Raw genomic sequence first — 226,862 nt, forward strand, 5'->3', positions numbered from 1 at the left:
CCGGCCTCGCGGATCGGCTGGAGCTGGGTCAGCGCCGCCACCGGGTTCAGGCCGTTGTAGGAGGCCATCATCACCGGCAGGGTCGCTTGGCCCCGCGCGTCAAAGGTCCAGGTGCCGACCGTGCCCTGGAAGGCGGTCTCGGCGCGGTCGTGGTCGGCGATGGCGCGGCGGAGCGCCTCGCCGTCCGGCTTGCCGGCGGCGGTATTCGTTTTAGCGATGGCTCCGGCTATGAGGTCCACGCCGTCGGCGCCCAGCGCCGCCGCCCAGTCGGGCACCGCGTTGAAGCGCTTCACATACTGGCCGTAGAAGCGCTGCGCCCGCTCGTTCGCCGTGTCGAACAGCACGGGCGAGGACACCAGCAGGCCGTGGCCGTAGGCCTCCGGCGTCAGCGCCTTGGGGTTGGCCTGGGCCTGGGCGACGATCTCGGTGCGGAAGGCCGACGAGGCCATCTCCGAGCTGCCGGCGATCAGGTTGCGCACCCCGGCGTCGCGCAGCGCCACCACCACCCGCGCGCTGTCCACCGCCGACCCGATGACGATGACGGCGCCGGTCGGCATCTTCTCCTTGACCGCTTGGGCCAGCGCCGGCAGGGCGCCGGCACCGCCGCGGCCCGGCGCGAAGGTCCACTGGCCGACCAGCCTGGTGCCGAAGCGCTGGAGGATCGCGTCGAACTGCCCGGCCTGGAATGCTGCCTGCTCGCTGTCCTCGCGGACGATGGCGACGGTCGGCTCGCCCACCACGTTGCGCACGTAGTTGGCGAGGAAGCGCGTCTCGTGCGTGCGGTCCAGCGTGATGCTGAACAGCCAGGGGCTGGGCGCGGCGTCCGCCGGGCGGACCAGCGGGCGCGGGGCGATCAGCGGGATCTGCCGCTGGGCGTAGATCGCCGTCGCGCTGTCGGCGGCGTCCGGCGTGTGGCCGATCACCGCGAGGACCGAGGGATCGTTGGAGACGCGCCGGGCGATCTCCAGCGACTTGCCCTTGTCGCCCTCGTCGTCGAAGGGCTTGACCACCACGGGACGGCCGGCGACGCCGCCCGCCGCGTTGATGGTGTCGGCGCGCAGCGCCGCCCCCTTGCGCAGGGCCAGCCCCAGCGCCGCGTCCGGCCCGCTGAGCGGCCCGACGACGGCGACGGTCAGCGGCTCGCGCGCGCTGTCGCCGAGGAAGCCGGCGCGGACGACCAGGGAGACCAGCACGGTGACGAGCATCGCCGCCGCCAGGATCAGCGCGAAGCGCGCCTTTTTGGTCAGGTGCGACCAGCGCAGCGGCGGCCGGGAGCGGGGCTGGAGCGAGCTCAGCATGGGGTGTCCGTTTGGCGTTGGGCGGCTTCCCTCTCCCGCCTCGGGAGAGGGAAGGGGCCCGCGAAGCGGGAAGGGTGAGGGTGAGTGCAAGGATCAGGCGGTCGCGCCGTTGGACGACCCTCACCCTCCCGCGCTTCGCGCGGGTCCCTCCCTCTCCCGGGGCTCTCGGCGGCCAAAGGCCGCCTGACGCCGTCAGCGCCCGCAAGCGGGCGCGAGAGGCGGGAGAGGGAAATGGTGGCAACCGGTCCGGCCATCCTCATTGCTCCTGCATCGCGTGCTGGAGGCCGTTGAGGACCGGCGAGAACACGTAGTCGAGGATGGTGCGCCGCCCGGTCAGGATGCTGCAGGTCACGCGCACGCCGGGGAACAGCTCGTAGGTCTTGCCGCCGTAGTCGAAACGGGTCACCGGCAGCTCGACGCGGACCTTGTAGTAGGACTGCTTGTTGGCGTCGAGGAGCGTGTCGGGGCTGATCGTCCGCACCCGCCCCTCGATGTGGCCGAAGCGCGAGGCGTCGCCGCCGGCCAGCGTCACCACCACCGGCTGGTCGGGGCGGACATAGCCGATGTCCTGCACCGGCAGGCGGGCGTCCACCACCAGCTTGCCGTCGCGCGGCACCAGCTCCACCACCGTCTCGCCGGCCTTGACCACAGCGCCCTTGGTGGAGACGGCCAGCGTCTTGACGATGCCGTCCATCGGGGCCCGCAGGCTGCTGCGGTCCAGGCTGTCCTGGTAGCGGGTCAGGCGCTGCGACAGCTCGTCGTGGTTGCGGCGGGCCTCGTCGAGGGCGTTGCGGCTCTCCTCCTCGTACTTGCGGCCGATCCACACCAGCTTGCTGCGCGCCTCGGCCAGCGCCGCCTCGGCCTGGGCCAGCGTGGCGCGGTCCTCGGCGATGGCGCTGCTGACGCGGGCGTCGTCGCGCAGCAACTCCAGATGCTTCATGCGGTTGGTGATCTCGCGCTTCAGCAGGGTCTCGCTGATGGAGAGCTGCTCGCGGATCAGCCCCTGCGCCACCTGGGAGCCGCCGATGCGCGCCCGCACGGCGGCCACCTGCTGCTCGCGCTGGGCGATGTCCTGGCGCTGGATGTCGAGGTCGGAGGCCAGCCGGTCGCGGCGGGCGCGGAACAGGTCGCGGGTCTGCGCCACCAGATCGGGCCGCTCGCGCAGCAGACGGTCGGGGAAGGCGATGGTCTCGCGGCGCCCGACCTCCGCTTCCAGCCGCGCGGTGTCGGCCGACAGCGAGCCGAGGCGCAGCTTCAGCTCCTCCAGGTCGGCGCGGATCTTGGTCTGGTCCAGCTCGACCAGCACCTGTCCGGCGGTGACCGAATCGCCCTCCTGAACCAGGATGTCGCGGACGATGCCGCCCTCGAAATGCTGGACCGACTGGTTGTAGGACAGCGGCACCACGTCGCCGGGCGCGCTGCTGGAAACGTTCAGCTCGGCGATGGCCGCCCAGCCGAGCGCGGCGAGGAAGGCGGCGATGCTGACGACGAACAGGCCGTCGCCGAACCGGCTTTCGCTGTCCGTGGGCGACGACCCCGTCAGGGAGGCCGGAAGGGCGGTCGGGATGCCTGTCGTGCCGGTGGTTGGGATGACCGGCGGCACGGCGGGAGCCGGGCCGGCGGCCGGCTTGCGGGTCAGCAGGGGAAGCGGCTTCATGGCGTCACCAGCCCCGCCGGCTCGCGGGCGGCCACGGTGCCGTTCGGTTGGTCGAGGTCGAGCACCAGCGAGGCGCCCTGGAGGATGCGCGGGTCGTGGGAGGCGATGATCACCGTGTGGCCGCTCCGCGCCAGCTCGATCAGCGTGCGGTAGACGGTGGCGGTGCCCTCGGAATCCAGCCCGTCGGTCGGCTCATCGAGCAGGATCAGCCGGCCGCCGACCGCCAGAGCGCGGGCCAGCGCCAGCCGGCGGCGGTGGCCGGTCGGCAGCTCGTGGCCGAAGTTGCGCAGCGGCGTGTCGAGCCCCTGGGCGCAGTCGGCCACCGTGCGGTCGGCCCCGGCGCGGTGCAGGACGGCGTGCAGCTCCGTCTCCGACAGGCGCGGGTTGGCGAGCAGCAGATTCTCGCGGATCGTCCGGTTGAGGAACACCGGCTCCTGCGGCAGCAGCCCGATCTGCTGGCGCCACCAGGAAGGGGCGAATTTGCGGATGTCCACGCCGTCGGCCAGCACGGCACCCTCCTGCGGGTCGGCCAGACCGGCGATCAGGCGGATCAGCGTCGATTTGCCGGAGCCGTTGCGGCCCTTCAGCACCAGGATGTTGCCGGCGGGCACCGACAGGTTGAGACGGCGCAGCAGCGGCGTGACGCCGCCCGGCGGGGTGAAGGTCAGGTCGCGCAGCTCCAGCGAGCCGGCGTAGCGGGGCAGACTGGTGCCGCCGGTCGGCTCGACCGCGGTGCGGGCGAACTGCTCCAGACGGACCTGCGCCTGACGGGCCATCGCCAGGGACTCGCCGATCTGCGCCAGCCGCGTGAAGGGGGCGAGCGCGCGGCCGACCAGCAGGTTGATGCCGATCAGCGAGCCGACGTCCAGCTCGCCGCGCACCACCAGGACGGCGCCGGTGGCGATCACCGCCACGCCCTGGAGCGCCTGGAGGCTTTGCGCGGCCGACTGGGCGCGGCCCTGGCGCATCGACATGCGCTCGCGGACCACGCGCAGGGCCTTGGCCGCGCGCTGCCAATCGCCGAGAAGCGGCTTGGCGCCGCCGAACAGGGCGACCGCGTCGCGCCCGACGATGGCGGTGGTGACCAGCCCCTGGGCGTCGGCGCCGGCCTGGGCGAGGTCGCGCCCGACCGCCCGCATGTCCGCCTGGGCCAGCAGCCCGGCGGCGATGGCCAGCAGCGTGAAGACGAGGCAGATCGCCGCCAGCGGCCAGGAGATCAGCGCCACCACGAGGATGAAGCCGAGCGCGAAGGGCAGGTCGAACAGCGTCGCCAGATTGGCGGAGCCGAGCGCGGAGTCGATCTGCTCCGGCGCCCGCAGCGCCTCGCGCCGCGCCGCGTCGCCCTCGGCCGACCCGGCGCCGCTGCGCGCGGTCATCAGGATGCCGAAGGCCCCGGTGCTCAGGCGTTCGTGCTCGGCCCGCCCGATGCGCCCGGCGATGCCCAGCCGGACATGGCGGAACAGATGCTCGAAGGCGATGGACAGGACGACGCCGACGGTCAGCGCCGCCAGCGTGGAATCGACGCCGTGCGTCACGTAGCGGTTCAGCACCAGCATCGTGTAGAAGGACGAGGCCAGCCCGAGCAGGTTCGCCGCCAGCGACGCCGCGAAGACGCGGGCGGTCAGCCGCAGGTTGGCGCGCAGCCGCAGCGCGAGAAGCCCGATGGCGCCGCCGTTCATCGCTGGTCTCCCGTGCCGCGCCGGCCCGGATCGCGTCCGCCTTGATCGCGGAAAGCGCCGCGGCCCATCGGGGCCAGCTTCGGCATCGGCTTGGTCTGGATGTCGGTGGCGTTCAGCCGGCCCATGGCGGCGAGCAGACGGTAGCCGGCCAGCACCAGTTCCGTCTCCGCCGCCGCGGCGTCGCTGCGCGCGTTGATCAGCGTCGTCTCGCCCGACAGGATGTCGATCAGCGACCGGGTGCCCAGCTCGCGCTCCGACCGCGCCACGTCGAGGAAGCCGGCAGCGAGGCTCGCCTGATCGTTCAGCAGCTGCACCTGGGCGCGGGCGCTTTCCAGCCGGTTCCAGCTGTTGCGGACGGTCTCCAGCACCGTGCGCTCCTGGTCGGCCCAGCTGGCGTCCGCGGCCCGCAGGTCGGCCTCGGCCAGCCGGATGCTGTTGAGCGCGGTCAGGCCGGTGTTCAGCGAGAAGGTGACCTGGAGCTTGAACAGCAGCTCGTTCTGCCGCCCCGGCTGGCCGGCGACGTCGCGCTTGACATTGCGCTCCACGAAGCCGTCGATCCGCGGGTAGAGCGTGCGGCCGCGCACCGAGGTCACCGCCTCCTGCGCCGCCGCGGTGGTCAGGGCCAATTCCTGAAGGCGCGGGTTGTGGCGGCGCGCCTCCTCCACCGCCGCGTCCATCGAGACGGGCAGGCCGGCGCGGGTCATCGCCAGGACCTGGGCGTTGCCGACCTGGAAGGGAACATGGCCGAAGAAGGCCTGGAAGCGGCTGAGCGCGTTCTGCGTCGCCTCCTCCGCCGCGACGCGGCGGGCCTGGGCGCCGGCGAGCTGGCTCTTGGCCTGGAGCACGTCGGTGGAGAAGCCGAAGCCCTCCTGAAGGCGGACCTCCTCCAGCCCGGTCTGGCGGCGGATGTTGTCTTCGGACTGGCGCGCGAAGGCGAGCAGCTGATGGGCGCGGACGAGGCTGGCGTAGGCGGTGAGGCCCTCCACCAGCAGCTCCTGCCGGGTGCGCTCCACCGCGATGTCGGCGCGGACCAGCGTCACCTGGGCGCGCCGGATGTCGGCGTTGGTCGCGTCGAAGTCCCAGATCAGCTGCGTCGCCCGCGCCGAGAACTGCGAGGCGTTCATGTCGGTGTTGGGCAGGCCCGCCGGCTTGGTCGTGCTCTCGCGCCCGCCGTTCGCCGACAGGCTCAGCGTCGGGTACCAGCCGCCATGGCTGACCCGCAGGGCGTTGCGCGCCCCGTCGGCGGCGGCCTCCGCCCCGCGCAGGCGGTCGTGGCTCTCCGTCGCCTTGCCGATCAGCGCCACAACCTCATCGCGCGGTGCTGCAACCAGAGATTGTGGTGCTCCGGTCAGAAGCGGAAGCGCAACCGTGGCGATAAGACAAAACTTGTGCATGAGGGTCCTGGAGATCGCCGCATGACTAGGCCGTTCGGCCTAAAGCGATGATGATCTTAGTCGAGAACTCTCATACTCATTTAGGACAAAACAGTATCCAAATACCTAAAAATGCGACGAATTTTGTCAGTCATTCATGAATTTTCTGCGACCGGCACAATCGTCGATGCATGGGTTGTGGCGTGGTGTGTGTCCGCGCTGTGAACGGCCATTGCCCAATCCCCCGCGTGCGCATCCAGACCATTCTGCACAACCGGAACGGTGTCCGGCAGCCCCAGCCCGGAGGAGAGCAGCGCCGCGTAGTCGAAGCGCCCGTGATCGGCCTGCGGCGAAGGCGACGCGGCCAGCGGCTGGCTGTGCAGCTGCGCCGCGACGGTGGCCTGCGCGTCGAAGGCGACGCCGGCCACCAGGCGGCTGCTGCCGTCGGCCATGGTCATGCTGGTGGTGCCGAGGATGTGGTTGCCGGCCAGCGTCGTGTCCGCCGGGGTGGCCGTGGTGGCGATGGACAGGATTCCGGCCTCGGCCAGCGTGCGCAGCTCGCCCGGCTGGCTCACCCCGTCGCCGTCGGCGTCCTGCCAGACCTGGAGCGTGGCGAAGCTCTCGTCCGCGGCGTCGATGCGCCCGTCATGGTTGCTGTCGAGCGAGGCGAGCGCCTCCAGGCTGCTGTTGAAGCCGCCACCGTTCGAGCCGGCTCCGAAATGCTCCGACACGAGTTCGCGTCCGTCGTCGATCCGCCCGTTGTGGTTGTCATCGCGCACCAGCAGCGCGTTACCCTTGCCGACCCAGCCGGTCCGGTCTGCCACGCCGTCGCCGCTGACGTCGAACAGGACGCCGTCCGTCAACGCCCGCAGGGCCAACCCGTCGCCGGCCATGTCCAGCACGATGGGGTCGCTGGCCACCGTGGTCAGCTTGACGTTGTCGATGCGCAGCACCGGGTTGACGCTGTTGTCGCTGGTGTCGGAGGTGCCGAAGCCCAGCGACAGGGTGCTGTTGGCCGGGATGACCACGCTGAACTTGCCGCTGGCGCTCGCGTCCTTGGCGAGCAGCGTGACCACGCCGTTGACGCTGACGAAGGCGAAGTCGTGATAGCCCGGGTCCGAGAAGATGAAGGTCCAGTCGAAGGTCAGCGTCGTGTCCTTCGCCACCGTGACGGTGCTGGCCAGCTTCATCGCGTGGCCGAAGGACGGGACGGTGCCGGTCGCCGCCGCGATGGAGCCGTGGGCGAGGCCGAGGAAATCCTCGAGTTGGGTCGGCGTCCGGCCGCCCGCCGAAGTCAGGGTGCCTTCGTGCCCGTCGCCGGTCGCGCCCACCGTGGCCCCGCCGGTGTAGCTCCAGCCGGTCAGCCCCTTGTCGAAGGAGCCGTTGGGGATCAGCACGCCGGGATGCAGGGTGACGGTGTCCGTCGCGGCGGAGAAGGCGCTGCCCTCGCCGAGGGTGATGGCGGTCTTGGAGCCGGCGCTGCCGGTGGTCTGGTCCCAGGCGCGGATGGTCAGGGCGCCGTTGACGGTGGCCGGCACCGCGGCGTTGGGCTGGAAGTAGAGCCGGTCGGTGGCGCGCAGGAGAAGGGCGGAATCGCTGTCGTTGACCGCGCCGACGAGGGTCCAGGTGGCGCCGTTGTCGGTGGAGAACCACCAGCGGCCGTAGCTCTCGTTGGTGCCGGTCAGGGCGATGCCGGTGACGGCGCCCGCGTCGGCGTCGGTGACGTTGGCCGGGCCGCTGCCGTTCAGCCCGACCAGCTTGGACACCGCGAAGCCGGCCGTGCCCGCGGCGGGAGCGGCCAGGGCCTCCGCCGCCACGGTCACGTCGAGGTTGGTGTCGATCAGGACGGGGGAGGCGTTCGGCGGCGCCACGGTGACGCCGATGGTGGCGGTCGCGGTCAGCGGCCCGCCGGCCCCGCCGTTGCCCAGGTCGTCCACGACGATCCGGATGGCGTCGGCCCCGGTGTAGGCGCTGGCCGTGTAGAGGAGACCGTTGGCGGCGCCGAGCAGCCCGTTGATGGTGGCGAGCGTCGCGCGGATGGTGACGCTGTCCGTTCCGTTGCCGGTGATGACGGCGTCCCACCCGGCGCTGGCCAGGGTCAGCGTGCCGTGGCCGGCGGTCAGCGTGACCAGCATCGGCAGCGGGCCGGCGTCGACGTCGGACACCGACAGGCCGGTGACCGCCACCGCCACGCCTTTCACCGTCGCCAGCGCCGTCGTGCCTGCGGTGATCTGCGGGGCGTCGTTGACCGGGGTGACGGTGCCGGTCAGGGCGATGGTGTCGGCGCTGTAGACGGTGCTGCCGCCGACGCCGGCCGTCAGGTCGACGCGGCCGCCGGTGACGACGGGCGCGCCGCCGTCCTCGATCAGCCGGACGGTCAGGGCCGGGGTGGTGCCGTTCCAGTCGGCGGCGGGAACGAAGCGCAGCATGGCGCTGGCGGCGACGACCAGCGCCGTCCCCTCCGCCACCGCGCCCACGGTGATCCAGGCGGAGCCGGACCAGTATTGCCAGACGCCCTGCGCGGCGGTCGCCGCGTTGCCGACGATGGCGATGCCGGCGAAGCCGTTGGCGGAGGACCCGCCCGTCACGGCGTCCGCCGGGTCGGAGAACAGGTGGCCGAACAGGGCGGTGACGCTGGTGCCCGTCGGATTGGCGGTGTCCTCGGCGAGGGTCGGCAGGGTGGCCGTGGTGTCCGTCGCCACGGGGGCGTCGTTGACCGGAATGACGGTGCCGGTCAGCGCGATGGTTCCGGCGCTGTAGGCGGTGCTGCCGCCGACGCTGGTCGCGTCGACCCGCGCGCCGCTGGCGATCGGGCCTTGCGACGAGTCGACCAGCCGGACGGTCAGGGCGGGGGTGGTGCCGTTCCAGTTGGCGGCGGGCACGAAGCGCAGCGCCGTGTTGGCCGCCAGCAGCAGGCCGTTGCCGCCGCTGGCCGCGCCGATGTCGGTCCAGGCCGTCCCGGTCCAGTACTGCCACGCCCCTTGCGCCGCCATGGCGGCGTTGCCGACCACCACGATGCCGGCCAGCGTGTCGGCCGCCGAGCCGCCGCTGACCGCGTCGGCGGCGTCGGAGAAGAGAGCGCCGAACAGGCTGGCGACGGTGGCGCCCGCCGGGTTCGCGGCGTCCTCGGCGATGGTCGGCAGGGTGGCCGCGGTGCCGGTGGCGACCGGCGCGTCGTTGACCGGGGTGACGGAGCCGGTCAGCGCGACGGTGCCGGCGCTGTAGCGGCTGTCGCCGCCCACGCTCGCCAGCGCGGTCCACCCGCCGCTGGCCACGGCCCCCTGTGAGTCGTCGATGAGCCGGACGGTCAGGGCCGGGGTGGTGCCGTTCCAGTTGGCGGTGGGCACGAAGCGCAGCGCCGTGTTCGCCGCCAGCAGCAGGGCGTTGCCGTCCGAGGCCGCTCCTATGGCCGCCCAGCCGGTGCCGGTCCAGTATTGCCAGACGCCTTGGGCGGCGGTCGCCGCGTTGCCGACGACGGCGATGCCGGCGAAGCCGTTGGCGACGGACCCGCCCGCCACGGCGTCCGCCGGGTCGGAGAACAGGTGACCGAACAGGGCGGTGACGCTGGTGCCCGTCGGATTGGCGGTGTCCTCGGCGAGGGTCGGCAGGGTGGCCGTGGTGTCCGTCGCCACGGGGGCGTCGTTGACCGGAATGACGGTGCCGGTCAGGGCGATGGTTGCGGCGCTGTAGACGGTGCTGCCGCCGACTCCGCCAGTCAGGTCGACGCGGTTGCCGCTGAACAGCGGCGCCCCGCCGTCCTCGACCAGCCGGACGGTCAGGGCCGGGGTGGTGCCGTTCCAGTTGGCGGCGGGCACGAAGCGCAGCACCGTGCTGGCGGTCAGCAGCAGCCCGTTGGCGTCGCCCGCCGCGCCGATGCCGGCCCAGGCGCTGCCCGTCCAGTACTGCCATGTCCCCTGCGCCGCGGTGGCGGCGTTGCCGACCACCACCACGCCGGCGAAGCCGTTGCCCGCCGAGCCGCCGCTGACCGCGTCGGCGGCGTCGGAGAAGAGGGCGCCGAACAGGCTGGCGACGGTGGCGCCCGCCGGATTGGCGGTGTCCTCGGCGATGGTCGGCAGGGTGGCCGTCGTGCCGGTCGCCACCGGGGCGTCGTTGACGGCGCTGACCGCGGTGGTCAGGGCGATGGTCCCGGCGCTGTAGCGGCTGTCGCCCCCGGCACCCGTCACGTCCGCCCGCTCGCCGCTGGTCACGGTTCCTTGCGAATCGTCGATCAGGCGAACCATCAGGCTCGGCGGCACGCCGTTCCAGTCGGCGGCAGGCAGGAAGCGCAGCGTGGCGTCGGCGGACAGCAGCAGGGCGTTGCCGTCCGACACCGCTCCAACGGCGCTCCAGGCGGTGCCGGTCCAGTATTGCCACACGCCTTGCGAGGTCGCCGCATTGGCGACGATGGCGACCCCGGCGAAGCCATTGGCCGTGGACCCGCCCGCCACGGCGTCCGCCGGGTCGGAGAACAGGTGGGCGAACAGGCTGTTGACCGTGGCGCCGGACGGATCGGCGGTGTCCTCGGCGATGGTCGGCAGGACGCTGGCCGTTCCGGTGGCGACCGGGGCGTCGTTGACCGGCGTGACGGTTCCGGTCAGGGCGATGGTTGCGGCGCTGTAGACGGTGCTGCCGCCGACTCCGCCGGTCAGGTCGACGCGGTTGCCGCTGACCAGCGGCGCGCCGCCGTCCTCGACCAGCCGGACGGTCAGGGCCGGGGTGGTGCCGTTCCAGTTGGCGGCGGGGACGAAGCGCAGCGCCGTGCTGGCGGCCAGCAACAGCCCGTTGGCGTCGCCCGCCGCGCCGATGCCGGCCCAGGCGCTGCCCGTCCAGTACTGCCATGTCCCCTGCGCCGCGGTGGCGGCGTTGCCGACCACCACCACGCCGGCGAAGCCGTTGCCCGCCGAGCCGCCGCTGACCGCGTCGGCGGCGTCGGAGAAGAGAGCGCCGAACAGGCTGGCGACGGTGGTGCCCGCCGAGTTCGCGGTGTCCTCGGCAATGGTCGGCAGGGTGGCCGTCGTGCCGGTCGCCACCGGGGCGTCGTTGACGGCGCTGACCGCGGTGGTCAGGGCGATGGTCCCGGCGCTGTAGCGGCTGTCGCCCCCGGCACCCGTCACGTCCGCCCGCTCGCCGCTGGTCACAATCCCTTGCGAGTCGTCGATCAGGCGAACCGTCAGGCTCGGCGGCACGCCGTTCCAGTCGGCGGCAGGCAGGAAGCGCAGCGTGGCGTCGGCGGACAGCAGCAGGGCGTTGCCGTCCGACACCGCTCCAACGGCGCTCCAGGCGGTGCCGGTCCAGTATTGCCATTGCCCCTGGGCGGCGTTGGCCGGATCGCCGATCACCGCGACACCGGCGAAGCCATTGCCGGCGGCGCCGAACACCGCGTCGGTCGGATCGGAGAACAGCCCGCCGAACAGCGACGCCACGCTGGCGCCCGCCGGATCGGCGCTGTCTTCCGTGATGGGTGCCAGGACCGCCTGTGCGCCGGTCGCCACCGGGGCGCCGTTCACCGGCGTCACCTCCAGTGTCAAGGGGGCGACGTCCGCCGACAGCGGAGTGGTTCCGCCGACGCCGGCCAGCGTGAACAGGCGATGCTCGGCGCCGCTGAACCCCTCGGCCCATTCGCCGTTCACCGCCCGCAGACCGAGCGACGGGGTGGTGCCGTTCCAGTTGGCGGCGGGCAGGAAGCGCAGCAGGGCGCTGCCCGGCAGCACCAGCGCCGAGCCGTCGCCGACCGCGCCCACCGACAGCCACGCGCCGCCGTCCACGCTGTACTGCCAGACGCCGGACGGGGAATCCGGGTTCGCCACCACGGCGACGCCGATCACGCGGCTCCCGGCCTCGCCGGGCCGGAACATCGCCTCGATCAGGTGGAAGACGGCGAAACCGGCCGGGGCCGCGGTGCCTTCGGCGACCGCCAAGGCCTTCGCAAAAGCCGCCGCGTCGAAACCGGACGAAAGGGTGGGCGCCGCCACCGGCGGCACCGCCGCGGGCGGAGCGTTGGCCGCGGCTTCGAGCGCTCGGGCCACCTGCTGCTGCATTTGCGCGGCGACGGCGAAGGGGTCGCTGACCAGGGTCCTGGTGACCGGCGGTGCGGCGGGCGTGGCGGCGGTGGAGAGCGCGGGGGCCGTGGCGCCGGGCGTGGCGGCGTCTGCGCTCTTGGCGGTTCCGGCCACTTCGAAGCTGATCGCCTTCAGCGCCGGTTCGCTTCCCATGCCGGACTTGGCCGGAGCGGGCGAGGCTTCGCCTTTCGCCGGTGCCGCGTCGGGGGAGGATTCGGCGGCTGGCTTGTCGGTTGGCTTGTCGGTGGCTTCGCCCTTCGCGTCCTCCTTGGCGTCGCCCTCCTTGGCGGCCTCCTTCTCGCTGCCGTCCTTCTCGGCACCCTCCTTGCCCTCGGCCGGGGCTTCGGCGACCTGCTCGCCGCCCTTTTCACCGCCGCCATTGTCGCCGCTGCTCTTGTCGCCGTCTCCCTTGGCCGCCTCCCCCGCGGGCGGCGGGTTGGCGAGATCGGCCAAGGCCTTGTTCTCGGCGGAAACCGGAACCTCGCTGCCCAGGGCGTTCTGCTGCACCGTCTCCGCCGTCTGGCGGGCGGCGGCGAGCGCCTGTCCGGGGGGCCGCCCGTCCGCCAGCGCCTGCCCGAGAGCGGTGTTGAAGGCGGCGCCGGAGCCGCCGAGCGCCTGCACCGCCTGCTGCACGTTCTGCCCGCTGGCCAGCGCCGCGATCAGGCCGTCGCTCTTCACGCCCTTCGTCGTTTCCGCCGACAAAGCCATGGCGGTGGACACGGTCTGCTGCGCCGACCCCAGCGCGCCGGCCATCTCCTGCCCGCTGGAGAGGGCCCGCCCCAGCGCCTCGCCGAAGCCGCCGACCGACGCGCCGTCGAGACCGGCGGCGGCGGCGAAGGTCTTGACGGTGGCCGCCACATTCTGGCCGGACGACAGCGAGGCGACCAATGCGTCCGCCGGCTTCGCCGGCACGGCGGCGGCCTCCTGCCGTGCCGCCATCTCCGTCTGCGCCCGGGACGAGGCGCCCAGCGCCGCGTCGGGTGCCGCGCCCTGCGCCAGCGCGTCGTTGAGGACGCTGGCGAAGGCGGGATTGCCGGCCAGGGCGCCGCCCGTCCCGTCCGTCTTTCCGGCGGCCAGCGCGCCGAGCAGACGCGCGCCGTCCGTCTGCTCGACGGCGACGGATGTGGTTTGAAGCGCGCCGGCGGCGCTCGACGCCTGCGCCTCGGCAATGGCGCCGGCGGCGTCGGTGCCGCCGGACAGGGCGTGCTCCAGCGCCTCGGCGAAGTGGCCGCCCGAACCGGGGCCGAGCGCCGTCACCGCGTCCTGCACCCCCACGCCCGAGGCGAGCGCCGCGGCGAGTTTGTCGGACGGCGAGACGGGAACGGCTTCCGGCGCCGCCGGGGCGGCGGGGGGAGCGGACAAGGCCTGCGACAGGGCGGCGATGGGGTCGGCGGCGCCCGCCGGGCGGGCCGCCGGGTCCATCACCCCGCTGAACAGCGCCGCCGACAGGTCGGACGCCGCCTTGGAATCGCCGGCGCCGCCCGGCCCGAGCCCCTGCCCCTGCCCCTGGGCCAGGGCGACGGCCAGACGCTGCTCTCCGGTCAACGCCGCGGTTTCCTGCGCGGCCTGCGCCATGCGCGCCGCGGTGCCGGCGGCGATCCGGCTCGCCTGGGCGATGGCCGCATCGGGCGTGGCGCTGGCGCCGATTCCCGCCGCGACGTCGCGCATCCAGCCGTCCGCCAGATTGCCCGCGGCGGTTCCCGGCAGGCCCTGTCCGGTCAGCGCTATCGCCAGCTTCTCCTGAACCGCCTTCAGCGCGCCGGGATCACCCCCCAGCAGCACCGCCGCCGCTTCGGACGCCAGGGCATCGGGGATGGTCAGGAGCGGAGCGGTGGCGTCCAGGGTATCCGGCATGGTGGCCCTCTCGCCGTCGCGGCGGTCGCATCTCAGGAGGGTCCATAACAAAGTGATTTTCTGAAAAATGTCTAAATACAGACGCCATTTTTTAGGCGTGGGAGCGGTTTTGTTTCGCGGAAGAGGTCTTTGGCCTCATCAGGCCTTAGTATTTGCGTGGTTATCTATATGAGAGCCAGTGCATGCAGGCATTGCCTGTGTGATTGTTCTGAGAATCTTACCAATGGTTGCATCGCTTCGGGTTGCTGCCGTGGAGGCTGGTGAAGGGCGGCGTCGTCGCCGCCCGTTGCGCGAAGGGGCTTGTGTGGCGTGGTCGCCTTCGGTCCGGGCGAATGGATTCTCTGCCGCCCTCCGGTAGTCAAAGGCGCCGCCGGTCCAGGATTCCAACAGGCCGGTCAGGGATGTGCCAACGGATGCGATTGTCGCAACGGCGACGTTGCCCTCTTGCGGAACCCGCGATCAGCTGGTTAGAATGAGAATCATTCGCATCATGAGTTTCAGCACAAATCGTCCGGCTTTTTGAAACCGACACGGCGCCGGTCGCCAACGCTGCGCCTCGAATACACCCTTTGGTAGAGGATACGGCTCTATGCTACACTCTTGCGGCAAGGACGCTCCGCGCCCGACCGCTCGCCGCCGCGGTGCCGCCGGCCCCGTGCAGGACGTCCTCGCGCCGGGACTGCGCCCGGTCGCCCTGGCCGTTTGCTTTGCCAGCGCCGTCCTTGCGGGCGGCCTTCCCTTCGCTTCGGCCGCGCAGGCTCAGACGGCGGCGGCCCGCACGGTCGACGCCAACGTGCCGGCGGGTCCGCTGGAGGCCGCGCTGCGCGGCTTCGCCTCCCAGGCCGGGGTGAGCGTCGCCGTGGACCCGGCGCAGGTCCAAGGCAAGACCTCCCAGGGGCTGCGCGGACCGACGACGGTCGAGGACGGCTTCCGCCGCCTGCTGGACGGCAGCGGATTCCAGATCGCGCGCACGCCGTCGGGGTACGGCCTCGTCGCGCAGGGTGCCGTGCCGACCGTGGACGCCCCGGCCGGAGCGACGGTGCTGCCCACCGTCCAGGTGTCGGCCAACGCCGGCACGATGCCGGGCGAACCGCCGCCGCCCTACGCCGGCGGTCAGGTGGCGCGCGGCGGGACGCTGGGTCTGCTGGGCACCAGGAACACGCTGGACACCCCGTTCAGCACGACGAACTACACCTCCGAGCTGATCGAGAACCAGCAGGCGCGCACGGCGGCGGACACGCTGATCAACGACTCGTCGGTGCGCACGACCACCGGCGGCAACGGCTTCGACGACACCTTCCAGATCCGCGGCTTCGCCGTTCCGTCGGGCGACGTCGGCTTCAACGGCATGTACGGGCTGGTGTCCTCCAACCGCGTGCCGTCGCAGATCATCGAGCGGATCGAGCTGCTGAAGGGTCCGGGCGCGCTGATGAACGGCATCGCCCCCGGCGGCAGCATCGGCGGCGGCATCAACATCCTTAGCAAACGCGCCGGCGACCAGCCGCTGACCCGCGTGACCGGGCTCTACCAGAGCGACGCCAATTTCGGCGTCCATGTCGACACCGGTCGCCGCTTCGGCGAGAACAACGCCTGGGGCGTGCGCTTCAACGGCCTGCTGCGCGGCGGCGAGGCCTCGATCAGGGACGGCGACGTGAAGACCGGCCTCGGCTCGCTGGCGGTGGATTACCGGGGCGAGCGGCTGCGCTGGTCGCTCGACGGCATCATCCAGCGCGACGACACCGACAATTTCCGCCCGCAGATCAGCATCCTGCCCACGACGACGGCCATCCCGTCGCCGCCCGACGCGCGCAGCAACTGGTACCCGGACACCAAGCTGGTCCAGAAGGACAAGACCATCGCCTCGAACATCGAGTTCGACGTGACGGACTGGCTGACCGCCTACGCCGGCATCGGCTACCGGGACGGCACCAACGACCAGGTGTTCCCGCAGTCCAACCCCGCCGTGAACGCGCTCGGCAATTTCACGGTCCGCAACTCCTACTACGACTCCTACAGCGAGACGGTCAGCGGCACCGCCGGCGCGCGCCTGCGCTTCGAGACGGGCCCCGTCCGCCATCAGGTCAACATCGGCTACACCGGGTTCCAGCGGGAGGAGGGCAACGCCTACATCCAGGCCGCCGGCTCGGCCCCGTCGAACATCTACAACCCGGCGCCGCTGCCGGTCATCACCGCGCCGCGCACCGATCCGCGCAAGTCGGCGGAGACGACGCTCAGCAGCATCGCGATCGCCGACACGCTGTCCTTCGTCAACGACCGCGTCCTGCTGACGCTCGGCGTGCGCGACCAGACGGTGAAGGTGAAGGGCTTCAGCACGACGACCGGCGCGCAGACCAGCAGCTACGACGCCAGCGCAACGACGCCGCTCGCCGGTCTGGTCGTGAAGCCGCTGGAGAACGTCGCGGTCTATGGCAACTACGCCGAGGGACTGACGCGCGGCACCATCGTCGGCGCCGGCTACGCCAACACCGGCGCGGTCCTCGAACCCTTCAAGTCGAAGCAGCTCGAAGGCGGCGTCAAGGTCGACTGGGGCACCGTCACCACGACCGCCGCGGTCTTCCAGATCACCCGCCCCAGCTCAATCCGCACCGCGTCCAACGAACTGGCCTATGACGGCGAGCAGCGCAACCGCGGCCTGGAGCTGTCCGCCTACGGCGAGGTCCTGCCCGGCCTGCGCGCCATGGTCAGCGCGACCTTCCTGAAGCCGGAGCTGACGAAGACCGCCGTCGCCTCGGAAGAGGGCAACGACGCCGCCGGCGTGCCGGACAAGAGCTTCTCCGCCAGCCTGGACTGGGACACCCCGTGGGTCGAGGGGCTCGCCCTCAACGGGCGGGTGATCCACACCTCGGGCTCCTACCTGACCAACGCCAACACGCTGCGCTTCGACGGCTGGACCCGCTTCGACATCGGCGCCCGCTACACCACCGACGTGTCGGGCAAGCCGGTCGTGCTGCGCGCCAGCGTCGAGAACGTCTTCGACAAGGACTACTGGCTGACCACCGGCACCTACGTGACCGTCGGTTCGCCGCGGACCGTGCTGCTGTCCGCCACCGTCGACTTCTGATCCCGCCAAGCCATTCCTTTGGATGACGTCATGAACAAACTTTCCCTCGCCCTCATCGCCGCGCTGGGCTTCGCCATGCCCGTCCAGGCCCACCAGATCTGGATCGAGCAGCCCGAGCAGGGCAACGCCACGATCCGCTTCGGGGAATTCGGCGAGAACCTGCGCGAGGTCTCGCCCGGCCTGCTCGACAAATTCGGCAAGCCGGCCGGCACCCTACTCTCCGCCAAGGGCGAGCAGAAGGCCGAGGCCGCCAAGACCGCCGACGGCTTCGCGCTGCCCTTCAAGGCCGCCAACGGCGAGAGCATCGTCGCCGAGGACACGCTCTACCCGCTCTACACATGGAAGCAGGGCGACAAGGAGACCACCAACTGGTTCCACCCCGCCGCGCGCCTGATCACCGGCTTCGCCGAGCAGGCGCCGAAGCTGGCGCTGGATCTGGTGCCCACCGGCAAGCCCGGCCAGTTCAAGCTGGTCTTCCAGGGCCAGCCCAAGGCCAAGACCAAGGTGATGCTGGTCACCCAGTCCGGCTGGGCCAAGGAGGCGCACAGCGACGAGCAGGGGCTGGTCACCTTCGACCTGCCGTGGAAGGGCACCTACGTGGCCGAGGTCAGCCTGAACGAGCGCACCCCCGGCGAGCGCCAGGGCGCCAACGGCACCGAGAAATACGACGGCGTCAGCTACGTCACCACGGTGACCTACGTTCACCCCGAGGGTCTGGCGCCGGTTCCCGCCGGCCCGGCGGCGACGCCCAACAAATGACCTCCGTGGCCGGACGGGTCCGTTCTGCTGGACCGCTTGTCTCGCGCATCGCCGCCGCCCTGTTCGGCGGCTATGCGCTGGCCGCGCTCGCCAGCGTGGCGGTGCTGGCCCTTCCCATCAGCAGGCCGCAGGCGGTGCTCACCGGCGAGATGGCGAGTTTCCTCGTCTACGCCGCCGCCGTGATCTGGGTCTTCGCGGTCCGCAGCGCGCTGCGCGCCTGGGCGGGCCTTCTTGTCGTGGCCGCGCCGCTCTCGCTGGCGGCGTGGTCGGTCTGGTGATGGGGAGCCGAGCGTGACGACGGACCAGCAAGCGCGCCCCGACGGCCGCGGCCTTCGCCAGAGCATGTCCGACCTGCACACGTGGGTCGGGCTGCTTCTCGGCTGGGTGCTCTACGCGATGTTCCTCACCGGGACGGTGTCCTACTTCAAGGACGAGCTGTCGCAATGGATGCGCCCCGAACTGCCGGCGCAGAGCAATGTGCCGGATCAGGCCGTGGTGGCCCAGCGGGTGGCCGACGAACTGGTCGCCCTGGTGCCGGGCAGCCCGCAATGGAGCCTGCGCCTTCCGGACGCCCGCAACAACAGCGTCTACGCCTTCTGGCGCACCGCCGGGGCGGCTCCCGGACAGCGCGCCTTCGGCGAGGGCAATTTCGACCCGGCGACCGGGCAGGCGGTGTCGTCGCGCGCGACGCTGGGCGGCGACTTCTTCTACCGCTTCCATTTCCAGTTCCACTACATGCCGGTGGTGTGGGGGCGCTGGATCGCCGGGATCGCGGCCATGTTCATGCTGGTGGCCATCGTCAGCGGGGTCATCACCCACAAGAAGATCTTCGTCGATTTCTTCACCTTCCGCTGGGGCAAGGGGCAGCGCTCCTGGCTCGACGCGCACAACGCGCTGTCGGTGTTCGGGCTGCCGTTCCACGCCATGATCACCTACACGGGGCTGGTGACGCTGATGGCGCTCTACATGCCCTGGGGCCAGCAGGCGGGGATCAAGACCGCGGCGGAGCGTCAGCAGTTCAACGCCGAACTCAGCGCCTTCATCCAGCCGGGCAAGCCCAGCGGCGAAAAGGCGCCGCTCGCCTCGATCGAGGACATGGTGCGCCAGGCCCAGGAGCGCTGGGGTCGGGACGGCGTCGGGCGGGTCACCGCCACGCATCCGGGCGACGCGGCGGCGCGGGTGGCGGTGGCGCGCGGCGACGGCGGGCGCGTCTCGATGAGCCCGCAATATCTGGAATTCGAAGGGACCACCGGCAGGCTGCTGGCCGTCCATGAAGGGGTGGGGCCGGCGGCGGAGACGCGCGGCGTGCTCTACGCCCTGCATCTGGGGCGTTTCAGCGACAGCGTGACGCGCTGGCTCTATTTCCTCGTCAGCCTCGCCGGCACCGCCATGGTGGGCACCGGTCTGGTGATGTGGACGGTGAAGCGCCGGCAGAAGCTGCCCGATCCGGCCCGGCCCCATGTCGGCTTCCACGTCGTGGAGCGGCTGAACATCGCCAGCATCGCCGGCCTGTCGGTGGCCATGGCGGCCTTCCTGTGGGCCAACCGCCTGCTGCCGGAGACCCTGGCGGACCGCGCCAACTGGGAGATCCACGGCTTTTTCATCGTCTGGGCGCTGACGCTGCTGCACGGCGTGCTGCGGCCGGCGAAGAGGGCCTGGGTCGAGCAGCTGTGGCTGGCCGCGGCGCTGCTGGCGCTGCTGCCCGTGCTCAACGCCGCGACCACGCAGCGGCCGCTGTGGCAGAGCCTGGCCGACGGCGATTGGGTGTTCGTCGGCATGGACCTGATGTGCTGGGCGCTGGCCGCGCTCCACGCCGTGCTGGCGGTCCGCACGCTCCGCCACCAGCCCAAGACGCGGCCGGCCCGCAAGCCGGCTCCCGAAACCGTCGACAGGCCGGCCGGCGGCGCCGTTCTGCGCGAGGGTTGAGCATGATCCACCTGTCGTCGTTCATCCTGTGTCTGACCGGATTCGCCGCGCTGGCCTTCGCCATGGACCGTCCGCAGCACGACCTGTTCGGCCGGTCCCTGCCGGCGCCCGCGACGGTCGCCCTGCGCGCTGGCGGGGCGGCTTCGCTGCTGGGGGGGCTGGGCCTCCTCGTGGCGTGGCAGGGCTGGGGGCTCGGGCTCGTCATGTTCAGCGGCCACACCAGCCTGGGCGCCGGTGTCGTCCATGGCGCGCTCATCGTCCAGCGGCGCCGGGCCACCCGCCCAAATTGAGGGTACGCCTTATTTTTGACCCATTTTGTCGCGACCGGCGAGTTTGTTCTTCCCGTTCGGGCGTGATGAGAGGATGATTCTCCATCGTTTTCATCAGGTTCATCGTGCTTTTCGACGATTGCGAATCGTTTGGGAGGAGTACGCATGCCCCGCATCCTCAATCACGCGCCATGGGTGGTCCTTGCCGTGCTGGGCGCCTTCGCGCTCGGCACCGTCGCGCTGGCGCGCGGCGAGACCATCAACGCCCTCTGGCTGGTCGTGGCCGCCGTCTGCACCTATCTGGTGTCCTACCGCTACTACAGCCTGTTCATCGCCAACCGCGTCATGCGGCTGGACCCGGCGCGCCCGACACCGGCGATGCGCCACAACGACGGGCTGGACTACGTCCCGACCAACCAATACGTCCTGTTCGGCCACCATTTCGCGGCCATCGCCGGCGCCGGCCCGCTGGTCGGCCCGGTGCTGGCGGCCCAGATGGGCTATCTGCCGGGCATGCTGTGGATTCTCGCCGGCGTGGTGATCGCCGGGGCGGTCCAGGATTTCATGATCCTGTTCGTCTCGATGCGCCGCGACGGGCGATCGCTCGGTGAGCTGATCAAGGCCGAGCTGGGGGACATCCCCGGCGTCATCGCCCTGTTCGGCACCTTCATGATCATGGTCATCATCCTGGCGGTGCTGGCCCTGGTCGTGGTCAAGGCGCTGACCAACAGCCCGTGGGGCTTCTTCACGGTCGCCGCCACCGTGCCGATCGCTCTGTTCATGGGCATCTACATGCGCTTCCTGCGCCCCGGCCGGATCGGCGAGATCTCCATCATCGGCTTCTTCCTACTGATCGCGGCGATCCTGCTCGGCGGGCAGGTCGCGCAGAGCGAGACGTGGGCGCCGGTCTTCACGCTGACCGGCATCCAGATCACCTGGATCCTGATCGGCTACGGCTTCGTGGCGTCGGTGCTGCCGGTGTGGCTGCTGCTGGCGCCGCGCGACTATCTCTCGACCTTCCTCAAGGTCGGCACCATCGTGATGCTGGCGCTGTGCATCCTGCTCGTCGCGCCGCCGATGAAGATGCCCAGCGTCACCCGCTTCGTCGACGGCACCGGACCGGTGTGGTCTGGCAGCCTGTTCCCGTTCCTGTTCATCACCATCGCCTGCGGCGCGGTGTCGGGCTTCCACGCCCTGATCTCGTCGGGCACCACGCCGAAGATGGTGGAGAACGAGCTCCACACCCGCTTCATCGGCTACGGCGGCATGCTGACGGAGTCCTTCGTCGCCGTCATGGCGCTGGTCGCCGCCTCGTGCATCGAGCCGGGCATCTACTTCGCCATGAACAGCCCGCCCGCGCTGCTCGGCACCACGGCGGAGTCGGCGGCCCAGGTCATCAACAACTGGGGCTTCGTCATCACGCCGGAGATGATCACCCAGACGGCGCAGGACGTCGGCGAGGTGAGCATCCTGTCGCGGGCCGGCGGCGCGCCGACGCTGGCGGTCGGCATGGCGCAGATCTTCTCCGAACTGTTCGGCGGCAAGGGTATGATGGCCTTCTGGTACCATTTCGCCATCCTGTTCGAGGCGCTGTTCATCCTGACCGCCGTCGACGCCGGCACCCGCGCCGGGCGGTTCATGCTGCAGGACCTGCTGGGCGTCTTCTTCAAGCCGCTGCAGCGCACGGCGTCCTGGGCCGGCAACCTGATCGCCACCGGCCTGTGCGTCGCCGCCTGGGGCTACATCCTCTATCAGGGGGTGGTCGATCCGCTGGGCGGCATCAACACCTTCTGGCCGCTGTTCGGCATCTCCAACCAGATGCTGGCGGGGATCGCCCTGATCCTGGCGACGGTGGTGCTGTTCCGGATGAAGCGGGAGCGCTACGCCTGGGTGACCATGGTTCCGGCGGCGTGGCTGCTGATCTGCACCCTGACCGCGGGCGTGCAGAAGGTCTTCCACAGCAACCCGGCGATCGGCTTCCTCGCCCACGCCGAGCGCTTCAGCACCGCCGCCAACGAGGGCCGGCTGCTCGCCCCGGCGACCTCGATGGAGCAGATGCGTCAGGTGATCTTCAACGATTACCTGGACGCGGCGCTGGCCTCGCTGTTCGTGCTGGTGGTGCTGGCGGTGCTGGTCTTCGGCATCCTGTCCTGCCTGAAGGCGCTGCGCAGCGACCGCCCGACCACCCGGGAAATCCCGACGGGTGGCGCCACCGCGCGGGCCGGGGATTGAGCAGGGACACACCGTACCCTCACACCTTCGGGAGTGAGGGTACGGCATATTGGAAAAGGACGACCGATGAGCGGCTTGAAAAGCAACCTCAGCCGGTTCCGTGGTTACTTCGAGCAGACGGCCAAGCTCATGATCGGGGTGCCGGATTACGACACCTATCTGGAGCATATGCGGACCCGGCACCCCGACCAGCCGGCGATGACCTACACCGAGTTCCTCGACAACCGTCTGCAGGCCCGTTACGGCGCCGGCAAAGCGGGGTGCTGTTGAGGTGTTGTCCCCTCCCCCCTCCGGGGAGAGGGTTATAGCAGAGCCGCCGCGGCCGGCTGGAAGCGCAGGATGTCCGGGGTCCGCATGTCGGCGGGGATCGGAGCGTCCTTGGCCGCGCCGCGCATGGCGGCGGGCGGGCGCGGCAGGCCGCTGCGGTCGCTGTAGTCGCGGGGCGGCGTCCAGGCCGTCGCTTCCTCCCGGTGCAGCATCGCCGTGCACAGCACGTCGAGCGCCGTCACCGCCGCGACCGCGCCCAGCGCCGTGGCGACGTTCTCCCGGCGCGGGTTGCCGTCGTGATGCGCCGTCGCCAGCGTGGCGAGGTCCAGCGCGTCCCCGGCGACCCGTCCCCACATCCAGGGGCGGGCGTCGCCCATCGCCAGCAGCCCGACGCCGGTCGCCACCTCGCGCGCGCCGTAGGCCCGGATCAGCCCGGCCTGCTCCTCCATCCCCATCCAGCGGGCGATCCGGCGCCCGGCCACCAGTTCGGCGACGCCCAGCCCGATGCTGAACCAGCCCAGTCCGCGGGCCATCCGGTCCGCCGACGAATTCCTGCGGTAATACGCCATGGTGCGCCTCCCTGTTACGGCTTGAGCACGACCTTGATGCAGCCGTCCCGCTTGTCGCGGAAGGTCTGGTACATATCCGGCCCGTCGGCCAGGCCCACGGTGTGGGTGATGACGAAGGACGGGTCGATCTGGCCCTCCTGGATGCGGCGCAGCAGGTCGTCGGTCCAGCGGTTGACGTGGGTCTGGCCCATGCGCCAGGTCAGGCCCTTGTTCATCGACATGCCGAAGGGCACCTTGTCGATCAGCCCGCCGTAGACGCCGGGGATCGACAGCGTGCCGGCGGGGCGGCAGACATACATCATCTCGCGCAGCACATGGGCGCGGTCGGATTCCAGGGCCAGCGCCTGCTTGGCGCGGTCATACATGGAATCGAGCGTGGCGGTGGCGTGCGCCTCCATGCCGACGGCGTCGATGCATTTCTCCGGTCCCTTGCCGCCGGTCAGCTCGTTCAGCCGCTCGACGACGCTCTCCTCCTCGAAATTGATGGTGATGGCGCCGCCGGCCTTGGCCATGGACAGGCGCTCGGGGATACGGTCGATGGCGATCACCTGCTTGGCGCCCAGGAGGATGGCGCTGCGGATCGTCATCTGCCCGACCGGGCCGCAGCCCCAGATCGCCACCGTGTCGGTCGGCTGGATGTCGCACTGCGCCGCCGCCTGCCAGCCGGTGGGGAAGATGTCGCCGAGGAACAGCACCTGCTCGTCGGTCAGCCCGTCCGGGATCTTCACATGGGTGCGGTCGGCGAAGGGGACGCGCACATACTCCGCCTGCCCGCCGGGATAGCCGCCGGTCAGGTGGGTGTAGCCGAACAGCCCGGCCGTGGTGTGGCCGAACAGCTTGTCGGCCATCGCCTTGTTGCGGTTGGAGCGCTCGCAGACCGAGTAATTGCCGCGGCGGCACTGGTCGCACTCGCCGCACCAGATGGTGAAGGGCACGACGACGCGGTCGCCGACCTTCAGGGCGCTCTTGGCCTCGGCCCCGACATCGACGACCTCGCCCATGAACTCGTGGCCCATGATGTCGCCCTTCTCCATGCCGGGCATGAAGTGGTCGTAGAGATGCAGATCCGAACCGCAGATGGCGCAGGACGTGACCTTGACGATGGCGTCGCGGGGCTGCTCGATCTCCGGGTCGGGGACGGTGTCGTAACGGATGTCAGCGGTGCCGTGCCAGACCAGGGCTTTCATGGGGGTGCTCCTCCGTTGGGGGGTGGGGAAGGTGCGGGAGACCGTCGATCAGTGGTGGCCCGAGCCGGGCTCGGCCTGCTTGCGGTGCTGCTCGGCCAGCACGCCGGAGGGCGTCACGGCGGCCATGGCGGTCTGCAGTTTGTTCTTCCAGCCGGCCACCACGTCGCCGTCGCCGCGCATCATCGCGTCGAAGCCGACCTTGGCGACCATCGCCGGGTCGTCCTTCTTGCCCTGGCCGATCTGGGTGTCCTCCATGCCGGCGCGCTCGAAGAACTCGGTGTCGGTGGCGCCGGGCATCAGGCAGGTGACCGTCACCCCGGAGTCCTTGATCTCGTGGCGCAGCGCGAAGGAGAAGGAGTCGATGAAGGCCTTGGTGCCGTTGTAGACCGCCTGATAGGTGCCGGGCATGAAGCCGGCGATCGAGCCGGTGATCAGGATGCGGCCCTGTCCGCGGTCGCGCATGCCGCGCCCGACCTTCTGGATCAGGTACAGCGTGCCGGTGATGTTGGTGTCGATGACGTGGCGGGCCTCCTGGAAATCCTGGTCGAGGAAGCCGTGGCCCAGACCGTGGCCGGCGTTGGCGAGCAGGGCATCGACCGGCCGGCCCTTCACCGCCGCGCAGAGCGTGTCGACTCCGTCGAGGGTGGCGAGGTCCGCCTGGACGGTCTCCACCGTGACGCCGAGCGCGCGCAATTCCGTGGCGGCCTCCTCGATGGCCGGGTCGTCGGCGGCGATCAGGAGGTCGAAGCCGTTCCGGGCGCACTGCTTGGCGAGTTCGAGGCCGATGCCGGTGGATGCACCGGTGACGATGGCAAGGGAATGGGTGGCTGCACGAGCCATGGCGCGGTCCTCGTTGCGGAGCGGGAGAGTCCTTCAGCCCAACTGGAGATGGCAGCCGTTGGTTCCGCCTTTTCCGCCGCCGCCCCTCGCCATCCGGGGCAAGCGCAACGAAGCGGTGCCGCCGAAAAGTGCATAAGACTTAATCAGTTCGATATATTGCCCAATTTTTGATCGCAATAAGGGTCCGGCCCCAGCGTTTCCGCGCCGTTCCGGCTGGCACGCCGCTTGCTCAACAGTCTTGTATACAAGAGTGGTGCGGCAGTCTGATGACCCAGCTTCCCGACAGCATCGAAGACAGCGTGATCTCCGCCATCCTGGGCGGCCGGCTGCGGCCCGGCACCCGGCTGGGCGAGGCGAAGCTGGCCGAGGTCTACGGCGTGTCCCGCACCCGCGTGCGCGAGGCGATGATGCGGCTGGAGACGCGCGGCATCGTCCATGTCAGCGCCCGGCGCGGCTGGTTCGTCGTCGAGCCTTCGGCGACGGAGGCGCGGGCCGCCTTCCAGGCGCGGCGGGTCATCGAGACCGGGATGCTGCGCGATCTGAACACGCTGCCGGGGCACACGCTGCGCGGCGACGCCGTCGCCCACCTGCGCGCCCATGTCGAGGAGGAGCGCGAGGCGCTGCAGACCGGCCATGTTGGGCCGCGCACCTGCCTGCTCGGCGACTTCCACATCCACCTCGCCCACGCCTTCGGCAACCCCTTCCTGACCGACATCCTGCGCGACCTGACCGCGCGCACGACGCTGGTCTCGATGCTCTACCAGTCCGACCAGGACGCCGCGGCGTCCAGCGACGACCACGCGGGCATCGTGACGCTGCTGGCCGACGGCGACTACGCCGGAGCGGCGCGGCTGATGGACGAACACATCCGGCGCGTCGAGGACGGCCTCGACCTCGCCGCCGCCCCCGATCCCCTGGCCGGCCTGCGCGAGATCCTCTCGCCCGGCGCCCCCGCCTGACCCTTTCACACAACCCATTCCATCCAGAACCGGCCCATCCAGCCAAAAAGGAGTTAGAGACATGAAGCGCAGGACCCTGCTCGCCCTGGCCGTCGCCGCCGTCGCCGGCCTGTCCATCGCCCAGGCCCCCGCCGCGCGGGCCGACGCCCTTCAGGACATCACGAAGCGCGGCACGCTGCGCGTCGCTGTCCCGCAGGACTTCCCGCCCTTCGGCTCGGTCGGCCCGGACATGACCCCGCTCGGCTACGACATCGACGTGGCGAAGCTGATCGGCGCGAAGATGGGCGTGAAGGTGGAACTGGTGCCGGTGACCAGCGCCAACCGCATCCCGTTCCTGCAGACCAACAAGGTCGATCTGGTCATCTCCAGCCTGGGCAAGAACGCCGAGCGCGAGAAGGTCATCGACTTCACCGACGCCTACGCGCCCTTCTTCAACGGCGTCTTCGCCCCGGCCGGCGTCACCGCCGCGAAGCCGGAGGATCTGGCCGGCAAGACCGTCGGCGTGACCCGCGGCGCCATCGAGGATCTGGAACTGACCAAGATCGCCCCGACCGACGCGGTCATCAAGCGCTACGAGGACAACAACGGCACCATCTCCGCCTTCCTGTCCGGTCAGGTCGAGGTGGTGGCGACCGGCAACGTGGTGGCGGCGGCGATCCTCGCCCGCAACCCGCCGAAGCGGCCGGAGCTGAAGTTCCTCATCAAGAACTCCCCCTGCTACATCGGCCTGGGCAAGGAGCAGCCCGCCCTGCTGGAAAAGCTGAACGGCATCCTGGCGGCGGCCAAGGCCGACGGCTCGCTGAACGCCATCGCGCAGAAGTGGCTGTCCGCCGACCTGCCCAAGGATCTCTGAAGACGATGAGGCCGGGACGCCGCGGCTGGCTTCGGCCGCCACGGCGGCCCGTCGTACGGGGGGCTGACCGGAGGGCCGCATGACCTACCGCTTCGATTACTCGTGGATCGCCGAATACTGGCCCGTCATCCTGAAAGGGCTGGTGACGACCGTCGAACTGACCCTGATCGGCACGCTGTTCGGGGTGGCGCTGGGCATCGCCTGCGCCTGGACGCGGTCGCTCGGGCCGCGCTGGCTGCGCCCGCCGGTCGTCGCCTATGTCGAGCTGATCCGCAACACGCCCTTCCTGATCCAGCTGTTCTTCATCTTCTTCGGCCTGCCGTCGCTCGGCGTGCAGATGACCGAGTTCCAGGCGGCGGTTCTGGCGATGGTCATCAACCTCGGCGCCTACAGCGGCGAGATCATCCGCGCCGGCATCGAGGCCACGCCGCGCGGCCAGTTCGAGGCCGGGGCCAGCCTCGCCATGACGCGCTTCGAGACCTTCCGCCACGTCGTGCTGATTCCGGCGCTGCAACGGATCTGGCCGGCGCTGTCGTCGCAGATCGTCATCGTCATGCTCGGCTCGGCGGTGGTGTCGCAGATCGCGGCGGAGGACATCACCTTCGCCGCCAACTTCATCCAGTCGCGGACCTTTCGCGCCTTCGAGAGCTACTTCCTGACCACCGGTCTCTACCTGCTGCTGGCGCTGGCCCTGCGGCAGGCGCTGCGCGGCGTCGGGAACATGCTGTTCCCGCGGAGGGCCGCGCGATGATGACCTTCACCCTGTGGGACATCCTGCGCAACCTGCTGCTGGCGGCGCGCTGGACGGTGGTCCTCTCGCTCGTCTCCTTCATCGGCGGCGGGCTCTTGGGGATGGCGCTTCTCTACCTGCGGATCGGCAAGGCGCGGGCCGGGCAAATCGTCGTCCAGGGCTATGTGGAGCTGTTCCAGGGCACGCCGCTGCTGATGCAGCTCTTCCTCGCCTTCTTTGGGCTCGGCCTGTTCGGCGTCGACGTTCCGGCCTGGCTGGCCGCGGGGCTGGCGCTGATCCTGTGGACGGCGGCGTTCCTGGTGGAGATCTGGCGCGGTTGCGTGGAATCGGTCGCCCGCGGCCAGTGGGAGGCGTCGGCCAGCCTCGGCATGGGCTACGTCCAGCAGATGCGCTACGTGATCCTGCCCCAGGCGGTGCGCGTCGCCGTCCCGCCGACCGTCGGCTTCTCCGTGCAGGTGGTGAAGGGCACGGCGCTGACCTCGATCATCGGCTTCGTGGAGCTGTCCAAGGCCGGCACGGTCGTCACCAACGCCACCTTCGAACCCTTCACCGTCTACGGGCTGGTCGCCCTGATCTACTTCGCGCTGTGCTGGCCCCTGTCCAAGAGCAGCCAGATTCTGGAAAGGAAGCTCAATGTCGCTCATCGCGATCACTGAGGTGAAGAAGCGCTTCGGCGACGTCGAAGTCCTGAAGGGGATCAACCTGGACGTCGAGCGCGGCGAGGTCGTCGCCATCATCGGCAAGAGCGGTTCGGGCAAGAGCACGCTCCTGCGCTGCGTCAACGGGCTGGAGATGATCGACGACGGCTCGATCATGGTGGCCGGCGCCCAGCTCATCAACGACGACCTCCACCTGAAGGCGCTGCGGCTGAAGGTCGGCATGATCTTCCAGCAGTTCAACCTGTTCCCGCACCTGTCGGCGGGGCGCAACGTCATGTTGTCGCAGATGGTCGTCAAGAAGACGCCGGCGCGCGAGGCGGAAGCCATGGCCCGCCGCATGCTGGAGCGGGTGGGGCTGGGCAACAAGTTCGACGCCTATCCCGACCAGCTCTCCGGCGGTCAGCAGCAGCGCGTCGCCATCGCGCGGGCGCTGTCCATGCAGCCGATGGCCCTGCTGTGCGACGAGATCACCTCCGCCCTCGACCCGGAGCTGGTGAACGAGGTGCTGGCGGTGGTGAAGGAGCTGGCCGCCGACGGCATGACGCTGATGATGGTGACCCACGAGATGCGCTTCGCCCGCGAGGTCTGCGACCGCGTGGTCTTCATGCACCAGGGCCGCGTGCACGAGATCGGCCCGCCCGAGGAGGTCTTCGGCAATCCCCGCACCCCGGAACTCCGGCAGTTCCTGGGCGCGCAACTGGTGGTCTGACGGGAGAGGGATGTTTGGAGACGCTCAGCGCGCCGCGGTCTTCTCGCTGACCACCCGCGGGGCGTCGATCATATCGGCGACGAACTCCGCCAAGCAGCGGTAGCTGAGGTCCTTCAGATGCAGGCCGTCGGTGCTCAGCACCTGATCGGTGGCGAAGTGCCGGCTTTCCAGCCACCAGGCCATGATGCGGTAGCGGTCGAGCACCGGCACGTCGAGTTCGCGGCCGAGTGCAACCACCGTGGACGCGTAGGCGGCGTAGGAGTCGACCTTGGCTTCGCCGGGGAAGGACTGCGGGTTCATCAGGATGACGTCCGCGCCGGTCTTGCGGATGCGGGCGATGCCGTCGCGCACGGTGGCGGCGAAGGCGTCGAGCGGCACCTTCTGGAAACTGTCGTTGGTCCCGACCTGCCAGACCACGAGGTCCGGCCTGGCGGCCAGCACGTCCTTGTCGAAGCGGATGAGGTTGGCCCCCGCCGTCTCGCCACCGATGCCCTTGTTCAGGACCTGGATGGCCGAGGCGGCGTGACGCTGCTCCAGAATGGCGTCGAGCTGGGCGGGGTAGGTGGTGGCGACGCTGGTGGCCCCGACGCCCTCCGTGCTGGACGACCCCATCGCGACCACGGTCAGCGGCTGCCCGGCGGCCAGGGCGGCCCGGCTGTGCGCCAGTCCGGCGGCGGTCGGATCGGCACCGGGCGGGACCGGGCACAGCGCCGACGCGGCGGCGGCACCGCTCCACAACACCCAAGCGGCCATCAGTCCGCCAAGCACCCGTCCCGTCATGAGCCACGCTCCCCTGGTTCGCCTCGTCGAGGCACGCTGTCCGGGAGCCATGGTCCGGCGATCATGGTTAATGCATCGCTAAGCGAGGGGTCGGCCAACCCCTTTGCGCTCCTCGTCGAACGCGATGCCGCGGCGGGGCGACCCGGGGCCGGGAGCGGTTCCCGCTCGACAACGTAACCGTGAAACCAAGCCGCTTCCGTGCTGTTCAACAGACGGGCGTGGTTGGTCGAGGTGACTTAGCCCTCTCCCTCTTCTCCGGTGAGAGGGGATACCGGTAGCGCCCGCTCCATCCCGTCGCTTCGCGTGGTTGAAGGCATGCATCTGGCTGATCTGTTCGTTGCGCTGCGGCACCAATTGGATCGAGACCCGAGCGAGACCGAACGCGCCGCGCAGCGTCTGGAATTCGCGCCGGACGACGCGGGTGTCGCTCTGCGCCGGCTTGAGGCGATGCTGGAGGCTGACGACGGCGCCGACGCGCTCAAAGCTTGGATCGACGCGTCCGGCGCGGGAACGCTGCTGGACCGGCGCGTGCTGGCGGCCCAGGCCATCGACCGGTGGCACGCGCCGCTGGCCTCGCGCTTCCTGTCGCAAAGCGCCCTGTCCGACGGTCATCTGCGGGCACGGCAATGGTACAAACGGCACGGGCGCTTCAACGGCGACGCCGCCGATGGCCAGCTCATCCTGCGGCCCGGCCTGTTCGACCGCTCGGTGAACATCCGGGAGGTCACGCCCCTGCGCGAAACCTTCAACGTGGCCGACCTGTTCCACACCCTGCTCCTGTTGCCGCCGACCCTCGCGGCGGAGTGCCCGCACGGCGAGGAGGGCGAGCGGCCCGTCTCGCTGACCTTCCATCGCGTCGCCGAAGTCGCCGACCAGTGCCCCAGCGATCCCGATTGGGCGCCCATCGTCGGCGTCGTCCCGCTCGCCCTGGCCGAGGACGACCTTGCCCTCCGGACCTTCGCCAAGGACGGCGCGGACTGGTACGCCGCCATTCCCGGCGATCTCGGCGCCCGCGCGGCCTCGGCCATCGACGCGCTGGCCGCCGCAGGGGCGGCCATCGTCGTCTTTCCCGAGGTGACCGCCGATCCCGCGACGCTCGACGCCATCAAATCGGCGGTGCGGCGCCACGCGGTGGACGGCCCGATCCGCTACGTCCTCGTCGGCGTCCGTCAGGGCGGCGAGGCGGACGCCAAGCCGCGCAGCACGGCGGTCCTGCTCGACCGGACGGGAGCCGAGATTTTCCGCCAGACCAAGCTGCACTGCTGGGACCTCGACGCCGACCAGTGCCGCTCCTACGACGTGCGCGGCCCGGATGGGCGGCTGCTCGACGAGGCGAAGGAGTTCATCGCGCCGGGGGACGGCGTTACCATCGTCGAGCTGCCCAACATGGGCCGGCTGGCGGTGATGATCTGCGAGGATCTGGGGCGCGAACAGCCGGCGGCGTGGCTGTGCCGGGCCAAGCTGCTGGACTGGATCGTCACCCCGGTGATGGACGCCGGCCTGACGGAGGAGCGGTGGCAGGCCCACGCCGGCGACGAGTCCTCCCGCGCCGGATCGTGCCGGGTGGTGGTGGCGAACAGCATGTCTTTCTCGCACCGCTTCAACCGCGTCTGCGACGCCGATGGGGAGGAGGACAAGCGCATCACCGATTGCGGGGTGGCTCTGTTCTTCCAGCCGCGCGCCGACCCGGCGCAATCCTCGCGCATCCGCCGGCTGTCGCTTCCCATCGACGCGCCGGACCCCGGCTGCGTCGCGGCGCGCTGGGAACCGCAACGCTGGCCGGAGCTGAAGACGGGGGGCTGTCCATGAGCGGGGAGGCGTATCGGGCACTGGCCGACGACATCCGGGAGGGCGTCGAGGCCGGACGCTGGGACGAAGCCGACGCGGACCTGGACACCCTGGCGGAGGAGGCCGCCCTGTGCCTCGTGCAGGACCGCGCCGCCGACCTTGCCGAGCTGGCGCGGGAGGTCGCGCGCTGCCACACGGCGCTGGCGCTGCGCGAAGACCGCGCCCCGGAGGCGATGCACCGGCTGGGGCAGCTCCGCGCCATCGCCGCGATGGTCGCCGCCGGCCGGGCAAATCGGCCCGCCCGCGGCGCGGCGGCGCTCGCCCAGACCGGAACGCCGACCGCGGCGGTATTGCGCGCCTTGGCGGACGGGGCGAAATCGGGACCGGCGCTGGTCGAGGCGACGGGCCTGTCGCACGACGCGGTGGCCCGCGCCCTGCCGGAGCTGCGCGCGGCCGGTCTGGTCCGCTCCTGGTCCGCCGGGCGCCTGGTGATGAACGAACGGACAACCGCCGCGGGGTAAGGGGGCCGCGGGGTAGGGCGCGGCTATTCCTTGGGCACCTCGCGCTCCAGTTCCTCCAGCCAGATGCGGGCGTTGCCGTCGGAGGGCGCGCGCCAGTCGCCGCGCGGCGACAGGGAGCCGCCCGCCGTCACCTTCGGCCCGTTGGGCATGGCCGAGCGCTTGAACTGGCTGAAGCCGAAGAAGCGCTGGATGAAGACGCGCAGCCAGGAATGGATCTCCGCAAGCGTGTAGGCGCTGCGCTTCTCCACCGGATAGCCCGCCGGCCAGTCGCCGCGCGCCGGATCGGACCAGGCGTGCAGGGCGAGGAAGGCGATCTTCGACGGGCGCAGGCCGTAGCGCAGCGTGTGGAACAGGTGGAAGTCCTGAAGCTCGTAGGGGCCGACGACGGCCTCCGAGCTTTGCAGGGCGCGGTCGCTTCCGGCGGGGACCAGCTCCGGCGAGATCTCGGTCGCCAGGATGTCGCCCAGCGTGTGCAGAACCTCGTCCGGAAACTGGCGGGAGCCGATGACCCAGCGGATCAGATGCTGGATCAGCGACTTCGGGACGCCCGAATTGACGTTGTAGTGGGCCATCTGGTCGCCGACGCCGTAGGTGCACCAGCCCAGCGCCAGCTCGGACAGGTCGCCGGTGCCCAGCACGATGCCGCCCCGCTGGTTGGCGAGCCGGAACAGATAGTCGGTGCGCAGACCCGCCTGGACGTTCTCGAAGGTCACGTCGTACACCGCCTCGCCGCGGGCGAAGGGGTGGTCCATGTCCTTGAGCATCTGGTTGGCGGCGGGGCGGATGTCGAGTTCGTGGTGCGTGACGCCGAGCGCGCTCATCAGGCGCACCGCGTTGCCCTTGGTCTTGTCGCTGGTGCCGAAGCCCGGCATCGTGAAGGCGAGGATGTCGGTGCGCGGCCGGTCGAGCAGGTCCATGGCGCGGGCGGCGACGATCAGGGCGTGGGTGGAATCCAGCCCGCCCGACACGCCGATCACGATGCGCGGCATGCCGGTCGCCCGCAGCCGCTGGACCAGCCCGGCGACCTGGATGTTGTAAGCCTCGTAGCAGTCGAGCTCCAGCCGCTCCCGCGCCGCCGGGACGAAGGGGAAGCGGGGAACGTTGCGGCGCAGCCCCAGGTCCCCGCCGGGGGGATTGACGCGGAAGGCGACCCGGCGGAAGGCCGTCCCATGCAGGCGGCGGTTGTCGTCGAAGGTGCCCATGCGCAGCCGTTCCTGGCGCAGCACGTCGAGGTCGACGTCGGCGACGGCCATCTGCGCGCCCTTGGGAAAACGCTCGGTCTCGACCAGCGTCTCGCCGTTCTCGAAGATCGACGCCTGCCCGTCCCAGGCCAGATCGGTGGTCGATTCCCCGGCGCCGGCGGAGGAGTAGAGATAGGCGGCGATGCAGCGCGCCGACTGCGACTTGCAGAGCAGGCGGCGGGTTTCCGCCTTGCCGATGGTGATGTTGCTGGCCGACAGGTTGGCCAGCACCGTCGCCCCGGCCAGAGCCGCCTCGGAGCTGGGCGGGACGGCGACCCAGAGGTCCTCGCAGACCTCGGCGTGGACCACCAGACCGTCGATGTCCTCCGCCGCGAACAGCAGGTCGGGGCCGAAGGGGGCGTCGAGGGCGTCGTCGTGGACGCCGATGCGGATCGTGCCGCCCTCGGTGCCGGCGCCGGAGGCGAAATGGCGGCGCTCGTAGAATTCCCGGTAATTGGGAAGATGGACCTTGGGCACCACGCCCAGCAGCCGGCCGCGATGCACGGCGACCGCCGTGTTGTAGACCCGGCCGGCGTGGCGCAGCGGCGCGCCGACGAGGATCAGCGGCATCAGGTCGCGCGACCGCTCGACCAGATGGACGATGGCCTTCTCCACGGCGTCGAGCAGGCAGTCCTGAAGGAACAGGTCGTCGATGGCGTAGCCGGACAGTGCCAGCTCGGGGAACAGAGCGACCGCCACCGCCTGGTCGTCGCACTCCCGCACGCTGTCCAGCACCGCCGCGGCGTTCGCCATCGGGTCGGCGATGGTGCAGGGCGTGGTGCAGGCGGCGACCCGGGCCATCCCATGGCGATAGAGTGATCCAAAGCTCAGGGTCCGAGCCGCGCCGTCAACCGTCATCGTGATCCTCTCCAACCGGTCCCGTGGCAAAGCGCACAGGAGGGAAACCGGCGGAGGCCGCCGGTCGTCTCGCCCGCCGCATTCTGGCGGTTGCCGGCGCGCCGCTCAACCCATTGATCAGGAGCCATCGATCAGGGCCGGCGGAGTGGAGGAAGGATCAGGCCGTCTTCACCTCGGCGATGAAGGCGTCGACGCTGCCCTTGAGGGCCACGGCGCGGCCGGCCACCTCGCGGGCGGACTGCAGGACCTGTGCCGATCCGGCGGCCGTCGATTCGGAGGCGACGCGCAGCGTGCCGATGGTCCCGGTCACCTCCGCCGTGCCCTGGGCCGCCTGGACGGCGTTGCGGCCGATTTCGGCGGTGGCGGCACCCTGCTGCTCGACGGCGGCGGCGACGGTGGTGGCCATCTCGTTCAGGCGGTAGATGACCGTGGCGATCGTCTGGATCGCGGACACCGCGCCGCCGATCGTCTCCTGCATCGCCCCGACCTGACCGCGGATCTCGTCGGTCGCCTGCGCCGTCTGGTTGGCGAGCTGCTTGACCTCGCTCGCCACCACGGCGAAGCCCTTGCCGGCCTCGCCGGCGCGGGCGGCCTCGATGGTCGCGTTCAGCGCCAGCAGGTTGGTCTGGCTGGCGATGCCCTGGATGAGGTCGATCACCTCGTTGATGCGCTGGCCGGACTCGGTCAGGGCGCCGACCCGCTCCTGGGCCTGCTGGGCCTGCCGCGTCGCCTCGTCGGCGAAGCCGCGCGCCTCGTTCATCTGGCGCGACACCTCCTGCACGGTGGCGGTCATCTCCTCCGTCGCGGCGGCGACCGTCTGCACGTTGGCGGCGGTCTGCTCGGCGGCCGCGCCGACGACGGTCATGCGCTCCGACGCCTGCTCCGCCCCGGCGGACAGGGAGTTGGCGGTGGCCTCCAGCGCGGCGGCGGCGTCCTTCATGACGTGCAGGGCCTCGCCGACCTCGCGGTCGAAGCGCAGGATCGTCGCGCCGACGGCCTCGGCGCGGTCCAGCTTGTGCCGGGCCTCCGCCTCCTGCTCCGCCTGGATGCGCTGGCGGTCGAGCGCGTTGTCCTTGAAGACGGCGAGCGCCCGCGCGATGTCGCCGACCTCGTCGCGGCGGTCGGCGCCGCTGATGATCACCGTCAGGTCGCCGCCGGACAGACGGCGCAGGCAGGACACCGCCTCGACGATGGGACCGACGATGCCGCGCGCCGACAGCCAGCGCCCGATCAGCCCGCTGGCGAGGATGCCGAGCAGGGCGACGGCGGCGATCAGCCAGGTGGTGCGGTCGGCCAGCGCTTCCGCCTCCTCGGAGATCCGCGCCGTCTTGGCGACGGTGAGGCCGTTGTAGTCCTGGACGGCGCGGATCAGCGCCTCCACCTGCTCCTGGCTGCCGGAGACGTTGTTCAGCACCTCGCGCCGGGCGTAGGTGATGCCGAGGTCGGCGTGCTTCTTGGCCGCCTCCACCGTGGCGTCCAGGCTGTGGACATAGGCGGCGTACTGGGTCTCGATGCCGTCCAGAAGCGGACGCTGCTGCGCGTCGGCGGCGACGCGGGCGTGCTCCAGATGGGCGCGGATCTCGGCCTTGCGGTCGGCGACGACCGCCTCGATGGTGGCGACGCTGGCCGGGTTGGCGCCCATCTGGTACTCGGCGCGGCTCAGCTCGACCAGATAGCGGTTCAGCCGGGCGCCCTGAGTCGTCTCGCGCCCCGCCTCCTCGACCCGGTTCAGCTCCCCGCCGAGCGTGGCGAGGCCGTAGCCGCTGACCAGGGCGGTGAACACCGAAACGGTGCCCAGCACCACGACGATGCCGAGAATCTTCCCGGCGATGCGCACATTCTTCAGCTGCATGTTGGCTTCAACTGCATGTCGGCCTCGATCGCGCCCTCTTGAGGGTCAGCGCGCTAAATCGATGCGGTGGATGGGTAAGCCGGCGGTGCCGGCGTCGGAGTTTGCGGCGCGGACGGCCCAGGCGGCGATCGCCAGATCCTGGATGCCCATGCCGGTGGAATCGAAGACGGTGATCTCGTCCGCGGCGGCGCGGCGGGGCGCCTTGCCCTCCAGCACGTCGCACAGCGTGCCGCGGATGGACTCGCGGGTCAGGCCGAGCGCCAGCGCGTGCTGGCATTCGCCGAGCGCGGAGGCCTGCGCCCAGTCGTCCACCCAGACGGACGCGCCGAGCAGGATCGCCGGGTCCAGCTCCTGCTTGCCGGCGGTGTCGGCGCCCATGGCGCAGACGTGCGTGCCGGGGCGGACCCAGCCCGCCCGGACCACCGGCTCGCGCGCCGTGGTCAGGGTGATCAGCACGTCGGCGCTGCGCGCCGCGGTTTCGGCGTCCACGACCTCGACGGGCAGCGGCCCGGCGAAGGAGGCCGCCAGCTCCTCGGCGCGCGCGCGGTCGCGGTTGGCCACCAGGACGCGGTCGAAACGGCGCACGAGCAGCGCCGCCTCCAGATGGTGCGCCGCCTGACCGCCGGTGCCGATCAGGGCGAGCACCCGCGAGTCGGGGCGGGCCAGCTCGCGGATGCCGATGGCGCAGGCGGCGGCGGTGCGCAGCCCGGTCAGGTGGTTGGAGCTGACCAGCGCCGTCGGGCAGCCGGTCTCCGGGTCGGTCAGCACGGTGGTGGACTGGTGGTTGGTCAGGCCGCGGGCGCGGTTGCCCGTCCAGTAGCCGCCGATCTTCAGCCCGAGCAGCCCGATGGCGAGGTCGCCGCCGGCCTTGATGCCGTAGACGTCCGGCCCCGGCAGCAGCCGCTCGCGGACCACCGGGAAGTTGCGCGCCTGTCCGCGCGAGACCTCGCGGAAGGCCATCTCCATGGCGTCGATGGCGTCGGCGGGGGACACCAGGCGGCGGGCGGCGTTCTCGTCGATGACGATCATTCTTTTGCTCCTGCGGCGTCGAGCACCAGCCGCGACAGCGCGTCGTCCGGCCTCTCCATCCGCGCCATGATCGAGAAGTGATCCTCCCCGGCCAGCGTGTGGTAGGCGACGCGCCCCCCACGACCCCGGCACAGGGTGGCGAAATCGCGCGACTGGGCGATCCAGGCCGGCGTTTCCGCCGAGCCGACGACGACCGTCAGGGCCGTTGCGGTGGCGGGCGGGTGGCGCATCGGGCTGACCCCGTCGACCATCTCCGGGCGCAGCCCGATGGTCTCGTTGACGGTGATGTCGAGCACCGGCGCCAGTTCGTAGATGCCGCTGATCAGGGTGGCGGCCTTGATGGCGCCGTCCTCCAGCCGGTCCGCCCCGGCGTCGTCGGCCAGAGCCATGGCGATCAGATGCGCCCCGGCGGAATGGCCCGACACGGTGAGGCGGTCGGGATCGCCGCCCAGCGCGGCGGCGTTGCGGTGGATCCAGCGCAGCCCCTCGCGGGTGCGCCGCGCGATCTCCGGCAGGGTGGCCGCCGGGCACAGGTCGTAGTTCATGACCACGGTCGTGACGCCGCTCGGCACCAGCGCGTCGGCGACGTAGCTGTAGTCGGCCTTGTCCCGTCCGCGCCAGTAGCCGCCGTGCAGGAAGACGTGCAGCGGGGCGCCGCGGGCTTCCGCCGGGAACACGTCGAGCGTCGACAGCGGGCTGTCGCCGTAGGCGATGTCGTAGCGCGCGGCGCGGCGCTCGCGGGTGGCGCGGCTCAGCGCGGCGGCGCGCTCGGCGTGGCGCGCGAAGTCGGGGACGGAATGGCGGGGGTTGTACTGCCACTCGTGATCGTCAGGGGTGACCGACACGATGGGACCTCCTGGGTACCGGAGAAAGGGGGGTCTCAGACCAGGTCCATGAGCTGGTTCCACAGCTGGTGCCGCTTGGCGACGTATTCCGGCGTGTCGCGCAGCGCCTCGCCCAGGCTGGCGCGCGGGCGCGGAATGTCGATGGGCACGATCTCGCGGATGCGGCCGGGGCGGGGCGACATGACCACCACCCGGTCGGCGAGGCAGACGGCCTCGTCCACGCTGTGGGTGACGAAGAGGATCGTCTTGCCCATGCGCTCGGTCAGGCCGAGCATCTCGTTCTGCAAAATTTCGCGGGTCAGCGCGTCGAGCGCGCCGAACGGCTCGTCGAGCAGCATGATCTCCGGCTCGATCGCCAGGGCGCGGGCGATGCCGACGCGCTGCTGCATGCCGCCGGACAGCTGGTGCGGGAAGCGGTCGCCGAAGCCCTTCAGCCCGACGGTGGCGAGCACGCGCTCGGTCGTCTCGCCGTGGCGGGCGGCGGGGATGCCCTTGGCCTCCAGCGCGAAGCCGATGTTCTGGGCGGCGGTCAGCCAGGGCAGCAGGCCGTACTGCTGGAAGACGAAGCCGCGGTCGTGGCCGGGGCCGGTGACCGGCTTTCCGTCAATGCGGATCTCGCCGCTGGTCGCCGTCTCCAGCCCCTGGATGATGCGCAGCAGCGTGGTCTTGCCGCAGCCGCTGGGCCCGACGAAGGCGATGAACTCACCCTCCTCCACGTCCAGGTCAACGCCGTCGAGCGCCGTCATCGACGGCCCTCCGGACACCGGGAAACGCTTGGTCAGGTTGCGGACGGACAGCTTGGGCATGGGACGGCACCGGGTCTTGAAGCGGGACGGCGGGCGGAATGGGGCAAAGCGGGGGAGGGGGCCGGCAGTGCGACGCCGGCCCCGACGGGATTACGGCTGCTTGTAGGTGCCGATCTCCGCCAGCACTTCCTGGACGATGCTGGTGTCGAGCACCTTCTCGGCCGGGTGGACGGCCTTCTGCAGGCCGCCTTCGACGTTCAGCTCCTGCATGTACTTGGCCTGTTCGGCGGTGACGGTGCCGTTCGGGTTCCAGATGCCGCCGATCTTGTAGAACTCGTAGAACTCGGCGAGCTGCTCGTCGTTGTAGTCGAAGTGCTTCTTCGCGACGTCCAGCGCGCCCTTCTCGTTGTCGAAGATCCAGCGGGTCGCCTCCAGCTCCGCCTTGACGAAGCGCTTCAGCACGTCGCGCTTCTTGGTGATGGTCGCGTCGTTGACGTCCCAGGGGGTCATCACGTAGTTGGGCAGCTTCTTGGAGACGACGAACAGCACCTTGGCGTTCTTGTCGTGCGCGGCCTTCGGGTCGTAGTTGGAGACGGTCGCGTCGATGGTGCCGGTCAGGATGCCGTTGATGCGGGCCGAGGAGCCCTTCAGCGAGACCCACTGGACCGACTTGATCTGGTCCTCGCTCATGCCGGCCTGACGCATCAGGGCGGTGATGACGACGTGCGGCAGCGAGCCGGGGGAGGAGATGCCGACCTTCTTGCCCGGCAGGTCGGTGACGTCCTTCACGCCCGACGCGGCGTTGGCGTAGAAGGCGTAGTGCAGGCCGGTGTGGACGCCGCCGATGGTCTTCAGCGTGCCGCCCTTGTCGGCCGCGGCCAGCGTCTCCGACATGCCGGCCTGGCTGACGTCCAGCTCCCCGGCGATCAGCGAGCGCACGGGGATGGAGCTGTCGGCGATGTGCACCAGCTCCACCGTCAGGCCGTTCTTCTCGTAGAAGCCCTGGTCCTGCGCGACGAACTCGACGAGGTTCAGGAACATCTTGGCCGGCATGCCGATCTTCAGAGCGTCGGCGGCGAGCGCGGCGGTGCTCATCGCCACGGAGAAGGCACCCGCCAGCAGGGCAGCCTTCAGCGAACGGGACATCATGCTCATGATCCCTCTTCCTTCCTCAATCCGGTGTGGTGTGGGTGCGCGGGAGGCGGGCCGGTCAGCGGCGGCGCCAGCGGCCGAAGCGCTCTTCGACCTTTTGAACGAGAACCGTCAGCGCGTTGGCGAGCAGGGCCACCACCAGGACCGGGGCGAAGGCCTTGGCCGTCTCGAACGCGTTGGTGTAGTTGATGATCAGGCCGCCGAGGCCGGAGATGGAGGTCAGGAACTCCGCCACGATCATCGCGATGATGCCGCGGCCGAGCGCGATGCGCAGGCCGCTCGCCACGTAGGGCAGGGCGTAGGGGGCGATGATCTGGCGGTAGACCATGAACCGCGAGGCCATGAAGGCCTTGCCGATGTCCAGATAGTGCCGGTCCACGTTCTTCACGCCGGTGACCGTGTTGATGATCACCGGGAAGACCGCGAACAGGATGATGATCGTGATCTTGGCGAGGAAGCCGATGCCCACCCACAGCATCAGGATGGGGATCAGCGCCACCAGCGGCATCGCGTAGAGCGCGTTGATGTAGGGATCGAGGATCACCTCCACCGTGCGGTTCGTGCCCATCGCGAAGCCGACCACGATGCCGATGGCCGAGGCGATGACGAAGCCCAGGACGAAGGTCGACATGCTGTCCAGCGTCGCCGACAGCAGTTCGCCGTTCAGCAGCAGCTCCCAGGTCGCCACGGCGATGTCGCTGGGCACGGCGACCAGTAGCTTGTTCGCGTCGCGCGCCGCGAATTCCCAGACGGCGAGCAGCAGGACCAGCGTGCCGAGTTGAAGCAGCCGTTCGCGGCGCCTCTGCCGGTTGGGGTCGGACGCCGCAGGCTCCTCGGCGCTTTTTGAAACGGCGCTCGCTTGTGCACTCCGCTGCACGCCTGCCTCCTGTGTGCGAGGTGATGGTATGGTGTGGTGGGTGTGGCGTTCGCCTCACTGGGCCGCCGTTGATACGTATGCTAATCGAAGGTGGTAGTGTGGCGCAAGCAGATCGTCATACTGTCTGACAAGAAGAGAAACTTTATGTCAAATTTGCCGATAAATATTGTCCGCGTCGCCGCTCCCCTGCGCCAGCAGGTGATCGACCTGTTGCGCGCGGCCATCGCCGACGGGCGCTATTCCCCCGGCGACCGGCTGGTCGAGCGGGAGCTGTGCGAGACGTTGCAGGTCAGCCGTCCGATCCTGCGGGAGGCCCTGCGCCAGCTGGAGGCGGAGGGGCTGGTCCACAACGTGCCCCAGCGCGGGCTGGAGGTAGTGACCCTGACGGCGGAGGATGTCCGGCAGATCTATCAGGTGCGTGGGGCGCTGGAGAGCCTGGCGGCGGCGGAGTTCATCGCCCACGCCAGCCCGGAACTGTGGGCGATCCTCGCCGACGCCATGGCGGCCTTCGAGGCGGCGGCGGCCGAGGGCGTGCCGTCGCGCATCCGCACGGCGAAGACGATGTTTTACGACACGCTGATCGCCGGCTGCGGCAACCCGACGATGGCGCAGATCCTCAAGGCGCTGCACAACCGCATCCAGCTGCTGCGCGGGGTGTCGCTGGCCGAGCCGGGGAGGCTGCCCAACACGATCCGCGAAATCCGCGAGATCTTCGAGGCGATGACCGCCCGCGACACCGTCCGCACGCGCCAGCTCTACGACGAGCACATCGCCAGCGCCGCCCGCGTGACCATGCAGGCTTTAACCGCTGGACGCTGATCGGGCGGGCGGCGAGGGCGGGTAAGCGAGGGCGGTCAGGCTCCGCCGATGCCCTCGGTGAAGGTCTCGCCGGTCCTGGGGTCGATGTCCTCGCCGGTTCCCGGCGTGCCGGGCGCGGCCTCGTCCCGGTCGCTCATTGGCTTCTGGCTGTCGGGATCATAGCTGCGCGGAGGATGGACGCCGGTGTCGTCCGGCTTCTTCGGGTCGTTCATGCGCCACCTCTGGGAATGGGATTGCAACCTTCCCGTCAACAAGGGCGGCGGAGCATCCTCACGCGTTCCGGTGCGGGCGGCGTTGCTTTACCATGCGTCCGCGCATTCCGGCACGGCGCCGACAGGGAGGAACACGCCATGACGACCGCCAAGAACACGATCTGCCTCTGGTACGACACGGACGCGGAGGCCGCGGCCCGCTTCTACGCCACGGTCTTTCCCGACAGCGCGGTGCGGGCCGTTCACCGCGCGCCCGGCGATTACCCGTCCGGCAAGGCGGGCGACGTGCTGACCGTCGAATTCACGGTCGCCGGCATCCCCTGCCTCGGCCTCAACGGCGGGCCGACGTTCACGCACAACGAAGCCTTCTCGTTCCAGATCGCCACCGACGATCAGGAGGAGACCGACCGCTACTGGAACGCCATCGTCGGCAACGGCGGGCAGGAAAGCGCCTGCGGCTGGTGCAAGGACCGCTGGGGCGTCTCCTGGCAGATCACGCCGCGCGTGCTGACCGAGGCGCTGGCGGCCGGCGGCGACGAAGCCCGGCGCGCCTTCGCGGCGATGATGGGCATGACCAAGATCGACGTCGCCGCCATCGAGGCCGCAAGGCGCGGCTGACAATCCCCGGAGGGCCGGGCTTATCGGCCGGGGGCCGGCGCCTCCACGGCCTCCGTCACGCCGCCCGCGGGGACGCGCAGCAGGCTGGTCAGGCCGCCCGCCAGGGCGAGGGTGGCGGCCACGGCGAGCCCGAGGCGCGGCGCGGCGTCGGGGCCGGACAGCAGCGCGAACAGCAGCGTCATGGTCACCGCCCCGGCGGTCTGCCCGACCAGACGCGCGGTGCCCTGCATCCCGCCGGCAGCGCCGCTGCGCGCCTTGGGCACGGTCAGCAGCATGTTGCGGTTGTTGGGCGTCTGGAACAGCCCGAAGCCGAACCCGCACATCACCATGAAGGCCAGCAGCGGCCGCGCGTCCTGCCCGAGCGGCCAGGCCGCCGCCAGGGCGAGGCCGGCGGCGAGCAGCAGGCCGCCCACGGCGCACAGCCAGCCCGTTCCCACGCGGTCGGACAGCCGGCCCGCGATGGGGGCGGCGACGGCGGTCGCCAGCGGCCACGGCACCAGGAACAGCCCCGCCGTGACGGTGTCCTGGCCCAGCCCGTGCTGCAGGTAGAAGGGCAGGGCCACGGCGCCGGCCATCTGGCCGGTGAAGCAGAGGACGGAGGCGACCACCGACAGGCGGAAGGAGCGCACCCGCAGCAGGTCGAGCGGGACCAGCGGCGCCTCGCGCCCGCTCTCCCGCCGGACAAGGCCGGCGAGGCAGAGCGCGGCGGCCAGCAGCAGCGCGGCACCGCGCACCGGCTGCGCCGCCAGGGACTCCGCCCCCGTCACCAGGGCGGCGAAGACGCCGGCGTTGAGGGCGACGCTGACGGGATCGAGGCGGCGTCTGGTGCCCGCGACGGCGGGCAGCGCGCGGGCGGTCGCCAGGACCACGACCCCGACCGGGATGTTGACCGCGAACAGGAACGGCCAGGGGGCGACGGCGAGGATGCCGGCCCCGATCGTCGGTCCCGCCGCCGAGGCGAGCGCGATGGCCAGGGCGTTCCAGCCGATGGCGGCGCCGAGCAGCCGCTGCGGATAGACGAAGCGCAGCAGCGCGACGCCCAGCGCCATCACCGCCGCACCGCCCAGCCCCTGCACGAAGCGCGCGGCGATGAGCCAGGGCAGCGTCGGCGCTAGGGCGCAGCCGGCGGAGGCGGCGGTGAACAGCAGCACCCCGCCGACGAACACCTTCCGGTGACCGACGCTCTCGCCGAGGGCGCCGATGGGCAGGAGCGCGATGACCAGCGCCAGCTGGTAGGCGGTGATGATCCAGACGGCCTCGGCGGGCGCGACGCCGAGGTTGTCGGCCATCGTCGGCAGGGCGATGTTGGCGATGGCGGCGTCGAGCACGACGAGAACGATCGCGGCGATGACGGACGCCGCGGCCACGGCGCGGCGGGGCATGGGCAGCCCATCCGATGACGGGCGTTCCAGATGCGGAGTTTCGGGCGGTCGGGCGAGGGCGGAACGGGGCATCGGTGTCTCCAACAGCGGTTGGAAACAAGGTCGCCCGTCGCGGGGCATGGCGGAAGACGCCGCCTGTGCAGGTTATTCCTGCATGGAACGCCCTGTGTTAGCCTCGCCCTCATGGCCGATCCCGATCTCAACCTGCTTCTCGCGCTCGACGCGCTGCTCTCGGAGGGCAGCGTCGTCAAGGCGGCGCGGCGGCTCGGCCTCAGCGAGTCCGCGATGAGCCGCACCCTGGCGCGCCTGCGCGCGGTCACCGGGGACCCGCTGCTCGTCCGGGCCGGTCGCGGTCTCGTCCCGACGCCGCGGGCCATCCGGTTGCGGGAGCGGGTGCCCGGCCTCGCCGAGGAGGTCCGCGCGGTGCTGCGTCCGGCGGAGACCATCGACATCGCCCGGCTGGAGCGAAGCTTCACCCTGCGCGCCAGCGAGAGCTTCATCGAGGTCTACGCCGCCCGGCTGGTGAACCGCGTCGCCGCCGAGGCGCCCGGCGTCCTTCTGCGCTTCGCGCCCCGGGGCAACCGCGACGCGCAGGCCTTGCGCGACGGGCTGATCGACCTCGACATCGGGGTGCATTCGGAAACCACGCCGGAGCTGAAGGTGCAGAGCCTGCTCCGCGACCGCCTGGTCGCCGCCGTGCGGAAGGATCATCCGCTGACCCGCCTGGAGACGGTGACGCCGGACCAGTACGCCGCCTGCGGCCATGTGCTGACCGCGCGGCGCGGGCTGGCGCGGGACCGGATGGACGAGGCGCTGGCCGCCCTCGGCCTCGCGCGCAGGGTGGCGGCGGTGGTGCCGAGCTTTCCCGCGGCCCTGGCCATCGTCCGCGCTTCCGACCTGACCGCGCTGGTGTCCGGGCGCCAGCTCGCCGCCGGGGTGGCCGGTGTGTGCGGCCTGCCGCTTCCCGCCGGTCTGGCGGCGGCTTTGGACGAGGTCGTGGTGACGCAGATGTGGCATCCCCGGCAGGACGCCGACCCGGCCCACCGCTGGCTGCGCGGGCGGATTCTCGCCGCCTGCCGCGACCCGGACTGACCCGCAACGCACCCTCGGCGGAGCGGAAGCGGCGCAACAACCTCTCCCTCCCGGCATTGATAAGGTCGGATCGACTTCGACGGCTGGGACGCAATGACCGGATTCCGACGCGCGCTCGCGGGCTTGCTCCTCGGCGCCCTCCTCGCCTTGCCGGGCGCGCCTCTCCGGGCGGCGTCGGTGCCGAACGACGTTCTGGTCGTCGGCCAGATCGCCGAGCCGGCGTCGCTGGACCCGGCGGTCAGCACCGCCACCAACGATTTCCGCATCCTGGTCAACCTGTATGAGGGGCTGGTCCGCTACCGTCCGGGAACACTGGACGTCGAGCCCGCTCTGGCCGAGCGCTGGACCGTCTCCGACGACGGGCTGAGCTACCGCTTCACGCTGCGGCCGGGAGTCACCTTCCACGACGGCACGCCCTGCGACGCGCAGGCGGTTAAGTTCAACTTCGACCGCATGCTCGACCGGACGCACCCCGCCGCCGACACCGGCCCCTTTCCGCTGGCCTTCTTCTTCGCGGCCATCGACCGGGTCGAGGCGCCGGACCCGCTCACCGTTCGCTTCACGCTGAAGGAGCCCTTCGCGCCCTTCCTCTCCAACCTCGCCTACCCGACCGGCCTGATCGTCTCGCCCGCCGCCGTGATGGCGGAAGGCCGGGGATTCGGCCGGCGACCGGTCGGCACCGGCCCCTTCCGTTTCGTCGAATGGCAGGGCAGCCGCCGCCTGACCATCGAGCGCAACCCGGACTATTGGGGGGCGCCGGCCAAGCTGCGCGCGGTGATCTTCCGCCCGGTGAGCGACCCGAACACGCGCGCGATGGAGATGCTGGCCGGCGGCCTCGACGTGATGGTGGAGGTGCCGGCGGACGCGCTGTCCCAGTTCCGCGACGGCGACGGCTTCCGGGTGCACGAGCAGGCCGGGCCGCATCTCTGGTTCCTGATCCTGAACACCCGGCACGGGCCGCTGAAGGACCGGCGCGTCCGGCAGGCGGTGAACCACGCCATCGACAAGCGGGCCATCGCCGACAGCATCCTGCAGGGCACGGCGATCCCGGCGCGCGGCCCCATCGCCCCCACCTTCGCCTGGGCCACCGACCCCGCGGTCGTCGGCTACCCCTACGACCCGGACAAGGCGCGGGCGCTGCTGAAGGAGGCCGGGGCGGAGGGGGCGGAACTCACCTTCTACGTGGCGGAGGGCGGGTCCGGCATGCTCGACCCCGTTGCCATGGGAACGGCGATCCAGGCGAACCTCGCCGCCGTGGGGCTGGCCGTCACCATCGAAACCTACGAGTGGAACAGCTTCCTGGCGCGGGTGAACGGCGGGCTGGGCGAGGCGGCGGACATGGCCGAGATGGCCTGGATGACCAACGATCCCGACACCCTGCCGTACCTGACCCTGCGCTCCGGCGCCCTGCCGGAGGCGGGCGGCTTCAACTCCGGCTATTACGCGAATCCGGACCTCGACCGCCTGCTCGAACGGGCGCGGCGCAGCGCCGACCGGGAGGAGCGGGGGGCGCTCTACCGTCGGGCCGAGCGGATCATCGTGGAGGACGCGCCCTGGGCCTTCGTGGCCCACTGGAAGCAGAACGCCATCACCACCGCGGCGGTGCGCGGCTTCGCCCTGGAGCCGTCCTTCTTCCTGCGGCTCGACCGCGTGTCGAAGGACTGAGGCGCCCATGGGCTCCTACATCCTCGGCCGCCTCATGGCGCTCGTCCCCGTGCTGTTCGGGCTCAGCGTGATCGTCTTCCTGATCATGGCGCTGATTCCCGGCGACCCGGCGACCGCGATCCTCGGCCCCTACGCGACGCCGGAGAATGTGGCGCGGCTCCGCCAGGACCTCGGCCTCGACCACAGCCTGCCGGTGCGCTACGCGACGTGGCTGGGCAACGTGCTGACGGGCGACCTTGGGCGTTCCTCCAGCCTCAACCGGCCGGTCCTCGACGAGGTGACGGAGCGTTTCGCCGCCACGCTGGTGCTGGCCGGCGCCGCGCTCGTGCTGGCGTCGCTGCTGGGGCTGCTGGCCGGCATCCTGTCCGCCGTGCGGCAGTTCGGCCTCGCCGACAAGCTGGTGACGCTGGCCGTGCTGGTCGGGATCTCCATGCCGACCTTCTGGCTCGGCCTGCTGCTGATCCTGGTCTTCGCCGTCCGCTGGCGCCTGCTGCCGGTGAGCGGCATGGTCTCCATCTACGGCGGCGGGGACCTGCCGGACCTGCTGTGGCATCTGGCGCTGCCCGCCGCGACGCTGGCCATCGTGGCCGCCGGGGTGATCGCCCGGCTGACCCGCTCGGCCATGCTGGAGGTGCTGCGCCAGGACTTCGTCCGCACCGCCCGCGCCAAGGGGCTGACGGAGCGCCGCGTGGTGTTCGGCCACGCGCTGCGCGCCGCCATGGTGACGATCATCCCGGTGATCGGCATCCAGGCCGGCTTCGTCCTGGGCGGGGCGGTCTACATCGAGACGGTGTTCCAATGGCCGGGCGTCGGCCGGATGCTGGTCAACGCCATCGCGACGCGCGACGTGCTGCTGGTCCAGGGCGGCGTTCTGGTGGTCGCGGCCAGCTACGTGCTGTTCAACCTGCTGGCCGACATCCTGCAACGCCTGCTCGACCCGAGGATCGCGCCATGAGGGGCGCCATCGGGGACGGCCTGGCCCTGCTGCGCCGCGTGACGCGCAACCGGCTGGCGGCGCTGGGGCTCGTGCTGCTGGGGCTGATCGTCCTGGTCGCGCTCGCCGCGCCGGTCCTGCCGCTGGCCGACCCGGACGCCATCGATCCCGCCCGGCGCCTGCTGCCGCCCTTCAGCGCCGGGGCGTGGCTCGGCACCGACACGCTGGGGCGCGACGTGCTGGCCCGGCTGGTCTGGGGGACGCGGCTGAGCCTGGGGATCGGCGTCGCGGCCTCCCTCCTCGCGGCGCTGGTCGGGTCGGCCATCGGCCTCGTCGCCGGCTACGCGGGCGGACGGACGGACGGCGTGCTGATGCGCGGCATCGACGTGCTGATGGCCTTTCCCTACCTGCTGCTGGCGCTCGCCATCGTGGCGGCGCTGGGGCCGGGGCTGCTCAACGCGCTGTACGCCGTGGTGGTCGCCAACATTCCCTTCTTCGCGCGCAACGTCCGTGGCGCCACCGCCGGCCTGCGCCGCCGGGAGTTCGTCGACGCGGCGCGCCTGTCCGGCCTGGGCGAGGCGCGCATCCTGCTGGGCGAGGTGCTGCCGAACGTCCTGCCGGTGATCATCATCACCGCCTCGACCACCGTGGGCTGGATGATCCTGGAGACCGCCGGCCTGTCCTTCCTGGGGCTGGGCTCGCAGCCGCCGCAGGCCGATCTCGGCTCGATGCTGAGCGACGGGCGCAAGGCGCTGATCACCGCGCCGCACGTCGCGGCGGTTCCGGGGCTGGTCGTCTTCCTGATCGTGATGAGCATGAACCTGATCGGCGACGGGCTGCGCGACGCGCTCGACCCGCGTTTGCGCTCCGGCATCCCGGGCGCGCCGGGGGCCGCCACGCGGGTGGCGCGCGCCGCCGGGGGCGATGCGGGGAACGCGGCGGCGGACCCCGGCGCGCTGCTCCGCGTCAGCGGCCTGCGCACGGCCTTCGACACGGCCTTCGACACGTCGGGCAATCGGGCGAACGGCCCGGTGGACGCGGTGAAGGGCGTCAGTCTGCGCGTCGCCCCCGGCGAATGCCTGGGCATCATCGGGGAGTCGGGCTCCGGCAAGTCGGTGACGGCGCTGTCCATCGCCCGCCTCGTCGCCTCACCGCCGGGCGTGGTGCGCGGCGGATCGGTGCGGTTCGATGGGGACGATCTGCTGGCGCTGCCGGTCGGGGCGTTGCAACGGCTGCGCGGCGGGCGGATCGCCTATGTCTTCCAGGACCCGCTGACGACCCTCCATCCGCTGATGCCGGTCGGCGCGCAGGTGGCCGAGGCGCTGCGCGCCCATCGCCCTGTGCCGCGCGCCGAGGCCGAGCGGCGGGTTGTGGAGCTGTTCGCCGCGGTGAAGCTGCCCGACCCGGCCAGCCTCGTCCACGCCCACCCGCACGAGCTGTCGGGCGGGCAGCGCCAGCGCGTCGGCATCGCCATGGCGCTCGCCAACGATCCGGAGCTGATCATCGCCGACGAGCCGACCACCGCGCTCGACGTCACCGTCCAGGCCGAGATCCTGGACCTGCTGGACGACTTGCGCCGCAGCCGCCGCCTCGCCGTCGTCTTCATCAGCCACGATTTCGGGGTCATCGCCCGCCTCTGCGACCGGGTGGCCGTGATGCACCGGGGGGTCATCGTCGAGGAGGGGGACACCCGCAGCGTCCTCACCCGGCCGCGCCACGACTACACCCGGCGCCTGCTCGCCGCCGTGCCGGTCCTCGGGCGGTCTCCACGCCCGGAGACGCCGCCGCCCTCATCCGCGGCGGGCTGGGCGGTCGAGGTCCGCGGTCTGGTCAAGACCTACGCCGCGCGCCGGTCCCCGTTGGGCCAATCGTTGTTCGGGCGGTCGCGCCCGGCGGTCGACGCCTTAAAGGCGGTGTCGCTGCGGGTTGCGGCGGGGGAGACGCTGGGGATCGTCGGGGAGTCGGGCAGCGGCAAGTCGACGCTCGCCCGCTGCCTCGTCGGGCTGAGCCCTCCGACCGGCGGGACCGTCCTGCTCGACGGGCGCCCCCTCGCGAGGTTGGCCGCCGAAGGGCCGCGGGCGCTGGGCCGGACGGTGCAGTATGTCTTCCAGGACCCGCTGTCCTCGCTCAACCCGCGCAAGACGATCCGGCGCACCCTGTCGACGCCGCTGCGCGTCCTGGCCGGGGTGCCGGCCGCGGAGCGGGAGGCCCGGCTGGCCGAGCTGATGCGGTCGGTCGATCTCGATCCGGCCATCCTGGACCGCTACCCGCACGAGCTGTCGGGCGGGCAGGCGCAGCGCGTCGCCATCGCGCGGGCGCTCGCCGCCGGGGCGAGGATCATCGTTCTCGACGAGGCGGTGTCCGCCCTGGATGTCTCGGTGCAGGCGCAGGTGCTGCGCCTCCTGGCGGCGCTGAAGGAGCGGCACGGGCTGACCTACCTGTTCATCAGCCACGACCTCGCCGTGGTCGAGGCGATCGCCGACCGGGTCGTGGTGATGGCCGCCGGCGCCATCGTCGAGGAAGGCCCGAGCGGGCGCCTGTTCGCCGCGCCGGAGCATCCCTACACGCGCCGGCTGATCGCCGCCGTGCCGACGCTTCCGTCCTGACGCCGTCAGCGCGGGTAGCCGGCGAACTTGTTGACGGAGATCGAGGTCGCCGCCACCAGCACATGCCGGGCGAGTTCCTGCTCGGCCGACTCCGGCGTCCAGCGGGTGGTGGGGACGGAGATGTTCAGGCCGGCGACCGCGTGCCCATGCTCGTCGGTGATGGCGGCGGCGACCGAGATATCGCCCATCACCGTCTCGTTGGTCACCACGGCGTAGCCTTTTTCCGCCGCCTCCTGCACGCGGGCGCGCAGCCGGCCGGGGTCGTTCACGGTGAAGGGGGTGAGCGGGCGGAGGTCGGTGCGGGCCAGGATGTCCTCCCGCTCCTCCTCCGACAGGCGCGACAGGATGGCGGTGCCCGACGCGGTGAAATAGGCGGGCAGCCGGCTGCCGACCATGATGTCGATGTTCACCAGATGGCGGCCGGGGAAGCGGGCGACGAAGACGATCTCGTGGCCGTCCAGCTCCTGGAGGTTGGCGGTCTCGCCGACGCTCCGGCTGATCTCCAGCAGGTAGGGCGACGCCTTCTCGATCAGCTCGTTCGCCCGCAGGTAATTGTAGGAGAACTGCAGCATCTTCGGGCTGAGCGCGTAGTTGCGCGTGCCGTGGACGCGCCGCAGATAGCCCAGTGTCTCCAGCGTGTAGACCAGCCGCTGGGCGGCGCTGCGGTCCAGCCCCGCCGCCTTGGCGATCTCGGACAGGGGCATCTGCCGGTGCGGGCCGTCGAAGGCGTGCAGGATCTGGAAGGTCTTCTCGGTCGAACCGACGAACAGCGAGGACTCGCGCGGATCGGCCTTCGGCTTCACGGCCGGCGCCGGGCCGGCCGGTTGGCCGTCGCCGCCCGCCGTTTCGCCCGCCATGCCGCCCGTCCTGGTGGTCTTTCCGGCCTTCATCGGTGCTCGTCCTCGCGTCTTCGGCATGGTTCGCCTACGCATAGCATCCGGCGCGCCGGATGCCACGCGCAAGCGTTGCTACCGGTCAGGCCACCGCGGCGGCCGGCAGCCCTTCGTAGGTGGTCAGAAGGCGCGACAGTTCGCTTTTCAGCGCCTCGCGCAGCTCCGCCCGCGGCTCGCGCAGCGGCGGCAGCATGGCCGGGGCGTTCACGCCGATGAGGTTCATCACCGACTTCATCGGGCCGGGATTGGTCTCGGCGAAGGCGAGGTTCATCATCGGGATGAGGGTGCGGTGCACCTCCAGCGCCTCGGCGGTCTTGCCGGACGAGGCGAGGTCGAAGACCAGACGCCAGGCGCGCGGCAGGAGGTTGGCCGTGACCACGATGCCGCCCTTGGCCCCGGCGGCCACATGCAGCGGGAACAGCGTGTCCTCGCCGCTCAGTATGGCGAAGGACGGGTCCAGCCCGGCCATCGTGCGCAGGAAATGGTACATGTCGGTGTTGCAGGCCTTCATGCCGACGATCCGCTCGTGGCGCGACAGCTCGTGCAGGACCTCCGGATCGACGGCGATGCGGGTGCGGTAGGGGATCTCGTAGATCAGGATCGGCACCGGCGACTCGTCGGCGTAGCGCAGGAAGTAGTCGCGGATGCCGGCCTGGGTCGGGTTGGTGTAGTAGGGCGTCAGGACCAGCAGGCCGTCCACGCCGGCCGCCGCGAAGTCGCGGCCCGCGGCCAGGGCGTCGTGGTAGCCGGTGTCGAGGACGCCGGCGATGACCGGCTTCGTGCCGGCCATCGCCTCGACCGTCAGCGCGGCGAAGCGGTTGCGCTCGGCGCGCGCCAGCGCGCCGTACTCGCCGGTGCCGCCCAGCGGAACCACCCCGTCGATCCCCTGGCGGTTCAGCCAGGAGAACAGCGCCTTCGACGCCGCGACGTCGATGGTGCCGTCGGCGGTCACCGGCGTCGGGGTGGCGGGCAGAATGCCGCGGAGTTTGGTGGCATCGAGCATGATGTATCCTTGGAAGTGCGAAGAGGTGGAAGCGTCGGCGCTGGCGATGGTCAGGAGGCCAGGCTGCGCCGGCGCAGCCGGTCCGCGGCGTAGATCAGAACCGCGACGAAGACGAGGAGACCGGTCGACACGGCCGCGATGACGGGGGAGACCTGCAGCGTCACCTCGTCCCAGAACTGCTTGGGCAGGGTGGCGCTGAGACCGCCCGACGAGAACAGCGAGATGGTCAGCTCGTCGAAGGAGGTGGCGAAGGCGAACAGGAAGGACGACAGCATGCCGGCGCCCAGGATCGGGAAGGTGACGTGGCGCAGCGCGGCCAGCGGACGGGCGCCCAGGCTCTGTGCCGCGAGGTCGAGCCGGGTGTCGTAGTTGCGCAGCACCGCCGTCATCGTCATCACCACGTAGGGGACGGCGACGACCGTGTGGCCGATCACCAGACCCAGGATGGTGCCGACCAGCCCCATCTGGGCGAACAGGTAGAACATGCCGACGGCGATGATCATGCGCGGCACGATCACCGGCGACAGGATGAAGGCCAGCATCGCGCCCTTGCCCCGCATGCGGCTGCGCACCATCAGGAAGGCCGCCGGCACGCCGATCGCCATCGACAGCAGGCCGGTGCCGAAGGCCACCACCAGCGAGCGGGTCAGCGCCTGCATCCACAGCGGCGACTGGAACAGCTGCTCGTACCATTGCAGCGAGAAGCCGGTGGGCGGCCAGGCCAGGCCGGCCTCGCCGAAGGACAGCGGGATCATCAGGAAGGCCGGCAGGCTGATCAGCACCAGCATGGTCCAGACCAGCGTCCGCAGGCCGGCGGACGGCATCTCGCCGGTGCCGCGCGGGCGGCGGCGCGGGAAGAGGCCGATGAGCGCGTCGCTCGCCGCACCCAGCATCCCGAGCACCCGGCCGCCCAGCCGCCGCATGGCGGTGTCGCGGTTGTGCGCGGCCCCCGCGGTCTCGCCGGTCAGCGTGGCGAAGCCGAAGACGCGGTCGTAGAGGACGAACACCGCCAGCACCACGGTCAGCAGCAGAACCGAGATGGCGCCGGCAAGGCCCCAGTTCAGCGTCTGCTGGATCTGGTCGATGATGAGCTGGGTGATCATCGTCTCGCGCCGCCCGCCGAGCAGGGCCGGCACGATGAAGAAGCCGATGGCCGTCACGAAGACCATGATCGCCGCGGCGGCGACGCCGGGCAGCGACAGCGGGAAATAGACGGTCCAGAAGGCGGTGCCGGGGCGCGCGCCGAGCGTGCTGGCGGCGCGGGGCAGGGTGCGGTCGATGTTCTCCATCACCGCCAGCATGGTCATCACCGCCAGCGGCAGCATGGCGTGCACCATGCCGACCAGAACCGAGCCGAAGCCGTAGAGCAGGTCGATCGGCCGGTCGATGATGCCGAGCGACATCAGCGTGCCGTTGATGACGCCGTTGCGGCCGAGGATGATCACCCAGGCGAAGGCGCGCACCAGGAAGCTGGTCCAGAAGGCCAGCAGCACCCAGAAGATCAGGCGGCTCTTCGCCGGGCCCTTGGTGACGGAGATCAGATAGGCGATGGGGTAGGCCCCGGCCACCGCGACCAGCGTCGTCGCCAGCGAGATCTTCAGCGTGATCCACAGCACGGTGACGTAGAGGCTGGACGAGAAGAGCTGCTGGTAGGGCGCCAGCGTGAAGCCCTGCCCGTTGTAGACGCTGAGCGCCAGGAGCTGGCCGACCGGGAAGACCAGGAAGACGGTGAGAAGCAGGACGATGGGGGCGCCCATCAGCACCGGCTTGCGCCAGGCCGGCGGGGCGCCGCGCCGTGGAGCGGCGTGGGACATGGTCATGATCTGGTCGCTCATGTCAGGCCGCCTTGGCCGTGGTTGCAGGCATGGCCGCCGGGCCGCGGTCGGCGATCACCACGGCGTCGCGGCTGTCCCAGGACAGCGCCATCACGTCGTCGATGCGGATCGCCTCGGCCTCGTTGCGGGTGGCGAAGGCGGCGACCAGCGGCGGCAGGGCGTCGTCGAGCGGCTGCATGTAGACCTTGGTCAGGCTGCCGGTGACCATCACGTCGGACACCCGGCCCATCACGCCCGGCGCGCCGTCGTCCGAAGGACGGGCGATGGTCAGGTTCTGCGGCCGCACCATCACCCGCACCGGGGAGCCCGGCGGCAGGTCCTGGCCGTTGGCGAGCGCGCGGCCCGGAAGGCCGGTGCTGCCCAGCCGGACCTCCGCCTCGTCGCCCAGCCGCGGCCCCAGCGAGGCCGGCAGCAGGTTGGACTCGCCGAGGAAGTCGGCGACGAACAGGGTGCGCGGGCGGAAATAGAGGTCGGCCGGCGTGCCCAGCTGCTCGATGCGGCCGGCGTTCATCAGGCAGATGCGATCGGACATCGTCATCGCCTCTTCCTGGTCGTGGGTGACGTAGACGACCGTCGTTCCCAGCTCGCGGTGGAGATGCTTGATCTCGAGCTGCATGTGCTCGCGCAGCTTCTTGTCGAGCGCGCCCAGCGGCTCGTCCATCAGGATGATCGACGGCTTGTAGACCATGCAGCGGGCCAGGGCGACGCGCTGCTGCTGGCCGCCCGACAGCTCGCGCGGGTAGCGTCCGGCGATGTGCGGCAGGTGGACCATCTCCAGCGCCTCGCGCGCGCGCTTCTTCGCCTCGGCCTCCGGAATCTTCCGCATCTTCAGCGGGAAGGCGATGTTCTCGGCGATCGTCATGTGCGGGAACAGGGCGTAGTTCTGGAACACCACGCCGATGTCGCGCTCGTAGGGCGGGGCGTAGGTCACGTCCTGCGCGCCGATGCGCACGATTCCTTCGTCGGGCGGAACCAGCCCGGCGAGCAGACTGAGCAGCGTCGTCTTGCCCGAGCCGGACGGGCCGAGCAGGGTCAGGAATTCACCGTCGGCGACCACGAGATCCGTGGGGGCGAGCGCCACGAAATCGCCGTAGCGCTTGGCGAGGCCCTGGACGGTTAGGCTGGACGACGACATGGCAGGTCTCCTCGCGTCGAAAGGGAAATTGGGAAAAATGCGGGAGCCCCGCGACCGCCCCCGCCATGCAGGGATGGGAGACCGGTCGCGGGTCTTCAGAAACGGTGCTTCAGGAACGGGCCCCTGGGGACGTGACGTCCCGTCGCCTCAGCTCAGCAGCCAGGCGTTGTAGCGCTCGAGCGCCTTCTGCTGGTTGTCCAGCCAGAACTGCGCGTTGATCTTGACGCCCTTCTCGATGTTCGCCGGGAAGGTCGGGCAGTTGGGGGCGATCGCCGGATCGATGTGCTTGAAGGCGTCGGGCATGGTGACGCCGGCCGGGAAGTACTTCACCAGCTCCGCCTGACGCTTCGGGTCGCAGGTGAACTTGATGAACTGGCGGCAGGCGTCGGCGTTCGGGGTGCCGGCCAGGATGGCCCAGTTGTCGAGGCCCCAGATGTTCTGGTCCCAGACGATGCCGACCGGAGCGCCGGCGGCGATCGCCGCCTGCGGGCGCGACACCCAGGTCGGGACGAGATCGACCTCGCCGGAGATGAGCATCTGCTCGACCTGCGCGCCGCTGGTCCAGAAGATCGGGATGTCCTTCTTGATGCGGTCCAGCGCCTTGAAGGCGCGGTCGAAGTCGCAGGGATAGACCTCGCCGGTGGGCACGCCGTCGGCCATCAGCGCCTGCTCGATGGTGTCGAAGGGATGCTTGCGCAGGGCGCGGCGGCCGGGGACGCCCGCGACGTCGTAGAAGTCCTTCCAGGAGGCCGGCGCCTTGCGGCCCTTGAAGGCGTCGGTGCGGTAGGCCAGCACGGTGGTGTAGACGTTGGTGCCGACGCCGTATTCCGACATGTACTGCTTGGGAATGGCGGCGACCGCCGGATCGTTCTCCAGCCCGTGCTTCTCCAGCATCGGCTTGTCGCCGCTGGTCAGCATGAGGATGGCCGGCTCGCTGATCTTGGCCATGTCCCAGGTGTAGGACTTCGCCTCGACCATCGAGCGGATCTGCGCGGTCGGCTCGGCGTTGGCCTGGACGCCGACGACCTCGATGCCGGTGGCCGCGGTGAAGGGCTTGTAGAAGACCTCGCCATAGGCCTTGGTGTAGATGCCGCCGTCGTCGCGCACGACGATGCGCTTGTTCTGCGCGCGGGCCGGGCTCCAGATCGCCGGCATGGCGAGCGCCGCGGTGCCGGCGGCGCCGGCTTTCAGCAGGGTGCGGCGGGACCAGCCGGATTGACGTGTGCTCATGTCGGAACTCCTCGAAGATGGGCCGGGACGGCGGAAAGGCGGGGAAGGAAGGCGGGACTCAGCCCGGCGGCAGGAGCCGTCCGGGATTGAAGATGTTCTGCGGGTCGAGCGCCCGCTTGACGGCGCGCATCAGCGTCAGCTCGGCCGACGGCTTGTAGCGGGCCATCTCGGCGAGCTGGACGCGGCCGACCCCGTGTTCGGCGCTGAAGGTGCCCTTGAGCTGGGCGGCTTCGTCGTTGACGGCGTGGCGCAGCGCCGCGGCGAGCGCGTCGCGGTCGCCCGATGCGGCGGCCTCCCAGGCGTCGAAGCCGAAGAAGGGGATGAAATGGACGTTGCCGTCGCCGAGATGGGCGACGACGATCACCGGCAGGTCGGGCACCAGCGCGCGCACCGCCGCGGTCGCCGCCGCGATGAAGGCGGGCACCGCCGACAGCGGCACCGCGCAGTCGGTGGTCAGGCCGACGCCGGCCTTCTTGTTGGCCTCCGACACGCTGTGGCGGACTTCCCACATGGCGTGGCGCTGCGCCTCGCTGGACGCCAGCGCGGCGTCGCTGAGCAGGCCGTCGGCGAAGGCCTCCTCCAGGATCGCCTGAAGCTCGGCGTCGAGCGCCTCGCCGGAGCCGTTGTCCGACAGCTCGATCAGGACGTGCCAGTCGGCCTCGCTCTCGATCGGGCTGCGGCGGCCGGGGACATGGCCGACCACAAGGTCGAGCTGGAGGCGGTTGATCATCTCGAAGGCGGACAGCCGGGCCGCGCTGCGCGCCTGGACGCGGGTCAGCAGGGTCAGCGCGTCCTCCGGCGAGTCCATCCCGACCCAGGCCACCGCGTGGCGTGTCGGCAGCGGGTGCAGCTTCAGCGTCGCCGCCGTGATGATGCCGAGCGTGCCTTCCGAGCCGATGAACAGATGCTTCAGGTCGTAGCCGGTGTTGTTCTTGCGCAGGCCGTACAGGCCCGACCAGACGGTGCCGTCGGCCAGAACGACCTCCAGCCCCAGCACGTTCTCGCGCGTGTTGCCGTAGCGCAGGACCGACGTGCCGCCGGCGTTGGTGGCGATGGTGCCGCCGATCTGGCAGGAGCCCTCGGCGCCCAGGCTGACCGGGTAGAGCCGCCCGGCGGCCGCGGCGGCCTCCTGCACGGTGGCGAGGACGCAGCCGGCCTCGACCTCCATCGTGTTGTTCACCGGGTCGATGGCGCGGACCGCGCGCATGCGGGTCAGGCTCAGGATGACCGGGGCGGGGCCGGTCTCCGACGGGACGGCGCCGCCGCACAGGCTGGTGTTGCCGCCCTGCGGCAGGACCGGCACGCCGTGCCTGGCGCAGCAGCGCACCACGGCGGCCACCTGTTCGGCGTTGGCGGGGCGCGCGAGGCAGAGCGCCGGGCCGCGGTAGCGCCCGCGCCAATCCTCGGTCACGGCGTCCAGATCGGCGGGGGCGGTCAGGACGGCGTCGGCGCCGATCAGGCTCGTCAGTTCAGCGATCACGTCCACCCGCGATCTCCTTGATCCAGTCAGTAAATGATCGATATGCGATTACATCAACTGGAATATGATAGCTTGAGATATGTGCTCCAACAAACCTCTTTTTGCAGAGAGGGCGAATTTTCGGTGCGCGGAAGCGTCGGCAAAGGCGCCGTCCGACCTTCCGGGCGGGCTCGCACGCAAGATTTGGAACGCGGCGCGCGTTGAACCGCCAGCGCCCGAGGCCGGTGAACCATCGGCGGAGCGCGGTGTTGTCCCTCACCACGGGAGGGGCGGGTCATGAACGGCATCGCGGGTTTCACCACGCCGATCCGGGCGGCTGTGATCGGGGCGAGCGGCGGCATCGGCGGCGCCGTGACGCAGCGGTTGCTGGCCGATCCGGGAGTGGCGGAGGTCGTGGCCCTGTCGCGCCGCCCCATCGCGCCGGCGGACAAGCTGCGCAGCGGCTTCCTCGACCTCGCCGACGAACCATCCATCGCGGCGGCGGCGGCGATGGCGGGGACGGTCGATCTCGTCTTCGTCGCCAGCGGCCTGCTGCACCAGGACGCGGTGCAGCCGGAGAAGAGCTGGCGCACGCTGGACCCCACCGCCATGGCGCGGCTGTTCCAGGTCAACGCCACCGGCCCGGCGCTGGTCGCCAAGCATTTCCTGCCACGGATGCCACGGCGCGGGCGGTGTGTGTTCGCGGTCCTCTCCGCCAAGGTCGGCAGCATCGCCGACAACCGGCTCGGCGGCTGGTACGGCTATCGCGCATCCAAGGCGGCGCTCAACCAGATCGTCCGGACCATGGCCATCGAACTGGCGCGTTCACGGCCGGACGCCGTTTGCGTTGCGCTGCATCCGGGCACCGTCGACACCCCCTTGTCGCACCCGTTCCAGGCCGGGGTGGCTGCGGACCGGCTGTTCAGCCCCGACGTCGCCGCCGCGCATCTGCTCCGCGTCCTCGGTGGCGTGACGCCGACGGACAGCGGCGGCCTGTTCGCTTGGGACGGTCAGCGGCTGCCCTATTGAACCGCCCTCCGGTGCCGCCCGCGCTCCGAAGGGCCGCCGGGTTGCGGCGCGAGGCAGCGCGGCGAGCGGCCGACCTTCCGGCCGGGGCACCCGCCCTAACTCCCTTGGTTGTATGAATTCCCAAGGCATATTGGATGCATTCAAATTGACAATGTCGGCCTCAGTGGAGCATACGATTGCGCATTGCATGCAGGCATTGCCTGCCGTTTGCTCCCGAAGGAACACGCGATGTCATCCGGACAGGAATGGCCGCCTCGTCCCTCTCCCGGCACCGGCCGGCGTGGGCGCCCGCTGCGGGGGCTGTGGTCTGGACCGCCCCCACGCCGATCCGGCTGACGGCCCCGCCCGAAAACAACGACCCGCGCGCGACCCGACTGCCGTCAGGCTCCCCCGACGATGGGCAGTGTCATAGCTTGGAGATGTTCAAAATGTATGACTGGTTCCCCTTGGTCTTCTTCCCGTTCAAGATCATCGTGTTGGGCACGGGCATGTTCTTCGCCATCAAGTGGCATCACGATCAGGCGAAGAAGGAAAAAGCGAAGAAGAACAGCGAGGCCGGCGGATCGTAAGCGCCCGCCGAGCACAAGGGCCGCCGCCTTGCGCGCCCTCCCGTCTGCCGATCGGCGGCAGAAAGACGGGAATGACCGCCATCACGGGGCCGTCAGAGCGGTCCTCGGTCGCTTTTGTTCAGGGAGGACAGGAACTCTTCCTCCCACTGACGCCCCGCTTCCAGTTCGCTGAACAGCCACTCGCGGAACAGCCGGATCTTGGGAAGGTTGGCGGTCGACTTCAGCGTGACGAAGCCATGCCCCTGCGCCCGCAGGCCGCGGGTCGGGAAGGGGATGATGAGCCGGCCGGACAGCAGTTCCTGCCGGGCCAGCAGCAGGCTGTCCAGGCACACGCCCATGCCGTTCGCCGCCGCGTTGATCGCCATGAAGGAGCGGTCGAAGCGCAGGCCGCGCTCCATGTCCAATTCGACGCCGCGGTGCCGGTTCGCCCAGTCGCGCCAGCCGACGATGTTGATTTCCGAATGGATCAGGATGTGCCGGCTGATGTCCGACGGCTTGCGGATCGGGTTCAGCCCGTGCGCCAGTGCCGGGGAGCACATCGGCACGATGACGTCGTCCGGGAACAGCTCCAGCACGCAGCCGGCCGGCGGCGGGCCGGGGTTGTAGCGGATGTCCACATCGACCGCCCCCGTCGTCAGGTCGATGGGTGAGACCGACGCCCGCAGGCGGATGTCGATGCCGGGATGGATCTCCTTCACACGCCCCAGCCGCGGCATCAGCCATTGCGCGGCGAAGCTGGGCATCGAGCGCACGGTGAGGATCGTCGTGCCGCTGCCCGTCGTCGTGACGTTGCGGGTCGCCGTGTCGATCCGGGCGAAGGCGGCGATGATCTCCGCGGCGTAGGCCCGGCCTTCGTCGGTCAGCGCGACCGACCGGTGCACCCGGTGGAACAGCCGGAGGCCGAGCTGCTCCTCCAGAATCTTCACCTGATGGCTGATCGCCGAGGGCGTCAGGCCGAGATCCTCCGCCGCCGTTGCGAAGGAACCGAGCCGCGCCGCCGCCTCAAAGGCTTGCAAAGCCTTGATGGAAATCCGTTTCCGCATCGCACCATATCGATGAAGTCATTTCAGCCTTCGGCAATCTTATTCGTTTGTCGAATTCATCTCAAGATCATAGGATTGGTGCAACGATCGGGGGCGCGAACCATCCGCCCACCGCACCGAACAATCATCGAAACCGAGCGAAAACGACGCTCCGCCGCGGCATTTCCAGGGCCGCCACGCCCACGGCAGTCACATCCACGGCCGCCATGGCGGAGCCAGCTTCGAACAAAGGGAGCGAGCATGTTGCTGTCCAACAAGGTGTGCGTGATCACCGGAGCGGCGTCCCGGCGCGGCATCGGCCGGGCCACGGCGCGGCTGTTCGCGCTGCACGGCGGGCGGGCGATCATCCTGGACCTCGACGGCGGCCAGGCCGCCGAAGCCGCCGCCGAGCTGGGCGAGGCGCACCGCGGCATCGCCTGCGACGTGACCGACAAGGCCGCCTGCGTCACCGCCGCCGCCCGCGTGGTCGAGGAGTTCGGCCGCATCGACGTGCTGGTCAACAACGCCGGCATCACCCAGCCGCTGAAGCTCATGGACATCGAGCCGAAGAACTACGAGGCGGTGACCGACGTCAGCCTGCGCGGCACGCTCTACATGAGCCAGGCGGTCGTTCCGCACATGCGCGCGCAGAAGTCCGGCTCCATCGTCTGCATCTCCTCGGTGTCGGCGCAGCGCGGCGGCGGCATCTTCGGCGGCCCGCACTACAGCGCCGCGAAGGCCGGCGTGCTCGGCCTCGCCAAGGCGATGGCGCGGGAGCTGGGGCCGGACAACGTCCGCGTCAACTCCGTCACCCCCGGCCTGATCCAGACCGACATCACCGGCGGCAAGCTGACGCCCGAGCTGCGGGCCGAAATCCTGAAGGGCATTCCGCTGAACCGCCTGGGCGATGCCGAGGACGTGGCGCGCTCCTGCCTCTTCCTGGCATCGGAGCTGTCGTCCTACGTCACGGGCGCCACGCTCGACGTCAACGGCGGCATGCTCATCCACTGATCCCGAAACGCTGGAGACGACTCCCGTGGACACCACCCAACTGGGCCACAACGTTCCCCTGACCGAACGCGCCTACCGCATCCGCCGCAACGCCGTGCTGATGGGCGAGGTGCAGGGCCAGGGCTACATCGGGCAGGCTCTCGACATCGCCGACGTGCTGGCCGTGTCCTACTTCCACGCCATGCGCTACCGGCCGGAGGACCCGCATTGGGAAGGCCGCGACCGCTTCTTGCTGTCCAACGGCCATTACGCCATCGCGCTCTACGCCGCCCTGATCGAGGCCGGCATCGTCCCGGCCGAGGAGCTGGAGACCTACGGCAGCGACGACAGCCGCCTGCCGATGTCGGGCATGGCCGCCTACACGCCGGGCATGGAGATGTCGGGCGGCTCGCTCGGCCTCGGCCTCAGCATCGCGGTCGGCATCGCTCTCGGCCTGAAGCGCAAGGCGTCGGACAACCGCGTCTACACGCTCTTCTCCGACGGCGAGCTGGACGAGGGCTCGGTCTGGGAGGCCATCATGTCGGCGGCCCATTACAAGCTCGACAACCTGATCGGCATCGTCGACGTCAACAACCAGCAGGCCGACGGCCCCTCCACCCAGGTGATGGCCTTCGAGCCGCTGGTCGACAAGCTGGAGGCCTTCGGCTGGTTCGTCCAGCGGGTGGACGGCAACGACATGGACGCCGTGGTCGCCGCCTTCGACGCCGCCCGCGACCATCCGGAGCCCAAGCCCCGCATGATCGTCTGCGACACCAGGATGGGCAAGGGCGTGCCCTTCCTCGAAGCCCGCGAAAAGAATCACTTCATCCGCGTGGACGCGCACGAGTGGAAGCTCGCCCTCGACGCGCTGGACGCCGGGAGGACCGCATGAGCACCGCCGCCGCCACCACCTCTGCCGCCGCCAAGCCGCGCCTGAAGACCTCCGCCATGATCGCCTCGATCGCGGGCGAAGGGCAGCGCACCAAGCCCGCCCCCTTCGGCCACGCGCTGGTCGAACTGGCGAAGGCCCGTCCGGAGATCGTCGGCCTCACCGCCGATCTGGCGAAATACACCGACCTGCACATCTTCGCCCAGGCCAACCCGGACCGCTTCTACCAGATGGGCATGGCCGAGCAGCTTCTGATGGGCGCCGCGTCGGGGCTGGCGCACGAGGGCTTCATGCCCTTCGCCACCACCTACGCGGTCTTCGCCTCGCGCCGGGCCTACGACTTCGTGCACCAGACGATCGCGGAGGAGAACCGCAACGTCAAGATCGCCTGCGCCCTGCCGGGCCTGACCTCGGGCTACGGCCCCAGCCATCAGGCGGCGGAGGATCTGGCCCTGATGCGCGCCATGCCGAACATGGTGGTGATCGACCCCTGCGACGCCCTTGAGATCGAGCAGGCGGTGCCCGCCATGGCCGCCCACCAGGGGCCGGTCTACATGCGCCTGTTGCGCGGCAACGTTCCGCTGGTGCTCGACGAGTACGACTACACCTTCGAACTCGGCAAGGCGAAGCGGCTGCGCGACGGCGCCGACGTGCTGGTCATCTCCTCCGGCATCATGACGATGCGGGCGCTGGAGGTGGCGAAGGCCCTGGAGGCCGACAAGGTCGGCGTCGCCGTGCTGCACGTTCCGACCATCAAGCCGCTCGACACCGAGACCATCCTGGCCGAGGCCGGGCGCAGCGGCCGCATGGTCGTGGTCGCCGAGAACCACACGGTCATCGGCGGCCTGGGCGAGGCGGTGGCCGGCACGCTGCTGCGCGCCGGGGTCGTCCCCAGCGCCTTCCGCCAGATCGGCCTGCCCGACGAATTCCTGAAGGCCGGCGCCCTGCCGACGCTGCACGACCTCTACGGCATTTCCACCGACGCCATGGTAACCAGCATCAAGGGGTGGCTGTAGGCCGCCCCCCAATCCCCCGTCGCCCATCCCGCCCCGGCTGTCGCAGAAGCGAGGATACCGAAGAACCGCGCCGCGCCCGCTCCCGATACGCTGAACGACAAAAGACCACAGGAGAGGAAACAATGGACAAGAAGCCGCCCCAAAATTCCGCTCACGCCACCCTGGGCCTTCTTCGCCCGAGCCGCCGCGCCGTTCTGGCCGCCGCCGCCGCCGTGCCGCTGGTGACCATCCTCAAGCGCCCGGCCAACGCCGCCGAGTTCCAGTTCAAATACGCCACCGGCCAGGACCCGACCCATCCGGTCAACATCCGCGCGCAGGAGGCCATCGACCGCATCCGCGAGGCGACCTCCGGCCGGCTCGACATCAAGCTGTTCCCGGCCAATCAGCTCGGCAGCGACACCGACCTGCTGGGGCAGGTGCGCAACGGCGGCGTGGAGATCTTCAACCTCTCCTCTCTGATCCTCGCCACCTTCGTCCCGCTGTCCGGCATCACCAGCATGGGCTTCGCCTTCAAGGATTACGACGCGGTCTGGCAGGCGATGGACGGCGAGCTGGGCAAGCATGTCCGGGCGGAGATCGCCAAGACCCCGATCATGACGCTCAGCAAGATCTGGGACAACGGCTTCCGCCACGTCACCTCCTCCACCCGCGTCATCAAGACTCCGGAGGACATCAGGGGCTTCAAGATGCGGGTGCCGCCGGCGCCGGCCCTGACCTCGCTGTTCAAGGCGATCGACGCCGCGCCCGCGCCGATCAACTTCAACGAACTCTACTCCGCCCTTCAGACCACGGTGGTGGAGGGGCAGGAGAACCCGCTGGCGATCATCGCCACCGCCCGCCTGTACGAGGTGCAGAAGTCCTGCAGCCTGACCGGCCATGTCTGGGACGGCTACTGGGTGCTCGGCAACAAGCGCGCCTTCGCCCGCCTGCCCGCCGACATCCAGGCCATCGTCACCCGCGAACTGGACCGTTCGGCGGACGACCAGCGGGCCGACATCGCCGCGCTCACCGAATCGCTGCAGAAGGACCTGTCCGCCAAGGGGCTGACCTTCCACACCATCGACCGCGAACCGTTCCGCAAGGTGCTCGCCGGGACGAACTTCTATGCCGAGTGGAAGGAGAAGTACGGGGCCACCGCCTGGGACCTGCTTGAGAAGGTGACCGGCAAGCTGGGCTGACGCGGTCCGCCGACGCGGCCGGTCCTCCGGTTCCCGAAGGATCTGCGGAGCCGGCCGCCTCCCCACAACCGATCGTCCATGCGAAGGGCTGGTTACCATGAACACTCCCGTCAACACGGCGGACGCCGCCGTTCACGGCGCCGGACGGCCATCGGGCGCCGGCACTGGCTGGCTCGACCGGCTGGACCGCGGCATCGGGCTGCTGGTCGAGACGCCGGCGGCGCTGCTGGTGCTCGCCGAGGTCGGCGTCCTGCTGGTCGGCGTCATCTGGCGCTACCTCCTGCACAGCCCGATCATCTGGTCGGACGAGTTGGCCTCCATCCTGTTCCTCTGGCTCGCCATGTTCGGCTCCGTCGTGGCGCTGCGCCGGGGCGAGCACATGCGGATGACCGCGATCGTCGGCATGCTCCAGCCCCGCACCCAGGCGTTCCTCGACGTGGTGGCGATCACCGCGGCGCTGGCCTTCCTGCTGCTGATGGCCGAGCCGGCCTATGAATTCGCGGTGGAGGAGGTGTGGGTGACCACCCCGGCGCTGGACATTCCCAACTCCTGGCGGGCGAGCGCGTTGCCGGTGGGCTTCGTCCTGATGATCGCGGTGGCGCTGCTCCGGCTGGCGCGGCTGGGCCGCCCGTCCGACGTGCTGCGGGCGGTAGCGGCGGTCACGGCGGTGGTCGGCGTCATGGCGCTGGCGGCGCCGCTGTTCGCGGGGCTCGGCAACTACAACCTGCTGCTCTTCTTCGTGGTGGGCGTCGGCGCGATGGTGTTCCTCGGCCTGCCCATCGCCTTCGCCTTCGGTCTGGCGACCTTCGGCTATCTGGCCCTCGCCACCTCGACCCCGGCCATCGTCATGGTCGGCCGCATGGACGAGGGGATGAGCCACCTGATCCTGCTGTCGGTGCCGCTGTTCGTCTTCCTCGGCCAGCTGATCGAGATGACCGGCATGGCCCGCGCCATGGTCGGCTTCCTGGCCAGCCTGCTCGGCCATGTCCGCGGCGGCCTGTCCTACGTGCTGATCGGCGCCATGTACCTCGTCTCGGGCATTTCCGGGTCGAAGGCGGCGGACATGGCGGCGGTCGCCCCGGTGCTGTTCCCCGAGATGAAGGCGCGCGGCGCCAAGCCCGGCGACCTCGTGGCGCTTCTGTCGGCCACCGGCGCCCAGACCGAGACCATCCCGCCGTCGCTGGTCCTCATCACCATCGGCTCGGTCACCGGCGTGTCCATCGCCGCCCTGTTCACCGGCGGCCTGCTGCCCGCCGTCGTGCTGGGCGCGGCGCTGGCGGCGCTGGTCTGGTGGCGCTACCGCCACGAGGACCTGTCCCACGTCCGCCGCGCCAGCAAGGCGGAGATCGGCAAGGCCTTTCTGATCGCGCTGCCGGCCATCGCGCTGCCCTTCATCATCCGCGCCGCGGTGATCGAGGGTGTCGCGACCGCGACCGAGGTCTCGACCATCGGCATCGTCTACGCGGTGGTGGCCGGCCTGCTGATCTACCGCCAGTTCGACTGGCGCCGCATCTACCCGATGCTGGTCGAGACGGCGTCGCTGTCCGGAGCGATCCTGCTCATCATCGGCGCCGCCACCGGCATGGCCTGGGCGCTGACACAGTCCGGCTTCTCCAGCTCGCTGGCCGAGGCGATGCGGGCCCTGCCGGGCGGCGTGCCGGTCTTCATCGTGGTGTCGATCATCGCCTTCATCATCCTGGGCAGCGTGCTGGAGGGCATCCCCGCCATCGTGCTGTTCGGACCGCTGCTGTTCCCCATCGCCCGCCAGTTGGGGGTGCATGAGGTGCACTATGCGATGATCGTGATCCTCGCCATGGGCATCGGCCTGTTCGCCCCGCCCTTCGGCGTCGGCTATTACGCGGCCTGTGCCATCAGCCGGATCAACCCCGACGAGGGCATGAAGCCGATCATCGGCTATCTGGTGGCGCTGACCATCGGCCTGATCGTCGTCGCGGCGGTGCCCTGGATCTCCATCGGCTTCCTCTGATCCGCCTTGCGGCCCGGTTCCCCGATGTTCCGGCGGGTGGACCGGGCCGTCCTCTCCCTTTCAGCTCAGGAAAGTGATACGGCCATGATGACGGTGGGCTTTGTCGGCCTCGGTTCCATGGGCATGCCGATGGCGTGCAACCTGCTGGCCCGCGGTTTCGCGCTGCGCGGCTTCGACGTGCGGCGCGAGAGCGTCGCGGCCCTGGAAGCCCGCGGCGGGCGCGGGGTGGCCAGCGCCGCCGCCGTTGCCGAAGGGGCCGATGCCCTGGTCCTGATGGTGGTCAACGCCGCCCAGGCGGAGTCCGTGCTGTTCGGCCAGGGCGCGCTGGACAAACTGCCGGAGGGCGCCACGGTGATCCTGATGGCGACCTGCCCGCCGGACGCCGTCGCCGCGCTCGCCGCGCGGGTCGAGGCGGCGGGGCGGCGTTTCGTGGACGCCCCGGTGTCGGGCGGGACGGTCGGAGCGGCGGCCGGAACGCTCTCGATCATGGCGGCGGCCCCGGCCGCGACGGTGGAGCGGGTGCGCCCGGTCCTGGCGGCGATGGGCGACAAGGTCTTCCACGTCGGCGAGGCGCCGGGGCAGGGCGCCACGGTCAAGACGGTCAACCAGCTGCTGTGCGGCGTCCACATCGCCGTGGTGGCGGAAGCCTTCTCGCTGGCCGCCAAGGCCGGCGTCGATCTGGCGGTCCTGCTGGAGATCATGAGCGGCTCCGCCGCGTCGAGCTGGATGCTGAAGGACCGCGGCCCGCGCATGCTGGAGAGCGAGCCGGGCATCACCAGCGCGGTGGACATCTTCGTCAAGGACCTCGGCATCGTCCTGGAGGCCGGGCGCGGCGCCAAGGCGGCCCTGCCGCTGGCCGCCGTCGCCCACCAGATGTTCCTCTCCGCCTCCGGCCGCGGCGAGGGCGCGATGGACGACAGCCAGGTGATCCGCAGCTATCACCTTCTCAACGGCGTCACGCCGGGGTGAGGCGGCCCCGCAGGTCCCGGCCCGCGACGGTCATCGGTACCGGCGGCTCGGTCGCCGCCGCGATCCCAGGAACCAGGCGATCAGGACCGTCAGCGCGACGCTGCCGGCGAGGGCGGCCGTCATGAGCCCGCCGAAGCCGCCCGTGCCGGAGGCGATGCTGCCGACGCCCGCCGAGGCCAGCCATCCCGGCGCGAGCATGGCGGGCGCCCACAGGGCGGCGGACGCAGCGTTGGCGACCTGGAACCGGCGACCTTTCATCTTCATCATCCCGGCCACCAGCGGGACGATCGAGCGCAGGGGGCCGAGAAACCGCCCGATGAACACCGCGGCGAAGCCGTAGCGGCGGAAGAGCAGGCGCGATTTCGCCACCTTCGCCCGGTATCGGGACAGGGGCCGCCGGTACACCACCGCCGGCCCCAGCCAGCGTCCCAGGCTGTAGGACACGGCGTCGCCCGCGACGGCTCCCAGGACGGCTCCGACAATCACCGGGAGCGGGTCGATGATGCCCAGCCCCAGAAGCGTACCGAACATGATCATGAGGGCCGTCGCCGGCACGGCGAGGCCGACCAGGACCACCGACTCGCAGAACGCCACGACCGCCACGATCGGGCCGGCCCAGTCATGATGGCGTTCCAGGAAATGCATGGCCATCTCGACGGCTGCATCCATGATGTGATCCACCTTCGGCCGTTTCAGGGGAGCGGGGAGACGGCACCGCCGTCGCGGACCTCCTCCAACCGTCCCAACCAGTCCTAGCCGCGGCGGCTGACACGATCCTGACGGCTTCCCGCTTGCGCCGCGGAATCGCCGGTCCGCATCAGGTGCGTGTCAGCTCGCGACGGCAGGCTGCCGTCCCACACGACACCAAGAAGAAACGGAGACGGGACGATGCCGATATGGGAAGCGGCTGTTCTGGGGCTCTTGCAGGGCCTGACCGAGTTCCTGCCGATCTCGTCGAGCGCGCATCTGAGGATCGCGGGGGAGTTCCTGCCGTCCGGCGCCGATCCCGGCGCGGCCTTCACCGCCATCACGCAGATCGGCACCGAACTGGCCGTCCTCATCTATTTCCGGGAGGATCTGATGCGGATCGCGACGGCGATGATCCGCCAAGTATCGGGAATTGGCGGCCATGTCCCGGAGGACGCGCGCCTCGGATGGCTGATCGTGGTCGGCAGCGTGCCCATCGTCGTCCTCGGCCTGCTGTTCAGCGGAGCCATCGAAACGAGCCTGCGCAGCCTCTACATCGTCGCCTCCACGCTCATCGTGTTCGGCATCATCCTGGGCTTCGCGGACCGGTACGGCCGCCGGCGCAAGGTGCTGGCCGAGCTGTCGTGGCGCGACGGCCTTCTGCTCGGCTTCGCCCAGGCAATGGCGCTCATTCCCGGCGTGTCGCGGTCGGGGGGCACCATCACCGCGGCTCTGATGCTGGGCTTCACGCGGGAGGCGGCGGCGCGCTATTCCTTCCTCCTCGCCGTTCCGGCGGTGTTCGGGTCGGGCTTCTACCAGCTCGCCAAATCCTGGGGGGAGCCGCAGCACGTCGCCCTCGCCCCGACGATCGTGGCGACCGCCGTCGCCTTCCTCGTCGGCTACATCGTGATCGTCGCGTTCCTGAAGCTGGTCTCGCGGGCGTCCTTCATGCCGTTCGTGATCTACCGCACGGTGCTGGGGCTCGCGCTGCTGGCGCTGCTGCAGCTCGGCGTGGTCACGCCCTGAGGGGGGCCGGGCTGCGGGCGTCGAGCGGGGCCAGCGGCACGATCAGCTCGATGGCGAAGGTGGGGCCGATTCCGATGCGGGCGTCCCCACCCAGGTTGCGCAGGATGCGGCGGACGATGGCCAGGCCGAGCCCCGACCCCGGCGAATTCTGCGCGCCCTTGTGGAAGCGCTCGAACAGCACGTCGCCCTCGTCCCGGGGGACCGCCGGCCCTTCGTCGGACACGCGCAGGACCGCCGTGCCTTCCTCCCGGCTCGCGAGGGACACCGAGACCCGCCCCTTGCCGTGGCGGAAGGCGTTGTCGAGGAGGTTCCTCAGGGCCTGGCGAAGCTGCCGGTGCGCGTCCGCGACGACCAGACCCTCGGCGACGTCGACATCGATCGTTCGTGAGGCCGCCTCGTAGGCCGGGAGCATGTCGGCGACGGCCTCCCGGACGATCCTGGCGAGCCCGACGGGAGCGTCCGGCTCATGCAGACCCCGGTCGCCACCCTGGTCGGCGCGGGCCAGGGCCAGGAGCTGGTCGATGAGGTGGCGCATCTGGTCCATGTCCTGCGCGATGGCGCTCCAGTCGGGGCTTGGCTCCGTGCGCGCCTTCTGCAGCCGCAGATCGAGCACGGCGAGCGGCGTCCTCAGCTCATGAGCGGCATCGGCGGTGAATCGCCGTTCGATTTCGTACGCCGACGACAAGCGGTCCAGCGCCTGGTTGGCGGAGATCGCCAGCGGAACGATCTCTTCCGGCAGCTCGCGGAGCGGGATGCGCCGGTCGGGATGGGCGACGCCGATGGTCGCGGCAAGGTCGGCCGCGCGGCGGACCGAGCCCAGCATCCAGCGCGCCAGGAAGATGATCGACACCAGCGAGATGGCCGCCAGGATCGCGATGACCACGGACGACCCGGCCATGCGCTCGCGGAACAGCTGGCACAGCTCCTCGCAATCCTCCCAGTCGTTGCGGCTCGCGACGAGCACGCGGTCGTCGCCGATCCGGCGCGCCGTGATGGCGGTCCGCGCGGTCTCCGGGACCGCCTCCGGATCGCGGAACGGCAGCGGTGCGGCGCCCGCCGGCGTGCTCGCGACGAGGTCGCCGGAGCGCGTGTAGAGCGCGTAGCGCCAGTCCGAGGCGGAGAACTGCGCGGGCAGCGCGCCGAGGTTCGACCCGTCGGGGGCGGGCGTCACCGTGGCGAGAAGGGTGTCCACCTGCTCGTTCAGGACGTGCGCGCGGATGTCCTCGTCCAGGTCGAGAAGGTAGATCACGACGTTGCCCGCCCCCAGCGCGAAGACGAGCGCCATGACCAGGAGCAGGCGGGACCGCAGGCTATTCATCCGCAAGCGCCTGCGCTTCCGCCGTCATCCTGTAGCCGACGCCGCGGACCGTCGCGATCTGGACGCGGGCGCCGGCCGCCAGGAGCTTTTTGCGCAGGCGGGAGACGATCGCCTCGATCGCGTTCGGCGTGACGGCCTCATGGATGGCGTAGAGCCTGTCATCCAGCCGGTCCTTGATGACGATGCGCGGCGCCGACCGCATCAGCTCCTCCAGCAGCGCGAACTCCTTGCGCCCGAGGTCGAGCGACCGCGCATCCACCCGGACGTCCCGCGACGAGACGTCGAAGCTGAGGTTGCCGAGCGTGAAGGACTCCGTCTGGCGCGGCCCCGGCCGGCGGAGGACGGCGCGCAGCCGGGCCTCAAGCTCCCTGAGGTCGAAGGGCTTGACCAGATAATCGTCGGCTCCGGCGTTCAACCCCGCGAGACGGCTTTCCAGGGCGTCGCGGGCCGTCAGGATGAGCACCGGCACGCCGTGCGAAGCCCGCCGCCGGACATGCTCCAGCACGGCCATGCCGCTCGCCCCGGGCAGGCCGAGGTCGAGCACGACGCCGTCGTAGCGCGTGATCCCGAGCGCCGCGATCGCATCTTCGGCGGAACCGACGCAATCCACCACGAAGCCGACCCTCGCCAGATGGCCGGCGACCATCTCCGACAGGGCCTGATGATCCTCCACCAGCAGCAGTCTCACCGCGTCCTCGCTGGCATCAGGCCGCCCGTTCCCGCAGGGACCGCCAACGCCGCAAGAGGTCGTCGCGGTCGCCGGCCAGCGCTTCCACCCCGGCCCAGCCGTTCCAGGCGCCGACGATGCTCCACGCCGGATCGCTGACATGGGCCTGCGGCAGGCGGTAATGAAAGACGGCCCGGCTTCCGATCTTCTCGTGGGGAAGCGCCGCCCTCACCCGGTCGGGGAAGAGGTGCAGGAACAGGGGCAGCAGGTCGAGGTCGCGGTTGCGCGTCGGGTTGGCCGCAAGATAGTCCTCGGCCAGGGTCGGCAGGTCCGGCCAGTAGTCCGGGGCGATGACGCGGCTGACATAGTCGTCCGGATAGGGCGCGGGCAGGAAGGCCGGGGCGAGGCCGCGCCCGGCCGTCTCGCGGCGCAGCCGGGCGTTTCGCAGGAGGAACGCCTTCAGCACGGCGGTGATGGTGCCGGCGTCGAGGTCGGGCGGATCGATGTTGAAATGCAGCCCGAGCGATCCCAGCCACGTCGTCCCGGCGCCGCGGGCGCCCGCGGCGCGCAGCGCCCGCACGGCCTCGTCCACGCGGTGCAGCTCGTCGAAGGGGAGCGGCGCGGTGATCAGTTCACGCGGCACGACGCCCGCCAAAGCCGTGCCGATCCAGGCGGCCAGCGCCGGGGTCAGGCGAAGGCGCTGGGCCGCCGTCCGCCGCGGGTGGGCGTGGCGCAGGTCGAGTTCGACGCCGAGGCGTCCGATCGCGGTGTCCGGAACATGGAAGGCATGGGGGTCCTCCTCGACGCAGGTTCCGCCGAACGCGCGCGCCAGCGCCTGGGCGGCGGTCCGGGCGCTGATGCCCAGGAACTCGATCTCCACCCCCACGCGCCGGACCGCCCCGCGGGCGGTTCGCGTGGTCGGCGGCCGTCGGAAGCGGAGGGAGGTCCTGCGGCCTGCGGACGGGAGAGCGGCTGCCGGCGGGGGGGCATGATTGCGCATGCCCCGCATGTGGCCCCGCGCTTCCGGTTTCCAAGATGGGCCGCTGCAACGCACAAAATTCCCATCATGCGCATTGGGGGCGTCCCGGGGTGCGGCTCCGCCGCAAGGCGCGGGAAACCCGACCACAGGCGCGATGCCGCCCGGACACGCAATGCCGACTGGACGCGCAAAGGCCGTGCCCCCAAATAGGCGGGCGTCACTTGGGGACGCCATTTGGGGACCGCCGAAGCCATGCCGATCACCGCGCGCACCGCAGCCCTCGTCATCGCCGCCGGCCTGTGCGCCGCCACTCCCGCCGCCGCGGCCGACCCGGCGCCCGGAACCGGGCCGCTGTGCTCGCCGACGGTGTCCGCCGCCCTGACCAGTTGGGACATGGGGCTGCAGGCCGCCGGCAAGTTCGGCGACCGCGCCGTCGCCCTGGCGAAGGAGAAGGGGCGGGAATACATCCTGCCGCTGCTCGGCATCGATCCGGCGGATTCGCGACCCGGCGCCGAGGACGGGACCAGCGCCATCGGCCGCCTGCTCGAATCGAGCCGGCAGGACCCGCGGCAGCGTCTGGATCTGTGCATGGCGATCACCGGGGCGGTCGAAGCGGCGAAGGGCTCGACGGCGGCCGGCCTGGAGGCGCTGAAGCGGGCCCTGGACGGCGTCGCCGGGCCGGCGCCGGCGGAAAAACCGGCGGACGGGCAGATCCGGATCTGACGGCCTCGCCAAGCGGGACGGGGCGGCACAAAGCCGTTGGCGCCCCCGCCATTCATCGGTACCGCCAACGGTTTTGTGCCGCCGCCCCGACTTCACGGTTGCGCGAAGGCGTGCCGAAACCACATGATCGCGGCAGGTGCAACAAAGACGGAGCGCCCCCGGCGACCGGCCGGGGACATTATGAACGTTTCAAGCGGCCCTTGTAGGCCGCAGGGCACCCGGCCCGACCGGATGTCCTGCGGCGTTCCCCCGCAGCCCGATTCGGGCGATTCACAAGACGCAGACCCGTGGCCGGAGACGCCCCGGCAGCCAGGCCGGACGTCGAGCCGGTGCAGGGCCCAGGCCAGGGCATTCCCCGCCCCGCCCGGCCCGCGCCCGTGGTCAGCAGCCCAACCGCCCCTGAGCCGTTGGAGCCCGCCGTCTCTCCTCACGTCTGGAATCGCCTGCCATGCTGTCTTTTGAAATCGCCATCATCGTCGCGCTGACCCTGTTGAACGGGGTGTTCGCCATGTCGGAGCTGGCCGTCGTCTCGTCGCGCAAGGCCCGGCTGCAGAGCATGGCCGATCAGGGCAACGGCGGCGCCCGGATGGCGCTGCGGCTGATCGATGACCCGAGCCGCTTCCTCAGCACGGTGCAGATCGGCATCACGCTGGTCGGCGTCGTCGCCGGCGCGTACGGCGGCGCGACTCTGGGCGACCGGCTCGGCCAATGGCTCGACAGCTTTCCCGCCCTGGCCGGACGGGGCGAACTCCTCGGCGTCGGCGGCGTGCTGGTCGTCATCACCTACCTGTCGATCGTCCTGGGCGAGCTGATTCCCAAGCGGATCGCGCTGAAGAGCCCGGAGCGCGTGGCCTCGCTGATCGCCCCGCCGATGCGCCTGCTGTCGCGCATCGCCGCTCCCTTCGTCTGGCTGCTCGGGGCGTCGACCGACCTGCTGCTGCGCCTGCTTGGCCTGCAGGGGGCGCGGGAGGAATCGGTCACCGAGGAGGAGGTCCGCTCGATGATCTCCGAAGGCACGCAGGCCGGCGTGTTCGCTCCGGCCGAGAAGGAGATGATCGACGGCGTGTTGCGGCTGGCCGACCGGACGGTGCGCACCATCATGATCCCGCGTCCCGACGTCGCGTGGCTGGATCTGGGCAAGACGCAGGCCGAACAGTTGGCGGCGATCCGCGCCGGGGGGCATTCCCGCTACCCGGTGTGCCGCGGAGAACTCGACGAGCTGGTCGGCGTCCTCCACACCCGCGATCTGGTCGAGGCGCTCGTCGAGGGCCGGCCGTTCGACCTGGAGACCCAGGCTGTCCGGCCCCTGGTCGTTCATGACGGCACGCCGATCCTGAAGCTGCTGGAGCTGATGAAGACCTCGGGCCACCATCTGGCGGTGGTCGTCGACGAGTATGGCAGCATCGAGGGCATCGTCACGCTGACCGACATTCTGGAAACCATCGCCGGCGATCTTCCGGAGGCCGGCGAGGCCATGGAAACCGCTGCGGTGCGTCGGGAGGACGGGTCGTGGCTGGTGGAGGGCTGGATGCCGGTGGACGAGTTCGAGGACACCCTCGCGCTGCGCGGGGTGCGCGGCAACGGGGACTTCCACACCGTGGCCGGTCTGGTGCTCCATCACCTGGGCCACGTTCCGGTGGCCGGCGAAGCGTTCGAATGGGAGGGCGTCCGGATCGAGGTCGTGGACATGGACGGCCGCCGGATCGACAAGCTGCTGGTCGTTCCCCGGCCCGACCCTGCCGCCGCCGCCGAGGAGTAACCGGAGCCCCGGTCCGAACGCCGCGCAGCCAGCCCCATCCGGGGCAAGGTTGGAAGCCGGAAACCGCAAGGGCGCGACGTGCGCCCGGCGGTTTCGGGCGATCCCCGATCCCGGCGGCGCGCCCGCCAGCGATACGGCGGCGTCAGCGGCGCGCCTGCCGGTGCCCTTTGGGGGAACCGGGGCGAGCCGGTCGCCCGACCGGGCTGTCAGAGCTTCTCGCCGTCAGCCAGCTGCGACGGCGGAATGGCAAGGCCGGCCTTGCGCAGGCCATCGACGATCCGGACGATGGTGTTCGGATGGATGTTGCGGCGCTCGAACTCCGAGATCGCCTTGATGGGGAAGTTCGGGTCGAGCCGCAGGATCTCGGAGACGGCCTTCGCCGCCTCGCCCCGGTTTCCGGTCTGGCCGTGTATCATCGCCAGCGCGACGTGGCCGAGAATGATCTCCCGCCCGAGATTGGCCCGCCGCATCTCCTCCAGCGCGTCGTCGTAGCGGCCGTTCACGTAATGATACGTGGCGATCACGAGGCGGTACCAGCTCGGCTGCGCAGGGTTGCGCGTGAAGGCTTCGCGGATCAGCGGAATTCCGCGCTCCCAGTCACCGGTCAGGCTGTAGCAGCGCCCCAGGTCGGCGAGGATGGCGCTGTCGTTCGGGTTGAGCGCGAGCGCCCGTTCGTACGCGGCGATGCTGAGCTGCGGCTCACGGCGCATCCACCAGGCGAGCCCGAGCGCCTGATGGGACAACGCGCTGTCCGGAGCCAGCGCCACCGCGCGCTCGGCCAGTTGGAGCCCGTCCTCGATCGGATTGCGGCGCGCCGGACGGGGGTTGAAGCCGAGCCGGGCCTCGTCGATGGTGACCATGGCGAGCGCCGCCCAGGCTTCGGGGTAGCCGGGGTCGTTCCTGGTCGTCCGTTCCAGGCAATCCCGCACCTCGGCATGCAGGGCGGCGCTGAGCTGGCGCCAATAGTGGCGGGTGCGCAGAAGGCAGGCGTAGGACGACAGGTCCTGCGGCGCGTGCTGGCCGTTCAGCCGCGCCTCCTCGCGCTCGATCACACCGTCCGTCTGCGCCAGGGTGCGCGTGACCTGAACGGCGATGTCGTGGCGCAGATCCAGCAGCTTGGTCGGCGTGATGGCGCGACGGAAACTGTCCGACCACAGGTAGCGATGATCCTTGGCCGCGATCAGCGTGGCCGTGACCTGGATGAAATCGCCGGTTTGGGCGACGCTGCCCTTCAGCATGTAGTCGACGCGGGTGGTCGGCACGGCCTCGCGCAGGGCCGGCGCCGAAGGGTAGCGGAAGCTGGTGTCGGCGCCGAAGACCAGAAAATCGTCGAAGCGGACGAGCGCCGCGACGAGGTCCTCGGTGATGCCGTCGGCGACGAGGTCGAGAGCCGGATCGCCGGACCCGTTGGTGAAGGGCAGAACCAACAGGGCCGGACCGCGCACCGCTCGCGGTGCCGTGGCCGGCGGCGCGGCGCTCTCCGACGCGACCGTCGAGCCGGCGGGAGCGATGCCGCGCCAGCCGGCGAAAAGCCCCACCCCGGCCGCAGCCAGAATCGTGACCATGGCCGCGACGGCCAGCCAGCGGAGCGGACGGTCGATGTCGCGCCAAAGACGCAATGCCGCGCGCAGCGGGGCCAAGCTTTCAGGGGGTGGCGCCGAAGCCTTCCCGGAGGCGTTGTCCGCAAGGTCCGTCCCGGCGGCCGTGACGGGCGCCGGCGAGAACCGGGGGACGTAGCCGCCCTTGGGAATGGCGATGCGAAGCGGGTCGGCCGCGCCCTCGGTCAGATAATAATGCTCCAGGGAGCGGCGAAGGCGGCCGGCCTGGATGCGGACCACCGGATCGAGCAGCGGGTCGAAGCTGGCGTCGCGGTCGAACACATCCATGGCGATGGTGTAGGCCTTGATGCGATTGGCGCGCCCGGCCAGGGTCTCCTGCACGATGAACTGCAGAAAACGGCGGCCACGTGCGGAACCACGCAAGCTGCGGCTGGCCAGGACGCGCGCCAGCGCCGCATTGATGAGCGGTGCCGTGATGGTGGATGCGGATAAGTCGGCGGTCTGCGGGTCATCGGAGGCGTGAAGCACGAGCGCCCTCCTTCCGTTAAGTCCATCCGGCAGCCGCGCCGACAAGGCAAAGCGGTTGCTGCACCATGCGGTCCCTGCCTGAAACGCCGGCACCGGCCAAGCCCCTGAAGCTGCGGACGCCATGATCAGGAGCCGCGTGGCTCAACATCGGCAAATTCATTACGAATGCAAAAAGGAATCTTGCGCTTGGGCGGCGAGCACGGCTGTTGCAGAAAAATGCGCATGACAAGGGTATGGGCGCATTTTAATCCGGAGAAATGGCGCCTGGAACACTCACTGACGGTATAGATGCTTCACGCCCACGCTCTGGATACGTTACTTCGTTCGGAATCATAATCGGCTAGCTTTTCGTGGGGCACGGCAAGCCGTTCTGTTTACCTGTTACGGTATCAAAGCCAACCGTTTCACCCTTCACGTCGAGGGGCGCCCCGGTGCAGGTTGTTCGGGGGCAAAGCCCGGAGTTAAGGCAGGCAGCCCGGCGTTCTTCCAGAACCGTGGGGCCAGCCCATGTCGGATAGGCTTCGGCACGTCGTGGAGCGCTTCCCGGACCTGGCGGGGATGATCAAACAGCACAGCGCCGACAATCGGTTCTTTCGCAGCCTCTGTGAGGATTACGGAGAGGCCGTCGAGATTTTGCGGAAATGGGAGGCGTCGAACAGCAGCCGACGCTTCAAGCGCACCGGTGCGTGCCGCGATCTCATCGCCGACCTCGAACAGGAAATCCTGCTCGAACTCCAGAACCGGATCGACGGTGTGTGACCATCCGCCGGGCCTGCCGCCAAGCCTCTCATTGAAGAGCCTCTCATTGAAGAGCCCCTCCTTGACGAGCCTCTCCCTGAAACGTCGGTCCCGTCACGGATCGCACCGAACACCCGTCCGCGAGGATGATGAGCATGGCCAAAAAACTGAAGACAGCCCATCGCCTGGAGTGTGCGCAATCAAAGCTCAAGCGGCGGGACTACGAGCGCGCGCTTGCGGAGCTTCATGTCGAACTGGTGAAGCTGCAGCAGTGGGTTGTCCAGAAAGGCATGAAGGTCTGCGTCGTCTTCGAAGGGCGCGACACCGCCGGCAAGGGCGGAACGATCAAGGCCATCACGGAGCGCGTGAGCCCGCGTGTCTTCCGCGTCGTCGCCTTGCCGACGCCGACCGAGCGCGAGAAGTCGCAAATGTACATCCAGCGCTACATCCCGCACCTGCCGGCCGCCGGGGAGATCGTCATCTTCGACCGGAGTTGGTACAACCGCGCCGGGGTCGAGCGGGTGATGGGCTTTTGCACGGAAGAGCAGGTGAAGCGGTTTCTCGACGCCGTCCCGAGCGTGGAGAAGGCCATCATCGAGTCCGGGGTGGTTCTGCTGAAATACTGGCTCGAAGTCAGCCCCAAGGAGCAGACGCGCCGTCTGCAGGCTCGGATCAACGACGGGCGCAAGGTCTGGAAGCTGTCGCCGATGGATTTGAAATCCTACGGCCGCTGGTACGACTATTCGCGCGCCCGCGACGACATGTTCGCGGAGACCGACACCTCCTGGGCGCCGTGGTTCGTCGCGCGGTCGGACGACAAGCGGCGGGCGCGCCTGAACATCATCCGCCACATGCTCGACCACATCCCCTACGAGGATCTGCCCAGGGAAACCGTGAAGCTGCCCAAGCGCCAGGACCCGGACGGCTACGAGACCCCCAACTACCCGTTGAAGGTCATTCCGGAGCTGCGATGGCCCACGGCGTGAGGCCGGCCGGTCGTCCTCGGTCAGCGCCGCCGCACGAGCCACAGGCGCAGCGACCACAGGCCGGCGGCCAGGAGTCCGGCCGCCACGGCGCCCGGAAGAGCGAGGCCGCCGACGCCTGACCCTGGCAGGCGGCCGCCCTGCCACGCCGCGCGGACCTTCTCCAGATCCTCCCGCAGCGAGGGGAGGGGGAGCGCGGCGAGGTCCTCCACGGGGAGGGACCCCAGAACGCGCTTCGGGTCCGCCGCCGCCCGCCAGCGGCTGTCCAGCGGCAGGCTCGCGGCAAGCCGCCCGACCTCGCCCTCGTCCCTGAAGAATTGCGGGTCGAGAGTCAGCGGGTACAGGGTCGTCTCGCCCCGCATGCGCAGTTCGATCATCGCGTTCACGTCGTTGCAGACGCCCAGCGCGTAGTAACCGCCGAACGGCAGCTCCGGATGGCGCCGCTTGATCGCGTCGTAGGCGCGCACGATGACGCCGGCGAGGCGGACCGCCTCCATCGCCTCCTCCCCACGGTAGCGGTGCGCCACCCTGCCCATGACCCAGGCCTGATCGCGCGTCACGCTCGGGCGGAACATGGCCTGCCCGTCGATTCCGAAATAGAAGGACAGGTCCGCGTTGACCACCGGGCCGCGGACGACGAGTTCGTGCTGGGAATGGCTGACCGGAACCAGAAGGTTGCGGTCCGTTCCGGGGACCGGCAGTCGGGTGTCGATCCAGAACGGCGTCAGGACGTCGCGGTCCTGATAGATCAGGTCGCCGAAATTGGCGAAGTACCGCGAATCGCGGACCTCCACGTCGTGGCCGCCCCGCGCCAAGGCGTCCATCAGGGCGCGGGGCGTGTCCAGCGCTTGGCCGTCCAGGACGACCCGGTAACGCCCTCCGCCATCCGGGGCGTTCAGGGAAAGCCGGTTGAGCAGGTCGGCCAGACGCAGGCCATCGGCGTAGCGCTCGGCCAGCGCGGGGTCGACGCGGTCGCCGGCTTCCAGCCCAAAGCCCAGCGGGCGCAGATAGGCATCCGGCGCCGGAGGGGTGCCGGCGGCGGGAATGCCCAGCCCCTCCTCGACCATCTCCTCGGCCGTCTCCCTGGCCGCTGCGGGCTCCGGCGGGAGGCCATCGTCGCCGGAGCGGCCCAGCATTGCCCCGGCAAGCCGCACGGACCGGCCCATTCCCTGCACCGTCAGCCCGGGAAAGCGGTCCAGCCCCTCGAAATCCTTGCCGAGGATCATTTCGCGCAGCCGCTTGATCTCGTCCGGCCCCAGGATGCCGCCCGCCTTCGGATCGCGCCCCAGGCGCCGGTACAGGGCTTCCACGAATTCCGGATTCCGGGCCAGCTCGGACATGACCTGCGAGACGGGCAGCCATGGCGCCTGATCCGTCTGGGGGTCCGCCCGCAGGTCCGCCCGCGAAGGCGCGGGGCACAGCAGGGCGCCGGACAGGATGAGAGCGTAAAGGGCGCGTCCCAGGCCCATCATGCCAAGCCCATCATGGGAGCCACCGTCAACGGGTCCGGCTCGCGACGCGGGGAGCGTCGGTGCCCAACGGCCCGCACGCGGTGCGTTTCGTGCAGGACTCATCCCAATGGAGAAGAAGGATGCGGCGCACCTCCTCAATCGTGCGCGGGTCGGACTGCGTCGAATGGCCGGAACGCACGATGTACTCGGACTCGACCCCGTCGATGTGGGCGCTCTTGTACTCCACGACGCCGTCGTCGCCGGTTTCGACCGGTCCGTCGCCGCGCACCGCGATGATCGAATGCGCCTTGACCCCCGCGGCGATGGGCGTGCGCGCCAGGGTCTGGACCAGCAGGCTGCCGGGGGTCATGGCGTGTACGCTGCCAAACCCCGTCTGTCCGGCAAGCGTGGTGCTGGCGTCGTCCAGCTTGCCGATTTCCGAACTCACCCTCAGGAGGCGTCCCGGCAACCGCACCAGACTTGCGACGAACTGGCTGACCCGGTTGCCAGCGACGTAGCTGCCGCCGTGCGGCGTGGCGATGAAGACGAGGCGCTTGACCGACGGAACCGGCTTCACGAACAAGGCGTGCGTCAGCAGGTCGCGCGTTTCCGGGTCGAGCTGAAGCTGGTCCGGCGGCTTGCGGAACGCCGCGTTCCACAGCCGGGGACCCGTGTCCACCGCCGTCATCTTGGTCAGCAGGCCACCCTGGCTGTGCCCGATGACGACCATCTCGTGCAGCGCCGGTTCCCGTCCGGACGGGTCCAGGGTGGACACCGCCTCCTGCAGCGCGTCGCGCAGCAGAAGCGCGGAGTAGGGAACGGGATTGCCCGTCTCGTAGCTGAAGAACCAGAACTGGAAACGGTCGCGGATGCGCGGGTCGCTCCTCAGATCGTTCAGCATTTCGGCCCAGCGCACCGGGCTCGATGCCGTCCCGTGGACGAAGACGACGGGAATGCGGCCGGACCGGTACGGCTCCATCGCGACGAGGCGGGACGGCATCTTGTCCAGCAGGCCGCCGCGCAGGAAGCCGCCGAACTCGAATTCCCAGACCGGCATGCCGTCCAGCATGTAGGCCAGCGTGGCGGTGTGCTCGACCTCCAGCGGCACCGGTTGGCGGTCGATCAGCACCGCCTCGGTTTCGGACGCGGGATAAAGTTCGAGGTTCGCGCGCACCTGCCCGCCCATGATCTGGCGCCGGGGATCGGGAATGCGCAGCAGCGCGGTCACGGGCGTCTTGACGCGCGGGGCGACCTGGAAGCCTTTCGCCAGGGTGCCCTGCGTGGTTCCCGCCGCCAGGGGGGCGCCGATGCCGGGCTGGCGATAACGGGCGTCGAGGCCGTGGATCTGCAGCTCGGCGACCGGGAAGAAGCCGGTCAGCTGGCGCCCGCCCCACACCAGCTCCCGAGGATCGAAGGCCACGTCCAGCTCACCGAACGGCAGCGGGTGGCGGGCCTCCCGAATGGCGATGCCGGTTCGGTCCTCCGTCGCCAGCCCGGAGGTCAGGCCACGGTTGTACAGGTCGGTGGCCAGCCGGAACCGGGGATCGTAGGGGCTGGGCGGCTGGTCCAGCCCTCCCGGAAAGAGAAACGCGTAGGCGTAGAGGGCGGAGGCCAGATAATAGGGCCGCCCTCCCTGCTCCTCGGCGTGGAGGAACGACATCTCGGCCAAGGCGAAGATCTCGTCGGCGCCGCCATGCCCCTGCGTGACCAGCGCGCGGAGGTCGGCCATGGCGTTCTCCGGCTGCGCCAGGAAGCGGTCCGTCAGCGACCAGCGGCGCAGCACGTTGTGGGTCGGATCGCTGAGCGCGTGCGCCGACAGGACGTTGTGCGTGAGTTGCTGGTGGACGGTGCCATGGTCCACGCGTTCGACGCTGACCGCCGTCGCGCAGCCCCCGGCGAGAAGCGTCCAGGCCAGCAGGAGCACGGCGGCGAAGCCCCTCGGAAGGGGCGGGCGCCTTATCCCGCAGGCTCCTGCGCCGCCCGTCGTCGCCGGCCGGGCATCCTGGCTTGCGTGCACTTCCATGCTCTCCGCCCGTGCTTTCCGCCCACGCTCTTCGAATGCGTCCGCGAGGACCGCCGTTCAGAACACGCTCTTGCGCGCCGGCTCGATCGACACCGCGAGGGCTTCGCTGACGACGGCGGTGATCGTGTCGCCGACCTTCAGCGAGGGGAGCTTCGCCTGACGGGCGGGGTCCGTCACGTTGACGGTGTAGACCTCGCCGCCGTCGGGATTCACGAGGTCGATGCTGTTCGCGCCGAGGTCGATGCCGACGACCAGCCCGCTGAGCCGTGTCACCTGCACGCCGATGCCGCCCGGCGCCTCGGCCGAGCGCGCGACCGCCTGCCGGACCTCGTCCTCGGGCACGGGCGCGCCGGGTTGGGACACCATGAAGGCCACGGAGCGGTAGAATTGCGCGTCGACCGTGTCTCCCACCTTCAGCATCTCCAGGCGCACCGCCGGCCCGGCCATGACGGTGATCGGGGTGCCCGACCGTCCGGCCAGCGTGACCTTCCGCTTGGCCGCGTCGATGCCGGTGATTTTCGCCTGGAGCGTGACGGCGGCACTTTCCGGAATGACGTTCGTCAGAACGGGTCTGCCTTGCGCCGCCGCCGGATGCGGAACGGTGCCCGGCACCAGGAGCACGCCGCAGAGGATGCCCGCTGCGGCGGCGGTGACCGTTGGCAAGGTTGCACGACGCTTCATGCTGTCCTCCTGTCTTGCCCGGCTGTCTTTGTCCGGCTGTCTTGTGGGGCATGCCCCGGCGCCGCCTTCGAAGCGCGACACCGGGGGTGCGGATCCGGGGCCATGGAAATGGGGTCGTGGAAATAGGGTCGTGGAAATAGGGCCGTACGGTGTGGTGCGCTGCCGTCCGCAGCCAAGACAGCCAAGTCCTGTAGCCCGAGACGCCGTCTCTGACGAGTATTCTACGGTAGCCTGATGTCGCCGATCCCCGCCGTTGGGCCCGGCTGTTCAGCGCGCGCCGGTTACGGCGACGGGCGCGTGCATCGGACGGCTTGCGCGATCCCGGTTACCGTAACGGATGTTACGGTAGCGTACTTGCCGCAACGGCGGCGTTCGGCCGCCCTTTCCCAGGTTCGGGCCCCCTTCTGCGCCCCTTCTGCGCGGTCGGCCTGCTCGCGAATGCACCGGGGATGCACCGGGAACCCGGGGCAGCGTTGAACCCGGGGCAGCGATACCGTAGCGGCCCGCATCGACCGTGGCTGCTACTTTCAATGGCTCCGCTCCATGCGGCTCAATGATCCCTGGCCTTTCACCGATGCCGCCGGCACGGCATCCGGGGCAGGAGGGATGCTGATGAACGGACTCAGGTGGCTGATGCGGTCGGCGCTGTGCCCGGCCCTCTGCGTTCTCGCCCTGGCCTGGCCGGCCTTCGGGGCCGAGGCGCCGCCGTCCGACAGCCCGCCGCACGCGGTCGAGCAGGACGAGCCGGAAGACCCGCCGTTCGACGACGAGGCGATGACCGCCCTGACGCGCATGGCCGACACGCTCGCCCAGGCCCAGCGCTTCACCGTGACCATCCGGGCCAGTTACGACGTGGTGCAGGACACGGGCGAGAAGATCACGTTCGGCGAGCGGCGCGCCCTTATCCTGAACCGTCCCGACGGGCTGCGGGTCGAAGCGCAGGAAAGCGACGGGAAGCGGTCGCTGGTGACGTTCGATGGAAAGGCGATTTCGGTGCTCGATGTGGACGAGAACGTCTATGCCCAGATCGAACGGGCCGGCACCATCGATGACGCCGTGCGCTATCTGGTCCAGGATCTTCGGGTGCGGCTGCCCCTGGCGCTGCTGCTGGTCAGCACGCTGCCGGATGAGCTGGAGCAACGCCTCCAAACGCTCGACTACGTGGAGCGGGACACGCTCACGGCGGTGCCGACCGATCATCTGGCGGGGCGGACCGAGGATGTCGACTTCCAGATCTGGATCGCCACCGAAGGCCCGCCACTGCCGCAGCGCGTGACCATCACCTACAAGGGTGACGAGGGCGAGCCGCAATACCGGGCCGACTTCTCCGAGTGGAACCTCGACCCGGACGTCCAGCCGGCGCAACTCGCCTTCCATCCTCCAGACGGCGCGGAGCGCATTCCGGTCATGATCCGTGTCCGCCGCAACGCGGCCGGCGGATCGGCCGATGGTTCGGAAGGAGCGCCGAAATGAACAGGTCGTCTTTGCGGATTGCCTTCTCCATCGCCGCATCCCTGCTTCTGGTGGCCGGATCGGTCGCGGATGCCTATGCCCGCGGCGGCGGTCGCGGAGGCGGCCGAGGGGGCGGCGGGGGCTTCGCCCGGTCCGGTCCGGCGGCGGGTGGCGGCTTTTCTGCCCAACGTTCCACGGCCCAACGTTCCACGGCCCAACGCTCCACCGCGGGGCGATCCACCGCGGCGGTGGGAGCCCGTCAGGCCGGCGCCACCCAGCGGTCGAGCGAGCGGGCGGCCTCCGCTCAGACGGCGTCCCGCCAGTCCGGCGCTACGGAGCGTTCCGCGCAGCGCGCCGAGACGCAGCAGACGCGCACGGAAGCCCGGGCCGACACGCGCGCTTCGGGCCAGCAGGAGCGGACCGAACGGCAAGGGCAGCGGCAGCAGGGCCAGACCGAACGCACGGAAGCCCGCCAGCAGGGCCAGACCGAGCGCACGGAATCGCGGGCCTACGCGGCGCAGAACATCGCCAACGACTGGGACGGTCATCACTATGACGACGATGACGACGACTGGGGGTGGGCTCTTGCGGGCGCTGCGGTGGGAGCGACCGCCGGCTTCATCGCCGGTGCCGCCACGGCGGCCCCCAATTACGTGACGGTGCTTCCCTGCACCCCCACCGTCGTGCCGTACGGCGGCGTCAGCTACTACGGCTGCGGCGGCACCTGGTACAACCGCAGCTATGTGGACGGGAACGTCACCTACGTCACCGTCACCCCGCCTCCCGGTTACTGAGCGCTCCGGGCCCGGCCACCGAGCCCGGCCACCGAGCGTAATCACGGCGCGTCCGCGTCCGCCCTGTCGGCCCGCCAACCCCGGTGCTGCGCCGTCCATCAGGGTCTGGATGCGCGCGATGACGCGCTCAAGAGCGGCCGCAGCCCCGGCGCGAGACCGCTCCAATCCTCCCGCTCCTCGCCGCGATAGGCCGCCCGGACGTGCGCCCAATCGGCGGCCTGATCCTTCGGGAGGATTTCGCCGGTCATGAGCGTCGTCCAGATGCTTGCGGTGACGACGAGGATGTCGAGATCGCTGGTCGGGCGCAAGCCGCCCGCGACCGCCGATCCTTAGGGATACGCGGCCAAGGCGGCTTCGCCGGGAACGCTCGCGTCAGCGCACCATCGCCATCGGTCATTGAGTTCCGCTTCGCTGGGTCGAACCCTGCTGGACGCCGCGCTGGTAGGCCGAAGCCTCGGTCCGCTTGTGATAGTCGTAGAGCAGACCACCGGCCAGACCGGCGCCGGCGCCAATGGCGGCCCCCATGCCGGCGTTGCCGGCGATGGCGCCGATCAGCGCTCCGCCAGCGGCGCCTCCGGTCGTGCCGGTGAGCGCGCGCTGCTGGGTCGGTGACATGTCGGCGCACGCCGCAAGGGGAAGCGCGACGACGGCGACGCGGAGGAACTGCGTGGGTTTCATGGTCTTTTCCATCCTGGTTGGCCCTTGATCGAAGGCCGTGGACCGCGGCGGAGGAAGCGGATGCCGGCGGGATCAGGCGCGGCAGGGATAGCGCTGGGACAGGAAGCGGAACAGCCCATCCACCGGCGGCGTGTCCATCAGCCTGGGATTTTGCTTCGCCCAGGTGACGAACGCGGCAACGGCGTCGTTGCGCGACGGCGGTGGCGTCGGCGCGCACACCAGCTGGCGCTTGCCTTCGGCGGCCGTCACGACCTGATGGTACTGGTAGGCGCCGACGGCGAAGCCGTGGCAGAAATGGAGTGCCGCGATGCCGGTCGGGTCGTTTGGTGTGGCTTCGCACAGCCGCACAAGGTCTCCCGTGGTCCGGACCTGAAAATTGGTTTCCGTGGGAGTGGCCCCCATCTGCGCGTTCGCGGCGGTGATCGCCGTCGCCGTCAGGGCAACGGCCAGAGCGGCCTTGGTTCGGTGTTTCATGGTTTGCTCCCAGCGTTTTTTGTGGGCGGCTTAACGCAGGCGGATTTTTCGGGACAGGAGACGCTTTCCCCGACGAACCGGACGGCCCATGCGAAATCGATGGGCAGCCGATCGGATGGACGGTGTGCACAGGTCGGGGAGGGACTTCAGCTCGCAAGACGCTGTGCTTTGGAAGGTAGCATTCCCCACAGTCAAAGCGCAGTCATGCTACGGTAACGCTCACCGTATCGGTCATTTGGAAAAGGGGCTTTGTTTTTGAAATGGCAATAAGATGGATGGTATTCATCCCCTATGCAGAAGGCTTTGGTTTTTAATAAAAGAAAAATTACGTGGTTAGATTAATAAAAATCATGAAAAGGCCCGCCGGGTCGGGTTTGCAAAATCCGAGTCTCATTCATGGAAAATCCATAGCCCGAACCCCCGCCGGGAGCCGGTGCCGCCCCACTGTTTTGAGGATGGGCCATCAGGGGAAGGTGGCCTGATACGGTAACAGTGCCAACAGTTGCATGCTTCAACGCGGCGGATGATGCGGTGCAGTATTTCCCGTGTCCAAGCCAGCATCAACCAGCATCAAAGAGCATCAAAGCCAAAGCGCCTTGGCCTCTCACGTTCTCGTCATGGGTCGGTATCCGCAGGGGTCGGTATCCGCAGCGCCGGCGCAGAAGCGTACAGCCAATGAGGACATGCAATGAAAAATCGGCGGGTGAGTCCCCTGACGGAACAGCAGCCGCTGGCGAGTTGGTTTTCCGCCTGGACCGCGGCATTTCCCTTCCTTGGCCCTTTCACCGAACCACCAGCAAAAACGACCGCAGCAAAAACGACCGGAGCAAAACCGACCGGAGCAAAACCGGCTGGGGCAAAGCCCGTCGAAGAGACGGCGGCCGGGAAAGGCGCGGATGGTTGGCAGACGCCCGCATTCCCCAACCCGTTCGATCTTCCCAACCCGTTTCAGGACGCTTTCGACTATGGCGTCGATGCCATGCAGCGCTGGGTCCTGTTCCTGGATGTCCTGCGGCGCCGCGGCGACCAGTTCATGGACCATGCCGATAAAGGAAAGCCGCCCGTCCTGACCTTCCCGTACGAGGTCGTGATGGAAGGGCGGAAGCTGAAGCGGCCCTGCAATTACATGCTGCTTCGCATCCTGCCGGATCCGGCCGTCGGCACGGACCCGGCCAAGCGCCCGTTCGTGATCGTCGATCCGCGCGCCGGTCACGGCCCCGGGATCGGCGGCTTCAAGCCGGACAGCCAGATCGGCACCGCCCTGCGCGCCGGCCACCCCTGCTATTTCATCGGCTTCCATCCCGAACCGGAGCCGGGGCAGACCCTGGCCGACGTGGGCGAGGCCGAGGCCTTCTTCATCGAGCATGTCGGAAAACTGCACGACGGCGCGGACGGAAAACCCTGCGTCATCGGCAATTGCCAGGCGGGCTGGGCGGTGATGGCGCTGAGCGCGGTCCGGCCCGACCTGATGGGGCCGATCATCATCGCTGGCTCCCCGCTGTCCTATTGGGCCGGCGTGAAGGGGCGGAATCCGATGCGCTACCTCGGCGGGCTCTATGGTGGCTCCTGGCTCGCCGCGCTGGCCAGCGATCTCGGCAACGGGCGCTTCGACGGGGCGCATCTGGTCGGCAACTTCGAGAAGCTGGACCCGGCCAACACCTACTGGAAGAAAGCGTACAATCTGTACGCCCATATTGACACGGAAGCGGACCGTTACCTGGAGTTCGAAAAGTGGTGGAGCGGCTTCTTCCTGATGAACGGGGAGGAGATCGAGGCCATCACCGACGAGCTGTTCGTCGGCAACAAGATGACCAGCGGCGGCATCGTCCGGAACGGGCGCCGGCTGGATTTGCGGAACATCCGCTCGCCGATCCTCGTCTTCGCGTCCTTCGGCGACAACATCACGCCGCCGCAACAGGCGCTGGGCTGGATCCTCGATCTGTACAGCGATGTCGAGGACATCCGGGCGCACGAGCAGACCATCGTCTACAACCTGCATCACGACATCGGCCACCTGGGCATCTTCGTGTCCGGCCGCGTCGCCCGCAAGGAGACGTCGGAGTTCGTCGAGAACATCGACTTCATCGACCTGCTGCCGCCCGGCCTCTACGAGATGATCCTCCAGCCGAAGGACCCGAACGTCCCCGGCGCCGATCTGGTCGCGGGGGACTACGTGACGCGGTTCGAGCCGCGCACGCTCGACGACATCCGCGGGCTCGGCGGCAACACGCCGGAGGACGACCGGCGTTTCGCCGCCGTGGCGCGCGTCTCGGACATCAACAAGGGCCTGTACGCCACCTTCGCCCGGCCCTCCATCCAGGCGGCCGTCAACGAGCCCTTCGCCGAATGGCTGCGGTTGATGAACCCGGCGCGCGGCCAGTATTACCTGTTCTCGCACCTCAACCCCTTCATGGCGCCGGTCGGCCCCATGGCCGACTGGGTGCGCGAACACCGCCGCCCGGTCAGCCCGGACAACCCGTACCTGAGCGCGCAGAACCGCATCTCGGATGAGATCGTGCAGGGGCTCGACCGCTGGCGGGACGCGCGGGACGGCGCCGTCGAACGTCTGTTCATGGGCCTCTACAACGCACCGCTCCTTCAGGCTCTGGTCGGGCTGGCCGCTCCGGGCGAGGAGGCCCGGCCGCCGCGCGTCCGCGACGAGGCGTTCGAAGCCCTGGTCGAGAAGCGGATGGCCGAGATCATGGCCCGCGTGGAGGAGGGCGGGGTGCGGGAGGCGCTGTTCCGCGTCCTGATCCACGCGCGGCGCGGCGAGGGCGCCCTCGACGAGCGTGCCTTCCAGATGCTGCGGAAAATCCGCGAGGAGCAGCCCGGCGCCCAGCACCTGTCCGTGGACGCGGCCCGCGCGATCTTCCGCGAGCAGGTCTTCCTGATGCTGATGGACGAGGACGCGGCGATGAGCGCGCTTCCCACGCTGCTGCCCGGCGAGAAGGAGCGCAAGGAGGTGATGGCGCTGGCGGAGCGCGTCCTGGAGGCTTCCGGACCGCTGACCCCCGACCAGCGCGCCCGCCTGCGGCAGGTGGATGCCCTCCTGCACCACAAGGAGAAGCGCATCGAGGCCGAGCGCGAGCCGCCCCTGCGCGTGCTGCCCGGGTCCGGCGGGTCGTCGCTGGCCAAGGCCGCCACCGACCTCAGCCGGACGGACGCGCAGGGCAGGGCGATGGGCACCGCGAAGGCCAAGTGAACCCGGCGCCGAGACAAGAGGCTGACGAACAACAAGGGGAACGCGTCATGAGCAACGTGGACCAGACCAGGACGGCCGCGGCCGTCCCCGACATCGGTGACGACCTGATCTCGCCCGACGAACTCCGGAAGCTCACCGAGGAGCACGAGATGGCGCTGCTCCAGGAAGCCCTGGAGCGGGAAAAGAAGCACATGAAGGAACAGGACACCGTCCGAGAAGCCTTCATGAACCAGCATGTCCGCCCCGACGCCAAGGAGCGCTTCACGCGCGCGGTGCGCGACGCCGCGTCGCGCGGGGTGAAGGAAATCCAGGTGGCGCGCTTCCCGAGCAGCTACTGCACCGACGGCGGCCGGGCGATCAACAATTTCGAGCCGGACTGGCCGGACTCCCTGACCGGCTACGCCCGCGAAGCCTACGAGGTCTTCGACAGGAACCTGAGGGCCAAGGGCTACAAGCTGCGGGCGCAGATCCTGGACTATCCCGGCGGGATGCCGGGGGACGTCGGCCTGTACCTGCGCTGGTGAGGGGGGCGCGTCATGGCCGGCAGCCCGCCACCGCCCGCGCATCGGCATGAAAAGTACGAACGGCTGGTCGCCGCCTGCCGCGCGGTCTCGCCCATCCCCACGGCGGTGGCGCATCCCTGCGACGCCTCGTCCCTGGGCGGCGCCGTCGACGCGGCCCGTCAGGGCTTCATCACGCCGATCCTGATCGGGCCGGCCGCGCGCATCCGGGCCGTGGCCGCCGAGTCCGGTCTCGACATCGCCCCGTACGAGATCGTGGACGTGCCGCACAGCCACGCCGCCGCCGCAACGGCGGTGGAGCTGGTGCGCCAGGGGCGGGCCCAGCTCCTCATGAAGGGAAGCCTGCACACGGACGAGCTGCTGCGCGAGGTGGCCCGGAAGGACAGCGGGCTGCGGACGGAGCGGCGCATCAGCCACGTCTTCATCATGGACGTGCCGACCTACCCCAAGCCGCTGTTCATCACCGACGCCGCGGTGAACATCGCGCCGACCCTGGAGGACAAGCGCGACATCATCCAGAACGCCATCGATCTGGCGCGGGCGCTGGGGAATCCCCAGCCGAAGGTGGCGATCCTGTCGGCGGTCGAGACCGTCAATCCGAAGATCCCCTCCACCGTCGAGGCCGGCGCGCTGTGCAAGATGGCCGACCGGGGGCAGATCACCGGCGGCCTGCTGGACGGGCCGCTGGCGCTCGACAACGCCATCAGCCCCGAAGCGGCGAGGATCAAGGGCATCGCGTCGCCGGTCGCCGGGCAGGCCGACATTCTCGTCGTGCCGGATCTGGAGGCGGGCAACATGCTCGCCAAGAACCTGACCTTTCTGGCGAACGCCGATGCCGCCGGCATCGTGCTGGGGGCGCGGGTGCCCATCGTGCTGACCAGCCGGGCCGACAGCGTCATGACGCGCATGGCCTCCTGCGCCGTGGCGGCGCTCTACGCGCACCGGCAGCGGATCGAGCAGCCGGTGAAGGGGTGAGGCCGCCATGACCGAGACGACCATTCCCGAGACGGCCATCCCCGAGACGATCCTGGTCATCAACGCCGGCTCCTCCAGCATCAAGTTCCAGCTGTTCGACGCGGCGGACGGGACGCTGCCGGCGCGCCTGCGCGGCCGGATCGAGGGGATCGGCACGGCGCCTCGGCTAATCGTCCAAGGCGGCAGCCGGGACGGCGGCGTTCCCTTGTCGGCGGAGTCCGGCGACGGGGTTCCCGGTGCGCTGGCCTTTCTCGGCGCGTGGCTGCGGGAGCGGCTGGGCGGCGCCATGCCGGTGGCGGTCGGGCATCGGGTGGTTCACGGCGGGCCGGCCTACGACCGCCATGTGGCGGTGGACGACGCGGTGATCGGGACGCTGGAGACCTACGTTCCGCTCGCCCCGCTCCACCAGCCGAACAATCTGGCGCCGATCCGGGCGATCCGGACGCTCCTGCCGGACGTGCTTCAGGTGGCCTGCTTCGACACGGCCTTTCACCGGCACCATTCCGAACCGGCCGACCGCTACGCCATCCCGGACGACCTCCACCGGGAGGGTGTGCGGCGCTACGGCTTTCACGGCCTGAGCTACGAATACATCGCCGGGCGCCTGCCGGACCTCGTCCCCGGCATCGCCGGCGGGCGGGTCGTCGTCGCGCATCTCGGCAGCGGGGCCAGCATGTGCGCCATCCGGGACGGGCGCAGCGTCGACAGCACCATGGGATTCACCGCGCTGGACGGGCTGCCGATGGGCACGCGGCCGGGGCAGCTGGACCCCGGCGTGGTCCTGTACCTGATGGACAAGGGCATGGACGCCCGCGCCATCGAACGGCTGCTGTACCACGACTGCGGCCTGAAGGGACTGTCCGGCGTCAGCAACGACGTGCGCGATCTGCTGGCCAGCACCGACCCGCGCGCCAAGCTCGCGCTGGACTGCTTCGTCTACCGGGCGAGCCTCGCCATCGGGGCGCTGGCCGCCGCCATGGGGGGCATCGACGGGCTCGTGTTCACGGCCGGCATCGGCGAACGGGCGCCGGCCATCCGCAAGGCCATCGCGGAGCGGGCGCGCTGGCTCGGCTTCGACCTCGACGAGGCGGCCAACGCCGCGAACGCGCTGTGCATCACGACGCCGGACAGCCGGGTCAAGGGCTGCGTCGTCCCGACCGACGAGGAACGGATGATCGCGCTCCACACCCGCGCCATCCTCCGCCGCCACCGCTCCGCGTGACGGGGTCCCGAGAAGGAGAGAGGCATCATGTGCTGGCTATCCGGGTTTGGGTCTTCCGGGTGTGGGACATCCCGGTCGGCGATCCTCGCCGGCCTCCTGCTTCTCGGCTGCGAGCAGCCGGCGCCGCCGCCGGCCGAGGCGACGCTGATCCGCGCGCTGCCCGTGCAGGTGAGCCAGTTCGACCGCACCGCCGCGCTGACCGGCGAAATCCAGGCCCGCCACGAAAGCAACCTCGGCTTCCGCGTCAGCGGCAAGGTGGTCGAGCGGCTGGTGGAGGTCGGGCAGGCGGTCACGTCCGGGCAACTGCTGGCGCGGCTGGACAACCAGGACCAGACCAACGCCGTGAGATCCGCCGAATCCGACGTGGCGGCGGCTCAGGCCGCCGTCGAGCAGAGCCGGACGCAGGAGGAGCGCCAGCGCTCCCTGCTCGCCAACGGCTTCACCACCCGGGTCCAGTACGACAACGCCCAGAAGCGCTTCCAGCAGGCGCAGGCCGAGCTGAACTCCGCCGAGGCGCAGCTGGGCTCGGCGCGGGACGCGCTGTCCTACACCGAACTGCGCGCCGACCGCGACGGGGTCATCACGGCGAAGATGGCGGAGCCCGGCCAGGTGGTCGCCGTCGGTCAGACGGTGCTGCGGCTGGCCGACCCGAACGAGCGGGAAGCGGTCTTCCAGGTGCCGGGCGCCAGCATCCGGCTGGAGGGGCGGGAAGGCCTGCCGCCGGTCGAGGTGCGGCTCGTCAACGACGCCAAGACCGTCACCGAGGGCACGATCCGCGAGGTGTCTCCGGGGGTCGATCCGGTGACCCGGACCTACACCGTGAAGGTCTCCCTGCCCAACGCCCCCGACGCCTTCCTGCTCGGTTCCTCCGTCGTCGGGCGGGCCAAGCTGCCGGCGCGGCCGGTGGTCAATCTGCCGTCCTCGGCCCTGTTTCAGACGGAGAGTGGAAAGCCGGCGGTCTGGGTCGTGGCGCGGCCGGCCGACACGGTGAGCCTGCGCCCCGTCTCCGTCCTGCAATACGACACCGGCACGGTCACCGTCTCCAGCGGCCTCGACGACGGCGATCTGGTGGTGGTCGGCGGTGTCCAGAAGCTGCGGCCGGACCAGAAGGTCACCATCAAGCAGGGGAGCGGCGCATGACCCGCATCGCGCGACCATCCACGCGGTCTCCGACCCTGCGGCCCCCAACCTTGCGGCGTCCGCACGCGACCCCGCTTCTCGTGGCGCTGCTGGCGCTGGTCCCGGCGCTGGCGGCCTGCCAGCCGCAGGGCGGCCATCACGCCGACGCGGCGCCGGTGATCCGCCCGGTGCGGACCGTCACCGTGGAGCCGGTGACCTTCCGGATGGGCGGGTCCGCCACCGGAACCATCGAGGCGCGGGCCGACGCCGACCTTGGCTTCCGGATCGCCGGAAAGCTGATCGAGCGCAAGGTCGATGCCGGCAGTCTGGTCAAGGCCGGCGACGTGCTGGCGCGGCTGGACGACCAGGACCAGCGCAACGCGCTGCGGACCGCCGAGGCGAACCTCGCCTCCGCCAAGGCCGATCAGGTGCAGGCGCGCAACGAGGAGTCCCGCAAGCGGGAGCTGCTGGCCAACGGCAACGCCCCCCAGGCGCAGTACGACGCGGCGCTGCTGGCGATGCGTACCGCCGACGCCAAGGTCGTCGCCACCCAGGCGGCGCTGCAATCGGCCCGCGACCGGGTCGGCTACACGGAACTGCGGGCGGACCGGGACGGCGTGGTGACCACCATCGGGGCCGAGCCCGGACAGGTGGTCGAGGCCGGCCAGATGGTGGTGCGCGTCGCCCAGCCGGAGGAGCGCGAAGCCGTCTTCAACGTCGCCGAGACCGGCATCCGGGCGGCGCCGAAGGACCCGGTGATCGAGGTTTCTCTGGCCGGCGCGCCGGACATCGTGGCGGTGGGCCGCGTCCGCGAGATCTCGCCCCAGGCCGATCCCGTCACCCGGACCCACACCGTCCGGATCGCTCTGGACAATCCGCTCGACGCCCTGCGCCTCGGCGCGACCGTCATTGGGCGCCTGAAGCAGCCGCCCGCCCCGGTGGTCGAGCTGCCGGGAACGGCGCTGTTCGAGGAGGCGGGGCGGAGCTTCGTCTGGCTCGTCGACCCGAAGGCCCAGACCGTCCGGCGCCAGCCGGTCGCGATCCGGCCCAGGGATGGTGCCGGGGACACCGATGGCCCGGTCATCGTCACCGAGGGCCTGACCCGCGGCGACGTCGTGGTCACCGCCGGCGTGCACAGCCTGAGCGAAGGCCAGCGGGTCCGGTTCAACCAGAAAATCGAAACGGCGGCGGCACCATGACCGGCTTCAATCTCTCCGAGTGGGCTCTGCGCCACCGTTCCTTCGTCTGGTACCTGATCATCTCGCTGACGTTGGCGGGCGGCATGGCCTACATGCGCCTCGGCCGCGAGGAGGATCCGGCCTTCACGATCAAGACCATGGTGGTCCAGGCCAACTGGCCCGGCGCCACCATTGAGGACACCATGAAGCTGGTGACCGACCCGATCGAGAAGAAGCTGGAGGAGATCCCCTATCTCGACTACGTCAAGAGCTACACCAAGCCCGGCGTCTCGGTCGTCTACGTCAACCTGAAGGACTACACGCCGGCCGAGGCGGTGCCCGACCTGTGGTACCAGGTCCGCAAGAAGATCGCCGACATGAAGGCCACCCTGCCGCAGGGCGTGCAGGGGCCGGCCTTCAACGACGAGTTCGGCGACACCTTCGGCACGGTCTACGCCTTCACCGCCGACGGCTTCAGCTACCGCGAGCTGAAGGACTACGCGGAGACCGCGCGGGCCGATCTGATGCGCGTGCCCGACGTCGGGAAGGTCCAGTTCGTCGGTGTCCAGAACGAGCGGATCTACCTCGACTTCTCGACGCGCAAGCTGGCCGCGATGGGGATCGACCGCGAGCAGGTCATCGCCGAGCTTCAGGAGCAGAACGCCGTGGCCCCGGCCGGCGTGGTCCAGGCCGGCGACGAGAAGATCTCGGTCCGGGTCAGCGGCGCCTTCACGTCGGAGGACAGCCTGCGCGCCATCAGCCTGCGCGCCAACGACAAATTCTACCGGCTGGCCGATCTGGCCGACATCCGGCGCGGCTACGCCGACCCGCCGTCGCCGCTGTTCCGCTACAACGGGCAGCCGGCCATCGGGATGATCATCTCCATGGCGGCCGGCGGCAACGTGCTGACCTTCGGCGAGGGCATCCGCGAGCGGATGCGGCAGGTCGAGGCGAACCTGCCGGTGGGCATCGGCGTCCACCTCGTCGCCAACCAGTCGGTGGTGGTCGAAGAGTCGGTCGCCGGCTTCACCAAGGCGCTGAAGGAGGCGGTCGTCATCGTGCTGGTGGTCAGCTTCATCAGCCTGGGCCTGCGCGCCGGGCTGGTGGTGGCGACCTCCATCCCGCTGGTGCTGGGCATGACCTTCATCGGCATGGAGTTCTTCGACATCACGCTCCAGCGCATCTCACTGGGCGCGCTGATCATCGCTCTCGGCCTGCTGGTGGACGACGCGATGATCACGGTGGAGATGATGATCACCAAGCTGGAGGAGGGCTTCAGCCTGGATAAGGCGGCGACCTTCGCTTACACCTCCACGGCCTTCCCCATGCTGACCGGCACGCTGATCACCGTGGCCGGCTTCATCCCCATCGGCTTCGCCCAGGGCGGTGCGGCGGAATACTGCTTCACGCTGTTCGCCGTGGTGGCGATGGCGCTGCTGTTCTCCTGGATCGTGGCGGTCCTGTTCGCTCCCCTCATCGGGGTGAACGTGCTGCCCAAGACCATGAAAGCGAAGCATGGCAGCGAACCGGGGCGCCTGATGCGGACGTTCCGGGGCAGCCTGCGCCTGGCCATGCGGGCGCGCTATCTGGTGATCCTCGCCACGCTGCTGCTGTTCGGCCTGTCGGTCTTCGGCCTGCGCTTCGTCCAGCAGCAGTTCTTTCCCGCCTCCGACCGTCCGGAACTGCTGGTCAACCTGACCCTGCCGCAGACGGCCTCGATCCGGGCGACCGAGGAGGTGGTGGACCGCTTCGAAAAGGTGCTGGCGGCCGACCCCGACGTCGAGCACTGGAGCTTCTACATCGGCCAGGGCGCCGTGCGCTTCTACCTGCCGCTCGACGTGCAGCTGGCCAACGACTACTTCGCCCAGGCCGTGGTGGTGACCAAGGGCTACAAGGTCCGCGAGTCCGTCCGCGCCCGGCTGGAAAAGGTGCTGAACGAGAATTTCTCGGACCTGAACACGCGGGTCAGCCCGCTGGAGATGGGGCCGCCGGTCGGCTGGCCGATCCAGTACCGCGTCTCCGGGCCCGACGTGGGCGAGGTGCGCGCCATCGCCGCCCGGATGGCCGACACCATCGGCACCAACCCCTACACGCTGCTGGTCAACTACGACTGGAACGAGCCGTCGAAGGTGGTGCGGGTCGACGTGGACCAGGACAAGGCCCGCCTGCTGGGGATCAGCTCCAAGTCGCTCAACCAGGCGCTGAACGCCACGGTGTCGGGCGCGGCCTTCACGCAGGTGCGCGACGACATCTACCTGATCGACGTGGTCGCCCAGGCGACCAACGCGGAGCGCAGCTCCATCGAGACGCTGCGCAACCTCCAGATCGCCATTCCGGACGGCCGCACCGTGCCGCTGGGCGAGGTCGCGACCATGCGCTACGACCTGGAGCAGCCGGTGGTCTGGCGGCGCACCCGCCTGCCGACCATCACCGTCCAGGCCGATCTGGTCCCCCCGCTGCAGGCCGCGACGGTGGTGCAGCAGCTGGCCCCGGCGGTGGACGAGCTGCGGCGCAGCCTGCCGCCCGGTTATTCCATCGAAGCGGGCGGCACGGTGGAGAACAGCGCCAAGGGCATGGCCTCGATCACCGCCGTCTTCCCGATCATGATCTTCGTCATGCTGACCATCCTCATGATCCAGCTGCAAAGCTTCCAGAAGCTGTTCCTGGTCATCAGCGTGGCGCCGCTCGGCCTGATCGGCGTCGTCGCGGCGCTGCTGCCGACCGGGACGCCGCTGGGTTTCGTCGCCATTCTGGGCGTGGTCGCGCTGATCGGGATGATCGTCCGCAACTCGGTCATCATGATCGCCCAGATCGACGAGCATCTGGAGGCCGGGGAGCATCCCTGGGACGCCGTCATCAACGCCACCATGCACCGCGTGCGGCCGATCCTGCTGACGGCGGCGGCGGCCAGCCTGGGCATGATCCCCATCGCGCCGGAGGTCTTCTGGGGTCCCATGGCCTACGCGATCATCGGCGGACTGATCGTGGCGACCCTGCTGACGCTGTTCTTCCTGCCGGCGCTCTACGTCGCCTGGTTCCGCATCCGGGAGCCGGCGGCGGAGGAACGCGCCAAGCCGCGGTATGACGGGGCCATGCACCCGCCGGGCCCGGCGCCGACCAAGGGAGTGACGAGCGGTGTGTGACCACCCGCGGCTCCGCACCGCGCCACGCGCGTCGGGCGGCGCCCGGACCATCGCGCGCTGAAGGGGACAGAAGCCATGGCGGACTTCATTCACGACCGGTTCATGCCGCACGCCGACGCCTCGGAGGTCCCGGAGCGGTACGAGATGAGCTATGTCCGCAAGGCGCTCGTGCTGTCCATGATGCTGGTCCTGCTGATCGGCTGTTTCGTCGTGCTGCGCCCCTTCATCGCGGCGATCCTTTGGGCCGTCATCCTGTCCTTCAGCACATGGCCGCTGCATCGGCGCATCGAGCGGGCGCTCGGCGGCCGCACGACGCTGGCGGCGGCGATCATGACGCTGATGATCATGGCGATTCTCGTCGGGCCTCTCGTCGCGCTCGGAATGAAGCTGTCGGAAAATGTCTTCCGGGTCTACGAAGCGGCTCACGCGGCCATGGACCGGGGGCTTCCACCCCTGCCGGACTGGGTGGTCGGCCTCCCGATCCTCGGGGACCGGCTGCAGGAGACGTGGGGCGTGCTGCTGGGCGGCGAAGCCAATCTGCGCATGACGCTGCAGCCCTATTTCGGCCAGATCCGCGACTGGGTCCTGGCGAGCGGCGGCCATCTTCTCTCGGGAACGTCCCTGATCGCGCTGAGCGTCCTGATCGCCTTCTTTCTCTATCGGGACGGCCGCACCGCCGTGCTCCGTCTGCGCAGCATCGTCGGGCGGATCGCCGGCGCCCGCGCGCGGCAATCCCTCGACGTTGCCGCCGAGACGATCAACGGCGTCGTCCATGGCGTGCTGGGCACCGCGCTGGTGCAAGCCATCGCCGCCACCCTCGGCTATTGGATCGCGGGGCTTCCCGGCGCCCTGCTCCTCGGCTTCATCACCTTCTTCCTGACGCTGGTGCCGATGGGGCCGGCGCTGATCTGGCTGCCCGCCGCGATCTGGCTGGCCAGCCAGGGCCGCACCGGCATGGCAATCTTTTTGGTGGCCTGGGTCGGCCTGCTGGTCGGCAGCCTCGACAACATCCTGCGCCCGATCCTGATCGGTCGAAGCAGCGATCTTCCCTTCATCATCATTTTCCTGGGCATCGTCGGCGGCCTCGTCGCTTTCGGCCTGATCGGCATCTTCCTCGGCCCGACGCTGCTTGCCGTGGCGTACGGCCTCGTTCGGGAATGGAGTGGGGGAAACGAGGCAGGCGACGCCGTGGCGGAGTAGGCGCCGGCCACGCCATGGCGTCCTGATTGTGCGTGGCCGCGTTTCGGTGCACGGCGACTGAGGTCGTCCGGCACGGCTATGCCGTGATCGAGGCGGGACGGCAATTGGCCGATCGGCCGGATGTCCTTGGCAGGGTCCTTCAGCCGAAGTTCAGGCCGCCGTTGTTACAGCGGATGAGCATGAAGAGGAAGAGGCCGGCGAAGGTGACGAAGCTGACAGGGTGGGGTCAAGCTCAAGCTCGGCCAGGAACGAGTATTTTTGTCTATACCTAGACTTTCTTGGCAATGTGCAAACATTTTTGGACGGCCTCTGGAAGCCTCTTTATGTCACAGGAATCCGCGTCGTTAGTAGAATCTTTACCAAGATTCTTATTTTTCCGTTAAGCGGGGGACCTCAACCTTTGGGCTAAGACGTTGGTCTAGAGTTCCATGAGGTCCGAGATGGCTGCCGAAACTACCGAACTGATGGACGTCACCTTCACGGTGAACGCCTGGGGCGCACCCGCAGGCGGAAAGTGGCCGCATTTCGTGCTGCGGCTGGATGGGGTTGAGATCGGGCAGGCGACCGTCGCGTCGGCGTCGCTGGGCCGTTACACCTTCAACGCCCGCGTTCCGGCCGACAAGGCCCACAAGCTTCAGCTTCAGTACGACAACGACGGCTCCGTGAACGGGGAGGACCGCAACCTCTTCGTCAAGTCGTTCGAGGTGAATGGGAAACCGATCCTCAGCATCGACCCGCTGGTGACCTACGACACCGGCGACATCGACGGCAAGAACGTCATCGCCGGGCAGACCGAGATGTACTGGCGCGGCGCGCTGAACGTCGACCTGCCCAAGACCATGTTCGCCAGCGCCCAGCAGCCGGAGCCCGAGGCGCCGGCCACCATGACGACCGAGATCGTCGTGAAGGCCTGGGGCGCCGCCGCCAACGGCACGCCGCCGCATTTCAAGCTGCTGGTGGACGACAAGGTGGTCGGCGACGCCTGGGTCAGCGCGACCAGCCCGACCGGCTACACCTTCAAGGTCGATGTGGACCCCCACGAGGCCCACAAGATCCAGATCCATTACGACAACGACGCCACCGTCAACGGCCAGGACCGCAACCTGTTCGTCCAGGGCATCACCATCGACGGGCAGGAGATCAAATCGACCTCCCCGATGGCCTCCTACGACAAGGGGCCGGTGGACGGCAAGTTCGTGGTTGCGGGCCAGGAGGGGCTGTTCTGGGGCGGTGCCCTGACCTTCGGCGTGCCGGAGGAGTATTTCGACGGCCCCTACGTCCCGCCGCCGCCCCCGCCGCCGCCGGCCAAGCTGACGCCGACGGACATCGTCGTCAACGCCTGGGGCCAGTCGGCCGGCGGCGTGGCGCCGCACTTCAAGCTGCTGGTCGACGGCAAGGTGGTCGGCGAGGGCCGCGCCACCTCCAGCGACCCGCAGCCCTTCCGCTTCACCGTCGATCTGGACGCCAAGGAAGCCCACAAGATCCAGATCCACTACGACAATGATTCCGTGGTGAACGGCCAGGACCGCAACCTGTTCGTCAAGTCGGTCTCCATCAACGGCCACACCGTCGCGGCGACCGACCCCATCGTCACCTACGACAAGGGCGCGGTGGACGGAAAGGACGTGGTCAAGGGCCAGGAAGGGCTTTTCTGGGGCGGCGCCCTGAACGTGGACGCCCCGGCGTCGCTGTTCCAACCCCCGGCCGATCCGCCCCCGGCGGCGCCGACCGGCCCGGCCTTCTACGTCGCGGCCAACGGCAAGGACACGTGGTCGGGCAAGCTGTCCGCGCCGAACGCCGACGGCACCGACGGCCCCTTCGCCTCGCTGGAGCGCGCCCGCGACGCCATGCGCGACAGCAACGTCGACACGACCTATGTGCGCGAGGGCACCTACCGCCTGACCAAGACGCTGGAACTGACCAGCGCCGACAACGGCCACAGCTTCCGCAACTATCCCGGCGAGACGCCGGTGCTGAACGGGGCGGAGAAGGTCACCAACTTCGTCAGCGAGGGCAAGGGGATCTATTCCGCGAAGCTGTCGCAGGCGACCGACCTCGACCTGACCATCGGCGGGGTGCGCCAGACGCTGGCCAGCAAGGGAATCGTCGACGCCGACAACCCCACCACCACGGGCTGGTACTTCGCCGACGCGGCCAACGGCGGCCCCAGCGGCTGGTCGGTGCGCTACCACACCGGCGACATGTCGTCGGGCGACATCATCCCCGGCATGAAGATCCAGCTGATGGACGCCGAGCGGCTGTCCGACACGCTGACCGAGATCGCCGGCGTCAACGACGCCACCCGCACCATCACGCTGAAGAACGGCACCTCGCTGCCCTTCGCCGAGGGGACGACCTACAAGCTGCTGAACAACCCGTCCTTCGTCGACCAGGCGGGCGAGTTCGCGTGGCGCGCCTCGGACAAGTCGCTGGTGTTCAAGCCGGAGAACCCGGCCACCCTGGCGCAGGACGGCGTCGAGGTGGCGCGGCTGGGCACGCTGATCCGCCTGACCGGCAGCAGCGACGTGACCATCGAGGGGCTGGGCTTCACCAACACCACCACCTGGGGCTACGCGGTGGAGTTGAAAGGGGCGTCGGGCAACAGCATCGGCAACAACAGCTTCCTCAACGTCGGCACGGCGATCAAGCTGACCGCGGCGTCCTCCAACAACCTCGTCGGCGGCAACACGCTGGACCATCTGGCGGTCAACGGCATCGAGCTGGACGGGCGCAGCAACGGCAACACCATCTACGCCAACGACATCTCCCATGTCGGCGAGGTGCGCAAGGGCGTGGCCGGGATCATGGGCACCGGGGTGGACAACAACCTGATCGCCCACAACGACGTGGACTCCAGCGCGCGCTATGGCATCTCGCTGAAGAACTGGGACTCCACCAACATCAACCGCAACAACGTCATCGAGTACAACCGCGTCACCAACACCAACCTGGAGACGGCGGACGGCGGCGGCATCGAGGTGCTGGGCCGGTCCAGCGTCGACACCGGAACGATCATCCGCGGCAACTGGGTGGAGCATGTCGGCGGGCTGGCGACCAGCAACACCGACCAGTGGCTGACCAACCACAAGGGCTTCGGCATCTATCTGGACGACATGGCTGGCGGCGTCACGGTGACCGGCAACTTCCTGAAGGACACCGGGTTGGCCGGGGTGCACATCCACGGCGGCGACAACAACCTCGTTACCAACAACTTCTCGATCATCGCCAGCAACGTCGAGGAGTTCATCCGCGTCGGCTGGGCGCCCAAGCACGGCGATCCCGGCCTGCCGCGCAACAACACCATCACCGGCAACGTCATCAGCGGGACCCTGCCGCTGGACGACTACATGGAGCTGCTGACCGCCGGAAACCCGGTGATCGACCGCAACCTGGTCCACAACGTGCCGCGCTACGGCGACAACGACGTGACGGGCAAGCCGTTGTTCAACAACCCCTATTGGGGCGACTACTCGCTGCAGCCGAACTCCCCGGCGCTGGCCATGGGCATCCATGACCTGGACTGGGCGATGATCGGCCAGAGCGGCTACACGGCGTCGGACGGCATGCCGCATTTCTGGGACGCCTGATCCCCGGCCCAGCCGTAGCCTGAGCGGGATCAAAAGCGGGCGGAGGCTTGTTCTTCCGGGACAGTCCCCGGGGAAGGAGGCTCCGCCCGTGCTCCCGCATCCACACGCCCTGCGGCGGTCCGCCGCCATCCTTCTGCTCGCCGCGGCCGGGGGGCTGGCGGGCTGCGCCGATCCCCGGGCCGACGTCGCGCTGGCCGCCCAGAGCGCGCTGGTCGGCATGCCCAAGGGAACGCTGCTGTCCTGCGCCGGGGTGCCGCACCGGCAGGCGGCCAGCGGCGCCCTGGAGTTCTTCACCTACCGTGCGGGCTCCATCGATTACTACGCCCCACCGCCGCCGCCGGTGGGCTACGGGTGGGGATATCCGTGGGGCTATCCCGGCTGGCGCCATCGCGGGCTCGACTACGACCCGTGGGACTACTATCCTCCGCGGGCTGGCGACGTGGTGGACAACCGGTGCGAAGCGACCTTCACCTTGAGGAACGGGGCCGTCGAGCAGCTCGTCTATCGGGCGTCGTCGCTGGGCGCCTGCGCCGCGGTCGTGCAGAATTGCATGGCGCTCGTGCCGCAGAGCATCCCGCCCAGGCCCACACCCTCAGGATAACGCCGGCAGGACAGGGCCGGCAGAGGCATCCACCGTGACACCAAAGAGGAAGACGCCGGTGATGAAGGCACCGTTCCGCCCGGCCCTGCTGGCGCTGTGCGCGTTTGCGTGTCTGGCGGTCCCGCCCGCCGCGGCACAGGACGCGCAGAGCGAGACCAAGCCGAAGTTCGGTCCCGACGCCGTGCCGATGACCCAGGACCGCGGCTATCTGCGCCGGGCCGAGGCGCCGGATTTCTGGGCGATGATGCCCTACTACACGGCCCAGCAGACGGGCAGCGCCTGTTCGGTCGCCAGCGTGGCGATGATGATCAACGCGCTGCGCGGCCTGCCGCCGCTCTCGTCCAACCGGCTGGTGACCCAGGCGCGGGTGCTGAACGAGGTGGATGACGACGGGTGGAAGGCGGCCACCGCCGAGAATGGCGACGGCGTGTCCTTCGCCGACTTCGCCGGGCTGGTCCAGAAGTCGGTGGACGCCTTCGGGCTGGACGCCACGGTGGAGGTCTTCCGGCCGAAGGACACCTCGCCGGAGACGCTGGGCGAACTGCGCCGCATCCTGGACGAGAACGAGCGCGACGACAGCGACATCATCCTGCTGGCCTACGACCAGGGCACGCTGACCGGCGACGCCACGGTGGGCCACATCGCGCCGCTCGGCGCCTACGACGCGGAGACCCATCGGGTGCTGGTCATGGACGTGGACCGGCTGTGGTACGTGCCCTACTGGTCGAGCGACGAGAAGCTGCTGGAGGCGATGGTCAAGCCCGACCGCTCCGACCCCACCGGCAGCGGCCTGATCCATGTGCGGCTGAAGGGGCGGACGGCTGGATAACAGCGTCGTCTCATGTTGCGACGCAGCGCGACCCGTTGTCGCATTCCTCACCCCCGAATCAACCGGCTTCCGGCTGATGATCAACCGGTTTTCGGTTAAATGATCGCCGTTTTGAGCGAAAATTTCGTCGTTTCGCCATCGTAGAAATTTAATTTCGCTTTTTGCTGCCATGCACCCAAGGTATTGCTGCGATGCGCAATGTCTGGGTTCCAAGAAAAAAGCGATAAAAACCATGTCCGACGAGATTTACGAGCGGGTGCTGTCCAACCCGAAGTTCGCCGCGATGACGGCGAGCCGCGCGCGCTTCAGCTGGCGGCTGGCGCTGATCGTCCTGGCCGTCTACTACGCCTTCGTGTTCGCCTCGGCGCTGGCGCCCGACCTGATGGCGCGCCCGCTGGCCGACGGCATGACCTTCCCGGTCGGGCTGGCCGCCGGCATCGTCATCACCGTCTTCTGCTCGCTGATGACCGGCGTCTATGTGCTGCGCGCCAACAGCCGTTACGACGCGATGAACCGCGACCTGCTGAACGAGGTGGGCCGATGAGCGCCGCGCGTCGTCTCGCTTCCGCCTCCGCCGCGCTGCTGCCGGCGCTGGCGGGCGGTCCCGCGGTCGCCGCCGCCATCGACGGCGCGGTGGAGCGCCAGCCGGTCAACGTGACGGCCATCGCCATGTTCCTGCTGTTTGTCGCCGGCACGCTGGGCATCACCTACTGGGCGTCCAAGCGCACCCGCTCGGCGTCGGACTTCTACACCGCGGGCGGCGGCATCAGCGGCTTCCAGAACGGGCTGGCGATCGCGGGCGACTACATGTCGGCGGCGGCCTTCCTCGGCCTGTCGGGCATGGTCTTCGCCAAGGGCTTCGACGGGGTGATCTACACCATCGGCTTCCTGGTCGGCTGGCCGCTGATGCTGTTCCTGATCGCCGAGCGGCTGCGCAACCTCGGCCGCTTCACCTTCGCCGACGTGGCGTCCTACCGGCTGGGGCAGACGCCGATCCGCTCGCTGGCGGCGGTCGGGTCGCTGACCGTGGTCTGCTTCTACCTGATCGCGCAGATGGTCGGGGCGGGCAAGCTGATCCAGCTGCTGTTCGGGCTGGACTACACCTACGCCGTCGTGATGGTCGGCATGCTGATGATCCTCTACGTCACCTTCGGCGGCATGCTCGCCACGACCTGGGTGCAGATCATCAAGGCGGTGATGCTGCTCGGCGGCTGCACCGTTCTGGTCGGGCTGGCGCTGGCGCAGTTCGGCTTCAACCCGGAGCGGCTGCTCCAGCAGGCCGTCGCCGCCCACGCCGCGAACGCCGCCATCCTGCGCCCCAGCGCCGCCATGGCCGACCCCATCGCCGCGGTGTCGCTCAGCCTCGCGCTGATGTGCGGGCCGGCGGGGCTGCCGCACATCCTGATGCGCTTCTTCACCGTCCCGGACGCCAGGGAGGCGCGCAAGTCGGTCGTCTACGCCACCGGTTTCATCGGCTATTTCTTCATCCTGACGGTGACCATCGGCTTCCTCGCCATCGTGATCGTCGGCACCAACCCGGCCTATCTGGACGCGGCGGGCAAGATCCTGGGCGGCGGCAACATGGCGGCCATCCACCTGTCCAAGGCCATCGGCGGCAACATCTTCCTCGGCTTCATCTCGGCGGTCGCCTTCGCCACCATCCTGGCGGTGGTCGCCGGCCTGACGCTGGCCGGCGCGTCGGCGGTCAGCCACGATCTCTACGCCCGCGTCATCAAGAAGGGCAACGCCACCGAGGCGTCGGAGATGCGCGTGTCGCGCCTCGCCACGCTGGCGCTGGGCGTCATCGCCATCACGCTGGGCCTGCTGTTCGAGAACCAGAACATCGCCTTCATGGTCGGGCTCGCCTTCGGTCTGGCGGCCTCGGTCAACTTCCCGGTGCTGATCCTGTCGATCTTCTGGAAGGGGCTGACCACCCGCGGCGCCTTCGTCGGCGGCTTCGCCGGTCTGGTGAGCTGCGTCGCCTTCGTGGTGCTGGGGCCGACCGTGTGGGTCAGCGTCTTCAAGTTTCCGGCGCCGATCTTCCCCTACGAGCATCCGGCGCTGTTCTCGATGGTCATCGCCTTCGCGACGACCTGGCTCTTCTCGGTCACCGACCGCAGCGCGCGGGCCGCGGCGGAGGCGAAGGCCTACGAGTATCAGTACATCCGGTCGGAAACCGGCCTGGGGGCGGCCGGAGCGGTCTCGCACTGACCGCCTGACCGGAAGGGCGGCCCCTCTCCGTCACCTGGACGGGAAGGGGCCGCTGTCTCCTCAGCGGCGCTGCGCCGACTGGGAATAGACGTAGGAGTCGAAGCTGTTCTCGGCGACGCGGAACCACAGCCGCTCCTCGTCGCGGAAGGGCTTCCACGCATCGTAGACTTTCTTGAAGCGCGGGTTCTTCGCCGACAGCTCGTCATACAGCTCGTTGGCGATCTTCTCGCAGGCCATCATGACGTCGCGCGGGAAGGCGCGGAGCTGGGCGCCGCCAGCCACCAGACGCTTCAGCGCCGCGGCGTTGACGGCGTCGTACTTGGCGATCATCCAGGTGTTGGCCTCCCAGCAGGCCTGCTCCAGGATCGTCTTGTAGGACTCCGGAAGCTGCTCCCAGGCGGTGATGTTGATCATCAGCGGGATCTGGGCGGAGCCCTCCCACCAGCCCGGCGAGTAGTAGTATTTGGCGACCTTGTGGAAGCCGAGCTTCTCGTCGTCGTAGGGGCCGACGAACTCCGCCGCGTCGATGGTGCCGCGCTCCAGCGCCGGGTAGATGTCGCCGCCGCCGATCTGCTGCGGGACGAGTCCCAGCTTGCCCATGATCTGGCCGGCCAGCCCGCCGACCCGCATCTTGAGGCCGCTGAGATCCTCCACCGTCTTGATTTCCTTGCGGAACCAGCCGCCCATCTGGGCCGTCGTGTTGCCGGCGGGGATGTTGTGGATGTTGTGTTCCCGGAACAGCTCCCGCATCAGCTCCAGCCCGCCGCCGTGCATCATCCAGGAGATGTGCTGGCGCGTGTTGAGGCCGAAGGGCATGGCCGTGTCGAAGCAGAAGGTCGGGTCCTTGCCGATGTAGAAATAGGCGGCGGACTGGCCGCACTCGATCGTGCCGTTCTGCACCGCGTCCAGCACCTGGAGCGCCGGAACGATCTCGCCCGCCGCGAAGGTGCGGATCTGGAACTTGTTGTCGGTGGCGGCGGCGACCCGGCGGGCGATCAGCTCCGCCCCGCCGAAGATGGTGTCGAGGCTCTTGGGGTAGCTCGACGCCATGCGCCACTTGATCTCGGGCTGGCTCTGCGCGATGGCCGGCGCGGCGACGACGGTGCTGGCGGCCAGCCCGACCCCGGCGCTGGTCAAAAAGGAACGACGTTTCATGGCGGGGGACTCTCCCTTCCCATTCTTTTCGGTTTTGAGAGGGATTCTGCATCGCCGTGACGCGCGCAACAAGAAAAAGGCGGCGCCGTGCCGCCCCGCCAAATCCGCATGCTTCGCGGTCGCCGGCGCCGTGACCGTTCGGCGCAAAACAGTGCGCCGCCCGCCCTATGCAACGCCCGGATCGCAGGCCGCGTGCTAAGGTCGGGCCCGGTCAAGGAGGAGAAGGAGGCGCCGGTCATGGCTCAACGATGGTCTTTCGCTGTGCTGGCGATCCTGTGCGGCGTCTGGGTCGCGGGTGGCGGCGCGGAGGCGGCCGATCCGGTCTCGCCGGTTTCCGGCGCTGTTCCGGCGGGGCTCGGCACGGTGGCCTTGCAGCCGCCGGTGACGCCCCCCTTGGCGCAGCCGATCGGCGGCTACGCCAACGGCTGCATTCGCGGCGCGCAGACGCTGCCTCCGGAAGGGCTTGGCTATCAGGCGGTCAACCTGTCGCGGAACCGGAACCACGGCCACCCCGACACCATCGCCTTCGTCCAGGAGCTTGCCCGCCGGGCGCAGGCCGAGCGGCTCGGGCGGCTGGCCGTCGGCGATCTCTCCAAGCGGTATGGCGGCCGCATGGAAAGCGGGCACGCCAGCCATCAGATCGGGCTCGACGTGGACGTCTGGTTCGATCTCGACCAGCCGCCGCTCCCGCGGGAGGCGCGGGAGCGCACGGACTTCCCGACCATGGTGAACCGGCAGACCCAGCGCGTCCTGCTCGAGCGGTTCGGTCCCCGTCAGGCGCGGCTGCTGCAGCTGGCGGCGACGAGCCCGAAGGTCGCGCGGGTGTTCGTGAACCCGGCGATCAAGCTGGCGCTGTGCGAGAGCGAGCGGGGAGACCGCTCCTGGCTGAACGCCGTGCGGCCCTGGGCCGGGCACGACTCGCACTTCCATGTGCGGATGAATTGCCCCGCCGGATCGACGGCCTGCGTTCCGCAAGCCCCCGTCCCGCCGGGCGACGGCTGCGGCCAGGAGCTTTTGAGCTGGTTCGAGCCCCCGAAGGAGGCGCCGGGGCCCCGGCCGCCCAAGACCGTTCCCGAGCCACCCGCGGCCTGTCTGGCGGTTCTGGCAGGCAATTGAGTTCCCGCCGGCGGCTCGACCTGTTCTCCCTTGGCAGCCGCCGCGGCGAAGCGAACGTCCGATCCGGGAGTGCGGGCGGTGTGCGGTTTACTCGCGCATCAGCGTCGGCAGGTCCATGGCGACGCGGCCGATGTCCTCGCGGCGCAGATCGCGGGCGGCCAGTTCGCCCGTGCTCAGGGCCGACAGCTCACGGTAGACGAGGTAGGCGGCGGAGGTTTCAAACCAGGCGCTCACGAACTCACGGACGCCCTTGACGATCCCCGACAGAGCGCCGTCATGATCGGTGTGCGAAGCGGTGGTGTAAGCCATGGTGCATCTCCCTCGTGTCTGATGGAGATGACTGTACACTGGTATACCAAATACCAGATACGCAGACTGCGCAACGCAGCGAAGCAATAAAATTACGGCCATGTCAAGCATCCGGCCGACGAATTGTTGGTCGCGTCAATCTTGTCGCGCTCGTCGTGGACCCCGGCCCCTAGGGACCCCGGTGCCCATGACCCCTGGCGCACGGTCGCGCCCAGCCGCCGTCAGAGCATTTTCCTCATGGCGCAACGTTGGGCGATGGGCAGCCCGGCCTGCTTCTCCGCATCGAGAACGGCGCGCAGCCGGGGGCCGAGCTGCCCGTCGTCCAGCGTGACGAAGCCGAGCCTTCGATAATAGGGTTCGTTCCACGGCACGGCCCTGAAGGTGGTCAAGGTCAGCGAGGGAACGCCGTGGTCGACGGCGTAGCCCTGGGCCGCGTCGATCAATTGCCGGCCGAGGCCCTGTCCCTGCCGGTCCCGGTGGACCGCCACCTGCCAGATGTGCAGGGCATCGGGCGTCACCGACCCGTTCAGGAAGGCGGCGGGGCCATGCCCTGGCAGCTCGGCGACGAACGCGACGCCGTCGGCGATCAGGGTGTGATGCCGCTCCTCCGACTGGACGTCGTCGTCGGCGATCCATTCCAGCCCCGCCCATTGACGGAAGATCGTGCCGGAGCTGCGCTCGATCCCCGGCAGGGCGGGGGCATCGCACGGGGTTGCCGGTCTTATGCGGATCATTGCTGTCTCACTCCCAGGACATGGAGGTCCGACATGCAAAACGGGCGGAGCCTTTCGACTCCGCCCGTCTCAGATGGCCCGCCGATTGCCCAGGGTCTGCGCAATCCTGCGGGAGCCGTTTACACGTCGAGGTTGGCGACCTTGAGCGCGTTCTCCTGGATGAACTCGCGGCGCGGCTCGACGATGTCGCCCATCAGGGTGGAGAAGACCTCTTCCGCCTGATCGGCGTGGTTGACCTTCACCTGCAGCAGCGAGCGCTTGGTCGGGTCCAGCGTGGTTTCCCAGAGCTGGTCGGGGTTCATCTCGCCCAGGCCCTTGTAGCGCTGGATCGTCACGCCGCGGCGGCCCAGCTCCATCACCGTGTCGAACAGGGCGACGGGGCCGGTCAGGCTGCGGCTTTCCTTCTGCTTCTCGAAGGCGCGGCCCGGCTCGGCGTAGGCGCGCTTCAGGTCCGCCGCGATGGCGTCCAGCTTGCGGGCCTCGGCGCTCTTCAGCAGGTCGGCGTCCAGATGGTGGCGGTGGGTCACGCCGCGGCGCGTCCGCACCAGCGCGTAGCCGCCCTGGAGCAGGCTCTCGCCGCGCCAGCCGCCCTCCGCGTCCAGCGCGTTCAGCCGGGCGGCGACCGCCTCGGCCGCCTGCTGCGCCTGGGCGGTGTCCTGCGACAGGGCGACCGACAGGGCGCCGCTCACCGCCGCCGATTCCACCACCGACAGGTTGCCGGCCTTGCGGGCCAGAGTCTCGATGTGCAGGCGGGCGCCGCGGGCCTGCTCGACCATCTCGCGCAGCGGTTCGCCGGTCATCAGCGAGCCGTCGGCCGGACGCACGGACAGGTCGCCCAGCGCCGCCTCGATCAGATACTCCTCCAGCGCCCGGTCGTCCTTCAGGTACCGCTCCTTCGCGTTGCCGCGCTTGATGCGGTAGAGGGGCGGCTGGGCGATGTAGAGATAGCCGCGCTCGATCAGCTCCGGCATCTGCCGGAAGAAGAAGGTCAGCAGGAGCGTGCGGATGTGGCTGCCGTCCACGTCCGCGTCGGTCATGATGATGATCTTGTGATAGCGCGTCTTGTCCGGGTTGAACTCGTCGCGCCCGATGCCGGTGCCCAGCGCGGCGATCAGCGTGCCGATCTCCGCCGAGGACAGCATCTTGTCGAAGCGCGCCCGCTCCACGTTCAGGATCTTGCCGCGCAGCGGCAGGATGGCCTGGAACTGGCGCGACCGGCCCTGCTTGGCCGAGCCGCCCGCCGAATCGCCCTCCACGATGAAGAGTTCGGACAGCGCCGGGTCGCGCTCCTGGCAGTCGGCCAGCTTGCCGGGCAGGGACGCGATGTCCAAGGCACCCTTGCGCCGGGTCAGCTCGCGCGCCTTGCGGGCGGCCTCACGGGCGGCGGCGGCCTCGACCACCTTCTGGACGACGCGCTTGGCGTCCGCCGGATGCTCCTCGAAATACTGGGCGAGGCATTCGCCCACCACCGCCTCGACCACCGGGCGGACTTCGGAGGAGACCAGCTTGTCCTTGGTCTGGCTGGAGAATTTCGGGTCGGGCACCTTCACCGACAGCACGCAGGTCAGCCCCTCGCGCGCGTCGTCGCCGGAGAGGTTGACCTTCTCCTTCTTCGCGATGCCCGACTCGTTGGCGTAGTTGTTGATCGCCCGCGTCAGGGCCGCGCGGAAGCCGGCGAGGTGGGTGCCGCCGTCCTTCTGCGGGATGTTGTTGGTGAAGCAGAGGGTCGTCTCGTGGTAGCTGTCGTTCCACTGGAGCGAGCATTCCACGGTGACCACGCCGCCATGCTCGGTCGGGCGCTCCGCCTTGATCGAGATCGCCGGCTTGTGGAGCGGCACCTTGGAACGGTCGAGCCAGTTCACGAAGGCTTCCAGCCCGCCTTCATAGTGCAGGTCCTGGACCTTCGGCTCCACCCCGCGGGCGTCGGTCAGCACCAGCCGCACGCCGGAGTTCAAGAAGGCCAACTCGCGCAGCCGGTGTTCCAGCGTCGCGAAGTCGAACTCGGTGTTGGTGAAGGTCTCCTTGGACGGCAGGAAGGTGACCTCGGTGCCGGAGAGCGGCTTCTGCCCACCCTTGCCGTCGTCGACCATCGGCGCCGCGCCGATGTCGGCCAGCCGCGCGTCGGCCACGCCGTGGCGGAAGCGCATGAACCATTCGCGGCCGTTGCGCCAGATGCGCAGGTCCAGCGTCTCCGACAGGGCGTTCACCACCGACACGCCCACGCCGTGCAGGCCGCCCGACACCTTGTAGGAGTTCTGGTTGAACTTGCCGCCGGCGTGGAGCTGGGTCATCACGACCTCCGCCGCCGACACGCCCTCTTCGGAGTGGATGTCGGTGGGGATGCCGCGGCCGTTGTCGCGCACCGTGACCGACCCGTCGGCGTTCAGCTGCACCACGACCGCGTCGCAGTAGCCGGCCAGCGCCTCGTCGATCGCGTTGTCCACGACCTCGTAGACCATGTGGTGCAGTCCGGAGCCGTCATCGGTGTCGCCGATGTACATGCCCGGGCGCTTGCGCACGGCGTCCAGCCCGCGCAAGACGGTGATCGATTCCGCGCCGTAATCCTGCTGCGGGAGGTCGTTCTTCAGTGCTTCCTGTGCCATGGCTCGACTATAGCAGACTGCGTTGGGTTTCGGCGGAATACCGTTGTTCGGCGGGCGATTTTCTGGGCTTTCCGGCCCTTTTTCGCGGGTCTTTTCGGGAGCTAGGCCGGGGTCACGGTCGCATCCTCGATGTGGAAGCGTTTGGCGGCACCGCCGAGCGGTGCGAAGACCGAATCGTCGGTGCCGGTCATCCAGGCCTGGGCGCCCAGCGCCAGGATCTCGTCAAACAGCGCCTCGCGCCGCTGCGGGTCGAGATGGGCGGCCACCTCGTCCAGCAGCAGCAGCGGGGCGGCCCCGCGCTCTGCCGCCAGAAGGCGGGCGTTGGCCAGCATGATGGCGATCAGCAGCGCCTTCTGTTCCCCGGTGGAGCAGAGCGCCGCCGGCATGTCCTTCTGGGCATGGCGCACCGCGAGGTCGCTCTTGTGCGGTCCCAGCGTGGCGCCGCCGCTGTCCGAGTCGGCGCGCCGGCTGTCGCGCAGCGAGCGGCGCAGCGCGTCCTCGGCGGCCAGCGCCGGACCCTCGTCGAGCCAGCGCTCCACCGTGCCCTGGACCGTCAGGTCGGCGCCGGGGAAGGGGCCGACGGCCCGCCCGCAGGCGGCGCGCAGCCGCTGCACCACGTCCCGCCGGGCGGCGGCCACGGCGACTCCGGTGGTGGCCATCTGGTCCTCCAGCCCGCCCAGCCAGCCCTCGTCGCCGTTCCAGCCGCGGTGCCCCTCGCGCAGCAGGCGGGCGCGCTCGCGCAGGGCGTGCTCGTAGCGGCTGAGGCGGCCGGCGTGGGCGGGATCGAAGCCGAAGACGAGCCGGTCGAGGAAGCGGCGGCGCCCGCTGGAACCCTCCAGGAACAGCCGGTCCATCTGCGGGGTCAGCCAGACGACGGCCACATGCTCGGCCAGCACGGTCTGGCCCTTGGCGGGATGGCCGTCCACCCGGACGACGCGGCGGTCGCGCTCCGTTCCGGACGCCGCCTGGAGGCCGATCTCGCGGCCGGTGCCGATCTCCACCGGGCCGGTGGGGGTGTCCAGGACGGCGGCGACCGCCCAGCCGGCGCCGGTGCCGGGGCCGATCCGCTCGACCTCCGCCAGCCTGGCGCCGCGCAGGCCGCGTCCGGGGGCGAGGAAGCTGACCGCTTCGAGCAGGTTGGTCTTGCCGGCGCCGTTCGGCCCGGTCAGCACCACCGGGCGGTGGTCGGGCTCCAGGCGCGCGCTGTCATAGCCGCGGAAGCGGGTCAGGGTCAGGCGCGTCACCGCCAAGGCGGCCGGAGTGTCCGCCACGGGGGCGGGATAGGGCGAAGTCTGTCTGGCGTCGAGCAAAGCGTCCGATCCGGGATGCGGGGGCCGGGCCGCCGCACCCCGTCAGACACGGGGTCCGGAGCGCACCGGCCCGAAAAGCGCCGATCCGTCCGGACCGGTCACACACGCATCGGCATCAACACGTAAAGGGCCGTGGAGTCGGCGACGTCGCGCACGATGGTCGGCGAGGCGGCGTCGGCCAGCGAGAAGCGCGCGCCCTCGCCCTCGATCTGCTGCGTGATGTCGAGCAGATAGCGAGAGTTGAAGCCGATTTCCAGGGGACCTTCCTGGTAATTGACCTCCAGCTCCTCCGTCGCGCTGCCCGCCTCGGGGCTGGTGGCGGACAGGGTCAGCGTGCCGCGGGTCAGCGACAGCTTCACCGCCCGGCTCTTCTCGGTGGAGATGGTGGCGACGCGGTCCACGGCGGCGGCGAACAGCTTGGCGTCCACCTCCATCGTCTTGTCGTTGCCGACCGGGATGACCCGCTCGTAATCCGGGAAGGTGCCGTCGATCAGCTTGGAGGTCACCACCACCGAATCGAAGGCGAAGCGGATCTTGTTGTCCGACAGCGACAGCTCGATGCGGTCGGCGGCCTCGTCGATCAGCTTGCGGATCTCGTTCACCGTCTTGCGCGGAACGATGACGCCGGGGATGCCGGCGGCCCCCTCCGGCAGAGGCATCTCGACCCGCGCCAGACGGTGGCCGTCGGTCGCCACGGCGCGCAGCACCGGAAGCTCGGCCCCGCCGGCCTTGGCCTTGGCGGCGTGCAGGTAGATGCCGTTGAGGTAGTAGCGCGTCTCTTCGGTCGAGATCGCGAAGCGGGTGCGGTCGACCAGCGCCCGCAGGTCACCCGCCGTCAGGTCGAAGCGGTGCGGCAGGTCGCCGCCGGAGAGCTGCGGGAAATCGTCGACCGGCAGGCAGGACAGCTTGAACTGCGACCGGCCCGCGCGCAGCGTCAGGATCGTGCCGTCGCCGCCGATGTCCAGCTCCACCTGGCTGCCGTCGGGCAGCTTGCGCACGATGTCGTACAGCGTGTGGGCCGGGGCGGTGGTGCCGCCCGCGCGGGTCACCGTGGCCGGGACCGTCTCGACGATCTCCAGGTCCATGTCGGTGGCCGCCAGCGACAGCTCGCCGTCGCTCGCCCGCAACAGCACGTTGGACAGGATGGGGATGGTGTTCCTGCGCTCCACCACGCTCTGCACATGACCAAGGGACCGGAGAAGGGCGGCGCGTTCGATGATGATGTTCATGCTGGTCGTCGTCTCGGCAGGTCGTGTTTTTTGCGATTCGCAGGCGTACCCATGCCGGTCCGGCCGCAATCCAGCGGGCCGGAACGGGGGCGCATGATACCACAACGTCGGTTTTGCCGAACCAAATTCGTTCGGCGCGGCCGGACGGTCGCCGGAAAGGACGATTCCGGCCCATCCGGAGGCCCGTGACGCCCCCGCGGGGTGCCGCCGTAGGGGGAATGCCGCCGGAGCGGGAGCGCGCGCGATTCGCGCCGCCGCGACTCTACCGCCCGTTCTCCGCCGCGAATTGGGCGTCCAGTCCGGCGCGGTAGTCCGGGTAGGCGAGCGCCACGCCGAGCTGACGCTTGATGCGGTCGTTCTTCACCCGCCGGCAGTCGGCGTAGAAGCTGGCGGCCATCGGCGACAGCCCGGCCTCCTCGAAGGGCACCAGGGGCGGCGGCTCGACGCCCAGCAGGCCGCAGGCGTAGCTCACCACCTCGTGCGAAGGGGAGGGCAGGTCGTCGGCGACGTTGTAGACCGCGCCCAGCGTCGGCTTGTCCATCGAGGCGCGCAGCGTCGCCGCGATGTCCTCCACATGGATGCGGCTGAACACCTGCCCGGGCTTGTCCACCCGCCGGGCGGTGCCGTCGCGCACGTTGTCCAGCGCGCTGCGCCCCGGCCCGTAGATGCCGGCCAGCCGGAAGAGATGCATCGGCACGCCGTACTGGCGGTAGAGGTTCAGCCAGCCGCGCTCCGCCTCGACGCGGCGCTTCTGCCGTTCGCCGGTCGGGCGCAGCCACGCCGCCTCGCCCACCCATTCCCCCTTGGTGTCGCCGTAGACCCCGGTGGTGGACAGGTAGCCGGCCCAGTCGAGCGTCCGCAGGTCCGCCAGATCCAGGGCGTGCTGGTCGAGCACCGGGTCGCCCCGCTCGTCGGGCGGCACGCTGACCAGCAGATGGGTGGTGCCGGCCAGCGCTGCGCGGGCGTCCTCCAGCGGGCGGCCCCGGTCGAACAGGAACGCCTCGATGCCCTGCGCCTCCAGGGCGGCGCGCTTGTCCTCGCTGCGGCAGGTGGCGGCGATCCGCCAGCCCTCGGCCTTCAGCCGGTCGGCGAACACGCGGGCGGTGAAGCCCAGGCCGAAGACGAACAGACGGGGTGAAGCCATGTCTTGCGGGGTCCTTGCGTCGGAAGCGGCAATGACGGAGTGTAAGGCCGCCATGAACCGACGCAACGCTTACCTCATCACGGCCGCGCTGGCGCTCCTCGCCGCCGGCCCGGCCTTCTCCATTCAGGCCTTGGCCGCTCCCGCCATCGATCACAACCGGGAGTTCCAGGCCTGCCTGACCCTGGCCGAGAAGCGCCCGGCCGAAGCGCTGGAGAGCGCGCAGACCTGGCTGAACCGCGGCGGCGGCGACCATGCCCGCCTGTGCCAGGCGCTGGCGCTGTTCCACAAGGGCGACTTCACCACCGCCGGCGCGCGGCTGGAGGAGCTGGCCCCGGTGCTGGGCAAGGACGACCCGAAGGCCGGGGCCTCGATCCTCGGGCGGGCCGGCTGGGCGTGGCTGCGCGCCGGCGACAACGCGCGGGCGGAGCGGGCCTACAGCCGCGCGCTGGCGCTCCAGCCGGACGACGTGGACCTGCTGATCGACCGCGCCATCGCGCGGGCCGAGACGGAGCGCTTCTGGGACGCCGTGGCCGACCTGGACGCGGCGCTGAAGAAGGACCCGCGGCGGCCCGAGGCCTATCTCTACCGCGCCGCCGCCCACAAGGCGCTGGCCAACGACCGGCAGGCCGTCGCCGACATCGACCGCGCGCTGGAGCTGCGCCCCGGCGATCCCGACGCGCTGCTGCTGCGCGCCACCATCAAGGCGCAGACCGGCAATCTGCCGGGCGCGCGGGAGGATTGGAGCCAGATCGTCCGCAACACGCCGAACAGCGCGGCGGCCAAGACGGCGCAGGCCAACCTCGACCGCTCCGCCAAGGCGCCGGCTCCCGCGCCGGCGGCGAAGGGCGACGCGAAGGGCGCGGCGGCTCCCGCAAAGCCCTAGCTCGGCTGGGGTCGCCACGCTCATTTCACAAGGCTCCTGCGACAATTAGCCGGCTGGACGGATGCGAACGCTTCGCAGGATCATTCGCGGCGAAGAGGGGCGGACACGGACGCGCCCCCCACCTCCCGGTGCGATCAGGTGCAGCCATGAGCGGTCATCCCACCCCCGAAACGGGCCAGTCCCCCGGCGGACGGCATTTGGGCGAGTTGAAGAAGGGCGAGCGCGCCCGCGTGACCGGCGTCGATGAGCGGGCGGTCGTCACCACCCTTCCCGAAGGGGAGCTGGAGCGGCGCATGATCGAGATGGGGCTGGTCGAGGGCTCCCACGTCGAGGTCCTGCACGAGGCCTTTCCGGGCCGCGATCCCATCGCCATCCGCGTGAACGAGCACACGCTGGCGCTCCGCCGCGCCGAGGCGCGCGCCGTGCTGGTGGCGCCCGCCGCCTGACGCGCGGCCGATCCCCGTTCCCAAGCCTTCCCTGCAAGGACATCCGGCCATGTCGGTCCTGGACTCCGCCCTGCCGCCGCGCATCGCGCTGGTCGGCAACCCGAACTGCGGCAAGACCGCCCTGTTCAACGCGCTCACCGGCTCCCGCCAGAAGGTGGCCAACTATCCCGGCGTCACCGTGGAACGGAAGATCGGGCATTTCGTCAGCCCGCTCGGCCGCCGCGTCCAGGTGATCGACCTGCCGGGCACCTACAGCCTGCGCGCCCGCTCTCCCGACGAGGAGGTGACCCGCGACGTCGTGCTGGGCCGCTTCTCGCACGAGGACAGTCCGGACCTGCTGGTCTGCGTCGCCGACGCCACCAACCTGCGCCTGAATCTGCGGCTGGTGGTGGAGTTGAAGCGGCTGGGCCGCCCGATCATCCTTGCGCTGAACATGATGGACGCGGCGGAGAAGCGCGGCTGCCGCATCGACGCGGCGGCCCTGTCCGCGGCGCTCGGCGTGCCGGTGGTGCCGACCGTCGCCATCCGCCGCGGCGGCGTCCAGCCGCTGCTGGAACAGATCGACGGCGCCATGGCCATGGCGTCCGATGCGGCGGCGGACGCGGCGGACAACGCCGCCCCCTGCGGCTGGAGCGAGCCCTCCTCGCGCGACCTGCGGGCCTACCACCAGGAGGTCGAGGGGCTGCTGGCCGGCTGCGTGGCCGACGCCGGCCTGCCGCCGCTGGCGACCCGGCGGGTGGACGCGGTCCTCCTGCACCCGGTGTTCGGGCTGGCCTTCCTGTTCCTCGTGCTGTTCCTGATGTTCCAGGCGGTGTTCGCCTGGGCCGAGGCGCCGATGACCCTGATCGACGGCGCCGTCAGCGGGCTCAAGGACTGGGTGGCCGCCACCCTGCCGGACGGGGCGCTGCGCAGCCTGCTGACCGATGGGATCATCGCCGGGGTGGGCAGCGTGGTCATCTTCCTGCCGCAAATCCTCGTGCTGTTCTTCTTCATCCTGGTGCTGGAGGCGACCGGCTATCTCGCCCGCGCCGCCTTCCTGCTGGACCGGCTGATGGGCGGGGTGGGGCTGCACGGGCGGGCCTTCATCCCGCTGCTGTCCAGCTTCGCCTGCGCGGTGCCCGGCGTCATGGCCGCGCGCACCATCGAGAACCGGGCCGACCGGCTGGCGACCATCATGATCGCCCCGCTGATGACCTGCTCCGCCCGGCTGCCCGTCTACACGCTGCTGATCGCGGCCTTCGTGCCGGACCGCCCGCTGCTGGGCGGGCTGGTCGGGCTGCCGGGGCTGGTGATGTTCGCGCTCTACGCCGCCGGCATCCTGTCGGCGCTGGCCGTCGCCTTCGTGCTGAAGGGAACCGTGTTCAAGGGCGCGCGCGAGCCGCTGCTGATGGAGCTGCCGGCCTACCGCCTGCCCAACCCGCGCGACATCGCGCTGGGCCTGTTCGAGCGGGCCAAGGTCTTCCTGGCGCGGGCCGGCACGACGATCTTCGCGCTGATGATCGTCATGTGGTTCCTGGCGAGCTTCCCCGGCGCGCCGGAGGGGGCGACCGAGCCGGCCATCCAGTATTCCATCGCCGGCATGATCGGCCACGCGCTGGAACCGCTGCTGGCGCCCATCGGCTTCACTTGGCAGATCGCCGTGGCGCTGGTGCCGGGCATCGCGGCGCGCGAGGTGGCGGTGGGCGTGCTGGGCACCATCTACGCGCTGAGCGAGAGCGGCGACGCGCTGCAATCCTCGCTGGCCGGGGCGCTGGCCGCCTCCTGGAGCCTGCCGACCGCCCTGTCGCTGCTCGCCTGGTACGTCTTCGCCCCGCAATGCGTCGCCACCCTGTCGGTGGTGAAGCGGGAGACCAACGGCTGGTTCTGGCCGGCGGTGATGTTCGTCTACATGATCACGCTGGCCTACGGGGCGAGCTTCATCACCTACCGCGTCGCGTCTGCGCTGCTGTAAGGGAAGGGGAGGGCAGAGCCATGTGGCAGGATCTGCTGGTCGCGGTGGTGGTGGCGCTGGCCGCGGCGTGGACGGTGTGGCGGGTGATCCTTCCGGCCGGGCTGCGCGCCCGCCTGCTGGGTCGCGCCGCGCCGAAGGGCGCCGGTTGCGGCGGCGGGTGCAAGGGCTGCGGCCCGGCGGGCGGCGGTTCGAGCTGCCATTGAGCGGGGGCGTCTACAGGGCCGGGACGCGGGCGGCGCCCCTCTTGACCGCGTACATGGCCTGATCGGCGTGGACGATGAGCTGCTGGGAATCGCGCCCGTCCTGCGGGAAGACCGCGACGCCGATCGACAGGGTGGGCGTCAGCCGAAGTCCGTCGATCAGGATGGGCTCCTCCAGCGCCGCCCGGCACTTGTCGGCGACGGTCTCCGCCCCGGCGCGGCTCGCCTCCACCTCCAGGATGATCGCGAACTCGTCGCCGCCGATGCGGGCGATCAGGTCGGACTTGCGCAGCAGGCCGGAGAGGCGGCGCGCGACCGCGCGCAGAACCTCGTCGCCCCGGCTGTGGCCATGGGTGTCGTTGATCGGCTTGAAGCCGTCCAGATCGATGTAGAGCAGGGCGAACGGGGTGCCGCCGCGCTCCGCGCGGTCGATGGCCTGCCGCAGCCGCTCGTGGAACATGGCGCGGTTGGGCAGGCCGGTGAGCGCGTCGTGGTGGGCCATGTGGGCCATCCGCGCCTCGCTGGCCCGCAGCGCGGCCTCCTGCTCCCGCAGCTTGCCCAGCAGGTAGTTGAAGCCCTGCGCCAGTTCCCCGACCTCGTCCATGCGGCGGACCGGCAGCGGCGCCAGCTCGACATGCCCGTCGGCCATCTGGTGCATCCGCCGCGCCGCCTCGGTCAGCGGGCGGAAGAAGCGGCGCATGCCGACGAACAGAACGGTCACGGCGAAGGCGGCGATCATCAGGCTGTTGGTGATGATGAAGGTCTGCAGATCCCGCACCCCTTCGAAGGCTTCCGCCGTGGGCAGCCGGGCGACCAGGAACCAGCCCGCCGTCGGGACGGAGGCGATGGCGGACAGCTCCTCCACCCCCGCCGCGTTGACGGTGATCCCGGTGCCGCGGTAGCCGGCCATGGCGCGGTCGTGCAGCGGGTTCACGCCGTCCGGCGGGGTGGCGGTCAGGATCATCTCGTGATCGCTGGCCGAAACGAACAGCTTGTCCCAGGGGGACACCAGCAGGAACCCGCCGCTGCGCCCGATGCGGTTTCCCTGCACCAGATTGAGGAAGCCGGGCGACGACAGGGCCGTGGCGCCGGCCAGAACCGCGATCGGGACTCCGGCCGGATCGGTGACCGCCATCGCCATGACCACCATCGGCTCCCCGTCGATGATGGCGCGGGCGGGCCGCCCGATCACCGGCTCCCGCGAGGCCAGCGCCGCCCGGAACCAGTCGCGCTCCGACACGTCGAAATCCGGCGGGCGGAGCCGTTCCGGATAATCGGCCATCACCTTGCGGCCGTCCGGCCGGACGACCACCAGCCCGCGCGAGAACAGGGGCGCGATCTCCTGGTGCCGCTTCAGCCAGTCCCGCAGGGCCATGGGGTCGTCGAGCATCGCCGGCGGCAGGCTTCCGGCGGCACGGCGCAGGAGGTCGAGCCGCGCCTTGATCTTCTCGTCGATGTCGTGGGCGACGTAGGTGGCCGTCGACTGCTGCTGCGACGACGTAAGATTGTTGATCTTGTCTTCCAAGAAAGCGGACAGGACCCAGATGCGCGCGCAGGCGCCGACCAAGACCAGCGCTAGTCCAAACAGCATAAGACGTACGATGATGCTGCGGCTCTGCCGGCGCAGTTCATCGGCCACGGCGACAAGCATCCGCAAGCTCTACTCCTCCAAGAAACCGTTTTCTTATTTCCCAGATGGATAGGCTTGGTGCCCACCGTCAGCCGAAGATAAACGATGCCGCGCCCGTCCGGAAGTCCGAAAGGGTTCCAAAACCCAAGCAAAGGCGCTGGAACTGATTGAAAAAACGTAATATTTCCACCGTTAAGCGAAAAATGCCGACATCGGCTCGCGTCTCTTGCCTGTTGGTGATAACAAAGCACACGGCTGATCGAGGCGGCCGGACGAGGTAACCGGACAAGGCGGTGAAACGCGCCGCTGTCCGGCGGTCCGCCGTCCCGTCCTCGCATTTCCTGTCTTCGAGTTTGCTGTCCGATCCGGAGCGCCGACATGCCGAACGATTCCAGCCGTGCCGCCGCTCTTCTCCCCGCGGTTGCGGCACGCCTGTGCGGACCCGCGGGCACCGGGGAGGATCTGAAGGCCATCGCCGACGTCTGCGAGGAGGCGCGGGCCGCGGGGCTGGGCGCCGATCCGGTGCTGATGGCCGCGCTGGACAGCGCGGTCGCGGGCGCCGATCCGATCCTGCGGGAATCCGCGCTGGCCCACATCTCCGGCGACCTGCGGCGCTTCGCCCGCATCCTCGACATGGTCGAGCATGTGCTGGATTTGGCGCCGCTGGAGGGCGTCAACCAGATCTACTGGTCGATGCAGCGGCAGATCTTTCTGACGCGCATGGACGCGGCGAGCCAGCCCGACTTCTTCACCAACAGGCTCTTCCCCTTCTACGAACGCTTCCTGGGCGAGGTGGCGCGGCGCCTGGATCTGCGCCCGGCCCCGCGGCCCGCCGGGGCGCCGGCCACCGGGCGAGTGGCGATGGTCACCAACCAGCTTCTGTCCGCGTATCACCAGCCGTCCCGCGACCTTCTGCGGCAGGCGGCCCTTCTGCAGGGGGGCGCCGGGCGGGAGGTGCTGATCCTCAACACCAACATGATGCCGGACCGCTACCACAGCTCCTTCGTCCCGCCCTTCGCCGCGGCCATCGAGGCGCAGTTGGACGGCGAGCAGTTCATCGCCTTCGAGGACCAGCGCTTCCGCCTGGTCTCCTCGGTGGAGCCGGGGCTGACGGCGGGCAAGCTCAAGGGCTTCCTGGCGGCGGTCGAGGCGTTCGATCCGGACGTGGTGATCGGCTTCGGCGGGTCCGTGCTGCTGGCCGACCTGCTGGGAGCGGCGCGGCCGCTGCTGTGCATCCCGACGACCACCGGCACGCCCGTCTCGCTGGCCGACATCGCGCTGGATTTCGGCGGCACCGCCCCGCCGCCCGAAGGGGGCCGCTTCGCCCGGGCGTGGCGGCCGTTCCGCCTGGGCCTGTCGCTGCGCCCGGACGACGGCGCGTCCCCCGCCGCCCGCCTGGATTTCGGCATTCCCGAGGACGCCTTTCCCTGCGTGGTGATCGGCAACCGTCTGGACGCCGAGGTGGGGGCGGAGTTCCTCGCCCTTCTGGAGCGGCTTCTCGACGCCATCCCGCGGGCCGTCGTGCTGTTCGCCGGTGACGCCGGGGCGTTGCCCGGACGGCTCGCCGCCTCCCGCCACGCCGGACGGCTGCGCAGCCTGGGCTGGGTGGAGCGGATGGACGGGCTGCTGGGGCTGTGCGGCCTCTGCCTGAACCCGCGCCGCACCGGCGGCGGGGCGAGCGCGGCGCAGGCCCTGGCGGCGGGCGTGCCGATCCTGTCCTTTCCCGGCGGTGACGTGGCGAGCGTCGCCGGGCCGGATTTCCTGGTGACGGACGAGGACGCCTTCATCGCGCGGGCGGCGGCGCTGGCCTCCGCTCCGGAGCGGCTGGAGCAGGCCCGGGCCGCCGCCCGCGCCCGCTTCGCGGTGGTCCGGGGGGGGGGGCGACGCCGCGCGTCTCGCCGCCCTGCTGGACGAGGCCGTGGCCCTGCACCGGCCGCGGGCGTGAGAGAGGTGGCGATGCGTGTGCTTCTCTGCGGGCAGGGAACGTCCGAAATCCTCTGGTCCATCCACGCCGCCCTGGTCGCGCTGGGCCATGAGTCGGTGCTGGCGCTTCCCGACATCTCGCAGGAGGTGATCGACCGGCCGATCGACGCCATCCTCGCGCTGAACCTGTTCGAGATCCCGCGCGACACGGTGGAGATGCTGAGCGCCTATGTGGCGTCCTTCGGCACGCGCCCGGCCATCGTCCACATCTGCCTGAAGCATCCGCTGGAGGAGATCGGCGCCGCCACCCCCGCGGCGGTGGCGGAGGCGGACCGCTGGATGGAGCGCTGGAACGTCCGGATGTGGTGCATGTGCCCCGGCGTGGCGGAGCAGTGCGGGCGGCTGGGCCTGACGCGGGTGTTTCACGCTCCGCTGGGGGTGCATCCCTGGATCTGCGCCCTGCGGGACGGCGACGGTACGGTGCATCTCTACAAGCGCTGGATGTCCCTGGCCGATCCCGGATTGGTCCGCCACCCCTACCGCGTCATGACCGGGGAGGCCGGGGACCGGGACGAGACGCCGCTGGTCGCCGGGCGCTTCGTCTATCTCGGCCAGGGCTGCCCGCCGGCGGAGCCCGGCAACTCCGCTGTTGGGCCCGCGGTCCGGCGCGCCGCCGAAACCGTCGCCGAGGCGATGCGCGCCCGGCCGGCGCTGCACCGGACGGCGGCCATGGACCTGTGCGGTCTGGCCGGGCCGTCCGCCGATCCCGCCTGGACGCTGGCGTTCAACCGGGCCTTCGCCGCGGCCTTCGCGGTGGAGAACCGCCGGCGCTTCGCCGCCGCCCTGCGCGACGCCTTCGGGGAGGCTTTCGCCCTGTGGGGGAACGGCTGGGACCGGCACGGCATCGCGGCGCATCCGGTCTCCCCGCAGCCGCGCACCCTCTATCACGAGGCCGCGGCCTGCCTGGATTTCGGAAGCCTCGCCTACGACACCGCCATTTTCCCGCGCACCCTGGAAATCCTGAAACGCGACGGCCTGCTGGTGAGCTGGCGGCACGCCGACAGCGACCGTCTGTTCGGCCCCGTCGCGGCCGACCTGAGCTTCGGCGACGGCGCGGAGGCCGTGCAGCGGCTGGCGGCGTTGCGGGACGACCCGGATCGCCGGGCGCGGCTGCGGGCCGCCCATCGGGACTGGGTGTTCGACCGGCTGTCGCTGGAACGCGTCCTTCCCGTCGTGCTGGCGGACGGATGGCCGCCCTCCCCCCATACGCTGTCCCAGCCCACCGATACCTCCGTATAGTTCCCAGGCCGGCCCGCCTCCGGCACTGTTGTGGCGAAGTCGAGTCCCGCGTCGCCCACGGACAGGCCGGTGTCGGCCTTCCCCTCGCGCCGCGGATCCTTCGCGCGTCCAAAAAAGGAGGGGGTTTTGAGCACGATTTCCACCAAGGACGGCACCCGCATCTTCTACAAGGATTGGGGCAGCGGGCAGCCGGTGGTCTTCTCGCACGGATGGCCGCTCAGCGCCGACGCCTGGGACGGGCAGATGCTGTTCTTCGGCCAGCAGGGCTATCGGGTCATCGCCCACGACCGGCGCAGCCACGGCCGGTCCGACCAGACCTGGACCGGCAACCACATGGACCAGTACGCCGACGATCTGGCCGAACTGCTCGACGCGCTGGACGTGCGCGACGCGGTGATGATCGGCCATTCGACCGGCGGCGGCGAGGTCGCCCGCTACATCGGGCGCCACGGCACCGGGCGGGTCGCCAAGGCCGTGCTGGTCGGGGCGGTGCCGCCGATCATGCTGAAGACGGCGGCCAACCCCGGCGGCCTGCCGATGGAGGTCTTCGACGGCATCCGCAAGGGCACCTACGACGACCGGGCGCAGTTCTTCCTCGACCTGACCATGCCCTTCTACGGCTTCAACCGCGACGGGGCGAAGGTGTCGGAGGGGCTGCGGCACTCCTTCTGGCTCCAGGGCATGATGGCCGGGATCAAGGGCGCCTACGACTGCATCCAGCAATTCTCGGAAACCGACTTCACCGAGGACCTGAAAAAGATGGCGGTCCCGACGCTGCTCATCCACGGCGACGACGACCAGATCGTGCCCATCGACGCGGCCGCCCGCCGCGCCGTGGAGATCGCGCCGCAGGCGACGCTCAAGGTTTACGAGGGGGCGCCGCACGGCCTGACGGCCACCCACCAGGACCGCTTCAACGCCGACGTGCTGGCCTTCATCAAGGGGGCGTAGGCAAGGACCGCTCAGGCGTCGCCGGCGAGGGTCACCTTGTCGGCGATGCGCACCAGATCGGGCAGGGACCGCGCCTGCATCTTGCGCATCACGCTGGCGCGGTGGACCTTCACGGTGATCTCGCTGAGCTGCAGCTCGGCGGCGATCTGCTTGTTGAGCTGCCCGGCGGCGACGAGCCGCATCACCTCCCGCTCGCGCGGGGTCAGGCTGCGGAACCGCTCGCGCAGGTCGCACAGCGCGTCCAGGGCGCGGCGGCGGTCGCGGTCGCGCTCGATGCCGGTGTGGACGGCGTCGATCAGATCCTGGTCGCGGAACGGCTTGGCGAGGAACTCCACGGCCCCCGCCTTCATCGCCGTCACCGACATGGGAATGTCGCCGTGGCCGGTGATGAAGACGACCGGCAGACGGCTGTCCGTCCCGCTCAGCTCGCGTTGGAACTCCAGCCCGCTCTGGCCGGGCAGCCGCACGTCGAGCACGAGGCAGCCCGGCGCGTCGGGCAGGCGCTGCTGCAGGAACTCCTGCGCCGAGGCGAAGGGCAGGGCGGTCAGCCCGACCGAGCGCAGCAGGCTGACCAGCGAGTCCCTGATCGAGGGATCGTCGTCGATGATGGCGACGAAGGGCGTTTCCACGGGTATGGCGGACCGGTCGGAGAGGGAGCGGTCGGTCATCGCGTCCGCTCCAGCGCCGCCCCGGCCTCCGGCCGCTCCGGCTCGTCGTCGACGGGCAGGGTGAAGCGGAAGACGGCGCCGTGGGGCTGGTTGGCGGTCGCCCACAGCCGGCCGCCATGGGCCTCGATGATCGACTGGCAGATGGTCAGCCCCATGCCGATCCCATGCTCCTTGGTGGTGAAGAAAGGTTCGAACAGCCGGTCCTCCAGGGCCTCCTGGAGGCCGGTGCCGGTGTCCTCCACCGACACGACCACGTCGGCGAGCCCGCGGCGGCGCGAGCGGATGCTCAGAACGCGCGGCCGGTCGGTGACCGCGGCCATGGCGTCGTCGGCGTTGGCGATCAGATTGAGCAGGACCTGTTCGAGCTGCACCGTGCTGCCGTTGACCGTCGGCAGGCGCTGCTGGAGATCGGTGCGCACGGCGATGCGGTTCAGGCGGCGTTCGCCCTCCGTGCGGTCCAGCGCGCTGCGGATCACGCCGTTGATGTCCAGCCGGCTGCGCTGGGGCGGCGTCTTGCGGAAGGAGTCGCGGATGCAGGCGATCACCCGCGCGGCGCGGTGCCCGTCGTCGGAAATCCGCTTCAGCGCCGCCCGCACCTCCACCAGATTGGGCGACGGGCGGTCGAGCCAGCGCAGCCCGGCGCCCGCGTTGGTGACCATGCTCGCCAGCGGCTGGTTGACTTCGTGCGCGATGGAGGCGGAGAGCGCCTCCAGGCTGGCCAGACGCGCGTCGCGCACCCGCCGCTCCGCCGCCACCGAGCGGACCAGCCGCCCGTAGAGCGTCGTCATCTCGGCCAGTAGGACCAGCAGGACGATGCTGGAGGCGGCGAGGCCGAACAGCCGCCCCGACCACCAGCCGGCGCTGAAGCGCCCGCCGCTGATGAAACTCAGCAGGCAGGTCTCGATGGCCCAGGCGGCGAGCACGACCATCAGCCAGAGGTCGAGGACCGAGAGCCGCTGCCGCCCGAGCGCGGCCAGCGCCACGGCGCACAGCGCCAGCGCCGTCACCGGCACGACCAGCCACAGCGGCGTTTCGCGCATGGTGTCGACCATCAGCCGCGGCAGAAGGGCGTCGTCGGCCAGCGAGAAGGCGGTGAGGCCCCCGGCCAGGGCCATCGCCAGGGCCATGCCGCCGGCGATGGCGGGCAGGGCCGGGCGGTGCGCGTCGCGCGGGCCGGCCTCCGCGGCCTTGAGCAGCGCGTAGGCCAGGATGAACAGCGGCAACCCGATGCGTCGCCCGGCGGCGACGATGGCCGTGCTCTGCAGGCCGGCGCCGAGCAGCCCGGTCGGCGCGAAGACGCCGGGAAAGGTCAGCGCCCAGGGGACGATCAGCAGCGCCGTCGTCAGGTAGCCGGCGGCCAGCGCCAGCAGGGCCGGCGTGCGCTGCGTGGCGTAGAGCGCGAACAGCAGGACGGCGGTCATCAGCTCGGTCAGCAGGACCGCGGTGGCGTAGGCGGGCAGCAGGACCGCCGTGCCCTCCGTCGTCAGGCGGGCGAAGGGGGCGGCAATGGCCAGGGCGGCCAGGAGTCCGGCCACCGTGCCGACGGCCAGCCGGGTCTGACCCGCCCGCGGGGGCAGGGTTGCCAGAAGAAACCGCTGGTCTCCGGGGTCATCGCTCGTGCGCATCACCGTCGCTCGCCCGCCCGTCGGGTCACGTCCGCCCTCAACCCTGTCCTTTACCCCGACCGGCACCGGCGGCGAGCGGCGCCTTGGCCTGATATACCAAGGTATAGGGCTCGCAAACGCAAGTTCAATGTCGCCGCCCTCCGTCCCTGACCGATGCTTCGACACACCGCCGGGCCACAGACATCGTCACGTGATTCGCCACGGCCATCGCCATTGGCACCGGCGCCAAAAACAACGGGGATAGAGACATGACCATCACCGCCACCGCGACTCCCGGCAAGCTGCTCGTATCGCCGAAGGACCACGCGCTGATCATGATCGATCATCAGTCGCAGATGGCCTTCGCGACCCATTCGATCGACGCCACGACGCTGCGCACCAACACCGCGCTGGTCGCCCACGCCGCCGCCGGCTTCGGCGTCTCGACCATCCTGACCACGGTCGCGGAAAAGAGCTTCTCCGGCCCGATCTTCTCCGAGATCACCGAGGCCTTCCCGGGGGCGGAGGTCACCGACCGCACCTCCATGAACACCTGGGAGGACGCGAACGTCATCAAGCGGGTGAACGGCCTGGGCAAGACCCGGCTGGTCTTCTGCGGCCTCTGGACCTCGGTCTGCATCGTCGGCCCGACCCTGTCGGCGCTGGACCAGGGCTTCGAGGTCTACGTCATCGCCGACGCCTGCGGCGACGTCTCGGTCGAGGCGCACCAGCGCGCCATGGAGCGCATGATCCAGGCCGGCGTGCGTCCGATGACCTCGCTCCAGTACATGCTGGAGCTGCAGCGCGACTGGGCGCGCACCGAGACCTACGAGATGACCACCGGCATCGCCAAGAAATACGGCGGCGCCTATGGCCTGGGCATCATCTACGCCAAGACGATGTTCGGCGCGTCGGAAGGCGGCCACAGCGCCGCCGCCTGATCGCGGCGCCTGAGCCCCGGCGCTCAGATTGGGCGCCTTGGGCTCAGGCGCCCGGTTTGCGGCGCGCGACGCCCCGCGCCGCGGCGGACCGGTCCCGATCCTCCCCGGGGCCGGTCCGCCTCTTCCCGCCCATCCGGACGAAGAACAGGCACGCCATGATGCCCTATCTGCTTTCCCTCGGCGCCGGCATCCTGGTCGGCGTCCTCTACGCGTTGCTCGGGGTCCGCTCCCCCGCGCCGCCCACCATCGCCCTGATCGGCCTGCTCGGCATGCTGGTCGGCGAGCAGGCGGTGCCGGTGGTCAAGCGGCTGATCGCCGGGCAGCCGGTCCTCGCCTTCATCCAGAACGACTGCGCCCGCCACATCCTGGGGCCGCAGGCCGGCAGCGCCGCCGTGGCGCCGGACGCGGCGAACCCGCCGGTCCCGGCCACGGACGCACCGCCGCGGGGCCGGGCATGACCGGCCGCACCGGTACCGGCCGCACCGGCATCGGTCGCCGGGGCGCCATCGCCGGCGCCGCCGCCGCCACCCTGCTCGCCTCGCCCCTGCTCACCCGCCTTGGGAATGCCGCCATGCCCTCTTCCGACCTTCTGATCGTCAACGCCCGCGTCACGACGCTCGACCGCGCCAACCCGCAGGCCGAGGCCGTGGCGATCCGCGACGGGCGCTTCCTCGCCGTTGGGCGGGAGGCCGAGGTGCGCGCCGCCGCCGCCCCCGACGCCGCGGTGATCGACGCCAAGGGACGCCGCCTGATTCCCGGCCTGATCGACAGCCACATCCACGTCATCCGCGGCGGCCTGAACTACAACATGGAGCTGCGCTGGGACGGCGTGCCGACGCTGGCCGACGCCATGGCGATGCTGCGCGCCCAGGTGGCCCGCACCCCGGCCCCGCAATGGGTGCGCGTCGTCGGCGGCTTCACCGAACATCAGTTCGCCGAGAAGCGCCTGCCGACGCTGGAGGAGCTGAACGCCGCCGCCCCCGACACGCCGGTCTTCATCCTGCACCTCTACGACCGCGCGCTGCTGAACGCCGCCGCGCTGCGGGCGGTGGGCTACGGCAAGGACACGCCGAACCCGCCGGGCGGCGAGATCCAGCGCGACGCCGCGGGCAACCCGACCGGCCTGCTGCTCGCCCTGCCCAACGCGATGATCCTCTATTCGACCCTCGCCAAGGGGCCGAAGCTGCCGGAGGAGTATCAGGTCAACTCGACCCGCCATTTCATGCGCGAGCTGAACGGGCTGGGCGTGACCAGCGTGATCGACGCCGGCGGCGGCTTCCAGAACTACCCCGACGACTACGCGATCATCGAGAAGCTGCACGCCGACGGCGAGATGACGCTGCGCATCGCCTACAACCTGTTCACCCAGAAGCCGAAGGAGGAGTTGAAGGACTTCGCCACCTGGTCGGACACGGTCAAGCCGGGCGACGGCGACGACCGCTACCGCCTGAACGGGGCGGGGGAGATGCTGGTCTATTCCGCCGCCGACTTCGAGGACTTCCGCGTCGCCCGGCCCGAGATGCCGCCCAACATGGAGACGGACCTGGAGCCGGTGGTCCGCCTGCTCGCCGAGCGGCGCTGGCCGTGGCGGCTGCACGCCACCTACGACGAGACCATCGGGCGGGCGCTCGACGTCTTCGAGAAGGTCAACCGCGACATCCCGCTGCAGGGGCTGAACTGGTTCTTCGACCACGCCGAGACGATCAGCGACCGCAACATCGACCGCATCGCGGCGCTTGGCGGCGGCATCGCCGTGCAGCACCGCATGGCCTATCAGGGTGAGTATTTCGTGGAGCGCTACGGCGCCAAGGCCGCCGAGGCCACGCCGCCCATCGCCAAGATGATGGCCGCCGGTGTGCCGGTGGGCGCCGGGACGGACGCCACCCGCGTCGCCAGCTACAACCCCTGGGTCTCGCTGTCCTGGCTGGTCACCGGCAGGACGGTCGGCGGGCTGTCGCTCTACCCGATGGCCAACCGGCTGGACCGCGAAACGGCGCTGCGCCTGTGGACGGAGGCCAACACCTGGTTCTCCAACGAGCAGGGCAAGAAGGGCCGGATCGAGGCCGGGCAACTCGCCGACGCGGCGCTGCTCAGCGACGACTACATGGCGGTGCCGGAGGACCGCATCCCCCACATCCGCTCGGTCCTGACCCTGCTGGGCGGCGCCGTGGTGCATGGCGAGGGCGATTACGGCACGCTCGCCCCGCCGCTGCCCAAGCCGATGCCCGACTGGTCGCCGGTCGCCACGGTCGGCGGCTATTACCGCGATCCCAAGACGGTGCAGCGGCAGGCGGCGGAGTGCGGTTGCCATTCCGGCTGCGCCGTGCACGGCCACGACCACGCGGCGGCGCTGGGCGCCGACGTGCCCTCGTCCGACGCGCGCAGCTTCTGGGGCGTGTTCGGCTGCGGCTGCTGGGCGGTCTGAGGAGGAGCGCAACGATGGCCGACACCTTCTCCACGCGCAAGGACGCCGTTGCGCCGGTCGCCGCCCTGCTCGACTGGCCGGGGACCGCCTGGCTCGCCCGCCTCGCGCTGGCGGCGCCCTTCGTCGTCAGCGGGCTGGTCAAGCTGACGGACTTCAACGGCGCCGTGGCCGAGGCGGCGGGGCTGGGGCTGGGCCTGCCGGTCCTCGTCGCGGTGGCGGTGATCGTCACCCAGCTCGGCGGGTCGGCGCTGTTCCTGACGCGGCGCTGGTGCTGGCTCGGCGCCGGGATCCTCGCCGGCTTCACGGTGGTCGCCACGCTGCTCGCCCACGCCTTCTGGACCTATGAGGGGCCGGACCGCGCCCGCCAGACCGCCACCTTCCTGGAGCATCTGGCCATCGTCGGCGGCTTCGCCGCGGCGGCGGTGCTCACCCATCGCAACACCCACCGCCGGGGAGGGGCCCCATGACCGCCGAGGCCGTCCCGAACCCCGGGAAAAAGCCCGCCGGGGCCTTCGCGCCGCTGAGCAACCGGCTGTTCGCCGTGCTGTGGGTGGCGGCGGTGCTGGGCAACGTCGGCACCTTCATGCGCGACGTGGCGAGCGCGTGGCTGGTCCTCGACCTGTCGGGATCGCCGTCCACCGTCGCGCTGATCCAGGCGGCGGGCTCGCTGCCCATCTTCCTGCTGGCGATCCCGGCGGGCGTGCTGTCGGACATCATGGACCGGCGGCGGATGCTGATCGTCATCCAGTGCCTGCTCGCCTGCGTCAGCGCCGCGCTGATGATCCAGGCGGCGCTGGGCGTCGCCAGCGTCGCCTCCATCGCCGGTCTGACCTTCCTCGGCGGGGTCGGGGCGGCGCTGATGGCGCCGGTCTGGCAGTCCATCGTGCCGGAGCTGGTGCCGCGCGGCGAGCTGAAGGGTGCGGTGGCGCTGAACAGCCTGGGCATCAACATCGCCCGCGCCATCGGCCCGGCGGCGGGCGGCGCGATCCTCGCCGCCGCCGGGGCCGCCGCCACCTACGCGGTGGACGTCTCCTCCTACATCATCGTCATCGCCGCCCTGCTGTGGTGGCGGCGCACCCCCGACACCCGCGACGAGCTGTCGGAGCAGTTCGGCGGCGCGCTGCGCGCCGGGCTGCGCTACGCCCGCGCCAGCAAGGAGCTGCACCGCGTCTTCCTGCGCGCCGGCCTGTTCTTCGCCTGCGCCAGCGCCCTGTGGGCCCTGCTGCCCATCGTCGCCGGACCGATGCTGGGCGGCGGGCCGGGCTTCTACGGCCTGCTGCTCGGCGCCGTGGGGGCGGGGGCCATCGGCGGAGCGACCGTCCTGCCGCGCCTGCGCGAACGTCTGGGGGCGGACGGCCTGATGCTGGCGGCGGCGCTGGTCACCGCCGTCGTCATGGGCATCCTGGCCCTGGCGCCGCCGCGCTGGCTGGCCCTGCCGGTCCTGCTGGGCGCCGGTGCGGCCTGGATCGCCGTGCTGACGACGCTGAGCGCCACGACTCAGGCCATCCTGCCCAACTGGGTCCGCGGGCGCGGGCTTGCGCTCTATCTGACGGTGTTCAACGGCGCCCTGACGGCGGGCAGCCTCGGCTGGGGCGCGCTGGCCGACGCCATCGGCGTGCCCGCCACCTTGTGGGTCAGCGCCGCCGGGCTGCTCGCCGTCGCGGTGCTGTCCCGCGCGGTGCCGCTGCCGGAGGGCGAGGCCGACCTTACCCCCTCCAACCACTGGCCGGAGCCGCTGACCGCCGAGCCGGTGCGCAACGACCGCGGCCCGGTGCTCATCACCATCGAGTACCGGGTGGCCGCCGCCGACCAGCACGCCTTCCACGCGGCACTCCGCCGCCTGTCGGAGGCGCGGCGGCGGGACGGCGCCTACGCCTGGGGCGTCAGCCAGGATTCCGGCGATCCGGAACGGGTGCTGGAGTGGTTCTTCGTCGAATCCTGGGCGGAGCACCAGCGCCAGCACCGCCGCGTGTCCAACGCCGACGCGGACGTGCAGAAGGAGGCGCTGGCCTTCCACCACGGCGACGGTCCGCCGCGGGTGTCGCATTTCCTGGCGCTGGAGCAAGGCGCGGGAAAGGCGTCGTGAGGCGGTGGCGCGGGGCGCTGGTCGCGGCTCTGTTGCTCCAGTCCGCCCCGGCCCCTGCGGAGACTCCTGAGGGAACGCCGACCCCTCCGCTGACCAACACCCGCTACGACGAGGACTACCGCTACCTCCTCGACCCTGCGGCGGGGAGCGGCGCCTTCTGGGAGCGGTTCAAGGCGATCCCGCTCACCCCCGGCGGCACCCTGTCCCTGTCCACCGGGCTGGAGGCGCGGCTGCGCGGCGAGGCGGTGCGCAACAGCGGCTGGGGGCAGGACGAGCCGAGGAACGACGCCTACGGCCTATGGCGCCTGCTGCCCTATGCCGATCTGCGCGCCGGCCCGGCCCTCCGCGTCTTCGGGCAGCTGATCATGGCCGGTTCGGCGGGCAAGCTTGGGCCGGAGGGGGCGCCGGACGTCGACCGCGCCGACCTGCTGCAGGGTTTCGCCGACCTGTCGGTGCCGCTGGGGGACGCGCAGGGCACGCTGCGGGCGGGACGCCAGATGCTCGCCTACGGGTCGGAACGGCTGATCAGCCTGCGCTACGGCGCCAACGTGCCGCGCGCCTTCGACGCGGTGACCGGCATCGTGAAGGCCGGCCCCTGGCGGGTGGACGGCTTCCTCGGCCGTCCGGTTCGCGCGGCGCCCGACCTGTTCGACGACCGGCGCGACGGTGGACGGTCCGCCTGGGGGCTGTACGCCACGCGCGGCGCCGCTGCGGGCTGGGGCACGGGGCTCGACGCCTACTACATCGGCTACGGCAACCGGGCGGCGTCCTTCGAGGGCGGGCAGGGGCGGGAGGAGCGGCACACGCTGGGCACCCGCCTGTTCGGAAAGGCCGACGGCTGGGACTGGAACTGGGAGGCGATGCTCCAGACCGGGCGCATTGACGGGGAAACCATCGCCGCCTGGTCGGTCGCCAGCGACACCGGCCACCGCTGGGACGGTGTTCCGCTGCGCCCGCGGCTCGGGCTGAAGGCGAACATCGCCAGCGGCGACCGCGATCCCGGCGACGGCCGGCTGGGCACCTTCAACCCCCTCTTCCCCCGCGCCAAGTATTTCGGGGAGCTGACCCCGGTGGGGCCGTTGAACCTGATGAACCTGCATCCTTCCGTGGATGTGGCGCTGTCGGACGAATTCAGCCTGTCCGCCTCGGCCATCGCCTATTGGCGGATGAGCCTGGAGGACGGCGTCTACGACCTGTCCGGGAACCTGCTCCGCTCCGGCGCCGGGTCGCGGTCGCGCCACATCGGCACGCAGGGGGAGCTTGTGCTGTCCTACGCCGCCGGGCGCACGGTCGAGGGGCTGCTGTCCTATTCGCTGTTCCGGCCCGGCTCCTTCCTTCAGAACACCGGCCCCGCAAAGACGATCCACTTCGTCGGGATGGAGGCGGTGTTCAAATTCTGATGGGGCATCGGTATGTTTCTGATGGGGCATCGGTATGTTTCGGTACGGTACCTGTGCCGGTCCCCTCCTTTGACGGCATGGTTGCGAACGTCATGATGCAGAGGGGCGCAGCAGCATGTTCCGCAGCATCGGTCCGGTCTTCCTCCTCTTCGCAGCCCTTGCTTCGCCGGTTGGATTGCGGGCGCCGGCCACGGCCGCCGAGATGCCGGATCGGACGGCGCAGGGGGCCGACGTGTTCGACCTCTTCGACGAGAATCACGACGGGCGGATTTCGAACGCGGAATTTCAGAACAACAAGATTCTGGTCTTCTATGTCTGGGACCGGAACCGGGATCTCGTGCTGACGCCCGACGAGACGCCGCTGCGGCCCGAGGTCTTCGCCCGCGCCGCCGGGCCGGATGGGCGGATCGACAGTTTGGAGTTCATCACGGTCATCGACGAGGCGTTCCTCATCGCCGACACCAACCGCGATTCCACGCTCGACCGGCAGGAGTTCCTTGCCTTCCGGCAACGCATCCGTCCTTGAGCCACGCCGCGGCCGGCAGGGCTCCGCCGTCCGTGGCGAGGGTTGCGGTGGGATACGGTAACTTACGTCCGCCTCCGTGTTGGGCGTGTTGGGAACGACGGGCACCCGTGCAACGTTGCCGTCCGAGCGCCCCAACAACCAATCGACCCAAACACTGGCGGAGACGATCCATGAAGCGCCGAGTCCGTGCCATCCTTGCGGTGTTCCTGACCGGTGCGGTCCTGTCCGGCTGCGCGCCGGCGTCCGAAACCGCGCCACCCTCCGTCGCCCTGGCCCCGGCGAGCGTCGAGCCGACGCCACGGCTGTCCATGGTCGAGAACGTCCGCTCCACCGCCAAGGTCCGCGGCGTCGACAAGGCGGCCCGCACGGTGATCCTGCAATTCCAGGACGGGCGGGAGGAGGCGGTGACCGCCGGAACCGCCGTGCGGAACTTCGACCGCATCAAGGTCGGCGACACCGTGAGGATCGAATACGCCCGCCTGACCAACATCGTCACCCAGCCGCCGGGCGGCGGTCCGGACGCCGTTCAGCGGAGCAGCACGGACCGCGCCGCGGTCGGCGAGATGCCGCGCGCCTCGGCGATCACCACCACCCAGGTGACGGAGGTGGTCGAGGCCATCGACCTCAACCGGCGGACGGTCACGCTGCGCGGGCCGCAGGGACGCACGCGCACGGTTCCTGTCCCGCCGGACGTGCAGGGTCTGGAAACCGTGAAGCCCGGCGACGAGGTGGTGATCAGCCGGACGGAGGCCGCCACGGTCACCGTGATGCGATGAGGGGAGAAGAGGAGAAAGCCACCAAGGAGGGAAGGTGGCGCGAGTGACGGGACTTGAACCCGCGGCCTCCGGCGTGACAGGCCGGCGCTCTAACCAACTGAGCTACACCCGCAATATGGCTCCGGATGCTGGACTCGAACCAGCGACACGCGGATTAACAGTCCGCTGCTCTACCGACTGAGCTAATCCGGAACGGAGGCCGGCTTATAAGCCCCTTTCCGGGGGCTGGCAAGGGGAAAACGACCCGGCGGAGGGATTTTCTGTCCGGCGTCGGCGGCGGCGATGCAGGGCCGTGACAATGGGGCCGAAATGTGGCGAAGGCGCTCGCGCACCGGTTGACAGGGGGCGCCGCTTTCGCTTCCTTCCGGCCCCGGTTCCCGTCCCAAACCCCTGCCGCTGGTCCCCCTTTCCCCATGTCCAAGGTCGTTCCTTTCGCCCAGGCGCGCGAAGCCCTCCTTGCCCGCCTGACCGAGCAGCTTCCCCCCTCCACCGAGTGGGCTGGGCGCCTGATGCTGATGCCGGACGGCCACCGGGTGGAGCCGATGCCCGCGGCGGAGGCGGTGGAGGTGCTGCGCGCCTTCCGCGCCGGGTTGGGCGAGGCCATCGGTGCCGCCCCCTGTTCGGTCGGCGGCATGTGGGTGTCGCGGGAGGACTGCCTGGACTGGGACGGGCTGCTGGCCCCGCTGGCGGTGGCCGCCGGCTATGTGGTGGCCGGTGCGACCGGCGGCGCCGGCCTGGCGGTGGAGCTGTTCCGCTGCAAGGGCGCGCTGGCCGGCTGGGGTGTGCGCGGCCTGCGCGGGGAACCGGCGGTGGCCCGCGCCGCCGGCTACGCCGTTGTGATGGTCAGCCGCCGCCCCGACGACCAGGAGATCGTGCTGGACCGCGTGATGGACACCTTCGGTTTCGTGATGCGCAGCCAGGGCGAGCCGGTGGTGGAGACCGGCGACCTGAACGCCCGGCTGGCCCGCCGGGCCTGCCCGCTGCGGCGGTAGCCGGGGGGTCAGCGGTTCGGCGCGTTGGCCTGGACGATGCGGGTGACGGTCTGCAGACGCTGCACGTCGCGCACCTCCAGAACAATGCCCAGGTTCAGCGCGGCGAGCGTGTCGGCCAGGGACCGCATGCTGTCCCGCACCCGCTCAAGCGCGTCGGGGCCGTAATCCGATTCGCTGCCGAGTGAACTAACGAAGGCACTGATTTCCAACTGCATTTACGCCCGGCTCCGCCTGTGTGGTGGGTGCTGTCCCTGAAGGCGTTACTCCGATCCGCGCGGCTTCGTCCATCGCGCTTGCGCCATAGGCCGCTGGGCAAATTCTCCTATGCGCTAGGCCGGGGGCCGGCGGAACCGCAGGGGTTCGCCGAAGCCGGGGACGGCGAAATGGCCGGGATCGACCGCCTGTTCGGCCAGGGCGTGGTGCAGCGCGCGGATGGGGGCGTCGATGCCTTCCGCGGTCAGCTGGAAGGTGCCGAAATGCATGGCGACGCTGTGTCGCGCCCCCAGGTCGCGGTGCGCCCGAACGGCGTCGGCCGGGTTCATGTGCTGGGCGGCCATGAACCAGCGCGGCTCGTAGGCGCCGATCGGCAGCAGGGCGACGTCGATGGCGCCGAACCGCCGCCCGATCTCCTTGAAATGCGGGCAATAGCCGCTGTCGCCCGCGAAATAGACGGCGGCCTCCGGCGTCTCGACCACGAAACCGCCCCACAGGGTCTTGCGCCGGTCGAAGGGCGTGCGGGCGGACCAGTGCTGCGCCGGGACGAAGGTGATTCGGGTGCCGTGCGGGCCGGGCAGGCTGTCCCACCAGTCCAACTCGTGCACCGCGTCGAAGCCGGCACGGCGCATCATCGGGCCGTTGCCGAGCCCCGTCATCACCTGCGGAACGCCGCGCCGCCGCGCCAGCTGGCGGAGCGTCGGGGCGTCGAGATGGTCGTAGTGGTTGTGGCTGAGCAGAACCGCGTCGATGGCCGGCAGATCCTCCATGCGCACCGCGGGCGGGCGCACCCGCCTCGGCCCCAGCCGCCCGAAGGGACCGGCGTGGTCGGAATAGACGGGGTCGGTCAGGAAGGCCGCCCCGCCGATCTGGATCAGAAAGGTCGCCTGCCCGATGAAGGTGACCGCGACCTCGCCGCGCGCCGGAGTGACGGGACGGAAAGGGCGGGGCGGTTCCGGGGCCGGCGGTGTCCAGCGGGGGCCGCGCGCCTTGTAGAGCCGCCACAGCTCGCGCGGGCCCTTGTCGGTGTCGGCGTGGGGGTTGAAGAAACGGCGCCCGTCCCAGTGGTCGGACGGAACGGCGGGAAAGCGGGGCTGGCTGTCGTCGCGCGGCATGACACCAGAAGTGGGGTGGTGCGGCGGCCTTGGCTAGGCCGCGGCCTGCCGCGATGCGGCAAGAATTTCAAGTCCGAGAGGCGGACAGTTCGCAAAGCGGAATGTAAGCAAGTTAAAGCATTGAAAGCGTTGCGTTTTTTGGGGTCTGCCCTGCAATAAGCGCGCGTGTGGTATTAGGTATACCAGGGCATAGTGGTCTCAACGAACAACGCCCCCGATAACGCCTCCCAACGATTGGAGACCACCATGAACAGCTCGACCTACGCCCACATCGGCAGCGACCGCGCCCCGTCCTCCGCCCTTCGGGCCGTCCGCGAGTTCCTCGCCGCCTGGCTGCGCGCGACCCCGGCCTACATCGTGTACCGCGCCATCAACGAGCGTTGATTGCGAGCCTCCGGTCGGAGCGCCGAATGTTGAACGGGGGCGGCCCAGGGGTCGCCCCCGTGCTGTATGAACCCGGTGCTTCCCGGTTCAGGACTCCGGCGTGAAATTCCGGTTCCAGACCGGCACCAGATTCGGCAGGGCCAGCGCCCGCCCCGCCACACCCGACAGCTTCGGGCAGTGTTCCGCGAACCAGGCGCGGCGGGGCCGCCAATGCACCATCGCCCCGATGTAGATGTCGAGCGCGCTGAAGCGCTCCCCCAGCGCCCATGGACCGTCGCCCAGCTGCGACTCCAGCCAGAGCCACAGCGTCTTGCGCTGCTCCACCATCGCCGCGCCGAGGGCCTCCGGGGACTCCGCCACCCAGCGCTCCGGGTAATCGCCGTAGGTGAAGGTCGGGTAGACGTTCGCCACCAGCCAGACCAGCAGCCGCAAGAAGGCGGCGCGCTCCGCTGCGTCCGGCGGCGGGGCCAGTCCGGCGTCCGGATGCCGTTCGGCCAGCAGCAGTGCGATGGCCGCGCTTTCCGTCATCACCGTCCCGTCCGGTAGGACCAGCGTCGGAATCTGCCCCAGCGGATTCAGCGCCAGCAAGCGCTGCCGCGCCTCGCCCGGCGCGTCGAAGCCCGCGACGTCCTCGAAGACGAAGGGCGCGCCGCACTGGACCAGCATCGCTTCCGCCAGGACGGACCCCCAGCCGGGCGCCCCGTACAGCCTGTAGCCCGCTCCGCTCATTCCCCATCCCTCCCATCCTGAGATGGCTGTTACGGCGCCTCTTCCGCCACCGCGGCCGCGGCCAGAGCCCAGAAGGCCTCCGCCGCCGGGCTCTGGCGCGCGCGCGGGCGATAGAGGCGCACCTCCACCGGGATTTCCCAGCCCGCCCCGCCGGCCCGCACCAGCCGTCCCGCCGCCAGGTCTTCGCCGATCAGGCTGTCCGGCAGCCACGCCACGCCGCGCCCGTCGCGGGCCAGCGTGCGCAGCACCGCGGCGAGGTGCGAGGTGAAGACGGTGTCGAGCGCCAGCGGGGCCGGGAAGCCGCCGCGCGCCGCCGTGACGATGCGCCCCATGCCGGATTCCGGGCTGTAGGCGAGATGGGGCAGGGCGGCCCCGTTCCCGGTCAGGGCGTGCCGCGGCGCGCCCGCCCCGTCCGGAGCGCAGACCGGCACCAGACGGTCGCTTCCCACCGCGGCCGAGCGGAAGGCCGCGCCCTCCAGCCGGGAGGGGGCCGCCGCATGGGCGTGGCACAGCAGGAACTGCGCCTGCCCCTGCGTCATCACCTGCTCGCAGGCCTGCATGCTGTCGGACAGCAGATGGATGGCGCCCAGCCGCGCCTGCCCCTCCAGCCGGCCGAGCCAGGTCGGGAAGAAGGTCAGCGACAGCGCGTGGGTCGCCGCGAAGCGCAGCGCCGTGGCCGCCGCCCCGCCGGCCAGCCGTGCCTCCTCCCGCCCCTGCAGCAGCCGGCGCACCGTCTCGTCGGCGAAGGGGCGGAAGCGGCGCCCGGCCTCGGTCAGCCCGACCGGTTGGGTGCCGCGGTCGAACAGCGGCGTGCCGGTCCAGTCCTCCAGCGCGCGGATGCGGCGGCTGAAGGCCGGCTGCGTCAGGTTGCGCCGCTGCGCCGCGCGGGAGAAGTTGCCGCACTCCGCCAGGGCGAGGAAATCCTCAAGCCAGTTCAGTTCCATCGCCGCTCCGCCAACCCCCGCTCCATCGGCCCATCATGCCGGACGCGCATCGTGCGATTTGAAACTGGCATTGGCCCGGCGGTCCCGTCCATCCCTATCCTGCGGCCCGGGGCATCGGAAAAGCCAAGGGGAAGCAGCGCCATGCGCATCGTGGAGATCCGGGAAAAGACCGTCGGCATCAAGTCCGACATCGCCAACGCCTACATCGATTTCAGCCAGATGACCTGCTCCACCGTGGCGGTCATCACCGACGTGGTGCGCGACGGCAAGCCGGTGATCGGCTACGGCTTCAACTCGAACGGCCGCTACGGCGCCGGCGGCCTGATGCGGGAGCGCTTCATCCCCCGCCTGACCTCGGCCGCTCCCGACAGCCTGATCGACGAGGCGAGCGGCAACCTGGACCCGTTCAAGATCTGGGCGCGGCTGATGACCAACGAGAAGCCGGGCGGCCACGGCGAACGCTCGGTCGCGGTGGGCACCATCGACATGGCGGTGTGGGACGCCGTTGCGAAGATCGCCGGCAAGCCGCTCTACCGCCTGCTCGCCGACCGCTACCGCGGCGGTGTTGCCGACGAGTCGGTCTGGGTCTACGCCGCGGGCGGCTACTACTACCCCGGCAAGGGGGTAGAGGCGCTCCAGGACGAGATGCGCAGCTACCGCGACCGCGGCTACAAGGTCGTGAAGATGAAGATCGGCGCCACCTCCCTGGAGGACGACCTGCGCCGCATCGAGGCGGTGCTGGAGGTGGTCGGCGACGGGCGGAACCTCTGCGTGGACGCCAACGGCCGCTTCGACCTGAAGACCGCCATCGCCTACGCCGAGGCGCTGAAGCCCTACGACCTTTTCTGGTACGAGGAGGCGGGCGACCCGCTCGACTACGCGCTCCAGGCCGAGCTGGCGAACCACTATGACCGCCCCATGGCGACCGGCGAGAACCTGTTCAGCCACCAGGACGCCCGCAACCTGATCCGCCACGGCGGCATGCGCCCGGACCGCGACTGGCTGCAGTTCGACTGCGCGCTCAGCTACGGCCTCGTCGAGTACATGCGCACGCTGGACATGCTGGCGGAGAACGGCTGGTCGAGCCGCCGCGTCGTGCCGCACGGCGGCCACCAGATGTCGCTGAACATCGCCGCCGGCCTGCATCTGGGCGGCAACGAGTCCTACCCGGACGTGTTCAAGCCCTTCTGCGGCTTCGCCGACAGCATCGCCGTCGAGGACGGGCGCGTCCGCCTGCCGGACCTGCCGGGAATCGGCTTCGAGGACAAGGCGGAGCTGTTCCGCACCATGCGGGAGGCGCTGGAGACCGCGGCCTGAGCTGGCGTCCGCGCCGCGCCGCTCCCTGTACGGGCGGTATAGGGCGTTGACTCGCGCCGGATCGTCCTCACATGCTGTTGCGGTGTTCAACAGTTTTGAAAGGAGGTGATCCAATGTCTCATGGAGCCAAGCCGGTAGCCGTACTGTTCGGTCTCGCCGCCCTCCTGACGGCGGGGGTCGCCAGCGCGGATTGCTCCTCCAGCCACAGCGCCAGCGCCGGCACGCAGAAGCCGGCCAGCGACACGGTCGCCACCGGCGACCGGGCTTCGGGCAGCACCCGCGGCTGATACCAGCAACGCAACACCGGCAGCACCATGCAGAACGGGCCGTTTCCCATCCGGGAAGCGGCCCGTTTCTTTTGGCCCCCCATCCAACGAAGCCAACGGGTGGCGAAGCCATGATCTTCCATCCGGATTGCCTGGATAATCCTGTCATCAAGTTGTGGCTTTCTGATCCACGAAAGAAATTCTCCAAGTCGGTGCCGCGTCCGGTGCGGTGATGTACTGCGGTTTCCACGGGCGTTCGGCCCCACGAAACCTCAACGACGTGGAGACCTCATGCAGTACCGAAAAAGCTCCGGAATCGACTTGGGCTCGACCTGCTGCGGCAGCCTTCGGCACGACTCCCGCCGGACCTTTCTGAAGATCGCCGCGCTGGGCGCCGGGGCCGCGCTGATGGCGCCTCTGAGCGCCGGCGCGGCCCAGCCCGCCGGGGAGGTGGAGGCGCTTCTGCTCTCCTGCATGGATTACCGGCTGATCGACGACATCGGCCGCTACATGGACCGGCGCGGGCTGACCAACCGCTACGACCATGTGATCCTGGCCGGCGCGTCGCTGGGCGTCCTGACCGACCAGAAGAAGGCATGGGGCGAGGCCTTTTGGGACCATGTGGCGGTCGCCAAGCAGCTGCACCGGATCAAGCGCGTGATGATCATGGACCACCGCGACTGCGGCGCCTACCGCGTCTTCCTGAAAACGGATCCGGCGGGGGACCTGGCGGGGGACTTGGCGGCGGACCCGGAGCGGGAGACCGCCGTCCACACCGAACAGCTCCGCGCGCTGGGCGCCGGGATCAAGGCGCGGCACCCCGACCTGGAGGTGGAACTGCTGCTGATGGCGCTCGATGGCAGCGTCGAGGCCATCGCCGAATCCGCCTGAGGACGGGCGGGAAACGCCGTGGCGCCGGGGCATCGGGCACCCGTTCCTCCGGCGCCTCTATAATTCGTATGCGAAATAGTCGGTTGAGCGCGGACCCTCCTTTTGGTAAACGCAAGGTAAGGATGTGGCCGGCGAGGTAGCGGGACACCGCTGCCGCGGATACGACGGCGTGCATCGGACCCGGGGTGCCGTTCGTCCCTTGGGAAGTGCTGGGTTGTGCCGTTCCCTTCCGCCGAGCTGTTCCCGGGCCACCGATGAGCATTCTCACACGCCTTGTCCTGCTCGTTCTTCTCGCCAGCCTGCCGGCCATCGGCATCCTGGCCCACAACAGCCTGACCGCCATCGAGGCGGGGGAGCGGCAGGCCGAGGCGGAGGCCCGCCGCCTCCTGACGCTGATCCAGGACGAGCAGCAGCGGGTCGTGGAGGGCATGCGCGGCGTGCTGGTGACGGTGGCCGAGCTGGCGCCGCGGCTCGCCGTCGATCCGCAGCAATGCTCCTCCACCCTGAACCGCCTGCGCGGCCGGCTGCCGCGGGTGAAGGGCATCGCCCTGACCGATCTCGACGGTTCGGTCCGCTGCGCCAGCGATTCGAAGTTGAACGGCCTGATGGTGGCGGCGCTGCCGCACATCCGCATGGCGCTGTACGGGCAGGGCTTCGTCGTCGGCGACTACGCGGTGCGGCGGCTGGACGGGCGGCCCGTGCTGCCCTTCGCGGCGCCCTACACCGACGGGGCGGGCCGCATGGCGGGGGTGGTGTCCATCGCGCTCGACGCCGGATGGCTGCGCGATTATCTGGCGGAGAAGCCGCTGCCGCCGAACGCCATGCTGGTGCTGGCCGACCGCAACGGCACGTTGCTGGGCCGCTTCCCCGCAACGGACGAGCAGCGGGTGGGCAAGCCGCTTCCCGAACCGCTGATGGCCCTGCTGCGCGCGCCGTCCGACGGCGTGGCGGAGGTCGCCGGGCTGGACGGCGAGCCGCGGATCCTGGCCTACGCGCCGGTGGACCAGAAGGTGCGCGAGCTGTTCCTGGCGGTCGGTCTGGACCGGACGGAGGCGCTGCGCCCCGTCACCGCCGCGGCGGAGCGCAGCGCCTTCCTGCTGGCGCTGGCCGCGGCGCTGTCCCTGGCCGCCGCCTGGATCGGCGCGCGGCTGTTCGTGCTGCGCCCGGTGGCCCGGCTGAAGCGGGTGGTCGAGCGGTGGAGCGCCGGGGACCGGGACGCGCGGATCGGACGGCCGGGCGACACATCGGAGATCGGTGCCCTGGGCCTCGCCTTCGACTCCATGGCGCAGGAACTCCAGGCGCGGGAACGGGCCCGCGACGCCGCCCACGCCGCCGAACACCGCATGGCCGCGATCCTCGCCGCCTCCACCGACGCGGTGGTCGAGCTGGACCACGAGGGCCGCGTGACGCTCGCCAACGACAAGGCGGCGCGCCTGTTCGGCGACGGCGGGGACCTCGTGGGCCATGTCTTCGTGGCTCTGCTGCCGCCCGGAGTGGCCGAGACCTTCGCCGCGCGCCTGCGCGACGCGCTGGACCGCGGGGAGCCGGAGGAATTCGAGATCCGGCTGGTCGGTGAGGGGAATCGGGGCGGTGGCGACTGGTACGCCCTGCGCCTGTTCGCCACCGGCGACCGGCTGGCCGTCTACGCCCAGGACGTGACGCGCCGCAAGGAGGACGAACGGGCCATCCGTCGGGCGGTGGAGCGCCACCGCTCCCTGCTGGAGACCGCCGCCGACGCGATTCTTCTGGTGGACGCCAACGGCACGGTGCACACCTACAACCGCGGCGCGGAGCGCGTCTTCGGCCATTCCCCGGCCGACGCGGTCGGGACGGACGTGCGCCGCCTGATCCCCGGCGGCCTGATCACGGAGCCCCTCAGCGCGGACCGGCTGGCCGACGGCGTCGCCCGCGAGGTCGAGGGCCGCCGCCGCGACGGGCTGGCGGTGCCGCTGGAGCTGTCGCTCTCGGCCTGGAGCGACGGCGGCGACCGCTTCTTCACCGCCATCCTGCGCGACATCACCGAGCGCAAGCGCACCGAATCGGCGCTGCGCCGCGCCAAGGATCAGGCGGAGCGGGCCAACCGCGCGAAGTCGCGCTTCCTCGCCGCGGCCAGCCACGACCTGCGCCAGCCGGTGCAGTCGCTGTTCTTCCTCACCTCGGCGCTGGGCGAGCAGACGCAGGGCACCCCGGGCCACGGCACGCTGAAGACCATGCAGCAGGCGTTGGAGGCGCTGAAGCGCCTGCTCGACGGCCTGCTGGACATCTCCAAGCTCGACGCCGGGGTGGTCGAGCCGGTGACGACCACCGTGGCGATCCAGCCCCTCTTCGAACGCCTTGCCGCCGAATACGCGCCGGAGGCGGCGCGGCGCGGCCTGACCCTGCGCGTCGTGCCGACCACGCTGCACGCGCGCAGCGACCCCATGCTGCTGGAGCGGATCATCCGCAACCTGCTCGACAACGCGCTGCGCTACACCGGGCGGGGCGGGGTGCTGCTGGGCGTGCGGCGGTCGCGCCGCCGCTTCCACATCGCCGTGTGCGACAGCGGCGCCGGCATTCCGCCGGACCGCCAGGAGGACATCTTTGAGGAATTCACCCAGCTCGGCAACCCGGAGCGCGATCGCGAGAAGGGGCTTGGTCTTGGCCTCGCCATCGTGCGGCGGCTGTGCGCCCTGCTCGGCCATTCCGTGGCCCTGCGGTCGCGGCCGGGCAGCGGATCGACCTTCCTGGTCACCGTCCCCGCCGCCGAACCGCTGCGCCCGGCGGTGACGACGGTTCCGGCGGTCGGGCGGACGGAGGGCGGCGGGTGCCGGCTCGTCCTGATCATCGACGACGAGGTGATCATCCTGATGGGGCTGCGCGCCATGTTGGAGGGCTGGGGCTATGAGGTCATCGCCGCCACCGCCGGGGACGAGGCGATCCGCCTGCTCGACGAGGCCGGGCGGCGGCCGGACGTGATCCTGGCCGACTACCGGCTGCGCAACGGCAAGACCGGGCCGGAGGCCCTGCGCGCCATCCACGCCCATTGCCGGGCGTCGATCCCCAGCATCATCCTGACCGGCGACACCGCCCCCGAACGCATCGTCGAGGCCCAGCGCAGCGGCTTCGCCATCCTGCACAAGCCGGTGTCGTCCCATCACCTGAAGCAGGTGGTGGCCGAAGCCGGGGGCCGCTGAGGGCGCCCCGGCTCCGGTTCCGCTCACCGGACCCGCAGGAGCGCGTGGCGCTTGCGCCCGGCGGACAGGCGGACCTGCCCGTCGCCGTCGAGGTCTCCCAGGGTCAGAAGCGCCGCCTCGTCGGTGACGGGGGAGCCGTTCACCCGCGCCCCGCCGTCGCGGATCAGCCGCCTTGCGGCCCCCTTGGACTCGGCGAGCCCGGCGGCGGCCAGCAGGTCGGCCAGCCGGACGCCGGCGGCGAGGTCGGCGCGGGCGGCCTCCACCGTCGGCAGGCCGTCGCCGGCTGCGGCCTCCTCGAAGACCCGGCGGGCGGTCTCCCCGGCCTCGGCCGCCGCCGCCGCGCCGTGGCAGAGGGATGTGGCCTCATGGGCGAGGATCTTCTTGGCCTCGTTGATCTCCGATCCCCGGAGCGCCTCCAGCCGGGCGATCTCGTCCAGCGGCAGCTCGGTGAACAGGCGCAGGAAGCGGCCGACGTCCGCGTCCTCCGTGTTGCGCCAGAACTGCCAGAAATCGTGCGGGCTGCGCCGGTCGGCGTTCAGCCACACCGCCCCCGCCGCCGTCTTGCCCATCTTGGCGCCCGACGCGGTGGTCAGCAGCGGCGTGGTCAGGCCGAACAGCTCCGTTCCGTCGACGCGGCGGGCCAGCTCGATCCCGTTGATGATGTTGCCCCATTGGTCCGACCCGCCCATCTGCAGCCGGCAGCCGTGGCGGCGCGACAGCTCCAGGAAGTCGAAGGCCTGGAGGATCATGTAGTTGAATTCCAGGAAGGTCAGCGGCTGCTCGCGGTCGAGCCGCAGCTTGACGGAATCGAAGCTCAGCATCCGGTTGACGGTGAAGTGGCGCCCGATGTCGCGCAGCATCGGGATGTAGCGCAGCTCGTCCAGCCAGTCGGCGTTGTCGACCATCACCGCGCCGTTCGGCTGTTCGCTGCCGAAGGACAGGTACTGGGCGAAGGCCCGGCCGATGCCGGCCATGTTGGCGGCGATCTGCGCGTCGTCCAGCATCGGGCGGCTGGTGTCGCGGAAGCTGGGGTCGCCGATGCGCGTGGTGCCGCCACCGATCAGCACGACGGGCCGGTTGCCGGTCTTCTGGAACCAGCGCAGCACCATGATCGACACGAGGTGCCCGACATGCAGGCTGTCCGCCGTGGCGTCGAAGCCGATGTAGGCGCCGACCGGCCCCCGGCGCAGCAGGGCGTCGAGGCCCGACAGGTCGCTGCCCTGGTGCAGGAAGCCGCGCTCGTCGAGCACGCGCAGGAAGTCGGACTGGAAGGGGCTGGAAGCGGCGGGTGTCGCCATGGTGCTGATCTCCGGAAGGGAAGGGCCGCGTCCCGGAGATCATCTGTCGAAGCACATGCCGCCGGTCCGCGGCGGCATGGTTCCTATGGTCAAGACCGAACGCGCCGCCCTATGGGAGCAGCGGATAATAGCGGCCGAAGTGGTGCGTGCGCGTCGTCATGGCCGGAAAGCTAGGCGCGCCGGGCCGAGGCGTCAAGGACGGAAGACGCGTCCGGCCCAACCCGTTTGTCCGACGGCCGGGCATGTGGGGTCTGGCGCTCGCCGCACCCATGCCGCATAAACCCCGTCTTCCCCCTGTCGGGAGGAAGGGTTTTTCGTTTGCGGGGACCCGATCATGAGCGCCATCGCCGAAGCCGCGCCGGCCAAGCTGAACCTCTATCTGCATGTGGTCGGCCGCCGGGACGACGGCTATCACGAGTTGGACAGCCTCGTCGCCTTCGCCGACGTGGCGGACCGGGTGACGGTGCAGCCGGGCGTGGCGCGGATCGCTCTGCGCGGGGCCGACCTGCCGCCGGTCGGGCCGCGGCTGGCCATCTCCGGACCCTTCGGCCCGGCGCTGATGGGCGAGAGCCCGGCCCAGAACCTCGTCATCCGCGCCGCCCACGCGCTGGCCGCCCGGCTGGGGCGGGAGGCCGACGCGATGATCGCGTTGGAGAAGGCGCTGCCCGTCGCCTCCGGGATCGGTGGCGGTTCGGCGGACGCCGCCGCGACGCTGCGCGCCCTGGCCCGGCTGTGGGGCGTGGCGGTGGCCGACCCGCGCCTCTACGAGGTCGCGGCGTCGCTGGGCGCCGACGTGCCGGTCTGCGTCGCCGGGCGGAGCTGCTATTTCAGCGGCGTTGGGGAGGTGCTGGAGGAGGCGCCGGCCCTGCCGGAGACCTACGCGGTGCTGGTCAACCCCGGCGTGCCGGTGCCGACCCCCGCCGTGTTCAAGGCGCGCCGGGGGGGCTTCTCCGCCCCGGCCCGCTTCGCCGAGGCGCCGGCCGACGCCGCGGCGCTGGCCGCGCTGCTCAGCGAGCGGCGCAACGACCTGACCGAACCGGCGCTGACCGTCGCTCCGGTGATCGCCGCGGTGCTGGCGGCGCTGGACGGCACGGACGGCTGCCTGCTGGCCCGCCTGTCGGGCAGCGGGGCGACCTGCTTCGGCCTCTACGCCGATGCGGAGCGTGCAGCCGCTGCGGCCCGCTCGATCCAGGCGGCGCAGCCGCGCTGGTGGACGAGGGCCGCCCGGCTGCTGCCAACTCCGGCGGACGCGCCGCCGCTGCCCACGGGATTGACGGCGCCATCCACCGTCGCCATGGCTCCCCCTCCGCCGGTCCCTTTCCCGGACACCGGCGGCTGGGGAGTCGGTTGACCTCGGTCGGGGCTTAGCAACCGCCGCCGCGCGTCATCGCGCCGCCCAGCATGGCGCCGCCCAGCGTGCCGGCGGCGGTCGCCGCCAGCTTGCCGTCGCCGCGCCCGAACTGCGAGCCGACCAGCCCGCCGACGGCCGCTCCGCCCAGCACGCCGATCAGGTCGCCGTCGAGCGGGCCGCATTCCACCATCGGCGGCGCCGCGCGGACCGCGCGCGGGCGCTGCTGGACGATCACCGGCGGCGGTTCCTCGATGTAGACGGGGGCCGGGGCGTAATGCACGACCGGCGGCTCCTCGTAGACCACCACCGGCGGGGGACGGCGGACGATCACCACGCGCCCGTCGCCATAGCCGCCGTCGATGTAGCCGTGATCGTAGTAGCGGGCCCGCTCGCGGTCATGGCGCTCGCGCTCGTGGTGGCGCTCCTGCTTGGCGCGCCAGCCGTGGGCCGGCGCCCAATCGGGAGGATCGGCGAGGACCGGGGACGCTCCAGCGCCCAAGGCCGCCACACCGGCAAGCAGCGCGATGGCGATGGATTTGGGGGTGAAGCGGATGTGCGTCATGATGGCTCCAGGATACGTCTCATCCGGATGAACATCCGGGGGTCGAGTCTTCATCCATCCGACCGCTCCAAGGGGCGTGATCTTTTTGGGGTGCGCGAAAGGGGTAGCCCGTCCTTGGCTTGCTCCGCCGTGCCCCTCACGCCCACACCGGTTCGGGAAGGCTCTCCGTCAGCAGGGCCGTGACCATCTCCACCCCCGCGCTCCGCGCCGCGCTTCCGGTCAGCAGCGCCAATTCGGTTTCCGGCAGCGCCGGCAGGCCGTCCGCCACGCCGAGGAAGCGGGCGCCGGGCGGCAGGGCGCTGTGGGGGAGCACGCTGACGCCCAGCCCGCCGGACACCGCGGCGCGCACCCCGGCGTGGTTGGGGCTGGAATAGGCGACCCGCCAGCGCCGTCCGGCGCGCTCCAGCTCGTGCACCGCGCGGTTGCGGTAGACGCAGCCCTGCGGGAACAGCACCAGCGGCAGCGGGTCCTCGCGGTGCAGGTCCTCCGCCGCCGGGCCGACCCAGCAGAGCGGCTCCCGCCACGCGCGCAGCGCGCCGGGGCGGCCGGGTTCCTGCTTGACCAGGGCGATGTCGAGGTCGCCGCACTCCACGTCGGCGCGCAGCCGCACCGACAGGGCGCAGCGCACGTCCAGCCGCAGCCGCCGGTTCGCCCGCGCGAAGTCGGCGAGCAGCAGGGGCAGCCGCTCCACCGCGTAATCCTCCGGCACGCCCAGCCGCACCACCTCCGCCGCCGGGCGCCCGGAGAGGACGGCGTTCGCCTCGTCGTTCAGCGCCAGCAGCCGGCGGGCGTAGCCGAGCAGCCGTTCCCCGTCGTCGGTCAGCACGACGGCGCGGCTGTTGCGGTCAAGAAGCGGCAGGCCGACCTGCTCCTCCAGCCGGCGGATCTGCTGGCTGACCGTCGATTGCGTCTTGTGCACCCGCTCGCCGGCCCGCGTGAAGCCGCCGGCGTCCACCACCGAGACGAAGGTGCGCAGCAGGCCCAGATCCATCTCGCGCATCGGATCGACCATTCACGTTTCGAATGCAATGAATGATATCATCCAATTTCCAAATGAAAAGGTCCCGCGCCATCCTCTCTCCGACGCGCACCATTCCGCATGGGAGAGGACCGGCCATGACGCACGCTGCCACGCACCCCTTACCCCTGACCGACCCGCGGGCGGCGCCGCTCGCCCTGGTCGTGCCCTTCTGCCTCGCGTGGAGTTCGGCCTTCGCCGCCGGAAAGGTCGGGCTGGCCGACTGCCCGCCGCTGCTGCTGCTGGCCTTCCGCTTCCTGATCGCCGGGGTGCTGCTGGCCGCGGTCGCGGCGTGGCAGGGCGAGTACCGGGGGATGGCCGGACGGACGCTTGGCCTGCTGGCGCTGCTCGGCCTGCTCAACCACGCGCTCTATCTGGGGCTGAGCTACAGCGGCATGACCCACGTGTCGTCCGGCCTCACGGCACTGATCGTCAGCGCCAACCCGGTGCTGACCGCGGCGCTGGCCGCCCTGCTGCTGGGCGAGGCGATGACCCGGCGCAAGGCGGTGGGGCTGGCGCTGGGGGTGGCCGGGGTGGCGCTGGTGGTGCGCGGACGGCTGGGCAGCGGGACCGACGCGCCGCTGGGCATCGCGCTTGCGGTCGGCGCTCTGGTGGCGCTGTCGGCGGGGACCTTGCTGTTCAAGCGGCTGGCGCCGCGGACCGGGCTGCTCGCCGGCACCGGGGTGCAGGTGCTGGCGGCGGGGCTGGCGCTGTTGCCCCTCGGGCTGCTGCTGGAGGACGCCGGGTCGATCCGGCTGACCGCCGGCTTCGCCGGGTCGCTGGTCTATCAGGCTTTGGTGGTGTCGATCGGCGGCTACCTGCTGTGGTTCCGCCTGCTGCAGCGGACGAGCGCCACGGAGGCCAGCGCCTATCACTTCCTGATGCCGCCCCTGGGCATGCTGTTCGGCTGGGCGCTGCTGGGCGAGACGGTGCAGCCCTGGGACCTGCTGGGCATCCTGCCGGTTGCGCTGGGCATCCGGCTGGTGACGCGGGGGTAAGGAGCGTATCCTGGCAAAAGGGATACGCCTTTCGCGGGGGATCAGGTTGCGCCCTGCGATTGTTACGTTTTCATGACGTCCCACTCTCCATCGTCCTGTTGTTGAGGCCCACACGCCGGGAGGCCCGCCATCTCGACCGCCGCCGTCTCGCCCACCCTGGTCCTGATCGACATCCTCGGCGCCGTGGCGCTGCTGCTGTGGGCGCTGCGGCTGGTGCGGACGGGCGTCTTCCGGTGGGGCGGGGCGGCGGTTCGCCGCTGGGTCGGCTACGGCACGCGCAACCGTCTGGCCGCCTTCCTGGCCGGGGTCGCCGCGACCATCGCGGTGCAGAGCAGCACGGCCACCGCGCTGATGACCGCCTCCATGGCCGGGCAGGGCTTCATGACCACCCCCATGGCGCTGGCGGTGATGCTGGGCGCCGACGTCGGGACCAGCCTCGTCGCCCGGTTGCTCGCCATCGATCTGCATTGGCTGTCGCCCAGCCTGCTGCTGCTCGGCGGGGCGCTGCACGCGCTGGGCGGCGAGCATCGCGGGCGGCGGGCGCTGGCCCGCATCCTGGTCGGCATCGGGCTGATGCTGCTCGCCCTGAAGCTGCTCGGCGCGGCCACCCTGCCGGTCCGGGAGTCGGCGCTGGTCCAGGCGATGCTGGAGGCGTTGGGCGGCGAGCCGCTGTTCGCGCTGATCGTCGCCGCGGCGCTGACCGCGGCGGTGCATTCCAGCCTCGCCACGGTGATGCTGGCGGGGTCGCTGGCCGGAGCGGGGGTGATCGGGACCGAGACGGCGGTGGCGCTGGTCCTGGGCGCCAATCTGGGCGGCGCCGTGCCGGCGGTGCTGGCCACGGCGGCCGACGGCGCGCCGGCGCGGCGGGTGCCGCTGGGCAACCTGCTGGTGCGGGTGACCGGGTCGCTTCTGGCCCTGCCGCTGGTGCCCATGGCGTCGTCGTTCCTGGCCGGCATGGCCCCGCTGACGGCGGTGGTCAGCGCGCACGTCGCCTTCAACGCCGCGCTGGCGCTGCTCTTCCTGCCGCTGGTGACTCCGCTCGCCCGGCTGACCGAAGGGCTGCTGCCCCAGCCGGAGGACGCGGGCGAGGACGCGGCGACGCCCCGGCATCTCGACGAGTCGGCGCTGGAGACGCCCTCCGTCGCCATCGCCGGCGCGGTGCGCGAGACGCTGCGGCTGGGCGATCTGGTGGAGGATATGCTGTGCCGCAGCCTGACCGCTCTGCGCCAGAACGACGAGCGCCCGATCGCCGAGGTCAGCCGCGCCGACGACCGGGTGGACCGGCTGCACACCGCCATCAAGCTCTACCTCGCCAAGCTCGGGCGCCGTCACCTGGATGTGGAGGAGACCCGGCGGGTCGACGACCTGATGGCCTTCGCCATCAACCTGGAGCACATCGGCGACATCATCGACAAGAGCCTGATGGAACTCGCCGCCAAGCGCATCCGCCACCACCTGCATTTCGCGCCGGAGGATTTCCGCGAGGTCGAGGAGCTGCACCGCCGCACGGTGGAGAACCTGCGCACGGCGCTGGGCATCCTGATCGGGGAGGACCGGCGGCTGGCCCGCCAGCTCGTCGCCGGCAAGGACGCGGTGCGGGCGCTGGAGCGCACCGCCACCGCCCGCCATCTCGACCGCGTGCGCCGCGGCGATGCCGCGAGCATCGAGACCAGCGCCCTGGTGCTGGACATCCTGCGCGACCTGAAGCGCATCAACGCCCATGTCGCCGCGGTCGCCCTGCCGATCCTCGATCAAGTGGGGGAACTCAGCGAGAGCCGCCTGAAGGTGGTCGGGCTGCCCCGGCTGGAAAGCCGCGACGTGTAGGGGCGGAAGGCCGCGGGGTTACTGCGGCATCTCCCCGGTCAGGGTGGCGCTCAACCCCTGCAGCAGGCCGAAGCGGCACCCCTCGCCGAAGGTGGCGCGCAGCCGCGCCGGGTCGCCGATCGACACGCGGATGTCGCCGGCCCGCGCCGGCTGGTGCTGGCGGCGCACCCGGCTGGCGCACAGCTCCTGCAGCACCTCCAGCAGCATCAGCAGCGAGGTCGGGCGGCCGGTGCACAGGTTGAAGACCTCCGCCCCCTGGGGGTGGCGCTCCATCGCCTTGACGAGGACATTCACCACGTCGCCGACGAACACGAAGTCGCGGACCTGTTCGCCGTCGCCGAAGATCGTCACGTCCTCGCCCTGCGCCACCCGGCGGGCGAAGATCGAGATCACCCCGGAATAGGGCGAGGAGGGGTCCTGCCGCGGCCCGTAGATGTTGAAGAAGCGGAAGCCCGTCGTCGGCACCCCGTGGATGGCCCAGGCGACGTTGGCGTGCAGCTCGCAGCCCAGCTTGTCCACGCCGTAGGCGGACAGCGGGCGGGTTGCGGCGTCCTCGCGCAGCGGGGTGGCCGTGTTGTCGCCGTAGACCGCGGCGGAGGAGGCGTAGACCACCGGCACCGGGTTGCCGTTGCGGGCGCTGCGCGCCGCCTCGAAGACGGTGACGGTGCCCGACAGGTTGGTGCGGTGGGTCTCCGCCCACAACTCGCGCGAGCGCTGGACCGACGCGACGGCGGCCAGATGGAACACGCCGTCCACCCCCTGGATCGCCTGATGGACGGCGTCCGGATCGGCGACGTCGCCGACCACCAGCTTCGCCAGCAGCGGCTTGTTCTCCAGGCGGCCGGTGCTCATGTCGTCCAGGATGGTGACCCGGTGCCCGTCGCCGATCAGCCGGTCAGCCAGATGCGATCCGATGAAGCCGCAGCCGCCGGTCACGAGAAAATGGGCCATCCGCCGTCCTTTCCACCATCGCTAAGCATGGCTTCATAGTGGCGAGGGGGGGCTGGACCGACCAGACCATCTTAGGGGTAGGGGATGGCGCATGGGGTGCGCCGGTTCTGGCCGTTCGGGGTGCGGCACCCCGAATCGGCGGCGTATCGGGGGCGTTTTCCGACACCCTCGCGGCGGGCAGGCGGGACCGAGGGTTCAACAGCCTTATCCACCGTCTTATGCACTTTTTTGTGGATAACTTCGGTCAAGAGGGCCGGTGGCCGTCATGATGCCTCCCGGACACATTGTGTGCCGGAAGACACAGCGGGATAATGCAGGCCCGCCGTCCTTTTGGCCCGCCGCTCGATGGCTTGCCGTTGGTCGGCGGCCGTCAGCCGGGCTCGGAGTGCGGTGCCGCGGACAGCAGGCGGGCCACCGCCTTGCGCAGTTCCTCATTGAGGAAGGGCTTGTAGAGCACCGCGTCCGCCGCGAACATCTCGGCCATCTTCAGGGCGTAGCCGGCGGGAAGGTTCGGCGCCCCGCCCGACATGGCGAGCACCTGCGCGCCGGGGTTGCGGGTGCGCGCGGCCTTGATGACCTCCACCCCGTCGGCCTCCGGCATCAGCACGTCGGTGACGATCAGGTCGAAGAGCGCGCCGCCGTCGAGCAGGGCGATGGCGACGCGGCCGTTTTCCGCCTCCACGACCTCATGGCCCGCCTGTTCGATCACTTCGGTGACCGCCAGCCGCACGGCGGCCGAATCCTCAACGACCAGCACCTTCGCCATGAACCAGCATCCCATGTGTCGTTTGGCCCGGTCCGCCGGGCGGGGCGGTGGGCAGGTCGATGATGAAGGACGTTCCGCGTCCGAGGGTGCTCTCGACCCAGACGTCGCCGCCCCCGTTCCGCACGATACCATATACCACCGAAAGCCCAAGCCCCGTCCCTTTCCCGACCGGTTTGGTGGTGAAGAAGGGGTCGAACACACGCTGGCGTGTCCCCTCGTCCATCCCCGTGCCGGTGTCGGTCACGGTCAGCCGCACATACCGGCCTTCGCCGAGTTGGCGGAGGGGCGTGTCCCGTTCCTTGATGGTCAGGGAACGGGCGTCGATGGTCAGGGTGCCGCCCTGCGGCATGGCATCGCGGGCGTTCTGAATCAGGTTGAGGAGGACCTGGGTCAGTTCGGTCGCGGTGATCGTCACCGCGTCCAGGCCGGGCTCAAGACGCGTGCGCGTCCCGATGGAGGGCGGCATCGACGGGGCGGCAAGCTCCAGGGCCGAATGAACGGCGTCCTCGAGGTTGCCCGGCGGCGAGTCCGCCACCTCGACGCGGGCGAACTGGAGGACGTCGCGCATGATCGTGCGGGCTTTCACCCCGCTGTCGTGGACGGCGTTCAGGTAGGCCTGGAGCTTGCGATCCTCGCCGGCGCGGGCGCGGGCCAGATCGGACAGGCTGATGACCGGCTGCAGCAGGTTGTTGATCTCGTGGGCGAGGCCGCCGACGAGGCTGCCGAGCGCCGCCATGGTCTGCTTCTGCCGCGCCGCTTCCGCCGACTGGCGCCGCGCGCTGATGTCGCTGGTCGTGCCGCGGTAGCCGAGAAAGGTGCCGTTGCCGTCATAGCGCGGCGTGCCGCTGACCATCACCCAGCGCGCCGCCCCTCCCGGCGAGGCGAGCGGGAAGGAGAGGCGGCGGAAGGGCTCCCGCCGGTGCAGCGCCTCGATCAGGATGGGGAAATCCTCCTCCGGACGGTTGCGGTCCAGGAGATCGGCGTGGGTGAAACCGAGAAGCTCCGCCCCGCCCCGCCCGGTGGACTCCTGGGCGCGCGGCGACAGGGCGGTGAAGCGCCCGCGCTCGTCGGTTTCCCAGAACCAGTCGTTGGAGCATTCCAGAAGCGCCCGCCAGCGCGCCTCGCTCTCGCGCAGTTCGGCGGTGCGGGTGGCGATCAGCGCCTCCAGGCCGCTCAGATGGTCGCGCAGGGCCTCCTCGCTGCGGCGCATCCGGTAGAAGGCGAGGTCGTAGGGATTGCGCAGCGCGGTGACGATGATCGCCCGGTAAAGGAGGTAGAAGGACAGGATCTTGATGAAATGCCCCAGCGCGTTCACCACCCCGTGCGGACGGTCGTAGAGCGTGAAGATCAGCTCCTGCGGGGCCAGCAGCGCGATGCCGGCGAAGGTCAGGCCGAACACCCGGGGCTCGAACTGCCGTCGCCGGCCGCACAGCAGCAGGCAGGCGACGACCGCCGCGGCGCTGAACGCGTATTCGGCTCCGATCTTGAAGGGCGTCAGGCCGACGCCGGGAACGAAGGCGTCCGGCATGATGCCGAAGGTGAAGATCGACAGCAGGCTGCAGGCGACGACGGTGGCCTGGATCAGCAGCACGTCGCCGGCGCGCAGCCGCGTTTCGGTCAACAGCGGGGCGGCCAGGAAAACCGCGGCCTGGAGGGCGCGGGCGGCGATCCAGAGCTGGGTGGACTGGTTGGCGCCGGCCTCGCCGATGACGTTCATGCCGGGAAAGGCGATGGCGTGGAGCAGGTCCAGCAACGCGATGCCCGGCATGGACAGGCCGACGAAGGCAAGGAACGGCGACTGGTTCGTATCGCGCGTGTTCCAGGCGATCGTGAAGATCGTCATGGAGATGGCCACGGCGAACAGCTCGGCGCAGAGATGGAACAGCAGGTAGTTGTGACGGACCAGCGCCGCCAGAACCGCGGTGAGGATCAGCAGGGCGGCCAGGCCGGACAGGAAGGAACGGTCCCCGAGCCATCGGGCAAGCATCGGTCGGATGGCGGACGGCTGGGTCCCGCTCATAACGGTCGGCTCCGCGGTGGACGGGAGGGGCGGCCCACGGATGGCCCGGTCGGACGACCGCGCACGCCGCTGGACCGATCAACACACCAAATCCCGTCGCGGCGCAAGCCGGACGTTGAGCACCGTCACCGGTCGCGACATTTCCTCACAGGAGAGCGGTGGCCGCCGTCCTGTTCTCGGGACATGCGCCGTTCAGCGGGAACACCGCCTGACAATCAGCCTTCCTTGGCGGGCTGGGCCGGAGGCAGGTCGAAGGGCGTGCTGACGAAGGGGTCGCCGCGGCCATGGCCGGCCCGGTCGTGACCTTTCTCGGTCGCCGCCTTGCGGTAGTAGCCGACGATGAACACGCGGACCGCGTTGGCCAGCGACACGGCGTTGCCGCGCGACCGGCGGGACTGCGAATCCAGGCGGTCCTTGAGATCGCTGCACAGCTCGTCCACGGTCAGGTCTTCCCGGTGGCAGATGTCGTCCAGCGCTTCCCAGTAGGACGGCTCCAGCCGAAGCTGCGTCGGGTTGCCGAACAGCTTGACGGTGCGTGCCACCAGAGGGATGGCGTTCAGCGGCGATGGCGCGTTGGACGCCTGTGAATCCTGACCCGACATAGCCCTGTATTCCTTGACTGTCAGCCGTGTTTCATGTCGTTCAGCCAATATAGCGTGATTGAAAAAATTTGCGACGATAAAACTCGGCGGATGTGCGCGGTGGCCTTATGGCACGTCGCCCGACTCTCCTGCCATGTCCTTAAGCATGTATAGATTGGTGATGATGATAAAACCTTTGTTATAGGTAATCGCTCCGGCGCTGCGCAATGCACGCAGGCTTTTGTTCACCATCTCGCGTGTGACACCCAGCATCGACGCCAGCGCCTCCTGGGACACCGGCTGGTTGATGCGCAGCCCGGCGGGCGTCTTCTGCCCATAGGTGTCCGCCAGCAACAGGATGCGCCGGGCCAGCCGGCGCGGCACGTCGTGGAAAACCGCATCCTCGATGTTTTCCGACACCCAGCGCAACCGTTCGCACAGCACACCCATCATGCGGATGCACAGGGAAGGATGCCGTTCCAGGAAGGCGATGAATTCCGGGCGGTCGATGCGGAACAGCTCCGCCGGGCGCAGCGCGGTGGCTCCGGCGGTGCGGTCCTTGCCGTCGATCAACGCGATTTCCCCCAGCACGTCGCCGGGGTTCAGGATGTTGAGCAGCATCGTCTTGCCGTCCTCCGACGAGGTCGAGACGGCGATCTGCCCCTTCATGATGGCGTACAGGCAATCGCCGGGATCGCCCTTGCTGAACACGGTCTGGTTTTCGTGGAACCGCGAGACCCGGCCGAGCGCGACCAGCTCCTGCATCCGGTCGTCGTCGAGGATGCCAAACATTCGGTTGCGCCGCAGGATGCCGGCGACGTCCTTCAGTAAGGCCATGGCGTTCGCGGTCCCGGTTGAGTGCCGTCGGACCGTTGATGGCACCCGGCGGACGATCAGTCCAGCGGATTCCCCATCCGGTCGTGCGCGCCGTCGCGCAGGGCGCGGTCCCACAGCGCGGTGTGCTCGAAATGGAAGCGCGCCTCGGGCGCCCGCCCGCCGTCCGACGCCCAGCGGCGCATGGTTCGGAGCAGGTCGAGCGCGTCCTCGCGCTTCTGGTCGCACCGCCCGTTGGGCAGCCAGTGGCGCAGGTCGGCGAGTTCCTCCTCCGGCAGGCCCTCGGCGGCGGCGAGGCGGAACACCCGGCCATAGCCGCGTTCGCGGTAGGGCAGGGCCTTGGCGATGGCCTCCAGCCGCCGCGCCGTGGCGGTGGGAACGATGCCCTCCTGCGCCGCGTCCGCCAGCGTGCGGCGGATGTTGACCATCGCTTCGGACAGGCTGGGATAGCCGAGTTCCGCCGGGCCGTGGATCACCGCCACCTCGTCGTCGTCCTCCAGCCGCCCGTCCCGGAAGGCTTCGAAGACGGCGCCGACACCGATCATCCCGAAGGGGTGCAGTTCCGCGGCGCGCAGGGCGCCCATGCTCGACGCTCCGAACACCGCCACGCCCTGCTGGATGGCGTGCAGGATCTCCTTGTGCCAGACGGACGGGATGTTCTCGAAGTAGCCGTCGACGATGCCGATGGCCCGCGGCTTGCGCGCGCACAGCCGGATGATGTCGCCCTGGGCGACCGGCGGCAGATAGGTGGCGTCGAGGCGCCGGGCGGCCTCGGCGCGGGGCAGGGTGGGGCCGAGGAAGACGTAAAGGCCGTCCGACGTCTGCATGGGGGTCTCCGCCTTCGCTCTCATTGCACTTTGTATTGTCCGGCCGGCTTCAGACGCCGGCCACGGCGCGCGCCCTTGCGCCCATCGCGTAGTCCGGCGAGGAGTCCAGCCCCTCCAGGCCGGGAATGACCAGACGGACCACGGCGATGCCGAACTCCGGCTTGGTCAGGTCCACCGCCACCGCCTCCTCGATGCCGGCGGCGCGCAGCCGGTCGAGCTGGCAGGCCAGATCCTCCTCGACGGTGGGGCCGGCGAGGCTGGGGATCGCGGCGAAGTCGCGGCACCCGACGCCCTCGGTGATCAGCGCCGTCCAGCGCGCGTGCTGCGCCGGGTCGAGGTGGCGTTCGTATTCGGAGCGGGGCATGTCGTCGCGGGCCCCGGCGATGAAGGTCAGCCGGCTCTGCGCCGCCTCGGTCAGGGCGCGGGACAGCGCGATCTCCGGCGCGGCGTGGCAGCCCATGCCCATGGCGGGGCGGACGCTGTGCTGCGGCGCGTCCTCCCGCGTCGCGATGCGGCAGAGGATGGCCGGCAGGCCGATGTCGCTGGTGATGTCCCACAGGCCGACCGCGACCCCCGCGTCGTCGAAGCGGTCGAGCAGCGAGCGGCAGACCGGATCGGCGACGCTGGCCGGATCGATCCGGGTGGCGGCCTGGGCCTCCGGAGAGGCGAGGCGCCACAGGGTGGCGGCGTCGCGCTCGACCAGTTCGGTCATGGCGTGCGCGGTCGCCTCGGCGAGGCTGTTGCCCGAGGCCAGCCCGTTCGACCCGGCGAGGAAGCAGCCGGACCCCGGCGGCATCGGCAGCGTGAAGTTCAGATGGACCGTCTCGAAGGGCACCCACGTCCGCCCGCCGCCCAGCAGATCGTCGCCCTCGATCCACAGCATCGGGGTGTGGGGGGTGAAGGCGCTGGTCGACAGCCGCGGCAGGCGGGCCACGTCAACCACCCGGTGGGTCCAGCGCAACTCGTCGTAGCTGGCGTATTTCAGGGGCAGGGTGATGCGTTCGGCGTGGTAGCTCTCGATCGACTCCATGACGCCCGACGCCTTGGCGGCGGCCAGAGTCACGCCCTTGCCCTGGGCGACGGAGACGGAGCGCGCGTTCGGCCGGGTCACCATGACGACCGGGATGCCGACGCGGTCCAGCCCCGTGACGTTCGCCACCCGCGTGATGCCCATGACGGGAAGGAAGGGGGCGGCGCGGGCCAGAGTCTGCTCCGGCGTGGCGATCCGGTGGGTTCCGGTGGTGTGGACCTTCAGCGGCTGGTCGGACATGGCCGGGTCCCGGGCGATGCCGCGGACGAAATCGAGGGGCATGGGGGTGGATCTCCGCCAGGGTGCGCCGCCACGGGATGCCCGTGGTGAAGCGGAAGGAACGCCGGCGAAGCAGGAGGGCCGGGCGGGGACCGTGGCAGGCCGGTCAGGATAACCACCGGCCGCCACGGCCCGAAGAACAGGCCCGACGGACGGGCCCAGGCGGTTTGCCCGCCGGTCAGAGGCCCGGGGTGATCGCGTGGCGGGCGGCCTCGTGGTCGTCGCTGTTGAAGGCGCGGCGGTCGCCGATGCGGGCGGTGGCGGTCAGCGCGGCGGCCGGCTCGGCAACCTCGGTCACGCCCTGGGCGGTCACGGCGAAGAGACGGCCGTCGGCACCACGGATGAGGGCGGTCTGGTCGATGATGGCGGTCATGGGAACAGCTCCTGGGCGTGGGGTTTCGAGGAACCGCGGAATACTGCGGTATGTCGAAACCTTGGCCGCGATGACCCGTCCGGACTGTGAAGAACTTCACATGCCGGACGCCCCTTGCCTGGGTAAAAATCGCCTACACGCGCACACACGCATGTTCAGTCCCGGAAAAATTCCGGCGACCCGGGAAAAATTCGCCAGGCCGAGAAGCGGCCAGCCGAGACAGGAGCGTACCGATGAAGTTGGACCGCCGCATTCCCCGCAGCCTCGACGAGATGGCCGACCTCAGCTCGCTCGCGGCGCCGCCCGCCGTGGTGACGCGCTCGCTGACGATCGGGGGCGCCGCGCCAGCCTGCGGCTGGAGGCGACGATCTGGGACGGGCTGAAGGACATCGCCAAGTCCCAGGGCAAGTCGCTTGAGGCGCTGTGCGCCGACATCCACGACAGCCGGACGGAGGGCATTCCCTTCGCCACCAGCGTCCGGGTCTATGTGCTGAACCATTTCCGCAGCACCGCCGCAGGCACCACCACGCTCGTGGCCTGACGCTCCGCCGGGGCGTTACCGGATCGGGTCAAGCTGCCTCACGTCAAGCTGCCTCACGTCACCGGGCTGGACGCCGCGAGGCAGCGGCGGAAGGCCCGGCAGCGGTCGGCGAGCGGCAACATGGACAGCTGGCGGCTCATCGTCTCGGCAGCCGCCAGATGCTCCATGGCCTCGCGATGCTGGCCGACGGCGGTGAAGGCCTGGGCCAGGGCGAAGTGCGACCAGCCCTGCTCGGACAGCTGGCCGGCGTCCGTCGCGATGCCCAGCGCCTGGGCGGCGCAGCCGATCGCGGTCTCGTGCTGCGCCGTTTCCAGGGCGAGATCGGACATCCAGTTCAGAATGCGCGGCCTGGGCAGCGAGTGATTCAGGATGTGCGCCTGCTCCAGGCTGGCGTTGAGCAGCCGCGCGCCCTCCGCGGCACCGCCGGTGCGGGCGATGGCGTAGCCCAGCGCGCCCAGCGTGATCGGCTGGAAGATGTGCAGGCGCGTCGCCTCGGTGATTGTGATGGCGTCCTTCAACAGCGGCAGCGCTTCGGCGAAGCGCTCGCCGATGATGTGGACCAGCGCCAGATGGACCTTCACCGACGACACGGAGAAGGCGTGCCCGACCTCCTCCGCGATGTCGAGCGCGTGGAGCATCACCCGGACGGCCTCGTCGTCGCGCCCCAGCTCGGCGAGGCAGCGGCCCTGGTAGGCGGCGGTGATCGCGACCGCCACCGCGGTCAGGCCGAACCGCGCGCGGGGAGCGTGAGCCAACGCCAAACTGCGCGCCTGCTCCAGCTTCTCCTGGGCCTCCGGGAAATAACCCTTGTCCACCAGCATGCCACCCAGACGCATCAGCCCCTGGATGCGCAGCTCCATCGTCCCCCGGTTGCCCAGATGCTCGAGCGCGCTGCGGCTGAGCGCGATGGCCCCGTCGAGCACGCCGTAGACCCATTGGAAGGACGCCTTGAGCGAGGTCGCGCGGGCGTAGCGGATGCGGTCGCCGATGCCCAGCGCCATGTCCCGCGCCTCCTCCAGCGGGTCGCCGGCCAGCTGGCGCCCCTGCGGCAGCAGGACGAGGGGAATGTTGATCCACAGGTCGATCCGCCGCTGGGTGTTGCGACGGGTGTCCGGCAGATGGTCCAGCGCCTTCAGCGCCTGCTCGTAGAAGCGTCCGGCGTCGAAATGCTTGCAGCGCATTTCCGCGCGGCGCCCGGCCCGGCGGCCGTAGGCGCAGGCGAGCGGCCAATCCTCGGCGTAGAAGGCGTGATGGGCGATCAGCTCCGCCCGGTTCGGCAGGTTGCGGTCGGATCGCCGCCGCAAGGCGTGCAGGACCCGCCCGTGCAGCGGCTGGCGTTCCCGCTTGGTCAGGGTGGCGTAGGCGACCTCCTGGACCAGCGCGTGACGGAAGGTCAGTTCCAGGTTCGGCAGCAGGCGGGAGCGCGCGAAGAAGCCGCTCTGCTCCAGCCGGGCGAGGGCCGCCGGGAGGTCGGCGGCGGGAATGGGGGACACCGCGCGCAGCAGGCCCAGATCGACCGAGGTGCCGATCACCGCGGCGTGCATCAGGACCCGCCGCGGGTCGGGTTCGAGAGCGTCGATCCGCGAGGCCAGCAAGCCGTGCACCGTGGCCGGCAGGACCATCCGGGCGTCGGTCTTGCCCAGCCGGTAGCGTCCCGGACTGCCGACGATGACCCCGGTGGTCTCCAGCGTGCGCAGCGATTCCTCCAGATAGAGCGGCACGCCCTGGCTCTGCGTCGCCACGCGCGCCTTCAGGTCGGCCAGCGACGGGCTGTGGCCGAGCCAATGGTCGAGGAACTCGTCGGCCTGCAGCGGCTCCAGCGGTTCGAGCGTGATGGCGCGGACGGAGTCCGGCGCGGACCAGCCGCCGGGCGCGTCGGGCCGCGAAGTGACCAGGACGAAGACCCGGGCGTCCTCCGTCCCTTCGGCCAGGGCATCCAGCAACCGGTTGGTCAGCCCGCGCGTCCAGTGCGCGTCCTCGACGAGGATCAGCAGCGGGCGCTCCATGGACAGCTCGCGGATCGCCGCGACCAGCCCCTCGACGCTGAAATCGGCTTTCTGGGCGGGATCGAGCCCCTGCCACAGCGGATGGACGGAGGGCTGGCCGAGCAGCTCCCGCATCGCCTCGCCGGCCAACTCGCCGCCGTTGCGCGCGGCGGCGGCGGTCAGGCGCGCCACCGCCGAGCCCTCCTTCAGCATGCCTTCCGCCGGGCCGTCCGCCGCTCCGCAGACCGAGAGGGCAAGGCAGCGGGCCGCCGCCTCCAGGTCGTCGGGGTCGCCCAGGCGGCGAATCGGGAACTGCGGCCAGATGGTTGTGGTGAAGGCCGCCGCCTCCGGGCTGCGCATCAGCTCTCCGGTCAGCCGGGATTTGCCGATGCCGGCCTCCCCGATCAGGATCGCGCAGGCGCCGCGGCCCTGTTCGGCCTGTCGCAGCGCGCCGGTCAGCACCGCCAGCTCCGGCTGGCGCCCGACGAACAGGGTGCCTTCGGCGGACAGCAGGTCCATCGCCGTGCGCCGCATCGCCCGCGCCGCCTCCAGCGCGAAGGCGGTCACCGGCTCCGCCGCGGCGGAGAGGCGCAGCGTGCCCGCCGGGCGGACGGTCAGGCCCGTGGGCACGAGATCCAGCGTCTCGCGGCTCAGCAGCACGCTGTTGGGGTGCGCCCGCTGCTGCAGCTTGGCCGCGACATGCACGGTCTCGCCCACCGTGCGGTAGTCGGTCCACACGCCCGTCTCGATGATCTGGGCCACCACCTCGCCCGAGCTGATGCCGATCCGCATCTTGAACTCGTCCGAATCGATGGCCGAGCGGGCGATGTCCTGCGCGGCGAGGCAGGCGCGCAACGCGTGGTCCTCCAGCGCCGAGGGGGCGCCGAACACCGCCATGATGCCGTCGCCCAGCACCTGGGCCACCGTGCCGCCGTAGCGCTCCACCGCGTCGGTCAGGACCTGCAGGATGGTGAGAAGGGTCTGGTCGGCCTCTTCCGGGTCGCGGCCCGACACCATGCTCGAGGATTCGACGATGTCGGCGAACAGGACGGTGACGACCTTGCGTTCCGCGCTGTTGCGCCGGGCCGCCCCGCCATCCGGCGCTTCGGCCGGGCGGGCGGCGCCGGCTGCGGGCATGGGGCCGCAGGACGCCTCCCGAGGCGCCGCCATGGGCATCGGTTGCGGTCCGCCCAAGTCCATGTCCGTTCCGGCCATCGAAGCCCCCCTGCGGAGCGTCATCGGCATGTTAGAGGAAAGAAATTCAAATGCGCAGACATTCAAAACAACGGATTGGCATTTTTGTTCTGAACGAGGCAGCGTAACATATGTTGGTATGCTTTCTTATGCAATCCGCAAGCGGCGGCCCGTCCCACCCTGCATTCCGGCCGTGTCGAGGCGTTTCCACCGCAAGGAATGGTGTCGCGTGAAAAAATAGGCTTGCCTTGGTCGCCTCCGGGGCGTATACGGGCGCTCCTCCGCTGGAGCGGCGCGGGCGTAGCTCAGGGGTAGAGCACAACCTTGCCAAGGTTGGGGTCGAGGGTTCGAATCCCTTCGCCCGCTCCAGATCACAGCGCGACGGTACGAAAAAGGGCGGCCTTGCGGGCCGCCCTTTTCGCGTTTCCAGAGTTGGTCTTTCCAGAGTCGGTCGCGAGGCAGGCCGGTGGCGGGCCCTTCGGCCCGCCGTGCCGGGTCCGGCCCGCCGGTGTCACCACAGGGCCAGCGACAGCTCGTAGAAGATCGCGCCGACGATGGCGGTCGCCGGCAGGGTGATGACCCAGGCCATGACGATGCCCTGCGCCAGCCCCCAGCGCACGGCGCTGGTGCGGCGGGCGGCGCCGACGCCGATGATGGCGCCCGTGATGGTGTGGGTGGTGCTGACCGGCACGCCGAGCCACGTCGCGACGAACAGGGTGATGGCCCCGCCGGTCTCCGCGCAGGAGCCCTGGACCGGCTTCAGGTCGGTCAGCTTGGAGCCCATCGTCTTGACGATGCGCCAGCCGCCGAACAGCGTCCCCAGCCCCATCGCGGCCTGGCAGGTGATGACCACCCAGAAGGGCACGTGGAAGGTCTCCCCCAACAGGCCCTGCGAATAGAGCAGGACGGCGATGATGCCCATGGTCTTCTGCGCGTCGTTGCCGCCGTGCCCCAGGCTGTAGAGCGCGGCGGAGCCGATCTGGATGTGGCGGAACAGCCGGTCGACCGCGAAGGGCGTGGTGCGCCGGAACATCCAGGACACCGCCACGATCATCACGCTGGCCAGCAGGAAGCCGACCACCGGCGAGACCACGATGGCCGCGGCGGTCTTGGCCAGACCGGACACCACCACGGCGTCCAGCCCGGCCTTCGCCACGCCGGCCCCGACGAGGCCGCCGATCAGCGCGTGGGAGGAGCTGGAGGGAATGCCCAGCCACCAGGTGAAGACGTTCCAGACGATGGCGCCCATCAGCGCGCCGAAGATGACGTGCGGGTCGACCACCCCGCCCCGACGATGCCGGTGCCGATGGTGGTCGCCACATGCAGCCCGAAGAACAGGAAGGCGATGAAGTTGAAGAAGGCGGCCATCGCGACGGCGGTCCGCGGCGTCAGGACGCGGGTGGAGACGACCGTCGCGATGGAGTTGGCCGCGTCGTGCAGCCCGTTGAGGAAATCGAAGAGGAGGGCGACGCCGATCAGCCCGATGAGGATGGGCAGGGCGAGGGAAGCGGCTTCCATGGGATCAGACCTGTTCGACGATGATGCCGTCGATGGTGTCGGCCACGTCCTCGCAGGCATCGAGCACGCGTTCCAGCAGCTCGATGATCTCGCGTTGAAGGGCGTGGCGATGGGTGATGGGGGCGTCGAGCCCGCCGCTCTCGTCGCGCAGCCGGTGCTTGGCCTCGCGCAGGAGCCGGTCGCCTTCGCTCTCGATCCGCGAGACCTCGGCGGTCATCGCGTGGAGTTGCTCGACGTGCTTGGGGATGTCGCGGAGCAGGGGGATGCCCGCGCTCAGCCGGGCGGTGCAGCGCACGATGGCGTCGGCCTGGGCGTGCATTTCCGGCGTGTAGTCGGTGAAGCCCGCCTCCACGAGGTGACGCGCGGTCTCCTCGATGAGGTTGAGAACGTCGTCCATCCGCTTGCCGAGTTCCTGGATGTCCGAACGGTCGAAGGGCACGATGAAGGTGCGGTGGACGGCGAGCTGGATCTCCTTCTCGATGGCGTCGGCCTCGCTCTCGACCCGGCGGATGGTCTGGAACCGCTCCTCCAGGTCCTGGCCGCTGGCCATCATCGCCCGCAGCGCTTCGGCGCCCGTGGCGACGGTCCGGGCATGGTCGGCGAACAGGTCGAAAAACCGTTCTTCGCGCGGCATCAGGGCCCGGAACAAATTCAGCATGCGTGGTTCTCCAACTTACGCCGGCCTGCAGTGCTGGGGACCCGCACGGACGCGCGCGAGCCTCAGCGTCGCGGCTGGTGTAACATCCCCGGCGCCCGTGGGGAGTCACAAAAGTGTCATGCCGGGCCGCCTTGCGGCGAGATTTCACGGGGGTGCCCGGCGGAAAGACCGGTGATTTGCCGCGGCGGGCCGCTTATCCTGCTGCCGACGGTTTGGCAACGGGGTGGCGCGTGGCAGGGGAAACACGGATCGGTCTGGAAACACGGAACGGCTTGGAAACACAGATCGGCCTGACGGCGGCCATCGTATCGGTGGGCGTGTCCGCGAACGGCGCCGAGCCGCGCGTGGTGACCGTGCGCAGCGGCTTCGAGATCCCCGAATCGCACCGCCGCGGCGACGAGCCGCCGCCCCACCGCGACGCGCTGCCGGGCGCGCCCTTCGATCCCGAGCGCTTCCGCACGCTTCAGGACGGCCTGCGCGCGGTGGCGGAGGACGCGGCCGGGCTGACCCTGCGCTATGTGGAGCAGCTCTACAGCTTCGGTGACCGCTACCGCGATCCGCACGAGCTGTTCGGCGGCCCGCGCTCGCTGGTGGTCGGCTACCTCGCGCTGCTGCGCGAGGCGCCGCTGCGCATCGACGGGGCGGAGTGGCGCGGCCTCTACGAGTTCTTTCCCTGGGAGGATTGGCGCGATTCGCCGCCGGCGCTGCTCGATTCGGTGATCCGCCCGGCCCTGGCCCGCTGGGTCGCCGCGGCGCCGGACGAGCCCGCCCGCGCCCGCCGGGGCGAGCGCGCCCGCATGGCCTTCGCCTTGGACGGTGGGGAGTGGGATTCCGAACGGGTGCTGGAGCGCTACGAGCTGCTCTACGAGGCCGGGCTGGTGGTGGAGGCGTTCCGCGACCACGACCTCGCCCGTCGGGCGGGGGTGGAGGAGCGCACGGTGCGGCTGGAGATGCCGCGCGCGCTGGGCCGTCCGATGGCGCGCGACGGGCGCCGCGTCCTGGCGACGGCGCTGGAGCGGTTGCGCGGCAAGCTGAAATACCGACCCATCGTGTTCGAACTGCTGCCCCCGACCTTCACCCTGCACCAGCTTCAGCAGGTGGTCGAGGCGCTGTCCGGCGAACGGCTGCACAAGCAGAATTTCCGGCGCCTGATGATCTCCGGCGGGCTGGTGGAGCCGACCGGCCGGTATGAGAGCCAGACTGGCGGGCGCCCCGCCGAACTCTACCGCTTCCGCCGCAGCGCCATCCTGGAGCGCACCAGCACGGGGGCCATCGCCGCCCCGGAGGATTGACCATCCCGCCATTGGGGGTATCCTGCCGTCGAAGCCAAAGAAGGGGAGCGAAAGCGCATGACCGATTTCGACAGCACCTGCGACCTCTACGACCGGTTCGAGAAGACCGCCCGCGTCGCCGACCCCGTCTTCCGCGACTTCGGCGGGCGTTGCAAATTCAGCGGCGCCGCGGTGACCGTGAAGTGCTTCGAGGACAACTCCCGCGTCAAGGAGACGCTGGGCACGCCGGGGCGGGGCAAGGTGCTGGTGGTGGACGGCGGCGGCAGCCTGCGCGCCGCCCTGATGGGCGACCTGATCGCCAAGGACGCGGTGAAGAACGGCTGGGAAGGCGTGGTCATCCACGGCTGCGTCCGCGACGCCGCGGTGCTCGCCACGCTGGACCTGGGCATCAAGGCGCTGGCGGCGATTCCGCGCAAGACCGTCCGCAACGGCGAAGGGCAGACGGGCCTGCCGGTGACTCTGGCCGGCATCCGCATCAACCCCGGCGATCGGGTCTTCGCCGACGAGGACGGCGTGCTGGTGCTGGCTCCCGAGGAGTTCGGCGCGGCCGGCTGAGCCCGGCGTTGGACGGCCTTCCCCGGTCCCGGCGGACGGCGGGGGGGATCAACGGAACGGCCCCGTCAGGCAGCAACCTTTTCCCACCCCATCTTCTGGTACCGGTATTCCAGGATCGTCGGCGCCGCGCAGGCGTAGCCGACCCAGACGCCCAGGGTCATCAGGGCGCCGACCGGCCACAGCGGGATGGAGATCAGGATCAGCGCCGCGTGAATCGCGGCGTGCAGCCACTCGGCCTTTTTCGCGAAATAGACCGGGCCGAGCAGAAAGGCCCAGAGGATCTCGCGGTTGGTCACCGCCTCCCGCTGGCCATTCATGGGATTCTCGAACACCATCCCGGACGGAGCCGCCGCCATCCCTGCCTCCCTTTGGTTGTTGTCATTCTATTTGGGGAGGCAGTCTGAACGACGGCGGCCCGGCCTGTCGAGGCCGAAACGACCTTTTCCGGATGGTGGAGTAAAGGCCCGTCCGGCGGAGCCCCGTCGGCGCGCGGGTGGTTCAGGGCCCCTTGTGCGGGGAAACGTTGGGCAGCAGCGCGGCGGCCAGGCCGAGCAGGGGCACGGCCGAGCAGGCCTGGAAGACGAAGCCGATGCCCTTCCAGTCGGCCAGGACGCCGAGCCCGGCGGCGGCCATGCCACCGATCCCGAAGGCCAGCCCGAAGAACAGGCCGGAGACCATGCCGACGCGCCCCGGCATCAGCTCCTGCGCGTAGACGATGATGGCGGGGAAGGCCGAGGCCAGGGCCAGCCCGATCACCGCGCTGAGCGCGATCGTCGCCGTCAGCCCGACGTGGGGCAGCAGCAGCGTGAAGGGCAGGATGCCGAGGATGGACACCCAGATGACCGTCTTGCGCCCGATCCGGTCGCCGACCGGCCCGCCGATGATCGTCCCCGTCGCCACCGCCGCCAGGAAGACGAACAGGCAGAGCTGCGCCGCGTCCGGCTCCAGGGCGAAGCGCTCCATCAGGAAGAAGGTGTAATAGCTGGTGAGGCTGGCCAGATAGACGTACTTGGACAGGATCAGCACCATCAGCACGGCCAGCGCCCGGTTCACCTGCCCGCGGGACAGGCTGGGGTGACGGACCGCGGCGCCGCGGCGGGCCGGGCGGGCGTGGTCGCTGCGCGCGTACCAGCGCCCGATGCCGGTCAACAGCGCCATGCCGCCCAGGGCGGCCAGGGCGAACCAGGACAGGCTCTCCTGCCCGCGCGGCAGGATGATGTAGGCGGCCAGCAGCGGCCCCAGCGCCGAGCCGGCGTTGCCGCCCACCTGGAACAGCGACTGCGCCAGCCCGTGCGCCCCGCCGGAGGCCAGACGGGCGATCCGCGACGCCTCGGGGTGGAAGACGGAGGAGCCGAAGCCCAGCAGGGTCGCCCCGACCAGCAGCGCCGCGTAATTCGGCGCGAAGGCCAGCGTGACCAGCCCGACCAGCGACGCGCCCATGCCGATGGTCAGGGAATAGGGCGCCGGCCGCCGGTCGGTGGCGAGCCCGATGATCGGCTGAAGCAGCGAGGCGGTGATCTGGTAGGTCAGCGTGAGCAGGCCGATCTGGGCGAAGCTGAGGTCGAATCCGCCCTTCAGGATCGGGTAGATCGCGGGCAGCAGGGACTGGATCAGGTCGTTCAGCAGATGGCACACGCTGATCGTCCCCAGGACGGGCAGGGCCGTCCCCCCGGCCTTGGGCCGGGACAAGGTGGTGTCGGTCACGAAAGGAAGCCTTTTTTGGCGCTTGGCCGGGTTTGGCGCTTGGCCTGCGGGCGGGCTGCGCGTTGCTTGGTGTATGGCATCAGACTATGGTGAGCCGTGGCGGCCTGCCACCGCGGTCAGGCCGATTTCTTACGAGACTGGGCCATGGTCCGGAACCTGCGCATCGACACGGTCGAGGACTCGCCCAGCCCGCTGATCGCCCTGGGGCAGGACCATGCGGACGGCACCTTGCTGGCCGCCCACACGCACCGGCGCGGGCAATTGCTGTCCGGGGCGACGGGGACGCTGCTGCTGTCCACCGCCCAGGGGCGCTGGGTGATGCCGCCCCATTGCGGGCTGTGGATTCCGCCGGGCGTCCCGCACGAGGTCCGCATGATCGGGATGGTCATGACGCGGAGCCTTTATCTGGCCCCCGCGTTGGCCGACACCATGCCGGGCCGCTGCGAGGTGGTGGCGCTGTCTCCCTTCTTCCGTAGCCTGATCGGGCGGGCGATCGACGTGCCGGTGGACTACGACCCGGAGAGCCACGACGGCGCGGTGATGGCGTTGCTTCTGCACGAGATGCGGCGGCTTCCGGTGGAACCGCTGTCGCTGCCCTTTCCCGCCCACGCCGCCCTGGCGGAGCGCTGCCGGCGGTTCCTGCAGGAGCCGACGATCCAGGCGACGATCGAGGCGTGGAGCGACGGGCTGGGCATGAGCCGCCGCAACTTCACCCGGCTGTTCCGGCGCGAGACGGGGCTGAGCTTCGTGGAGTGGCGCCAGCAGGCCTGTCTGGTGTCCGCCCTGCCGCGGCTGGTCGCCGGGGTGCCGGTGACGACGGTGGCGCTGGACCTCGGCTACGACAACCCGGCGGCCTTCACGACGATGTTCAAGCGGACGCTGGGGGCGTCACCGCGCGCGTATCTGGCGCAGGCTGGTGCTCATGGCGCGGATCGTTCGGCCTGAGGCTCTCTGTGTTTCTGCGGTTCAAATGCCGATGTCAAAGATGAAAAGCCCCGCCGGAGCGATCCGGTGGGGCTTTTCATTAGCGCAAAAATTCTCGTGCTTGGCCCCCCTCCCGGCCTCCCCCCGCTGGGCGGGGGGAGGGGAAGAGTGGATCAGGCGGCGACCGTGTCGGCCACGTCCTGGAACTCCTTGATCTGGTCGAAGTTCATGTAGCGGTAGATGTCGCCGGCCTTCTGGTTGATGACGCTCACCTGCTCCAGATACTCGGCCGGGGTCGGCAGCTTGCCCAGCAGGGCGGCGACGGCCGACAGCTCGGCGGAGCCGAGATAGACGCGGGTGTCGATGCCCAGGCGGTTCGGGAAGTTGCGGGTCGAGGTCGAGATGGCCGTCGAGCCCTTGCGGATCTGCGCCTGGTTGCCCATGCACAGCGAACAGCCGGGCATCTCCATGCGCGCACCCGACTTGCCGAGAACGCCGTAATAGCCTTCCTCGGTCAGGATCTGGGCGTCCATCTTGGTCGGCGGGGCGATCCACAGGCGGGTCGGGATGTCGGTCTTCCCGTCCAGGATCTTGCCGGCGGCTCGGAAGTGGCCGATGTTGGTCATGCAGGAGCCGATGAAGACCTCATCGATCTTATCGCCGGCAACCTCCGACAGCAGCTTCACGTCGTCCGGATCGTTCGGGCAGGCGACGATCGGCTCCTTGATGTCGGCCAGATCGATCTCGATCACCGCGGCGTACTCGGCGTCGGCGTCCGGCTCCAGCAGCGACGGGTTGGCGATCCAGTCCTCCATCGCCTTGATGCGGCGGCCGAGCGTCCGGGCGTCCTCGTACCCGTTGGCGATCATCCACTTCATCAGGGTGATGTTGGAGCGCATGTACTCGATGATCGGCTCCTTGTTGAGCCGGACGGTGCAGGCGGCGGCGGAGCGCTCGGCCGAGGCGTCGGACAGCTCGAACGCCTGCTCCACCTTCAGCTCGGGCAGACCCTCGATCTCCAGGATGCGGCCGGAGAAGATGTTCTTCTTGCCCTTCTTCTCCACCGTCAGCAGGCCCTGGCGGATGGCGTAGAGCGGGATCGCGTTGACGAGGTCACGCAGCGTGACGCCCGGCTGCAGCGTGCCTTTGAAGCGGACCAGAACCGACTCCGGCATGTCCAGCGGCATGACGCCGGTGGCCGCGGCGAAGGCGACGAGGCCCGAGCCGGCGGGGAAGCTGATGCCGATGGGGAAGCGGGTGTGGCTGTCGCCGCCGGTGCCGACGGTGTCGGGCATCAGCAGGCGGTTCAGCCAGGAATGGATCACGCCGTCGCCCGGACGCAGCGCGACGCCGCCGCGGGTCGAGATGAAGGTCGGCAGCTCGCGGTGGGTCTTGACGTCCACCAGCTTCGGATAGGCGGCGGTGTGGCAGAAGGACTGCATGACCAGATCGGCGGAGAAGCCGAGGCAGGCCAGATCCTTCAGCTCGTCGCGGGTCATCGGGCCGGTGGTGTCCTGCGAGCCGACCGTGGTCATCTTCGGCTCGCAATAGGTGCCCGGACGCACGCCCTGGCCTTCCGGCAGGCCGACCGCGCGGCCGACCATCTTCTGGGCGAGCGTGAAGCCCTTGCCGCTGTCGACCGGGGAGGACGGCAGGCGGAACAGGGTCGACGGGGCGAGGCCCAGCGCCTCGCGGGCACGGGCGGTCAGGCCGCGGCCGATGATCAGCGGAATGCGGCCGCCGGCGCGCACCTCGTCGAAGATCACGTCGGACTTGACGGTGAACTCGGCGATCACCGCGCCGTTCTTCAGCGCCTTGCCCTCGTAGGGGCGCAGCTCGACCGTGTCGCCCGTCTCCATCTGCGAGACGTCGAGTTCAATCGGCAGGGCGCCGGCGTCTTCCATCGTGTTGTAGAAGATCGGGGCGATCTTGGAGCCCAGGCAGACGCCGCCGAAGCGCTTGTTCGGGACGTAGGGGATGTCCTCGCCCGTCCACCACAGCACGGAGTTGGTGGCCGACTTGCGCGAGGAGCCGGTGCCGACCACGTCGCCGACATAGGCGACGAGGTTGCCCTTGGCCTTCAGATCCTCAAGCTGCTTGATCGGGCCGCGGACGCCCGCTTCCTCCGGCACGATGCCGGGGCGCGGGTTCTTCAGCATGGCCAGGGCGTGCAGCGGGATGTCCGGGCGCGACCAGGCGTCCGGGGCCGGGGACAGGTCGTCGGTGTTGGTCTCGCCCGACACCTTGAAGATGGTCAGCGTCAGGCTGGCCGGGACCTCGGGGCGCGAGGTGAACCACTCGGCGTCGGCCCAGGACTGGATCACCGCCTTGGCGTTGGCGTTGCCCTTGTCGGCCAGTTCCTTGACGTCGTGGAAGTAGTCGAACATCAGCAGCGTGGTCTTCAGACCCGCGGCGGCGGCCTCGCCGCACTCGGCGTCGCCCAGCAGGTCGATCAGCGGCTTGATGTTGAAGCCGCCGAGCATCGTGCCCAGCAGTTCGGTCGCCTTGACCTTGGAGATCAGCGGCGAGGTCTCGTTGCCCTTGGCGAGCGAGGCCAGGAAGGCGGCCTTGACCTTGGCGGCGTCGTCCACGCCCGCCGGGACGCGGTGCGTGATGAGATCGACGAGGAAGGCTTCCTCGCCCTGCGGCGGGGTCAGGAGAAGGTCGACCAGCTCCTCGGTCTGCTTGGCCGAAAGCGGCAGCGGGGGAATTCCGAGCGCGGCACGCTCAGCGACATGCTGGCGGTAAGCTTCAAGCACGGTGCGGTCCTCTCATCCAAGGTTGCTCAACAGTCGTCCGATTCCCCGACCCGGGGGCGCGCTCGCGGACCCGGCTTTTTGCCCTTGCGGCGTCTTGCCACGCCACTGGTCCTACCATTCCGGAAGGAACTTCCGCGGAACGGAGATGTCTTACGTCGCGGCCTTGGGAGTCGTCAAGTCAACGCTCCGCCTGCGACACGTTTTCAGGCGCCGGCCATAGAAGTGGTATTACAACTTGCTCCCGTCGGCCCTGTGGATGGGCGGCGATTTCCTGAATTCCTCATGGTCTTTGCAATGAACGCCCCGGCGGGGTTTCTGCGCGGGCCACCGCATCACCATGTCTGACCCGCCGCGTCTAACCCGCCGTGAAGAGGTTGGCCGGCGAAGAGGTTGATGGTGAACAATTGGGCATGTAGGGTGTTCTGGCCGCCATCAACGGCATCGCGCAGGCCTCATGCCCTCCGGCTCCCCACCTTCTGGTTCCATGTCTTCTGGCCCCATGCCCCTTCGGAACCGCATCGCCGCCCGGCTCCTCTGCGTTCTTCTGGCGCTGGCGCCGCTCCACCCGCTGCCCGCCGCCGCACCCGCGGCGGTGCCCGCCGGGCTGGCCGCGGCCACCGCCGCGCTGCTTTGGCCGCAGGCGGCGGAGGCGCGGGCCGGCGGGGGCCGAAGCTCAAGCGGGGGATACAGCCGCCCGTCGGTGCGCACCCCGTCCTTCTCCACCCGCTCCGCGCCCTCGCGCGCGCCGTCCACCGGCAGCGGCGGCTACAGCCGTCCCCAGGGCGGACCGTCCGTCGGCTTTCCCGGCGGGGCGCCGTCCGGCGGCGGCGATGTGGGGGTGTCCCGGCGTTCGAGCGGCGAGGCGCTGGACCGCTACCGCGCCCAACAGCAACAGCAGCAACAGCGGGAGCGTACCCCGCCGGTCGCCGCCCCGCCGCCCCGTTCCGGGTCCGGGTCCGGGTCCGCTTCCGGGTCCGGTTGGGGTGGCGGCTGGGGCTCAAGCTCCGGCTCGGGCTGGGGGCAGCGGCGCACCGGCGGCTATGGGCCGGGCGGCTGGTACGGCGGCTGGCGCCCGCCGGGCTGGGCCTATGGCGGCCGTCCCAGCTTCGGGCTGTGGAACGGGCTGTTTTTGTGGTTCCTGCTCGATAACCTGTCGCGCCCCGGCTACGCCGACTGGTTCCACAACCACCAGGGCGACCCCGGCTACGCGGAATGGCGCGCGGAGGCGGAGCGGCGCGCGCAGGACGACCCCGACCTGCGCCGGCGCCTGGACGATCTCGACACCCGCCTGCGCGCGCAGGAGGACCGGCCGCGCGACCCCGGCTACCTGCCCCCCGACATCCCGCGCGACGTCGCGCAGGCCGCGCCGGAGACGCCGGCCGCCCCGGGGGAGTCCTCCGGGGGCGGCGGGGGTGGTTGGGGCACCCTGATCCTTTTGATTGTCCTCGTCGGGGGGATGGTGGTGGCCGTGACCGTCCTGCGCCGCCGCTCGTCGGGTTCCCGATCCGGAGGTTCCGCCATGACCCGTTCGCCCTGGAGCACCGCCGCCAACACCGCCGCCGGCATCATCAAGGCCAAGGCCACCGGCGCGTCCTACGAACCGTTGCTGTTCCGCGTCGGCATGACGCTGACGCCCGATCCCACGCCCTTCCTGCTGGGCGGCGGCGCGATCAAGGCCACGGCGCCGGAGGGCGCCGGCACGATGGTCAGCGTCGCGGCCGTCGGCACGCTGACGGGCGGCGGCGTGACGCTGCACCGGCTCCATCTTCCGGGCGGGAACGGCTTCTACCAGCTTCACCTGGGGGCCGGGGGGGCGCCGGACGAATGCCGCTGGTTCTCCGTGCTGGACGAGGTGCACCCCACCGACAACGACGAGTGGGGCTTCTGGCTGGACCCCGGCGACGGGATGATCGGCTATCCGCAGTTCCAGACCAAGGACGGCAAGCTGTACGGGCGGCAGTGGTCGCCCGGCGCATCCCGCATCGCCCCCGTCACCTTCGACGAGACGCTGACCGACCACCGCGGCAGCCGCACCCGCCGCGTGACCGCCATGCTCTACGCGGCCCCCACCGGCGCCGCCGACCCCGCGCCCCGCACCGAGTATGTGCTGGTCGCCGCGGTGGAGGACGGCGGCGAGGCGTGGGTGGAGGTTCGCGCCGGCATCGACGTCAACCCCGCCTCGCTCGCCCTCTCCTGAGTTCCCTGCCCAATCCCGTCAGCCCCTATGGAAGGCACCATGGACACCAGCGTCGCGCAAATCCTGCAGGGCCTCGAATCCGGCCTGCCGCTGCTGCTTCTGCATTTCGGAGCGACCCTGGCCCTGTTCCTGATCGGGGTGGCCGTCTACGTCGCGGTCACGCCGCTGCACGAGCGCGAACTGCTGGCGAGCGGCAACCAGGCCGCCGGCGTGGTGCTGGGCGGCACGATGGTGGCGCTGGCGATCCCGCTGGCGGCGACGCTGGCGACCAGCCTCGTCCTGGTGGATATCCTGATCTGGGGAGCCGTTGCGCTGGTCCTGCAATTGATTACCTTCCTGATCGCCATCTGGCTGTTCCGCGACCTGCGCAGGATGATCGAATCCGGCAACGTCGCGGCGGGCACGGCGCTGGCCGGTCTCCAGATCGCCGTCGCGCTGCTGAACGCCGGAGCCATGGCGGGCTGAAGCCCCACCCAAACGGACCCGCCGAAACAGAGAGGAACCGCAACCATGATCTCGTTCATCCGCAACCTCGTCGGGGTGAAGACCGATCAGGCCGTCCAGTCCGCGGTGGAAGCCCTGGTCCGCTGGGACCCGAAGGCCGCGACGGAGGCCGAACTGCGCACGATGGAAGAGCATCTGGACAGCCTCGGGCTCCAGGTCGCGCAGGCGCGCGCCGCCTATGAGAAGGAGCAGAAGGAGGCCGAGGCCATCCTCCAGCTGTCCCGCCAGCGCATGGCCGCCGCCGAGCATCTGCAGCGGCAGATGGAGTCGGAGGCCGACGCCGGCCGCAAGGCCCAGCTCGAAAAGAGCCTGGAGACGCTGGTGGGGATGCTGGAGCAGATGGCTCTGGACATCGACCGGGAGGAGCAGGACGCCGCGGACGCCCGCGATTTCCTGGCCATGCTGGAAAAGACCTACGCCGAGGCCGGCGGCAAGCTGAAGGCCGCCCGCAGCGCGTTGGAGCGGGCCGAACGGGACATGGGCCGCGCCGCCCAGCAGCGTGACATGGCCGAGCAGCGGGCGGAGGCGGCCCGGCAGGCGGCGGGGCTGAGCGGCGCCACCTCCAGCCTTGGCACGGCGCTGAAGGCGATGCAGGACGCGGCGGCCCGCGACCTTGCCCAGGCGGAGGCGTCCAGCGCCAAGGCCCGCCTGCTGAAGCCGTCCAAGCCGGAGGAGGACGATCCCAACATCAAGGCGGCGCTGGATGCCGCCACGGGGGCGAAGCCGGCGCCCAGCACCCTGACCGATCGTCTGGCCTCCCTGAAAAGCCGGCACTGAGCGGCGGGATGGATAGGCTCATCCTATCGTTGAGATAGGATGAGCCTTATCGATCCTATGAAATTTCTCCGCCATGATGCGAGCAGTGAAGATCTGCTCGCTGGAGGAAGCCATGCGCCGGTCTATGGCGGAGCTGTTGAACGAACTGGAACGGCACGGCGTGCGGCTGCTGCCGGGCGGACGCCTGCTGGTGCCGGGCGACGTTCCGGCGCCGCTGCTGATGCGCGCCCATCGCAACCGCCGCGCCCTCAGCGCCGCCCTGACGCCGCCGCGCGGTTGACGGCGCGCCCGCAACCCCGACTTTGACCCCAAACCGTGGGGCGTTGTTCCTGCGTGGACGGCGCCCCACGTCAATGCAACGCCCCCGATGTTCCGGGCGATCCCGTGCCCTACCAGGAGACCCTGTGTGACGATCCAACTGACCACCCTCGCCAACGGATTCCGCGTGCTGACGGACCATCTGCCGCATCTCGGCACGGTGACCAGCGGCGTCTGGGTCGGCGTCGGGGCGCGCAACGAACGGCCCGCGGTGAACGGCATCGCCCATTTCCTGGAACACATGATCTTCAAGGGAACGGAAAGCCGTGACGCGCTGGGCATCGCGCTGGAGATCGAGAACCGCGGCGGCGAGTTCAACGCCTACACCGACTACGACGTCACCGCCTATTACACGCAGATGGCGGCCAAGCACGTCGACGTCTCCTGCGAGATCATCGGCGACATCGTCCTCAACTCCGTCTTCCCGGAGGAGGAGGTGGAGAAGGAGCGCGGCGTGGTCATCCAGGAGATCGGCCGCTACGCCGACGAGCCGGAGGACGTGGTCTACGAGGCGCTGCGCCGCACCGCCTTCGACGGGCAGGCGCTGGGCCGCCCGATCCTCGGCCCGAAGGAGAACGTCGCGGGCTTCGGGCGGGAGCATCTGTTCGACTATGTGTCCCATTACGACCCGCGCCGCATGGTCTATGTGGTGTCCGGCAACGTCGATCACGGCACCGTGGTGCGCCGGGCGGAGGCGCTGTTCGGCCATCTGACCGCCAAGGACGACCCGTTCCACGAGACGGTCGTCAACAAGGGCGGGGCGGCGCTGCTGAAGCGCGACGCCGAGCAGGTGCATTTCATGGCGGCCTTCCCCGGCGTCGGCACCGAGGATTCGGCGAGCTACGCGTTGCGCCATCTCGCCAACATCCTGGGCGGTGGCATGACCTCGCGCCTGTTCCAGGAGATCCGCGAGAAGCGCGGGCTGGTCTATTCGGTCTACGCGGCGCCCATCCAATACTCGGACGGCGGCGCGCTGAGCTTCTACGCCGGGACCGGGCCGGAGGAGGTGGCGGAGCTGGTGCCGGTCTTCTTCGAGGAGCTTCGCAAGGCCCGCGACGGCGTGACCGCGGTGGAACTGGAGCGGTCGAAGGAGCAGATGCGCTTCTCGGTGGGCAAGTCGCTGGAGTCGACCATGCGCCGCGCCGACCGCTTCGCCCGCACCCTGCTGCGCACCGGCGAGGTGCGGACCATCGAGCAGATCTTCGAGCGCATCGACGCCGTGACGCCGGAGAATGTGGCGGCGGCGGCCAACCGCGTCTTCGCCGGCCCGATGGCGGTGTCCGCGGTCGGCAAGCTGGACCATCTGCCCTCCTACGAGGACATGCAGGGGATGCTGAAGGCGGCGTGAGGGTGTTCTGCAGCGACGTGTTGCCCCCTCCCTAACCCTCCCCCGCTTCGTAGGGGAGGGGACTTGGTTCTCCCTCTCCTGCGAAGCGGGGGAGGGCCGGGGTGGGGGCAAGAGGTTGCTCTACCAGACCACCGCCGGCAGCGCCGCGACCTTCAGCGGCCCCAGGAACAGCCCGCGGTTCTGCACGGTGACCGGGGCGGTCAGCACCGGCTCGCCGTTCGGCCCGGTGGGGCGGGCCAGCAGGCCCAGCATGGTGCGGGCCATCGCCAGCTCCTTGGGCCGGAACATCCCCTGGAGCGCGTCCAGCACCGCCTGGTACCCGCGCACCTCCGCGGTCAGCGCAGCCTGCGGCTGCAAGGCGGCATCCAGCGCCAGCGTGCCGTTCATCGCCAGCTTCAGCGGTCCCCAATCCACATTCAGCCCGTCGAGCTGGAGCGTGCCGCCGTCGCGGCTCCAGGCCGACAGGCTGACCGGCTCCGGCTTCGGCGGCTGGCCGAGGATGCGCGCGGTCAGCAGGAGCCGTTGAACCTCGCGGCCAAGCGAGTCCGGCGCGCCGTCGGGCAGGGTGGCGCCGCGCGCTTCCAGCGTGACCGACAGGCCGGTGTCGCTGTGGCTGGCCGGCGGCTCGGCCGGTTGGCTGGCGGTCAGGTCCAGCGCGGCGATGGGAACGGGCAGGGCGTCGGGCTGCGCCACGAGGTTGGTGAAGGCCAGCCGCGCCTCCACCGGCTGGCCGGTCAGGGTAAGGGCGACATGGCCCCGGCCGCCGTCGCGGGCGACGAGCGTGAAGGGGGGTTGGTTCGCCTGCACCACCGTCACCCGCTGCTCGCCGGGCAGCGACAGGGCGATGCGCGTGTGGTTCCACGGCGGCGCTTCCGCCACCAGCCGGGCGCCCCGCCATTCCACGTCGCGGGTGGCGAGGTGCGGCGCCTCCAGCGCGGCGCGGATGGTGAAGGGATAGCCGCCGACGCTCAGCCCGCCATGGGCCACCACGGCGCCCGCCGCCCGCTGCTCCTCCATCCAGGCGAGCACGCCGCGCTCCACCGCCGCGGCGGCCTGCCACCACCACACCGAATAGGCGCCGGACAGCAGGGCCAGGGTGAGAACGGCGAAGCCCAAGATCTTCCGAACGCGCATCTGTGGCATTTCCGTTTTGTGGCACCCACCTTATAGCGGGCGGTCCGGGGCCGTGCTAGCATTCACCGTGTCGCCACCAGTCGGCGCACGCTGCATTACTTAAGGGTCATGCTGCTCTATACGCAATCGCCTGTTGCCGAGCTTCCGGTCACCGAACCGGTGCAGCGTCCGGCATCCTCCGCCTCTTCCTGGTCCGCCGACATCGCCGTGACGCCTGGCGCCGACCTTTGGGTCTTCGCCTACGGCTCGCTGATGTGGAACCCGGAATTCCCCTTCCTGGAGCGCCACCCGGCGGTGCTGGGCGGCTATCACCGCCGCTTCTGCGTGTCCTCCCACCGCTACCGCGGCACGCCGGAGCGGCCGGGGCTGGTGCTCGGGCTGGACCGCGGCGGCTCCTGCCGGGGCATCGTCTTCCGCGTGGCGGCGGAGCGGGTGCCGGAGACCCTCGATTACCTGTGGGACCGCGAGATGCTGAACCGCGTCTACCGGCCCAAGCTGCTGCCGGTGCGCCCGCGCGACGGCGGGGCGCCGGTCTCCGCCTGCACCTTCGTGGTGGACCGCCGCCACCGGCAATATTGCGGCTGCATGGACGAGACCGCGATGGCCGAGCGCATCGCCTGCTGCCGTGGCGAGCGCGGTCCGAACCTGGATTATCTCGCCAACACGGTCGCTCATCTGGAGGCCATCGGCATCCACGACCGCGGGCTGTGCAGCCTGCTGACCGCGGTGCGCGCGCGGGTGGGGTGACCGGGGCCAGCGCTGGCGCGGCGCAGCCCAAGGCATATATTGCTGAGCGATGCGCACCCTCCTCCTCGCCCTTCTGGGCGTCCTTGCCGCCGCGCCCGGTTGGGCCGCCGGCCTGCACCATGACCTGACCGTCACGCTCGACCCCGCCGCACGGCGGCTGGAGGTCGAGGACCGGCTGCGCCTGCCCGCCGGGGCGCACCGGCTGCTGCTGGCGCCCGGGCTGGCGGTCGGCGAGGCCCGGCTGGACGGCAAGCCGGTCGCGGTGCGCGGCAACGCCCTGCCGGTGACCGTTCCGGCAGGCGGCGGCGAGCTTCGCCTGCGCTACGCCGGAACCCTGCCGCCCCTGACGCCGGAGTCGCGCGGCGGCGGCGGTGGGGCGGAGGGCGCCTATCTGCCCGCCGGCACGGGCTGGATTCCGACCCCCGAGGGTGACGCTGGGACGGAACCGCCGTCCTGGCGCCTGTCGGTCCGGGTGCCGGCGCCCTTCGTCGCGGTGGCGACGGGGCGGCTGGTGGAGGAGACGCGCGACGGCTCCGGCTACGCCGCGACCTTCACGGAGGAGCGCAGCGTCGAGGAGCCGTCGCTCTTCGCCGGGGCGTGGCAGGTGACGGAGCGGATGCACGGGGATTTGCGCCTGCGCACCTACTTCCATCCGGAGCAGGCCGCGCTGGCGGACGAGTATCTGGACCTCAGCGCCCGGACCATCGACGCCCAGGCGGCGCGGATCGGCGCCTACCCCTTCGCCGGCTTCGCCATCCTGTCGGCGCCGCTGCCGGTCGGGCTGGGTTTTCCGGGGCTGACCTACATCGGGCGTCAGGTGATGCCGCTGCCCTTCATCCGCGCCCAGTCGCTGCCCCACGAGATCCTGCACAACTGGTGGGGCAACGGGGTGCGCGCGGGCGAGGGCGGCACATGGCCCGGCAACTGGTCGGAGGGGCTGACCACCTTCATGGCCGACTACGCGGCGGCGGAGGCGCGCGGGGAGGACGCGGCGCGGGCGATGCGGCTGGACTGGCTGCGCGACTACGCCGCCCTGCCGGCGGAGCGCGATTCCGCCCTGACCGACTTCCGCGCCAAGGTCCACGACGCCGCCCAGATCGTCGGGTACGGCAAGGCGGCGATGCTGTTCCACATGCTGCGCGCCGAGATCGGGGCGGACGCCTTCGATGCGGGAATCCGCCGCTTCTGGGAGGAAAAGCGCTTCCAGGATGCGGGGTGGGACGACCTGCGCCGGGCCTTCGCGGCGGCGTCGGGACGGGAGCTTGGCCCTTTCTTCGCGCAATGGCTGACCCGCGTGGGGGCGCCGACGCTGGAGCTGGTGGAAGCGAAAGGTGATGGCGGCGGCGTGACGCTGACCCTGCGCCAGGGCGAGCCGGCCTATGGCCTGACCGTGCCCGTGGAGGTGCGGACCGCGGCGGGGACGGAACGCCACGACGTCCGCCTCGATGGGCGCGAAACGACGGCGACGATCCGGACCGCGCCGCCGCCGCGGGCGCTCGCGGTCGATCCCGGCTTCGGCCTGTTCCGCCGTCTGGCGGCGGGGGAGGCGCCGCCGATCCTGCGCGACGTGACCTTGGACCATGCCGCCGCCACGGTCATCGCCGCCGACGGTCCGGCCGCCGAGGCCGCCCGCGCGCTGGCCGAGCGTCTGGCCGATGGCAAACCGCGCATCGCCACGGCCGACCGCGCCGATCCCGCCGCACCGCTCGCCGTGATCGGGACGGCGGGGGAGGTCGAGCGGCTGCTGGCCCGGCTCGGCCTGCCGCCGGTTCCGGACGGCCTGAAGGGGCGCGGCACCGCGCGGGTGTGGACCGCGCGAACCGCGCAAGGCCGCCCGCTGCTGGCGGTGGCGGCGGACGACGCGACGGCGCTTCAGGCGCTGCTGCGTCCGCTGCCCCATTACGGGCGGCAGAGCTGGCTGGTCTTCGAGGGCCCCCGTGCCGTCGACCGCGGCGTCTGGTCCGCCGGGGACAGCCCCCTGCGTGTGTCTTTCGAGTAGTTCCGCCCGCCCGTCCTCTGTCCATGGAGCATACCCCGCCTTTGCCTGTTGTAGGGAAAACGGCGCGCGATGCGCGCGTTCTGCGGGAGAATGCACATGTCTCGGATGACGACGAGTTTGCTCGGAACCCTGGCCGGCCTCGGCGTGGCGGCGGCGCTGGCCCTGCCCGCGGCGGCGGCCCCCGGCGACATCCACACGGTGACCGGCGAGAAGGTCAACCTGCGCGCGGCCCCGTCCGACAACGCCTCGGTCCGCTCCACGGTCACTCGCGGCGACGAGGTGATCGAGCTGAAGCAGGAGGGCAACTGGATCGGCGTGCGCTCGATGCGCACCGGCGAGGAGGGCTGGGTCTTCGGCGACCTCGTGAAGCGGCAGACGCCCAGCACGCTCGGCGGCGCGTCGTCCGCGGCGTCGGACGCCGGGTTCGGACGGATCTCCTCGGGCTTCGACGGGCTGCTGGCCGGCATCAACAACCAGCTCGGCTACCGCTTCGCGGAGAAGGTGGAGCAATCGGGCAACGGCGCGCTGCGCGTCATCCCCACCCAGGAATGGCTCTACAACACCAGCCGCGAGGCCAAGATCTACGCGGCGCTGGCGCTCTACGAGATGTGGAAGAACCACAACAACGGGCGTCCGGTGAGCGTGGCTCTGGGCTCCCCCGGCTCCTCCGCCATCGCCATCGAGGATTCGGGGCGGGGGCCGGAGCTGTCGCTGCCGATGATGGGCGCTTCCAAGTAAGGGCGCCGGCGCACGGGCGCTCCGCGGCGGGGACGGCACGGGGCCGCCCCGCCGCGCCCCATTCTTGATCCGCATCAACGCCAGCCCTCCCCGCCGCTGTCCAAATGCCGCCACGGCAGGCCGAAGGGGCGGGGGCGATGAAGTATGTCGATGAATTCCGGGACGCGGAACTGGCCCGCGGCATCGCCGCCGCCATCGCGCGCGAGGCGGCGACCGGGCGGACCTTTCACCTGATGGAGTTCTGCGGCGGCCACACCCACGCGGTGTCCCGCTACGGCATCCCCGACCTGCTGCCGGACAATGTGCGGATGATCCATGGGCCGGGCTGTCCGGTCTGCGTCCTGCCGGTGGGGCGGATCGACGACGCCATCGCCATCGCGCGCCAGCCCGGCGTGATCCTGTGCACCTACGGCGACGTGCTGCGCGTTCCGGGGTCGGGGCGGGTCAGCCTGCTGAAGGCCAAGGCCGAGGGGGCGGACGTGCGGATGGTGCTGTCCACCATGGACGCCCTGCGGATCGCCGAGGAGAACCCGGACCGCGAGGTCGTCTTCCTCGCCATCGGCTTCGAGACGACCACGCCGCCGACCGCGGTGGCCGTCCACGCCGCCCGGGCCAGGGGGCTGCGGAATTTCAGCGTCTTCTGCAACCACGTCCTGACCCCGGCGGCCATCCGGGGCATCATGGACAGCCCGGAGGTGCGGGAGATGGGCACGCTGCCGCTCGACGGCGTCGTCGGGCCGGCCCACGTCTCGGTGGTCATCGGCAGCCGCCCTTATGAGTTCGTCGCGGAGTCCTACGGCAAGCCGGTGGTGATCGCCGGGTTCGAGCCGCTGGACGTGCTCCAGGCCATCCTGATGCTGATCCGGCAGGTCAACGAAGGGCGGGCGGCGGTGGAGAACCAGTTCACCCGCGCGGTCACTCCGGACGGCAACCGCAAGGCCCAACGGCTCGTCGCGGAGACCTTCGACGTGCGGTCCAGCTTCGAATGGCGGGGCCTCGGTGCGCTTCTCGACAGCGGCTTGCGGCTGAAGGAGGGTTTTGCCGCCTTCGACGCGGAGCGGCGCTTCGCCGTGCCGGGCCGCGCGGTGCCCGACCACAAGGGCTGCGAGTGCGGCGATATCCTGCGCGGGGTGAAGAAGCCCAGCGATTGCCGGCTGTTCGGCACCGTCTGCACGCCGGAGAACCCAATGGGCTCCTGCATGGTGTCGGCGGAGGGGGGCTGCGCCGCCCATTACACGTATGGGCGCTTCCGCGACCACCGGTTGGCGGTGCCATAATCAACGGTTTCAACCGCAAACCATTTGTCACGATATATTTCGTCGGGGAAGCTATTCGCCCATTGCACGGCTAACCTTTTGCGGGGGCTCGAAAGGCGCTGATAAGTTCGTTCCTGAACAAAAGAACAGGAGGGGACTTCCCGTATGAAACGCCGTTCATTCCTTGCCAGCGCCGGTGTCGGCGTCGCGGCCAGCACCCTGGCGGCTCCGGCCATCGCGCAGAGCACGCCGGAGGTGCATTGGCGCCTCGCCTCCAGCTTCCCGAAGAGCCTGGACACCATTTACGGCGCCGCCGACGTGATTTCGCGCCGCGTCGCCGCCATCACCGACAACAAGTTCACGATCCGTCCCTTCGCCTCGGGTGAGATCGTTCCCGGCCTCCAGGTGCTCGACGCCGTGCAGAACGGCACGGTCGAGTGCGGCCACACCGCCAGCTATTACTATGTCGGCAAGGACCCGACCTTCACCTTCGATTCGACGGTGCCGTTCGGCCTGAACGCCCGCCAGCAGAACGCCTGGATTCTCCAGGGCGGCGGCATGGAGCTGCTGCGCGAGTTCTTCAAGGGCTACAACGTCGTCAACTTCCCGGCGGGCAACACCGGCACCCAGATGGGCGGCTGGTTCCGCAAGGAGATCAAGACGGTCCAGGACCTGAGCGGCCTGAAGTTCCGCATCGGCGGCTTCGCCGGCCAGGTTCTGACCAAGCTGGGCGTCGTGCCGCAGCAGATCGCCGGTGGCGACATCTACCCGTCGCTGGAAAAGGGCACCATCGACGCCGCCGAGTGGATCGGCCCCTACGACGACGAGAAGCTCGGCTTCAACAAGGTCGCCAAGTACTACTATTATCCCGGCTGGTGGGAAGGCGGCCTGAACGTCTCGCTTCTGGTCAACCAGCAGAAGTGGGAAGAGCTGCCGAAGCCTTATCAGGCGGCCCTGGAGGCGGCCTGCTTCGAGGCGCTGGCGATCATGAACGCCAAGTATGACGCCGACAACCCCGCCGCCCTGAAGCGTCTGGTGGCCGGCGGCGCCCAGCTCCGTCCCTTCCCGCGCGAGGTGATGGAGGCGTGCTACAAGGCGGCCTTCGAGCTGTACGACGAGACGGCCAAGAACAACCCGAAGTTCGCCAAGATCTACGAGCCGTGGAAGAAGTTCCGCGACGAGGAATTCCTGTGGTTCCGCGTCGCCGAGAACAGCTTCGACAACTTCACCTTCACCGCCGGTCAGCGCCGGTAAGGGGGGACCGGTGCGGCGCGTCGCGGCGCCGCACCGTCTCGGCCGCTACCGAGCGGCCAGCTTCTGCGACAGGCGTTGCAAATCCTGCGACGCGCGGTCCGCGATGCGCTGGGCGGCGACCAGCGTGTCCGTCAGATTGCCGACGTCCGGGGCGATCTCGCCCGCGGCGTCGGACATCTCGTCCAGGGCCTTCACCGCGGTGTCGATCAGGCGGATGACCAGCCCCGCGGGGCCGTCGGCGTTGTCGTACCCTGCCATTCCAAAATCTCCATGGTTGCGCAGACCAGCCCGAACGACACGGGAACGAGTGTCCATGGAGGGGGTGGAACGCGCAAGCCGCTTGTTGCGGCGCACGCGTTCCCGCCGGGACGCGCCGGCGTCAGTGGATGCCCGGCGCCTCGTGCCCGGTGCTCGCCACATACTCGGTGTAGCCGCCGCCATACTGGTGGATGCCTTCCGGAGTCAGCTCCAGCACCCGGTTCGACAGGGCGGCCAGGAAATGGCGGTCGTGCGAGACGAACAGCATGGTGCCCTCGTAGGCGCCCAGCGCCGCGATCAGCATCTGCTTGGTGTCGAGGTCGAGGTGGTTGGTCGGCTCGTCCAGCACCAGGAAGTTGGGCGGGTTGAACAGCATGATCGCCATGACCAGCCGGGCCTTCTCGCCGCCGGACAGGACGCGGCACTTCTTCTCCACATCGTCGCCGGAGAAGCCGAAGCAGCCGGCCAGAGCGCGCAGCGCTCCCTGGCTCGCCTGCGGGAAGGAGGTCTCCAGCGAGTCGAAGATGGTCTTGTCGCCGTCCAGCAAATCCATGGCGTGCTGGGAGAAATAGCCCATGCGCACGCTGCCGCCGACCGTGACGGTGCCGCTGTCCGGCTCGGTCGCGCCGGCCACCAGCTTCAGCAGCGTCGATTTGCCGGCGCCGTTGACGCCCATGACGCACCAGCGCTCCTTGCGGCGGATCGTCAGGTCCAGCCCCTCGTAGATGGTCCGGCTGCCGTAGCCCTTGTGCACGTTCTTCAGCACCGCGACGTCGTCGCCCGAGCGCGGGGCCGGCGGGAAGTCGAAGGTCACGATCTGGCGGCGCTTGGGCGGCTCGAAGCGTTCGATCTTGTCGAGCTTCTTCACCCGGCTCTGGACCTGGCTGGCGTGTGAGGCGCGGGCCTTGAAGCGCTCGATGAACTTCAGCTCCTTGGCCAGCATGGCCTGCTGGCGCTCGAACTGCGCCTCCTGCTGCTTCTCGCGCAGCGCCCGCTGGCGCTCGTAGAAGCCGTAGTCGCCGGAGTAGCTGGTCAGCGACCCGCTGTCGATCTCGATGATCTTGTTGACGATGCGGTTCATGAACTCGCGGTCGTGCGAGGTCATCAGCAGGGCGCCCTCGAAGCCCTTCAGGAAGCCTTCCAGCCAGATCAGGCTTTCGATGTCCAGGTGGTTGCTCGGCTCGTCGAGCAGCATGACCTCGGGCCGCATCAGCAGGATGCGGGCCAGCGCCACGCGCATCTTCCAGCCGCCGGACAGCTTGCCGACGTCCATGTCCATCATTTCCTGGCTGAAGCTGAGACCGGCGAGCACCTCGCGCGCCTTGCCCTCCAGCTCGTAGCCGCCCAGCTCGTCGAAGCGGGCCTGGACCTCGCCGTAGCGCTCGATGATGGCGTCCATCTCGTCGGCGCGGTCGGGGTCGGCCATGGCGGCCTCCAGCTCGGCCAGCTCCGCGGCGACGGTGCTGACCGGGCCGGCGCCGTCCATCACCTCGGCGACGGCGGAGCGGCCGGACATCTCGCCGACGTCCTGGTTGAAGTAGCCGATGGTCACCTGCTTCTCGATCGCCACCTGACCCGTGTCCGGCAAATCCTCGCCGGTGATCATGCGGAACAGCGTCGTCTTGCCCGCCCCGTTGGGACCGACGAGCCCGATCTTTTCACCACGGTTCAATGCCGCCGATGCTTCGAGAAAGAGGATTCGGTGACCATTCTGCTTGCTGACGTTGTCGAAGCGGATCATGTGCGGCTGCGTTCCTGCGGCGTTGTTCCCATGGCGTGGCGGGGGCTCTTATGCCACAGGATGTGCGGTGCAATGGAGTCCAGATCGGCGCCATGCGAAAATCCCCGTCCGGAAACCGATCGATGGGAAGGGCCACCGTCATGACGCCGCTGCCGCTTCCGGTGACGCAGACCCCAGCCGGGCGTTCCCACCCTGTCTGGGACTACTGGCGTCCGGCCGGCGGCGGCATCGTCGAGCTGGGGACGGTGCGCGGGCTCGACGTGGCCCTGCCGGTGCATTTCCACCGCGAGGATCAGCTGACCTTCGTCCTGGCGGGGCGGCGGCGCTTCGTCATCGCGGGGGAACCGTGCGAAGCCGGTCCCGGCGAGGGGCTGCACATCCCGGCGGGCCTTCCCCATCGCTCGCTGGGCGGGGCGGACGGGGTCGTCTGCGTCAACCTCTACACGCCGCCCGGCCTGCACGCCGCGGCGGACGTGATCGCCGGGCTGGCCCGGCACTGGCGGCGGACGGGCGGACTGGGCTGGACCGACCTGACGCGGATCGCCGGGGACCATTGCCGGTCCTTGGGCACCGGGCCGGGGGCCGCACCCACGTCCACGGGGGGCGAGGCGTGGGACAGCGTCGGCGCGGCCGCCCGCCGCGCCGGGATGAGCCGCGAAGGCTATTCCCGCCGATTCCGCAAGCACCACGGCGTTCCACCGCACGCCTTCGCGCTTCAGGAGCGGCTGAACGAGGCGCGGTTGCTGCTCCGCGCCGGAGAGTCCATCGCGGCGGTCGCGGCGGACACCGGCTTCACCGACCAGAGCCATCTCGGCCGCTGCTTCCGCCGCGCCTTCGGCGTGACGCCGGGCCGCTACCGGGCCGGGTAGGTCACATCTGTACCAGACCGCCGCCGCTCCGCCTGCTACCCATCCGCCCGAGAGCGCCGCACGGACAAGGGTCCGGCGGCGCATCCACAGGTAATCGCCCACAGGCAATCTTGGGAGCATGGCATGTCCATCGCAGTGTCCGCCGTCTCGTACCTCCTGGTCATCGGCGCCGGGGTCAGCGTCGCGTTGCAGCAGGTCCTCAACGCCAACCTCAGGGCCGACCTCGGCTCGCCCTGGTGGGCGGGCTTCGTCAGCTACGTCGTCGGCATGCTGGCGATGCTGGCGGTGGCACTCCTCGCGCCCGGCCCCCGCCTCGCCGAAGCGGTGGGCGGGGTGGGGTCGTGGGTCACCTGGACCGGCGGGCTGTTCGGCGCGCTGTTCATCGGGACGGCCATCCTGATGGTGCCCCGCCTGGGGGCGGCGACGGTGCTGGCTTTGATCGTGGTCGGCCAGATGCTCGGCTCGCTCGCCTTCGACCATGTCGGCCTGCTCGGCCTGCCGCAGCAGCCGATCAGCCCGACCCGGCTGGCCGGTGCCGCCTCCCTGGTCCTTGGTGTCGTCCTGATCCGGCTGTAAGCGCTCTCAGGCGGTGCGGTGCAGGGCGAAGCCCGACGCGCCGGGGGCTTCCAGATCGGGGCGGAGTTCAAGGCTGGGGATCGCATAGTCGCCGCCGTTCTGACGGCGGAAGGGGATCGGCGCCGTCGTCTCCAGCGTGCGCATCCGCTCCCGCAATTGCTCCGCCGCCCGCGCGAAGCCAGTCTCATCGAAGCGGTCCACCCGGTAGGCGACGAAGGGCGGCAGAACGTCGTAGCCGGGGTAATGCAGGATGCCGTGGTTGATCGGGAACAGCAGGTCGTCGATCGGGCCGTTGATGCCGCGCGGCGCGTAATGCTCGGCCCAGCCGCCCGTCGTCACAACCAGCATGGCGCGCTTCCCGGCGAAGCGGCCCTCGCCGTAGCGGTCGCCCCAGCGGCGGTCGCTGTGCTCGCCGACGCCATAGGCGAGACCGTAGGCGTAGACGCGGTCGACCCAGCCCTTGAGGATCGCCGGCATGGTGAACCACCAGAGCGGGAACTGCAGGATCAGCGCGTCGGCCCACAGCAGCTTCTCATGCTCGGCCTTCACGTCGTCGGTCAGCGCGTCGGCGGCGAAGGCGGCGCCGGAGGCGGCGGCCACCTTCAGGCGCTCCCCCTCGCCGAGCGTGGGGAAGTCGGCGCGATCCACAGCCGCCTTCCAGTTCATGGCGTAGAGGTCGGACACCCGCACCGCGTGCCCCTGCGCCTCCAGTTCCGCGACGGCGGCATCGCGCAGGGCGGCGTTGAGGGAGCGGGGGTCGGGATGGGCGAAGACGATCAACACGTTCATCACAGGCACCTGTTCGCTCGAAGCATGTGCGCTCCAAGCTATGCGGACGGCAATTGATCCGGTAGACAAGGTGAATGGATAGAACTCTGCCGTAAAATGGATCAATCGAACGTCACGCTGGACCGCATGCGGACCTTCGTCCGCGTCGCCGAACGGGGAAGCCTGTCGGCGGTGGCGCGCGAGATGGCCATCGGCCAGTCCAGCGTCACCCGGCACATCCGCGAGCTGGAGGAGGCGTTGGGCGTCGCCCTGTTCAGCCGGACCACGCGGCGCGTCACGCTGACCACGGAGGGCGAGCGCTACTACGCCAACGCCGTCCAGATTTTGCGCCTCGTCGAACAGGCGGGCGACGAGGCGCGCGACACCGGCCGCGCCTCGGCCGGAACGGTGCGCGTGTCCTGCACGGCGGCGCTCGGTGTCCGGCACATCAGCCGGCTGATCTTCGCCTTCCAGGACCGCCATCCGGACATTGCCGTCGATCTCCGCCTGACCGACGAGCGCGTCGACCTCGTGCGCGACGGGGTGGACATCGCCATCCGCCTCGGACCGCTCACCGACAGCTCCCTGAAGCGGCGGGCGCTCGGGCTGAGCCGGCGTGTGCTCGTCGGGTCGCCGGCCTGTCTTGAGCGGCACGGCCGGCCGACGACGCCGGCCGACCTCGCTGGGTTCGACGGAGTCCGCATGTCGAACATCGCGGGGAGCGACCGGCTGACTCTGGAAGGGCCGAACGGCGCGTTTCACGCCGTGTCCCTGGGGGGACGGCTGCGGGTCGATCACGGGCTCGCCGCGCGGGAGGCCTACCTCGCCGGCCGCGGCATCGGCCCGGCCCATGTCTGGCTGGTGGACGACCTGCTCGCCGACGGTCGCCTGGAGGTTCTCCTGCCGGACCACGCGCCGCCCGCCGTGCCGCTCAACCTGCTGATCGTCCCGGAACGGGCCGGCATCGCGCGGGTCCGGCTGCTGGTGGAGTTCCTGGCGGAGGCGGTCGCGACCATCCCCGGGATCGAGCGGTCGCCCCGGGGATAGCCGATCAGAGGGCCTTGACGGTCGGTTACGTGGCCGCCCCTTCGCTCACCGCCACGTCGCGGCGCGCGCGCCGGGGCAGGCGCAGGCGTCCGTTGAGGACGAGGTGGGCGAGGAGGCCGATCAGCAGGCCCCAGAACGCTCCGCCGATGCCGAGCAGCTTGATGTTCGCGGCGGACGCCAGGAAGGTGATCAGCGCCGCCTCGCGGGACGCCGGGTTGGCCATCGCCCCGGCCAGGCTGCCGCCGATGGTCCCAAGCAGCGCCAGACCGGCGAGCGCGGTGATGAAGGTCGCGGGAAAGGCCATGAAGACGGCGGCCAGCGTCACCCCGAACACCCCGACGAGCACGTAGAAGACGCCCGCCGCGATCCCGGCGATCCACCGCTTGGACGGGTCCTCATGCGCCTCCTTGCCGGTCGCGATGGCGGCGGTGATGGCGGCGATGTTGAAGGCGTGGGAGCCGAACGGGGCCATGAGCAGCGAGCCGAGGCCGGTCACCGTCACGATGGGGTTGGCGCTGGTCGTGAAGCCGTCGTTCCGCAGGACCAGCATTCCCGGCATGTACTGGCCGGACAGCGTGATCAGGAACAGCGGCAGCGCGACCGACAGCAGGGCGTTCAGCGAGAAGGCCGGCGCGGTGAAGACCGGGGCGGCGAACTCCAGCGACAGCCCCGACAGGTCGACGCGGCCCTGCGTCAGCAGGAAGGCGAGCCCGAGGATCAGGATGCCGACCACGGCGTAGCGGGCGGAGAACCGCTTCAGCGCGACGTAGGCGACGATCAGCAGGCCGACCAGCAGCGGATCGACGCTGGCGCCGCCGAACGCCCCGATGCCGAAGGGGAGCAGGATGCCGGCGAGAAGGCCGGAGGCGATGCCGGGCGGGATCAGCCGGATGACCTTCTCGAAGCAGCCCGACAGGCCAAGCGCGACGAAGGCTGCCGCCGAGATCATGTAGGCGCCGACCGCCTCGGCGTGGGGCGTCGTCGCCAGCGCGGTGACGAGGAACGCCGCGGCCGGGGTGGACCAGGCGGTGATGATCGGCTCGCGATGGCGCCAGCTGAGGAACAGCCCGGTCAACCCGACGCCGATGGAGACCGACCAGACCCAGGAGGCGGTGAGGTCGGGGCCGAGGCCCGCGACCTTCGCCGCCTGGAAGACCAGGATGAAGGTGCCGCCGTAGTTGACGATGACGGAAATCAGCCCCGCCACGACGGGGTGGGTGAGATCGTTGAGGCGGATGGGGTTCGGCTTGGGTGGCATGGCTGCGCGGGACCTCCGGACGGTTCGAGCCGCAAGGGCGATGGGCGGCCTTGACAACTACCCGGCCAATGGCCTGATGTACCCATCCGCTTTTCCGAAGAAGGCCAGACCATTTGTTCCGGCATTCCCAGCTCGAGTCCGTGAAGGCGTGGATCGCCAACCCCGCCCACGCCGCGATGCCGCTCCACGCGCGGATTCAGCGGGCCGTCCGGCAACTGATCGTCGACGGCGCGCTCGGGCCGGGCAAGCCGCTGCCCGCCTCGCGCGCGCTCGCCGCCTCGCTGGGGGTGTCGCGCGACACGATCGAGGCGGCATACACCCAGCTTCACGCCGAAGGTTTTATCGACCGGCGCGTCGGCAGCGGCAGCTTCGTCGCGGAGATCACCGAGTTCGCCCCCGGCCGCCGGTCCCGGCGCGACACGCTCGCGAGCGATCAGGCACCGGCGCTCAGCCGGCGCGGGGCCGCGGTGTTCGACGGTGGCGGCGTGCGCGAGATGCCGGCGCCGCGCCCCTTCGCCCATGGCGTTCCGGAAACCCGGACCTTTCCGCTCGCGCTCTGGGAGCGTCTGGAGCGGCAGGTGCGCAAGGAGGTCGGCGCGCAAAGCCTGTTCCACGGCGACCCGCAGGGGACGGAGCCGCTTCGCCGCGCCATTGCCGATTATGTGAACCTCGAACGCGGCGCGCGCGCCACCGCCGACCGCGTCCTGGTGCTGACCAGTTCGCAACAGGCGATGGCGCTCTGCGCGAGCATGCTGCTCGACCCCGGCGACGGGATTTTCCTGGAGGACCCGGCCTATTACGGCGCGCGCAAGGCGTTCGAGGCGGCGGGGCTGGACTGCGTTCCGATCCGCGTCGACCGGCAGGGCATCGTCGTCGATCAGATCCTGGCCGCGCCGCAGCGGGCGAAGGCGGTGTTCCTGACGCCGTCCCACCAGTTCCCGACCGGCGCGACGCTGACGCTGGACCGCCGCCTCGCCCTGATCGAGTGGGCGGCGCGGCATCAGGCCTGGATCATCGAGGACGACTATGACAGCGAGTTCCGCTACGCGGGCAAGCCGACGGCCTGCGTCCAGGGGCTCGATCCGCATGGCCGCACCATCTACATCGGCACTTTCACCAAATCGCTCTTTCCCGGGCTGCGGATCGGCTACGCCGTGCTGCCGCCCCAGCTCGTGAAGCCGATGACGGTGGCGCGCACCCTGCTGGACGGCCATACGGCGCCGATGGCCCAGCTCACGCTGGCCCGCTTCATGGAGGGCGGGCATTTCGGGGCGCACGTCCGAACCATGCGCGGCGTCTATGCCGAGCGGCTCGACGTACTGGCGGGTCTCGTCGCCAAGCACCTGTCGGACTTCGTCGAGCCGCAGGTGCCCATCGGCGGGCTGCAGATGCCCTGCCTGCTGACCGGCGGCCTTGCCGAGCGCACCGCCGTCGACGCGGCGCGGCGGGCCGGAATTGAACTGCTCGGCCTGTCGGCGCTGCACGCCGCCGGTGACGGTAGGGCCGGATTCCTGATGGGCTTCGCGGCTTACACGCCCTTTGAGATCGAGACGGCGGTCAGAAAGCTGGAGAAGGCGTTCCGCGCGGCGACGAAGCGGTAAAGTCGGCGGGCCTCCGGAACAAGGAGAATTGGTCTGGACCGTTGCTGGAAAATGGCTGGGCGCAGCGAGCCATTCGTCTGGTATCCGAGAGCCGACCAATCCACGACGTTCCCGGTGCGGGAGCGGGAGGCGACCCATGCACAAATCGGCGCTGGCGATCCGGCATGTCCATTTTGAAGACCTTGGCATCTTCGGCGCGGTGCTGTCGGATGCCGGCTACGCGGTCCGCTATCATGATCTCGACGCGGCGCCGTTCGCGACGCTCGATCCGCTGGAGCCGGATTTGCTGATCGTCCTCGGCGGTCCCGTCGGGGTCTACGACAGCGACGCCTATCCGTATCTCGCCGAGGAATCCGCGCTCCTGGCGGCAAGGCTGGCCGCGCGGCGCCCGACGCTCGGCATCTGCCTCGGGGCGCAGCAGATCGCCAAGGCGCTCGGCGCGGCGGTGCGTCCCATGGGCCACAAGGAAATCGGCTTCGGGCCGCTCACCCTGACCGATGCCGGACGGGCCGGGCCGCTTCGCCATCTGGAGGGCGTTTCGGTGCTCCACTGGCATGGGGACGCCTTCCAGATTCCCGACGGGGCGGAAAGCCTGGCGATGACGCCACTCTGCGCAACCCAGGGATTCGCGGTCGGCCGGCACGCGCTGGCCCTGCAATTCCATCCGGAGGTCGATGCGACCGCCGGCATCGAGCGATGGCTGACGGGCCATGCCGCCGAACTGGCCGGGGCCGGCATCGACCCGCGCGTGCTGCGCGGTCAAGCGGCGCGGATCGGCCCGGAATTGCGCGAGGCCGGGCAAAAGATGCTGGCCGAGTGGCTTCAGGCCGCGCCCTGATTCCTGTGCGGTGAGGCGGAATGGGGTTTCCATCGATCTGCACGGCGCTGCCGATCTGTGGCACAGTCCGCTCCGACGAGCCGCCTCACAGGGAACCTGAATGAACGACGCAGCAAGAAACGTTCTGATCGACGGCATGGAGCGTTGGAGCGCCTTCATCGAGGCGAACGCATCCTGGGCGGAGGTGATCTTCTTCCTGTGCGCGTTCGCGGAGTCCCTGGCCTTCGTCGGGTTCGTGGTGCCGGGCGTGGTGCTGATCGCCGCGGGAGGCGCGCTCGTCGCCTCCGGCGCCCTCGGCTTCTGGCAGGTCTACGTCGCCCTCGCGCTGGGCGCGGTGCTGGGCGACGCCGTGTCCTACTGGCTCGGCCGGGTGTTCGGCGATCGGGTCCCGGTCGTCTGGCCGTTCCGCCAACGGCCTGAGCTTCTGGAGCGGGGCAGCCGATTCTTCCTGCGCCACGGCGGCAAGAGCGTCTTCTTTGCCCGCTTCCTCGGGCCGCTGCGGCCGGTGGTGCCGATCACCGCCGGGATGATGGCGATGCCGCACCACAGCTTCCAGACCGCCAACCTGCTGTCCGCGGTGATCTGGGTGCCCCTGATGATGGCGCCCGGCATCGCCATCGCAAAGGGCGTCGGCATCGAAGACCTCCTGTCCGGCGCCGCGGCGCCGCCGGCCGTCACCCGGAACGGGGGCGACGCGCCCTGCGTGCCGGCGCCGCCGATTTCCGGCGAACCGTCGCGGTGCTGAGCGCCCTCACGCGCCGCATTTGGAGTAGCCGCAATTGAGGCAGGCGTCGCAGCCCTCCTGGCGGATCAGGCCGGGCTGGCCGCATTTCGGGCATTGCCGGAGGTTGGCCGGCTCGCCTCCGCCGGCTGCGGCCACGGCGTCCGTGCCCAAATCGGCGGGCTGCGAGGCGGTCAACGCCCCGTCGGCGGCCCTGTCGCCCGGCAGCATGCCGATCGCCTTGAGGTGCCGTTCGATCACGTCCCCGATGGCCGCCAGAAGGGACGGCACGTAGCGGCCCTGCATCCAGGCGCCGCCGCGCGGGTCGAAGACCGCCTTCAACTCCTCCACCACGAAGCCGACCTCGCCGCCGCGGCGGAACACCGCGGAGATCATCCGCGTCAGCGCCACGGTCCAGGCGTAATGCTCCATGTTCTTGGAGTTGATGAAGACCTCGAAGGGCCGGCGGCGCCCGTTCTCCACGATGTCGTTGATGGTGATGTACATGGCGTGGTCGCTGTCCGGCCAGCGCACCTTGTAGGTCTCGCCCGGCAGGGTCTCCGGACGGTCGGGCGGCTTGGCCGCCATGGCGCCCGGGGTCGGGACGGAATCGGGGGGCCGGGTTGCGGATGGGGTTGCGGGCGGAGTGGCGGCCTCCTTCTTCACCGACAGGACGGAGCCGGTGACCGCGTTCGGGCGGTAGGTCGTGCAGCCCTTGCAGCCCAGCTCATAGGCCTGCCAGTAGACGTCCTTGAAGGCGTCGAAGGGCAGGTCCTCCGGGCAGTTGATGGTCTTGGAGATGGAGCTGTCGATGTGGCGCTGGGCCGCCGCCTGCATCACCACATGCTCCGCCGGGGCCAGGGACTGGGCGTCGACGAAATAGTCGGGCAGGGGAGCGTCGGCTCCGAACCGCGCGCGGAACAGGCGGTGGGCGTGGTCGCTCACCTCCTCCGTCCGGCGGGTGCCGTCGGGCATCAGGACGGTGCGCTCGTAGCTGTAGGAAAAGACCGGTTCGATCCCCGACGACACGTTGTCGGCGAACAGCGAAATCGTGCCGGTCGGCGCGATCGAGGTCAGAAGCGCGTTGCGGATGCCGTGCTCCGCGATCAGGGCGCGCACGTCCTCGTCCAATCCGCGCACCATCGGGGCGTCCAGATAGGCGTCGCGGTCATAGAGCGGGAAGGCCCCCTTCTCGGCGGCCAGCCGGGCGGAGGCCCGGTAAGCCTCGTTGCGGATGGTCTTCAGCCAGGATTCGGTCAGCGCCACCGCCGCCTCGCCGCCATAACGGGCACGGCAGAGGATCAGCGCGTCGGCCAGCCCGGTGACGCCCAGCCCGATGCGGCGCTTGGTGTGGGCCTCCCGCGCCTGTGCCTCCAGTGGGAAGCGCGACGCGTCGACCACATTGTCCATCATCCGCACGGCGAGCGCCGTCAGCTCCTTCAGCCGGTCGGTGTCGAGCCGGGCCGTCTCCTCGAACGGGTCGATCACCAGGGCGGCGAGGTTGATCGAGCCGAGCAGGCAGGCGCCGTAGGGGGGCAGCGGCTGCTCCCCGCAGGGGTTGGTGGCGGAGATGGATTCGCAATAGCCCAGGTTGTTCTGCCCGTTCACCCGGTCGATGAAGATGACGCCCGGTTCCGCGTAGGCGTAGGTGGCCTGCATGATGCGGTCCCACAGGCCGCGGGCCCGCACCTCGCGGTGGACCCGGCCGTCGAAGACCAGCGGCCAGGGCCGGTCCTCCCGCACGGCGTCCATGAAGGCGTCGGTGACCAGGACCGACAGGTTGAACATGCGCAGCCGGCCCGGCTCGCGCTTGGCGTCGATGAAATCCTCGATGTCGGGATGGTCGCAGCGCAGGGTCGCCATCATCGCGCCGCGCCGGGCGCCCGCCGACATGATGGTGCGGCACATGCTGTCCCACACGTCCATGAAGGACAGCGGGCCGGAGGCGTCGGCGCCGACGCCCTTCACGAAGGCGCCCTTGGGCCGCAGCGTGGAGAAGTCGTAGCCGATCCCGCCGCCCTGCTGCATGGTCAGCGCCGCTTCGCGCAGGTGGGCGAAGATGGCGCCGAGATCGTCCTCGATCCGCCCCATGACGAAGCAGTTGAACAGCGTCACCGCCCGGCCCGTGCCGGCCCCGGCCAGGATCCGCCCGGCGGGCAGGAACTCGAAGCGGGACAGCGCCCGTTCGAAGCGCGGCGCCCACACCGCCGGATCGGCCTCGGGCGCGGCGAGCGCCGTGGCGACGCGCCGCCAGGTGTCGGCAATGGTGTCGTCGATGGGATCGCCGGCGGCGGACTTGAAGCGGTACTTCATGTCCCAGATCCGCTGGGAAATGGCGGCGATCCCCGTCATGCATCCTCCCTCCACGCGGCCGGCCGGTCCATGGCGCCGGCCCGCCGACAGCACTGTCCGAAGAGTAGGAGCCACCCTTCCTGGGGTCAACCCGGCTGTTCTTCTTGCGTTCCGCCGGTCAGTTGCTGATGCGGTCCCGCTGGTCCGGCATGGCCTTGAGAGTCGCCAGGATCCGCCCGGTGTCGGTGCCGGACCCGCAAAGCCCGAGCGCGGTTTCGCCGAAGTCCACGAGGCTGTGACGGCGCGGGGCGGGCGCCCGCTCCAGCGGGACCAGCCACGCCGCATGCCCGCGCGCCGCCAGTGCCTCGAAATAGCCGCGCTGGGTGTCGAACGGGATGTTGGTCTCGCGCGGGTCGCCGATGACGAAGACGCGGCGTTTGGGATCGCGCGGGATGCGGTCGAGGGAGTCGGCGGGGTCGAACCAACCCTGCGGGCGGGCCAGCGCCGTCCGCAGCCCGCGCGCCTCCAGATAGGCCCGGTAGGCCGGCGCGCCGGAGGAAATGACCGCGCAGCGCAGATCGTGGCGGCGGGCCAGGAACTCCGCGGTCAGCGTGCCGCCCGCGCTGTGCCCGCCCAGCGCCCATGCCGCCACTCCGTAGCGGGCCTTCAGGACGTCGAGCAGAGCGTTCATCAGGGCCGCCTCGCGCGGCGTGTGTCGCGTCGTCCAGAAACGGCCGGAGCTGCCATAGGCGCCCGGCCGGGCGAGGAACAGGAAGGGGATGCCGAACCGCTCCGCCAGGGCGCGTTCCTGGTCGATCATGGCGGCGACGCCCAGCCCCTCCTGGTGGCCGACGGAGGTCGGCTTGGTCCCCATGATGTCGCCATGCATCCAGGCCGCGGCGATGGGGTTGGGGCCTGGGGCGGGACGCAGGCCTGCCGCGTAGTAGCGCAGGCATTCCCCGCGCCCGTCCACCTCGACCCAGGCGGCGGTTTCCTGGGCCTCCAGCGCGGCGCAGTCCCCGCGGGCGATGGTGACGCCCTCGGCCACCGCGGCGTTGGAGAAACGTTCCGCGCTCGGCTGCGACTGGGCCTGTGCGGCCGTTGCCATCGGCATCGACAGGGCGAACCCCGCGAGGATGACGACGGCCGCGCCGCGGCGCATCAGGTGGCGGTTTCCCTGACCGGGGCGGCGGCCGCGTCCGTCGCCTTGGGCCGCACGGTGGCCGGGCCGCCCGCGGCGACGACCAGACGGTCGGTGGCCGTCTCTAGCCGCTCCTCCAGCTCCTTCATGGCCTTGGCGCGGCCCAGGCCGGGCGGGATGGGGGGCAGGAATTCGACGATCACGGTGCCGGGCCGCTTGATGAAGCTGTTGCGCGCCCAATAGAGGCCGGCGTTCAGCGCCATCGGCACGATGGGAATGCCGAGGTTGTCGTAGAGCACGCCGACGCCGATCCGGTAGGGCCGGTAGGCGCCGACGGCGACCCGCGTCCCCTGCGGGAAGATCACGATGGGCCGGCCCTCGTCGCGCACCGGACGGGCGTTGCGGACCATCGAGGCGACGGCGCGGCCCTTGGCGCCGCGGTCCACGGCGATCATCTTGGCCTTGGCGGCGTACCAGCCCCAGATGGGAATCCACAGAAGCTCCCGCTTCAGGATGATCGCCGGGTCGTTGACGAGGAAGTGCAGCTTCATCGTCTCCCAGGCCGACTGGTGCTTGGCGGCCAGCAGGAAGGAGCCGCTCCGGGGAACATGCTCGCGGCCGCGCACCTCGTAGCGGATGCCGACGATCGTGCGCTCCAGCCACGCGACGGTGCCGAAATACCACGTGACCACGCGGATCATGCTCTGCCGCGGCAGCAGCAGCGTCCACAGGATGCCGACGCAGATGACCGCCGTCCACACATAGAAGGCGACGTTGAAGGCGAGGGAGCGCAGGAAGATCATGGCCGGGAACTTGTCAGGATTCGATCAGCTTCTCAAGCGTGTAGCGAAGCCGCGTCACAATGTACTTGTTGTACTCGGTCATCAGCAGATTCGCCGTGCCCGGCCACAGCCACCAGTCGTTGAGATGGACGTTGGGGGAGGCGACGGGGTGGGGAACCACCTCGACCTCCGGGATCACCATGCGGAACTCCAGCAGGCTGCGCATCATGTGGTAATTGGCGGTGACCAGCCGCATCGAGCCGTAGCCCTGGGCGCGCAGCCAGTCCGCCGTCTCGTAGGCGTTGCCGATCGTGCTGTCCGCCGAATAGCCGAGCGTGATGCAGCATTCCATCTCGCCGGGGAACTGGCGGGAGCGCTTCAGCAGCTCCTGCACCTCCAGCCCTTCGTAGACGCCGGAGACGAACAGGCGCTGCGCCCGCCCGTCGGCCAGCAGCTCCAGCCCGGTGCTCAGCCGGCCGCTGCCGCCGGTCAGCACGACGATGGCGTCGGTGCTTCGGGTGGCCTCGGCGCTGCCGGGCGGCGGCGGGGTGCGGGGGATCGACGCGGCGAACCAGAACAGCCCGCCAAGCCAGGCCAGCCCGCCCAGCATCGCCAGCAGCAGGAGGCGTCGGAAAGCCCGCAGGACCCGGGCGCGCCGCGAGTGGGCCATCCCTCAGCCTCCAGACGGACGGGTCGGGCACGCGGTCACGGCATCGACTCCAGCGTGCGCAGCACCGTCCAGCGGGCGGTCAGCGCGGCCAGCAGGCAGGCGGCCAGCGGCACGGCGGCCAGAGCGGCGACGGCCCACCAGGGCGAGGTGGCGAGGTCGGGCAGCAGGCTGGCGTGGAGCCCGGCGGCGGCGTGGCCGATCCCGCCCAGCGTGCCGGCGGCCAGCAGCAGTCCGGTCAGCCCGCCGCGCAGGGTCAGGCCAATGACGTGCGATTCGAACTGCCGCGCCACGTAGCGGTCGGTGGCCCCCATCAGGTGCAGCAGCTCCACCACATGGCGGTGGATGGCAAGGCCGGAGCGCACGGCGAAGACCACCGCCATCACGCCCGCCCCGCCGATCAGCGCGACGATGCCCAGCGCCGCCAGATGCATCGCCCCGGCGAAGCGGCGCAGATCGGCCAGCCACACCGCGTGGTCGTCCAGCGTGGCGCCGGGCGCGGCGGAGGTCAGGCGCGCGGACAGCGCCGCCGTGTCCACCGGCCCGTTGGTCATCACGTCGATCAGCCGCGGCATCGGCAGCAGCGGATCGGCGGCCTCCTTGCCCAGCCAGGGTTCGAGAAGCCGGCCGACGTCGCCGCTGGACAGCAGGCTGGCGGTCGCGACGCCGGGGGTGGAGCGCAGGACGGTCAGCGCCGCCTCCGTCCGCTCCTCCAGCGGGGCGGCGTGGGCGCTGTCGGGCAGCGGCATGACCTGCACGGTCAGCCCGCCGGCCAGGCCGCTGTCCCAGCGCCGGGTCATGTCGGAGACGAGCAGGGCTCCGGCGAGCGCCAGCGCCGCCAGATAGACCATCAGCGCGGTCAACCCCATGAGGAAGCGCGAGGTCGGGTCCTTCGCCAGCGGCAGGTCGGAGTTGCGGCGGGTCAGCGGCGGCAGGGCCATGGCGTGTCTCCTTCCCCCATCTTTTCAGGCACCCGTCTCAGGCCCAGCGCGAGGCATGCGCCGGCAGGACGTGCAGGCGCCCGTTCTCCAGCATCAGGCGCGGGTGCTCGAAGCGGCGGATCAGCGCCTCGTTGTGCGAGGCGATGACCACGGTGGTGCCCAGCTTGTGAAGCTCCTCGAACAGATAGAGCAGGCGCATGCCGATGCCGTCGTCCACGTTGCCGGTCGGCTCGTCGGCCAGCAGGAGGCGGGGGCGGTTGATGACCGCGCGGGCGATGGCGACGCGCTGCTGCTGCCCGCCCGACAGGGTGGAGGGCAGGGAGTTCAGGTGGTTGCCCAAGCCCACCCAGCGCAGGATCTCCGTGCAGTGCTCCACCACGTCCGCTTCGCGCGCGCCGCCCATGCGCAGCGGCAGGGCCACGTTGTCGAGCGCCGAGAGATGGTCGAGCAGGGCGAAGTCCTGGAACACCACGCCGATCTGGCGGCGCAGCGCCGGCAGGTCGGCGCGCTTGACCCGCGCCATGTCCTTGCCGAACAGGGTGACCAGCCCGCGCGACGGGCGGAGCGCCAGATACATCAGCTTGAGCAGCGACGACTTGCCGGCCCCGCTCGCCCCCGTCATGAAGTGGAACGAGCCGGGCGGCAGGGTGAAGCTGATGTCGCGCAGCACCTCCGGCCCGGTGCCATAGCGCAGTCCCACATTCTCGAAACGGATCACGGTCCCACCAAAGGCGCAACGGAAGGCCCCGGCGGCGTCCCGCCGGGTGCGCGGATGGACAATGCACCGGCAGGGGCCGGCGCGTCCACCGCTGTCCGCCTTGCCGCGCCCATTGCCCTGGTTGGAGCGGCCGCGCGCGGCGCCCGTGCGTTCCTTGCTTCACACTCCATGACTACCTATAAGGACAGTCTGCAAATTCGGTGACAACGATCGGCATCAATGATCATCACCTGCCCGGCCTGCGACACACGGTACACTCTTGCCGATTCGGCGGTTGGTCCGCAGGGCCGGAAGGTGCGTTGCGCCCAATGCGGCCACATGTGGTGGCAATCGCCGCAGGACGATCCCGTCTTCCATCCCGACGCGGTGACCGAATTCCACCCGGTCCCGCCGCCATCCTCCAAGACGCCGTCCTCCAAGGCGAAGGCACCGGCCAAGACCCCGGCGGACCCCGGCGCGCGGCGCCGGGCGCTGGTCGGTTGGGGGAGCTTCCTGGCGGTTCTGCTGGCCATCGGCGCCGCCGGCTATTTCGGCCGCGCCACCGTGGTGCGGTTGTGGCCTCCGGCCGCGCTGTTCTACGAGACGGTCGGCCTGCCGGTGGAACCGCCGGGCAACGGCCTCCAGCTTCAGAACGTACGCTCGGAACAGAAGGCCGAGGACGGCAAGGCCGCTTTGCTGGTGGAGGGGCAGATCGTCAACGTCTCCGAGACGCTGCGCACGGTGCCGGCGCTGCGGGTCACCGCGCTGGGCGCCGACCGTCAGCCGTTGCGGAACTGGACCGTCGAACCGGTGCCGCCGCAGATCCTTCCCGGTGAGATCGCCACCTTCCGCGATGTCCAGGCGGACGCCGCCGGGGTGCAGGAGGTCATGATCACCTTCGACGGCGGTCACTGAGGAGGGAGCCGAGCGCAGGCCCGTTATGGCGCGTAGCCCCGGATGATCAGGGACACCGCGCCGTCGACGATCCGGGTCAGCTGCTCCTCGGTCGGGCGTTCCGACAGGCACAGCATGAAGCGCAGGTGCGTGTGCGACTTGACGAGGCCGACGAACTGCTCCGCCGCGAGCTGCGGGTCGGGGATGCGCAGCAGGCCGCGGCGGTCGAGGTCGGTCATGAAGGCGCTGATGTGTTCCATGGTGCGGGCCGGGCCGGCCTCGTAGAAGGCGCTCGCCAGCTCGGGGAAGCGGTGCGCCTCGCCGACCACCACGCGGTAGCCGGCCAGCGCCTGCGGCGACAGGATCATCGTCACGAATTGGCGGGCGATCAGGCGCAGCCCGTCGGCCATGTCGAGCGCGCGGGCCTCCTCGCAGACGGCGGCCATCGCGTGCCCCTTGCATTCGCGGGCGACCATGACGCGGAACAGCTCGTCCTTGCTGCCGAAATGGGCGTAGAGGGTCGCCTTGGACACGTTGGCCGTCTTGGCGATGGCGTCCATGCTGACGGCGCCGTAGCCATGGTCCAGGAACAGCTTTCCGGCGGCCTCCAGGATCTGCGCGGGCTTCGATCCTGCCTCCGGGGTGGGGGCGACCAGCGTGCTCATGCGTTCCTCGTATCCTGAAACCGGTGCTCCTGAAGCCGGGTGTCCGGCAACCGGCCCTGCGCCCTGTTTTACCACGGTGCCGACGGTGCTTGCGGGACTTCGTGCGCCGAGTCCCCGCTGCCGTAGCGTGTTCCGCATTCAACCACAATCCCAAACGTTAAAACTAGACCGTTCAGTTCACTCTTGACAACAGGTAGGCCCGCGATCATGTTTTCGCAAGACTAAACTGAACGGTTCAGTTCCGGCGCGGCGGGCAGGCCGGTCCAGACCAGGGACGAACCGAAACGGGTGGGTTGCAAGACGATGGTCAAGGCCGTGCGGAAGATCGTTCTGTCGGGTGTGGCGGTGGCGGCGCTGGCCGGTGGCGGCTACGCCGGCTGGGAGTGGTGGACCGAAGGCCGCTTCTTCGAGTCGACCGACAACGCCTATGTCCACAGCGACATCACGGTGGTGAGCCCCAAGGTGTCCGCCTATGTGCGCGACGTCCGGGTGGCGGAGAACCAGCAGGTGACCGAAGGCGACGTGCTCGCCGTTCTCGACGACCAGGATTTCCGCGCCAAGGTCGCGGAGGCGGAGGCCAACGTCGCCGCGCAGAAGGCGGCGCTCGGCACCATCGACAGCAAGCTGCAGCTCCAGAAGGCGATCATCGACCAAGCCGCCGCCTCGGTCGCCAGCGCCGAGGCCGAGCAGCGCCGCGCCCAGCAGGATTTCGACCGCACCCGCGCGCTGGCCAGCGACAGTTGGGCCAGCCGCCAGAAGTTCGAGACGGCCGACGCCGACCTGCGCAAGGCGACGGCGGAGACCGCCCGCACCCGCGCCGCGCTGGTCGCGGAGCAGGATCAGGTCGGCGTGCTGAACGCCAGCCGCAGCGAGACCGACGCCCGGCTGCGCCAAGCGGAAGCCGCCCTGCAGACCGCGCGCAACGATCTGAACAACACGGTCATCCGTGCCCCGGTGGACGGGGTGGTCGGCAACCGCGGCGTCCAGGTCGGCCAGTACGCGCGTCCCGGCGTGCAGCTTCTGTCGCTGGTGCCGCTGCCCGACGTCTATGTGGTCGCCAACTTCAAGGAGACGCAGCTTGCCCGCATGCGCCCCGGCCAGCCGGTGACGGTGGAGGTGGACGCCTATCCGGACAAGCACCTGCTCGGCCGGGTGGAGAGCTTCGCCCCGGCGTCGGGCTCGCAGTTCAGCCTGCTGCCGCCGGAGAACGCGACCGGCAACTTCACCAAGATCGTCCAGCGCGTCCCCGTGCGCATCGCCCTGCCGCGCGACAGCGCGCTGTCCGGCCTGCTGCGCCCCGGCCTGTCGGTGGTCGCCGAGGTGGACACCCGCGGCGCCGAGGAGCAGCCGCACAACGCGGGCACCGTCATGGGCGCGCTGGTTCCGGGGCGGGCGGTCGCGTCGAAGTAACCGCGCCCTCCGGCAGTCCCCGTCCTTCCAATCTTTTTCGTCCTGGAGAGGGCGACCATGACCGCCATCACCAACGACGACACGCCCACCGCCCGCGCCGCCAATCCCCCGGCGGGCGCGGGTGGCGAGACCGCCGCGTCCCGGCTCCACGCTCCCCCGCCCCCCGCGGGCCGGGGCGCGGCGGCCCCTTCCCCTTCCAACGCAGGGCCCAACGCAGGGCCCGGCGCCGGGCCGCGCCCGGTGACCACGCGCGACTGGCTGGGCTTCCTGTCCATGGTCGTCGGCATGTTCATGGCGATCCTGGACATCCAGATCGTCTCCAGCTCCCTGTCGGAGATCCAGGCGGGCCTCGCGGCCAGCGCCGACGAGATCTCGTGGGTGCAGACCTCCTACCTCATCGCCGAGGTGGTGATGATCCCGCTGTCCGGCATGCTGGCGCGGATCCTCTCCACCCGCGTCCTGTTCACCATCGCCGCCGCCGGCTTCACCCTGACCAGCGTCGCCTGCGCCTTCACTTCCAGCATCGAATCGATGATCGTGTGGCGGGCGCTGCAGGGCTTCATCGGCGGCGCGATGATCCCCACCGTCTTCGCCACCAGCTTCTCCCTGTTCCCGCCGGAAAAGCGGGCCGGCGTGTCGGTGATGATCGGTCTGGTCGCCACCATGGCGCCGACGCTCGGCCCGACCTTGGGCGGCTGGCTGACCCAGAGCTTCTCCTGGCACTGGCTGTTCCTGGCCAACGTGCTGCCGGGCATCGCCGTGACCTCGCTGGTCTGGACGCTGGTCGACGTGGACAAGCCCAACCCGGCGCTGCGCAAGGGCTTCGACTTCATCGGCCTGGGGCTGATGGCCGCCTTCCTCGGCAGCCTGGAGTTCGTGGTCGAGGAGGGCCCGCGCCAGGACTGGTTCCAGGACGAGTATGTGGCGATCTTCGCCGTGGTCGCCGCGGTGGCCGCCGTCGGCTTCTTCTGGCGGGTGCTGACCTACCGCAACCCGATCGTCGAGCTGCGCGCCTTCCTGGACCGCAACTTCGCCATCGGCTCGCTCTACAGCTTCATCATCGGCATCGGGCTCTACGGGGCGGTCTATCTGCAGCCGCTGTTCCTGGCGCGGGTGCGCGGGCTGAACAGCCTGCAGATCGGCATGATCATGTTCGTGACCGGCGCCTTCCAGTTCATGTCCGCGCCGATCGCCGGCGCGCTGTCGAAGAAGCTCGACCTGCGGGTGATGCTGGCGATGGGGCTGTGCCTGTTCGGGACGGGCGTCTGGCTGAACGCCCACCTGACCAACCAGTCCGGCTTCTGGGAGCTGTTCCTACCGCAGGCGGTGCGCGGCCTGTCGCTGATGCTCTGCTTCATCCCGGTGAACACCATCGCGCTCGGCACCTTGCCGCCGGAGCAGCTCAAGAACGCGTCGGGCCTCTACAACCTGATGCGCAACCTGGGCGGCGCCATCGGTCTGGCGGCGATCAACACCGTGCTGCTGGAGCGGTCGGCCCTGCACATGAACCGGCTGGGCGACAACCTGAACCTCGCCCGCCCGCTGGTGCAGGAGACGCTGGACGGGCTGGCGTCCCGGTTCGACGGTCTGGTCGCCGACCCGCAGGCCGCCGCCGTCAAGACGCTGGCCCGCATGGTCGAGCGCGAGGCGATGGTGCTGACCTTCAACGACTGCCTGCTGCTGATGGCCGGCGTGTTCTTCGCCGGGCTTCTGCTGATGCCGCTGGTGCGGCGTCCGGGCGGCAAGCCGGCGGCGGCGGACCACTGACCCGCCGCCGTTGCGTCTCGGCGGTGAAGCGTCCCGGTGACCGGCGGCCGTCTTCGTGCTATAGGGCTGGCCGTCGCGTCGAAGGGTCTCTCCGCCGTCATGAGCAAGCGCCAATACACCCGCGCCGAGGTCAAGGAACTGCTGTCCGCGCTGGAGCGCCAGTGCCGGGAGGCGTCGAAGCTCGCCCAGCTGGCCGAGCATGAGGCGAGCAAGCACAGCTTCGGCGCCTACCGCGAGTTCCGCGACAAGGTGGGCGAGTTCCAGGCGCTGGTCATCCTGATCGAGCAGCGGCTGCGCAACCTCGTGGACACCCGCTCCGACGATCTGCGCGACCAGTTCGAGCGGCTGGACACGGTGATGCTGGCCCTTCTGGTGCGGGCCAGCATGCGCTTCTTCTTCGTGCTGTCGGCCAACCCGATCCTGCCGATGGGCGCCCGCGAGATCTTCGTGGCGGAGTTGCGCAGCCTGCACGACGCCCACGAGAAGCTGAAGCGCCCCACCTACGCCGGCAAGCTCGGCGCGGACCTGGAGCGCGATCTGGAGACCGCCTCCCTGATCCTGGAGGAGATCATCGACAAGGCCCCGAGCCTGCTGAACTTCCGCGGCGGTGGCGGGGCGTAACCGGCCTCAGCGCTGGATCAGCGCGCTTTCCTTGCCGGACAGCACGAACACCTTGGCGTAGCTCTTGAGAAGCGCGTCGATCAGGGCGTTGACCTGCGGGCTGGACATGGCGCGCGGCTTGGCCGGATCGATGTGGAGGACGCAGCTGTCCTTAACGTCGTTGAAGGCGGCCAGGGCGTGGATGCGGTCGGGCCGGAACTCGTCGGGGAAATTTTCGTCCATCAGCCAGAAGCACTGGAAGTTCCGGCAGGACGGCGGGCGCTCCTCATAGACGGTGCAGCCCTTGCCCTGGTCGCAGGACACGCACCACTTCGCCGACGGCTTCTTCAGTTCGGGCACGCCCATCAGCTTGCAGCACAGCGTGCATTCTCCGCAGTTGCGGTCGGCCATAACGCAAAATCCTGATCTGTCCCGGTGAAAGAGCGCGGACAGTCGCACAAAGGGCGGTCCCGGGGAAAGTGTCCGTTGGATGGGGACGGATGGGGAGAGGGGACGCCCTACGCCAGGCTGGGAAGGACCAGCGGTTCCTCCGCCTCGCGGACCAGCAGCGCCTCGATGGCGTCGGCGGGGGCCGGGCGGGCGTAGAGGTAGCCCTGCGCGTACTTGCACAGGATGTCGCGCAGGAATTCCGACTCCATCTCGGTCTCCACGCCTTCGGCCACCGCCTCCATGCCCAGGATGGCGGCCAGGGTGGCGATCACCTGCACGATGGCGGCGTTGCCCTCGCCCGACGAGATGGCCTGGACGAAGCTGCGGTCGATTTTCAGCGTGTCCGCCGGGAACTTGTGCAGGTAGGACAGCGACGAATAGCCGGTTCCGAAATCGTCGATGGACAGGCGCACGTCCATGTCGCGGATGCCCTGCATCAGCACCCGGCACTTGGCGGGGTCCTTCATCAGCAGGCTTTCCGTGATCTCCAGCTTCAGGCTGGAGGGCGGCACCCCGCTTTCCTGCAGCACCTCGCTGACCAGACCGATCAGGTCGTCGTCGCTGAACTGGCGGGAGGAGACGTTCACGCTCATGAACAGCGGGGTGGGGCGGGGGAAGCGGGCCTGCCACCGGGCGAGCTGGCGCGCCGCCTCGCGCAGCGCCCAGCGGCCCATCGGGACGATCAGGCCCGATTCCTCGGCCAGCGGGATGAACTCGCCGGGCGGAACCAGCCCGCGCTCGGGATGCTTCCAGCGCATCAGCGCCTCGAAGCCGGCGATGTGGCCCGAGGACAGGGCGACGATCGGCTGGTAGTAGAGGACGAGCTGGTTCTGCTCCAGCGCCATGCGCAGATCGGTTTCCGTGCGCATCTGGGCCATCGCTTGGCGGCGCAGGTTGCTGTCGAACACGTCGATGCGCGCCCGCCCGCCCGACTTGGCCCGGTACATGGCGAGGCTGGCGTCGCGCAGCATCTCCTCCGCCCGGTCGTAGCCGGAGACGCTGAGCGCGATGCCGATGGAGGCGGACAGCACCAGCTCGTGGCCGTCCAGCGCCAGCGGCCGCGCGACGGCCTCGCCCATGCGCTCCGCCGCGGACAGGGCGTCGCCGACGTCGTCGATGCCGTCCAGCAGAACGGCGAACTCGTCCGCGGACAGCCGGGCCAGCGTGTCGCCCATGCGGCGGGTCTCGTCCAGCCGCTCCGCGATGGTCTTCAGCAGCCGGTCGCCGACGCTGGAGCCCAGCGCGTCGTTGATCGACTTGAAACGGTCGAGATCGACGAAGATGACGGCGAAGGCCTTGCCGCCGGCCCGCCGGTTGCGGTCCAGCGCCTGCCCGATGCGGTCCAGCAGCAGGGTGCGGTTGGGCAGCCCGGTCATGCCGTCGTGGAAGGCATCGAACAGCAGCTGCTGCTCCGCCCGCTTCTGGGCGGTGATGTCGGTCATCGAGCCGGCGATCCGCACCGAACGGCCCGACCCGTCGCGCACGGCGAGGCCGCGGACCAGCATCCACAGCTCGTCACCGTCGGCGGCGCGGATGCGGAAGACATGCTGGAGATGCTCCCGCTCACCGCTCAGATGCAGGTCGATGGCGGTGCGCAGCCCGGCAAGATCGTCGGGATGCACGCGGTCGAACCATTCGCCGATCCGGTTGGACAGGCTGTCCGCGGCGAAGCCGAGCATGGCCGCCCAGCGCGGGGAGTAGTAGACCTCGTCCGTGTCCAGCCGCCAGTCCCACAGCCCGTCGTTGGCGCCGGCGGCGGCCAGCGCGTAGCGCTCCTCGCTCTGCAGCAGGCGCTGCTCGGCGGTTTTGCGGTCGGTGACGTCGGCCTGGCTGCCGACCAGCCGCACCGGGCGGCCCTGGGCGTCAAGGACGGCGATGCCGCGGCAGGCCATCCAGCGGGTGCCGCCGTCGGCGTGGCGCACGCGGTATTCGATCTGGAACACGGTGCCGTCGCCGCCCAGGGCGTCCAGCGTTTCGCGCAACGACCGGCGGTCGTCGGGATGGACGCGCTCCATCCATTCGTCGGGGCCGGTGCCGACGCTGCCTTCCTCCAGCCCGAGGAGCGACAGCCAGCGCGGCGAGTAGTAGACGGTCCCGGTTTCGAGGTCCCAGTCCCACAGGCCGTCGTTGCTGGCCGCGGCGGCGAGCGCGTAGCGCTCCTCGCTCTTGCGCAGCTGGCGTTCGGCGTGCTTGCGGTCGGTGATGTCGGCGACCGACCCGACGAGGCGGACCGGGTCGCCCGACTCGTCGGGGACCGCCATGCCACGGCAAACCAGCCAGCGCCAGCCGGAGTCGCCGTCGTCCGGCGACGGCAAGCCGGCGGCCGAAGACGGACCGAATCCGCCGCGGCGGACGCGGTGTTCGATCTGGAAAGGCAGCGAGACGCCGACCATCTGGCCTTCGAAGGAGGCGTAGAGCCAGTCGATGTCGTCGGGGTGGACGCGGTCGAGCCAATCTTCCGGGCGATTGACGTCGCCCGGCGGCAGGTCGAGAAACTCCTTGAAGCGGGGAGACAGGAACATCGTATCGTTGCGAAGGTCCCAGTCCCAGACGCCTTCGGAGCCGGCTTTCTCGGCCAGCAGATATCGCTCGATCGTGCTGTTCAAGGCCCCCTCACCGCCGCGGCGCACCCGCATTCCCCTACTCGCAACATAGTGCCCGAATGGTGAATGAGAAATGAAGCCCTGTTGCGAAGGATTTGCGCCATGCTGGTGAATTGTGGGAGTGGACCCGCATCGCGGGAGCCCCGAGGCGTCCCCTGGCGTCATCGGCGAGTCGGGCGCCGGCCGTCACTGTGAGGAGGCGGAAGCATGGAATGGTCCGATCAGGGCGTCGTGCTGTCGGCGCGGCCGCATGGCGAGACCTCGGCGGTCGTCACCCTGCTGACGCGGGACCACGGGCGGCACGCCGGCATGGTGATGGGCGGGCGGTCCGGCCGGACCCGGGCGGCGCTGGAGCCCGGCACGCTGGTGTCGGCGCGCTGGCGCGCGCGCCTGCCCGAGCATCTCGGCACCCTGACGCTGGAGGTGGTGCAGGGCTATTCCGCCGCCTTTCTCGATGATCCGTTGCGACTCGCGACCTTGACCGCCGCCTGCGCGCTGGCCGAGGCGGCCCTGCCGGAGCACCAGCCGCACCCGGCGCTGTTCGACGGGCTGCTGGCGCTGTTCGGCCTGCTGGGCGGCGACGCCTGGGCCGAGTCCTACGTGCGGTGGGAGGTCGGGCTGCTCGCCGAGCTTGGATTCGGCCTCGACCTCGACCGCTGCGCCGTCACCGGGGCGAACGACTACCTCGCCTATGTCAGCCCGCGCACCGGGCGCGCGGTGTCGGCCTCGGCCGGGGAGCCCTACCGCGACCGGCTGCTGCCGCTGCCCGGATTCCTGATCGGCCTGGGCGGCGGCGGGCCGCAGGCGGTGGCGGAGGGGCTGCGCCTGACCGGCCATTTCCTGGAGCGCCATCTGCTCAACGGCCCGCTGCCGCCGGCACGGCTGCGATTAAGAGAACGTTACGAGAACACGGTGGCGCGTGGCCGCTAGATTTGGTATCCACACGCCATGACGTCCCAAGACCCCGTCCTCGACATCCAGGAGAAGCCGCTCCGCGACGCGCTGAGCGAGCGGTATCTGAGCTACGCGCTGTCCACCATCATGGCGCGGTCGCTGCCCGACGTGCGCGATGGGCTGAAGCCGGTGCACCGGCGGCTGCTCTACGCCATGAGCCAGCTGCGGCTCGACCCCTCGACTCCGCCGAAGAAGTCGGCCCGCGTGGTCGGCGACGTGATCGGCAAGTTCCACCCGCACGGCGACACCTCCGTCTACGACGCGCTGGTCCGTCTGGCGCAGGACTTCGCGGTGCGCTACCCGCTGGTGGACGGGCAGGGCAACTTCGGCAACATCGACGGCGACAACGCCGCGGCCATGCGCTACACCGAGGCGCGCCTGACCGACGTCGCCAAGGCCCTGCTGGAGGGCATCGACGAGGACGCGGTCGACTTCCGCCCGACCTACGACGGCGACGGGGACGAGCCGGCGGTCCTGCCCGCCAACTTCCCCAACCTGCTGGCCAACGGCTCCAGCGGCATCGCCGTCGGCATGGCGACCAACATCCCGCCGCACAACGCCGCCCAGCTCTGCTCCGCCCTGCGGCTGGTGCTGAAGCACAAGCAGGACTGTGTGAAGGCGGCGCTGGCCGGCAAGGAGAAGCCGGCCCCGACGAAGATTGAGGATCTGGTCACCCTGATCTCCGGCCCCGACTTCCCGACCGGCGGTGTGCTGGTCGAGCCGCGGGCCAACGTCGTCGAGGCCTACCGCACCGGCCGCGGCTCCTTCCGCCTGCGCGCCAGGTGGGAGGTGGAAAAGCTGGGGCAGGGCACCTGGCAGGTCGTCGTCACCGAGATGCCCTATCAGGTGCAGAAGGCCCGGCTGGTCGAGAAGATCGCCGAGCTTCTGACCAACCGGAAGCTGTTGCTGCTGGAGGACGTGCGCGACGAGTCGGCGGAGGACGTCCGCCTCGTCCTGGTGCCGAAGAGCCGCAACGTCGATCCCGAGGTCCTGATGGCCTCGCTGTTCCAGACGACCGATCTGGAAATCCGCTTCGCCATGAACATGAACGTGCTGGACAAGGACAACGTCCCGCGCGTCATGAACCTGTTCGAGGTGCTGGACGCCTTCCTCGACCATCGTATGGAGGTTCTGGAGCGGCGGTCCCGCCACCGGCTGGCCAAGATCGACCACCGGCTGGAGGTTCTGGGCGGCTACCTGATCGCCTATCTGAACCTGGACGAGGTGATCCGCATCATCCGCGAGGAGGACGAGCCCAAGCAGGAGCTGATGCGCGCCTTCTCGCTGAGCGAGGTCCAGGCCGAGGCTATCCTCAACATGCGGCTGCGCAACCTGCGCAAGCTGGAGGAGATGGAGATCCAGCGCGAGAACGACGCGCTGACCGCCGAGCGGGCCGGCCTGAGCGAGTTGCTGGCGGACGAGAGCCTGCGCTGGAAAACCATCGGCAAGGAGACGGAGGAGACGCGCAAGCGCTTCGGCGAGGACCGCCGGACCCAGGTCGCCGAGGCCACGGCCGTCATCGACATCCCCGTCGACGCCATGGTGGAGCGCGAGCCTTTGACCGTGCTGTGCTCGCAGAAGGGCTGGATCCGCGCGGTGCGCGGCCATCTGACCGACGCCGAGCGCCTCGACGTGAAGTACAAGGAAGGCGACAAGGAAGGCTTCTGGGTCCACTGCGAGACCACCGACAAGCTCCTGGTCTTCGGCACCAACGGCAAATTCTACACGCTGTCCGCCGACAAGCTGCCGCGCGGGCGCGGATTCGGCGAGCCGGTGCGGCTGATGATCGACCTCGGCAACGAGGCGGACATCATCACCCTGTTCAAGCACCAGCCCGATCGCCGCCTGCTGGTCGCCTCGGAGGACGGGCGCGGCTTCCAGGTCGAGGAGAACGAGGTCGTCGCCCACACCCGCTCCGGCAAGCAGATCCTCAACCCGGACGACAACAAGGATGCCAAGATCTGCATCCCGGCGGAGGGCGACCATGTCGCCGTCATCGGCAACAACCGCCTGCTGCTGGTCTTCCCGCTGGAGCAGGTGCCAGTGATGGCCCGCGGCAAGGGCGTGCAGCTCCAGAAGTACAAGGACGGCAGCCTGTCCGATCTGAAGGTCTTCACCATCGCCGAGGGGCTGAGCTGGAAGCACGGCGAGCGGCAGTTCAACGTCACCAACCTGACCGGCTGGCTGGGCAACCGCGCCGGCGTGGGCAAGATGCCGCCCAACGGCTTCCCCAAGGTCAACCGCTTCACCTGATCCGTCGGATTGGCGGACCCATACACCTAACGTTGCGCGCAAACGGGGGGCTTTCGGCTCCCCGTTTCACTTTTGGCGGAATTTCCGACGGAAAGTTCCCGAATTGGTAGGGTTCAGCCATGCTCGGACTTGAACTCTGACCCGCGATTCCGGCATAGTGATCCTATCAAAACGAACTCGGTGCCACCGACCGAAGGAGTGCCCCGTATGGGGCATCAGGGGCCGGAGGAACGCCGGGCGACAGGGAGGCACGCGCATGGTCACCACAGATCCGTGTGAAGGCACAGCGGCGGCAGGGGGTCCCATCGGCCCCGGCAGTCCCGGTCCGTGAGCCGCACGGTGACGTCGATCCGGCGTTGCCAGACAACTTTCTCAAAAACACGACTTTCTTAAAAACAACAGCCTTTCGGTTCGCACGCCGCGCTCCCATTGCGGGGGCCGGAACGGCGGTGTGCGCCCACGCCGGGACGAGAGGACCCTAGGAGACCGCCATGAAACGCCGTACCTTCATCACCAGCGCCGGTGTCGGTGTCGCCGCCAGCGCCCTCGCCGCTCCCGCCATCGCGCAGAGCAACCCCGAGATCAAGTGGCGCTGCGCGTCGAGCTTTCCCAAGAGCCTGGACACCATCTACGGCGGCGCCGAGCGGGTGGCCAAGCGCGTTGCCGAGATGTCCGAGGGCAAGTTCCAGATCCGCACCTTCGCGAGCGGCGAAATCGTCCCCGGCCTGCAGGTGCTGGACGCCGTGAAGGACGGCACGGTGGAGTGCGGCCACACCGTCTCCTACTATTACGTCGGCAAGGACCCGACCTTCGCCTTCGACGCGGCGATGCCCTTCGGCCTGAACGCCCGCCAGCAGAACGCCTGGATGACCCACGGCGGCGGCATGGAGCTGATGCGCGAGTTCTTCAAGGGCTACAACATCGTCCAGTTCGCGGCGGGCAACACCGGAACCCAGATGGGCGGCTGGTTCCGCAACGAGCTGAAGTCCGTCGAGGACCTCAAGGGACTGAAGTTCCGCATCGGCGGCTACGCCGGCACCATCCTGCAGCGTCTGGGCGTCGTGCCGCAGCAGATCGCCGGCGGCGACATCTACCCGGCGCTGGAGAAGGGCACCATCGACGCGGCAGAGTGGGTCGGCCCCTACGACGACGAGAAGCTCGGCTTCAACAAGGTCGCCAAATACTACTACTACCCCGGCTGGTGGGAGGGCGGACCGCAGGTGTCCTTCCTCGTCAGCCTGCCGCAGTGGGAGCAGCTTCCCAAGCATTACCAGGCGATCCTGGAGGCGGCCTGCGCCGACGCGACCGCCGACATGGTCGGCAAGTACGATGTGGTGAACATGCACGCGCTGAAGCGTCTGGTCGGCGCCGGCACGGTTCTGAAGCCCTACCCGCGCGACATCCTGCAGGCCTGCTACCAGGCGACCTTCGACGTCTATGAGGAGGAGGCCGCGAAGAACGAGAAGTTCCGCAAGGTCTACGAGCAGTGGCGCAAGTTCCGCGACGAGGAGTACCTGTGGTTCCGCGTCGCCGAGAACACCTTCGACAACTTCGTCTACTCGGCCCCGACGCCGAAGAAGAAATCGTAGGGAGCGAGAGGCCGGACACGAAAAAGCCCCGCGGAAGCGGGGCTTTTTTGTTGCCGATGAGGCCGTCGCCGCAGAGGGGCAGGCTTTCCGGTTCCGGCTCCTCCCCCGGCGGGCGGGGGAGGAGGGAGCGGAGGAACCGGCTACTTGCCCTGCAACTGCTTCATGAGGTCGGCGTTGGGGTCCTCGGCGGGCTGTTCCGGCGCGCCGAAGGGCGGCGGCGGCTCGCCCGAATCGAAGGCCGGGATCTCGATCTTCACATTGTCCAGATCGATCGGCTCGCCGCGGTCCAGGCCGGAGAAGACCATCTCCGGGAATATGATGACCAAGGCCACCATGATCAGCTGGATGCAGACGAACGGCACGGCGCCCCAGTAGATCTGGCCGGTGGTGATCTTCTTGATGATCTTCCCGGTGATCTTGTCCTTGTAATCCTCCCGTGGAGCGACGCTTCGCAGGAAGAACAGGGCGAAACCGAAGGGCGGGTGCATGAAGGAGGTCTGCATGTTGACGCCCAGCAGGACGCCGAACCAGATCAGGTCGATGCCCAGCTTTTCCGCGACCGGGGCGAGCAGCGGCACGATGATGAAGGCCAGCTCGAAGAAGTCGAGGAAGAAGGCGAGCAGGAAGACCATGATGTTGACGACGATCAGGAAGCCCAGTTCGCCGCCCGGCAGGCTGGTCAGCAGATGCTCCACCCACAGGTCGCCGTTCACGGCGCGGAACACCAGACCGAAGACCGTCGAGCCGATCAGGATGAAGATGACGAAGGAGGACAGCTTCGCCGTCGTGTCCATCGCCTGACGCATCAGCGACCAGCTCAGCTGCCGCTTCATGAGCGCCAGGATCATGGCGCCCGCGGCACCCATGGCGCCGCCTTCCGTCGGCGTCGCGATGCCGAGGAAGATGGTGCCGAGCACCAGGAAGATCAGCACCAGCGGCGGCACCAGCGAGGTCAGCACCCGGAACAGCAGCTGGAAGCCGCGCAGGCTGCGCGCCTCGGGCGGCAGGGCCGGAGCGAACTCGGGGCGGACGATGCTGGTGACCAGGATGTAGCCGGCGTAGAGGCCGGTCAGCACCAGGCCGGGGACCAGGGCGCCGGCGTACATGTCGCCGACCGAGCGGCCGAGCTGGTCGGCCAGGATGATCAGCACCAGCGACGGCGGGATGATCTGGGCCAGCGTGCCCGACGCCGCGATGACGCCCGACGCCAAGCGGCGGTCGTAACCGTAGCGCAGCATGATCGGCAGCGAGATCAGGCCCATGGAGATCACCGACGCGGCCACCACGCCGGTCGTCGCGGCGAGCAGCGCGCCGACGAAGATCACCGCGTAGGCCAGACCGCCGCGCAGCGGGCCGAAGAGCTGCCCGACCGTGTCGAGCAAGTCTTCGGCCATGCCGGATCGTTCGAGGATCAGGCCCATGAAGGTGAAGAAGGGAATGGCCAGCAGCGTGTCGTTGCGCATGATGCCGAAGACGCGCTCCGGCAGCGCCTGGAACAGCGCCGGGGTCAGCAGACCCAGCTCGATGCCGATCAGACCGAAGAGGAGGCCGTTCGCGGCGAGCGCGAAAGCGACCGGGAAACCCATCAAAAGGAAAAGAACAAGCGCCGCGAACATCAGCGGCGCCATGTTCTCAATGAGGAAGGCGGCCATCGTGTGTGGTCCCCGGTCTCTTAGGAGTGGCTGTGCATCTTCTCGCCGGGCTGGTCAATGAGACCGGCCAGGAAGGCGATGCGTTTGATCAGCTCGGACACCGCCTGCATGGTCAGCAGGAAGAAACCGGCGGGAACCAGGATCTTGGCCGGCCAGCGGATCAGGCCGCCGGCGTCGCTCGACATTTCCTTGGTGATGAAGCTGTCCCAGAACATCGGCCAGGAGAGCCACATGATCAGGATGGCCATCGGGAACAGGAAGAAGAGGATCCCGAAGATGTCCACCATGCACTGGACGCGCCGCGAGAAACGGCCCAGCACGATGTCGATGCGGATGTGCTCGTTGCGCAGAAACGTGTAGCCCGAGCACAACAGGAAAATCGCGGAAAACAAATACCATTGCAGCTCAAGCCAGGCGTTGGAGCTGTAATGGAGGCTGTAACGGATGACGGCGTTGCCGGCGCTGACAATCACGGCGACCAGCACCAGCCAATAGACGAGCTTGCCGATACCGTCGTTGACAGCATCGATCAGCCCGCTGATTCGGAGCAGGAACCTCAACGGAGAGCCTCCCTGTTGGTTTGGAACGGGTGTATCCCCGTCCGTTCCTTTTGTTGCCCTGTGAACGGTGGCGCTGGGCGCCGGTTCAATCTTTTATGGTAACACCATGGGGTGTTTGCTGCGGCAATATTCCGCAGGAGGCCCCGGCAGCGCAAGAGCTTGAAAGCCTTTATACGTGATTGCCCCAATAGTCTTCGATCAACGGCAATCCGGCGGTCGGTCGGTCAGTCTTCCGGATCGTTCGGCAGGCGGAACCAGCCGTCGCGGCCCAGCGCCTCCAGGGGGCGGAACTTGGCCTTGTAGGCCATCTTGCGGCTCTGGGCGATCCAATAGCCGAGATAGACGTAGGGCAGGCCGTCCGTCCGGGCGCGCTCCAGCAGGCTGAGGATCATGAAGCTGCCCAGGCTGCGGCGGTCCTGGCGGGGATCGTAGAAGCTGTAGACCGCGGAATAGCCGTCGGTCAGCCGGTCGGTCAGCATGCAGCCGACCAGCCGCCCTTCGGCGTCGCGGGCCTCGAACAGGCTGGTGTCGGCGCGGCCCTCGTCGATCATGGCCGCGAAGTCGGCCATGGCCATGCGCGCCATGTCCGATTCGCCGTGGCGGGAGTTCTGGTAGAGCGAGAACAGCCGGTACTGCTCCGTCGTGGCGGCGGCCGGCGCCTCCGCCAGGGTCAGGTCGCCGTTGGCCCGGCGGACGCGCTTCTGCGACCGTGTGGGGACGAAGGCGGCCACCGGGATGCGGACCGGGACGCAGGCCTGACAGTTCGGGCAGACCGGCCGGTAGACGATGTCGTGGCTGCGCCGGAAGCCGGCGCGCGACAGGGTGGAATTGACCTCCGCCGAGTAGGGACCCAACAGCCGGGTGAACAGCTTGCGCTCCACCCGACCCGGCAGATAGGGGCAGGGCATCGGCCCGGACCGGAAGAACTGCTGGAGCGGGCGGAGTTGCGGCTGGATGACCGACATCGGGCTGGCTGACTTCTGGATCACCGGCCCAGGGGCCGGCTGTTGGGGTTCGGCGGCTGCAGAGGGTGCTGAACGGAGGTGACGGTAACGGAGCTTACTGGGACTGGCTCTGGGTCATCGGGACGGTGTCCTGGCCGAAGAAGGCGCGTCCGATCTCGTTGGTGATTCCGCAGAGCTGGGCCTGCACGCCGTCGAGATACTCGTGCAGGCCGAGCTGGATCACCTCTTCGATCGGGCGGGCCAACAGCGCGCCGAGCAGCTCGTCCACCTTCTCCATCGCCTCACTGCCGTTGCGCAGGGTGTAACGGGACTTCAGGCGGGTCAAGAGGCCGTCGATCTGTCGCACACACATCACAACGGAGCGCGGGAACCCCTCGTTGAACATCATGAAGCCGGCGACCGTGGTCGGCGACATGCCGCGCGGGTAGACGCGCCGGAAGGCGTGGTACCCGGCGGCGGAGCGCAACACCGTCGTCCACTGGCTCATGTCCAGCGTGGAGCCGACCGCGACGGGGGAGGGCAGCAGCGTGTGGTACTTGATGTCGAGCAGGCGGGTGGTCTGGTCCGCCCGCTCGATGTATTTGCCGAGCTGGTAGAAGTACCAGCCCTGATCGCGGTAGAAGGTGCCCTCGGTGATGCCCGTGTGGGTCTGGCATTCCTCCTTGATCCAGGTGCAGACCTTGGAGAGGTTGGGCAGCGCCACGCCCTTGCCGTTCATCTCCACCAGCTTGTTGTGGAACACGTTGATCTGCGTCCACATCTCGGTGGAGATCCAGGGGCGCAGGACGCGGGCGTTCTCCCGCGCCATGCGCAGCATGGAGACCAGCGAGTTCGTATTCTGGGTGTCGAACATGTAGTAATGGACCACCGCCTCCGCCGTCGGACGGTCGTGGCGGCTGAAGAAATCCTTCTCGTCGGCGTTGAGCTGGACGATGGAGAACCAGTTGGTCATCCCCCGCGTGTCGCGCGCGAAGGTCTCATGCACGTCCAGGATGCGGGCGAGATTCTCGGCGCGCTCCATGTAGCGCGCCATCCAGAAAATGCATTCGGCGTAACGGGCCAGCAGATTCACGACGCGCTCCCTTCCTGTGCCCCATCCTGGAGACCGCCATCCTGGAGAACCCAGGTGTCCTTGGACCCGCCGCCCTGCGACGAGTTGACGATCAGCGTGCCCTTCTTCAGCGCCACGCGGGTCAGGCCGCCGGGCAGCACCCAGGTGTTCTTTCCCGTGATGGCGAAGGGGCGCAGATCGACGTGGCGGGGATCGATGCCGTCGTCGGTGACGGTGGGGCAGACCGACAGGTCGACCACCGGCTGGCTGATGTAGTTGGACGGATCGGCCAGCAGCTTGGCCCGGCACTCCGCCAACTCCTCCCTGCTGGCGCGCGGGCCGATGGTGATGCCGTAGCCGCCGGCCTCGCCGACCGGCTTCACCACCAGCTTGTCCAGGTTGTCCAGCGTGTATTGCAGCGCGTCGGCCTCGCGGCAGATGCGCGTGTCCACGTTGGGGATGATCGCTTCCTGGTCCAGGTAGTATTTGATCATCCGCGGGACGTAGCAGTAGATCGCCTTGTCGTCCGCCACGCCGGTGCCGACGGCGTTGGCCAGCGCCACGTTGCCCTTGCGGTAGGCCTCCATGATGCCCGGCACGCCCAGCATGCTGTCCGGGTTGAAGGCCTTGGGGTCGAGGAAGGCGTCGTCGATGCGGCGGTAGATCGAATCGACGCGCGCCAGACCGTTGGTGGTCTTCATGTAGACGCGGTCGTTCTCCACCACCAGATCGCGGCCCTCGACCAGCGGCACGCCCATCTCGCGCGCCAGAAAGATGTGCTCGAAATAGGCGGAGTTGTAGGAGCCGGGCGACAGCAGCACGACCTGCGGGTCGGCCACGTCCTGCGGCGCGATCTCCATCATCGCGTCGAGCAGCTTGTGCCCGTAATTGTCCACCGGGCGGATGCCGATGTCCTGCATCAGGTCGGGGAACACGCGCTGCATCATGTGGCGGTTCTCGACCACGTAGGACACGCCGGACGGCACGCGCCCGTTGTCCTCCAGCACGCGGAAGGTCCCCTCGCGGTCGCGGACCAAGTCCGTGCCCATGATGTGGATGTAGGTGTCGAACGGCACGTCCAGCCCGACCATCTGCGGCCGGAAGCAGCCGTTGCCCAGCACGAGGTCGGCGGGGATCACCCCGTCCTTCAGGATCTTCTGGTCGTGGTAGATGTCGTGGAGGAACAGGTTCAGCGCCGTGACGCGCTGGGTGATTCCCGCCTCCAGATGCGCCCATTCCTTGGCCGAGATGACCCGGGGAATGATGTCGAAGGGAAGGATGCGGTCCACCGCGTCCTTGTTCGAGTAGACGAGGAAGGTGATGCCCAGATTGTACAGTTCACGCTCGGCGTCCTGCGACCGCCGCAACAGATCCCCGAAGTTCAGACCGGCCAGTCTCTGCCGGATCAGCGCCGAGTGCTCGGCTGGATAATCACGGCCTCCGAACAATTCGTCGTAGTAAAGGCCGGGATCGTAGTTCGTCAAAAGGTCAGTCGCCTTGCCTTCGGGTACGCTCACAGACTCCCCCGCAGCTAACGCCCTTGATTGACCGATGCCGAGTGGCAATGGTGTCTGCCGCGAAGTATGAACCATCGCTTCGCCATTTGAACAGGGCAAACATTCCCCGCGTTGTGCGGCGCATCGACAAAACAATAAGGGGTACGTTCAAAGGCAAGGAACTAACGCCTTGGTACCAGCGCCGCATCGGCTTTGGTATCAGTTCGTCGCGGCGGGCGGGGGTGCGGTCTTGCTTTCGCGCAGCAGCACCATGCTGATGCGGCGGTTGCGCGGGCTGCCCGGCTGGTCGGGCACCAGCAGGTCGCGGTCGGCGCGGCCGATCACGTCCTGGACGCGCTCCTCCGGAATGCCGCCGGCGATCAGGGCGCGGCGGGTGGCGTTGGCGCGTTCGGTGGAGAGGTCCCAGTTGTCGCGCCCGGCCCCGCTGGTGAAGGGAACGCCGTCGGTGTGGCCGCTGATCGACAGCTTGTTGGGCAGCTTGGCGAGCGCCTTGGCCACCTGCATGACGAGCTGGCGGGTCTGCGGGTACATCTGGCCCGACCCGCCGGGGAACATCGAGACGCGGTCCTGGTCGACGATCTGGATTCGCAGTCCTTCCGGCGTCTGGTCGATCATCAGGTTCTGGGCCAGCGGCTCCAACTCCGGCACCGATTGGATGGCCTGCCGGATCTCGGTGGCGGCCTGCTGGAACTGGCGGGCCTCCTTCTGGGCGTCCTGCAGCTTCTCGCCGCCTTCCTTCACACGCTCCGCGAAGTCGGACAGCCGCTCGCCCGGCTTCTGGCCGGGGATGCCGAGCTGCTTGGCCTGTTCCTCGAGCCGCTTCTGATAGTCGAGCCGCGACTCGTTGGATTTCTGCTCGGCGGTCGAGACGGGCGGTGGCGGGGCGGCGTCGGTGGGATCGTTCGCCTCGTCGTCCTCCTGGGTCGAATGGCCCGGAGGGCCGGAGACCGGAACATCGGCGGACATCGGGGAGGAGGGGGAGATCTGGGCGCCCGGCGCGGTGATGGTGCGCCCGCCCAGCATGCCGCCGGACCCCGAGCTTTCGCGGCTGACCGATGTGGGCGAGAAATAGTCGGCGATGCCCTTGCGCTGGTCCGACGTGGTGACGTTGAGCAGCCACAGCAGCAGGAAGAAGGCCATCATCGCCGTCACGAAGTCGGCGTAGGCGACTTTCCAGGCGCCGCCATGGTGGCCGCCATGGCCACCCTTCTTCTTCTTGATGATGATCGGCTGTTCGCCGCCGGACGGGTTCGCTGACATGAAGCCTTGCTGAGTGGGCCTTGTGGTCGGGCATTCGCGGTCCGTGCGGACACCCGAAGGGTGGGGCGTTATCCTTAAGATCCCTTTAATGTGGCGGAGGGCGACTTCCGGCCGCTTCCGGAGGTGTCTGGGCAGATGCGGCTTGCGCCGACGGTCCGGCTGGGTTAATCCCGCTGTTTCGCCGCCGCGCCCTCGCCCCAATAACCGACGAGCCCATACAGGCCGCCATGACCTTCGATTCTCGGGCTTTCCGCAACGCCCTCGGATGCTTCGCCACCGGCATCGCCGTGGTCACCACCGTTGCCCCGGACGGCGAGCCGATCGGCGTGACCGTGAACTCCTTCTCGTCGGTGTCGCTCGACCCGCCGCTGGTGCAGTTCTGCCTGGGCCGAGCGGCCATGTCGTTCGAGGCCTTCACCGCCGCGCCCTCCTTCGCGGTGAACATCCTGGCCGAAGACCAGGCGGAGCTGTCCAACCGCTTCTCGCGCCGCGACTTGCAGGAGCGCTGGGACGGGGTGGGAGTGGAGCGCTGGGACAGCGGCGTGCCGATCCTCACCGGCTGCCTTGCCACCCTGGAATGCGACCGTGAGCATGTCTATGACGGCGGCGACCACGTCATCATCGTGGGCCGCGTCCGCCGCCTGTCGGGCAGCGAGGACGGGAAGCCGCTGCTCTACTTCCGCGGCGCTTACTCGCAGCTTCCCTGAGCCGGCGCCGGTCAGGAGATATCCGTCATCAGCTCCGTCGGGAAGCCTGCCTCCTCCATGTGGGCGACGAGGCGCTGGACGTGGCTGCGCCCGCGGGTTTCGAGCACCACGTCGATCTCGGCCATGCGCACCGGCACATCGTGGAACAGGCGCTGGTGGTGTACCTCCACGATGTTGGCCCCGGCCTCGCCGAGCAGGCGGGCGACGCGGGCGAGCGCGCCGGGGGCGTCGGTGATGCCGATGCGCAGCCGCACCATGCGCCCCTCGTAGACCAGCCCGCGCGTCAGCACCTGCGCCAGGATGCGGGCGTCGATGTTGCCGCCGGACACCACGATGCCCACCCGCTTGCCGCGGAACCGCTCCGGATCGTCCAGCACCGCGGCCAGCCCCGCCGCCCCGGCCCCCTCGGCGACCAGCTTCTGCACGGTGGCGAGCCGGTAGACGGCCTCCTCCAGCCGCGGCTCGCCCACTTCGACCACCGCGTCCACATGCCGCCGGACCAGCGGCAGGGTGACGGCGCCGGGGGCCTTGACCGCGATGCCGTCGGCGATGGTGGCGCCGCCGCAGGTGATGGGCTGCCCGGCCAGCGCTTGGCGCATCGACGGGAACATGGCGCATTCCACCCCGACCACCGCGATGTCCGGCTTCAGCGCCTTGGCCGCCACCGCCATGCCGCCGATCAGCCCGCCGCCGCCCACCGGCACCACCAGCACCTCCAAGTCCGGCGCGGCGTCGAGAAGCTCCAGGGCGGCGGTGCCCTGGCCGGCGGCGATCAGCGGGTCGTCGTAGGGGTGCACGAAGGTGAGCCCCTCGCGGGCCGCCAGTTCCTGCGCGTGGGCCGCGGCGTCGCTCAGCGTCTCGCCGTGCAGTTCGACCCGCGCGCCGAGGCTTTCCGTGCGCTCCACCTTGGTGAAGGGGGTGAAGGAGGGCATGACGATGACCGAGCGGATGCCCAGCCGCGTGGCGTGGCAGGCCACCGCCTGGGCGTGGTTGCCCGCCGACATGGCGATCACCCCGGCGCTCCGCTCCGCCTCGCCCAAGGACAGCAGCTTGTTGAGCGCTCCGCGCTCCTTGAAGGAGCCGGTGAGATGCTGGTTCTCCAGCTTCAGCACCACCGAGCAGCCGGTGATCTCCGACAGGCGGGGCGAGGCTTCGGTGGGGGTGACGGGGAGGTGGCCGGCGATCCGCGCGGCGGCGGCGCGGACGTCGTCCAGGGTGACGGTTGAACTCGGGGTCGGCTCGGTCATGGCGAACTCCCTGGACGGGTGGGGGAAAGCGTCAGCAGCGTGGCGCCGTCGCGGGCCAGCGTGCCGCGGTCTCCGGCCAGCCGCAGCCCCACCCCGTCGCGCCAGCCCTGCACCAGATCCCCCCAATGGGGCGACAGCGGGTTGCCCGACTGGCCGGTGGCGATGGAGAAGCGGGAGTTGCCGAGGTCGGCCAGATCATAGACCGCGCGCAGCCCCGGACCATGGACATGGGAGAAGGGGTCCTGCGGGTCGCGGACGCGGGTGGTGCCGCGGTTGACGGTGAAGGCGCCGCCGCCGGTCGGGATCGACAGGTCGAACATCGAACCGAGCAGCGGCACCCGGCCCAGCAGCCGGTGGGTCAGGGCGGCCTTGTGCTCCGCCCCCCAGCGCCAGCCGTTCATGTCCGCGCCGTGGCGCCGCTCGATCTCCGCCAGCGCCGTTTTCAGGGAGCCGGCGAGCATGGTGGCGCAGTCCTCGCGGGCCGGCGTCGTCCGGTCGTCGCACCACTGCGGCGCCTGGGTCAGCACGCGGTGCAGGGCGCGCGGGCGCAGATCCCAGTAGCTCTGGAACAGCGGCCCCAACTCGTCGGCGAAGACGCTGCGCACCAGCTCCCGCTCCCACCAGGAGAAGATCAGCGGCTCGGCCCGGTCGCGGTCCATCCGCCCGTCCCAGCCGGCCAGACGGTCCAGCGCGGCGCGGGCCTGTCCATTGAGATCGGGCACGTTGCGCAGCGGTTCCAGCATCAGCGGCAGCAGGTCGCGCGCCGGCAGGGACAGTTCGTCCATCTGCTGGGCGGCGACCTCCTCCACCGTGTGCGGGCCGTCGCCGAGCATCTGCACGATCCGCTCGGCGCGGGCGGGGTCCGGCCATTCGGTCGCCAGGGCGTAGGGGTAGCCGGGGCCGACCACCGCGTTGTTGGCGTTGACGAACTGGCCCGACGGCGGATCGACCGCCTGGGGCAGCGCGTCGAAGGGGATGTAGCCGATCCAGTCGTGCTCGCCGGTCCAGCCCGGCACCGGAACGCGCCCGTCGCCGCCACGCCGCACCGGGACCAGCGCCGGCGACAGGAAGCCCAGCGTTCCCGCCGTGTCGGCGTAGACGACGTTCTGCTGCGGCGCCACATGGAGGAACAGCGCCTCGCGCACCGCCGCGGCGTCGGCGGCGTGGTTGAGGCGGTACAGCGCCTCCGCCGTGGTATCGGCGGCGCTCAGGCCGGGGAAGGCCAGCGCCAGCACATGGCCCTCCGGCGCCGCCTCGGCGGCGTCCGGCGTGGTCAGCACCGGGCCGTGCCGCGTCTCCCGCACCGTCAGCGTCTCGTCCGGCTGGCCGGCGACGCGGATCGTCTCCTGGCGCGTCTCGAAGGCGGCGCTGCCGTCCGGCGTCAGGTAGCGGCCGGGGTCCTGCGGGTCGAGCCTCTCGATGAACAGGTCCTGGGTGTCGCTGTGGGTGGTGGTGAAGCCCCAGGCGACGCGCCCGTTGTGCCCCAGGATGTGGAGCGGAACGCCGGGGATCGTCGCCCCGGCGATGCGGTGTTCCGGAGTCACGATGCGCGCCAGATACCACAGGATCGGCGCCTCCAGCCCGAGATGGGGGTCGTTGGCGATGATCGGCTTGCCGGTCGCGCTGCGCGCCCCGGTCAGCGCCCATTCGTTGGAGGCGGTGTCGAAGCCGAGGTCGGGCAAGGCGGCCAGCGCCCCCTGCAAATCCAGGCCGTCGAGCGCCGCCGCCAGGGTCACCGGGGCGGTGGGGTCGGAGTCCGGGAACAGGTCGCGCATCTGGTCCGGCGTCAGGCTTTTCAGGGCGCTGGCGCGGAACAGCTCGTCCCGCGAATCGCCGGAGAGCTGGAGCGCCATCAGCTTCCCCCAGACGAGGCTGTCGGCGGGCCGCCAGGGCTCCGGCGTGTGGCGCAGGAGCTGGAATTCGATGGGCAGCGCCTCGCGCCGCGTGTCCATCCAGGCGTTGACCCCGGCGGCGTAGGCGTCGAAGGCCGTGCGGGCTTCCGGCGACAGCTCCTCATAGGCCTCCTCGGCCCGGCGGTAGACGCCCAGCGTGCGCATGGAGCGGTCGAGCCGCAGCGCCCAGTCGCCGAAGCGCGTGCCGACCAGTTCGGCCAGACGCCCGGCGCCGCCGCGCCGCATCGTCTCCATCTGCCACAGCCGGTCCTGCGCGTGGACGTAGCCGAGCGCGAAATAGGCGTCCCGCTCGGTGGCGGCGAAGATGTGCGGGATGGCGTTGCGGTCGCGCAGGATCTCGACCGGGCCTTCCAGCCCCGGGACGGTGGCGGCGCCCTCGTAGGCCGGGGTCTCCTGGCGAAGCCACAGCAGGAATCCCCCCGCCCCCAGCACCGGCACCAGGACCACCAGGGCGAGAACGGCGACCAGGATGGCCAGGGGCTTGCGGACGGCGCGGGGAATCATCGGGGGACCACAGCTCGGACAGGGGGCTCGGAAAGGCGGTTCGACAGACAGAGATGGGGATGGGGCCCGTCCGGGGCCATGCTCCTCAATTCCGCTTGCGGGCCTCGCAACCCGGGCCTACGGCGCCGTGGCTTCCTTCAGGTATTCGACCAGATCGCGGCGGTCGGACGCGCTGGCGATGGTCTGCATGGGCATCTTGCTGCCGGGGGTCATCACGTCGGGGCCGATCTCGAACAGGCGGGCCACCGCCGCCTCGTCCCAGACGATGCCGCTGCCCTTCAGCGCCGGGGAGTAGGGGTAGCCCGCCACCGCCCCGGCGGGCCGCCCGAACAGGCCCCACAGCGTCGGTCCCGCGCGGTTGCCGCCGTCCGGAGTCAGGGTGTGGCAGAAGGCGCAGGCGCGGAACAGCGTCTTGCCGCGCGCCGCGTCGGGCGCCGCATTGGGCGCGTCGCCGCCCAGCGCGGGACCGCCGGCGGCCAGCAGGAGCAGGGCGGCCAGCGGCAGTTTCCCGCTCATGGCGCGTCGTCTGGATCGGTGACGGTCAGCGCGACCACGGACGTGTTGATGAGCAGCTTCCCGGCGTTCTCGAAATTCACGGTGACGCGGTCGCCGATGGCCGACTGCACCTGCCCCAGACCCCAGTCGGGCCGGGCGGGGTGGCGCACCCAGGCGCCGGGAACCAGTGAATCGTCCATGCCGCGCCTCCTGCTTCCGCCGGAATTGGTTATCGCTTTCGCGGGATGACCGTGGAAAAGCGGCGGCATCCGCGCACCTGGAATGATACAAACGAACGTCGCCGCCGGCCATCCCCATGGGGCTCCGGCATGCAACAGAATGCCGCCCGGCCGGGGGAAGTTCCTGGACGACGTTCCCTGGGCCGCGGCCATGGCCGCCCTCCGGTCCGCCGGAGGCCGGCCGTCAACGATCTGGAGACCACCCGTGCCGCTTGACATCCGTGTGATCGAGCTTGTCGCTTCCCGCATCTGCCACGACCTCGTGAGCCCGGTGGGAGCGATCCGCAACGGGCTGGAGCTGATCGAGGAGATGGAGGATGAGCCCGCCGGCGGCTTCCTGGGCGAGGCGGTGAAGCTGATCGAGCATTCCTCCGGGCAGGCCGACCGCCGGCTGCGCGTCTTCCGGCTGGCC

190 protein-coding genes, 3 tRNA genes and 3 pseudogenes (2 of these 196 running past the window's edge) are annotated in these 226,862 nt (G+C 70.1%); 103 read left to right on the top strand and 93 right to left on the bottom strand.

Annotated elements, in window-relative coordinates; all coding sequences use genetic code 11:
* The 5 genes from ABVN73_RS13500 to ABVN73_RS13520 form a co-directional block, all read right to left on the bottom strand.
* Positions 1–1,298 carry the 5' end (the start) of an ABC transporter substrate-binding protein gene (locus tag ABVN73_RS13500; protein WP_353860187.1) on the bottom strand. 1,786 nt of this gene lie to the left of the window's left edge, so the window shows 1,298 of its 3,084 coding nt (coding positions 1–1,298); its start codon is at positions 1,296–1,298; its stop codon lies beyond the left edge, outside the window.
* A gap of 256 nt (positions 1,299–1,554) precedes the next feature.
* On the bottom strand, positions 1,555–2,955 hold the full coding sequence (locus ABVN73_RS13505) for an HlyD family type I secretion periplasmic adaptor subunit (protein WP_353860188.1): 1,401 nt from the start codon (positions 2,953–2,955) through the stop codon (positions 1,555–1,557).
* Positions 2,952–4,634: an ATP-binding cassette domain-containing protein gene (locus ABVN73_RS13510; protein WP_353860189.1), complete on the bottom strand. Its 1,683-nt coding sequence runs from the start codon at positions 4,632–4,634 to the stop codon at positions 2,952–2,954. Before ABVN73_RS13510 ends, ABVN73_RS13505 begins: the two co-directional genes overlap by 4 nt.
* Positions 4,631–5,938, bottom strand: coding sequence for a TolC family protein (locus ABVN73_RS13515; RefSeq protein WP_353860190.1), 1,308 nt, complete (start codon positions 5,936–5,938; stop codon positions 4,631–4,633). The genes ABVN73_RS13510 and ABVN73_RS13515 overlap by 4 nt, the downstream gene beginning before the upstream one ends.
* 224 nt (positions 5,939–6,162) lie before the next feature.
* Positions 6,163–13,920 carry a hypothetical protein gene (locus tag ABVN73_RS13520; protein WP_353860191.1) on the bottom strand — a complete coding sequence of 2,586 codons (7,758 nt, stop codon included), beginning with the start codon at positions 13,918–13,920 and terminating at the stop codon, positions 6,163–6,165.
* A gap of 1,078 nt (positions 13,921–14,998) precedes the next feature.
* Between ABVN73_RS13520 and ABVN73_RS13525 the strand changes: the two genes are divergently transcribed.
* From ABVN73_RS13525 to ABVN73_RS13555, 7 genes are all read left to right on the top strand, one after another.
* Entirely contained in the window at positions 14,999–17,002 is a 2,004-nt protein-coding gene (locus ABVN73_RS13525) for a TonB-dependent siderophore receptor (protein WP_353860803.1), read from the top strand.
* A 30-nt stretch (positions 17,003–17,032) separates the two neighbouring features.
* The gene (locus tag ABVN73_RS13530) at positions 17,033–17,761 is read left to right on the top strand and encodes a cobalt ABC transporter substrate-binding protein (RefSeq protein ID WP_353860192.1); all 729 of its coding nucleotides are present in this window, start codon (positions 17,033–17,035) and stop codon (positions 17,759–17,761) included.
* A complete protein-coding gene (locus ABVN73_RS13535) occupies positions 17,758–18,039 on the top strand; it encodes a DUF3649 domain-containing protein (protein ID WP_353860193.1) in 282 nt (93 codons plus the stop codon). Before ABVN73_RS13530 ends, ABVN73_RS13535 begins: the two co-directional genes overlap by 4 nt.
* Positions 18,040–18,103: 64 nt before the next feature.
* Positions 18,104–19,687 carry a PepSY-associated TM helix domain-containing protein gene (locus ABVN73_RS13540; protein WP_353860804.1) on the top strand — a complete coding sequence of 528 codons (1,584 nt, stop codon included), beginning with the start codon at positions 18,104–18,106 and terminating at the stop codon, positions 19,685–19,687.
* A gap of 2 nt (positions 19,688–19,689) precedes the next feature.
* The gene (locus tag ABVN73_RS13545) at positions 19,690–19,977 is read left to right on the top strand and encodes a DUF3325 domain-containing protein (protein ID WP_353860194.1); all 288 of its coding nucleotides are present in this window, start codon (positions 19,690–19,692) and stop codon (positions 19,975–19,977) included.
* A gap of 144 nt (positions 19,978–20,121) precedes the next feature.
* A complete protein-coding gene (locus ABVN73_RS13550) occupies positions 20,122–22,188 on the top strand; it encodes a carbon starvation CstA family protein (protein WP_353860195.1) in 2,067 nt (688 codons plus the stop codon).
* A gap of 75 nt (positions 22,189–22,263) precedes the next feature.
* Complete coding sequence (locus ABVN73_RS13555; RefSeq protein ID WP_094305123.1) at positions 22,264–22,458, top strand: CstA-like transporter-associated (seleno)protein; 195 nt, start codon at positions 22,264–22,266, stop codon at positions 22,456–22,458.
* A 32-nt stretch (positions 22,459–22,490) separates the two neighbouring features.
* Here the strand turns inward: ABVN73_RS13555 and ABVN73_RS13560 are convergent, their stop codons facing one another.
* The 3 genes from ABVN73_RS13560 to ABVN73_RS13570 are packed head-to-tail and all read right to left on the bottom strand — an operon-like array spanning position 22,491 to position 25,051.
* Positions 22,491–22,988 (bottom strand): cyclase dehydrase, encoded by a 498-nt coding sequence (locus ABVN73_RS13560; protein ID WP_353860196.1) that lies wholly within the window; start codon positions 22,986–22,988, stop codon positions 22,491–22,493.
* Between the two features lie 50 nt (positions 22,989–23,038).
* Positions 23,039–24,211, bottom strand: coding sequence for a zinc-dependent alcohol dehydrogenase (locus tag ABVN73_RS13565; protein WP_353860197.1), 1,173 nt, complete (start codon positions 24,209–24,211; stop codon positions 23,039–23,041).
* Positions 24,212–24,259: 48 nt separating this feature from the next.
* On the bottom strand, positions 24,260–25,051 hold the full coding sequence (locus ABVN73_RS13570; RefSeq protein ID WP_353860198.1) for an SDR family NAD(P)-dependent oxidoreductase: 792 nt from the start codon (positions 25,049–25,051) through the stop codon (positions 24,260–24,262).
* 266 nt (positions 25,052–25,317) lie between these two features.
* Here ABVN73_RS13570 and ABVN73_RS13575 point away from each other — a divergent pair, with 266 nt between their 5' ends.
* The 5 genes from ABVN73_RS13575 to ABVN73_RS13595 all read left to right on the top strand — a co-directional run bounded on the left by ABVN73_RS13575 (position 25,318) and on the right by ABVN73_RS13595 (position 28,982).
* A complete protein-coding gene (locus tag ABVN73_RS13575; protein WP_353860199.1) occupies positions 25,318–26,010 on the top strand; it encodes a GntR family transcriptional regulator in 693 nt (230 codons plus the stop codon).
* 61 nt (positions 26,011–26,071) lie between these two features.
* Complete coding sequence (locus tag ABVN73_RS13580; protein ID WP_353860200.1) at positions 26,072–26,863, top strand: transporter substrate-binding domain-containing protein; 792 nt, start codon at positions 26,072–26,074, stop codon at positions 26,861–26,863.
* A gap of 79 nt (positions 26,864–26,942) precedes the next feature.
* Positions 26,943–27,614, top strand: a complete 672-nt coding sequence (locus ABVN73_RS13585; RefSeq protein ID WP_353860201.1) for an amino acid ABC transporter permease — start codon at positions 26,943–26,945, stop codon at positions 27,612–27,614.
* Positions 27,611–28,270 carry an amino acid ABC transporter permease gene (locus ABVN73_RS13590; RefSeq protein ID WP_353860202.1) on the top strand — a complete coding sequence of 220 codons (660 nt, stop codon included), beginning with the start codon at positions 27,611–27,613 and terminating at the stop codon, positions 28,268–28,270. The genes ABVN73_RS13585 and ABVN73_RS13590 overlap by 4 nt, the downstream gene beginning before the upstream one ends.
* On the top strand, positions 28,248–28,982 hold the full coding sequence (locus ABVN73_RS13595) for an amino acid ABC transporter ATP-binding protein (RefSeq protein ID WP_353860203.1): 735 nt from the start codon (positions 28,248–28,250) through the stop codon (positions 28,980–28,982). The genes ABVN73_RS13590 and ABVN73_RS13595 overlap by 23 nt, the downstream gene beginning before the upstream one ends.
* Before the next feature lie 24 nt (positions 28,983–29,006).
* On the opposite strand, the gene ABVN73_RS13600 is transcribed toward ABVN73_RS13595, so the two are convergent.
* The gene (locus ABVN73_RS13600; RefSeq protein ID WP_353860204.1) at positions 29,007–29,762 is read right to left on the bottom strand and encodes an SGNH/GDSL hydrolase family protein; all 756 of its coding nucleotides are present in this window, start codon (positions 29,760–29,762) and stop codon (positions 29,007–29,009) included.
* 315 nt (positions 29,763–30,077) lie between these two features.
* Here ABVN73_RS13600 and ABVN73_RS13605 point away from each other — a divergent pair, with 315 nt between their 5' ends.
* Complete coding sequence (locus tag ABVN73_RS13605) at positions 30,078–31,571, top strand: hypothetical protein (RefSeq protein WP_353860205.1); 1,494 nt, start codon at positions 30,078–30,080, stop codon at positions 31,569–31,571.
* Positions 31,568–32,071, top strand: a complete 504-nt coding sequence (locus ABVN73_RS13610; RefSeq protein ID WP_353860206.1) for a hypothetical protein — start codon at positions 31,568–31,570, stop codon at positions 32,069–32,071. Before ABVN73_RS13605 ends, ABVN73_RS13610 begins: the two co-directional genes overlap by 4 nt.
* 23 nt (positions 32,072–32,094) lie before the next feature.
* On the opposite strand, the gene ABVN73_RS13615 is transcribed toward ABVN73_RS13610, so the two are convergent.
* The 7 genes from ABVN73_RS13615 to ABVN73_RS13645 all read right to left on the bottom strand — a co-directional run bounded on the left by ABVN73_RS13615 (position 32,095) and on the right by ABVN73_RS13645 (position 40,671).
* Entirely contained in the window at positions 32,095–34,143 is a 2,049-nt protein-coding gene (locus ABVN73_RS13615) for an NAD(+) synthase (RefSeq protein WP_353860805.1), read from the bottom strand.
* 184 nt (positions 34,144–34,327) lie between these two features.
* Positions 34,328–36,022, bottom strand: coding sequence for a methyl-accepting chemotaxis protein (locus ABVN73_RS13620; RefSeq protein WP_353860207.1), 1,695 nt, complete (start codon positions 36,020–36,022; stop codon positions 34,328–34,330).
* Between the two features lie 45 nt (positions 36,023–36,067).
* The gene (locus ABVN73_RS13625; RefSeq protein WP_353860208.1) at positions 36,068–37,051 is read right to left on the bottom strand and encodes an ornithine cyclodeaminase family protein; all 984 of its coding nucleotides are present in this window, start codon (positions 37,049–37,051) and stop codon (positions 36,068–36,070) included.
* On the bottom strand, positions 37,048–37,896 hold the full coding sequence (locus ABVN73_RS13630) for an alpha/beta hydrolase fold domain-containing protein (protein ID WP_353860209.1): 849 nt from the start codon (positions 37,894–37,896) through the stop codon (positions 37,048–37,050). The genes ABVN73_RS13625 and ABVN73_RS13630 overlap by 4 nt, the downstream gene beginning before the upstream one ends.
* Before the next feature lie 35 nt (positions 37,897–37,931).
* Positions 37,932–38,702 (bottom strand): ABC transporter ATP-binding protein, encoded by a 771-nt coding sequence (locus tag ABVN73_RS13635; protein ID WP_200476466.1) that lies wholly within the window; start codon positions 38,700–38,702, stop codon positions 37,932–37,934.
* 90 nt (positions 38,703–38,792) lie between these two features.
* Complete coding sequence (locus tag ABVN73_RS13640; protein WP_353860210.1) at positions 38,793–39,797, bottom strand: ABC transporter substrate-binding protein; 1,005 nt, start codon at positions 39,795–39,797, stop codon at positions 38,793–38,795.
* A 55-nt stretch (positions 39,798–39,852) separates the two neighbouring features.
* Positions 39,853–40,671: an ABC transporter permease gene (locus ABVN73_RS13645; protein ID WP_353860211.1), complete on the bottom strand. Its 819-nt coding sequence runs from the start codon at positions 40,669–40,671 to the stop codon at positions 39,853–39,855.
* Positions 40,672–40,815: 144 nt separating this feature from the next.
* On the opposite strand from ABVN73_RS13645, the gene ABVN73_RS13650 reads away from it, so the two are divergent.
* Positions 40,816–41,490: a GntR family transcriptional regulator gene (locus ABVN73_RS13650; protein WP_353860212.1), complete on the top strand. Its 675-nt coding sequence runs from the start codon at positions 40,816–40,818 to the stop codon at positions 41,488–41,490.
* Positions 41,491–41,525: 35 nt separating this feature from the next.
* On the opposite strand, the gene ABVN73_RS13655 is transcribed toward ABVN73_RS13650, so the two are convergent.
* Positions 41,526–41,702 carry a hypothetical protein gene (locus ABVN73_RS13655; protein WP_353860213.1) on the bottom strand — a complete coding sequence of 59 codons (177 nt, stop codon included), beginning with the start codon at positions 41,700–41,702 and terminating at the stop codon, positions 41,526–41,528.
* Between the two features lie 138 nt (positions 41,703–41,840).
* Here ABVN73_RS13655 and ABVN73_RS13660 point away from each other — a divergent pair, with 138 nt between their 5' ends.
* Positions 41,841–42,320 (top strand): VOC family protein, encoded by a 480-nt coding sequence (locus ABVN73_RS13660; protein ID WP_353860214.1) that lies wholly within the window; start codon positions 41,841–41,843, stop codon positions 42,318–42,320.
* Between the two features lie 20 nt (positions 42,321–42,340).
* Here ABVN73_RS13660 and ABVN73_RS13665 read toward each other — a convergent pair whose 3' ends face one another.
* Entirely contained in the window at positions 42,341–43,702 is a 1,362-nt protein-coding gene (locus ABVN73_RS13665; RefSeq protein WP_353860215.1) for an MFS transporter, read from the bottom strand.
* A 183-nt stretch (positions 43,703–43,885) separates the two neighbouring features.
* On the opposite strand from ABVN73_RS13665, the gene ABVN73_RS13670 reads away from it, so the two are divergent.
* From ABVN73_RS13670 to ABVN73_RS13690, 5 genes and pseudogenes are all read left to right on the top strand, one after another.
* The gene (locus tag ABVN73_RS13670) at positions 43,886–44,794 is read left to right on the top strand and encodes a LysR family transcriptional regulator (RefSeq protein WP_353860216.1); all 909 of its coding nucleotides are present in this window, start codon (positions 43,886–43,888) and stop codon (positions 44,792–44,794) included.
* A 93-nt stretch (positions 44,795–44,887) separates the two neighbouring features.
* The gene (locus tag ABVN73_RS13675; protein WP_353860217.1) at positions 44,888–46,459 is read left to right on the top strand and encodes an ABC transporter substrate-binding protein; all 1,572 of its coding nucleotides are present in this window, start codon (positions 44,888–44,890) and stop codon (positions 46,457–46,459) included.
* 7 nt (positions 46,460–46,466) lie between these two features.
* A complete protein-coding gene (locus ABVN73_RS13680; protein ID WP_353860218.1) occupies positions 46,467–47,414 on the top strand; it encodes an ABC transporter permease in 948 nt (315 codons plus the stop codon).
* A pseudogene (locus ABVN73_RS13685) lies at positions 47,411–49,153 on the top strand (dipeptide/oligopeptide/nickel ABC transporter permease/ATP-binding protein); the annotation flags it as partial. The gene ABVN73_RS13680 and the pseudogene ABVN73_RS13685, both read left to right, overlap by 4 nt.
* A 117-nt stretch (positions 49,154–49,270) precedes the next feature.
* A pseudogene (locus ABVN73_RS13690) lies at positions 49,271–49,999 on the top strand (ATP-binding cassette domain-containing protein); the annotation flags it as partial.
* Between the two features lie 5 nt (positions 50,000–50,004).
* Here ABVN73_RS13690 and ABVN73_RS13695 read toward each other — a convergent pair.
* From ABVN73_RS13695 to ABVN73_RS13720, 6 genes are all read right to left on the bottom strand, one after another.
* A complete protein-coding gene (locus tag ABVN73_RS13695; protein ID WP_353860219.1) occupies positions 50,005–50,889 on the bottom strand; it encodes an IclR family transcriptional regulator C-terminal domain-containing protein in 885 nt (294 codons plus the stop codon).
* An 85-nt stretch (positions 50,890–50,974) separates the two neighbouring features.
* Positions 50,975–51,895, bottom strand: a complete 921-nt coding sequence (dapA, locus tag ABVN73_RS13700; RefSeq protein WP_353860220.1) for a 4-hydroxy-tetrahydrodipicolinate synthase — start codon at positions 51,893–51,895, stop codon at positions 50,975–50,977.
* Positions 51,896–51,945: 50 nt separating this feature from the next.
* Positions 51,946–53,709 (bottom strand): ABC transporter permease subunit, encoded by a 1,764-nt coding sequence (locus ABVN73_RS13705; RefSeq protein ID WP_353860806.1) that lies wholly within the window; start codon positions 53,707–53,709, stop codon positions 51,946–51,948.
* A 22-nt stretch (positions 53,710–53,731) separates the two neighbouring features.
* On the bottom strand, positions 53,732–54,865 hold the full coding sequence (locus tag ABVN73_RS13710) for an ABC transporter ATP-binding protein (protein ID WP_353860221.1): 1,134 nt from the start codon (positions 54,863–54,865) through the stop codon (positions 53,732–53,734).
* 147 nt (positions 54,866–55,012) lie between these two features.
* Positions 55,013–56,095, bottom strand: coding sequence for an ABC transporter substrate-binding protein (locus tag ABVN73_RS13715; protein WP_353860222.1), 1,083 nt, complete (start codon positions 56,093–56,095; stop codon positions 55,013–55,015).
* Positions 56,096–56,153: 58 nt separating this feature from the next.
* Positions 56,154–57,581, bottom strand: coding sequence for an FAD-binding oxidoreductase (locus ABVN73_RS13720; protein ID WP_353860223.1), 1,428 nt, complete (start codon positions 57,579–57,581; stop codon positions 56,154–56,156).
* Between the two features lie 270 nt (positions 57,582–57,851).
* On the opposite strand from ABVN73_RS13720, the gene ABVN73_RS13725 reads away from it, so the two are divergent.
* Positions 57,852–58,583, top strand: coding sequence for an SDR family NAD(P)-dependent oxidoreductase (locus ABVN73_RS13725; RefSeq protein WP_353860224.1), 732 nt, complete (start codon positions 57,852–57,854; stop codon positions 58,581–58,583).
* A gap of 245 nt (positions 58,584–58,828) precedes the next feature.
* Positions 58,829–59,152 carry a hypothetical protein gene (locus tag ABVN73_RS13730; RefSeq protein WP_353860834.1) on the top strand — a complete coding sequence of 108 codons (324 nt, stop codon included), beginning with the start codon at positions 58,829–58,831 and terminating at the stop codon, positions 59,150–59,152.
* A gap of 92 nt (positions 59,153–59,244) precedes the next feature.
* Here the strand turns inward: ABVN73_RS13730 and ABVN73_RS13735 are convergent, their stop codons facing one another.
* The gene (locus tag ABVN73_RS13735) at positions 59,245–60,195 is read right to left on the bottom strand and encodes a LysR substrate-binding domain-containing protein (protein ID WP_353860225.1); all 951 of its coding nucleotides are present in this window, start codon (positions 60,193–60,195) and stop codon (positions 59,245–59,247) included.
* Between the two features lie 240 nt (positions 60,196–60,435).
* Between ABVN73_RS13735 and ABVN73_RS13740 the strand changes: the two genes are divergently transcribed.
* The 6 genes from ABVN73_RS13740 to ABVN73_RS13765 all read left to right on the top strand — a co-directional run bounded on the left by ABVN73_RS13740 (position 60,436) and on the right by ABVN73_RS13765 (position 67,203).
* Positions 60,436–61,185 carry an SDR family oxidoreductase gene (locus ABVN73_RS13740; protein ID WP_353860226.1) on the top strand — a complete coding sequence of 250 codons (750 nt, stop codon included), beginning with the start codon at positions 60,436–60,438 and terminating at the stop codon, positions 61,183–61,185.
* A gap of 25 nt (positions 61,186–61,210) precedes the next feature.
* Entirely contained in the window at positions 61,211–62,056 is an 846-nt protein-coding gene (locus ABVN73_RS13745) for a transketolase (RefSeq protein ID WP_109071187.1), read from the top strand.
* Positions 62,053–63,069 carry a transketolase family protein gene (locus ABVN73_RS13750; RefSeq protein WP_353860227.1) on the top strand — a complete coding sequence of 339 codons (1,017 nt, stop codon included), beginning with the start codon at positions 62,053–62,055 and terminating at the stop codon, positions 63,067–63,069. Before ABVN73_RS13745 ends, ABVN73_RS13750 begins: the two co-directional genes overlap by 4 nt.
* Before the next feature lie 122 nt (positions 63,070–63,191).
* Entirely contained in the window at positions 63,192–64,247 is a 1,056-nt protein-coding gene (locus ABVN73_RS13755) for a TRAP transporter substrate-binding protein (RefSeq protein WP_353860228.1), read from the top strand.
* A gap of 97 nt (positions 64,248–64,344) precedes the next feature.
* The gene (locus ABVN73_RS13760; RefSeq protein ID WP_353860229.1) at positions 64,345–66,234 is read left to right on the top strand and encodes a TRAP transporter large permease subunit; all 1,890 of its coding nucleotides are present in this window, start codon (positions 64,345–64,347) and stop codon (positions 66,232–66,234) included.
* A gap of 24 nt (positions 66,235–66,258) precedes the next feature.
* Positions 66,259–67,203, top strand: coding sequence for an NAD(P)-dependent oxidoreductase (locus ABVN73_RS13765; RefSeq protein ID WP_353860230.1), 945 nt, complete (start codon positions 66,259–66,261; stop codon positions 67,201–67,203).
* Positions 67,204–67,233: 30 nt separating this feature from the next.
* Here ABVN73_RS13765 and ABVN73_RS13770 read toward each other — a convergent pair whose 3' ends face one another.
* Positions 67,234–67,872 carry a DedA family protein gene (locus ABVN73_RS13770; RefSeq protein WP_353860231.1) on the bottom strand — a complete coding sequence of 213 codons (639 nt, stop codon included), beginning with the start codon at positions 67,870–67,872 and terminating at the stop codon, positions 67,234–67,236.
* Between the two features lie 219 nt (positions 67,873–68,091).
* Between ABVN73_RS13770 and ABVN73_RS13775 the strand changes: the two genes are divergently transcribed.
* The gene (locus ABVN73_RS13775; protein ID WP_353860232.1) at positions 68,092–68,916 is read left to right on the top strand and encodes an undecaprenyl-diphosphate phosphatase; all 825 of its coding nucleotides are present in this window, start codon (positions 68,092–68,094) and stop codon (positions 68,914–68,916) included.
* Here the strand turns inward: ABVN73_RS13775 and ABVN73_RS13780 are convergent.
* The 3 genes from ABVN73_RS13780 to ABVN73_RS13790 are packed head-to-tail and all read right to left on the bottom strand — an operon-like array spanning position 68,906 to position 71,787.
* On the bottom strand, positions 68,906–70,234 hold the full coding sequence (locus ABVN73_RS13780) for a HAMP domain-containing sensor histidine kinase (RefSeq protein WP_353860233.1): 1,329 nt from the start codon (positions 70,232–70,234) through the stop codon (positions 68,906–68,908). The genes ABVN73_RS13775 and ABVN73_RS13780 overlap by 11 nt on opposite strands.
* The gene (locus tag ABVN73_RS13785; RefSeq protein WP_353860234.1) at positions 70,227–70,922 is read right to left on the bottom strand and encodes a response regulator transcription factor; all 696 of its coding nucleotides are present in this window, start codon (positions 70,920–70,922) and stop codon (positions 70,227–70,229) included. The genes ABVN73_RS13780 and ABVN73_RS13785 overlap by 8 nt, the downstream gene beginning before the upstream one ends.
* A gap of 16 nt (positions 70,923–70,938) precedes the next feature.
* On the bottom strand, positions 70,939–71,787 hold the full coding sequence (locus ABVN73_RS13790; RefSeq protein WP_353860235.1) for an amidoligase family protein: 849 nt from the start codon (positions 71,785–71,787) through the stop codon (positions 70,939–70,941).
* Positions 71,788–72,132: 345 nt separating this feature from the next.
* Here ABVN73_RS13790 and ABVN73_RS13795 point away from each other — a divergent pair, with 345 nt between their 5' ends.
* A complete protein-coding gene (locus ABVN73_RS13795) occupies positions 72,133–72,603 on the top strand; it encodes a hypothetical protein (RefSeq protein ID WP_353860236.1) in 471 nt (156 codons plus the stop codon).
* A gap of 448 nt (positions 72,604–73,051) precedes the next feature.
* Complete coding sequence (locus ABVN73_RS13800; protein WP_353860237.1) at positions 73,052–74,362, top strand: hemolysin family protein; 1,311 nt, start codon at positions 73,052–73,054, stop codon at positions 74,360–74,362.
* 206 nt (positions 74,363–74,568) lie between these two features.
* Here the strand turns inward: ABVN73_RS13800 and ABVN73_RS13805 are convergent, their stop codons facing one another.
* The gene (locus ABVN73_RS13805; RefSeq protein WP_353860238.1) at positions 74,569–76,449 is read right to left on the bottom strand and encodes a tetratricopeptide repeat protein; all 1,881 of its coding nucleotides are present in this window, start codon (positions 76,447–76,449) and stop codon (positions 74,569–74,571) included.
* Positions 76,450–76,980: 531 nt separating this feature from the next.
* Here ABVN73_RS13805 and ABVN73_RS13810 point away from each other — a divergent pair.
* On the top strand, positions 76,981–77,208 hold the full coding sequence (locus ABVN73_RS13810) for a hypothetical protein (RefSeq protein WP_353860239.1): 228 nt from the start codon (positions 76,981–76,983) through the stop codon (positions 77,206–77,208).
* Between the two features lie 134 nt (positions 77,209–77,342).
* On the top strand, positions 77,343–78,173 hold the full coding sequence (gene ppk2, locus ABVN73_RS13815) for a polyphosphate kinase 2 (RefSeq protein WP_353860240.1): 831 nt from the start codon (positions 77,343–77,345) through the stop codon (positions 78,171–78,173).
* A 20-nt stretch (positions 78,174–78,193) separates the two neighbouring features.
* On the opposite strand, the gene ABVN73_RS13820 is transcribed toward ppk2, so the two are convergent.
* From ABVN73_RS13820 to ABVN73_RS13830, 3 genes are all read right to left on the bottom strand, one after another.
* Positions 78,194–79,642, bottom strand: coding sequence for a hypothetical protein (locus ABVN73_RS13820; protein WP_353860241.1), 1,449 nt, complete (start codon positions 79,640–79,642; stop codon positions 78,194–78,196).
* Between the two features lie 25 nt (positions 79,643–79,667).
* Positions 79,668–81,545: an alpha/beta hydrolase gene (locus tag ABVN73_RS13825; RefSeq protein ID WP_353860242.1), complete on the bottom strand. Its 1,878-nt coding sequence runs from the start codon at positions 81,543–81,545 to the stop codon at positions 79,668–79,670.
* 156 nt (positions 81,546–81,701) lie between these two features.
* The gene (locus tag ABVN73_RS13830; RefSeq protein ID WP_353860243.1) at positions 81,702–82,325 is read right to left on the bottom strand and encodes a hypothetical protein; all 624 of its coding nucleotides are present in this window, start codon (positions 82,323–82,325) and stop codon (positions 81,702–81,704) included.
* A gap of 612 nt (positions 82,326–82,937) precedes the next feature.
* On the opposite strand from ABVN73_RS13830, the gene ABVN73_RS13835 reads away from it, so the two are divergent.
* Together ABVN73_RS13835 and ABVN73_RS13840 are read left to right on the top strand one after the other, a co-directional pair.
* Complete coding sequence (locus tag ABVN73_RS13835; protein ID WP_353860244.1) at positions 82,938–83,798, top strand: DUF2092 domain-containing protein; 861 nt, start codon at positions 82,938–82,940, stop codon at positions 83,796–83,798.
* Between the two features lie 227 nt (positions 83,799–84,025).
* Entirely contained in the window at positions 84,026–84,571 is a 546-nt protein-coding gene (locus tag ABVN73_RS13840; RefSeq protein ID WP_353860245.1) for a hypothetical protein, read from the top strand.
* Between the two features lie 98 nt (positions 84,572–84,669).
* Here ABVN73_RS13840 and ABVN73_RS13845 read toward each other — a convergent pair whose 3' ends face one another.
* From ABVN73_RS13845 to ABVN73_RS13855, 3 genes are all read right to left on the bottom strand, one after another.
* A complete protein-coding gene (locus ABVN73_RS13845) occupies positions 84,670–84,879 on the bottom strand; it encodes an aminoglycoside adenylyltransferase domain-containing protein (protein WP_353860246.1) in 210 nt (69 codons plus the stop codon).
* Between the two features lie 85 nt (positions 84,880–84,964).
* Complete coding sequence (locus ABVN73_RS13850) at positions 84,965–85,249, bottom strand: glycine zipper family protein (RefSeq protein ID WP_353860247.1); 285 nt, start codon at positions 85,247–85,249, stop codon at positions 84,965–84,967.
* A gap of 72 nt (positions 85,250–85,321) precedes the next feature.
* Complete coding sequence (locus tag ABVN73_RS13855) at positions 85,322–85,723, bottom strand: Rap1a/Tai family immunity protein (protein WP_353860248.1); 402 nt, start codon at positions 85,721–85,723, stop codon at positions 85,322–85,324.
* 979 nt (positions 85,724–86,702) lie between these two features.
* Between ABVN73_RS13855 and ABVN73_RS13860 the strand changes: the two genes are divergently transcribed.
* From ABVN73_RS13860 to ABVN73_RS13920, 13 genes are all read left to right on the top strand, one after another.
* The gene (locus ABVN73_RS13860) at positions 86,703–88,925 is read left to right on the top strand and encodes a DUF3141 domain-containing protein (RefSeq protein WP_353860249.1); all 2,223 of its coding nucleotides are present in this window, start codon (positions 86,703–86,705) and stop codon (positions 88,923–88,925) included.
* A 47-nt stretch (positions 88,926–88,972) separates the two neighbouring features.
* A complete protein-coding gene (locus ABVN73_RS13865; protein ID WP_353860250.1) occupies positions 88,973–89,449 on the top strand; it encodes a hypothetical protein in 477 nt (158 codons plus the stop codon).
* A gap of 12 nt (positions 89,450–89,461) precedes the next feature.
* Positions 89,462–90,421, top strand: a complete 960-nt coding sequence (locus ABVN73_RS13870; RefSeq protein WP_353860251.1) for a bifunctional enoyl-CoA hydratase/phosphate acetyltransferase — start codon at positions 89,462–89,464, stop codon at positions 90,419–90,421.
* A 7-nt stretch (positions 90,422–90,428) separates the two neighbouring features.
* A complete protein-coding gene (locus ABVN73_RS13875; RefSeq protein ID WP_353860252.1) occupies positions 90,429–91,643 on the top strand; it encodes an acetate/propionate family kinase in 1,215 nt (404 codons plus the stop codon).
* A gap of 27 nt (positions 91,644–91,670) precedes the next feature.
* A complete protein-coding gene (locus ABVN73_RS13880; RefSeq protein ID WP_353860253.1) occupies positions 91,671–92,783 on the top strand; it encodes an efflux RND transporter periplasmic adaptor subunit in 1,113 nt (370 codons plus the stop codon).
* Between the two features lie 50 nt (positions 92,784–92,833).
* Entirely contained in the window at positions 92,834–93,961 is a 1,128-nt protein-coding gene (locus tag ABVN73_RS13885) for an efflux RND transporter periplasmic adaptor subunit (RefSeq protein WP_353860254.1), read from the top strand.
* On the top strand, positions 93,958–97,083 hold the full coding sequence (locus tag ABVN73_RS13890; protein WP_353860255.1) for an efflux RND transporter permease subunit: 3,126 nt from the start codon (positions 93,958–93,960) through the stop codon (positions 97,081–97,083). Before ABVN73_RS13885 ends, ABVN73_RS13890 begins: the two co-directional genes overlap by 4 nt.
* Positions 97,084–97,158: 75 nt before the next feature.
* A complete protein-coding gene (locus tag ABVN73_RS13895; protein WP_353860256.1) occupies positions 97,159–98,283 on the top strand; it encodes an AI-2E family transporter in 1,125 nt (374 codons plus the stop codon).
* Between the two features lie 440 nt (positions 98,284–98,723).
* Entirely contained in the window at positions 98,724–101,870 is a 3,147-nt protein-coding gene (locus ABVN73_RS13900; RefSeq protein ID WP_353860257.1) for a carbohydrate-binding domain-containing protein, read from the top strand.
* A gap of 88 nt (positions 101,871–101,958) precedes the next feature.
* Positions 101,959–102,471, top strand: a complete 513-nt coding sequence (locus ABVN73_RS13905) for a hypothetical protein (protein WP_353860258.1) — start codon at positions 101,959–101,961, stop codon at positions 102,469–102,471.
* A gap of 61 nt (positions 102,472–102,532) precedes the next feature.
* On the top strand, positions 102,533–103,300 hold the full coding sequence (locus ABVN73_RS13910) for a phytochelatin synthase family protein (protein ID WP_353860259.1): 768 nt from the start codon (positions 102,533–102,535) through the stop codon (positions 103,298–103,300).
* A 232-nt stretch (positions 103,301–103,532) separates the two neighbouring features.
* Positions 103,533–103,844, top strand: coding sequence for a DUF485 domain-containing protein (locus ABVN73_RS13915; protein WP_353860260.1), 312 nt, complete (start codon positions 103,533–103,535; stop codon positions 103,842–103,844).
* Positions 103,841–105,511 (top strand): cation acetate symporter, encoded by a 1,671-nt coding sequence (locus ABVN73_RS13920; RefSeq protein WP_353860261.1) that lies wholly within the window; start codon positions 103,841–103,843, stop codon positions 105,509–105,511. The genes ABVN73_RS13915 and ABVN73_RS13920 overlap by 4 nt, the downstream gene beginning before the upstream one ends.
* Positions 105,512–105,571: 60 nt before the next feature.
* Here the strand turns inward: ABVN73_RS13920 and ABVN73_RS13925 are convergent, their stop codons facing one another.
* The gene (locus ABVN73_RS13925) at positions 105,572–106,666 is read right to left on the bottom strand and encodes a TRAP transporter substrate-binding protein (RefSeq protein ID WP_353860262.1); all 1,095 of its coding nucleotides are present in this window, start codon (positions 106,664–106,666) and stop codon (positions 105,572–105,574) included.
* 237 nt (positions 106,667–106,903) lie between these two features.
* Between ABVN73_RS13925 and mepA the strand changes: the two genes are divergently transcribed.
* Entirely contained in the window at positions 106,904–107,782 is an 879-nt protein-coding gene (gene mepA, locus ABVN73_RS13930; protein WP_353860263.1) for a penicillin-insensitive murein endopeptidase, read from the top strand.
* An 87-nt stretch (positions 107,783–107,869) separates the two neighbouring features.
* Here the strand turns inward: mepA and ABVN73_RS13935 are convergent, their stop codons facing one another.
* From ABVN73_RS13935 to ABVN73_RS13960, 6 genes are all read right to left on the bottom strand, one after another.
* Positions 107,870–108,091, bottom strand: coding sequence for a hypothetical protein (locus tag ABVN73_RS13935; protein WP_353860264.1), 222 nt, complete (start codon positions 108,089–108,091; stop codon positions 107,870–107,872).
* A gap of 221 nt (positions 108,092–108,312) precedes the next feature.
* On the bottom strand, positions 108,313–108,825 hold the full coding sequence (locus ABVN73_RS13940) for a GNAT family N-acetyltransferase (RefSeq protein ID WP_353860265.1): 513 nt from the start codon (positions 108,823–108,825) through the stop codon (positions 108,313–108,315).
* 119 nt (positions 108,826–108,944) lie between these two features.
* Entirely contained in the window at positions 108,945–111,428 is a 2,484-nt protein-coding gene (gene gyrB / locus ABVN73_RS13945; protein ID WP_353860266.1) for a DNA topoisomerase (ATP-hydrolyzing) subunit B, read from the bottom strand.
* Positions 111,429–111,529: 101 nt separating this feature from the next.
* Positions 111,530–112,738 carry a DNA replication/repair protein RecF gene (gene recF / locus ABVN73_RS13950; protein ID WP_353860267.1) on the bottom strand — a complete coding sequence of 403 codons (1,209 nt, stop codon included), beginning with the start codon at positions 112,736–112,738 and terminating at the stop codon, positions 111,530–111,532.
* A gap of 98 nt (positions 112,739–112,836) precedes the next feature.
* On the bottom strand, positions 112,837–113,967 hold the full coding sequence (gene dnaN / locus ABVN73_RS13955) for a DNA polymerase III subunit beta (protein WP_014197767.1): 1,131 nt from the start codon (positions 113,965–113,967) through the stop codon (positions 112,837–112,839).
* A 262-nt stretch (positions 113,968–114,229) separates the two neighbouring features.
* On the bottom strand, positions 114,230–115,111 hold the full coding sequence (locus tag ABVN73_RS13960) for an SDR family oxidoreductase (protein ID WP_353860268.1): 882 nt from the start codon (positions 115,109–115,111) through the stop codon (positions 114,230–114,232).
* A gap of 52 nt (positions 115,112–115,163) precedes the next feature.
* Between ABVN73_RS13960 and ABVN73_RS13965 the strand changes: the two genes are divergently transcribed.
* The 4 genes from ABVN73_RS13965 to ABVN73_RS13980 all read left to right on the top strand — a co-directional run bounded on the left by ABVN73_RS13965 (position 115,164) and on the right by ABVN73_RS13980 (position 118,594).
* Positions 115,164–115,994, top strand: a complete 831-nt coding sequence (locus ABVN73_RS13965; RefSeq protein ID WP_353860269.1) for a tetratricopeptide repeat protein — start codon at positions 115,164–115,166, stop codon at positions 115,992–115,994.
* A gap of 146 nt (positions 115,995–116,140) precedes the next feature.
* Positions 116,141–116,440: a FeoA family protein gene (locus ABVN73_RS13970; protein ID WP_353860270.1), complete on the top strand. Its 300-nt coding sequence runs from the start codon at positions 116,141–116,143 to the stop codon at positions 116,438–116,440.
* Between the two features lie 49 nt (positions 116,441–116,489).
* A complete protein-coding gene (locus tag ABVN73_RS13975) occupies positions 116,490–118,391 on the top strand; it encodes a ferrous iron transporter B (RefSeq protein ID WP_353860271.1) in 1,902 nt (633 codons plus the stop codon).
* Positions 118,392–118,411: 20 nt separating this feature from the next.
* Positions 118,412–118,594, top strand: coding sequence for a hypothetical protein (locus ABVN73_RS13980; protein ID WP_137105541.1), 183 nt, complete (start codon positions 118,412–118,414; stop codon positions 118,592–118,594).
* Between the two features lie 10 nt (positions 118,595–118,604).
* On the opposite strand, the gene ABVN73_RS13985 is transcribed toward ABVN73_RS13980, so the two are convergent.
* Positions 118,605–120,242 carry a diguanylate cyclase gene (locus tag ABVN73_RS13985; protein ID WP_353860807.1) on the bottom strand — a complete coding sequence of 546 codons (1,638 nt, stop codon included), beginning with the start codon at positions 120,240–120,242 and terminating at the stop codon, positions 118,605–118,607.
* Between the two features lie 357 nt (positions 120,243–120,599).
* On the opposite strand from ABVN73_RS13985, the gene ABVN73_RS13990 reads away from it, so the two are divergent.
* Positions 120,600–123,443, top strand: coding sequence for a glycosyltransferase (locus tag ABVN73_RS13990; RefSeq protein WP_353860272.1), 2,844 nt, complete (start codon positions 120,600–120,602; stop codon positions 123,441–123,443).
* A 126-nt stretch (positions 123,444–123,569) separates the two neighbouring features.
* Positions 123,570–124,394, top strand: coding sequence for an alpha/beta hydrolase (locus ABVN73_RS13995; protein WP_353860273.1), 825 nt, complete (start codon positions 123,570–123,572; stop codon positions 124,392–124,394).
* A gap of 11 nt (positions 124,395–124,405) precedes the next feature.
* Here the strand turns inward: ABVN73_RS13995 and ABVN73_RS14000 are convergent, their stop codons facing one another.
* Together ABVN73_RS14000 and ABVN73_RS14005 are read right to left on the bottom strand one after the other, a co-directional pair.
* Positions 124,406–125,062: a response regulator transcription factor gene (locus tag ABVN73_RS14000; protein ID WP_353860274.1), complete on the bottom strand. Its 657-nt coding sequence runs from the start codon at positions 125,060–125,062 to the stop codon at positions 124,406–124,408.
* On the bottom strand, positions 125,059–126,687 hold the full coding sequence (locus ABVN73_RS14005; RefSeq protein ID WP_353860275.1) for an MASE4 domain-containing protein: 1,629 nt from the start codon (positions 126,685–126,687) through the stop codon (positions 125,059–125,061). Before ABVN73_RS14005 ends, ABVN73_RS14000 begins: the two co-directional genes overlap by 4 nt.
* Before the next feature lie 248 nt (positions 126,688–126,935).
* On the opposite strand from ABVN73_RS14005, the gene ABVN73_RS14010 reads away from it, so the two are divergent.
* The 8 genes from ABVN73_RS14010 to ABVN73_RS14045 all read left to right on the top strand — a co-directional run bounded on the left by ABVN73_RS14010 (position 126,936) and on the right by ABVN73_RS14045 (position 134,820).
* A complete protein-coding gene (locus tag ABVN73_RS14010) occupies positions 126,936–127,607 on the top strand; it encodes a hydrolase (protein WP_353860276.1) in 672 nt (223 codons plus the stop codon).
* A 155-nt stretch (positions 127,608–127,762) separates the two neighbouring features.
* Entirely contained in the window at positions 127,763–128,065 is a 303-nt protein-coding gene (locus tag ABVN73_RS14015; RefSeq protein ID WP_353860277.1) for a XapX domain-containing protein, read from the top strand.
* Complete coding sequence (locus tag ABVN73_RS14020) at positions 128,062–130,032, top strand: amidohydrolase (RefSeq protein ID WP_353860278.1); 1,971 nt, start codon at positions 128,062–128,064, stop codon at positions 130,030–130,032. Before ABVN73_RS14015 ends, ABVN73_RS14020 begins: the two co-directional genes overlap by 4 nt.
* Positions 130,033–130,046: 14 nt before the next feature.
* Complete coding sequence (locus tag ABVN73_RS14025; RefSeq protein ID WP_353860279.1) at positions 130,047–130,499, top strand: DoxX family protein; 453 nt, start codon at positions 130,047–130,049, stop codon at positions 130,497–130,499.
* A complete protein-coding gene (locus tag ABVN73_RS14030; RefSeq protein ID WP_353860280.1) occupies positions 130,496–132,118 on the top strand; it encodes an MFS transporter in 1,623 nt (540 codons plus the stop codon). The genes ABVN73_RS14025 and ABVN73_RS14030 overlap by 4 nt, the downstream gene beginning before the upstream one ends.
* On the top strand, positions 132,115–133,518 hold the full coding sequence (locus ABVN73_RS14035; protein ID WP_353860281.1) for an alginate export family protein: 1,404 nt from the start codon (positions 132,115–132,117) through the stop codon (positions 133,516–133,518). Before ABVN73_RS14030 ends, ABVN73_RS14035 begins: the two co-directional genes overlap by 4 nt.
* Positions 133,519–133,633: 115 nt before the next feature.
* Entirely contained in the window at positions 133,634–134,044 is a 411-nt protein-coding gene (locus ABVN73_RS14040; protein WP_353860282.1) for a hypothetical protein, read from the top strand.
* Between the two features lie 170 nt (positions 134,045–134,214).
* Positions 134,215–134,820: a hypothetical protein gene (locus ABVN73_RS14045; RefSeq protein ID WP_353860283.1), complete on the top strand. Its 606-nt coding sequence runs from the start codon at positions 134,215–134,217 to the stop codon at positions 134,818–134,820.
* 35 nt (positions 134,821–134,855) lie between these two features.
* Here the strand turns inward: ABVN73_RS14045 and ABVN73_RS14050 are convergent.
* A tRNA-Asp gene (locus ABVN73_RS14050) sits at positions 134,856–134,932 on the bottom strand.
* A 4-nt stretch (positions 134,933–134,936) separates the two neighbouring features.
* Positions 134,937–135,012 (bottom strand) — tRNA-Asn (locus tag ABVN73_RS14055).
* Between the two features lie 221 nt (positions 135,013–135,233).
* Between ABVN73_RS14055 and ABVN73_RS14060 the strand changes: the two genes are divergently transcribed.
* The gene (locus ABVN73_RS14060; protein ID WP_353860284.1) at positions 135,234–135,812 is read left to right on the top strand and encodes a hypothetical protein; all 579 of its coding nucleotides are present in this window, start codon (positions 135,234–135,236) and stop codon (positions 135,810–135,812) included.
* A gap of 8 nt (positions 135,813–135,820) precedes the next feature.
* Here ABVN73_RS14060 and ABVN73_RS14065 read toward each other — a convergent pair whose 3' ends face one another.
* Entirely contained in the window at positions 135,821–136,027 is a 207-nt protein-coding gene (locus ABVN73_RS14065; protein ID WP_353860285.1) for a hypothetical protein, read from the bottom strand.
* Positions 136,028–136,141: 114 nt separating this feature from the next.
* Positions 136,142–137,140: an MBL fold metallo-hydrolase gene (locus tag ABVN73_RS14070; RefSeq protein ID WP_353860286.1), complete on the bottom strand. Its 999-nt coding sequence runs from the start codon at positions 137,138–137,140 to the stop codon at positions 136,142–136,144.
* A 246-nt stretch (positions 137,141–137,386) separates the two neighbouring features.
* Between ABVN73_RS14070 and ABVN73_RS14075 the strand changes: the two genes are divergently transcribed.
* Positions 137,387–137,524, top strand: a complete 138-nt coding sequence (locus ABVN73_RS14075) for a hypothetical protein (protein WP_353860287.1) — start codon at positions 137,387–137,389, stop codon at positions 137,522–137,524.
* A gap of 87 nt (positions 137,525–137,611) precedes the next feature.
* Here the strand turns inward: ABVN73_RS14075 and ABVN73_RS14080 are convergent, their stop codons facing one another.
* Together ABVN73_RS14080 and ABVN73_RS14085 are read right to left on the bottom strand one after the other, a co-directional pair.
* The gene (locus ABVN73_RS14080; protein ID WP_353860288.1) at positions 137,612–138,253 is read right to left on the bottom strand and encodes a glutathione S-transferase family protein; all 642 of its coding nucleotides are present in this window, start codon (positions 138,251–138,253) and stop codon (positions 137,612–137,614) included.
* A gap of 29 nt (positions 138,254–138,282) precedes the next feature.
* Entirely contained in the window at positions 138,283–139,197 is a 915-nt protein-coding gene (locus tag ABVN73_RS14085; RefSeq protein WP_353860289.1) for a LysR family transcriptional regulator, read from the bottom strand.
* 141 nt (positions 139,198–139,338) lie between these two features.
* On the opposite strand from ABVN73_RS14085, the gene ABVN73_RS14090 reads away from it, so the two are divergent.
* The 4 genes from ABVN73_RS14090 (at position 139,339) to ABVN73_RS14105 (ending at position 144,844) form a co-directional block, all read left to right on the top strand.
* Positions 139,339–140,514 carry a mandelate racemase/muconate lactonizing enzyme family protein gene (locus tag ABVN73_RS14090; protein WP_353860290.1) on the top strand — a complete coding sequence of 392 codons (1,176 nt, stop codon included), beginning with the start codon at positions 139,339–139,341 and terminating at the stop codon, positions 140,512–140,514.
* A 113-nt stretch (positions 140,515–140,627) separates the two neighbouring features.
* Positions 140,628–140,801, top strand: coding sequence for a hypothetical protein (locus ABVN73_RS14095; RefSeq protein WP_155903579.1), 174 nt, complete (start codon positions 140,628–140,630; stop codon positions 140,799–140,801).
* 270 nt (positions 140,802–141,071) lie between these two features.
* Complete coding sequence (locus tag ABVN73_RS14100; RefSeq protein ID WP_353860291.1) at positions 141,072–141,671, top strand: carbonic anhydrase; 600 nt, start codon at positions 141,072–141,074, stop codon at positions 141,669–141,671.
* 254 nt (positions 141,672–141,925) lie between these two features.
* On the top strand, positions 141,926–144,844 hold the full coding sequence (locus tag ABVN73_RS14105) for a PAS domain S-box protein (protein WP_353860292.1): 2,919 nt from the start codon (positions 141,926–141,928) through the stop codon (positions 144,842–144,844).
* 23 nt (positions 144,845–144,867) lie between these two features.
* Here ABVN73_RS14105 and tyrS read toward each other — a convergent pair whose 3' ends face one another.
* Positions 144,868–146,142, bottom strand: a complete 1,275-nt coding sequence (gene tyrS / locus ABVN73_RS14110; RefSeq protein WP_353860293.1) for a tyrosine--tRNA ligase — start codon at positions 146,140–146,142, stop codon at positions 144,868–144,870.
* 334 nt (positions 146,143–146,476) lie between these two features.
* Here tyrS and ABVN73_RS14115 point away from each other — a divergent pair, with 334 nt between their 5' ends.
* Complete coding sequence (locus ABVN73_RS14115) at positions 146,477–147,493, top strand: 4-(cytidine 5'-diphospho)-2-C-methyl-D-erythritol kinase (protein WP_353860294.1); 1,017 nt, start codon at positions 146,477–146,479, stop codon at positions 147,491–147,493.
* Positions 147,494–147,506: 13 nt separating this feature from the next.
* On the opposite strand, the gene ABVN73_RS14120 is transcribed toward ABVN73_RS14115, so the two are convergent.
* Both ABVN73_RS14120 and ABVN73_RS14125 read right to left on the bottom strand, forming a co-directional pair.
* Positions 147,507–148,055 carry a glycine zipper 2TM domain-containing protein gene (locus tag ABVN73_RS14120; protein ID WP_353860295.1) on the bottom strand — a complete coding sequence of 183 codons (549 nt, stop codon included), beginning with the start codon at positions 148,053–148,055 and terminating at the stop codon, positions 147,507–147,509.
* Positions 148,056–148,191: 136 nt separating this feature from the next.
* A complete protein-coding gene (locus ABVN73_RS14125) occupies positions 148,192–149,067 on the bottom strand; it encodes a LysR substrate-binding domain-containing protein (RefSeq protein ID WP_353860296.1) in 876 nt (291 codons plus the stop codon).
* Positions 149,068–149,171: 104 nt separating this feature from the next.
* Here ABVN73_RS14125 and ABVN73_RS14130 point away from each other — a divergent pair, with 104 nt between their 5' ends.
* Both ABVN73_RS14130 and ABVN73_RS14135 read left to right on the top strand, forming a co-directional pair.
* Positions 149,172–150,071, top strand: a complete 900-nt coding sequence (locus ABVN73_RS14130; RefSeq protein ID WP_353860297.1) for a DMT family transporter — start codon at positions 149,172–149,174, stop codon at positions 150,069–150,071.
* Positions 150,072–150,254: 183 nt separating this feature from the next.
* Positions 150,255–151,895, top strand: a complete 1,641-nt coding sequence (locus ABVN73_RS14135; protein ID WP_353860298.1) for a Na/Pi cotransporter family protein — start codon at positions 150,255–150,257, stop codon at positions 151,893–151,895.
* Positions 151,896–151,913: 18 nt separating this feature from the next.
* On the opposite strand, the gene ABVN73_RS14140 is transcribed toward ABVN73_RS14135, so the two are convergent.
* The 8 genes from ABVN73_RS14140 to ABVN73_RS14175 form a co-directional block, all read right to left on the bottom strand.
* A complete protein-coding gene (locus ABVN73_RS14140) occupies positions 151,914–152,846 on the bottom strand; it encodes an NAD-dependent epimerase/dehydratase family protein (RefSeq protein WP_353860299.1) in 933 nt (310 codons plus the stop codon).
* 370 nt (positions 152,847–153,216) lie between these two features.
* Positions 153,217–153,612, bottom strand: a complete 396-nt coding sequence (locus ABVN73_RS14145) for a response regulator (RefSeq protein ID WP_353860300.1) — start codon at positions 153,610–153,612, stop codon at positions 153,217–153,219.
* Entirely contained in the window at positions 153,590–155,632 is a 2,043-nt protein-coding gene (locus ABVN73_RS14150) for an MASE3 domain-containing protein (RefSeq protein ID WP_353860301.1), read from the bottom strand. Before ABVN73_RS14150 ends, ABVN73_RS14145 begins: the two co-directional genes overlap by 23 nt.
* A gap of 215 nt (positions 155,633–155,847) precedes the next feature.
* Positions 155,848–156,234, bottom strand: a complete 387-nt coding sequence (locus ABVN73_RS14155) for a ribbon-helix-helix domain-containing protein (RefSeq protein WP_137141779.1) — start codon at positions 156,232–156,234, stop codon at positions 155,848–155,850.
* 105 nt (positions 156,235–156,339) lie between these two features.
* Positions 156,340–157,050, bottom strand: coding sequence for a Crp/Fnr family transcriptional regulator (locus ABVN73_RS14160; RefSeq protein WP_353860302.1), 711 nt, complete (start codon positions 157,048–157,050; stop codon positions 156,340–156,342).
* A gap of 56 nt (positions 157,051–157,106) precedes the next feature.
* On the bottom strand, positions 157,107–157,874 hold the full coding sequence (locus ABVN73_RS14165; RefSeq protein WP_353860303.1) for a TfuA-like protein: 768 nt from the start codon (positions 157,872–157,874) through the stop codon (positions 157,107–157,109).
* Positions 157,875–157,923: 49 nt separating this feature from the next.
* The gene (locus ABVN73_RS14170) at positions 157,924–159,186 is read right to left on the bottom strand and encodes a YcaO-like family protein (protein WP_353860304.1); all 1,263 of its coding nucleotides are present in this window, start codon (positions 159,184–159,186) and stop codon (positions 157,924–157,926) included.
* A 175-nt stretch (positions 159,187–159,361) separates the two neighbouring features.
* On the bottom strand, positions 159,362–159,556 hold the full coding sequence (locus ABVN73_RS14175) for a hypothetical protein (RefSeq protein ID WP_353860305.1): 195 nt from the start codon (positions 159,554–159,556) through the stop codon (positions 159,362–159,364).
* A gap of 100 nt (positions 159,557–159,656) precedes the next feature.
* Here ABVN73_RS14175 and ABVN73_RS14180 point away from each other — a divergent pair, with 100 nt between their 5' ends.
* A complete protein-coding gene (locus ABVN73_RS14180) occupies positions 159,657–160,097 on the top strand; it encodes a ribbon-helix-helix domain-containing protein (protein ID WP_353860306.1) in 441 nt (146 codons plus the stop codon).
* Positions 160,098–160,150: 53 nt separating this feature from the next.
* Here ABVN73_RS14180 and ABVN73_RS14185 read toward each other — a convergent pair whose 3' ends face one another.
* Complete coding sequence (locus tag ABVN73_RS14185; protein ID WP_353860307.1) at positions 160,151–163,219, bottom strand: adenylate/guanylate cyclase domain-containing protein; 3,069 nt, start codon at positions 163,217–163,219, stop codon at positions 160,151–160,153.
* A 351-nt stretch (positions 163,220–163,570) separates the two neighbouring features.
* Here ABVN73_RS14185 and ABVN73_RS14190 point away from each other — a divergent pair.
* A tRNA-Gly gene (locus ABVN73_RS14190) sits at positions 163,571–163,645 on the top strand.
* A gap of 142 nt (positions 163,646–163,787) precedes the next feature.
* Here the strand turns inward: ABVN73_RS14190 and ABVN73_RS14195 are convergent.
* Positions 163,788–164,794 (bottom strand): annotated as a pseudogene (locus tag ABVN73_RS14195) (inorganic phosphate transporter).
* A gap of 4 nt (positions 164,795–164,798) precedes the next feature.
* Positions 164,799–165,452 carry a DUF47 family protein gene (locus ABVN73_RS14200; protein WP_353860308.1) on the bottom strand — a complete coding sequence of 218 codons (654 nt, stop codon included), beginning with the start codon at positions 165,450–165,452 and terminating at the stop codon, positions 164,799–164,801.
* A gap of 272 nt (positions 165,453–165,724) precedes the next feature.
* Here ABVN73_RS14200 and ABVN73_RS14205 point away from each other — a divergent pair, with 272 nt between their 5' ends.
* Both ABVN73_RS14205 and rraA read left to right on the top strand, forming a co-directional pair.
* Complete coding sequence (locus tag ABVN73_RS14205) at positions 165,725–166,744, top strand: hypothetical protein (RefSeq protein ID WP_353860309.1); 1,020 nt, start codon at positions 165,725–165,727, stop codon at positions 166,742–166,744.
* Positions 166,745–166,801: 57 nt separating this feature from the next.
* The gene (rraA, locus tag ABVN73_RS14210) at positions 166,802–167,299 is read left to right on the top strand and encodes a ribonuclease E activity regulator RraA (RefSeq protein ID WP_353860310.1); all 498 of its coding nucleotides are present in this window, start codon (positions 166,802–166,804) and stop codon (positions 167,297–167,299) included.
* Positions 167,300–167,364: 65 nt separating this feature from the next.
* On the opposite strand, the gene ABVN73_RS14215 is transcribed toward rraA, so the two are convergent.
* Positions 167,365–167,655, bottom strand: a complete 291-nt coding sequence (locus tag ABVN73_RS14215) for a hypothetical protein (RefSeq protein WP_353860311.1) — start codon at positions 167,653–167,655, stop codon at positions 167,365–167,367.
* A gap of 142 nt (positions 167,656–167,797) precedes the next feature.
* On the bottom strand, positions 167,798–169,003 hold the full coding sequence (locus tag ABVN73_RS14220; protein ID WP_353860312.1) for an MFS transporter: 1,206 nt from the start codon (positions 169,001–169,003) through the stop codon (positions 167,798–167,800).
* A gap of 144 nt (positions 169,004–169,147) precedes the next feature.
* Between ABVN73_RS14220 and ABVN73_RS14225 the strand changes: the two genes are divergently transcribed.
* Positions 169,148–169,948: a helix-turn-helix transcriptional regulator gene (locus tag ABVN73_RS14225; protein ID WP_353860313.1), complete on the top strand. Its 801-nt coding sequence runs from the start codon at positions 169,148–169,150 to the stop codon at positions 169,946–169,948.
* A gap of 152 nt (positions 169,949–170,100) precedes the next feature.
* On the opposite strand, the gene acnB is transcribed toward ABVN73_RS14225, so the two are convergent.
* A complete protein-coding gene (acnB, locus tag ABVN73_RS14230) occupies positions 170,101–172,686 on the bottom strand; it encodes a bifunctional aconitate hydratase 2/2-methylisocitrate dehydratase (protein ID WP_353860314.1) in 2,586 nt (861 codons plus the stop codon).
* Positions 172,687–173,185: 499 nt separating this feature from the next.
* Between acnB and ABVN73_RS14235 the strand changes: the two genes are divergently transcribed.
* The 5 genes from ABVN73_RS14235 (at position 173,186) to ABVN73_RS14255 (ending at position 177,830) form a co-directional block, all read left to right on the top strand.
* Entirely contained in the window at positions 173,186–174,883 is a 1,698-nt protein-coding gene (locus ABVN73_RS14235) for a DUF2491 family protein (RefSeq protein WP_353860315.1), read from the top strand.
* A gap of 39 nt (positions 174,884–174,922) precedes the next feature.
* The gene (locus ABVN73_RS14240; RefSeq protein ID WP_353860316.1) at positions 174,923–175,348 is read left to right on the top strand and encodes a DUF350 domain-containing protein; all 426 of its coding nucleotides are present in this window, start codon (positions 174,923–174,925) and stop codon (positions 175,346–175,348) included.
* A gap of 45 nt (positions 175,349–175,393) precedes the next feature.
* Positions 175,394–176,164, top strand: coding sequence for a hypothetical protein (locus ABVN73_RS14245; RefSeq protein WP_353860317.1), 771 nt, complete (start codon positions 175,394–175,396; stop codon positions 176,162–176,164).
* Positions 176,165–176,237: 73 nt separating this feature from the next.
* A complete protein-coding gene (locus ABVN73_RS14250; RefSeq protein WP_353860318.1) occupies positions 176,238–176,444 on the top strand; it encodes a hypothetical protein in 207 nt (68 codons plus the stop codon).
* A 126-nt stretch (positions 176,445–176,570) separates the two neighbouring features.
* Positions 176,571–177,830, top strand: a complete 1,260-nt coding sequence (locus ABVN73_RS14255) for a pitrilysin family protein (protein ID WP_353860319.1) — start codon at positions 176,571–176,573, stop codon at positions 177,828–177,830.
* Positions 177,831–177,950: 120 nt separating this feature from the next.
* Here the strand turns inward: ABVN73_RS14255 and ABVN73_RS14260 are convergent, their stop codons facing one another.
* Positions 177,951–178,964 carry a DUF2125 domain-containing protein gene (locus tag ABVN73_RS14260; protein WP_353860320.1) on the bottom strand — a complete coding sequence of 338 codons (1,014 nt, stop codon included), beginning with the start codon at positions 178,962–178,964 and terminating at the stop codon, positions 177,951–177,953.
* Positions 178,965–179,072: 108 nt separating this feature from the next.
* Here ABVN73_RS14260 and ABVN73_RS14265 point away from each other — a divergent pair, with 108 nt between their 5' ends.
* The 5 genes from ABVN73_RS14265 to ABVN73_RS14285 all read left to right on the top strand — a co-directional run bounded on the left by ABVN73_RS14265 (position 179,073) and on the right by ABVN73_RS14285 (position 184,958).
* On the top strand, positions 179,073–179,711 hold the full coding sequence (locus ABVN73_RS14265) for a gamma-glutamylcyclotransferase (protein WP_353860321.1): 639 nt from the start codon (positions 179,073–179,075) through the stop codon (positions 179,709–179,711).
* Between the two features lie 49 nt (positions 179,712–179,760).
* Positions 179,761–181,710, top strand: coding sequence for a M1 family aminopeptidase (locus tag ABVN73_RS14270; RefSeq protein ID WP_353860322.1), 1,950 nt, complete (start codon positions 179,761–179,763; stop codon positions 181,708–181,710).
* A gap of 105 nt (positions 181,711–181,815) precedes the next feature.
* Positions 181,816–182,448, top strand: coding sequence for an SH3 domain-containing protein (locus ABVN73_RS14275; protein ID WP_353860323.1), 633 nt, complete (start codon positions 181,816–181,818; stop codon positions 182,446–182,448).
* Positions 182,449–182,585: 137 nt separating this feature from the next.
* Positions 182,586–183,725: a hydrogenase formation protein HypD gene (gene hypD, locus ABVN73_RS14280; protein ID WP_353860324.1), complete on the top strand. Its 1,140-nt coding sequence runs from the start codon at positions 182,586–182,588 to the stop codon at positions 183,723–183,725.
* A 144-nt stretch (positions 183,726–183,869) separates the two neighbouring features.
* On the top strand, positions 183,870–184,958 hold the full coding sequence (locus ABVN73_RS14285) for a TRAP transporter substrate-binding protein (RefSeq protein WP_353860325.1): 1,089 nt from the start codon (positions 183,870–183,872) through the stop codon (positions 184,956–184,958).
* Positions 184,959–185,003: 45 nt separating this feature from the next.
* Here the strand turns inward: ABVN73_RS14285 and ABVN73_RS14290 are convergent, their stop codons facing one another.
* Together ABVN73_RS14290 and ABVN73_RS14295 are read right to left on the bottom strand one after the other, a co-directional pair.
* Positions 185,004–185,216 (bottom strand): hypothetical protein, encoded by a 213-nt coding sequence (locus ABVN73_RS14290; protein WP_353860326.1) that lies wholly within the window; start codon positions 185,214–185,216, stop codon positions 185,004–185,006.
* 121 nt (positions 185,217–185,337) lie between these two features.
* Entirely contained in the window at positions 185,338–186,957 is a 1,620-nt protein-coding gene (locus ABVN73_RS14295; RefSeq protein ID WP_353860327.1) for an ABC-F family ATP-binding cassette domain-containing protein, read from the bottom strand.
* Positions 186,958–187,097: 140 nt separating this feature from the next.
* Between ABVN73_RS14295 and ABVN73_RS14300 the strand changes: the two genes are divergently transcribed.
* A complete protein-coding gene (locus ABVN73_RS14300; protein ID WP_353860328.1) occupies positions 187,098–187,826 on the top strand; it encodes an AraC family transcriptional regulator in 729 nt (242 codons plus the stop codon).
* Positions 187,827–187,949: 123 nt separating this feature from the next.
* Entirely contained in the window at positions 187,950–188,402 is a 453-nt protein-coding gene (locus tag ABVN73_RS14305) for a DMT family transporter (protein ID WP_353860329.1), read from the top strand.
* Positions 188,403–188,408: 6 nt separating this feature from the next.
* On the opposite strand, the gene ABVN73_RS14310 is transcribed toward ABVN73_RS14305, so the two are convergent.
* Entirely contained in the window at positions 188,409–189,191 is a 783-nt protein-coding gene (locus ABVN73_RS14310) for an NAD(P)H-dependent oxidoreductase (protein WP_353860330.1), read from the bottom strand.
* Between the two features lie 96 nt (positions 189,192–189,287).
* Here ABVN73_RS14310 and ABVN73_RS14315 point away from each other — a divergent pair, with 96 nt between their 5' ends.
* On the top strand, positions 189,288–190,217 hold the full coding sequence (locus ABVN73_RS14315) for a LysR family transcriptional regulator (RefSeq protein ID WP_353860331.1): 930 nt from the start codon (positions 189,288–189,290) through the stop codon (positions 190,215–190,217).
* A gap of 25 nt (positions 190,218–190,242) precedes the next feature.
* On the opposite strand, the gene ABVN73_RS14320 is transcribed toward ABVN73_RS14315, so the two are convergent.
* The gene (locus ABVN73_RS14320; RefSeq protein WP_353860332.1) at positions 190,243–191,475 is read right to left on the bottom strand and encodes a benzoate/H(+) symporter BenE family transporter; all 1,233 of its coding nucleotides are present in this window, start codon (positions 191,473–191,475) and stop codon (positions 190,243–190,245) included.
* Between the two features lie 113 nt (positions 191,476–191,588).
* Here ABVN73_RS14320 and ABVN73_RS14325 point away from each other — a divergent pair, with 113 nt between their 5' ends.
* The 3 genes from ABVN73_RS14325 (at position 191,589) to ABVN73_RS14335 (ending at position 194,659) form a co-directional block, all read left to right on the top strand.
* Positions 191,589–193,076: a PLP-dependent aminotransferase family protein gene (locus tag ABVN73_RS14325; RefSeq protein WP_353860333.1), complete on the top strand. Its 1,488-nt coding sequence runs from the start codon at positions 191,589–191,591 to the stop codon at positions 193,074–193,076.
* A gap of 136 nt (positions 193,077–193,212) precedes the next feature.
* Positions 193,213–193,914: a glutamine amidotransferase gene (locus ABVN73_RS14330; protein ID WP_353860334.1), complete on the top strand. Its 702-nt coding sequence runs from the start codon at positions 193,213–193,215 to the stop codon at positions 193,912–193,914.
* A gap of 100 nt (positions 193,915–194,014) precedes the next feature.
* The gene (locus ABVN73_RS14335; RefSeq protein WP_353860335.1) at positions 194,015–194,659 is read left to right on the top strand and encodes a DedA family protein; all 645 of its coding nucleotides are present in this window, start codon (positions 194,015–194,017) and stop codon (positions 194,657–194,659) included.
* 6 nt (positions 194,660–194,665) lie between these two features.
* Here ABVN73_RS14335 and ABVN73_RS14340 read toward each other — a convergent pair whose 3' ends face one another.
* The 6 genes from ABVN73_RS14340 to ftsE all read right to left on the bottom strand — a co-directional run bounded on the left by ABVN73_RS14340 (position 194,666) and on the right by ftsE (position 201,176).
* Positions 194,666–196,987: an adenosylcobalamin-dependent ribonucleoside-diphosphate reductase gene (locus ABVN73_RS14340; RefSeq protein ID WP_353860336.1), complete on the bottom strand. Its 2,322-nt coding sequence runs from the start codon at positions 196,985–196,987 to the stop codon at positions 194,666–194,668.
* Positions 196,988–197,105: 118 nt separating this feature from the next.
* Positions 197,106–198,089, bottom strand: coding sequence for an alpha/beta hydrolase (locus ABVN73_RS14345; protein WP_353860337.1), 984 nt, complete (start codon positions 198,087–198,089; stop codon positions 197,106–197,108).
* The gene (locus ABVN73_RS14350) at positions 198,089–198,871 is read right to left on the bottom strand and encodes a lysophospholipid acyltransferase family protein (protein WP_353860338.1); all 783 of its coding nucleotides are present in this window, start codon (positions 198,869–198,871) and stop codon (positions 198,089–198,091) included. The genes ABVN73_RS14345 and ABVN73_RS14350 overlap by 1 nt, the downstream gene beginning before the upstream one ends.
* Positions 198,872–198,884: 13 nt before the next feature.
* Positions 198,885–199,520, bottom strand: a complete 636-nt coding sequence (locus ABVN73_RS14355) for a YdcF family protein (RefSeq protein ID WP_353860339.1) — start codon at positions 199,518–199,520, stop codon at positions 198,885–198,887.
* A gap of 35 nt (positions 199,521–199,555) precedes the next feature.
* Entirely contained in the window at positions 199,556–200,458 is a 903-nt protein-coding gene (locus tag ABVN73_RS14360) for a hypothetical protein (protein WP_353860340.1), read from the bottom strand.
* Positions 200,459–200,495: 37 nt separating this feature from the next.
* Positions 200,496–201,176: a cell division ATP-binding protein FtsE gene (gene ftsE, locus ABVN73_RS14365; protein ID WP_353860341.1), complete on the bottom strand. Its 681-nt coding sequence runs from the start codon at positions 201,174–201,176 to the stop codon at positions 200,496–200,498.
* Between the two features lie 219 nt (positions 201,177–201,395).
* On the opposite strand from ftsE, the gene ABVN73_RS14370 reads away from it, so the two are divergent.
* Positions 201,396–202,070 carry a zinc-ribbon domain-containing protein gene (locus tag ABVN73_RS14370; RefSeq protein WP_353860342.1) on the top strand — a complete coding sequence of 225 codons (675 nt, stop codon included), beginning with the start codon at positions 201,396–201,398 and terminating at the stop codon, positions 202,068–202,070.
* 23 nt (positions 202,071–202,093) lie between these two features.
* Here the strand turns inward: ABVN73_RS14370 and ABVN73_RS14375 are convergent, their stop codons facing one another.
* Complete coding sequence (locus ABVN73_RS14375) at positions 202,094–202,714, bottom strand: TetR/AcrR family transcriptional regulator (RefSeq protein ID WP_353860343.1); 621 nt, start codon at positions 202,712–202,714, stop codon at positions 202,094–202,096.
* A 315-nt stretch (positions 202,715–203,029) separates the two neighbouring features.
* On the opposite strand from ABVN73_RS14375, the gene ABVN73_RS14380 reads away from it, so the two are divergent.
* The 3 genes from ABVN73_RS14380 to ABVN73_RS14390 all read left to right on the top strand — a co-directional run bounded on the left by ABVN73_RS14380 (position 203,030) and on the right by ABVN73_RS14390 (position 206,512).
* Positions 203,030–204,124, top strand: a complete 1,095-nt coding sequence (locus tag ABVN73_RS14380; RefSeq protein WP_353860344.1) for an HlyD family secretion protein — start codon at positions 203,030–203,032, stop codon at positions 204,122–204,124.
* Positions 204,125–204,181: 57 nt separating this feature from the next.
* Complete coding sequence (locus ABVN73_RS14385) at positions 204,182–205,891, top strand: DHA2 family efflux MFS transporter permease subunit (protein WP_353860345.1); 1,710 nt, start codon at positions 204,182–204,184, stop codon at positions 205,889–205,891.
* Between the two features lie 99 nt (positions 205,892–205,990).
* A complete protein-coding gene (locus tag ABVN73_RS14390) occupies positions 205,991–206,512 on the top strand; it encodes a hypothetical protein (protein ID WP_353860346.1) in 522 nt (173 codons plus the stop codon).
* Positions 206,513–206,518: 6 nt separating this feature from the next.
* Here ABVN73_RS14390 and ABVN73_RS14395 read toward each other — a convergent pair whose 3' ends face one another.
* Together ABVN73_RS14395 and ABVN73_RS14400 are read right to left on the bottom strand one after the other, a co-directional pair.
* Positions 206,519–206,902: a hypothetical protein gene (locus ABVN73_RS14395; RefSeq protein ID WP_353860347.1), complete on the bottom strand. Its 384-nt coding sequence runs from the start codon at positions 206,900–206,902 to the stop codon at positions 206,519–206,521.
* 107 nt (positions 206,903–207,009) lie between these two features.
* Positions 207,010–209,547, bottom strand: coding sequence for an EAL domain-containing protein (locus tag ABVN73_RS14400; protein ID WP_353860348.1), 2,538 nt, complete (start codon positions 209,545–209,547; stop codon positions 207,010–207,012).
* 204 nt (positions 209,548–209,751) lie between these two features.
* On the opposite strand from ABVN73_RS14400, the gene recO reads away from it, so the two are divergent.
* The 3 genes from recO (at position 209,752) to ABVN73_RS14415 (ending at position 214,340) form a co-directional block, all read left to right on the top strand.
* Positions 209,752–210,474 (top strand): DNA repair protein RecO, encoded by a 723-nt coding sequence (gene recO, locus ABVN73_RS14405; RefSeq protein WP_353860349.1) that lies wholly within the window; start codon positions 209,752–209,754, stop codon positions 210,472–210,474.
* 18 nt (positions 210,475–210,492) lie between these two features.
* Positions 210,493–212,751, top strand: coding sequence for a DNA topoisomerase IV subunit A (gene parC, locus ABVN73_RS14410; protein WP_353860350.1), 2,259 nt, complete (start codon positions 210,493–210,495; stop codon positions 212,749–212,751).
* A gap of 491 nt (positions 212,752–213,242) precedes the next feature.
* Positions 213,243–214,340 (top strand): TRAP transporter substrate-binding protein, encoded by a 1,098-nt coding sequence (locus tag ABVN73_RS14415; RefSeq protein WP_353860351.1) that lies wholly within the window; start codon positions 213,243–213,245, stop codon positions 214,338–214,340.
* Positions 214,341–214,480: 140 nt separating this feature from the next.
* Here ABVN73_RS14415 and ABVN73_RS14420 read toward each other — a convergent pair whose 3' ends face one another.
* The 6 genes from ABVN73_RS14420 to ABVN73_RS14445 form a co-directional block, all read right to left on the bottom strand.
* Positions 214,481–215,992, bottom strand: a complete 1,512-nt coding sequence (locus ABVN73_RS14420; RefSeq protein WP_353860352.1) for a TRAP transporter large permease subunit — start codon at positions 215,990–215,992, stop codon at positions 214,481–214,483.
* 20 nt (positions 215,993–216,012) lie between these two features.
* Complete coding sequence (locus tag ABVN73_RS14425; RefSeq protein ID WP_353860353.1) at positions 216,013–216,552, bottom strand: TRAP transporter small permease subunit; 540 nt, start codon at positions 216,550–216,552, stop codon at positions 216,013–216,015.
* A gap of 224 nt (positions 216,553–216,776) precedes the next feature.
* Entirely contained in the window at positions 216,777–217,517 is a 741-nt protein-coding gene (locus ABVN73_RS14430; protein ID WP_353860354.1) for an arginyltransferase, read from the bottom strand.
* 94 nt (positions 217,518–217,611) lie between these two features.
* Positions 217,612–218,589, bottom strand: a complete 978-nt coding sequence (locus ABVN73_RS14435) for an alpha-E domain-containing protein (protein WP_353860355.1) — start codon at positions 218,587–218,589, stop codon at positions 217,612–217,614.
* Entirely contained in the window at positions 218,586–220,160 is a 1,575-nt protein-coding gene (locus tag ABVN73_RS14440; RefSeq protein ID WP_353860356.1) for a circularly permuted type 2 ATP-grasp protein, read from the bottom strand. The genes ABVN73_RS14435 and ABVN73_RS14440 overlap by 4 nt, the downstream gene beginning before the upstream one ends.
* A gap of 123 nt (positions 220,161–220,283) precedes the next feature.
* Entirely contained in the window at positions 220,284–221,345 is a 1,062-nt protein-coding gene (locus ABVN73_RS14445) for a flagellar motor protein MotB (protein ID WP_353860357.1), read from the bottom strand.
* Positions 221,346–221,572: 227 nt separating this feature from the next.
* Between ABVN73_RS14445 and ABVN73_RS14450 the strand changes: the two genes are divergently transcribed.
* Positions 221,573–222,052 (top strand): flavin reductase family protein, encoded by a 480-nt coding sequence (locus tag ABVN73_RS14450; RefSeq protein ID WP_353860358.1) that lies wholly within the window; start codon positions 221,573–221,575, stop codon positions 222,050–222,052.
* A gap of 11 nt (positions 222,053–222,063) precedes the next feature.
* Here ABVN73_RS14450 and ABVN73_RS14455 read toward each other — a convergent pair whose 3' ends face one another.
* The 4 genes from ABVN73_RS14455 to ABVN73_RS14470 form a co-directional block, all read right to left on the bottom strand.
* Positions 222,064–223,299 carry a threonine ammonia-lyase gene (locus ABVN73_RS14455; RefSeq protein WP_353860359.1) on the bottom strand — a complete coding sequence of 412 codons (1,236 nt, stop codon included), beginning with the start codon at positions 223,297–223,299 and terminating at the stop codon, positions 222,064–222,066.
* Positions 223,296–225,716 (bottom strand): penicillin acylase family protein, encoded by a 2,421-nt coding sequence (locus ABVN73_RS14460; RefSeq protein WP_353860360.1) that lies wholly within the window; start codon positions 225,714–225,716, stop codon positions 223,296–223,298. The genes ABVN73_RS14455 and ABVN73_RS14460 overlap by 4 nt, the downstream gene beginning before the upstream one ends.
* A gap of 117 nt (positions 225,717–225,833) precedes the next feature.
* Positions 225,834–226,232 carry a c-type cytochrome gene (locus tag ABVN73_RS14465; protein ID WP_353860361.1) on the bottom strand — a complete coding sequence of 133 codons (399 nt, stop codon included), beginning with the start codon at positions 226,230–226,232 and terminating at the stop codon, positions 225,834–225,836.
* A complete protein-coding gene (locus ABVN73_RS14470; RefSeq protein WP_014198307.1) occupies positions 226,229–226,411 on the bottom strand; it encodes a DUF3553 domain-containing protein in 183 nt (60 codons plus the stop codon). The genes ABVN73_RS14465 and ABVN73_RS14470 overlap by 4 nt, the downstream gene beginning before the upstream one ends.
* A gap of 244 nt (positions 226,412–226,655) precedes the next feature.
* On the opposite strand from ABVN73_RS14470, the gene ABVN73_RS14475 reads away from it, so the two are divergent.
* Positions 226,656–226,862: the beginning of a histidine phosphotransferase family protein gene (locus ABVN73_RS14475; RefSeq protein WP_353860362.1), read on the top strand. 438 nt of this gene lie beyond the right edge of the window; 207 of the gene's 645 nt are visible here — the first part of the coding sequence; its start codon is at positions 226,656–226,658; the stop codon falls past the right edge of the window.

This window comes from Azospirillum formosense (assembly GCF_040500525.1).
Lineage (GTDB): Bacteria > Pseudomonadota > Alphaproteobacteria > Azospirillales > Azospirillaceae > Azospirillum > Azospirillum formosense_A.

Bases quoted from the DNA above. Each gene is read 5' to 3' on its own strand.
- ABVN73_RS14245 (WP_353860317.1), top strand. From the start codon at position 175,394: ATGATCTCGTTCATCCGCAACCTCGTCGGGGTGAAGACCGATCAGGCC.
- ABVN73_RS13895 (WP_353860256.1), top strand. From the start codon at position 97,159: ATGGCGGACTTCATTCACGACCGGTTCATGCCGCACGCCGACGCCTCG.
- ABVN73_RS13540 (WP_353860804.1), top strand. From the start codon at position 18,104: ATGTCCGACCTGCACACGTGGGTCGGGCTGCTTCTCGGCTGGGTGCTC.
- ABVN73_RS13935 (WP_353860264.1), bottom strand. From the start codon at position 108,091: ATGGCTTACACCACCGCTTCGCACACCGATCATGACGGCGCTCTGTCG.
- ABVN73_RS14175 (WP_353860305.1), bottom strand. From the start codon at position 159,556: ATGACCGCCATCATCGACCAGACCGCCCTCATCCGTGGTGCCGACGGC.
- ABVN73_RS14160 (WP_353860302.1), bottom strand. From the start codon at position 157,050: ATGGCCTTACTGAAGGACGTCGCCGGCATCCTGCGGCGCAACCGAATG.
- tyrS (WP_353860293.1), bottom strand. From the start codon at position 146,142: ATGGCGACACCCGCCGCTTCCAGCCCCTTCCAGTCCGACTTCCTGCGC.
- ABVN73_RS13860 (WP_353860249.1), top strand. From the start codon at position 86,703: ATGCAGCGCTGGGTCCTGTTCCTGGATGTCCTGCGGCGCCGCGGCGAC.
- ABVN73_RS14310 (WP_353860330.1), bottom strand. From the start codon at position 189,191: ATGAACGTGTTGATCGTCTTCGCCCATCCCGACCCCCGCTCCCTCAAC.
- ABVN73_RS13890 (WP_353860255.1), top strand. From the start codon at position 93,958: ATGACCGGCTTCAATCTCTCCGAGTGGGCTCTGCGCCACCGTTCCTTC.
- ABVN73_RS13980 (WP_137105541.1), top strand. From the start codon at position 118,412: ATGTGGCAGGATCTGCTGGTCGCGGTGGTGGTGGCGCTGGCCGCGGCG.
- ABVN73_RS13715 (WP_353860222.1), bottom strand. From the start codon at position 56,095: ATGAGCACACGTCAATCCGGCTGGTCCCGCCGCACCCTGCTGAAAGCC.
- ABVN73_RS14095 (WP_155903579.1), top strand. From the start codon at position 140,628: ATGTCTCATGGAGCCAAGCCGGTAGCCGTACTGTTCGGTCTCGCCGCC.
- ABVN73_RS13660 (WP_353860214.1), top strand. From the start codon at position 41,841: ATGACGACCGCCAAGAACACGATCTGCCTCTGGTACGACACGGACGCG.
- ABVN73_RS13990 (WP_353860272.1), top strand. From the start codon at position 120,600: ATGCCGAACGATTCCAGCCGTGCCGCCGCTCTTCTCCCCGCGGTTGCG.
- ABVN73_RS13735 (WP_353860225.1), bottom strand. From the start codon at position 60,195: ATGCGGAAACGGATTTCCATCAAGGCTTTGCAAGCCTTTGAGGCGGCG.
- ABVN73_RS14215 (WP_353860311.1), bottom strand. From the start codon at position 167,655: ATGGCGGCGGCTCCGTCCGGGATGGTGTTCGAGAATCCCATGAATGGC.
- hypD (WP_353860324.1), top strand. From the start codon at position 182,586: ATGAAGTATGTCGATGAATTCCGGGACGCGGAACTGGCCCGCGGCATC.
- ABVN73_RS13585 (WP_353860201.1), top strand. From the start codon at position 26,943: ATGACCTACCGCTTCGATTACTCGTGGATCGCCGAATACTGGCCCGTC.
- ABVN73_RS14355 (WP_353860339.1), bottom strand. From the start codon at position 199,520: ATGGCCCACTCGCGGCGCGCCCGGGTCCTGCGGGCTTTCCGACGCCTC.
- ABVN73_RS13855 (WP_353860248.1), bottom strand. From the start codon at position 85,723: ATGAAACACCGAACCAAGGCCGCTCTGGCCGTTGCCCTGACGGCGACG.
- gyrB (WP_353860266.1), bottom strand. From the start codon at position 111,428: ATGGCACAGGAAGCACTGAAGAACGACCTCCCGCAGCAGGATTACGGC.
- ABVN73_RS13800 (WP_353860237.1), top strand. From the start codon at position 73,052: ATGCTGTCTTTTGAAATCGCCATCATCGTCGCGCTGACCCTGTTGAAC.
- ABVN73_RS14080 (WP_353860288.1), bottom strand. From the start codon at position 138,253: ATGAGCGGAGCGGGCTACAGGCTGTACGGGGCGCCCGGCTGGGGGTCC.
- ABVN73_RS14070 (WP_353860286.1), bottom strand. From the start codon at position 137,140: ATGCCGCGCGACGACAGCCAGCCCCGCTTTCCCGCCGTTCCGTCCGAC.
- ABVN73_RS14015 (WP_353860277.1), top strand. From the start codon at position 127,763: ATGATGCCCTATCTGCTTTCCCTCGGCGCCGGCATCCTGGTCGGCGTC.
- ABVN73_RS14375 (WP_353860343.1), bottom strand. From the start codon at position 202,714: ATGAGCACGCTGGTCGCCCCCACCCCGGAGGCAGGATCGAAGCCCGCG.
- ABVN73_RS13600 (WP_353860204.1), bottom strand. From the start codon at position 29,762: ATGACGGGACGGGTGCTTGGCGGACTGATGGCCGCTTGGGTGTTGTGG.
- ABVN73_RS14340 (WP_353860336.1), bottom strand. From the start codon at position 196,987: ATGACGGGGATCGCCGCCATTTCCCAGCGGATCTGGGACATGAAGTAC.
- ABVN73_RS14295 (WP_353860327.1), bottom strand. From the start codon at position 186,957: ATGATCCGCTTCGACAACGTCAGCAAGCAGAATGGTCACCGAATCCTC.
- ABVN73_RS14020 (WP_353860278.1), top strand. From the start codon at position 128,062: ATGACCGGCCGCACCGGTACCGGCCGCACCGGCATCGGTCGCCGGGGC.
- ABVN73_RS14165 (WP_353860303.1), bottom strand. From the start codon at position 157,874: ATGCAGACGTCGGACGGCCTTTACGTCTTCCTCGGCCCCACCCTGCCC.
- ABVN73_RS14330 (WP_353860334.1), top strand. From the start codon at position 193,213: ATGCACAAATCGGCGCTGGCGATCCGGCATGTCCATTTTGAAGACCTT.
- ABVN73_RS13535 (WP_353860193.1), top strand. From the start codon at position 17,758: ATGACCTCCGTGGCCGGACGGGTCCGTTCTGCTGGACCGCTTGTCTCG.
- ABVN73_RS13730 (WP_353860834.1), top strand. From the start codon at position 58,829: ATGGCCGCCTCGTCCCTCTCCCGGCACCGGCCGGCGTGGGCGCCCGCT.
- ABVN73_RS14090 (WP_353860290.1), top strand. From the start codon at position 139,339: ATGCGCATCGTGGAGATCCGGGAAAAGACCGTCGGCATCAAGTCCGAC.
- ABVN73_RS13640 (WP_353860210.1), bottom strand. From the start codon at position 39,797: ATGAGCATGATGTCCCGTTCGCTGAAGGCTGCCCTGCTGGCGGGTGCC.
- ABVN73_RS14115 (WP_353860294.1), top strand. From the start codon at position 146,477: ATGAGCGCCATCGCCGAAGCCGCGCCGGCCAAGCTGAACCTCTATCTG.
- ABVN73_RS14360 (WP_353860340.1), bottom strand. From the start codon at position 200,458: ATGGCCCTGCCGCCGCTGACCCGCCGCAACTCCGACCTGCCGCTGGCG.
- ABVN73_RS14335 (WP_353860335.1), top strand. From the start codon at position 194,015: ATGAACGACGCAGCAAGAAACGTTCTGATCGACGGCATGGAGCGTTGG.
- ABVN73_RS14440 (WP_353860356.1), bottom strand. From the start codon at position 220,160: ATGGTTCATACTTCGCGGCAGACACCATTGCCACTCGGCATCGGTCAA.
- ABVN73_RS13755 (WP_353860228.1), top strand. From the start codon at position 63,192: ATGGACAAGAAGCCGCCCCAAAATTCCGCTCACGCCACCCTGGGCCTT.
- ABVN73_RS14225 (WP_353860313.1), top strand. From the start codon at position 169,148: ATGGTCCGGAACCTGCGCATCGACACGGTCGAGGACTCGCCCAGCCCG.
- ABVN73_RS13750 (WP_353860227.1), top strand. From the start codon at position 62,053: ATGAGCACCGCCGCCGCCACCACCTCTGCCGCCGCCAAGCCGCGCCTG.
- ABVN73_RS13915 (WP_353860260.1), top strand. From the start codon at position 103,533: ATGTCCGACGAGATTTACGAGCGGGTGCTGTCCAACCCGAAGTTCGCC.
- ABVN73_RS14085 (WP_353860289.1), bottom strand. From the start codon at position 139,197: ATGGAACTGAACTGGCTTGAGGATTTCCTCGCCCTGGCGGAGTGCGGC.
- ABVN73_RS14155 (WP_137141779.1), bottom strand. From the start codon at position 156,234: ATGTCGGGTCAGGATTCACAGGCGTCCAACGCGCCATCGCCGCTGAAC.
- ABVN73_RS14000 (WP_353860274.1), bottom strand. From the start codon at position 125,062: ATGACCGACCGCTCCCTCTCCGACCGGTCCGCCATACCCGTGGAAACG.
- ABVN73_RS14075 (WP_353860287.1), top strand. From the start codon at position 137,387: ATGAACAGCTCGACCTACGCCCACATCGGCAGCGACCGCGCCCCGTCC.
- ABVN73_RS14250 (WP_353860318.1), top strand. From the start codon at position 176,238: ATGATGCGAGCAGTGAAGATCTGCTCGCTGGAGGAAGCCATGCGCCGG.
- ABVN73_RS13635 (WP_200476466.1), bottom strand. From the start codon at position 38,702: ATGCCCAAGCTGTCCGTCCGCAACCTGACCAAGCGTTTCCCGGTGTCC.
- ABVN73_RS14395 (WP_353860347.1), bottom strand. From the start codon at position 206,902: ATGGCCGACCGCAACTGCGGAGAATGCACGCTGTGCTGCAAGCTGATG.
- ABVN73_RS13610 (WP_353860206.1), top strand. From the start codon at position 31,568: ATGAGCGGGGAGGCGTATCGGGCACTGGCCGACGACATCCGGGAGGGC.
- ABVN73_RS13765 (WP_353860230.1), top strand. From the start codon at position 66,259: ATGTTCCGGCGGGTGGACCGGGCCGTCCTCTCCCTTTCAGCTCAGGAA.
- ABVN73_RS14185 (WP_353860307.1), bottom strand. From the start codon at position 163,219: ATGCCCGCAGCCGGCGCCGCCCGCCCGGCCGAAGCGCCGGATGGCGGG.
- ABVN73_RS14430 (WP_353860354.1), bottom strand. From the start codon at position 217,517: ATGTCGGTCATCCAGCCGCAACTCCGCCCGCTCCAGCAGTTCTTCCGG.
- ABVN73_RS14030 (WP_353860280.1), top strand. From the start codon at position 130,496: ATGACCGCCGAGGCCGTCCCGAACCCCGGGAAAAAGCCCGCCGGGGCC.
- ABVN73_RS14320 (WP_353860332.1), bottom strand. From the start codon at position 191,475: ATGCCACCCAAGCCGAACCCCATCCGCCTCAACGATCTCACCCACCCC.
- ABVN73_RS13580 (WP_353860200.1), top strand. From the start codon at position 26,072: ATGAAGCGCAGGACCCTGCTCGCCCTGGCCGTCGCCGCCGTCGCCGGC.
- ABVN73_RS14240 (WP_353860316.1), top strand. From the start codon at position 174,923: ATGGACACCAGCGTCGCGCAAATCCTGCAGGGCCTCGAATCCGGCCTG.
- ABVN73_RS14270 (WP_353860322.1), top strand. From the start codon at position 179,761: ATGCGCACCCTCCTCCTCGCCCTTCTGGGCGTCCTTGCCGCCGCGCCC.
- ABVN73_RS13655 (WP_353860213.1), bottom strand. From the start codon at position 41,702: ATGAACGACCCGAAGAAGCCGGACGACACCGGCGTCCATCCTCCGCGC.
- ABVN73_RS13670 (WP_353860216.1), top strand. From the start codon at position 43,886: ATGGCCGATCCCGATCTCAACCTGCTTCTCGCGCTCGACGCGCTGCTC.
- ABVN73_RS13820 (WP_353860241.1), bottom strand. From the start codon at position 79,642: ATGATGGGCCTGGGACGCGCCCTTTACGCTCTCATCCTGTCCGGCGCC.
- ABVN73_RS13710 (WP_353860221.1), bottom strand. From the start codon at position 54,865: ATGTCGTCGTCCAGCCTAACCGTCCAGGGCCTCGCCAAGCGCTACGGC.
- ABVN73_RS14305 (WP_353860329.1), top strand. From the start codon at position 187,950: ATGTCCATCGCAGTGTCCGCCGTCTCGTACCTCCTGGTCATCGGCGCC.
- ABVN73_RS13920 (WP_353860261.1), top strand. From the start codon at position 103,841: ATGAGCGCCGCGCGTCGTCTCGCTTCCGCCTCCGCCGCGCTGCTGCCG.
- rraA (WP_353860310.1), top strand. From the start codon at position 166,802: ATGACCGATTTCGACAGCACCTGCGACCTCTACGACCGGTTCGAGAAG.
- mepA (WP_353860263.1), top strand. From the start codon at position 106,904: ATGGCTCAACGATGGTCTTTCGCTGTGCTGGCGATCCTGTGCGGCGTC.
- ABVN73_RS14370 (WP_353860342.1), top strand. From the start codon at position 201,396: ATGATCATCACCTGCCCGGCCTGCGACACACGGTACACTCTTGCCGAT.
- ABVN73_RS13620 (WP_353860207.1), bottom strand. From the start codon at position 36,022: ATGCAGCTGAAGAATGTGCGCATCGCCGGGAAGATTCTCGGCATCGTC.
- ABVN73_RS14125 (WP_353860296.1), bottom strand. From the start codon at position 149,067: ATGGTCGATCCGATGCGCGAGATGGATCTGGGCCTGCTGCGCACCTTC.
- ABVN73_RS13605 (WP_353860205.1), top strand. From the start codon at position 30,078: ATGCATCTGGCTGATCTGTTCGTTGCGCTGCGGCACCAATTGGATCGA.
- parC (WP_353860350.1), top strand. From the start codon at position 210,493: ATGACGTCCCAAGACCCCGTCCTCGACATCCAGGAGAAGCCGCTCCGC.
- ABVN73_RS13680 (WP_353860218.1), top strand. From the start codon at position 46,467: ATGGGCTCCTACATCCTCGGCCGCCTCATGGCGCTCGTCCCCGTGCTG.
- ABVN73_RS13705 (WP_353860806.1), bottom strand. From the start codon at position 53,709: ATGTCCCACGCCGCTCCACGGCGCGGCGCCCCGCCGGCCTGGCGCAAG.
- ABVN73_RS14460 (WP_353860360.1), bottom strand. From the start codon at position 225,716: ATGATTCCCCGCGCCGTCCGCAAGCCCCTGGCCATCCTGGTCGCCGTT.
- ABVN73_RS13560 (WP_353860196.1), bottom strand. From the start codon at position 22,988: ATGGCCCGCGGACTGGGCTGGTTCAGCATCGGGCTGGGCGTCGCCGAA.
- ABVN73_RS14180 (WP_353860306.1), top strand. From the start codon at position 159,657: ATGCCGGACGCCCCTTGCCTGGGTAAAAATCGCCTACACGCGCACACA.
- ABVN73_RS14315 (WP_353860331.1), top strand. From the start codon at position 189,288: ATGGATCAATCGAACGTCACGCTGGACCGCATGCGGACCTTCGTCCGC.
- ABVN73_RS14455 (WP_353860359.1), bottom strand. From the start codon at position 223,299: ATGACCGAGCCGACCCCGAGTTCAACCGTCACCCTGGACGACGTCCGC.
- ABVN73_RS13925 (WP_353860262.1), bottom strand. From the start codon at position 106,666: ATGAAACGTCGTTCCTTTTTGACCAGCGCCGGGGTCGGGCTGGCCGCC.
- ABVN73_RS13775 (WP_353860232.1), top strand. From the start codon at position 68,092: ATGCCGATATGGGAAGCGGCTGTTCTGGGGCTCTTGCAGGGCCTGACC.
- ABVN73_RS13625 (WP_353860208.1), bottom strand. From the start codon at position 37,051: ATGATCGTCATCGACGAGAACGCCGCCCGCCGCCTGGTGTCCCCCGCC.
- ABVN73_RS14235 (WP_353860315.1), top strand. From the start codon at position 173,186: ATGCCCCTTCGGAACCGCATCGCCGCCCGGCTCCTCTGCGTTCTTCTG.
- ABVN73_RS13665 (WP_353860215.1), bottom strand. From the start codon at position 43,702: ATGCCCCGCCGCGCCGTGGCCGCGGCGTCCGTCATCGCCGCGATCGTT.
- ABVN73_RS14300 (WP_353860328.1), top strand. From the start codon at position 187,098: ATGACGCCGCTGCCGCTTCCGGTGACGCAGACCCCAGCCGGGCGTTCC.
- ABVN73_RS14265 (WP_353860321.1), top strand. From the start codon at position 179,073: ATGCTGCTCTATACGCAATCGCCTGTTGCCGAGCTTCCGGTCACCGAA.
- dapA (WP_353860220.1), bottom strand. From the start codon at position 51,895: ATGCTCGATGCCACCAAACTCCGCGGCATTCTGCCCGCCACCCCGACG.
- ABVN73_RS13900 (WP_353860257.1), top strand. From the start codon at position 98,724: ATGGCTGCCGAAACTACCGAACTGATGGACGTCACCTTCACGGTGAAC.
- recO (WP_353860349.1), top strand. From the start codon at position 209,752: ATGGAATGGTCCGATCAGGGCGTCGTGCTGTCGGCGCGGCCGCATGGC.
- ABVN73_RS14415 (WP_353860351.1), top strand. From the start codon at position 213,243: ATGAAACGCCGTACCTTCATCACCAGCGCCGGTGTCGGTGTCGCCGCC.
- ABVN73_RS14470 (WP_014198307.1), bottom strand. From the start codon at position 226,411: ATGGACGATTCACTGGTTCCCGGCGCCTGGGTGCGCCACCCCGCCCGG.
- ABVN73_RS14285 (WP_353860325.1), top strand. From the start codon at position 183,870: ATGAAACGCCGTTCATTCCTTGCCAGCGCCGGTGTCGGCGTCGCGGCC.
- ABVN73_RS13740 (WP_353860226.1), top strand. From the start codon at position 60,436: ATGTTGCTGTCCAACAAGGTGTGCGTGATCACCGGAGCGGCGTCCCGG.
- ABVN73_RS14060 (WP_353860284.1), top strand. From the start codon at position 135,234: ATGTCCAAGGTCGTTCCTTTCGCCCAGGCGCGCGAAGCCCTCCTTGCC.
- ABVN73_RS13970 (WP_353860270.1), top strand. From the start codon at position 116,141: ATGAGCGGTCATCCCACCCCCGAAACGGGCCAGTCCCCCGGCGGACGG.
- ABVN73_RS13985 (WP_353860807.1), bottom strand. From the start codon at position 120,242: ATGCTTGTCGCCGTGGCCGATGAACTGCGCCGGCAGAGCCGCAGCATC.
- ABVN73_RS13545 (WP_353860194.1), top strand. From the start codon at position 19,690: ATGATCCACCTGTCGTCGTTCATCCTGTGTCTGACCGGATTCGCCGCG.
- ABVN73_RS13570 (WP_353860198.1), bottom strand. From the start codon at position 25,051: ATGGCTCGTGCAGCCACCCATTCCCTTGCCATCGTCACCGGTGCATCC.
- ABVN73_RS13960 (WP_353860268.1), bottom strand. From the start codon at position 115,111: ATGGCTTCACCCCGTCTGTTCGTCTTCGGCCTGGGCTTCACCGCCCGC.
- ABVN73_RS14450 (WP_353860358.1), top strand. From the start codon at position 221,573: ATGACCTTCGATTCTCGGGCTTTCCGCAACGCCCTCGGATGCTTCGCC.
- ABVN73_RS14145 (WP_353860300.1), bottom strand. From the start codon at position 153,612: ATGGCGAAGGTGCTGGTCGTTGAGGATTCGGCCGCCGTGCGGCTGGCG.
- ABVN73_RS13530 (WP_353860192.1), top strand. From the start codon at position 17,033: ATGAACAAACTTTCCCTCGCCCTCATCGCCGCGCTGGGCTTCGCCATG.
- ABVN73_RS13835 (WP_353860244.1), top strand. From the start codon at position 82,938: ATGAACGGACTCAGGTGGCTGATGCGGTCGGCGCTGTGCCCGGCCCTC.
- ABVN73_RS14005 (WP_353860275.1), bottom strand. From the start codon at position 126,687: ATGCGCACGAGCGATGACCCCGGAGACCAGCGGTTTCTTCTGGCAACC.
- ABVN73_RS14390 (WP_353860346.1), top strand. From the start codon at position 205,991: ATGAGCAAGCGCCAATACACCCGCGCCGAGGTCAAGGAACTGCTGTCC.
- ABVN73_RS13760 (WP_353860229.1), top strand. From the start codon at position 64,345: ATGAACACTCCCGTCAACACGGCGGACGCCGCCGTTCACGGCGCCGGA.
- ABVN73_RS13780 (WP_353860233.1), bottom strand. From the start codon at position 70,234: ATGAATAGCCTGCGGTCCCGCCTGCTCCTGGTCATGGCGCTCGTCTTC.
- ABVN73_RS14200 (WP_353860308.1), bottom strand. From the start codon at position 165,452: ATGCTGAATTTGTTCCGGGCCCTGATGCCGCGCGAAGAACGGTTTTTC.
- ABVN73_RS14445 (WP_353860357.1), bottom strand. From the start codon at position 221,345: ATGTCAGCGAACCCGTCCGGCGGCGAACAGCCGATCATCATCAAGAAG.
- ABVN73_RS13875 (WP_353860252.1), top strand. From the start codon at position 90,429: ATGACCGAGACGACCATTCCCGAGACGGCCATCCCCGAGACGATCCTG.
- ABVN73_RS14120 (WP_353860295.1), bottom strand. From the start codon at position 148,055: ATGACGCACATCCGCTTCACCCCCAAATCCATCGCCATCGCGCTGCTT.
- ABVN73_RS13865 (WP_353860250.1), top strand. From the start codon at position 88,973: ATGAGCAACGTGGACCAGACCAGGACGGCCGCGGCCGTCCCCGACATC.
- ABVN73_RS14105 (WP_353860292.1), top strand. From the start codon at position 141,926: ATGAGCATTCTCACACGCCTTGTCCTGCTCGTTCTTCTCGCCAGCCTG.
- ABVN73_RS13510 (WP_353860189.1), bottom strand. From the start codon at position 4,634: ATGAACGGCGGCGCCATCGGGCTTCTCGCGCTGCGGCTGCGCGCCAAC.
- dnaN (WP_014197767.1), bottom strand. From the start codon at position 113,967: ATGAACATCATCATCGAACGCGCCGCCCTTCTCCGGTCCCTTGGTCAT.
- ABVN73_RS14150 (WP_353860301.1), bottom strand. From the start codon at position 155,632: ATGAGCGGGACCCAGCCGTCCGCCATCCGACCGATGCTTGCCCGATGG.
- ABVN73_RS13830 (WP_353860243.1), bottom strand. From the start codon at position 82,325: ATGAAGCGTCGTGCAACCTTGCCAACGGTCACCGCCGCCGCAGCGGGC.
- ppk2 (WP_353860240.1), top strand. From the start codon at position 77,343: ATGGCCAAAAAACTGAAGACAGCCCATCGCCTGGAGTGTGCGCAATCA.
- ABVN73_RS13965 (WP_353860269.1), top strand. From the start codon at position 115,164: ATGAACCGACGCAACGCTTACCTCATCACGGCCGCGCTGGCGCTCCTC.
- ABVN73_RS13520 (WP_353860191.1), bottom strand. From the start codon at position 13,920: ATGCCGGATACCCTGGACGCCACCGCTCCGCTCCTGACCATCCCCGAT.
- ABVN73_RS14025 (WP_353860279.1), top strand. From the start codon at position 130,047: ATGGCCGACACCTTCTCCACGCGCAAGGACGCCGTTGCGCCGGTCGCC.
- ABVN73_RS13525 (WP_353860803.1), top strand. From the start codon at position 14,999: ATGCCGGGCGAACCGCCGCCGCCCTACGCCGGCGGTCAGGTGGCGCGC.
- ABVN73_RS13550 (WP_353860195.1), top strand. From the start codon at position 20,122: ATGCCCCGCATCCTCAATCACGCGCCATGGGTGGTCCTTGCCGTGCTG.
- ABVN73_RS13575 (WP_353860199.1), top strand. From the start codon at position 25,318: ATGACCCAGCTTCCCGACAGCATCGAAGACAGCGTGATCTCCGCCATC.
- ABVN73_RS13975 (WP_353860271.1), top strand. From the start codon at position 116,490: ATGTCGGTCCTGGACTCCGCCCTGCCGCCGCGCATCGCGCTGGTCGGC.
- ABVN73_RS13850 (WP_353860247.1), bottom strand. From the start codon at position 85,249: ATGAAACCCACGCAGTTCCTCCGCGTCGCCGTCGTCGCGCTTCCCCTT.
- ABVN73_RS14465 (WP_353860361.1), bottom strand. From the start codon at position 226,232: ATGAGCGGGAAACTGCCGCTGGCCGCCCTGCTCCTGCTGGCCGCCGGC.
- ABVN73_RS13505 (WP_353860188.1), bottom strand. From the start codon at position 2,955: ATGAAGCCGCTTCCCCTGCTGACCCGCAAGCCGGCCGCCGGCCCGGCT.
- ABVN73_RS13565 (WP_353860197.1), bottom strand. From the start codon at position 24,211: ATGAAAGCCCTGGTCTGGCACGGCACCGCTGACATCCGTTACGACACC.
- ABVN73_RS13770 (WP_353860231.1), bottom strand. From the start codon at position 67,872: ATGGATGCAGCCGTCGAGATGGCCATGCATTTCCTGGAACGCCATCAT.
- ABVN73_RS13910 (WP_353860259.1), top strand. From the start codon at position 102,533: ATGAAGGCACCGTTCCGCCCGGCCCTGCTGGCGCTGTGCGCGTTTGCG.
- ABVN73_RS13725 (WP_353860224.1), top strand. From the start codon at position 57,852: ATGAACGGCATCGCGGGTTTCACCACGCCGATCCGGGCGGCTGTGATC.
- ABVN73_RS14350 (WP_353860338.1), bottom strand. From the start codon at position 198,871: ATGATCTTCCTGCGCTCCCTCGCCTTCAACGTCGCCTTCTATGTGTGG.
- ABVN73_RS14010 (WP_353860276.1), top strand. From the start codon at position 126,936: ATGACCATCACCGCCACCGCGACTCCCGGCAAGCTGCTCGTATCGCCG.
- ABVN73_RS14385 (WP_353860345.1), top strand. From the start codon at position 204,182: ATGACCGCCATCACCAACGACGACACGCCCACCGCCCGCGCCGCCAAT.
- ABVN73_RS13675 (WP_353860217.1), top strand. From the start codon at position 44,888: ATGACCGGATTCCGACGCGCGCTCGCGGGCTTGCTCCTCGGCGCCCTC.
- ABVN73_RS14290 (WP_353860326.1), bottom strand. From the start codon at position 185,216: ATGGCAGGGTACGACAACGCCGACGGCCCCGCGGGGCTGGTCATCCGC.
- ABVN73_RS13940 (WP_353860265.1), bottom strand. From the start codon at position 108,825: ATGATCCGCATAAGACCGGCAACCCCGTGCGATGCCCCCGCCCTGCCG.
- ABVN73_RS13795 (WP_353860236.1), top strand. From the start codon at position 72,133: ATGCCGATCACCGCGCGCACCGCAGCCCTCGTCATCGCCGCCGGCCTG.
- ABVN73_RS13650 (WP_353860212.1), top strand. From the start codon at position 40,816: ATGTCAAATTTGCCGATAAATATTGTCCGCGTCGCCGCTCCCCTGCGC.
- ABVN73_RS13695 (WP_353860219.1), bottom strand. From the start codon at position 50,889: ATGAAGGCCGGAAAGACCACCAGGACGGGCGGCATGGCGGGCGAAACG.
- ABVN73_RS13590 (WP_353860202.1), top strand. From the start codon at position 27,611: ATGATGACCTTCACCCTGTGGGACATCCTGCGCAACCTGCTGCTGGCG.
- ABVN73_RS14130 (WP_353860297.1), top strand. From the start codon at position 149,172: ATGACGCACGCTGCCACGCACCCCTTACCCCTGACCGACCCGCGGGCG.
- ABVN73_RS14260 (WP_353860320.1), bottom strand. From the start codon at position 178,964: ATGCGCGTTCGGAAGATCTTGGGCTTCGCCGTTCTCACCCTGGCCCTG.
- ABVN73_RS14040 (WP_353860282.1), top strand. From the start codon at position 133,634: ATGTTCCGCAGCATCGGTCCGGTCTTCCTCCTCTTCGCAGCCCTTGCT.
- ABVN73_RS14345 (WP_353860337.1), bottom strand. From the start codon at position 198,089: ATGCGCCGCGGCGCGGCCGTCGTCATCCTCGCGGGGTTCGCCCTGTCG.
- ABVN73_RS14100 (WP_353860291.1), top strand. From the start codon at position 141,072: ATGCAGTACCGAAAAAGCTCCGGAATCGACTTGGGCTCGACCTGCTGC.
- ABVN73_RS13595 (WP_353860203.1), top strand. From the start codon at position 28,248: ATGTCGCTCATCGCGATCACTGAGGTGAAGAAGCGCTTCGGCGACGTC.
- ABVN73_RS13880 (WP_353860253.1), top strand. From the start codon at position 91,671: ATGTGCTGGCTATCCGGGTTTGGGTCTTCCGGGTGTGGGACATCCCGG.
- ABVN73_RS14065 (WP_353860285.1), bottom strand. From the start codon at position 136,027: ATGCAGTTGGAAATCAGTGCCTTCGTTAGTTCACTCGGCAGCGAATCG.
- ABVN73_RS13870 (WP_353860251.1), top strand. From the start codon at position 89,462: ATGGCCGGCAGCCCGCCACCGCCCGCGCATCGGCATGAAAAGTACGAA.
- ABVN73_RS14170 (WP_353860304.1), bottom strand. From the start codon at position 159,186: ATGCCCCTCGATTTCGTCCGCGGCATCGCCCGGGACCCGGCCATGTCC.
- ABVN73_RS14140 (WP_353860299.1), bottom strand. From the start codon at position 152,846: ATGGCCCATTTTCTCGTGACCGGCGGCTGCGGCTTCATCGGATCGCAT.
- ABVN73_RS14045 (WP_353860283.1), top strand. From the start codon at position 134,215: ATGAAGCGCCGAGTCCGTGCCATCCTTGCGGTGTTCCTGACCGGTGCG.
- ABVN73_RS14275 (WP_353860323.1), top strand. From the start codon at position 181,816: ATGACGACGAGTTTGCTCGGAACCCTGGCCGGCCTCGGCGTGGCGGCG.
- ABVN73_RS14420 (WP_353860352.1), bottom strand. From the start codon at position 215,992: ATGGCCGCCTTCCTCATTGAGAACATGGCGCCGCTGATGTTCGCGGCG.